This window comes from Pseudarthrobacter sp. S3, from assembly GCF_050156905.1.
Classification (GTDB): Bacteria; Actinomycetota; Actinomycetes; order Actinomycetales; family Micrococcaceae; genus Arthrobacter.
In genome coordinates, this window is sequence record NZ_CP189583.1 from 453657 (window position 1) to 675472 (window position 221816).

A 221816-nucleotide genomic window follows, 5' to 3' on the forward strand; every position below is an offset into this window, starting at 1 on the left:
GCCCCGTTGAGTCCCGCCTGGAGAAGTCTGAGCGCGAAGCCCAGCAGGAAGCCAAGGAAGCCCGCCTCGAGGAACCGCTGGACGCGCTGCCGCCGCACCCGCAGGGTGTCCCGGATGACGCTGCGTTCCAGGGCGGCATCCCCGACTCGGGGCCTGACGCCACGCACGGCTAAGCTTTCTTCTGTGACTCACATCGACGACGACGACGCACCCGCCTCCGCCGGACACCCGGCGGAGGACGGATCCCACCACAATAAGCACGAGAAGGTGGACCGGCCCCGGATCGAGGCGGCCGTCCGTGAAATCCTCCTGGCCATTGGCGAGGACCCGGACCGCGGAGGCCTCGTAGACACCCCCAAGCGGGTGGCCAAGGCCTACGCCGAAGTGTTCGCGGGACTGCACCACGATCCCGCTGACGTCCTCTCCACCACGTTTGACCTGGACCACGAAGAACTGGTCCTGGTCAAGGACATCCCGTTCTACTCAACGTGCGAGCACCACCTGGTGCCGTTCCACGGGGTTGCCCATGTCGGCTACATTCCCTCCCACGACGGCAAAGTGACCGGGCTCAGCAAGCTGGCACGCCTCGTGGATATCTACGCCCGACGCCCCCAGGTGCAGGAGCGGCTCACCACCCAGATCGTCGAAGCAATGGTCAGCCACCTCAAGCCGCGTGGCGCGATCGTCGTTGTCGAATGCGAACACATGTGCATGTCAATGCGCGGTGTCCGCAAGCCCGGAGCAAAGACCGTCACCAGCGCGGTCCGCGGGCAGCTTCATGACCCGGCCACCCGTGCCGAAGCCATGAGCCTCATCCTCGGAAGGTAAGTAACAGACCATGGACTCACTCGCTGCAGCCCCGGGAACCGGGCCCGCAACATCTCCGCTGCCCATCCTGCGCAAACCGCGCCCGGCCGCGACATTCGCGGACCTGCCCACCGGCCGCACCCTGGTGATGGGCATTCTGAACGTTACCCCGGACTCCTTCAGCGACGGCGGAAAGCACCCGACGGCGGACACCGCCATCGCGGCGGGCCTGCGGATGTTCTACGCCGGAGCGGACATCATCGATGTCGGCGGCGAATCGACTCGTCCCGGCGCGGAGGATGTAACCCTGGCGGAAGAACAGCGCCGGGTGATCCCAGTCATCGAAGCCCTGGTCAAGGCGGGCGCCCTGGTCAGCATCGACACCACTCACGCGGCCACGGCCGCTGCCGCCCTGAAGGCCGGCGCCGCCATCATCAACGACGTTTCCGGGCTGACCATCGAGCCGGAGATGGCCGAGCTCGTAGCCGCGTCCCAGGTGCCGTATATCCTCACGCACCGCCGCGGCGACGCCCGCACCATGGACTCCCTGGCCCAGTACCACGACGTTGCCGGCGAAGTGGTGGCTGAACTGGCCGGCGTCCGCGACAAGCTCTACGCAGCCGGGGTGGGCAAAGAGCAGATCATCGTGGACCCGGGCCTGGGCTTCGCCAAGAACGACGCCCAGAACTGGGAGCTCCTGCAACACCTGGACCAGCTGGACAGCCTGGGGCACAAGCTCCTGGTTGCCGCCTCCCGTAAGCGCTTCCTGGGCACACTCCTCACGGTCGCCGGCAAGTCCGCCGTCCCGGAGGAACGCGACGACGCCACGGCCGCGATCACCGCGATCAGCGCGGCCCGAGGGGCCTGGGCCGTCCGTGTGCACGACGTCGGTCCCAGCCTTGACGCCGTCAAGGTGGCCGCGCGGATGGCTCACGCCCCTACCACCACCTAGGCCGGGCACCCATGGACAGGATCACGCTGAGCGGTGTCACCGCCGTCGGCCATCACGGAGTCTTCGATTTCGAGCGCCGTGAGGGCCAGCCGTTTGTGGTAGACGCCGTGCTGCATCTGGACTTCGCCAAAGCGGCAGTATCCGACGACGTCCGGGACACCGCCCACTACGGCGAGGTGGCTGAGCGGATCACGGACTGGATCACGGGGGAGCCGCTGAACCTGATCGAGGCACTGGCCGTACGGATCGCGGATGGCTTGCTCGCCGAATTCACCATCCAGGCCGTGGACATCACCGTCCACAAGCCCAAGGCGCCCATCGAGGTGCCCTTCGGCGATGTGGCCGTCAGCGTGCACCGGGAGCGACCATGAGCGGCGGGTACACCAAAGCCGTCCTGGCCCTCGGGAGCAACCTGGGCGAGCGGAACGACACCCTGTCCGAGGCCGTTGCTGACCTGGTGGACCCGCCGGAGGTTCGCCTGCAGGCCGTTTCCCCGGTGGTGCAGACCAAGGCCGTGGGCGGCCCGGCCGGCCAGCCCGACTTCCTGAACATGATCATCACCGTGGAAACCACGCTGTCCCCGGCGGAGCTGCTGAAGCACTGCCAGGCTGTGGAAAACAAGCACCTCCGGGTTCGTGAAGTGCGCTGGGGACCCCGGACGCTCGACGTCGACATCATCACCTACGGCGACCTCACCAGTGACGACCCGGTCTTGACCCTGCCGCACCCGCGCGCCGCCGAACGCGCCTTTGTGCTGTATCCGTGGTCGCTCATCGAGCCGGCGGCCACCCTCGGCGGGGAACGCATCAGCGAGCTGGCTGCCCGCGCCCCCGACTTTGGCGACCTCACCCCGTTCGACGGTTTCGGCGACTACGACGGCGTCCCCACAGCCGGGACGGTCGAGTAACCCGTGAAGCCCATCAACCCCGTGCGCCTGCTGCTGATCGGCGTGGTCCTGACCGTGGCCGGCTGGTCTGCCACCGTGGTGACCACCCGCTACAGCATGGCCACGCCCGTTCTTCCGGCCACCGCGTTGGCCACCATGGGCGTGATTGTTGCCATCACCCTGGTTCTTGGCATCCGCGTGCTCCGGTGGCGCAACAGCACCAAACGCAAGAAGGCGCTGGACCCGATCCTTGCCGCCAGGACCTTGGTGCTCGCCCAGGCGTGCGCCTACGCCGGCACCGTCCTGCTGGGCTGGCACGCGGGGATCTTCCTGGACCAGCTGCGGATCTGGAACCTGCGCAGCGACCAGGACATCACCTGGGTGGCAATCGCGGTTGCTGCCGGCGGCTTGGTGATGATCGTCGTCGGCCTGCTGGTGGAACGGTTCTGCAAGATCCCGCCCGAAGATACCGATGCAGCGCCCGGTGACGGGAAACCCGGCCGAGGGGTACGTGGCGAAGCCGCAGGGGAAGGCGAATATGCGTACAGAGGCGATTGATCCGCCGGGCATCACCTGGCAGCGGGTATCCCCGAAATACGTCACGGTGCGGCTGGTGGAGTGGGCGATCGGCAACCTGATCACGGTGATTGTCCTGACCCTGCCACTCATCTTTGTCCTGCTCGGCTGGTGGCGGTGGCCGCCGCTGTGGCTGGCCATCACCGTCCCGGCGGTGACCCTGGTGCTGGCCATCTGGCGGCTGCTGCTGATCCCGCGCCAGGTGCGCGCCATCGGTTACGCCGAGCGGGACGATGACCTGCTGATCCGCGGCGGCATTTTCTTCCAACGGACCATGACGGTTCCCTATGGCCGCATGCAGTACGTGGACATCGGCGTGGGCCCGGTGGAACGCGGGCTGGGACTCTGCACGCTCAAACTCCACACCGCCTCACCCGGAACCAACGCCACCATCGCCGGCCTGCCCGCTGCGGAGGGGACACGCCTGCGCGAGCAGCTCGCCGCCCGCGGCGAAGCCAGGCTGGCAGGGCTGTGACGGCAGACGTTCCCGGGACAGGCGCGCGGAGTGCAGTTCCGGTAGCGCCCGACGGCGAGTGGCTGCGTGTGCACCCGGCGTCCCCCTTTGTGCGCGGCTGGGTGGCCCTGGCGGCCATCGGGTTTTTCTTCGGCCGGGACTTTTTCGAGCGGTTGCTGCAGGGCCGTCCGCTCTTCGAGGAGGACTTCGCCGGCCGGGCACCCTGGCTGGTGGCCGGCGGTGGCATCGTCCTGGTGGTGACCGTGCTCGGCTTCATCCTGACCTGGTACTTCACCAAGTACCAGGTCTCCAAAGGGTACGTCCGGGTCAACTCCGGATTCCTCTTCCGCCAGCAGCGGCAGGCCCGGCTGGACCGCGTCCAGGCCATAGACATCGTGCAGCCCCTCCTGGCCAGGATCTTCGGCCTGGCCGAACTCAAGTTCGAGGTGGCCGACGCCGGCGAATCGGCCGTCAAGCTGGCCTACCTGCGGATGGACGACGCCCGCCAGCTCCGGGCCACCATCCTGGCACGGGCCGCCGGCGTGGTCCCGGACCCGGCCCGGCCGCAGGAGGCCGCACCCGAGGCACCCGAATACCCGGTACTGTCCGTGCCGCCGTCGCGCCTTATCGGTTCGCTGTTGCTCAGCGAGCAGAGCTTCTTTGTGGTGGTGGGCGGCATCGCCTCCGGGATCCTGTCCGCGGTGACCGAAAACCGCGGCTTCTTCTTCTACCTGATCCCCGCGGTGCTGGGCCTAGCCGCCAGCTACTGGGGCTCCTTTAACAAGGGCTACAACTTCACCGCGGCCATTTCGCCGGACGGGATCCGGCTCCGCTATGGGCTCTTGGACACGCAGGCGCAGACGCTGCCCCCGGGCAGGGTCCAGGCGCTGAAAGTTGCCCAGTCCCCGCTTTGGCGGATCTTCGGCTGGTACCGGATCCAGGTCAACGTGGCCGCTTACGGGGCGGCCGGAAGCAACGGCGAGACTGCGTCCCGGACCACCCTGCTGCCCGTGGGCAAGCTGCCCGACGTGATGAGCATGCTGGCACTCGTGCTGCCGGATCCCGGAACGCCGAAGCCCGGACGCGTATTCGAGGCCGGGCTTTCAGGCCTGGATTCCGACGGCGGTTTCGTCACCACCCCGCACCGCGGCCGGTTCCTCGCGCCGCTGGCCTGGCGCCGCAACGGCTTCGCCACCACGGACACCGCCCTGCTGCTCCGCTCGGGCCGGTGGTGGCGGGAACTGGTGGTGGTCCCGCACCAGCGCACCCAGTCAATGGCACTGCACCAGGGCCCCCTTGCGCGGCGGTTCCGTGTGGCGGACCTTGTCCTGCACACCACGGCGGGACCGGTCTCGCCGCGGCTCACCCAGGCCGGACTTGACGAGGCCCGGGCCCTTTTTGATGCCCAGTCCGCCCGCGCCCGGCTCGCCCGCAAGCGGCAGACCAGCGAACAATGGCTGGCAACGGTGGTTCCCGCACCGGTGGTCGCGCCCGTCGTAACCCCTGTGGTTGTGCCGACCCAAACCCCCCTGCCGCAACAAAGTCCCCAACAGGAAGGCCCGCAACGTGGCTAAGCCCGGACGCCTTGGCGTCGGAATCATCGGTGCCGGGAAAGTGGGTGCCGTCCTTGGTGCGGCGTTGCGCTCGGCCGAGCACGCCGTCGTCGGGGTTTCCGCGGTGTCTGAAGCCAGCCGTGAGCGTGCGGAGACTCTGCTGCCGGGCGTTCCCATCCTGGAGATCCAGGAGATTGTGGAACGATCCCAACTGGTGCTCCTGGCCGTGCCCGACGACGCCTTGGCCGGGCTGGTGGACGGCCTCGCCAAACTCGGGGCGTGGCAGCCCGGACAGATCGTGGCGCACACCTCAGGCCGGTTCGGCGTGGGGGTGCTCCGCCCGGTGCGCGCCGCCGGAGCCATTCCCCTGGCGCTGCACCCCGCCATGACGTTCACGGGCATGAGCCTGGATTTGACGCGCCTGCTGGACTGCACGTTCGGCGTCACGGCGGACGCCGCGATGCTGCCCATTGCGCAGGCACTGGTCGTTGAGATGGGTGCCGAGCCCGTGGCCATCGCCGAGGGGGACCGGACGCTGTACCATGCGGCGCTGGCCCATGGCTCGAACCATATGGTCACCCTGGTGGCGCAGGCTTCCCAGCTGCTCCGCGACGTTGGCGTGGACGCGCCGGAGCGGATGCTGGGACCCTTGCTGCGGGCCACGCTGGAGAACGCGCTCGCCTCCGGGGAATCGGCGTTGACCGGGCCTGTGGCCCGAGGTGACGTCGGGACAGTGGCGTCCCATGCTGAGGTGCTGCGGGAGTACGACGCCGGCGCGCATGGCGATGTGCTGGAGGCCTACCTCGCCATGGCCCGCGCCACAGCACGGCGGGCAAGCAGCCGGGGGCTGCTCAAAGCGGATCAAGTGGCGGCCATCCGCGCGGCCCTGGAAGAGGAGAACTGACATGGCCACGCAACTGGTGACAACTGCCGCAGAGCTCCGCGAAGCGAGTGCCCGGCTGCTCGCCCAGAAGGCGGGCAGATCCCAGGGCCTCGTGCCCACCATGGGCGCGCTGCACGAAGGGCACGCCCGCCTGGCGCGGACCGCCGTCGAACAGAACGACGTAGTGGTGGCGTCGATTTTTGTGAACCCGCTGCAGTTCGGCGATGCGGTGGATTTGGACCGGTACCCGCGGACCCTTGACGCCGACTGTGCCCTGCTGGAAGAACAGGGCGTGGACCTCGTGTTTGCGCCGCCGGTGGAAGAGGTCTATCCCGGCGGCGAGCCGCTGGTGCGTGTGACCGCCGGCTCCCTGGGGGAAAAATGGGAAGGCGCCTCACGGCCGGGACATTTCGACGGCGCCCTCACAGTGGTTGCCAAACTGCTGCACTACGGCATCCCGGGCTCAGGGCTTCCGCCTGCCGGTGCTTTTGCTTCCGGCGGCGGGGGACTGCCGGCCTACCGGGCTTACTTCGGGCAAAAGGATGCCCAGCAGCTGGCTCTCGTGCGACGGATGGTGGCGGACCTGAACTTCCCGGTCGACATTGTTGCCGTTCCCACGGTCCGGTCCGAGGACGGGCTGGCCCTCTCAAGCCGCAACCGGTTCCTATCAGACGAGGAGCGGGAAGCCGCCCTGGTGTTGTCGCGGGCGCTGCGGCTCCTGGCGGAGCGGGCGGACGCCCACCAGCCGCTTGATCTGGAATCCGCCCAGGCCTTGGTGGAATCCCAGCCGTTGGTCGGACTGGATTATTTCGACGTAGTGCATCCCGGCACCCTTGAGCCTTTGGCCGAAAACTGCCGGAAAGTCCCGTTCCGTGGCGAGGGCCTGGCTATCATCGCGGCCAAGGTGGGGCCGGTCCGGCTGATCGATAACGTGCCGCTCAGCAGCTGATATGTTGCGTCCGGCTCCAGGCGCGTAGGGCCTCGGATCCCTGTCCGACTGTGCGCGTATGGGCTATGCTGAAATTGTTGCCCCAGACCTTGGCATCGCCCTATTCGGCGTACTCTAGGAGGACCAGTTCCACGCAGGGCGCCCCACACTTCCTCCGCAGTTAGCCCGGGCCTTATGTGTTGCCCGGTGCATCTGTCCAGTGCAGCCTTATGCACGGCCAGCGGGACGCCGGCCTGCATTGCCCGTTCCCGTGGCAGACCGGCCACGCTCAAGTCAGGAGCGCATCCAATGATCCGCACAATAGATGACGGACGGTCGTATCTCGTCAAAGTGAATGACGCGGGCGTCCTGGACGAATATTTGAATTCGGCCGTTGACCTGGCCCGCCAGTATGCCTCCAGCACTGCCCTGTGCGGGATTCTGGTAACCCGCCACGCGCTGAATACCCGCGTGCTGATTGAGCAGGCGAAAGGCGTCATTGCCCATACGGCCGGGGTGGACATGGATGCAGCGTTCAACCTGCTGCGGAGCCATGCACGCGCCAACAGCCAGAGCCTGCATACGACCGCCGGACAGATTGTGGACCGCAGCCTCACCTTGCAAAGCCGTCCGCTCTAAGCCTTTCTACGGCGGTTGCCTCATGCTGAATCGCGGGCGGGCGCACATTGCGGCGCAGGAGCGTGTTGCTCTACTGCGTTGATCCACCCTGCGGGTCGCGGTTGATCATCAGCTGCTGCAGAAGTGCGCGCTCGGGTTTCCCAGGATTCCGGGCGACGCAACGGCGTAACCTGGCCCGGGCAAGTTCCTCGCCGGGGGCTGTTCCGCGGAGCACTTCATCGATGATTTCCTGCGCCTGCCACCGCAGGGATTCCCGGGCGAAGTAACGGATCTCGGCGGACGCAGCCGTACTTTCTATCCACGGGTCAGTGTCGTTACACGGGATAAAATCGAACGTTCGCTCTGCTGACATCGGGGCCTCCTTGCACCAAGCCGACGAGGCCTTTTAAGGGTACCGTCGGCGTCATAGCACTGCGTTGGAAAAAACATTACAGCGAGTAAGACCGGTCTGTCTGCACCTGGAGTAAACTATTCCTACGATGATTTTTGATGCAGACCACGCTGCAGAGCCCGCCCTGTCTCCTGCGGATTTACCCGCCGAGGCGGCAGTTGCTCCTGCCGATTCCAGGGGCCGGATCCTGGCTGTGGCGTATGAACTGTTTTCCCGCCGCGGGGTGCGGGACGTAGGTGTTAACGAACTGATCGAACGTTCCGGCGTCGCCAAGGCAACGTTTTACCGGCACTTCCCGTCCAAGGACGCACTCGTCCTGGCGTTCCTGGAGCAGCGGGACCAAATATGGACAGTTGATGCCATCGTCGGCCAGGCCAAACTGCGCGGCACAACCCCCGCCGAACAACTGCTTGCTATCTTCGACGTCTTCGGCGACTGGTTTCTCCGCGAAGACTTCGAAGCCTGCTCCTTCATCAACATCCTGCTGGAAATGGGCCCGGCCCATCCGCTGGGCCAGGCCAGCATCGACTACCTGGCCAGGATCAGGGGCCACGTGCAGGCCCTCGCAGAGCAGGCCGGGTTGGACCACCCGGAGGATTTCGCCCGGTCCTGGCACATCCTCATGAAGGGGTCCATCGTCTCAGCCACCGAAGGTGACACCCAGGCGGCGAAGCGGGCCCAGCAGATGGCCGGCTGGCTGATCGAGCACCACCGCAGCTGACAACTGGCACTCCCGCGCGAATGGCCCCTTAAGCCCCGCCCACGAATGCTGCGTTCCCTCGATGCCGAGCACCGGATTGCAAGGAATCAGGCGAAGCCCGGTTAATCCGGCCGGCTCCGAGGCGGCATACTGGATCAAGGTCCGGGCCGAACTAAAAACCTGTGTCCCCGGAATTAGTCCGGACGGTAGAGTGTTGGAATCTGCAGCGAGGTTGCTCGCGAGCCACTTCATTCTTACTCCCTGAGGGAATACCCGTGTCTACAGAAGTCTCTTCGAACGCCTCCGGGCAGCCCGGGCCGGTAGCGGCGCCGAAGTCCGCCGCGGCGGAGAAGATGTCCCGCGAATCCGTGACCATCATCGCCACCCTGCTCGTGGCGACCTTTGTGGTGATCCTGAACGAGACCATCATGAATGTGGCCCTGCAGCGTCTGATGGTTGACCTGCGTGTGGACGCGCCCACCGTGCAATGGCTCTCCACCGGCTTTATGCTCACCATGGCGGTGGTCATCCCCACCACCGGGTTCATCCTCCAGAGCCTGTCCACGCGGGCCGTCTTTATGCTGGCCATGGGTCTGTTCGCCGGCGGCACCGCACTGGCGGCGGTGGCTCCCGGTTTTGAGATCCTGCTCCTGGCCCGCATCGTCCAGGCCGGCGGCACCGCCATCATGCTTCCGTTGCTGATGACCACCATCCTCACCCTTGTCCCGCTGGCCAAGCGCGGCGCCGTCATGGGTAACGTCAGCATCGCCATCTCCGTGGCACCGGCCATGGGTCCCACAGTCTCCGGGCTGATCCTGGAGCACTTCACCTGGCGCTTTATGTTCGTCTTTGTTTTGCCGGTCGCCCTGGCCGCGCTGGCCATCGGCGCCAAGTACCTGACGAACGTGGGTGAAACCGAGAAGACCAAGCTCGATTTCCCCTCCGTGCTCCTGACGGTTCCTGCCTTCGGTGGCTTGGTGTACGGCCTCAGCCAGATCGGCGGCGGCCATGGCGGCCAAAGCGGTCCGGGCACCATGGCCATCGCCGCGCTGGTCATCGGCGTCGGCAGCCTGACGGTCTTTGTGCTCCGCCAGCTCCGGCTGCAGAAGTCCGAAGCCCCGCTGCTGGATCTCCGCGCCTTCAACTTCAGGATGTTCACGGTCTCCGTGCTGCTGATGGTGGTGGCCATGATGGCGCTCTTCGGCGGCGTGATCCTGCTGCCCCTTTATCTGCAGGAAATCCGCGGCCTGGGCTCGCTGGAGACGGGTCTCGCGCTGCTTCCGGGTGGCCTGGCGATGGGCCTGCTGGGCCCGTTTATCGGCCGACTGTTCGACAAAGTGGGCCCGCTGCCGCTCACCCTTACCGGTTCCGTGCTGATGGTGCTGGCCCTGTGGCAGTTTTCAATGCTCGACGCCGGCACTCCGGTCTGGTGGATCATCACCCTCCATGTGGGGCTCAGTTTCGGACTGGCGCTGCTGTTCACGCCGGCATTTACCACCGGCCTGAACCCGCTGCCGCCGCATCTGTACTCTCACGGCTCGGCGATCATGAGCACCGCCCAGCAGGTAGCCGGTGCCGCCGGAACGGCGCTGCTGGTATCGATTTTTGCCGTGGTCTCGGCCGCGTCGGGGCTCGTTGCCGGCATGAGTGCAGCGTTCCTGACGGCCACCGCGATAGCGCTCGCCGCCGTCGTACTCTCTGCGCTCATGCGCAAAACCGAAGGTGCCGCCCCGGGGCACGGCGCCCACTAGCCCACTTTTAACCCAACGCGGGGTCACTTAGCGCCCATCCGGCCCACGGGAATGGGCGCTAAGTGACCCCGCGTTGCTGTTAGCCGGAGAAGAAGTCGCTCAGCTCGGTGATGAGCTTGTCCGGTGCACGGAGGACGCCGTCGTGGCCGGCTCCCGGCAGGATGGTGTAGCTGGAGCCGGACAGGACATCATGGATCTGGCCGCAGGCAACACCGAAGTACGCAGGGCTCTTCTCGCCCACGATAATCAGCGTTTCCAGGGGCAGCTCCAGGAACGGCTCGGCCGGCATGTCCGCTGCGATGATGGCCTTGATTTCCCGGACGCCGGTGCGCATCAGTTCACGCTGCTGCTTGCCTTCGGAAGTGCCCGCGGTGAGTTTGTTGGCCAAGGTCAGCATGGACAGCGGCATGCGGGATGAAAACGCTCCGCCCGCCTCAAGCCCGCGCTGCAGTACGGCTAAGGCGCGGTCGTCGTCCCCGGCGGCCGTGGCGCGTTCGTATTCGGCAGTCCAGTCGGCCTTCACACTGCGGTTCACGGACACGGCGGGGTCATACACAGCCAGCCGCTCCACCGGAAGGGTCCGGGCCGCGTGCAGGGCCACAGCGCCGCCGAAGCTGTGCCCAAAAACGTCCGTGCTGGAGGTGTGTTTCATTACGGCATCCAGGTCCCGGATGTCCCCGTCCAGCGTGTAATCCTCGGCCTGCGGCGAGGATGATCCGCGGCCGCGGCGGTTGAACGTGTGCACGGGGCGGCCCAACGCGGTGCTGAGTTTCTGGGCGAATTTTGTGTAGTCGGCCGCGGTCACCATGGAGGCCGGGACCACAACCACGCCGGAACCGGCGGAGGCCAGTTCAGCACCGGTGGAAAAGAGCTCCAGCGTGCCGCCGTCGGGGGTCTTGATGTTCTCGCTCGTCATGATCCGAGCCTAGCTGAGCAACCTGCGGAAAGCCTCAGCCCTTGAAGTAATCCGCGATGTCAGCGACAAGTTCCTTAACTGCGGCCGGAATGGAGCCATGGAAGCCGTTAGGTGAGAGCTCGAACGTGCTCCCCGGGACGGCCGCGTGAAGGCGCTGGGCGGTGACCTTGTAGTAGCTCGGGCTCTTGCCGCCCACCATAAAGTGCGTGTTGGCGGGCAGGACGGCGAAGTTCCTTGCATGCTCGGCTTCGCCGTACGCGGCCCGCAGTTCGCCCACGCCGGTTGGCATCAGCCCCCGGAGCATCTTGTTCACTTTGGTGCGCGACACCACAGCCATCAGCCCCGCAAGGACAGGCTCGGGGATCTTCGAGAGCGCGGTGCCAGGCTGCATGCCCTTTTTCATTCGGGCCATGGCATGCCCCACTCGGCCGGCGTTCACCGCGGCCTCGAACTCGTCCAGCCAGGACATGTCGATGCTGCCGTCGATATTGACTGCGGCGTCGTAGACCGCCAGCTTGTCCGGTTCGTATGAGGTGCCTGCGAACTCCTGGACGGCGTTCAGCGCCACCGATCCGCCCAGGCTGTGGCCCAGGACGTTGCGGGCACCCGTCGCATCCATGACCGTGCGGACATCGGCAATTTCCGTGGCCATGGAATAATCCGCCGGCTGCTCGGTGGAGTTGCCCCGCCCACGCCGGTCGTAGACGTCCACTGCCCACCCGTCTCCCAGCCCGTCGGCCAAAGCCATCGAGAACGGCCGGTAGATCAGGGCCGTGAGGAAGGCTCCGCCGATGACCACCACACGGCGTTCTCCCGGCGCATCCTCGGTTCCGTAGCTGTACAAAGCCAGCCTGCCGCCGTCGTGCGTGGGGACTTCCTGTGCTTTCACGCTCCCCATCCTAGGCGCGCGGTAAGGCTCCCCACCGGGCAAGGCGACCTACCGGCGCCTCCCCAGAGTTCGGGCCTGGCCGTCGCTGCCGTTGATGAACCGGGCAATCCGCACGGCCAGGCCCTTGCCGGGCCGGATGGGCCCCTCGTGCAGCTGGCCGGGGACCACCTGGAAGGTGATTGATGGCGCTGCGGCCGCCAGCTGGCGGCCGGTCTCGGCAAAATACGCCGGACTCCAGCCGCCGCTGAGCATCAGGACGGGGGCGGTGAGGGTGGTGAAATTCTCCAGTTCGGCGTCGGCGTCCAGTACCGCCCGCATTTCGTTGACGGCCGTGGGCAGCAGCTGGCGCATTTCCGCGCCTAGGTTGGTTTTGGCGGAGAGAATGCTCAACATCCGCAGCGCGCCGAGCGGCAGGTAGGACAGGGGACCGGCCGTGGCCAGGCCCTGGACCAGGTGCGCCCAGGCATGGTTAAGCTGGCCTGCGGTGACGGCGTCCTCAAGCTCCGGCCGCCAGCGGTGGCTCAGGTTTCCGGACAGCGACACCGCGGCGTCATAGGTCACCAACCGGCCCACGGGCAGGGTCCGGGCCGCCTGCAGCGCCACGAAACCGCCATAGCTATGGGCCACCACGTCCGTGGAACCCGTCTCGCGCATGACCGCCGCAAGGTCGCTGATCTCCGTCTTCACCGAATAGTCCTCCGGCTGCGGGGCGGACCCCGCCCTGCCGCGGCGGTTGTAGCAGTGCACCGGCCGGCACAGCAGGACGCTGAGCTTCCGGGCAAAAGGCCGGTAGAGGGCGTCCGTGACCAAAGTGCCGTGGATGAGTACGACGCCGGGAGGTCCCGCCGTCGTCGGGTCCAATCCTGCGGGGGTACGGAAGGAATGGACGTCGAGGCGCCCGCCGTCCTCCGCTTCAACTTTCCACGTCTCCACAGCCCGAGTCTATGCCCGGGCGGCTGCCGGGAACCGGTGGCGGGAATGCCCGGTAAACTTGGGGATTGTGACTCCCCAAAACACCCCCACCCCAAAAAATGTCCCAGAGCCGCTCGACGCCAGCGAGCAGATGCGCATCCGCATGGACAAGCGCGCGAAGCTGATTGAGCGCGGCACCGAGGCATATCCGGTCGGTGTGGAACGCACGCATTCCCTCACGGAGATCCGCGAAAAGTACTCTCACCTTGAGGCTGACGACACCACCGGCGACGTTGTGGGCATCACCGGCCGCGTGGTTTTTGTGCGCAATACCGGCAAGCTCTGCTTCGCCACACTCCAGGAAGGCGGAGTTGACGGCAAGGGCACCCGGCTCCAGGCGATGCTCAGCCTTGCCAACGTCGGCGAGGAAGCGCTCGCGGACTGGAAGGCGGTGGTGGACCTGGGCGACCACGTGTTCATCAAGGGTGAGGTGATTTCCTCCCGCCGCGGCGAGCTGTCCGTGATGGCCGAGTCCTGGTCCATGGCTTCCAAGGCACTGCGCCCGTTGCCGGTGCTGCACGCGGAACTGAACGAGGAAACCCGCGTCCGTCAGCGGTACGTGGACCTGATGGTGCGCGATGAAGCCCGGGAGATGGTCTATACCCGCGCCGCGATTACCCGTTCCATCCGCGAGAGCCTGCACCGCCACAGCTACGTCGAAGTGGAAACCCCCATCCTGCAGCTGGTCCACGGCGGCGCCCTGGCCCGCCCGTTCGAGACGCACATGAACGCGTTCGACCAGAAGATGACCCTACGCATTGCCACTGAGCTTTACCTCAAGCGCGCCGTGGTGGGCGGGATCGATCGCGTCTACGACATGGGCCGCGTCTTCCGCAACGAGGGCGTGGACTCCACGCACAGCCCCGAATTCACCACCCTTGAGTGCTACGAAGCCTGGGCTGACCAGTTCGTCATGGCCGAGCGCATCAAGGAGATCATCCTGGACGCCGCTGACGCCGTGGGTGTGGGCCGCACCCTCCAGACCGATGCCGGGGAGATCAGCCTCGACGGCGACTGGGCCTGGGTTTCGGTCTACCCGGGACTGTCCGAGGCCGTTGGCCAGGAAGTCTCACCGGACACGTCGCTTGAGGTGCTCCGCGAAATCGCGCAAAAGCATGAGGTCAAGATCGACCCGAAGTGGGACGCCGAGAAACTGGCCGTTGAACTGTTCGGCGAAATTGTGGAACCCACGCTCCTGAACCCCACCTTTGTGTACGACTACCCGCCGTCTGCCCAGCCGCTGGCCCGCCCCCACCGGAATGACGGCCGCCTGATCGAGGCTTGGGACCTTATCATCGGCGGCATGGAGCGCGGCACGGCCTTCTCCGAGCTGATCGACCCCGTCATCCAGCGCGAGCGGCTGACTGAACAGTCGCGGCACGCTGCCGCGGGCGATGACGAGGCAATGCAGCTGGACGAGGACTTCCTGCGGGCCCTCGAATACGGCGCGCCGCCCATGGGTGGCATCGGCCTCGGCATCGACCGGCTGGTGATGTTGTTCACCGGCGCCGGTATCCGCGAAACCATCCTTTTCCCGCTTCTGAAGCCCGAAGGCCACTGACCATGGAATATGTAGCCGTACTCCTGCCCTCGTTGGTGGTTGGCCTGCTTTTTTGGTTTGCCATGAAATCCATCTTCAATGCCGATAAGTCCGAGCGTCAGGCTGAAGCACGGGCCCAAGCCGAGGCGGAATCGCGTTCCGGCGCGCCCGTGAACGAACAGAACCCCGAATAAGACAAATAGCTCGAAAGAGATTTGCGTGGGTTCCTGTGGATATCCACAGGAACGATTGAACGCTTTGACGCGTTGCCATAAAGAGGCCCATACTTTTTACAGGAACATCCTCATTTTCTGACAACCGAACCTTTCCAAGAGGAAGACATATTTAATGGCACAGAAAGTAAACATCATCCTCGTCGATGATCTTGATGGGGGATCCGCGGACGAAAACGTCCGTTTCGGCCTCGATGGGGTCAGCTACGAAATCGATCTGTCCTCGGCCAATGCGGCCGAGCTCCGTTCTGCCTTGGGGCGCTTTGTCGCCGCTGGACGCAAGACCTCGGCCGGCAGGCCTACCCGCACCAAGCCGGTTGCAGGCACCCGCCCCAACGACTCCGCGCAGATCCGCCAGTGGGCGCGGGATAACGGCTACACGGTTAACAGTCGCGGCCGAATTCAGGCTGAAATCCAGGAAGCCTACCAAAAGGCAAATTCCTGACCTGCGCATCTCCATCGGCGTGATAGGCCCTGTCTTCACCTTCGGGGTGGGGGCAGGGTTTTTTGATGCCAATTGTGAATGCGCAAAGACGGACTTTGGCATGCGCGAACCCTTGCTGGCCAAAGATCTTCAGCCGTGCCGTTGGGCAAATCTCCGCGCGATTTCCTTACGGCGAGCCGATGATTCGGTTTGAGCCTCTGGTCTGGGTCGCCGGCGCGAATTCTCCCACTCAAATCTTTGCGTGGCGGGAGACACCCGAAATGTCTCTAATTAGCGGGCCTTAGTGATCCTTGAGCCGTCGTCGTCCCTTACTGCGTTCCGCTCCTGACGCCGCGGTCATGAGCAGGATGACGGGAGGTTGAACACGTCATGTTTCCCCTGTGGCGAACACGCTCCCCAATAGTGGGTCTGCCACGTAGCATCAAAGTACGTCGTAGCTAGGAGTGTGGCGAAAATGTTTGAGCGATTTACGGACCGTGCCCGTCGCGTAGTTGTGCTTGCCCAAGAAGAGGCACGCATGCTGAACCACAATTACATTGGTACCGAACACATCCTCTTGGGTCTGATCCATGAAGGTGAGGGCGTTGCCGCCAAAGCTCTTGAGTCCTTGAGCATTTCGCTCGACGGTGTGCGCGAGCAGGTACAGGAGATCATCGGCCAGGGCCAGCAGGCCCCATCCGGTCACATCCCCTTTACCCCGCGCGCCAAGAAGGTGCTGGAACTTTCCCTGCGGGAAGCCTTGCAGCTGGGCCACAACTACATCGGCACGGAGCACATCCTGCTGGGCCTCATCCGTGAGGGTGAAGGCGTTGCCGCTCAGGTGCTGGTCAAGCTGGGCGCAGACCTCAACCGCGTCCGTCAGCAGGTCATCCAGCTCCTCTCCGGCTACCAGGGCAAGGAGACTACCGGCGCAGGCGTCGGTCCCGGCCAGCCCGAGGGCACTCCAGCCGGCTCCGTGGTTCTGGACCAGTTCGGCCGCAACCTTACCCAGGCTGCGCGCGAGAACAAGCTGGACCCGGTGATCGGACGTGAGTCCGAAATGGAACGCGTTATGCAGGTCCTTTCGCGCCGCACCAAGAACAACCCTGTGCTGATCGGTGAGCCCGGCGTCGGCAAGACCGCCGTCGTCGAAGGCCTCGCCCAGGCAATTGTGCGCGGCGACGTCCCGGAAACCATCAAGGACAAGCAGCTGTACACCCTGGACCTCGGTTCACTGGTGGCCGGCTCCCGGTACCGCGGTGACTTCGAAGAGCGACTGAAGAAGGTCCTCAAGGAAATCCGCACCCGCGGCGACATCATCCTCTTCATCGACGAAATCCACACGCTTGTGGGTGCCGGCGCTGCTGAAGGTGCCATCGATGCTGCGTCCATCCTGAAGCCCATGCTTGCCCGCGGTGAACTGCAGACCATCGGTGCCACCACCCTGGATGAGTACCGCAAGCACATCGAGAAGGATGCCGCGCTCGAGCGTCGTTTCCAGCCGATCCAGGTCAAGGAGCCCTCTGTCGCACACGCGATCGAGATCCTCAAGGGACTGCGTGACCGTTACGAGGCGCACCACCGCGTCACCATCACCGACGGCGCCCTCACCTCGGCCGCGAACCTAGCCGAACGCTACATCTCGGACCGCTTCCTGCCGGACAAGGCCATCGACCTGATCGACGAGGCCGGTGCCCGGTTGCGCATCCGCCGGATGACCGCCCCGCCGGAACTGAAGGCCATGGATGAGCGGATTGCCAAGCTGAAGATGGAGAAGGAATCCGCCATCGACGCGCAGGACTTCGAAGGTGCCGCTTCGCTCCGGGACAAGGAGCAGAAGCTCATCACTGAGCGTGCCGAGAAGGAACGCCACTGGAAGTCCGGCGGCATGGATGACATCTCCGAGGTGGACGAGGATCTCATCGCCGAGGTGTTGGCCAACTCCACCGGCATCCCGGTCTTCAAGCTGACCGAGGAAGAGTCCACGCGCCTGCTGAAGATGGAAGACGAACTGCACAAGCGTGTGGTGGGCCAGAATGAGGCCATCAGGTCCCTGTCCCAGGCGATCCGCCGCACCCGTGCAGGCCTGAAGGACCCCAAGCGTCCGGGCGGCTCGTTCATCTTTGCCGGCCCCACCGGCGTCGGCAAAACCGAGCTGGCCAAGGCCTTGGCGGAATTCCTGTTTGGTGACGAGGACGCCCTCATTACGCTGGACATGTCCGAGTACTCCGAAAAGCACACTGTTTCACGGCTCTTCGGTGCCCCTCCGGGCTACGTCGGCTACGAAGAGGGTGGCCAGCTCACTGAGAAGGTCCGCCGCCGTCCGTTCTCCGTGGTCCTGTTCGACGAAGTGGAGAAGGCGCACGCTGACCTCTTCAACTCACTCCTGCAGATCCTTGAAGACGGCCGCCTGACCGACTCCCAGGGTCGCGTGGTGGACTTCAAGAACACCGTGATCATCATGACCACCAACCTGGGCACCCGGGACATCTCCAAGAGCGTTGCCACCGGCTTCCAGTCCGGCACGGACACCCAGACCGGCTATAACCGGATGCGGGCCCGTGTGACGGAGGAGCTCAAGCAGCACTTCCGTCCGGAGTTCCTGAACCGTGTGGATGACGTTGTGGTGTTCCCGCAGCTCACCCAGGACGAGATCATCGAGATCGTGGACATGTTCGTTGGCCGCCTGGAGAAGCGCCTGGCGGACAAGGACATGGGCATCGAGCTCACCACCGCGGCCAAGGTGCTCCTGGCCACCCGCGGCTACGATCCTGCTATGGGTGCCCGGCCGCTGCGCCGCACCATCCAGCGCGAGATCGAGGACCAGCTCTCCGAGAAGATCCTGTTCGGCGAGCTCCACGCCGGCGACATCGTTGTAGTGGACGTGGATGGCGAAGGCGACGACGCCAAGTTCACGTTCGCTGGCAACGCTAAGCCGCGCATCCCGGAGATCGCTCCCAGCGTCTAACCACCAAAAGCGAAGGCCCCGCCACTCCGAAAGGAGCGGCGGGGCCTTCGTGTTGTCCGGTTTTCCGGTGTTGAGTCCGGGAGCGCTCCAGCCCAGCGGGAGCGGCCGAAGCCGGCCGTGCGCCACCGTAGGATTATGGGGTGACCGACTCTGATTCCTTCCACATCCGTTCCGCACGTACCAGTGACGTGGCCGCCATCAAGGGCCTTGTGGCGCCGTTGGCGGAGCAGCGGATCCTGATGGCAAAAGAGACGGTTGCCTATTACGAGAGCCTCCAGGAATTCCGGATCGCAGAGGCCCATGACGGCGAAGTCATCGGCTGCGGTGCGCTGCACGTTATGTGGGAGGACCTCGCTGAAGTCCGTACGCTGGCCGCGTCGGATGCATGGCGCGGCAAGGGAGTGGGGCATGTGCTCGTGGAAAGCCTGCTGGCCGCAGCCCGTGAACTGGGCGTGGGACGGGTCTTTTGCCTCACCTTCGAGGTGGATTTTTTCAAGCGCCATGGCTTCGAGGTCATGGCCGACCAGACGGCAGTGGACCCGGTGGTCTACTCCGAGCTGCTGCGCTCCCATGACGAAGGCGTTGCAGAGTTCCTGGACCTGGCGCGGGTCAAGCCCAACACCCTGGGCAATACCCGCATGATCAAGACCCTCTAATCACCTCTGGTCACCCTGCCCGCGCAACTGCGGCAAGAAGGCACCCTGTGACATAAATAGCTTTAAATCGAATTGATGGATAAACTGAACGGGGTTGCAGCGTGGGGGCCTGCCGTAAGGGACGGTCATTGGGGGCTGTCCCTTACCGCTTCCGCCGAATCGTCGCAGGCTACCGGACTTTGCGCGGCGGTAGTAGGGTCGAAGTGCATCCTCCAGGAAGCACCCACACCCCAGGAGTTCTGCCATGAAAAAACTCATCAACGATCCCCGCTCCGTGGTTGACGAATCCGTCGAAGGATTCGGTCTAGCCCATGCGGGACTTGTCACCGTCATCGCCGATCCCAAGTACGTCACACGCAAAGACGCGCCTGTGGCCGGAAAAGTCGGACTCGTTTCCGGCGGAGGAAGCGGCCACGAGCCGCTCCACGCCGGTTTTGTCGGGCTGGGAATGCTCGACGCCGCGGTGCCGGGGGCGGTGTTCACTTCACCGACGCCGGACCAGATCCTCCCGGCCACGCTCGCCGTTAACTCCGGCGCCGGCGTCGTCCATATCGTGAAAAACTACACCGGCGACGTCCTGAACTTCGAGACCGCAGCGGAACTGGCGCAGGCCGAAGGGGTGGACATCCGCACGGTCCTGGTGAACGATGACGTTGCGGTGGAGGACTCCCTGTACACCGCGGGCCGCCGTGGCGTGGGTGGCACCGTCCTGGTGGAGAAGATTGCCGGCGCAGCGGCTGAACGGGGCGACAACCTCGATGCCGTGGCCGCGATCGGCGTCCGCGTCAACAGCAATGTCCGCACCATGGGGGTCGCCCTGTCCGCGTGCACCGTACCGCACGCGGGAACGCCCAGTTTCGACCTTGCGGACGATGAAATCGAGATCGGCATCGGCATCCACGGCGAGCCCGGCCGGCACAAAATTCCGATGGAGAATGCCGACGGCATCACCGACCGCCTGCTGGACCCGGTCCTCACCGACCTGGGCATCACGAGCGGCGAGAAAGTGCTGCTGTTCGTCAACGGTATGGGCGGCACGCCCCTGAGTGAGCTTTACATCGTCTACCGCCGCGCTGCCCAGGTTATCGCAGAACGCGGAGCCGTCATCGAACGCTCGCTGGTAGGGAACTACATCACCGCCCTCGAAATGCAGGGCTGCTCCATCTCCGTGCTACGGCTCGACGATGAACTGACGCAGCTGTGGGATGCCCCCGTGCACACTGCAGCCCTGCGCTGGGGCGTGTAACTGTGATCCTGGACGTGAACTGGGCCGTCAGGTGGCTGACGCTGTGCGCCCAGGCCATGGCGGAAAACCGGGTCTGGCTCATCGAACTGGACCGTGCCATCGGGGACTCCGACCACGGCGAGAACATGGACCGCGGCTTCCAGGCCGTGCTCGACAAACTGGCCGAGGCGCGGCCGGAGACTCCCGGCGCGGCGCTGAAGCTGACAGCCATGACACTGATGTCCAAGGTGGGCGGCGCCGCGGGACCCTTGTATGGAACCGCGTTCCTGCGCGCCTCCACCGCGCTGGGAGACGCGGCCGAGATTGATCCGGGGCGCCTTGCCGAAGCGCTCGGGGCTGCCCGCGACGGGATCGTGGCCCGGGGCAAGGCCGAACCCGGCGACAAGACCATGGTGGATGCCTGGACCCCCGCAGTGGAGGCTGCACAGGCCGCCGCCAAGGACGGTGCCGGCACCGTCCTTGGCGTGCTGGTGGCTGCGGCCGAAGCGGCTGAAGCCGGCGCTGTGGCCACCGACCAGTTGGTGGCCCGCAAGGGCCGCGCCAGCTACCTGGGGGAGCGGAGCGCGGGCCACCGCGATCCGGGCGCCGCCTCAAGTGCGCTGATTCTCCGGGCGGCCGTTGGGGCCGCAGCGTGACAGTTCGTCTGGTGGTGGTGTCCCATAGCGAAAAAATAGCCGACGGCGCCGTGGAACTTGCCGCCCAGATGGCGCCCGACGTCGTCATCCTCGCCGCCGGGGGCACAGCAGACGGCAGGATCGGAACGAGCCTGGAAAAAGTCATGTCCGCCCTGGACCAGGCGGCCGGCGGCGATGGCGTGGTGGTCCTGACAGACCTGGGATCTGCCGTGATGACGGCGGAATCGGCCTTGGAGCTCGTGGAGGAGCCGGCCGGTGTGCTTCTGGCGGACGCGCCCTTGGTGGAGGGCTTGGTTGCTGCCGCGGTGGCCGCGCAGGGCGGTGCTGATGCGAAGGCAGTTAAACGTGCCGCCGAAGCGGTCTACGGACTGGGACCGGACGTGACGGCTGCTTCGCTGGCCCTGGCTGCGAGTACAGTGGCTGAAGGGTCCGTCACCGGTCCGGGGCCGGACTTCACCGGCGACTTCGAACTGGTGAACGAGGCCGGAATGCACGCCCGTCCGGCCGCCAAGATCGCGGGCGGCCTGGCGTCCCTCAACGCCGAAGTCACGGTCAACGGCGTGGATGGCGCGTCAATGACATCTTTGATGATCTTGGCGGCAGGCAAGGGATCCATGCTCCATATCGAGGCTTGGGGGCCCGACGCAGAGCGTGCCCTGAACTACGTTGGCGGCCTGGTGCAGGCCGGCTTCGGCGAGCCGTAGGCCGTGGACTGATATGGGCGTTGCTGGCGTGGATCCCGGCCAGGCGGGAATGCCGTCCGGTCAGCCGCCTATTTGACCTGGTTGCGGCCGAGATTGAAGGAGCGCTTGTCCACGAGCAGGTACGTGCCGGCTCCCATCAGGAGGAAGCCGCCAACGCCGATCACGATGATCTGAGTGCTGACACCGACAATAAGCAGCACCAGTCCGGACAGGCAAGCGATGGCACCGAAGTACGTGCGGCGCCCAAACCTCGTGCCCACGGAGCCGGACGAGAGTTCCTCGGCGAGCCGCGGATCGTCTGCAGACAGGCCCAACTCCAGCTCCTCAAGCTGTTTCCGCTCTCTATCTGAAAGTGGCATCATAACCCCTTCCCGGCGGCGAACCTGTTGTAATCCATCTTTGCCGATGCTAGTAATACAGACCGTAGAAGCGTCCTGGGTGGAAGTCAAGGGAGGGGCTGGAGGGCCCTTGGCCGCCAAGAGTCACGCAGCCTGTCGCAGGCCCTGGGAGTCGAGAATAACCGAAGCGGTGACGAACTTCCCGCACTGCTCGCCGTAGGGATAGGCGCCGCGGGGCCGGAAATTCAGGGTGCGCACCGGCAGCGCCGATCCGTCCGGAGCAGCCGCGGTGGCGGTCAGCGCCATCGGGGCCTCCGTGAGGAACTCCAGCATCAGCATCCCGATCATGGTCCCGTCCGGGGAAGCCGTGGCGGAGCAGACCCCTTCCGGTGTGCAGCCCTGGTCAATCGAGGCAGTGCCGGGAAAAAGCTCGACGCCGGCTTCTTTACAGACGCCGTCCTGGCAGGCCTTGAGACGCAGTGAGCCCACCTGCGGTGCGTACTCCCGGGCCACGGTCACAGAGACCGCTGACGCCTGGGCAATCATCGGGCACGGCGTCGGGGCGGGGTAGTAGTAGCAACCAGAGGTGAGAACCGCCGTCGTCATCAGTGCCAGAAGTACCCCGGGCTTGCCCATACTCCAGCGTAAATCCGGAGATGGAAGCCGGCATTGCTACCAGGAAAGTGATGCAAACATTGTTATGGCCGTTGCTCCGAAGATCACCATAATGAGACCCGTCGCCATCCGGACCTTGGCAACAAAGGCCGGCAGCGTGGATTCGGCGGGGTTGTTTTCCTGCCGCTTGGCTTTCCGCAGTGAGCGGACCAGCGCAAAAATGACACCCGCAACAAACAGTGCCCAGATGACATACAACACGATTCTCATGAACTTCCCCCGGTTCGAGTCACCAGAAAGTATGCCATCCAGGGGCGGGCCACCCTAAAAGACGCTCAGGCCGGCAGCCGGTAACCGCCCTGGTGCAGCTCGGCCAGGCCGTCGCCGAGGAGGCCGGCAATGGCACGTTCGAGTTGTTCCGGCGCGGAGTTCAGGCGGTGCAATGCGGACAAGGGCACGCCGATTCCTGTCGCCGCGAAGCCCAGGTCAGCAGGCTCCCGCTGGAACATTTCCGTCGGCACCGGGGCTTCCGCAAGCCGAAGCACGGCTATCACGGCTCCCCGGACCTGCCGGTCAGTGCCATGCCACGCCTGTCCTTTGGGAACGTACGACGGCGGCGGCTCACCGGCCGCCAGCCACGCACAGGAGTCCCGCACCGGGCATTCCGCGCACTTGGGCGCACGCGCCGTGCAGACCAGCGCCCCCAGTTCCATCACCGCGGCGTTCCAGCGCACGGAGGTCCCGACGTCGTCCGGCAGCAGTTCCGCTGCGAGCCGCATCTCCGCGGCGTTCAGCGACGGTGAGGGGAGTGCGACGCCGGAAACCAGCCGCGCGTGCACCCGCCGGATGTTGGTGTCCACCACAGTCTCCCGGCGTCCGAAGGCAAAGGCGGCAACGGCCGCGGCCGTGTAGCTGCCCACGCCGGGCAGGGCCAGCAGCTCCGTGTAGTCGCCGGGGACCTCGCCGGCGTGGTCGCGGACGATGGCGGCGGCGGCCGCGTGCAGGCGGAGTGCCCTGCGGGGATAGCCGAGCCTTCCCCAGGAGCGGACGGCTTCCCCTGCAGGCTCACCGGCGAGCCCGGCGGGGGTGGGCCAGCGCTCAAGCCATTCCCGCCAGACCGGCAAAACCCGCACCACAGGGGTCTGCTGGAGCATGATCTCGCTGACCAGGACTCCCCACGGTGAGCAACGGGTTTCGCGCCACGGCAGGTCCCTCGCCGTCTCCGCGAACCAGCCGGTGATCCTGCGGTGCAGCGCGGCGAGCTGGTCGGGGCGGAGTCCACCCGGGCCGGACGGGTCGTCCACGGGCATGGCTGGGGAAAGGGTCATGGCGTCGATTCCAACACTGTAGTGGATTCCCGGGAGCCGCGCGAAGATTCCCGCGGACAAACTGTGACCTTAGCGTTGACTGGGGGACCGGCGTGGTGGGACGGCAGATTCCGGCGGGTTCTCTAGCCTAGAAGGATGGGCAGGCAAGGCAATTCATCACCGCGCAAGACGGCATCCGCATCCGGTTCCCGGGGCGGTTCCGGCGCTACCCGGCAGCCGAGCGCAGCCGTCTACCGCCGCCGTCGGCTTTTTATGGGAACAGCCCTGCTCATGGCGGTGGCGCTCACCTTCGGTGGCTTTGCGGTGGCCGGTGCGCTCAGCGGCACCGAGCAGGCAGCTTCCACGGGCGGCGCCACCGAATCTGCCCCCGCCCCCGGCCCATCGCCGTCGCAAACTGCGGGCACGGAACCCACTGCCACGCCCACGCCGTCCTGCAGTCAAAACCTGGTGACGGTGTCCGCTTCGACGGACAAAGCCGCCTACGGCCCCGATGAGAACCCGCTGCTCACCCTGAAGGTGACCAACGGCGGAACCATGCCGTGCGAGGTGAACATCGGAACGTCCCAGATGGAGTTCCTGGTGACCAGCGGTGCGGACAGGATCTTCTCGTCCAAGGACTGCCAGGCCAAAAGCGAAGACCTGATGAAGACGATTGCCCCGGGAGCCAGCGAAACGGCGAACTTTCCGTGGGCCCGTAACCGCACGCTGGAGGGCTGCAGCCCCATCGAAGCCAAGCCAGGAGCGGGCGGGTCGTACTACATTTTCACGGCCAAGCTTGGCTCGAGGGCCAGCCCCAAGGCCGTGTTCCAGCTCAGCTGATCCGCCCCTTCGGTGGGTGGGGATTAGAGGAAGCGGTCCAGCAGGCTGGCTTCGGCCATCCGGCTCAGGCCTTCGCGGACGGTGCGGGCGCGTTGGTCGCCGATGCCGTCAACGGTCATGAGGTCGTCAATGGTGGCCGCCATCAGGAACTGCAGGCCGCCGAAGTGGTCCACCAAGCGGTCGGCAACAGCCTTGGGGACTGCCTTGAGCCCGGACAGCAACCTGTAACCGCGCGGCTGCACCACGGCGTCGAGATTGGCCTCGCCGCCGGCGAAACCGACGATCCCGGAGATCTTGCCCAGGTCGATCAGCTCTGTAGGGCCGAGGTTCACCAACGCAGTGACGGCCCGTTCGATGTCCTCGGCGGACGCGTCCGGCCGGGCGTAGTCGCGGATGATGACATCGCTGCCCGGGCCGCGGCCAACCGTGAGTTCATCGAGCTGGAGGGACAGAAGCCGGCCGTCCTCGCCGAGTTCCAGGACATACTGCGATATTTCCTCGGAGATCCGGCGGACCATTTCCTGGCGCTGCAGGGTCACTGCGACGTCGCGGACGGTCACCATGGCCTCGATCTCCAGCGCGGACAGGGAACTGGTCACCTGGTCCAGCCGCGAACGGTACCGTTCCAGCGTGGCGAGGGCCTGGTTGGCGCGGGCCAGGACCTTCTCGGATCCCTCCAGCACGTGCCGGAGCCCGTTCACGTACAGCGCGATGATCTGCATGGACTGGCTGACGGAGATCACGGGAACGCCGGTCTGGATGGCCACGCGCTCCGCCGTGCGGTGGCGGGTGCCGGATTCCTGGGTTTCGATGCTTGAGTCCGGGACCAGCTGGACCGCGGCCCGGAGAATGTTGCCGGCGTCCTTGTCGCAGATGATGGCGCCGTCCATCTTGGCCAGTTCGCGGAGCCTTGTGGGGGAGAAGTCGATGCCAATGTCGAACCCGCCGGAGCAGATGGAATCGATGGTCCGGTCCGAGCCCAGCACGATAAGCGCACCGGTCCGTCCCCGGAGGATGCGCTCCAGGCCATCGCGCAACGGCGTGCCTGGAGCCACTCTGCCCAGAGTCGCCTTGAGCGATTCTTCGGGGCTCCGAGCCATAGGTGTTCCCTTCAAAGGTGCAGACTGCCGCCCGCAGGTACGCCGGTTTCTCACTCCGCCGGCAGGATCAAAAAGTACTCAGTTTCCCGCAAGCTCAATGATAGAGGTAAGAAGCGGCAACAACCGCACGGACAAGCCCCAAAGTGCCCCGTTAGGGGGTGCCCTAAAGTGCCTCGGGGGCGCGTGCGACGGCGGCTGGTCGGGTGGGCACATTTGGCCGGTTTGGGTGCGTGGCGGCCTCTGCGCCCCCACCACATCAGAATGAGGCAACGAGGCTCGCGAGCGGCGGAGGTGCATGCCCGGTTGGCAATGCGTCGACGAGCAGGGGCGCGTACCGGACCTTGTTACCGCTGCGTCCCCCGAAGAACCGGCGCAACTGCGCCGTTTTGGGCCGGTCTCGCTGAGACGGCTGGTGTTGGAGTATCCGGAACGACGCGAGCTCGCCCTGAGCCGCGATGACACCGGGAACGCCGTCAACCCCAAGGCAGCGGATGAGTTCATCCTCCAGGTCGGCGTCACAGACGTGGAAGCCAAGCTCCGCGAGCGGGCCCGACCCGATGCTGGCCCGGCCGAGCGCACGAGCGATGCCACGGGACTCCCGCACATCACACAGACCTAGCAACTGGTGGCCGGCGCCGTCCGGGCCGTAGCGGTCGAGGAAGCGGACGATGCTGCTGGCGCCTCTCATCGGGGCCACCGTCACCCGCTCGGCGGCCAGGTCATGGCCAAGGCTCACGGCCAGCGTCTCCACCGCCATCCGGTCACTCTCGCCCTCAACCAACACCGTCGTCGCCTGCATGGAACCAGTATGCCGAACGCCAGCCTGGGTGGCTCGCGCGCCGTCAGATCTGGCACGGGCTGAGGGTCGTACGCGTTAGTCCGTCGAGCGTCACCGCGATGAGTTCGGCAAGCTCCGCCGGAGTGTGCGTCCCTGCCCGGCAAGGCCCTGGCCGGAGAAGGTCTTGTCCGGGCGTCATCCCAAGGCGACCCGGGCGTTTTTTCTCGGCGCTGAGGTCCAGGGCTCCTGACATGGTGAGCTATTGCGTGTGGGGTCAGGCGTGGTTTTTGATTTCGTAGCGCAGAATTAGCCCGGTGCCGGTGCCGGTGCCGGTGCCGGTGCCGGGGTAGCGGGTTTCGGTGGTGGTGAGGTGCTGGCAGAGCTCGCTGATTGCTGCCGTGGCGCGCGCCGTGGGGAGTGGGTCCAGGCGGATCGTGAGGTAGCCGGGGGTTGTGGTGTCGATATCGCCGCTGCCGGTGAGCGCCTGCCGTGCCAGTGCGTGGGCTTCTTCGGTGGCGCGGGCGTAGCCGGTGTTGGTCCGGATTTCCCTGGCGAGGGTCGTGGCGGTGTTGAACGCGGCCATCCTGATCGCGTGGGTGATCAGTTTCGTCTCGGTGTCGAGGACTTGTTGGCCGGGTGAGAGTTCTCCCAACGTGACCCGGACGGGGATCTTCTGGTGGGCAGCTTCTGCCTGGTCCAATGCGGCTTCCGCGTCCCAGAGGGGTGCGGTGACCTGGTTGTGCATGGCGTTGGTGATGGTGACTTCGTTGGTGCCTGGGGCTGGTGTCCGCAGCGCGAGCATCGCGGCGTCTGTTCGAGCCAGGACCTGGTCGTAGTGGGCGCGGGCGGCGACGACTTTTTGGTAGGCCTTTTTCTTGTCCGGGTTCGGTACTGACCTTTCGGGGTCATCATCGGTGGAGGGGTAGGCGTCGTGGGAGTCCAGGTCGAAATGGATGCGGGCGTAGCGGAAGTAGTCTTCCTGCCGCCAGCGGGAGCCCATCCGGTAGATCACTTCACCGGCGGGCATCCCCTGATCGGTGGTGAGGATGTGGATCTGCCGGGTTGTCCCGCCCCGGGCCGGGACGATGCGGCTGATCTGTCGCATCCGGAACGCTTCCCCGGTGGCGGCCATGGCCAGGTCAACGGCCGTGTCCGCCGCGTTCCAGGTCCTGGGTTCCCCGTGGGCGTCAACATGGGCGACCTCGGTGAAGCTGTTCTCGGGGATGTCCGTTGTGGTGCCTTTGCGCCAGGTCAGGACGTCGAAGCCGGCCTCGTCCATGTGCTTGAAGAGCGACGGTGACCAGCCTCCCCGGTCAAAACCGACCAGCACCCGCCGGGAGTCTCCGATGATGGTGCGCAGTTGGGGCAGCAGGGCCCGCAGTTGACCGGTCAGGGCGGTGCCGGGTTTGGCCATGACGACCAGCACCGGGGACCCGTGCGCGTCGGAGACCCAGGTTTCCTCGGTCGCCGGGACCGGGAACTTCAGCCTCGTGGAGTGGACTTTCCCGATCTTCTTCCCGCCTTGGTAGGCGCGGACGTGCCCGTCAACATAGAGCACAGCAGCCAAATCCCCACCCTCACCATCGCCGCTACCGGCACTATCGCCGCCGGCTGGGTTCAGGTGGTGGATGGCGAGGGCGGTGAGCAGGTCCCCGGCCTTACCGGTCTGGGCCAGGTGACTGATTTTGCGGCGGATGGTTTTTACTTCCGGGGCCCGGTCCAGGCCCAACACCCGGCCCAGGGCCACGGGATCGATCCGGGTGGCGCCTTCGGCACGGGGTTCCCCGGCCAGGGCCCGCAGCACGGCGTCAAGGAGCATTGTTTCCAGCCCGTAAAACCCGTCAGGCAACGCCCCGAACGTTGCCTTCGCGCAGGCCAACAGCCCGGTGGCCTCCAGCGCCGGCAAGGCCAGAAACAGCCCGGCCAACGGCACCCGGGCCGCCGGGGCAAACACCGGAACCGCGCATTCGAGGAGCCCGGAACGGGCTGCTGCCCGCTCCCCGGAACGATCCGTCGGCTCCGGCAGCACGGGCAACACCAGCTGGGTCGGCGACGTTGATGCGCCGGGCGCTGATCCGCCTTTGTCAGCGCTGATTTGGCCGGTTTCCGGGGTGTTTGACTCATTGCCGGCGAGGGCGCGCCGGACAGTGTCGGTGGAGACCCCGGCCGCTGCAGCCGTTGCCCGAAGGCTCGCACCACCGGCACGCAGGCGGCGGATCGCGGCCGCTTTCTCCCCGGTCAGCACCGTCGGGCCCTTGGGGCCTTTCTTCACCGGCGCCAACGCGGACACGCCCTCACCGGTGAGACTGACCCGCCAGCGCCGCAAGGATTCCGGGGTGACGCCAAAGCCTGCCGCAACCTCATGGACCCGGGCCGCACCGGCCCGCACCAGCTGCACCGCGGCCAGGCGACGCAGGTCATCCTGGCCGGCATCCCACACCCAGCACAACTGTCCGTTAAGGAAAACCTTGCCGCCGTGCGTCTCATTTTCCAGCAACGCCGCCGATTCGCCGATCAACACGGCACCAAGGTCTTCGATCAACGGCAGGGGCATCTGGGTTGGCATCAGACCCATCCTCCCACCCCCATCACCAGCAAAATAGTCACACTCTTATTATCTCACATTTGAGAGCATGATTAAAAGACTTTGGCCAGTAAGAATCCCCGGAAACTCAACTAACTACCCGCACGGCCTCCCGGCCATGTCAGGAGCCCTGAGGTCGTGGTCGTTGTGGATACACGGGCGTACCGATAAGGATTCCCGTCGTGCTTCAGCAGGTACCGTTTATCCCCCCGTCACCGGGCATTTTCTCGGGCGGGTCTTACGGGAATCGGGCGGCCGCGGAAACCCGGCGAAGCGTGATCCGCAAAGTTTGGGTATCCCTTGCGCCGATAGGGGACCGGCTAACGGGACGATTTGAGAGAGAAGGAACATTGTGAGGCGGTAGGCTCGGCAAGTTGAGCGCCACAAGACATAGAGGGGGAGCTAATGGACGGTCATGCCAAGTGGGAATGCGGAACTTGTGGGCAGCAACATGAGGGGGTCGCCATGGTGTTCGGGCCGCAGGCGCCAGATCCTTGGTTGCAGGCAACCCAGGCGGAACGCGACGCAGGCGAACTGAACTCTGACATGTGCGTCCTCGAAATCAAAGGCGAGTGGCATTACTTTCTCAGGGGACATATCGAAATCCCTATCCTCGATGCACCTGGTGAAGTTTTCAGCTGGTCCGTGTGGGTCTCAGTCAGTGAGGAAAGCATCCAACAGGTGGCAGACCACTGGGAAGACCCGGCACGTGCGTCCCTGCCCCCAGTGTTCGGGTGGTTATGCAACGAATTGCCCTACGAGCACTCAACCATCTCCACTCCAACCCTTGTGCATAGTAGGGACCCAGGAGTTGTTCCCTTCATTCAGCTCGACCCGTCGGTGGACCACCCCTTGGTCGGAGAGCAGGGTATGGGCATAACGCTGCATCGGCTAGCGGAGATCAATCGCCTGGTCGAAGTGGAGGCCCCGTGAGACATTTAGAGGATCTGGAAGCGCACTATACGTCCGCTGTCGGCGCCGAACCTGAGTTCGGCACGATGACCTCGTTGGAGGGCAACACTGTTGGCATCTTCTACTGGCCCAAGGCATCATCACGGATGGGGGTCCACTTCTACGCTTCCGCCGGCATCAGCGTCCCCGGTCCCGGCGGCCGCGGCCATTCACACACAGTGGAAGTCTTCACCGGCATCAAGCAGGACTCTCCTCAAGTTCGAGAGGCGTTCGCCAACCTCATCACGAGCATGGTCTGCAGCACCACGCCGCACCCGGCCTGTCACGGCGTCTTTGTCGCGGGGGACTGGAAAGTTATCGAAGGCCGAAAGTTCACCGGCTGGGTCCTGACCGAACGGCCGGATGAACTCATTTCAGACCTGCAGCTGAAGGACGGGCGCCACATCACTTTCCTTGACGCGCTGCCGGTTTTCCCTGAAGAGGCAGAGTTCCGGCACGGCAACCGAGCGGACGATCTGCTCGGGATGTGGGAAGAATGGGAAGTGAAGTCCGCGGATCTTGACCGGGAGTTGCACCCAAGCCTAAAGAGGCCGAAAAAGACCTCGTGGCTGCGGTCCGCCCTGGATATGGGACGGCGATGACACGGACCAGGGAGCCGGAGCACCCTACGGGTTTCCTGACGCAGCCAAGGACGTTTCGGAAGTAGTCGGGCACCGACACGGTTCTATAAATCGGAGCGTCGCGGAATGACTGCGGCCAATTTTTTTTGGGCGGCGTCGATGATCTCGGCCAGCTGCGGCTCGTAGCCTGAGTAGTCAGCAAATCGTAGGACGCCGTAGGTAACCACAGAATTCGCAAGGTTGAGGATTTTGGTGATTGCCACGGGGTCGGGAGCCCTGTCGGTTTCGAATAACCCAGGCGCAATCTCCTTCCCGGGGTTAACGATTTGCAGCTCCAACGATGGCCATCTCTTGCCATGTGCCGATCCCGCTGAGGCGCGCCATAGGCGCTCAACCACTTCTGCATCGACCAGATCAGCATCTCCCGACCCCTTGGCCGCTACTGTGGCAGCTGCTTCTTTGACAATGTTCATATATCCCGGAAATCGGCCGATGTCCTTTTCACCGATGAATGGCTCCAGCCTGTCCAGAACAATCTGGCGGGCCAGTTTAAGACGCTTCTTGCGTTCATCGCCCAGGGCTTTGCGTTGCTCCTCAAGGTCATCAAGGAGTAGGCAAACGTGGCGTCGGGCGCACTCTCGCGCCGATTCGCCGTTCATCATCCATACTGCCTGCGAGGACGATTCGATCGCGGCACGTGACAAGGTTTGAACGGGCCGGAAAGTATGAGTTACATGAGCTTCCTCGTGAAAGCGGAGCGGAGCTACGTGATCCGCCCATAGCGTCATATGTTCGATTCCCGCGGTTAGAAATTCTCGACACCAGTCAGAAGAGCGCTCGGGAGGATAGTGGGCATTCATCTCCTCAAAGTTGGACCCGCTAAGCGGCTCTCCAATCTGCGAGAGGATGTCGGCCAACAACCGCGAGGATTGAGCCACTGCTATCCAAGGTTCAATCGTCGCTCTATCGATCGCAATTTTTGTCATAGCCATGGCCTCACCCTAAGTCCTCGATTCCGCGTGCTGCCGATACTGAGCGTCGCATGGCATTCAGACCATGGCCCTGGGCCTATAACCAGCAGTCTTCTCGCGGAGTCCGCTGAAGGTTCCCTGAGCGGGCACCCGGCCACTTTCGGCTGACAGAACGAAGCCAAAATACCCGCCGCGATTCACAGCGTATGGCGGCCGGCGGAGCTTTTCGTATAGATAGCGCCGGTATCAATTCGGTCGCAGTCGCGTTGAGTAGGGGTCACATTCCTTTGGGCGGCTTTAGGCTGGGGCAACGGACCAGCTATCTGATTGGGGACAGATATGGAGCACCGCCTAGCCTTGGGCGCTGTAGCGGCCATCGCTCTTTCTTTGGCGTCATGTGCGGCAACGCCAGGGGACTCACCGACCATTGGATCTCCCTCACAGACCCCTTCAATGCAGCAGGAGTTGCCAACCGATTTGCTTCTCAGTGATGGGGGCAAGAAGGCCGTAGTTCAATCCGGCCCGTCTTCGGCTCCGAGAGTGGGAGCGCAGCTCACGGGAAGCTTGGAAAAGGACGAGGCCGGATGCGTCATCGTGCGAGCGGCAGACGGTGATGATTACACGTTGGTTTTCCCCAGAGGAACGCACTTCGATGGCGAGTCATTGGTTCTGCCCGATAGCTCATCTCTATCTGAGGGAAATTCCGTAATCCTGGATGGTGCCCGCGTTCCCGCAAACGAAAGCCTGAGCATGTGTATGAACTACGCCAGGCTCTTGTCCGTGGAAAAAGGCACCGTCATCCCGAAGTAGTCGCGTCGCTGCGCTTTTGACGACACGACTTTCAGCGTTCTGCACCTACTCGCCGGGACTTTGTTGCTGACGTTGAATAGTCTGCCCGGTCAGGGTTGCCTCATAGGCATAGACATGGTTTCGCCATTCTTCGTTAGGGTGAGGGTTATGTGGGCGGCAGGGGCCGGTGAATCACCCAGTCCTACCGTTACATCGTGCTGGGGGCGCGCCGCCTTCGCGCGCCTTTGGACATTGGACAACCCTTGAAAAAGACTATTCCCGCCCTCGCTACGGCTATTGCTGCCCTGCTGCTCACTGGATGCTCATCGTCCGTTCCCCAGACAGCACCCACCACCGCTATGCCGGCCCAGACGGCAGCCAGCCAGACGGCTGCCGCTCCTGAGTCCATTCCCAGCGCCACCAATGAGCCGGACAAGACCGCAGACTTCAGGACAGCCAACGCGAACGCGCCCTGGGTGGGCCAGGTCAAGTCTGTGACTGAAACCGAGTCAGGCAGGATTCGCATCGAGACCAGTGTCGTGGACCCGCGCGGCGCCAACGGCAGCGACGCGGCCAAGACCGCGATCGCCATCTGCGAGTCCGCCGTTGCTCTTCTAGAACCGAGCTACGTCTCGGTTCTAGAAGATGATGGCACCAACTTCGTCCTGTTCGAACACCCATCAGTACCCAAGGGTGCCTGCACCGAGGTCTGACCGTTGCGTTGCCACAACCCGCTGCAACTGCCCCCTCCACCAAGGAACTCCGAACCATCTGACGATCATCAGTGACTCATGCCCCGTTGAAGGTTCCTCAAACGGACGGGCTTGTGGCTCTCTTCTTCCTTATTGAGAAGAGAGCTAGGGCAATTCCTGCCACTGCGATCGGCAGGGCCGTTATGTACGCTCCGCTGCCCAGATATGTCAGGGCCCCGCTTAGAGGGTAGGTCCCACCAATCCACCCGACAGCCACCAACGTAGCCCTTCCGACGGTTGAACGGGGGTGACCCAGCAACGCAATAAGGCTCACCGAGAGGCACCAGGCCCCGGCTAGAAGGAATATGAACGCACCGACGAACGCAAGACGGTCGGCGGTAAAAGCGCCAACAAAATTAACGAAGCCAATTAGCGCCAGGACGAGTCCAAGAAGCAGCAGCCCCAGTTCCGACACTAAGAGGGCCGGGCGTTCGATAAGCGATTTGAGCATGGAACGACCCTAATTGGAGCGGCTACGACTGGCCATACCAACTCCGATTCGGTGAAAACGCTGAAGCTGTCCCGTTTAGGGACCGGCTAACGGGCGCACTCCGATGCCGCGTCAGCCTCGTCATCGCAGTCGCCCGCCATGGAGGCTCACCTTTTAGCTGCTCCTCCGTAGGCCACCCCCGTCGGTAAGCTCGTCCCATGGGGGAATCAAAAGAGCTGCCGGTACTGCCTGAAGGATGGCGCTGGGAAGGTTTGGCCGGGCCGGAGCTGGCATGGCTGGGTGAAGGTTTCCTAGAGGATCCTGTCGACGGTCCGGTCCCCAATGGCTTCACGCACAGCACTTGGATTCTCCACGCCCAGTTCCATCGCCCGTCTGACGTGCCGCCGGAACCTGAACCCGATGACGTCGACGAAGTTCCAGGCTTCGGGTTCGGAGCGCATGCCCCTGAGGGGTGGCAGAGGATCACCTGGGCTGAGGTAGCCTCGCGGAAGGGCGTTTCCCTGCAGGGCCCCGCCGGGGATAGCGGCCTTGAGATTCCGCCGGCTTACTGCTGGTCGGCCCTTCTAAACGACAGCGATGCAGACTACGTGGTGATGCATCCCGGCATTCACCCTGACGATTCGCTCTGGCCAACGGAAGGTTCTCTCGGGAAGGCTGACTTGGAGACGCTCATTCCGATCCTCGCCGCGCACACAGGCGCGACCCGCATGCGCGGCAGGTTCTCGCCCATCACCAGCCCCTTCGATGTCGAGGCCATGCGAGTTTTCAGCTTCGATCTCACCACCATGCTGTCCTCAATGCTTGCCACCGGACAGCAGGAGTTCACTCCGGAGCTGTGGTGGGCTGAAGACAAGGCCTGGGTGCTGTGGACTGACTATGACCTGATGGGCACGAGGGTGTTCGGCAGCGATGACCTGATCGACGCCCTGGGGGGTTCCCCCGACATCGAAACGCTGGACTGGCGCCGCGTCCGGCTCCGCCCGCCTTCACCGCCGCGGCCCCCAAGCCGCATGGAAATGCGCTTCCAAGAGCTCCTGGCAGAGCAGGAAGCAGCAAAAGCTCAGAAGCAGGAAGCAGGAGGGCAAGACTCAACCGAGGGCTGAGCGTTCACGCGCAGCCCTCGCATAGCCTAGGACCAACGACTAGTGGGGGTAGCAATGAATCTGAGTCCGGCCATCGGCATCATCGGCGTCCTTTACGCCGCCTTCACGATCCTCCTGGCGGGCTTGGCGGTATACGCCCTGGTGCTGACCATCGTGTTCCTGCGGCTGCGGATCGCGGAACTGAAGAGATCCGCGCCGTCAAAGAACAGCCCCTGAACTGATGGAGACGGTGAGAGTCGAGGTAGGACGGCCGGAGCGGCTCACCTTCGGCGACGTGCAACGCGGGTCGGACGGGGTGGTGCTCAGCATGGTTGTGGCCGCGGAACTAAATGGCCTCACGGCCCGGCGTGATGTGGTCTCCCACTACAAGAATGGGTTCGATGACCTAGCGCTGCTTTTCACCGATCTTGCTGAGCACTGGCGAGGCTGGAGCGGGACCAAGGATTACAGGTCGATTGAAGGCGACCTCCTGCTGCAGGCGGACCATACGGGGAGTCACGTCGAACTGCACTTCACCCTTCAAGATTCCGAGTTCCACAACTCGTGGTCTGCGCGGGGCAAGCTGACGCTCGATGCAGGAGAAGAACTCGCACGCGTCAGCGAGGACCTCAAGAAACTGTTCAGCCCTCCGCAGGAGCCGATTCGGTGATTTAGGTAAAGCACGGCGAAGGGTTTCGTTCCGTTGCCCGTTTGCGGCATCGTTTCAAAGGCGCCCGGTGAAGGATCGCCAAACGGGACACGAGGTGAGGCCGTTCGCGGCCGGTAGGCGGTTTTCGCGCACCTGCGCTTCCGAGAAAAGTAACTACGCCTCGACGAGAATCACCAAGGTCTCGGGCAGCACGCCGTCATACGCCATCGCCTCGGCCCCGGCCTCGGATTGCATCAGGGCCATGACGGCATCCATGTCGGGAACGTCCATCAGCACCGCGACTTGCGTCGGGTTCTGTGGGTTGACGAACGTCCGGATGTTAGTGACGCCGAGGGGTCCGAAGATCTCTTCGCGTTTCGGTGAGGCAAGCCAATGGTCCTTGTCCTTTACATCGTGGTGGCCGATCACGGTTGGCATAGCGCGTCCTCTCGAAGGGGGCCAGCGGTCCACAGGCCCACTGCGCAGAACGCTACTGGTCGTTCCGCACCCAGACAAGGCTTTTCGTGGCCGCATCTCCCTCGGTCTGCGGGCTGCCCGCAAAGGGTTCCGCAAGCGGGGCGGCAAAACCGCCATTTCAAGCTGCGATTTAACCGCCAAACGAACTCAATAATCACAGTCCGCGGCAGGACGCCGCGCTGCTGTAACGACAGCGGAGCGGCCGATTCTCGAGTCGTAGCATTCTCGGAATCCTTCGTTTTCAACGACGGGCCGACGATGGAGAAGGCCGTGGATCATCCGATGGTTCGGAGCCAGCTGATGGCCTCGTCTTTGTCCGTGAAGTATTTCGTGGGGCACCTGGGCGGGGCCGGTCGAAGAAGTCTGTGGGCGATGACGCGGTCAACCTGTGTTTTGCCCAGGACACCAAACGCTGTGACGGTGGCTGCCTCACCGAAAGCGCTGATCGCCTCCGGGCTGAAAGAGCCGATGCCGGTGATCTGCAGAAGCACTCCGCCGGGTTTTCCGCCGGTGAGCGCCAGCAGTTCTGCACAGGTGCGGACGCAGTCGTCCTTTGTGATCAGGGTGTTGGGCGGCAGGATGATCCGGCTTATTCCCACACTCACGCGGTCGACGGAAAAGCCTGGGTGACTCTCGGTAAATATGTGATCCGGCGCGATCTGGATCCGGGGTACCCCGGTTCTCTGGAGCAGGATCGTGCGGTCCGGAAGCGGCCCGCCAGTCTCGGTGAGATGTTGAATTGTCATTGAGCCCCCAATGTTGTGGCAACAACCGCCGCTCCGGAGCCGACTGGCCATTGCCCGTCCCGGGCCACGCTGCTCCGGGGTTGCTGACAGGCTATATCGAATACGGGGACGCGTCGATCAAACACGAAAGCATTGTCCGCTGAGCGTTCCTCTAACGGATCCCCGAACGGGATGGAGTTGTTTCACAGACTGCCGGTCGTGCAAGAATCGCCGTATGGATCAGGATGAGCGGCACAGGGACGAATTGATGATCCTCGAGGCTCTGGTGCAGGCGATGGATCGGCGCGGCCTCCGGGACGCCGGTCTGCACTAGTCGGGGCCTCCGGCGCTTTTGAGGATCGCCGCAACCACGTCCGCTTTGTGTGTTGTGTACGCGCCCCAGTCTTTGGTACTGGCGGCTGCTTCGCGCTTGACGCTCAGATAGCGTTCCCTTGCTTGGATGTCCTTCCGCAAGATGTCGCGGAACAGTATGCGTCGGTGCCATTGGCGTCCCTGGATCTGGACAAGGTGGACGACGATCTCTCTGTTACTCCTGTCGGGCAGGCTGAACCACGCGTGTCCTTCTCTGTGGCCCTCGCAGTCGAATCCATCCGAGCTGAGCAGGTCCATGGCGGTCGACCATTGGTGTAGGTTCACGCCGACCAATACGTCGACAACGTCCTTGGCAGGAAGATCCGGAATGGAGGTTGAACCTATGTGCTCGACCTCCGCGTCCGGTAACAGGGAAGCCAGCCTTCCGCGCACCACGTCAAATCTTGCTGCCCATCCCTGTGGGTCAGCAGGGATAAGTTCGATGCTGTCGGATTCCATAATCCCTACCGTGGGTGCTTGGAAAGAGGCCCCGAGGCTCGGCTGCTCTGACGAAGACAAATGCGACATTTACCCTGATGCTAATACATGCGGCTGCCTGGCTATGCAGATGGATCGGGTGTGCATTGGTGGTGGTCACACGCCCGAAAGGTCCCGCCCAAATTTTCGGAGACCGCGGGGTCGTGCATGCTCAGTTGTGCCCTTTCGACGCATCGCCTAAAGCCCGGTCAAGGTTCCCCAAAGGGACGCCCGAACCCTAACTCGAGCGGCTGTCCACGAGGCACTCCGAATGCAAAAGAAGGGAGGCGTCGAAACGGTCGCTATTGCCTCGTTCATTTCCTGACCAAGTCGGGATCTGGCTGCCCGGTCGCGGGGCAGGCGTTCAAGGGCTCCCCGTTCGCTGGCTTATCGTTCCCGAACGAATTTCCAATTCAGACTGCCGTCTATAACCGAGGGCCTGACGGAGAGGGATGGTCGTCCTGTTCGCAGGCTGGTCAGCGTTTCGTCCAGGAGTTCTTCGACGGATGGCCAGATGGCGGGACGCCAATCGGCCTCTCCCTTGAAATACTCGCTGACGCAGCCGTGCTGCCGCCCGGCCCTGAGATCGACGAACAGGAAGTCGCCGGCGTTATCGTCTGCGATCGGCAGGAATGAGGAGATGAACATCCAAGCGCGGGTACCGGCCTCATCAGCTTCAGCACCTGCTGGATCATAGGGTTTATGGGGTTCGGGCACAGGAACGCTGCTGTGGGCTTCACCGACTGCCCGCAGGTTTCGGTAAATTGGGGAACTTTTTCTCCGCTCGAATTCTGCATTGGAATCCGCCCCGAGCTCCGCCTCGATGCTCAGCATCATTTGCCGCACTTTCTCAGCTTCTTCCAGAGGAAGTGGCCGATAGCCCGGGAGAATATACCCCGCCGTTGACGGTTCTGCACCGTCGAAGAGGCGATACATGGTCGACAGATCGCCGGGCCAACCGATCGGCGCGGCCTGTTCAAATGAGCGGACAAGGGGATCCGGTGCGGGTGCTCGGATGGTTTTGGCTGTTACGGGGGCGTTGATGTTCAGCCAGTTAACAATGCCGGTCCAGAGTTCCTGTGTCCCCATGGGGTGAATCTACGTGCCTTTGCCCTCAATGGACACGTACGAGGCCAAGCATCAATACCTTTGAGGTGTGTCAAGGATGTGAGACAGTCGCGTAGTTTCTTTTTGGTCAGGCAGCCGCTGGAAGCGGTTGCGCGGTGGGTGTGAAAGCCGCCATTGCTGTGGCCGGCGGGAGGCCGTCATTGTTGCTGTGGGGCCGCCAGCGGTTGTAGAACACTTCGATGTACTTCATCACTCCGCGCCGGGCTTCCTGGCGGGTTGTGAAGCTGTGGTGGTGGTAGAACTCGTTTTTCAGGGATGAGAACGCCGACTCGGCCACTGCATTATCCCAGCACACCCCGGTGGCTCCCATGGACTGTCGGATGCCGTTACCGGTGCACCAGACACTCATTTCCCGGGATGTGTACTGCGTTCCGCGGTCGCTGTGAAAAATGGCACCAGGCTGCAGATGACCGCGGTCCCTGGCCATCTTCAGCGCCCCGGTAGTCAGAGAGGCACGCATGTGGTCAGCCATCGCCCAGCCGACGACCATGCGCGTGCACAGATCGATGACAGTAGCCAGATACAGCCAGCCCTCGCCGGTGCGCAAGTATGTGATGTCCCCGACCAGACGGGTTCCCGGGGCGGCGGAGGTGAAATCCCGCCCGATGAGGTCCGCGAAGACCTTGTCCGGATCCGAGGGAATCGTCGTGCGCTTGAACGCCCGCATCCGCTTCGCGGCCCAGCCGTTCTCCGCCATGATGACCGCCACCGTTCCCACCGACACCTCGATGCCAGCGGCGGCAAGTTTCGTATGGACCATGCGGTGCCCGAATATCCCGTCGGAAGAATCGAACATGACCTTTACGTGTTCTGTCAGCTCCCGGTGCCGGGCCGCCGTCGGGGACTCTTCCGCGGCCAGCCACCGGTAATACGAGGCCCTGGAAATGCCCAGCCGCCCGCACATCCATTGGATGGGGAACTGCGCGTTCTTCGCCTGAACAAGGCGGTAGAGATCCTCTACCGTTGTTCTCTGGCGAAGAACGCTGAAACTTTTTTTAGGAAGTCATTTTCCCTCTCGACTTCACGCAGCCGGGCTTCCAATGCCCTGTATTTCGCCGGATCCACCGGATCATCGGGTTTGCCCCCGCCCTCCGATTGGCCCTCATGATGCAGCCGCACCCAACGCTTCAGAGCGGTTACGGAAATCCCCAGCTCCGGCGCAACCGAAGCCGGCGAACGTCCCGAGGAAATCACCAGCGCAACGGCATCAGCTTTGAACTCATCGGAATAGGTTGGTCGAGCAGACATGGGCACAATCCTTTCAAACTGTGTCTCACATCAGTAGTACACCTCACTTCCTCGAGTCGGGCGCGGAGAGAAGTCGGGCTTGAGCAAGGGTTCTTGCGGATTCGGGTCTTACGCGTCTGACGCCAATTGGTCGTCCGGTAAAGGTTCCTCTAACGGATCCCTGACCGGACACGAACGAAACCTATGATCGAATCCATGCAATTGATCAGAAATATTGCCGTCGGACTGCCTGTCCGCGATGGATATGTCCTTGTGTCGGGTGCAACAGATTCCGTAAAAGGCGAAGCGTTCTATAGGGCAATTGGAGGTGGCATCGAGTTCGGAGAGACTGCCGACGTCGCCCTGCGCCGGGAGTTTGAAGAGGAGCTCGGAGTGGCTTTGGAAACGGTGGAGCTACTCGGTGTTCTGGAAAACATCTTCGAATACGAAGGGCTCGCCGGCCACGAAATTGTGCATGTCTTCGCCGTGACAGCCAACGAACTAGACATCATCCCGATCGATGCCGACCTACACGTTCTCGATGAGGGCAGCCCCGTTGGCTGGAAGAGTATCAGCGATATCGACCGCCCGCTCTACCCCACCGGGGCGCTGCAGATGGTTCTGAACCAGGCTCCGGCTCACCCCTGGCGGCGGCTGTGATGTTCGCCCATGAGAAGCAAGGGAAGACCCCTTGAAGCTGCCTTGGGCACCATCAACTCTGCAGTTGACGAGCCACGCAGGAAGTGCCCGGTGAGGGATCCCCTCCCGGGCGCCAGGGCGTCAGCAGAACCACCGGCCTAAGGACGAGGTTCCGAGAGCTTCTGACAAACTGGCCGCATGACCACGATCTTCACGCATAAGCCGACAACCGAGGGCCCACGCGTCAAACTGCGACCGATTCAGGCTCAGGACGCACCTATAGTGCATCGGATGCTCCAGGACGCTGAAGCTGCAATTCTGACCGGAACAGTGCACTCCAGCAGCCAGACAACGCTGCCATGGACTCTTGATGACCTCCGCGTGACGTACGAACGCTGGAGCTCCGCTGATGACCGTCTCGTCCTCGCCGTGATCGATCAGGCGACGAACGCGATGGTTGGAGAAGTCGTGCTCAACGACTTGAACGAGTTGAATCGCTCCTGCGGCTTCCGCACTTTCCTTGGCGCCGAAGGCCGCGGCCGGGGACTTGGCAGTGAGGCGACCGAGATGATTGTCCGGTACGGCTTCCAGGAGCTTGGTCTTCATCGGATAGCTCTTGAGGTTTACGCCTTCAACCCGCGGGCCCGGCAAGTCTATGAGAAAGTAGGATTTCGCTACGAAGGCACGGGCCGGGACGCGCTGTGGTCCGACGAGCAATGGATTGACGTCCACTACATGTCGATCCTCGAAACTGACGTACCACTGAGTAGAGGATCGGCAACCGGGCACCTGTCCGTAGCCTGCCTAGACTCGAACGCATGATCAGCGCTGTCAGCGATGCGTATTCGCGTCGGGCGGTGGAATACGTCGAACGCTTTGCTTCACTCGGTGCTGTGCACCCTTCAGATCGTCAACTGGTGGCGACGTGGGCGGATGGCATCGAGGGTGCGGTCATCGACGCCGGCTGCGGTCCGGGTCATGGGACGAACTTCCTCAGTGAAGCCGGGGTCCCTGCAGTCGGAGTGGATCTGGTTCCGGAGTTCATTGCGCACGCCCTCGGTACTTATCCCGGCATTCCGTTCCGGACAGGCAGCCTCGACGCCCTCGACGTCGGCGCCGGGACAATTGGCGGAGTGCTCGCCTGGTACTCACTAATCCACTATGAGCCAGACACGATCCGCACTCCTCTCCTGGAGTTCAGTCGGGTCCTTAGCCCTGGCGGCGCCTTGCTGATCGGCTTCTTCCACGGCCACGTCGTCGAGAAGTTCGATCATGCGGTCGTCCCGGCATACCAGTGGCCGGTAAGTGACCTCTGCGACGAGCTGGTAGCTGCGGGCTTCAATGTGGTCGAGACGCACGCCCGGACAACCACCGGGCAGCGATCCCACGGAGCAATTCACGCCATCCGCTGAGGTGTTCGGTGGGGGATCCCTTACCGGACGGGCCGCTCCGGCGCAGTAATTGAAATTGGGAGCATCGTCTCAAGTGCAGCCCGCAAGGGGATGGTAGCGCGGCTCGTTTCCCACACCGGGACCGGCCCCGCATCAACCTCTGCTGACGCTTCCGTAGCTCAGGCCCGCCGCGGTGGCCTGGTGAGGAGGAGCAGGACCGCCGAAGTCACGACAACGGCCGCAAAGACGGCGGCCAAGTGAATCCAGAGTGCCGCGCCGTTGTACATGGTAATACCGACTGTCAGCAGCGCGGCCGCCAGGAGCGCGGTGACCGCCTTGTTTTCTCGCCGAAGGCCGGCAAGAAGCATCAGTGACGGAGCGGCGTACCAGGCCACGCTTGCCGGGCCCATCGCATTGATCTGGGTGATCACGGCCCCGCTTCCCGGAATCACGCTAACCAGCGGCTCGAAGAACATCGAAGCGCAATGGAGAATCAGACCCGCCAGACCTGCCGCTGTCAGGCCCAGGTCCAGGGTGGTGAGCTGGGTTGCCAGCCTTTTCGGGGGCAGTCCCGGTACCAGAAGCCGCGAGAGTAATAACGACAGGACAACGACGGCGAGCCCCACCACATACACAGTCGACATGTGCACAGACTACAGAGTCCGGCGTGAGGGAATGCGGTCTGCCCTCCATGATCCAACAGCGGCCAGGCCCGATGCGATGAACACTCCTCCACCTCGCATCCACGAACACGCGGCGCCCAAGCCAAATATGTGGATATGATCGCTATGTGGCGGCGTTCTGTGATCGCTATATGGCGAATAAGTGTCCGTAAGCCGATCCCTCTGCGGGACACGCCTGGGGGTTGTGCTCTTTAGCCGGTGTCTTTGCCGGAGCCCCTCGCACGGCGGACTGTGTACACACGACTTCCGGGGTGCAACACTGCGTTGATGAACATCTTTGAGTGGTGGCTTCTGGTCGATATGGAAACACGCGGCTGGCTTATTGAGCACAATGGCGAGCCGCTGCCGCAGCATGTCATCGCCGATATCTTGGCGGTTACGGGCGGCGAGACCGATTCTGAGTGGTGGGCTGGCGAATCAGAAGACGGACCCCAGCTTTCCGACGAGGCCGTAGATTGGATCGAGGCTGTCGCCAACGATGAGGAGCCGACTATCGGCTGATAATTTTCTGCCGCGTCCCGCTTGCGGCGTACGTCAGACCGCCATGTTGCCTTCGGCAAATATGGCGGTCGTGGGGTCTACGGGGCAGGGCTGCGGCTAGACATCGGAGCCGATGGCATTGCCGAGCTTGGCCATGGTCTGCTCGTTACGTCGGTAGTGCGAAAACTGGCCGATGCGATGGTGATTGCGGTATACGCCTCCATCAGCAAAGAGCTCGGCATCCCTTTCCGGTTCCCGGGCAAAGCTGGGGCGTACACAAGCCTGATCGAGATGACCGACTTAGGGCTGCTGGCGGAAGCGACCGTCTGGGCGGCAACGAACCCCGAAGGTCAGAATCAAGCCTTCAACATCACGAACGGTGATATGTTCCGCTGGTCCTCGATGTGGCCGAAAATTGCAGAGTTCTTCGACCTCGACGTAGCGCCACCTTTACCGATGAGCCTGAGCGATGTGATGGCAGACAAATCTGATCTGTGGGATGCAATGGTTGCGAAGCACGCTCTGGCGAAGACCCCCTACTCTAAGGTGTCTTCCTGGCAGTTTGGCGATTTCGTCTTCGCGTGGGATTACGACGTTATCGCCGACTTCAAAATCGAGACGAGCCAGCTTCAACGCATATGTTGAAAGCGAAGAGATGTTTCTGAGAATCTTCCAGAATCTCTGAGATCAGCGGCTGATTCCCTAAGCCGGTCCGCCCTACGTACTATGCCCTTGAAGGAGCGTTGATCCTCGTCAGTTGATGATTTGGCCTCGCTCGTCCGCCCTTAGTGCTGCGAGTCGCTCCTTCCAGGCCTGTAGCGCCTCGGGCGCCTGTCGTGTCCAATCGGTGACTTCGCCGACGACCCTGAGCGGGGCACTCCTGCGACATGACCGGGTGGGGTTGCCGGGGAATTTCTTGTCGGTCACGTTGGGGTTCGTTCTCGAATGCCCCGGTCGGCTCGACCTCGTAGACGCGCGGGGCGCCGTCACCCGCCGCGAGTTCCGCGGCGAGTCCCGCGCCGTTCGGAAGAGCGGTGAATAGATGTGATTCATCACGACTTCGGGACGGTAGTTCGACCTGAAGCCCGCCCTGAGGAGATCACCGTCCCGGAGGTTGGCTTTCGTGCCGTGAAAGAACGGACCCTCGTCCAGGGGTTTGCTCACACCTACAGCCTAAGCGTCTGAACCGCTGGCTGCCCGGAGGGAGAGAATCGCCCTGGCGGCGAAAGCGATGCCGGCTAGAAGAAGTACCACGGCCGAAATGATGAGGTACCAGACTCCGTTGGAGCCCAGTGCGGTGGATACGCCGATGAGGGAGAAAATAACTGCCCCCAGCGACCAAATGAGCGTTGCTCTCTTGGTGTTATTCATGGCCCCAGCCTAAAGACCGCCGCTGCGATAAACTTGGAACTTGGCTCTCACAGAGCCATGCTTCCCTCCTTGAGGCCTGCCGAGCGCCTTGGGGTAACCCCACCGCAGCGAAAGTAGCACCGTGTCCCAAGATGTCCTTAGCCCCGCCCGGGTCAACCAGATTCACAAACAGGCGGCCCGGCGTCGGACCTTTGCTGTCATTTCGCACCCTGACGCCGGCAAGTCCACCCTCACCGAGGCTCTGGCACTGCACGCGAAGGTGATCGGCACGGCCGGCGCCTCCAGCGGTAAGGCCAACCGCAAGGAAACGGTTTCGGACTGGATGCAGATGGAGAAGGACCGCGGCATCTCCATCAGCTCCGCCGCCCTCCAGTTCTCCTACCGGGACACCGTCATCAACCTGCTTGACACCCCCGGCCACGCGGACTTCTCCGAGGATACCTACCGCGTCCTGGCCGCCGTCGACTGCGCGGTGATGCTCGTGGACGCCGCCAAGGGCCTTGAAACGCAGACCATGAAGCTGTTTGAAGTCTGCAAGGCGCGGAACCTGCCCATCATCACCGTGATCAACAAGTGGGACCGGCCGGGCCTGGACGCACTGGCGCTGATGGACGAGCTCACCGAGCGCACCGGCCTCCAGCCCATGCCGCTGACCTGGGCCGTGGGAATATCCGGTGACTTCCGCGGCGTCTGGGACCTCCGCCAGGACCGCTTCGCCCGCTTCCAGCGTAACAATTCCGGCGCCAACATCGCCCTGACCGAGTACTTCACGCCCGAAGAGGCCGCGGAGACGCAGGGCAGCAACTGGACCGATGCCGTGGACGAGGCCGGCCTGGTCATCGAGTCCAACCTCGAATTCGACGTCGAAGCCTTCCACGCGGGCACCGCCACCCCCATCCTTTTCAGCTCCGCCGCCCTGAACTTCGGTGTGAAGGAACTGCTGGACGCCCTGGTGGACTTCGCGCCGCACGCCGCCCCCCGGCCCGACGTCGAGGGCAGCCCGCGCCCGGTCGAATCGTCCTTCTCCGGCTTTGTCTTCAAGGTCCAGGCCGGCATGAACAGGGCCCACCGCGACCACGTCGCCTTCATTCGCGTCTGTTCCGGCGTTTTTGAACGCGGCATGGTGGTCACCCAGACCCGCACCGGAAAGTCATTCGCCACCAAGTACGCCCAGCAGGTCTTCGGCCGCGAACGCGAGGTCATCGACGAGGCCTACCCCGGCGACGTTGTGGGACTGGTCAACGCCTCCACCTTGCGCGTGGGCGACAGCCTGTTCCTCGAAGACGCGGTGGAGTACCCGGCCATCCCGTTGTTCGCCCCGGAACACTTCCAGGTGGCCCGGTCCAAGGACCCCAGCAAGTTCAAGCAGTTCCGCCGCGGCATCGAGCAGCTCGAGCATGAGGGCGTCATCCAGGTGCTTCGCTCCGACGTCCGCGGCGACCAGGCGCCGGTGCTTGCCGCCGTCGGCCCCATGCAGTTCGAAGTGGTGGAGGACCGCATGGCGCATGACTTCAGCGCGCCCATGCGGCTGGAACGCCTGCCGTACTCCATCGCCAGGATTTCGACGGCGGAGGCCATGCCCACGCTGGCCAACGTGCCCGGTGCCGAGGTGCTGTTGCGGTCCGACGGCGAATACCTTGCCCTGTTCAACGACGTCTGGGCCCTGCGCCGGATCGAGAAGAACCACCCCGATCTGACCCTCGTGCCCATCGGCACCCACAACCCCGCAAAGTAGCGTCCAATGTCTGCAGACCACCCCCGCGCGCTGATCACCGGCGTCGGCACCATCAACCCGCTCGGATCCACGATGGCAGAAACCTGGACCGGCCTGCTGGCGGGGCAGTCCGGCATCGCCGCGCTGGATCAGGAGTGGGCGGAGCAGCTGCCCGTGCGCATGGCCGGACAGGTCACCGCGGACCTTTCGGAGCACCTCACCACGCGCGAGCTGAAGAGGATGGACCGGTGCGGGCAACTGGCGCTGGTGGCTGCCCGGGAAGCCTGGCAGCAGGCAGGGGCGCCCGACGTCGACCCCGAACGGTTCGCCGTGGTGATCGGCTCCGCCTATGGCGGCCTCGGCTCCACCCTCGAACAGGACCGTGCGCTCGCCAGCGGCGGCCCGCGCCGGGTCTCTCCGCACACCCTCACCCGGCTGATGGTCAACGGCCCCGCGGCCTGGGTCTCCATTGACCTCGGCGCCCGCGGCGGAGCCCGGACCCCGGTCAGCGCGTGCGCGTCCGGCGCGGAAGCAATTGTCCAGGGCGCCGAAATGATCCGCTCCGGAGCGGCCGACGTCGTGATTGCCGGCGGCGTGGACGCATCCGTCAACGACCTGGTGATCACCGGGTTCTCCCAGATCCGGGCACTGTCCACGCGCAACAGCGAACCCAAGCTCGCTTCGCGCCCGTTCGACGGCGGCCGCGACGGCTTTGTCCTCGCAGAAGGCGCCGGCATTGTGGTGCTTGAGAGTGAGGCCCACGCCCGGGCGCGCGGCGCCGCCATCCTTGGCGCAGTGGCCGGCGGGGCGGTAACCTCCGACGCCAACGACATCGTGGCCGCGGACCCCGCCATGCAGCGGAGGGTCATGCAGAAGGCCCTGGAGTCGGCCGGAATGCAGGCTTCGGAGATCGGCTTCGTCCATGCGCATGCCACCTCCACCCCGGTAGGGGACCGGCTGGAAGCCCAAGCCATCAACGCTGTTTTCGGTGCCGAGGTGCCCGTGACCTCCACCAAAGGCCACACCGGCCACCTGCTGGGCGGTGCCGGTGCGCTCGCGGCGGTTGTGGTGGTCCAGGCCCTGCAGACCGGGCAGCTCCCCGGAACCGCGAACGTCGGGGCGCTGGACCCCGAAGTGAACCTGAACGTCATCACGGAAAACGCGCACACGCTGGCGCCGGGCTCCGCCCCCGCCGGCCTGGTGAACGCTTTTGGCTTCGGCGGACACAGCGTTGCCCTGGTGATCACGGCCAGCTAGCCCGTTAGCCGGTGGCGCGGTGGTCCACGGAGGTCCTCAGATGCGGCGATAAGTGACTCGTGTGGTCTCGCCTTCGTCCGATACCGCACCGGCCGGCGTCAGTGCCAGAACTCCGAGAGATGCTCGGCGAGAGCTCTGCCTTGGTGGTGTCCGGCCCGGGCAGCGGGCGGACGCAGCGACAGGTCCATCGCATTGGCGCCGAACATGTGCTCGGAGTTGCTCTCCGGGAAGATCGTCTCGACTCTGCTGCCGCGAGCGCGTAATTCATCTACCTGTGTTGTGAGATGCGTGCCCCACTCCTTCGGCACTAGTGATCTGCCGCCGAAGGGTGACAGCACGAGCACCCGCCCGTATGCGGCTGCCAGATCGGCATTTTCAGCGTTGGATCGGTAGCCGCCGTCTATGTAACGGCTGTCCCCGATCTTATAGGGGCGGCCACTGGCACAGCTGGCGGCTACGGCGTCTGCCAGCTCGATTCCGCTGTTCCGGTCGAACACGACCGGTTCACCGGTCTGGGCATCTACGGCTGTGATGAGCACAGTCCGCTGCGGCCAGTGCTGACTGGGCAGCCGGGAGGCGACAATGGCTCGCCACTGTGTTTGCCAGGCGCCGTCCGACGCCGGATCCATGTCGAGTGCCGCCGTGCCCATTCTGCGGCGCATGTCAGCCGCATCCTCAGAGGCGGCGATGATCTTGCCGATCCTCTCCAAGTGATCCATCGCCGGGCTGATCGGAACGCGTCCTGGGCCGGATCCGACCGGAACCGTCCGTTGGTTTGGGGCAGCGGCAAGGATGGCGGCAAACAGGTCGGCGGGGCTGGCGCCAGCCAGCTGGGCCGCGGCCGTCGAGCCTGCTGACGTCCCAATGGTGAGGTCGGCTGTGGTAATGTCCAGCCCGGCATCAAACAGGCCGGCGATGACGCCGATCAGCCAGGCGTTGCCTGTCGATCCGCCGCCACCGAGGACCAACGCTCGCTCGCGCGGCGCGCCCACCATCGTTGAGGCGTCGACCTGAGGCTGTTCCTGGCCGGGCTTCGGCCGTTCGGAGTGTGTGGTCGAGGTGAACTGCAAAGTTGAAGAAGGTTTTGTATTCATGGGAGTCGCCTTTCGCGAATTGCCTGTTAGGGCGCTCCCAGTTGCGACTACTTCAGTCGAGCGATCGCGGACTGGAGGGAAGCGCCCATTGCGGTACTGCGTACATGGGTCTCACCTCCTGCCGACGGATCACAATACGATTACCGGAATGATCCCACGTCAGCGACGCCGCGCGCAATCAACATCAAGCCGGTTTCAGCCATCCAGGGCGCGGGGCGCGGCGGGACCGTGGTTATGGTCGGGCTGCGGCCCACCGGGCCCCAGCCGGTCCTGATTTCCCTGGCCATCACCCGGGAACTGGACCTGCGCGGGTCCTTCCGCTTCAACAACGAGATCGACGATGTCATCACCGCCCTCGCCGACGGCACCCTCCACATCAACCCCGTCATCACCCACGAATACCCCCTCAGCCAAGGACTCGAAGCTTTCGAAACCGCCAGGAACTCCGCCGAATCAGGAAAAGTACTCCTCAACTCCAACCCGAATAACGCGGTCCGGGCCTACCCGATCAGCAGGCTCAACGCCTCCGTCAGATGTTCCACCTCGCGCACGGAGAAGCCCGCCGGGACAGGGCCAGGCCCGTTGTGGCTGGCCGGGACCACGGCGTGGGTGAAGCCCAGGCGGTGTGCTTCCTGGATGCGCTGGTTGATGCCGGGTACCGGCCGGACTTCGCCGGCCAGGCCCACCTCGCCGAACGCGATCAGCCGGATGGGCAGGGGTTTGCGGGCCTTCGCGGACGCGACGGCCAGGGCGACGGCGAGGTCCGTGGCCGGTTCGCTGAGCTTCACGCCGCCCACCGTGGCCACGTAGGAATCGTCCTTGTGCAGCAGGCAGCCGGCGCGCTGCTGCAGCACCGCCAGGAGCATGGACACCCGTGAACTGTCCAGGCCGCTGGTGGCCCGGCGGGGCTGCGAGTTGGCGCTCTCGGCAAGCAGCGACTGCACCTCGGCAAGCAAAGGCCGCCGCCCTTCCATGGTCACGGTGATGCAGGTGCCGGAGACAGGTTCCTTGGTGCGGCTCACGAACAGCCCGCTGGGGTCCGTGAGCCCTTCGATGCCGTTCTCATTCAGGTCAAAACAGCCCACATCGTCCGTGGGTCCGTATCGATTCTTCACCGCGCGCAGCATCCGGAGCCGGGAATGCCGCTCGCCTTCGAACTGGCACACCACGTCCACCAGGTGTTCGAGCAGCCGCGGCCCCGCGATGGACCCGTCCTTCGTCACGTGCCCCACCAGCAACGTAGTCATGTTCCGCCGCTTCGCAGCTGCGATGATGGACGCCGCCACCTCACGCACCTGCGAGACACCGCCGGCGCTGCCGTCTACGTCAGCGCTGCTGAGTGTCTGGACCGAGTCCACGATCAGCAGCCGCGGCTCGATTTTCTCCACCTGCCCCAAGGCCTGCCCCAGGTCAGTTTCGGCGGACAGGTACAGGGAGTCCGCGACGGCGTCGATCCGTTCGGCGCGCAGCTTCACCTGCGCGGCGGATTCCTCGCCCGTGACGTACAGGACATCCTGGGCGGTGCGGGCGAACTTGGCCGCTACGTCCAGCAGGAGGGTGGACTTGCCCACGCCGGGTTCCCCGGCAAGCAGGATGACCGCACCCGGGACGAGGCCACCGCCCAGTACGCGGTCCAGTTCGTCCACGCCGGTAGGCAGGAAAGCCGCCGTGGTGGCATCCACCTCGGCGATCCGGCGGGCCGGCTCCAGAACTGTTGTTGCCGCCGTCGTACGTGCTACAGCGGCACCGGTCTCCTCAACCGTCCCCCACGCCTGGCACTCGCCGCAGCGTCCCACCCACTTGACCGTGGTCCAGCCGCATTCGGCGCACTTGTAAGCCGGCGCTTTGGACGCCCGGGAAGTCTTTGTTGCCATGGGTTCCACCCTACTGGCGGGCACCGACAATCCTCCCCACCTGCCCCCTAACCTCGCAAGCTCGGCCAGCGAACCCTGCAGGCGTGGGCCCAGCCCGTCGGCCGGCTACAAGCCCGGCAGCACGTCCCTAGCCTCGATCGGATCCATGCCCGTGGCCTCCAGGAGGTCCACCATCAGCGGCCGGAACAGCATCACCACAGTCTCTCCCTCAAGGCGCTGGACTTCCAGCAGCCTGGGGTGCAACCGCAGCGCAACCTCGCTGAAGTCCTGCCGGGCCGTCCTCAGATGGGCGCGCCGCGCGCCGTCGTGCGTCTCGGCAAGGCCCAGCGAGAGTTCATCAATCGCAGCCGCCGTATCCTCCAGCACCTCTACAATGTTCTCGATTGCCTCATCGGACAGTGCGGCATGGTTGATGGCGCTGGTCAGCCGCCGTGCGAACACGCGGCTGTTCCTGAGCGCAAGGTCGATGGAGTCCAGTGACTGCTTGAGCCGGTCCAACTCGTCGCGGTGCCGGCGGTGGGCCGGCGCGAGCGTGGCCACCTCGCCGGAAGCACGGAGGGAGTGGCGCATAGCGTCCACCAGCGTCTGGCAGTTCCGCCCGCGGATCAGCGCGTGCCAAGCCTGGGTGGAGTCGCTGTTGCTCAGTGCAGTGGCGCATTCCCGCAGTACTTCGGCCAGTTCGTGGAGCAGCTTCCGTACATCCTTGCGGGGCTCCCGGCGCGGATCCTTCGGAATCAGGATGGTCACCAGAAGTGCGAACACCCCGCCAACAATGGCGTCAATGCTGCGGGTGAACGGCCCGCCGTCCGGCGCCGGGAGCAGTACCACCAGCAAGGATTGCAGCCCCAGCTGGGTGGTGAAGATGTTGCCGCTGTCCAGGAAGCGGGCAAGCAGGATGGAGAACAGAAGGACGGCGGCGGCCTGCCAGATGCCGCTGCCCAGCCAGTGCAGCAGCAGATCACCCACCGCGATCCCGATGGTGCAACCGAGGCCCACCTCCATCACCCGGCGCAGCCGCGGGTCACGCGAGAAGCCCAGTGCGATCAGTGACGATGTAGCCGCGAAGAGAGGGCCGGAGTGCCCCAGGACGTATTCGGCGAAGGCGTACGCCCCCACCGCGCAGGCGGTCATCTGGACGGCGGGGACCAGCGAGTTCCGGCTCCGGACCAGGCCGGTGCGGATGCGTCCGCGCAGGAATCGCCTGCTTGCTGAGAGTCCTGCTGCTGCGGCCATGCCCACCAGTCTATTTGCCGCCCGGACACCTAAGCCCGAAAGTGTGACACGCGCAATGGTGGCACCGCGGGTGTAAGCCAAAATGCCGCCGTCGTTAATCTTCTGTTCACCTATGGCAGCCCATCGCTTAACCTGCGGCCCATAACTTCATTGAAGGTACACATCGTACGCATCGCGCTGCAGGGCGTCTCCGGCCCTGCCCGCTGCTGAATAACCCTGGAAGGGGTACATCTAGTGAAGGCACTCCGTTTCGGCCGCCACGCGGCTATCGCTGTAATCGCGGCCGGCGCACTCGCGCTCACCGCCTGCGGTTCAGACAACGCTACGGGCAACACGCCTGCAGGCAACCAGACTTCTGCCGGCCCCAAGGTCACCGGCACACTGACCGGCATCGGCTCGTCTGCGCAGGGCGCAGCCATGGACGCTTGGAAGACCGCTTTTGCTGCAGCCAACCAGGGTGCCACCGTGCAGTACTCCCCGGACGGCTCCGGCGCAGGCCGCAAGGCCATCATCGACGGTTCGGCCCAGTTCGCCGGCTCCGACGCTTACCTCAAGGATGACGAGCTGGCCAGCTCCAAGGCCAAGTGCGGCACTGAGGGCGCCATTAACATCCCGGTCTACATCTCCCCGATCGCCGTGGCCTTCAATGTCCCCGGCGTCACCGACCTGAAGCTGGATGCCGCCACCGTGGCCAAGATCTTCCGCGGCCAGATCACTAAGTGGAATGATCCCGCCATTGCCACCCTGAACGCCGGCGCCTCCCTTCCCGACCTGAAGGTCACCCCGGTGAACCGCTCCGACGACTCGGGCACCACGCAGAACTTCACTGACTACCTGGCCGCCGCTGCCCCCGAAGTCTGGACTGACCAGTCCGCCGGCATCTGGCCCGCCAGCCTCCAGGGTGAAAACGCCAAGGGAACCTCCGGCGTGGTCAAGACCGTTACCGACACCCCCGGCGCCGTGACCTATGCCGATGACTCCGCCGTGAGCGGCAAGCTGGGCGTGGCGCAGATCAAGGTAGGCGATTCCTTCACCAAGATCTCCGCCGACGCCGCTGCCAAGGCAGTTGACGCAGGCAAGCCGGTCGAAGGCCGCGGCGCCAACGACCTCTCCATCAAGCTGGACCGCAAGACCACCATCGCAGGCGCCTACCCGATCGTCCTGGTGTCCTTCCACGTCCTGTGCACCACTTACGACAAGCAGGAGACCGTCGACCTAGTCAAGGCCTTCGAGCACTACGTAGTTTCCGCTGAGGGCCAGAAGGCGGCTGCGGACTCGGCCAAGTCCGCGCCGCTGTCTTCCGGCCTCGCAGCCAAGGCCGCCAAGGCCATCGACTCGATCAAGGTCAAGTCCTAGTACCTGTCCCTGAACCACGTTCCCCGCCACGCCGAAAGGCGGGGCGGGGAACTTGGCTTTGTACGCTCGATTTAGGCACCACCCACAACCGAAGGGTCTGGAATGACCGCCACCCCCCTGAGCAGTTCCCAGGGCGCAGGCCGCGCCGGGGATAAGATCTTTTCCGGCGCCGCCCTTGCCGCCGGGTGCCTCATCCTCGCCGTCCTGTTCGGCGTGGCATTGTTCCTTGTTGTCCAGGCCATTCCGGCACTCACTGCCCCGGCTGCCGATATCCAGGGCGGCAAAGGCTTCTTCGCCTACATCTGGCCGATCGTTATTGGCACCCTCATTGCCGCCGTCATCGCCCTGGTGATCGCAACCCCCGTCGCCATTGGCGTGGCCCTGTTTATCTCGCACTTCGCCCCACGCGGACTCGCCGCCGGTCTTGGCTACGTCGTGGACCTCCTGGCCGCCATCCCGTCAGTGGTTTACGGCGCCTGGGGCGCGGCATTCCTCGCCAAGGAAATATCCCCGGCCTACAACTGGCTGGCCGGGAACATGGGCTGGCTGCCCATCTTCCAGGGCCCCGCCTCTGCCACTGGCAAAACCATCCTGACCGCAGGCATTGTGCTCTCGGTGATGGTCCTGCCGATCATCACTTCCCTGAGCCGTGAAATCTTCCTGCAGACCCCCAAGCTCCATGAGGAAGCCGCCCTGGCCCTCGGCGCCACGCGCTGGGAAATGATCAAAATGTCGGTCCTGCCGTTCGCCCGTCCGGGCATCATCAGCGCAGTCATGCTGGGCCTGGGCCGGGCACTGGGCGAGACCATGGCGGTTGCCCTGGTCCTCTCCTCCGGTGCCCTGACCGCCAGCCTGATCACGTCCGGCAACCAGACCATCGCCGCGGAGATCGCCCTGAACTTCCCGGAAGCCAGCGGCCTCAAGGTCAGCACGCTGATCGCCGCCGGCCTGGTCCTGTTTGTGATCACCCTGGGAGTCAACATGATCGCCCGTTGGATCATCACCCGGCACAAAGAATTCTCGGGAGCAAACTAAATGTCCTCCACTCTCACTCCCGTGCGCAACAAGCGTTCAGCCCTTACCAAGGGCCAGTTGCCCCCTTTTGCGCCGTATGTTGTCCTGGCACTCGCGCTCATCGTGGGCGCCGCGATCCTGGCCCTGATCGGTTTTAACGCTTTCGGCTGGGGCATTGTCTCGGCCATCCTCTTCACCGCCGGCCTGGTGGGCTGGAGCGTTGTTGTGGAGGGCTCCCGCAAAGCCAAGGACAAGCTGGCCACATGCCTGGTGGTGGGCTCATTCCTGGTCGCGCTTCTCCCGCTGATCTCCGTAATCTGGACGGTTCTGGTCAACGGCGTTCCCGGCCTGATCGCCCCGGGTTTCCTCACCAGCTCCATGAACGGCGTCACCGGCGCCTACGACAATAAAGCTGTCGAAGAGGGCGCCCCCGTGATCGGCGGCATCTACCACGCCCTGGTGGGTACGGTGCAGATGACGCTGGTCGCCACTGTCATCTCTGTACCCGTCGGCCTGCTGACCGCCATCTACCTGGTGGAGTACGGCAACGACGGCCGGCTGGCCCGCGCCATCACGTTCTTTGTGGACGTTATGACCGGCATCCCGTCCATCGTGGCCGGCCTGTTTGCCGCAGCGTTCTTCTTCGCCGTGGTTGGGCCCGGCACCAAAACCGGTGCCGTCGCCGCCGTCGCGCTTTCTGTCCTGATGATCCCCGTGGTGGTGCGATCCAGCGAGGAAATGCTGAAGATCGTCCCCAACGAACTGCGCGAAGCAGCCTACGCGCTGGGCGTGCGCAAGTGGCGCACCATCATTATGGTGGTTATTCCGACGGCGATCTCCGGCATCGCGTCCGGCGTCACCTTGGCGATCGCCCGCGTGATCGGCGAGACCGCGCCCATCCTGGTCACCGCCGGGTTTGCCACCAGCATCAACAACAACGTGTTCGGCGGCTGGATGGCCTCCCTGCCGACGTTCATTTACACCCAGATCCTGAACCCCACGTCGCCGGCAAACCCGGACCCGTCTTCGCAGCGGGCCTGGGGGGCCGCCCTGGTGCTGATCATCCTGGTGATGGTCCTGAACCTGGGCGCCCGGCTGATCGCCAGGATCTTCGCCCCCAAGACCGGCCGCTGAAAATTGTTCAGCTTGTGATTCCGGTCCTCCCGGCCAAACCATAGACTTCAATCCGTACCCCAGCAAGTGAAGGAACATCATGTCTAAGCGCATCGACGTCAAAGACCTGAACGTGTACTACGGCGATTTCCTGGCCGTGGAGGACGTCAGCATCAACATCGAAGCCAAGTCCGTGACGGCTTTCATTGGCCCCTCAGGCTGTGGCAAGTCCACGTTCCTGCGCACCCTGAACCGAATGCACGAAGTGCTGCCGGGCGCCCGCGTCGAAGGCGAAGTCCTTATGGACGGGGACAACCTCTACGGACCCGGGGTGGACCCGGTGACGGTGCGTTCGCAGATCGGCATGGTTTTCCAGCGGCCCAACCCGTTCCCCACCATGTCCATCCGGGACAACGTGCTGGCCGGCGTGAAACTGAACAACAAGAAGATCTCCAAGGGCGAGGCTGACGTCCTGGTGGAGAGGTCCCTTAAGAGCGCCAACCTCTGGAACGAGGTTAAGGACCGCCTGGAAAAGCCCGGATCCGGCCTGTCAGGCGGCCAGCAGCAGCGTCTCTGCATCGCCCGTGCCATTGCCGTGGAACCGCAGGTAATCCTCATGGACGAGCCGTGCTCGGCCCTGGACCCGATCTCCACGCTGGCCATCGAGGACCTCATCAACGATCTCAAGGATCAGTACACCGTGGTGATCGTGACCCACAACATGCAGCAGGCCGCGCGCGTTTCGGAAAAGACGGCGTTCTTCAACATCGCCGGCACCGGCAAGCCGGGCAAGCTGATCGAATACGGGAACACCCAGAACATTTTCAGCAACCCCACTATGAAGGCCACCGAGGACTACGTCTCCGGCCGCTTCGGCTGAGCTCCACCGCCGCCAAATGCGGCGTTGAAGGCTTGCCCTTAGGCAACCAATGGTGACAACGCCAGGGCCAGCACGAACGCCCCGGCCGCGGTTGCCGCGGGGGTAAGTACCCACAGCGCCAGGATCTGCATGACCAGCTTCCGGTTAGTGACTGAGAAGTGCTGGTTTTCGCCGGCCCCCAACACGGAAGCCGTCACGGTGTGGGTGGTTGAGAGGGGCCATTGAAGCGCGATCGCGCCGACAAACAGCATGGCGGCGCTGAGCGTCTGGGCCACGGAGCCCCGTAGCGGGTCCACCCTGGTGATCTTGTAGCCGATGGTGTGGGAGATCCGCCAGCCGCCAAAAAGTGTTCCGGCAGTGATCATCACGGCGGAAACCAGCACGGCCCACGGGGGGATAGTCTCGCCGTCGGAATAGCCCCCCGCGAGCAGGGCAAGCAGCAGTACGGCACCCACCCGCTGGCCGTCCTGCAGGCCGTGGCCGAATGCCACGGCACCGGCCGCGATGGCCTGGTTGCGGCGGAAGCGCTGGTTAATGACGTTCGGCTGGGCATACCGCGCGGCCCAGGTGACGGGGAAAACCAGCAGATATGCGCCAACGTAAGCGACAGCGGGCGAGAGCATCAGGGGCAGGAGTACCTGGAACAGCAGGGACTGGTCAACGCCGCCTACTCCCACCCCGCCCACGGCCAGGCTGGCGAGTCCGGCCCCGGCCAGGCCGCCCACCAGGGCGTGCGTAGAGGACGCGGGGATGCCGCGCCACCACATGATCAGTCCCCAGGCGCAGGCGCTGGCCAAGGCTGCCACCAGGATGCTGAGGCCGCTTGGGCCAGCCGGCAGGTGAATCCAGGTGTGGCTTATGACAACCACTGCGGTGGCGCTGATCAGGGCGCCCACGAAGTTGAAAAAGGCGGCCAGCAGCACTGCCACGCTGGGTGTGAGCGCCCGGGTGCGGACAGCCAACGCCACGGACGTTGAGACGTCCCTGAAGCCGTTGAGGAAGGCAAACGTTGCGGTCAACATCACCACAACGCCGAAAATCACTGCTGTCACGTCAGGATTCCTTGACGATGATGCTGCCTACCTGGGTAGCGATGCGGCGCATGTCCTTGGTGACTTCGACCAGCTGGTTGGCGACGTCGCGGTTACGGGAATACTGCGCCCACTTCATGTCCCGGATCATGTCCGCTACCCAGATCCGGTGGGTCCGTTCGGCGCGTTTAGCCAGCCTGAGAATCTCAATCCAGTAATCCTCGAGGTCGTCGAGGTTGTTGAGCTGGCGCATGGCGTCCACGGTGAGCTCGGCTTGCCGGCTGATGATCTCGAGCTGGTCTGCGGCGCGCCGGGGCAGGCGGTCAAGCTGATACAGGGACACAAGCTCCGCAGCGCCGTCCAGTTTCTCGAGGGCCTCGTTCAGGTATCGGGATAGAGCGTACATGTCTTCGCGGGGGAGCGGGTTCACAAAGCTCGTGCGCATGTGGGTGAGCAAGGCGAAATGCAGTTCGGCGGACTTGGCTTCGTGGTTGTGCATGTCGTCCACGAGTTTGGCGTGCTCAGTGGCGGGTACGCCCAGGATCTCTGCCATGGTGGCGCTGGCATGCACGATTTGCTGGGCCATCTGGGACAGCAAGGTCAGCCCTGCGGGCTCCTGGGGAAAAAGGCGCAGCTTCACGTTGGGATACCGGTCTCCGGGGATGTGCAGGGGTGGTGGGCCGCCCGCTTGTGACTTGACGCAGGCCAGCAACTGTGTTGATTCTAGCGGCCGTGGCCTGAAAACAGGCATAAAAATGGTGCCGAACCGGATACGCCTCTCGGCGGTAGGCCGCTCTAGGCGGCTAATTGTTGAAGCCCGGGGGTTTCGCGGCTCGACACCAGTTTCAGTGTTCTACGTTGCCTGGCCCAAGTCAACATTGACAGATCGGCGCCGGTGGTTCAGTCGAGCTCGCCCAGTCGCCAGGCATTCGCCGCGTGCTCAAGGTCCTCGGCGGTCTTCACGAGCTGGTGCGAGTTGCGCGTGAGCTTGCTCGCGTGGGCCTCGTTGCCGAGCTCGGCACCGTCGGCAATCGTCGCCTGGCCGAGCGCCACCACGCGGCAGAATGCGGCGGAACGCTCCAACGCGACGTCGAAATCGCCGTCGAACGCTCCGGAAAGAATGGCATCCGCCATGGCCCGCATTTCTTCGGCTCCAGGCGGTTCGGCGGCGCCGGCCACTACATGGGAGACCTGAGCGGTGTCCTTGCCCGCGCGGAAGTACACGGAGATCCGTTCCGGGTCCTGGACAGTGGCGGCGCGCAGGGCGTACAGCCGCCAGAGGGCGCCGGGCAGCGAACGTGCCGGGCTTTCGGCCCACATCTCCGCGATGGCCTCCAGGCCCTGCTCGTCCGTCAGCTTGACCAGGCGTTCGGTGATGACGGGATCGTCGCTGTCGCGTCCGTGGCGCACCAGAGCCTGGGCAGCGAGGTGGGCGGCCTCGGACACGCGCGCAGGATCCGGACCGCCTGCGAACGGCTCAAAGTCGATGGGGGCGAACGGCTTGGGCTTGTGATGCCGGTTGGCTCCGCCGTAGTGACTGGGTCCTGCTTGTTCGCTCATGCCCCCACGCTACTCCTGTGCCGCGCGGGAAATCGAGTGCTGTTCGCAGTCAGGATGCACCTTGCCAGCGCCGGTGACGCTGTGCGGAATACGGAACGTACGACGGCGGCGCACGCCTGCGTGCCAAACCCGCCCCGTGTGTGGGGTAAAGTGTTCTACGTCCAGAAATGGACTGGGCTGATCGGTCGGTTGACGGTCAGCTGGGGCCTTTAGCTCAGTTGGTAGAGCATCGGACTTTTAATCCGTGGGTCGTGGGTTCGATCCCCACAGGGCCCACCCACACAGAAGACCAGAGACACTCCGTCTCTGGTCTTCTGTCGTAAAGCGAGAGCCTAATGTTCGAAATGAGTGACCGGCGCACCGCCCGGCAGGCTGGCCAGGATGCCCTCGGCCACCTTGCGGAGCTTGATGTTCCGGTGGCTGGATGCCTTGGAGATGATGGCAATCGCGTCGTTGTAGGAGCACCTGTTCTGCGCCATGATGACGCCGCAGGCAATATCGATGGACGTCCGGCTTTCCAGGGCTGACTGCAGATCCGACGCCCTGGTGCTGGCCGACTGCAGCTCAAGGGCCAACCTGAGGCCGCGGGATGCCAGGTCAGTGAAGCTGCGGGCCTCGGCGATCACGGGCAGCGGGTACGCCTGGGAGCTGGCCGCGAAGAAGGCGATGGCAGCTTCGGTGCCCTCATCCAGGGAAAGCCGAAGTCCCAGGACGCTGGCGAAGCCGGCGTCCTGGAGGTACGGCCTGTAGCGTGCCCAGCGGAAGTCGGAGTCCACGTGGTTCATGGCCGCGGTACCCGTCCCGGTGAGGGCCTCGGTCAGGGGGCCTTCGCCGACCTCCGCTTCCAGCCGGGCCAAGGCTACAGGCCTTGTGCCGGTTCCCGCGGTGGCTCTGGCGCGTTTAACCCGGTTCAGGACCAGGGCACATTCGATGGGGGCCCCGGCGAGCTGGCTCAGCGCGGCCGCCGCGAGGTGGACTAGGGTCTCCAAGGAGTCGGGAAGGTCCGTCGAGCCGGTGACCAGATCGGGGATAAGCCCATCGGCCCCGAGCAGCCCGGAGGTGATCGCTTTCACGGCCGAGTCCGCGTCCGGATGACCGCCCGGTGCCGGGCTGGGTCTGCGGTCCGTGGTAGCTGCCGGCCCCGCAGGGGGGACTCCATGCTGGATGGCGGGCTGTGTCGGATGAGCAAGCGCCGGACGCCTGCCTGCCGACGAGTGCGCCGGGGACGCTTCGGAACGGGACTTCATGTCCGCCTCGCCATGGGTCACCGGGATCCGGCTGGCGGCGTGCGGTAGCTGTGATCAGTGGAGAATGGAGGGCCGGCGACGGCTGGGGGAGAGGCCTTGGTCTCGAAGACCTCCTCGTCGCCGGCCCCGCTTACTTCCCGTCCCCCTTGGGACGGGAAAGCGCGGTTGCCAGATCGTGTATTCATCCTTCTCACAACCCCCTGGTGAGACATCCAATCGAATGCGATGTGCGAGTCTGTGCTCCTAGTCGACGGTAGTTCGGACGCGTCCCCGGCGACCGCGTAATCGGTACTTGTTTTTCAAGTTAGGTATTACTTGTTTTTTCCGTCTACGCCAATCCGCGGATTGAAATTCTCTCCTCCGCCGAACTCGTGGACTCTGACGCAGACAGCGCCAAGAATTTGCATTCTATAACGTTGTAAATTCCTCAACAAAGGACTGACCGTGAGCACAGCAAGGCCGCCGGCAAAGTCACCATCGATCCGGCGTTCACTGTGGAACATTTGGGACGCTGCGTCTACACCGGCATCCTCGAGCCGGAGCACCCCACGGCGGACACGGACGGGTTCCGCACGGACGTCCTGGAACTGACCCGCGAACTCGGCGTTTCCACAGTCCGATACCCGGGCGGAACTTCGCTCGCCGCAGACACCGCCCGCGGCATGCGCATGGTCGATCCCGACTTGGGGCTGGTAGTCTGCGGCAGTTCGGCGCCCACCATGCCCACCTTCGGCGAGTGGGAGCGCGTGGTGCTGACTGAGACCTACGACCTGGTGGACTTGATCTCCGCCCACCAGTACTTGGAGGACGTCGGTGACCTGCAGGAATACCTGGCTGCCGGGCACAAAATGGAGTCCTTCATCCGGGACATCGTGGCCCATGCCGACCACGTGAAGTCGGGGAAGAAGTCCGCCAAGCAGGTCAACATTTCCTTTGACGAGTGGAACGCCTGGCACATGAGCCGCGCAGAATCAAAGTCGCCAACCGGCACGGACTGGCCGGTGGCCCCGGCGTTGCTGGAGGACAAATACACCGTGGCGGACGCCGTCGCGGTAGGCGATCTTCTGATCACGCTGCTGCGCAACACGGACCGCGTGCACGCAGCGAGCCTGGCCCAGCTGGTTAACGTCATAGCCCCCATCATGACCGAACCGGGAGGACGGGGGTGGAAGCAGACCATCTTCCACCCCTTTGCCCTCACCAGCCGCCACGCCGCCGGTACGGTGCTGCAGCTCGCCGTCAGCGGCGACACAACGGCGGACTTCGCTGCCCTGTCCGCGGCGGCAACGCTCGACGCCGACAAAGGCGAGGCAGTCATCCTCGCCGTGAACCGCTCGGTGACGGACGCCCTGACACTGGACGCCGCCGTCGCCGGCCTCGGCAGTGTCCGGGTGGTGGAAGCGCTCACCTACGCGAACGAGGACCCGCACTGGCAGGCGACGGTGGAAGACTCGACGTCGGTCCTGCCCGCGCAGAACGTGAGCGTCAACGCCAAGGGCGGCTGGCTGACCGCGGTACTCCCGGCGATGTCCTGGTCCATGATCCGGCTGGCCCTCGATTCCTAGCCGCGGGAGGTGGAAAGATGAGGGCCATGGAACTGCATATCACCGGTGACCCGGCCGCCGACCAACTGCTGACCGATGACGCGTTCGCGCTGCTGACAGGCATGCTGCTGGACCAGCAGGTCACCATGGAATCCGCCTTTGCCGGGCCGGAGAAGATCCGGGCCCGGATCGGGTCCATTGCCCCGGCCGCCGTTGCCGCATATGAACCCCAGGCGTTCGTTGAGGTGTTCAAGGAACGGCCCGCGGTGCACCGGTTCCCTGGTTCGATGGCGGGTCGCGTCCAGGCGCTCGCCGAAACAGTGCAGCAGGACTGGGACGGCGACGCGACGCTGATCTGGACCAAGGACGATCCAGACGGCGCGGAGGTGCTGCGCCGTCTGCAGGCACTGCCAGGATTCGGGGAGCAGAAGGCAAAAATCTTCCTTGCACTCCTCGGGAAGCAGCGCGGGCTGAGCGCCCCGGGCTGGCGCGAGGCCGCCGGCCATTACGGCCAGGAGGACGCCTTCCTGTCGGTTGCGGACATCGTGAGTCCTGAATCGCTCGTTAGGGTGCGGGCCAGCAAGCAGGCAGCAAAGGCGGCGGCCAAGGCTGCCAAGGGCTGACCAACCGTGGCAGTGACCATGAACGATGTGGCGCGCGCGGCCGGGGTGTCGTTGAAGACCGTGTCGAACGTGCTCAACGACTACGAGTTTATCCGGCCGGCCACCAGGCGGCGGGTCCAGGACGCCATTGCCGAACTGGGCTACGAGGCGAACCTGACGGCCCGCAGCTTGCGCTCGGGGAAGACCCGCATGCTGGGCCTGATGCTGTCCGACCTCGCGGCACCGTGCTACGCGGAACTGGCCTCGCGGGTGATGACGGCGGCGGAGCGGCGCGGCTACCGGGTGCTCGTGGAACAATCCGGCGCCCTGGAAGCCAACGAACTCGGTGCCCTGCAAGGTCCCCTGCGGCAGTTGACCGATGGCCTGCTGTTCACGCCCCTGGTCGTGGGAGCCGACGCCGTCGCCTCCCACCGCGGCACAAAGCCGGTGGTGCTGCTCGGGGAGCACATTCTGGATCCTCGGCTGGATCTGGTCACCATGAGAAACCGGGACGCCGCCCACGCCCTCACCGCCCACCTGCTGGCGGGAGGCCGCCGTCGTATCGCCGTGCTCGGCGCCCGGCCCGGCGAGTCCGCGGGCTCTGCCGGTCTGCGGCTAAACGGTTACCGGAGCGCACTGGAGGACGCTGGCGTCCCGTTTGACCCCGCATTGGTGGCACCCGTTGAATGGCGCCGCGACGGGGGAGCATCCGCCGTCGCCAGCCTCCTGGAGCGCGGAATTCCGTTCGACGCCGTCTTCGGCCTGAACGACGCCCTCGCCTTGGGCGCCATGCATGAACTGCTCGTCCGTGGCGTGAAGGTGCCAAACGAGGTTGCGGTGGTGGGCTTTGACGATATTGAGGAGGCACGGTTCGCCTCGCCGTCGCTTACCACCGTGTCGCCCGGCGTGGACGAGATTGCAGAACGGTCCATCGGACTGCTGATCGACCGGATTGACGGGCTGGAAGCGGGGGCGGGCGGGGTCCACGCGGAGGCGGGCTTCGTCCTGAAAATCCGGGATTCGGCGCCCTGAGGGCTGCCGCCCGACTATCGTTGGCTGCAACAGTCGTGCGCGGGGGCGTGTTGCTCCCGCGCGTCAACAAGCAATGTAGGTTCGGGCCCAACACACCAGGCGAGGCGGACATTCCATGAAGACTCCAGACCAGCAGCACGCTCAAATTTTCGGCACACCGGCACCGTCGGGCGGCGGCGATGCCGCCGGTCATGAGCCCGTGGACCATCAACTCCTCCAGAGTTTGGCGGACGCGCACGGCGTGGGCACCTCGTTCCACGGCTGGGACGGGCTGCCGCACAGCGTCGCCGCGGAGACGCTGATCAAGGTCCTGGCAGCGCTGGGCGTCCCCGCTCACACGAACCAGCTGATCGAAAGTGCCTTGGTCGAGGCGGAAGTGGCGCCGTGGCGGCGGATGCTGCCCCCCGCCGTCGTGGTTCCGCAGGGCGAATCCGCGCTGGTTCCCGTCCACGTCCGGGACGGGGCCACGGCCCGCCTGCACGTGGAGCTTGAAACGGGCACGGGCGAGCCGGTGGACGCCGTCCAGCAGGATCTCTGGGCGACGCCCCAGGACGTGGATGGCGTGGCCACCAGCCGGGCCACCTTCGCGTTACCGGAGGGGTTGCCGCTGGGCTGGCACACGCTGCGGGCAGAGTCCGACGGCGTCATAGCCGAGGGTGCGCTGGTGGTGGTTCCGGCGCGGCTCACCACCGCCGATTCCTTGGTGCAGCGTCGGGGATGGGGCCTGGCCACGCAGCTCTACTCCGTGCGGTCCAAGCGGTCCTGGGGGATCGGCGACTTCGCCGACCTCGCGGATCTGGCCACGCTCAGCGGGGCCCGTGGTGCGGACTATGTCCTGGTCAACCCGCTGCACGCCGCGGAACCCGTGCCGCCGGTCCAGCCCTCGCCCTACTCGCCGTCCACACGGCGCTTCTTCAACCCGCTGTACATCCGGGTGGAGGCCATCCCGGAAATCGCCTACCTGAAGCCGCGTAAGCGCGCGGCAGTGGACAGCCTGCAAGAGCAGGTCCAGGCCCTGAACAAGGACGGCGAACGGCTGGACCGCAACGCCGTGTATGCCGCCAAGCTCCAGGCCCTCGAACTGCTGTATCACGCCCGGCGCTCGCCCGCACGGCAGGCAGCGTTCGACGAATTCTGCCGGATCTCCGGCTCAGGCCTGGATGACTTCGCCCTGTGGTCCGCTATCCGGGAAGACCTGGCACCGGACCATCCGCTGTGGACCGATCCGGACTGCGCGTTGGGCTCGCCCGACGCGGAGTCGCTGCGCGGAAAGCTGGCGGACAGAATCGGGTTCCACCGCTGGCTGCAGTGGATCTGCGACGAGCAGCTTGAGAACGCGCAGCAGGCGGCGCGCCGGGCCGGGATGCGGCTGGGTGTGGTGCACGATCTCGCCGTGGGCGTTGACCTCAGCAGCGCCGACGCCTGGACCCTGCGTGACGTCCTGGCTCCCGGGATGAGCGTGGGGGCGCCGCCGGACATGTACAACCAGCTGGGCCAGGACTGGAACCAGCCGCCGTGGCATCCCTCCCGTCTGGCGGAGGCCGGCTATGCACCGTTCCGCAACATGCTCTCCACCGTGCTTCGGCACGCCGGCGGCATCCGGGTGGACCACGTGCTGGGCCTGTTCCGCCTCTGGTGGGTGCCGGCTGGCAACTCCCCGAGTGACGGCGCCTATGTTACGTACGACCACGAAGCACTGATCGGCATCCTGGCGCTGGAGGCCCAGCGTGCCGGCGCCGTGGTGATCGGCGAGGACTTAGGAACCTTCGAACCGTGGGTGCGCGACTATCTGGCTGCCCGCGGCATCCTGGGCACGTCCATCCTCTGGTTCGAGAACGACGGCGATTCGCCCCTGCCACCGGAACGGTACCGGACGCAGGCCCTCGCCAGCGTCAACACCCACGACCTGCCGCCCACCGCGGGCTACCTGGCGGGCGACCATGTGGCGCTCCGCAGCAGGCTGGGCCTGCTGGAACGCTCTGAGGCGGAGGAACGGGCGGACCACACGGCTACGCTGGAAAAGATGATGGGGCTGCTGCGGGAACGCGGCCTCCTGCCCGAGGATGGGGGCACGTCCGGCGCCTCCGCCGAGGGGAACCACGGCAGCACCGGCAGCACCGGCAGCGAGGAACGCACCATAGAGGCGCTGCACCGCCTGCTGGCCCAGACGCCGTCGGTGCTTCTTGGCGTGGCGCTGGTGGATGCCGTGGGGGAGCGGCGGGTGCAGAACCAGCCCGGCACCACCGAAGCGCTGTACCCGAACTGGCAGGTCCCGCTCGGTGATCCGGACGGGAAGCCGGTGTTCATCGATGACCTCCCTGCCAACCCACGGTTCAACGCCTTGCTGGGTGCCGTCTCTGAAGCGCTGGGGGATCCTCAATGACCGACCGGGCCAGTACTCGTCGTGGGAGGCAGATGGATCGTTGGTCGTTGCTGCGGGCAATGGAGGCGTCGACGCCGTGATCACCTCGGCAGCGGGCTATCCGAGGCACCGCAAGGCGGACACCCCCGAGACCGATGCGGTGGGCAACATCAACCTCGTGGGGGCGGCGACCCGTTCAGGAAAGGGCGGCTCAGCTGGATCGGATCGCCGCGGATCCCATTGACCTTTGTGCTTACCGCCGACTCGTAGCCTGCAGTGACCGCCCTGGCCCGTCGTGAGCAGCTGGATGACGTGGTCGTAGCGGGTGCGTGTTCACGTCAGGAGACCTTCCTGTTAGTGGCGTTGCTGTCCAGGCTGCTGTTGGAGTTGCGATTGGGTGGCGTCAGTTGTGGACATGCCGCCGGAGCCAAGCTTGGCGTACATTCAGAGGCGGGCGATGGTGCCCGGAGCCCGTCAGCTCGCGGAAGGTGTAGCCATGTCAGCCACTGAACTTCACGTAGAGTCCCTTTTGGGGATCGCTGAGCAGCTTCGCTCGGCGGGGTGCGTCTTTGCGGAGGAGGAAGCCCAGCTTCTCCTGGCCGCAATGTTCGATCCGGCCCAGATCGCTTCGGCGGTCCGAAAGCGCATTGCCGGGTATCCACTGGAGCACATCCTCGGCTGGGCAGAGTTCTGCGGTCTCCAGGTTGAGCTCGATGCCGGGGTTTTTGTACCGCGCCGCCGGACCGGGCTCTTGGTGAACGAGGCCGCATCCCTGCTCTCTGCGGACCGGATGCGGGAGTGCCTGGATGGTTCGGAGCCCGCCGTAGTTGTGGACCTCTGTTGCGGGTCGGGTGCCGTGGGTGCTGCCATCGCCTCCCGGATTGCTGGCCTGGAACTTCATGCCGCGGATATTGACCCGGCGGCGGTGGCCTGCGCCCGCCGGAATATCGGCCGTGCCGAGGGTGACGTCCACCAGGGCGATCTGTTCGAGGCACTGCCGCCCACCATTAAGGGCCGGATCAGTGTGCTGGCTGTCAACGCCCCTTACGTCCCCACCAGTTCTATCGATTCCATGCCCCATGAGGCGCGCGAGCACGAACCCTTATGGTCGCTGGACGGCGGCGCTGACGGACTCGACTTCCACCGCCGCGTCGCTGCGGAGGCCAACGAATGGCTGCGGCCGGGCGGGAATCTCCTCATCGAAACCAGCGAACGGCAGGCCGCCCGGACGTCGTCGATCCTGGCGCATGCAGGATTCGCGGTGAGGACTGTTCGTTCGGAAGAACTGGACGGCACCGTCGTCGTCGGACGGGCCCGGTCTTAGTAACGGTGCGCCGGCAGGTACCAGTGCCTGCGGTGGCGGCTGCCCTTTGGCGCTGCGCTCAAGGCATTCCGTGTTGTGGCCGCCTTTTCGCGTTATGGCAGCGTCTATTCGCGCTGGGGTGGTGGGGGTGGTGGTTTGAAGTAGTGGTTTTGTTGGGGTTTTGGGTGGGGTCGATGTGTGGTGGGGATGTGAACCAGGGGATGCCGTTGAACCGCGCTGGGTTTGATGGAGACTTCGTTTATGCAGTCTGCGTTGACAGAATACACGTTTGTTGATGGGTGGTTTCAAATTCCGTTGGCGGAATGTCCCCGATGCTTGTGTGCAGCCGTTCGGTGTTGTACCAATGGACCCAGCGGGCCGTTTCGGACTCGACGTGCTGGCGTGATTTCCAGGTGGTGAAGCGGTCGAAATCGATCAGTTCGGTCTTGTACAGTCCGATGGTCGATTCCATCAGGGCATTGTCGTACGCGTCCCCCACGGTACCGATTGAGCCCTCCATGCCCGCAGCGACCAGATGCTCGGTGAGCATGACGGAGGTGTACTGTGACCCGGCGTCGCTGTGGTGTATCAGCCCGGTCGCGGTGAACTCGCTGTCGGTACGCCGGCGCACCGACAGGGCCTGTTGGAGGGCATCAGTGACGAGGGGCGTCTCTTTGCTCATCGAGGCCTTCCAGCCCAGGATCCGCCGTGACGCCGCGTCCGTGACGAAAGACACATAGCAGAACCCCGCGTACGTCCAGACATACGTAAAATCTGCGACCCAGATCCTGTCCTGGACGCCGGTATTCCACTGGCGTTTCACCCGGTCCGGGAACCTTGCCGCCAGGTCATCACGGCGGGTGGTGAAGGTCTTGTGTCCGCCGCGCAGCACACCCCGCAGCCCTGCGGCACGCATCAGCCGTCCGACCCGGTCCCGGCCGATCTCGTGGCCTTCACGCAGGAGCTTCTTCCACATTTTACGGACACCGTAGACGCTGAAATTGGCTTTATGGATGGTCTTGATGATGTCGATCATTTTCCTGTCTGAGAGTTCGCGTTTGGACACGCCGCGCTTGATGGCGGCGTAGTAAGTCGACGGGGCAATCCTGGTCCCGTGCTCGGTGAGCACGGCGCAGATCGGTTCGACGCCCCATCGCAGGCCTTTGGCGTCTTTACGGTCCTTGTGGGCCGTAATGAAGGCAACTATCTGGTGTGTGGCCGGTCGATCTCGGCCGCGAAGAAAGCCGAGGCCGCCTTCAGGATCGCGTTGGCCCGGCGCAGCTCGGCGTTCTCGCGCCGCAGCTTCTTCACTTCGTCGTTCTCCGCCACCGTCGCCCCGGGCCTGGAACCGGTCTCGATCTCGTGCTGGACGATCCAGGGCCGCATCGTGTCCGCGCTGACGCCCAACAGGGCACCTACGTGCTTCCGGGCGGCCGTTTCCGACTCGCCGGCAACTTCACCCCGGCGCTCGAGATACATCCGCACCACGCGGGCCTTGGTTTCCTCATCAAATTTTCTACCACTTGCCATGACTCTATTCTCCGTGTGAGGTTAGAGTCTCCATCAAACCCAGGGTGGTTCACGTTGCGGGTGTGGATGGTCCATTGTTCTTTGTGGATGAGGTGGTGGTGGTGGGAGCAGAGGAGGGCTCCGTTGCTGACGTTGGTGGGGCCTTGTTGGGACCAGTAGGTGATGTGGTGGGCTTCGCACCAGGGGGCTGGGATGGTGCAGTTGGGGAAGGTGCAGCCTTGGTCGCGGGCGCTCAGGGCCAGGCGTTGGGCGGGGGTGAAGAGCCGGGTTTTGCGGCCGAGTTTCAGGATTTCGCCGCTGGTGTCGAGGAGGACGGGGATGATCTCGGCGTCGCAGGCGAGTTTGCGGAGGGTGGTTGCCGCGACGGGCCCGGTGAAGGTGAAGCTGCCGGCGCCCGTGGCTGTGCCCGCTCCCGTGCCAGTGGCAGTGCCGTTGCCGGTGTTGTTGGCGTCCGTTCCTCGGCGTTGGGCTGTGGCTGGGTGGGGGTGGAGGTCTTGGTAGTTAATGGTGGCGAGGATTTGGGGGCGGTTCCCGCCGGTGGTGGGGAGTTCGTTGGTGCTGGGGGCGGCTTTGAGGGCGCCGATGATGCCGTCGAGTCGTTTCTGGGAGCGGGTGCGCCGGTCCAGGCCGGGGTCTGCGTTCTGCCAGATGTCATTGGCTTGCCCGGTGGTGCGGGGGTTGGTGGCGGTGTTCATGACGGTGGCGAGGTGTTCGTATTGGTCGGTGGTGGCGAAGATTTCGAGGTGGTGGAGGCCATGGCGGGGTTTGCGGATGAACGCGCCCTGGGTGTGGCGGAGTGCTTCTTCGGTGGGTTCGGTGCCGTCGTCGTCGAGGGTGTTGGCCCAGCGGCGGGCGACGCGGGCGAGGAAGTCGGGGTCCGTGGTGGCGGCGGTGCGGGTGAGGTCGTGTTCGATCCGGTCCAGGGTCTCGGGGGTGGTGTGGTGCTTGAGGCGGTCCAGGGTGGCGCTGATGATGGTCCCGGCGCGGGAGGAGACCACGGGCCCGGACCCTGGAATGGCTTGCGGGTTTAGGGCGGCGTCTGCGGTGGTGGTCTCTGCCGGGCTGGTGTGCGGGCTGTTCGTGGCGTTTGGGGGTGAGGGCTGCGGCGAGGTGGATGCGGCGGGTGGCTTCGCTGCGTCCGATCCGGATCCGGAGGCGTAGGAATTCGGCGGTGTTTTTGCAGCCGTCATCGGCCGGGGACCGCGGTATAGGCCAGCTGGTGGTTCCGGCGGTGGTCCCGGCTGGCCAGCCGGTGTCGGTTTCGTTCAGGGTTTCGGCGCCGTTGTCCCAGCCGGTGGTCCGTGACCGGGTGGTGCGGGTGGTTGCGGCGGCCGTGATGGCGTGGGTGCGGTCCGGGAGAGGTCCTCAACCAGTCCGGCGAAATCGGCGGCGTCGACGTAGCTGGCCATCGCCAGCGTCCCGGGCGCAGAAGCGACGGCAGCGTTCACCGCAGCCAGGCCGGCGTCGGCCGTTAGAACAGCGACGGTCGTGCCGGCGTCGTCACTGTTCTCCGCAAGCTGATCCCTCGAAGCTTCCATGGGAATACTGTGCCGTAGGGGTACGACATTGTTGCGCGTGCTGGGGCCGACGCCCAAAACGCCGCACGCCCGGTTATGGCTGGTGCGTTGCGCCGGTCAGCCGATACACGGACGATGAGTCCATGAGGGAAAAGCCCATGAGCGGAACGCGAACTCCAAACCGGCGCCGGATCTGGATCGTCGCTGTGGTGGGGGTCGCGGCGGTAGGACTGGTGCTTGGGCTTGTGCTGTTCAAGCCCTGGCTCCTCTTTGTGGACGTGAAGGTCGATGGACAGCTTCCCATCGTGGCCAGCGGTCCCGCGCAAGCACAACCTGCTACGCCTGCACCCTTTGCGCCGACGCTGACGCCGATACCCGTGCCTGCAGGTCCGGTGCAGCTTGCTGTCGGTACGCTGATCAGCCATGAACACGCCACCACGGGAACTGTCCGGATCGTCCGGCAGCCTGACGGTGCCAGGCTACTCTCGCTCGAAAACCTGGCTACGTCCAACGGTCCGGACGTGCACGTCTGGTTAAGTGCCGCGCACGTGGTGGAAGGGACGGCCGGGTGGTTCACCGCCGGCTCCGCTGATTACAACGACCTCGGCCTGATCAAGGGAAATCTGGGCAATCAGATTTATCAGATCCCCGCCGACGTGGATCTGTCGAAGTACCGCTCGGTTGACCTGTGGTGCGCTCAGTTCAGCGTGTCGTTCGGTGCTGCCGAGCTGGCTCCCTGAGTCAGGGCATGTGGCCATGACCTGAGACGCTTCTGGCCGCCGCGTCCCCCAAGGAGCGCGGCGGCCAGCAACGACTATTTTTAGCACAATTTCAACGTTGCTTCCGTGTCACACGGCGAATCCCGCGTAATGTCCCCGCAACGATCCCGGATCATTCCCGCCGAGGGTCAACATTCATTGCTGCGCCGGCAGTAGTGGCGCCGCCTTCACCGGACCAGTCCTGGCCCTCGTTGTCAGTGAACGCGGGGTCGGACTCGACGTCCGATGCTCCCAGGTTCATCGATTCACCCACCGAAGTGCCGGCGTCGGACGTTTTGGACTTGGTGTTACCCGACGCGGCGTCGTGGTGGACGGCGGAGCTGATGACTGTGCCCGCCCGGCGCGCCGCCTCACCCAGCTGGTCCGCCACGTCGGGAGCCTTCTCCTTGATGGCCTCCGTGGCGGCACTGACTTTGTCCTGGACCGGCTTGCTGTCCCAGATGCTCGTAGCCCTGGCCTTGAGCTTGTCGTACGCTGCCCGGCCGGACCGTGATCCCAGGACGTAACCCGCCGCGATTCCAATACCTAATAGAAGCTTTGATTTCATTGTGAACTCCTGCTCGTTGAGAAGGTGTCATTCCCCGGTCCGAGTGGCCGGGGAAAGAAAACCGGCCCCGGGAGGTCCCGGGGCCGGTGTTCATGCCGGTAACGAAGTTAGCTGCGAACGCTGCGCTTCGTGATCATGCCGTAGACAAGCAGCACGATGATCGAGCCGGCGATCGCGAGCAACCAGGTCTGCAGCGAGAAGAACTCCTGCAGGCCGGTACCGAAAATCATTCCGCCAAGCCAGCCACCCAGGAATGCGCCGACGACGCCCAGGATGAGGGTGATAATCCAGCCGCCACCCTGCTTGCCTGGAAGGATTGCCTTAGCGATAGCGCCGGCAATAAGGCCAAGAATCAAAAATGCAAAGAAACCCATTTTGTCGTTCCTTCTTCCTACATCAAGGAGGTACCCGTATCCCGGGCACGCTTCATCCTTCTGCCTCAATACTAATCATGCTTAGTATCTTTTCGCCACTCTGCGCGTTGACTCATAGAAAACCTCCGCGTAGCCGGATACGTTGCCTCATTTGAAAACCTCCGCGTAGCGGCGTGGTTTCCGGCAGTTGCAGCGGATGCGGGTTATGCCCGTTTTCATGGAGCTCACGATGGTCCAGCGGCAAGCTGTGACAAAGAAGAAAGCCCTCGCCTACAAGAGCGCGGATCGTGCAGGGAAGTCCCGGATCCTGAACGAGCTGGTCGAACTGACCGGTTGGCACCGCGATTACGCCCGGACCGCCCTGCGGGAGGCCCTGGTCCTGAAGATCGTCAAGCCCAGACCGGGCCGGACGCCGGTCTACGGCCCTGATCTGCTGCCACCCCTGGTCATGTGCTGGGCGGTGCTGCGCGCTCCTGCCGGCCGGCTTCTGGCCCCGATGCTGCCGGTCCTGGTGCCGCTGCTGCGCCGGGACAAGGAGCTGGTAGTCACCGACGCGCAGGCGGATCTGCTGATGCGCATGAGCGCGGCGACCATCGACCGCAAACTCGTCGGTGAACGGGCGAAACTCTTCCCGCGGGGCCGCTCGCACACCAAGCCCGGCACCCTGCTGAAATCCCAGATCCCGGTCCGGACCTGGGCCGAATGGGACGATGCCGTCCCGGGATTCGTGGAGATCGATCTGGTCGGCCACGAAGGCGGCAACAGCTTCGGGGAATTCTGCTTCACCCTGACAGTGACGGACATTTCCACTGGATGGACCGTGAACCGTTCCGTGAAGAACAAGGCCGCCAAATGGGTCTTCGAGGCCCTCGAACACGTCACCGCGGTGTTCCCCTTCCCGATCATCGGCATCGATTCGGATTAAGCCGAGGAAAACGCTAAGCCGAATGGAGTCGCTGTGGTCCCGGGTTTCGGGGGATTTAGGAACTTTTCCTCGGCTTAGCGCTTTGACTAGATTTTGGCGTTACCTTCGTCGTATCCGTAGGCCCAGCGAAGGGAACGCGTCATGGAATCGACAGTTAGTGGGATTGGTGAGCTGGTGGTGGCCTGTCTGGAAGCGGTGGGCTACAAGCAGTCGACGATACTTGAATACAGGAAATGGCTTCGCCGCTTGGAGCTGCTCGCTCAGAAACAGGACGGCCTTTACACCATGGAGCTCGGTGCGGAATTCGCGTCGATGACCACGAGCCCACGGACCGGCAGATTCAGTAGCCAGCGCCGAAAATCGTACGGCCGGTTGGTGAGGTTGCTGGATTCCTATGTCCTCACCGGTTCGGTGGATCTTTCCACCATGCGGCGTGACGGCGGCGAACCCGCTCCGCAGTCCGAGGAGTTCATCCGGTCGTTGGCCGCCTGGTCAGTTGAGATGGGGCAACGCAATCTGGCGGTAGAGACTCGAAACTCGTACATGCGTGAGGTTCGCGGCTACCTCCTCTACCTGGAAGCGCAAGGAGTAACCTCGCTGCAGGAGGCCAAGGGTGCCAGCGTGCTGGGATTCCTTGAATCGTTGCGGGGACGCTGGGCCGAGTCCTCGATGTGGGTGGCGGTCATCAATCTGCGGGCCTTCCTGAAATTCTTGGGACGGCGCGACTTGCAGGACGCCCTGGGCCTGGCCAACGCCAAGCGCCATCACGGGATCGTTCCAACCCTGGGCGATGAAGATCAAAGCGCTGTTCTCCAGGCCTGCACCCATGGCTTGGTTCCGGCCCGTGATGCGGCGATCACTCTGCTGGCGTTGGTGACGGGGCTGCGTGCCTGCGACCTGATCGCCCTGCGGTTGAGTGACATCAACTGGAGGGAATCAACGATCGGGATCGTGCAGCAAAAGACCGGCAATCCGCTCACGCTTCCCTTGCTTCCGATGATCGCCGAAGCGCTGGCGGCGTATGTCCTCACGGAACGTCCTGAGGTCCGGAACGACCACGTATTCTTGCGCTCCTTGGCACCCCACACCGAGTTCTCGGACCACGCGTCCATCTATGAAGTGACCCGACGAACCTTTAGCGCGGCCGGATTGGACCGCATCGATGCCGGGACGAGGCTGCTGCGCCACAACGCCGCCACCAGGCTCCTGCGTGCAGGAACCCCGCTGCCAACGATCTCGGCCGTTCTTGGGCACTCTGCCCCGGATTCCACCAACAGATACCTCGGCACGGATACCGAGCATCTGCGCGCATGCGTTCTCACTCTCCCGATGCCGCAGGGAGCATGAAAATGAACAAGCCACAATTCACCAGCGCGCTCGGCCCCGACCTGGAGCGTTACCTTGCCTTCAAGAAAAGCATGGGAATCTCCTGCGACGGCCGGTTCTGGTACTTGAGGAGTTTTGACCGATACTGCACGCAACGTTCGCTAAAGGACCTTGACCGGCCCACCGTTGAAGGATGGGTTTCTTCCCGGACCACCAGTCTCCCGAACGGCCGCCGGTCGTGGCTGTCATACATCAGGGACTTTGGCCGTTGGGAACGACTCAATGGCGATGAGGAAGCCTACGTTCTGTCTGACGAGTGGAGATCCGACCTTGTCCGCCCGCAGCCATACCTGCTGACGAACGAGGAGATCACCAGGTTCTTCGATGCCGCGACACGGTTGGACACCAGATCCCCGTGGAGATGGCAGGGACTCGCGTTTTTCGCCCTCATGCATTCGTGCGGGTTGCGCACCTGCGAGGCGCGAGGGTTGATGCCCGGGGACGTGAACCTGGCCGCAGGCGTCATCGACGTGCTCTGGTCCAAGGGCAACCGCAGCCGACAACTTCCCCTCACCGGCCAAGTCGGTGAGATCCTGGCCGAATGCGACCGGACCTCCCGGAAAATCTTCGGCGCGGACCGGGCGGCTTTCTTCGTCTCCACGGTTGGCGCCCAGGTGTGCCCCAATGCTATTGGGAACGCGTTCCACAGGATCTGGGACCAAGCCGGGCTGCCGCGCCCCAGCGGAGGGAAACAGCCGAGGCCCTACGACTTCCGGCACCACTTTGCCTACGCCAACATCGAACGCTGGATGGCCGAAGGCACCGATGTCAACGCCATGCTGCCCTACCTGTCCAGGTATATGGGCCACGCCTCGCTTCAGAGCACGTACTACTACATCCATACATCCCCGGATTTCATGAACGGCTACGCCGATATCGTCCGTGAAGGCCAGGGAATTCTTCCCGAGGTGGGATTCGAATGAAGCGCGACACCAAGCACGACACCCCCAACTTTTGGGGCTACGCACGGAACTACCTGCACGAATACATGCCCCAGGTCAGGAACCTTTCCCAGAAAACCGTCGAGGCCTACCGGATCTCCCTGGAATGCTTCGTGGACTACCTCGTGGACGAGCAATCCGTCCAGCGCAAGGACATCGGTTTCGACCACTTCGATCGGACATTCCTCAAGGCATGGCTGATCTGGATGCGGGAAACCAAGAACTACCAACCAAAGACGGTGGGCCTGCGCCTGACCGCCATCAAGGCGTTCCTGCGCTACGCCTCCCAGGAGGACCTCCGGCTGGTGGCCCTGCATGAAGCAGCCACGGCGCTCAAGGCCCCAGCGGTGCCCAAGAAGCCGATCGACCACCTGCAGAAGCACGAAACCGCCGCGATCCTGGCGGCCTTCACCGGCTCCACCCCGAAGTCGCGGCGCAACCGCATGCTCCTGATCCTCCTCTACGAGTCCGCGGCACGCATCAGCGAAATCACCGCCCTGACCCTGAATGGCCTGAGTCTGGCGAAACCGGCCCACCTGACGCTCACCGGGAAAGGAAACAAGAGCCGCGTCGTGCCCCTTGGCGACAAAACCGTCGGGCACCTGCAGGTATATCTCCAGGAGTTCCATTCCCGGCCAGCAACCCTGCCGGCCACGCGTCCGCTGTTCAACAGCCTCCACCAGGGTGAACCGACCCGGCTTTCGGAAGACAGCGTCGCAGCGATCCTCAAGAAGGCCGGCGACATCGCCCGAGGCTACTGCCCCACGATCCCGGTCAAGCTGCACTGCCACATGCTGCGCAAGACCAAGGCCATGGATCTTTACAAGCAAGGGATCCCGCTGCCGATCATCATGCAACTGCTCGGACACGAAAGCGTGAGCACCACCTCGGCGTTCTATGCCTTCGCCACCTTGGACATGATGAAAGCAGCCATGAACATGGCAACACCCGGCATCAGCCAGAGCACCGTGGAATGGCTCAGCGAGGAAAACCTGCAGAAGCTCTACACCCTCCGGTAGCCCCAGAAATGCTAAGCCGAGGAAAAGTTCCTAAATCCCCCGAAACCCGGGACAAAACCGGCATCGCTCGGCGTAGCGTTTTCCTCGGCTTAATCCGAACTAAGCCGATATCGGCTTAGTTCGGACAACGGCTCGGAGTTCATCAACGAGCACCTGCTGGCCTACTGCCATGCGCAGCAGATCACCTTCACCCGGTCCCGGCCGGGAAACAAGAACGACGGCGCCCACGTGGAGCAAAAGAACTGGGCCAGGGTCCGGGAACTCGTCGGTTACCTCCGCTACGACACCGCCGCGGAACTGGCGAAACTCAACGAGATCTGGGAGCTGGACCGGATCTTCACGAACTATCTGCTGCCCCAGCAGAAACTCATCGAGAAGCAGCGGCACGGCGCGAAAGTGACCAAGAAGCACGACGCACCTGCCACACCCCACCACAGGGCGCTCCGGCACGAGAGGATGCGCAAACGCCCGATCATCCGGATGAACGCAGCCTTCAAACAGATCAAACCAGGCGCCCTCTCACGCCAGATCCTGGCACTCACCGGCCAGCTGGAAATACTCTCCCGGGCAAAACAACCCGCCGCCGCCAAACCCATCAACAGGGCCTGGAACAACTGAAGAACCGGAGGTTCTTCAATGAGGCAACGAAGCCATCAACCGGAGGTTTCCAGACGAGGCAACGAATCAGTCTTCCCGGAGGTATTGCAATGAGGCAACAGGCTCTGCATCAGGGCAGGAAGCATTGTCGCGGCCCTGTCAGTGCCCTGTCGTGTCCGAATCGTTGCCGGCGCCTGGCCCCTCGTCCAGGATGGCAAGTTCCGCGAGATCCTGCCGGTCCAGGGCGAAGTCGAAGATGTCCAGGTTTTCCTGCATCCGCTCGGGATTTCCCGATTTGGGAATGACTACAAGTCCCTGCTCAATATGCCAGCGCAGCACCATTTGAGCAGGCGTCTTGTCGTATTTTTCGCCCAGCTGCGCAAGCAGGGGAGCGCCCAGCAGGCTGGCCCCTGAACCGCCCAGCGGGCTGTAGGATTCGGTGAGAATTCCGTGCCCGGCATTGAACTCCCGTTCCGTCTGGCGGGTAATCGCCGGGCTCAGCTGGATCTGGTTCACGGCAGGCACAACGTCGCTTCCGGCCAGCAGCCGTTCCAGGTGTGCAGGCTTGAAGTTGGAGACGCCGATGGACCGGACTTTGCCCTCCGCCTGCAGCCGCTCGAACGTTTTCCACGTCGACACGAAATCATCACGCGCAGGGAGCGGCCAGTGGATCAGCAGCAGGTCCACGTAATCCAGTCCCAGGCGGGTCAGCGACCCGTCCAGTCCCAGGCGGGTCAGCGACCCGTCCAGCCCCGCCGCGGCGCGGTCCTCGCCTTGGAACTGGCCATCCAGCTTGGTGGTGACGAAGATTTCGCTTCGGTCCAGCCCTGCTGCGCGGATACCGTTCCCAACGCCTTCTTCATTGCCGTATTTCACTGCCGTATCGACGTGCCGGTACCCGGCTTCCAGGGCATGTACGACGGCGGCGGCCACCTGTTCGTCGTCCAGCGGCCAGGTGCCGAGTCCCAGCTGCGGGATGCTGTAGCCGTCATTGAGCATGATGAGCGGTGAGAGAGTCATTTCAACAGTCTGCCGTGCTTTCGCCTTCCTAGCCTTCGAATGCCCGGAGAATGTTTCCGGCATGGTGGTCGAGCGCTGTTCGTGCGACGACGGATGCCTGAACGGGCTTCTTTTGCTGGTCCAGGAACTTCGCGATGCGCTGGATGCCCTGCGCCGCCTGGGAGGCGCCAGGTAGAAGTCCGTGTAGGACGGCTGGTTGTAGCTGGTGTTCCGGCGAGCAACTTCCGCCCGGTACTGCGGGTCGTGCATGAGTGTGTAGAGCTTGTGGTTGGTCACTTCTGTACTCATGTACATCCGGAGCGCTGAGCTGTCGGCCGTCCGGACCAGCATTTCCTCGCGCCAGTCACCCACTACGTCAGCAACGAGGCTCGGCGTGCCTTTGGTGCCGTTGTTGGTCCGGGTGTCCGCGGCGGTGAGCAGCCTGCCGCGCTTCCAGTCGTCAATGGTGGGGGTCTGGTCCCCGGAGCCACTGATGATCTGCGTCGTCATGTCGGCAGCCCATTTGATGCTCATGTTGGTGCCCGGGGTGGTGGCGGAGAGCTTGTCGCCGTCGGCCGACTGCATGCCAATGGCCCAGTTTTCCATGCCGGGCACGGCGGGATCCACGTCGCCGATCATGCCGCGGCCGGTGTCCTTCCCGGAGTAGGCGCCAAACAGCACCTCGCCGGTGGCGGCGTCGCGCATGGCGTAACCGTAGGGGGCGTAGGTTCCGCCCTCATGCACAGTGAAGATTTCCTTGCCGGGGCGGGCGGGATCGATGTCCGTGTCATGCATGGCGTCGCCGTGACCCAGCCGGGCCTCCTCTCCTGGGGTGGCGCTGCCGCCGGGCATGGTGTCGGACGAGCTGTACAGCAGCGAGCCGTCGTCGTCGATCGTTGCCGAGCCGTACACTATTTCCTGCTTGCCAATCACCGTCCACGTCGGAGGCGCTGAGGGAGTGGAAGTCCTGCGTGGTGAGCGTGCCGAACTCGGGGTCTGTGCCGTCCCGGCCGTGCGGGCATTCGTTGAAGGGGTTGGTCATGGGCGTCCAGCCGGAGTCGACATTTCCACACCGGGGAGAGGTTGGCGCCGTCCCAGGTGTAGGCCGCCAACGTGCTGCGGGTGTAGTAGCCCCGCGCGAAAACAGCGGCGGGTCTCTTGCCGTCCAAATACGCGACGCCGGCCAGGAACCTGTCCACGCGGTTGCTGGGCTCGATCCGTGCCATGGCCTAGTCGCCCCACATCAGGCGGTCGTCGTGCCTGCCGGGCTCATACGCTACGGTCTTCAGTTCCTTGCCCGTGGCGTCCTCAAAGACGGTGAGGTATTCCGGGCCGGAAACGATGAAGCCCTCAAGGGCCCGTAAAGCGTTCTGGACACTTCGGGCCGGGGCGTAGACATCCATGAAGTAGTCCGTCACCGCTTCGGCATCTGACCGGGACAGCGCGTACTGGTAGTGCGGGGCGATGCCGAACGCTTCCTCCAGGGTGGCGGGCCAGTTGCCGGCCTTGACCTCAGGGTGGTCGCTCCAGCCCATGAACGTGCCCACCATGTGCTGGTAGTAGTCGGCGGCCACCGAGCCGTCCGCATAGTAGGAGGTGGTCTTGGTTCCCGTGGCTGTCTTGAATATCATCTCCGAGCGTCCGTCGCCGTCGAAGTCGTTCACCAGCATCTGGGTGTAGTGGGCGCCGGACCGGATGTCGACGCCGAGGTCGATCCGGTGAAGCAGTGTGCCGTCAGCCTTGTAGGTGTCCACGTAGGTGTTGCCCGTGTAGCCCACCTGGGAGGGAGTTGTTCGGATCCCACTTGACCACGAACTCGTACTGGCCATCCCCGTTGACATCTCCGACCGAAGCATCGTTGGCCGGGTAGGTGTACGCCTGGCCGACGGGTGTCACGCCGTCGGCCGGCTTCTTCAGCGGGATGTCCTTGAAGTTGCCACCCCACGAGGTGGCGGTGGCGCTCCCGTCCAGTTCAACGCCGCCGACGACGGCACGCACGTCATATGCCGACTGCGCGGTTCCGCCGGCGTCAACGTAGGGGCGGCTTGTGAAAAAGTAAAATATCCGACGCTAGCGCGATTTTCCGCAAGAAATGGGCGTCCACCGACCTGGAACGTCCGGTTCGCAGCCAAGGGCCGACGTTCGCAGTGAGATGTGTCAAGGAAGTGAGACAGTCGGTGGGTTTTTCAGGGTTAGGCAGCGCCCGGAAGTCGGCTGCTGCCGGTCTTGAAGCCGGCTATCGCGGTGGCCGGCGGCAGCCCGTCGTTGTTCGTGTGCGGGCGCCAGCGGTCGTAGAGCACCTCGATGTAGCGCATGAGGCCACGCCGGGCTGACTGCCTCGTGGCCCGCGCCTGGACCACCCGGCGGTGTTGGATCTGCTGCGGGCTTGGCCGACGCCAGAAGCCTTGCGCGATGCGGGTCGGCGCCGGATCGGGAACCCGGCTCAAGAAGCTTTCGCCCCGGATGGGTGAACGCCTCGCCGGCGAGATCATCGACGCCTGGATCAGCAAACGGTCACCGTGATCGACCCGAACGCGGCCACGATCGTCCTGCCCAGCTCGCCCGGATGCTTGCCGCGAATCGCGGGACGCCGTCTTCGCCGGGTCGAGGCCCTTGTGAAGGGCCCCCCGCTTCACCCGGTCCTGACGTCACTCCCGGCGGTGGGCGTCAGGACCGCAGCACGGATCCTGGCCCGGCCGAACAAGACCTAGTCACCCCTCGGATTAAGCGTCCACCTCTTGCATGTCGGTTGCCGGGCACTTATTGTTGTTAATCGATTAACTATGATGTTCAGGTCACATGTTGGAAGGATGGAGAAAGTCGTGGAGAAGCCATCTTTCCCAAGCGGCGGGCTGGGGAATCATTTGCAGATTGACAGGGACCTGCTGCAACAGTGGACCCTCCCGGCCGATGTTTTGTAGCGACGATAATCCCGCCTTCCAAAGGAATGAGGAGAATTCAAATGACCAAATCTGAGGTGTCCGCCGACCGGCGGTGCATTCATGGACGTCGAACTGACCCTCCAGCCTTTGGGGTCTGGGCGTTCTCTCGTCTGAACCGGATGTGTCGCGTAACCTGTCGCGTAACCTGTCGCGTTCGGTCACTCTTGATGCCGATGCGTAACGGCCAGTCGGATCGGCCCCCTGGGGCACGGGTCTGCCGGAGCAGACCCAGCTGGTTCCCGGCCCCACAGACAGCTGATCGCTGCAAACGCCCGTCAGGATCGATTTCGAGGAGCACTGTACATCGTGAATCGCTATAACGTTTCTCCCATGCCTAAAGCGATTCTGAATTATAGGGACTCGGTGCTTTTTCGCGCGGGGGAACGTCACCAAATTCTGGCTGGAGCGATTCATTATTTCCGGGTTCATCCGGATCAGTGGCAGGACAGGCTCCGGAAGCTCAGGGCCATGGGAGCGAACGCCGTGGACACGTATGTGGCGTGGAATTTCCACCAGCCCCGGCGTGACCAGGCACCGGATTTCACAGGGTGGCGGGATCTTGGCCGCTTCATCGACCTCGCCGCAGACGAAGGGCTGGACGTGATCGTCCGGCCCGGACCCTATATATGTGCCGAATGGGACAACGGCGGCTTCCCGTCCTGGCTGACCGGAATCCCCGGAATCGGCCTGCGCTGCCTGGACCCAGACTTCACGGGGGCCATCGAGGAATGGTTTGACCTTCTTCTGCCCATCGTGGCCAGCCGCCAGACCTCAGCGGGCGGTCCGGTCGTGGCGGTGCAGATAGAAAACGAGTACGGCAGCTACGGCGATGACCACGACTACATCCGGTGGAACCGCCGCGCACTGGAGGAACGGGGAATCACGGAGCTGCTGTTCACCGCCGACGGCGGCAACGACTACTTCCTGGACGGCGGCGCCATCGAGGGAACCTGGGCGACGGCAACCCTTGGCAGCCGCGGCGATGAAGCCGTGGCCACATGGCAGCGGCGCCGGCCGGGTGAGCCGTTCTTCAACGTGGAATTCTGGAGCGGCTGGTTCGATCACTGGGGCGAACGCCACCACGTCCGCGATGCCGCCGACGCAGCCGCGGAGATCCGAAAGATCCTGGACCTTGACGGCTCAGTTTGTATTTACATGGCACACGGCGGCACCAACTTCGGCCTTGGATCCGGCAGCAACCACGACGGCAAAAAACTCCAGCCGACCGTCAGCAGCTACGACTCCGACGCTCCCATCGCGGAGAACGGTGCGCTGACGCCGAAGTTCCACGCCCTGCGGACGGAGTTCTTCCGCGCCCGGGGCCTGGAGGGCAACAACGTCCCGGAACTGCAGACTGAACTCCTGGCAGCGGCACCTGTGCTGCCCGCACAGACCCTCCCCGTGGCACCGGGCGTGGAACTGTTGGACCTGGTCCGTGCGGCAGGGGAACCTGTTCAGAGCGTCAGGCCGCTGTCCTTCGAACAGCTAGGGCTGGACGCCGGCATGGTGCTCTATTCCGCCGACGCCGTGCTGCCGGGGCAACCGGGAAAACCTGCGGAAACACCGTTGAAGATCATGGGGCTGAACGACCGCGCCTACATCTGGGTGGACGGGGTTTTTGCCGGCATCCTCGATGACACCAACGCCGCCGAAGGCCTGAAGGTCACCGGCACCGGCACCCCCGCCAGGCTGGAAATCCTGGTGGAAAACCTCGGCCGGATCAATTACGGGCCATTAACGGGCCACGGCAAGGGCATCCTCGACGGAGTCCTGGTGAACCAGCGTTTCACCTTCCACTGGACCCAGACACCGGTGCCTTTGACCGAATGGGGTCCGGACGAGCTCGGGAGGCTTGCTTCGGCCGAGTTCGCGGTAGAGGCGCCCGCCGACACCTACCTCGCGTTGCCCGGCTTCGGGAAGGGCTTCGTTTGGATCAACGGCTTCCTGCTCGGCCGTTACTGGGACGTGGGGCCGCAGGCTACCCTTTACATTCCTTCACCGATGATCCGGCGCGGCGTCAACACCGTCAAGGTACTGGAGCTCGAAAAGTCCGGCATTACCGTCGAGCTCCGAACAGAGCCTGACCTGGGACCAGGCGGTCAGGGTCTGGTGCTGGCGGAAGAACTGGCGGACTGAGCTCGCCGTCTTTCGACTTGGCCGGCCCGCAAATGTACGCCACATTGGGGGAAGCCGTCCCAGAGGCAGACTCCGGGAGCGTCCAAACGACCTGCGGACGCCCCGGGCCGCCCCTGGCCCAGGCCTGCAAGCGGCGGCACAAAGACACCACTGTACGTCAGGGCAGCGGCCGGCACGACAAGGAGCGTGAGATGGCAGTGGGGCGCGCTGCCCTGGCGAACAGGCGCACTGTCAGCTCTCTGCCGATAAGGAAATCTTCCGTGAAGCGTCCCTGGTGGTGGCAATGCCGAGGAAAATCCAAATAATCGGGAGTAGGCTGCGATTTACTTCATGAGATGTGACGCCAAGCTCCGACTGGTCACACGCCAACCCCATGTTCAAGGGTGGATCGGATGAAGAAGCGACCAATCGGGAACTAATGACAAACCCCCAATTGGTAAGAGCACTCGTGAAAGGCCCCTAGTGTGCCATGAAACCGCTTCTGATTGCACCGTCTCGTCCGGCGCCATGGACGAGACCCAAGAAGTATGTATTCGGGTCCTGCCGATAGTGGACACGGTTTGCGGCCTCGTCGAATTCAAGGTCGGCGAAACATGGGAAAGATGCTGGACTACGGCTTCGCGGGAACTGATTCACAGGCTCTCCCATTCAATTCATCCTGCCCAATGGTGCGCCGAAAATATGCAGCTCATAGTTACGATTGCTTTGAGGGGGCAGCCTGCGGGGCAGCCGATTAGATTTCTCCTGCTCCGCGGGCACTACGCGGTTTGTGCGGATAGTGGTGGCGTACACGCGCGGACTCTGGGGACATCCTTGCCCGCTGTTTCGACCACGGCCGGTGCCATTGAGTCACTCGCCGGGGAAATGTGACGGAGAATCGATTCATGAGTTCTCCGGAAACACATTCGGCCACGCAACGCCGCCAGTTCATCGCGGGAACAGTCGTAAGCGACAGGCGTGTCACTGAAAAGGGTGTTCTCGTCGTCGAAGGTGACCGAATCGTCTACGCTGGGCCCACCGCCGCGTTCCATGAGACGCTATTCAACTACCCGGCGTCCGCGGAAACGGTCTGTCACGAAGTTCCGGCCGGCGGATTGATCCTGCCCGGGTTTATTGACCTGCATTGCCACGGCGGAAACGGCGGTGACTTCCCTAGCGGCGACGAGGTTTCAGCGCGGAAGGCCATCGACTTCCTGCATCGCTCGGGCACGACAACGCTCCTTGCCAGCATGGTGACAGCCTCCCGGGAGGACCTTTTGCGGGGGATCGAGCTCTTTGCCGGGCTCACGGACGAAGGACTCATCGAGGGCATCCACCTCGAAGGCCCTTTTTTATCGCGCGCCCGATGCGGCGCACAGAACCCGGAATTCCTCCTGTGGCCGAACTCTGAGCTCATGGAGGAGCTGCTCCAGGCAGCTGACGGCAAACTGGTCACCATGACGTACGCCCCGGAACTGCCCGGGGCGGCTAACCTGGTGGGCCTCATGACCAGGCACGGCGTGACCCCTTCTCTGGGACATACGGACTGCGATGACGCCACGGCAGCGGCCTCCCTTGTCGCGGCACGCGAAGGCCTTCTGTCGGCCGGTTTCGAAGGCATCCGCTCGCTTCCCACGGTAACCCACCTCTTCAATGGAATGCCTCCCATGCATCACCGCTCCCCGGGTCCGGTCGCCGCCTGCCTACGCGCCGCGCAGGAGGACAAGGCGATCGTCGAGCTCATAGCGGACGGCGCGCACCTTGATCCGGCCATCGTGACCACTGTGTTCCAGCTGGTGGGTGCCACCAACATCGTTCTGGTCTCAGACTCCATGGCAGCCGCCGGGCTTACCGACGGTAACTACATGCTCGGGCCTTCCCCCGTCACCGTGACAGGCGGTGTCGCCACGTTGGACGCCACTGGCTCCCTCGCGGGCGGTACAGCGACGATGCTCGATGTCCTCCGGCGAACCGTCGCGGCCGGCGTCCGGCTCGAAGACGCAGTACTCTCCGCTACGGCCGTTCCGGCCGCTGTCCTCGGCTTATCCAATGAACTAGGGGGACTCCGCCGTGGGCTCCGCGCCGATGCAGTTGTGGTGGACAGGGACCTCACACTGGCCGGCGTTCTCCGCGGCGGGAACTGGCTCAAGTGACCCCATGGCGGATATCAGCCGTCGCTGCAACGCTTCACGCACGGACGGTGGTGCTGCCGGTCCAGCCCCGGTATGGCCACATTTGAATTGAGAGGTTTCTGCTATGTTCGAGCGTGCAAGCGTCGGTTTGGATGTCCATGCCCGCGCCGTGGACGTGAGCGCCTTGGACCCGCAGAGCGGCGAAAATCGTTCACCACCGGATTAACCCGGACCATACCGAGAGTCATGCCTGGATCATCTCTCTGCGGCGGACCAGGAAGCGGCACGGGACCTGGGCCGTGCCCGGGAAGATGCCCACGGGGATCTCATGCGCTCCCGGCACCGGATCTCCAAGCTGCTGTTACGGCAGGGAATGGTGTATTCCGGCGGGAGGGCCTGGACTGGCAGCCGTGAATGCGTGAACGCCGCTACCCAGTGTTCCGCCTTTGGCGTCCGGGGCGTGAACCCTCGTTTCGATCAATGCCACTTGGTTGCTAACCCGACGGCCGCAGGGGCAGGCCGCTGTTCGGGCACGACCAAGGTCTGGCACTTGCGGTCCGGATCGCGTTGTTAATTCGGAAAGGCTGCCCGGCGGATAGCCGACGTGCCCTGATTGCTTTGCGTAGCCCGCGGACGCGGGATCTCACTGGCACACCCGGACCATAGCGGTCCGGGCAGCACCGAAAGCGTCGATCCGGCTGTTCCTTGACCACAGGCGCACAGAGGGCACCGACTTCGACTTCGTCCTCACCGGCCAAGGCCAATTCCTTCGTGGTCACTTGGCAAGTTCCTGCGGGAGCCAAGCTCCAAGTAGGCAGATCGTATCCGCATTGTCGGCGGCACAACCGGATTCGAGGTGATCGGTCAGCGCGTCGTGGTGCGCGTGGCTTCAAACAGGCGGCTGCCCCTCGCCACCGGAAAAACATGGCACGCACATCAATTTCAACCGGTTTCTTGCTAATGAGACGCCGATCACTTATTATTTTGTTAAACGATTAACAAGCATGGGGTGAGTCACATCAGCAAAAGTTGCTGCCTTGGACTGTGACTCCATTGAACGAGGAGAGAGTATGAATTCGACGACGGGGGTGCCTGCTTCGCCGGCACCGGACCGCGTCCGGACTTTAGACGGAACAGGCAGCGCGCCGTCGCCAAAGTCAGGTCAGCCTCGCAGGTCCAAAAAGCAGGCCAAGTTCCAGGGCGGTCCTGTTCTGCGCAAGAGCTTCAGGAGCCGCCTCCGGCACGACAAGCAGATGCTGCTGATGATGGTGCCGGGAGTTCTTTTTCTGCTGCTGTTCTTCTACATCCCGATTCTGGGCAACGTCATCGCGTTTCAGGACTATCAGCCCTATCTGGGCATCGGGGACAGCCTTTGGGTGGGCTGGCAGAACTTCGCGGATTTGTTTGTCAATCCGGACTTCGTGCATGCCTTCTGGAACACGCTCTATCTGGCGGCCTGGCAGCTCGTGTTCCTCTTCCCGGTGCCGCTGATCCTGGCGCTCATTGTGGATTCGCTGATGAGCCCGCGCATCCGCAAGGTCTTCCAGAGCATTGCATACCTGCCGCACTTCCTGTCCTGGGTCCTGGTCATCGCGTTCTTCCAGCAGATGCTCGGCGGGGCCGGATTCATCAACAACTCACTGCGGCACCTGGGCATGGACGCCATCCCCTTCATGACCAATCCGGACACCTTCCCGGTGCTGGTGGTCGTCCAGATGATCTGGAAGGACGCGGGCTGGGCCATGATCATCTTCCTGGCGGCCCTGGCCACTATTGACGTCTCCCTCTACGAGGCTGCCGCAGCCGACGGCGCCGGCCGCTGGCGCAGGGTTTGGCACGTCACTCTGCCTGGCCTGCGCCCTGTGATCATCCTGCTGCTGATCCTGAGGATCGGCGACATCCTGTCAGTTGGCTTTGAACAGTTCATCCTCCAGCGCGATGCCGTCGGGGCGGGTGCGGCCGAAGTTCTGGACACGTTCACGTACTACACGGGCATTGTTGGAGGCGGCTGGAGTTCCGGCGCTGCGGCCGGCCTGGCAAAGGGCGTGGTCAGCCTGTTGCTGATCTGGGGAGCCAACAAGCTGGCCCACAAGTTCGGGGAAGACGGAATTTTTGCGAAGAAGGTCGGCTAGCCGGGGACCGGCCGCCGTACAAGGAGACTCACATGACCACTAAAGTACTGACCAAGAAAGCTTCCGGGCTGAGCTACGATTCCAAACGACCCGTCTGGAAAGAAAAGCCCTCGCTGCTGTACCAGAGCATCAAGGCCGTTGTGCTGGTGCTGTTCAGCGTTTCGATCCTGGCCCCCATGCTCCTGGTGGTGTCCACCTCGCTGGCTGATAACGAACAGCTCGTGGCCGCAGGGGGCTTCGTGATGTGGCCGGAACGGCCCACCCTTGAGGCCTATGAGATTATCTTCCGCGGCCCCCTGGTCCTGCAGTCGCTCGGAGTCAGCCTCTTCATCACCGTCGTGGGCACCTTGCTTGCATTGTTCGTGACGATCACCATGGCCTACGCCACCAGCCGCTCGGTCCTTTTTGGGCGGCCGGTCATCCTGGCCACCCTCTTCACCCTGCTGTTCGCACCCGGGCTGATCCCCTCCTTTTTGATGATCCGGGAGCTCGGCCTGCTGGACTCGCTCTGGTCACTGATCCTGCCTGGCGCCTTCGGGGCCTTCAACTTCGTGGTGATGCGCTCCTTCTTTATGAACATTCCCGGCGAACTGATCGAAAGCGCCAGGATTGACGGGGCCAGCGACTGGCAGATCCTGTGGAAGATCGTCCTTCCGCTCTCCAAAGCCGTGGTCGCCGTGGTGGGCCTGTTCTATGCGGTTGGCTTCTGGAACTCATTCTTCAACGCCTTGCTCTACATCAACGACCACAGCAAATGGCCCATCCAGCTTCTCCTGCGCAACTTCGTTGTCCAGGGCAGCGGTGCGGCCGACCAACTGGGAATCACCACTACCCCGCCCCCGCAGTCCATCCAGATGGCGGTGGTCGTTGTGGCCCTGGTCCCCATCCTCATGGTGTACCCGTTCCTGCAGAAGCACTTTGCCAAGGGTGTTATCACCGGCGCAGTCAAGGGCTGACCGCTGGTTTCTGTTCCCTTTAGTTGTTCACCACCACGGTCACATCAGCAGTACTTTCCCATTGAAAAACTAGAAAGGTTTCGCGATGACGAGCACTACTTCCGGACAGGCAGGATTCAGCCGACGCGGTTTCCTTGGCCTCACAGGCCTGGCCGTCGCCACGGCTGGTCTTGCTGCCTGCAACCCCGGCGGCGGCTCCGGCGGCGGGGGCGCCTCTGCCTCCTCTGCCGTGAAGCTCCCCACCTACAGGGAATTTACCGGTATCACCGCTGACATTCCCGGCAACGAAAAGGGCCTGCAGGCCGCTTTCTTCAAACTGCCCGAAGCCGTGCAGTCTGTCAAAACCCCGCCGCTCACGGGCAAGGTCACCGGCCTGACGGAAACCTTTGAAACTATGAGCCCGGGCATGAAGGACAACCCCTTCTGGCAGCGACTAAACGCCAAGCTCGGCGGCGAGCTGGAACTGCAGATCGCCGAGGACATCGGCGACGGCTACCCGGCGAAGTTCGCCACCGTCCTTGCCAGCAACAATCTTCCCGACATGATGTGGGTTCCGCCCAACCAGGGTATCCCCAATATCGGCCCCATGCTGGAAGCCAAATTCCAGGACCTCACCCCCTACCTCTCCGGCGACGCGGTGCTTGAGTACCCCAACCTGGCGGCGCTGAAGCCGGATTCATGGAAGACCGCCGTCATCAACGGCAAGATCTGGGGTGCTCCCATCCCCAGCACCCCGTTCGGTCAGGTCATGGCGGGCCGCAGGGATGTCTGGGACGCCGTAGGCGGCCTCAACGCGGACAGCGCCGATGAATTCCTGGAAAAAGCCAAGGAGCTGACGCGCCCCGGCGAGCAAAAGTATGCTCTGGAAGCCAACTACACCAACATCCTCCACATGGTCACCGAGTGGTTCGGCGCCCCCAACGGCTGGGCCGTCAACAAGGACCGTACACTGACCCACCTCTTCGAAACGGATCAGTACGCGGCTGGAATCGAGTTCACGGCAAAGATGTTCGCGGCCGGCGTCTTCTACCCGGACAGCAAAGCATCAGATATCCGCACCCGTGTTGCCAACGGCTCGATTGCCGCGCAGGTCCTGGTTGGCCCGCACGACATCCGCAGCTACCGTGTCCTGAACCAGAGCGCCAAATTCGACATCCTGTTGCCCTTCAGCGCCGATGGCAAGATCAAGCCCGTGTACGACATGGGTTATGGGACCGTCGGTTTCACCCCCTTCAAGAAGGCCGAGGAGGGAAAGATCCGCGAGCTCCTGGCACTGATCAATTACCTTTCGGCGCCGTTCGGCACCGCCGAGTACCTGCAAAAGAATTACGGCGAAGCCGGCCAGGACTACACCCTGACAAGTGATGGCAATCCGGTACTGACCGAGTCCGGTACCTCCAACGTTCCAGGCCTCGCGTCGGCGCTAAACATCATGGCCAGCCCAGAGAACGTCATCTTCAACCCGGGCTACGACGACGACACGAGGTATGTCCACGGCCAGGAGCAGAAGCTGCTCGAGAATGCGTGGCGCAACCCGACCAACGGAAGCTATTCGGACACCAGCGCGAAGGTGGGAGCAAAAATCAGCAAGCAGCTCCGCGACAAGGTCATCGACATCATTACCGGGCGCGAGCAGGTTGGCGCACTCAAAGACGCCGTCAAGCGCTGGCAGTCCGAGGGCGGCAATAAAATGCGAGAAGAGTACCAGGCTGCCTTGCCCGCGGGTGTGCCGGTCTTCAACTCATAGAACTTCGGTTGCGGCGGCGGGGATATTGGCGCCACCGCCGCAACCGGACATCCAACAGACAGCGGACTTCAGTCCAAGGACCGCTGCCGGGTCCACAAAGGGGAAACATGTCGGTGACAAATCGAGGCGCTTCGCGTCCGACCATCAGGATGGTCGCGGCGGAGGCGGGGGTGTCCACAGCCACGGTTTCCTATGTGCTGTCGGGACGGCGCGGCGAAGGCGGGCCGGGGGTCTCGGAAGCAACGGTCAGCCGCGTGAGAACAGCAGCGAACCGGCTGGGCTACCAGCCCAACCAGGCCGCACGGGCCATACGGACCGGGCGCACCAACACCGTGATCCTGTCCCTGACCATGCTGTCGGACCCGTGGGCGCTGGCTGTCATTGAGGCCGTCCAGCGTAGGGCGGCCCCTTTGGGGATCACACCCATGATCCTTGGCGACGCAGATTGGGCCAAGGTGCTCCAGACCCACAGCGCCGATGCCGTCTTTGTGGATTCTGTCCAGGGGGAGGGTGAACAGGCGCTGCGTCAGCTCGCTGGCCGCGGCACCAGGCTTGTGGTGTTCGACGAATCGATGGAGCCGGAGGGCTTCGATGTCATCAGGTCCGTGGCCGGACCGGGCTGTGAGCTGGCCATGGGTCATCTGCTCACAGGCCACAGCAGGATCGCGTGCCTCACTACGGCCAGAAGTCTCGCGGGGCCGCGCTTTATGGCATATAGGGACGCGCTGGAAGCTGCGGGGCTGCCGCACCGTGAAGGATATGTGGGCAGCTTCGACGGGACCTCTGCCGGAGCGTACGCCACCACCATCCGCTTGTTGTCGCTTGACGAACCGCCCACTGCTATCTATGCCACGACTGACTATGCGGCTGTAAGCGCCATTAATGCGGCACAGCGGCTGGGGCTGACCGTGGGCACCGACATCGACATCATCGGGGTAGGCAACACCGTGGAAGGCGAACGGATGACGCCGTCGCTGAGCACTGTGGGTCCGGTGGACTTCTTCGACCGGCTGGCACGGCTGCTGCTGGACCGCGCGCTGGGCTCTGATGCGGCCCCCGGCGTACTGGACTTCCCCTGGCAGCTGTTCGCCCGCGAATCAGCTCCGTTCAAGAGCACCACACCATAGTTTTGAGAAAGTTTCAGGCCACGCTCCACCGGGAACGCCCGGGCGGAGTCGGGGCTGCATGTTGGCCCGAGGGCTGCAACCAAGCAGGAGGAATCGTTTAGTAATGGGAACTGTTGACATGAAGGTGGGCCTGGTCGGATTCGGCCTGCGGGCCAGTCTGTGGAAGCACGTCCACAAGCCGGGCCAGGGTTCCGTGGTGACTATTGTCTGCGATACCAGCGAGCGGGGCCGGGCAGATGCCGCGGCGAAAATTCCGACAGCCACCGTGACGGCCGATTTGAACGAGCTGCTGGCCAGCGGGATTGACGCGGTCCTGGTGCTGACACCGGACAACAAGCACGCCCTGGTGGCGGTGGAAACGCTCAAGGCAGGCATCCCCACCTTCTGCGAGAAGCCCCTCGATGTGACGCTGGAAGCAGCGGACCTGATCCTGCAGACGGCCTATGAGACCGGAACCCGGCTGTATGTGGGACACAACATGCGACATATGCCGGTGGTGGTGCAGATGCGCCAGCTGATTGAAGACGGCGTGATCGGCGAGGTCAAGGCCATCTGGTGCCGGCACTTTGTAGGTAACGGCGGCGACTACTACTTCAAAGACTGGCACTCGGAGCGTAAAAACGTTACGTCGCTGCTGCTCCAGAAGGGCGCCCACGACATCGACGTCATCCATTGGCTGGCGAACGGCTACACCAAGCGGGTATCCGCCGTCGGTGAACTTGCCGTCTACGGCGACGTGAAGGACCGGCGCGACAACACCGGCAGAAGGATGGTGGACTGGTTCTCGCTGGATAATTGGCCGCCCACCGAACAGACCGAGCTCAGCCCGGTGATCGATGTGGAGGACATTTCCATGATGCAGATGGTGCTGGACAACGGTGTGCTGGCTTCGTATCAACAGTGCCACTTCACTCCTGATTACTGGCGGAACTACACGGTAATCGGCACCAAGGGCAGGATCGAGAATTTCGGCGACGGACCTGGCGAGAAGATCAACGTCTGGACCTCCAGGACGGCCACCGGTTTTGCGGAGCCGGACCAGGTAGTGGAGATCCTCGACGGCGACGGAGGCCACGGCGGGGCCGATCCCCGCTTGGTCGCGGAGTTCCTTGACTTCGCAGCACATGGCGGGCCGACACAGACCAGCCCGATCGCTGCGCGCCAGTCCGTAGCCGCAGGTGTGCTCGCCACCGAATCTCTGCGCGGTGACGGTTCCGCCCGCGAGGTTCCGGCCTTGCCGGTGGAACTTATCGAGTACTTCAACGCGGGGCAACCCGCACGGAGTGCACAGGCGGTCTGAAGGCCTGAAGGTTGATTGGCTGAGGCAGCCCGGTTCATCCTGCTCTGGTTGGCGTAGCGCTTCCGCCACGGCAACCAGCGCAGACCTGGACGCGCAGCTGCTTGAGCCACCGAAAATCATCGTCACGCATGTAGCCCGTTTCCCATGCAATTACCAACGACGATTCCACCTGCTGTCCTGGGCATACCGGTGACATTGAATTTTTTCTTCGAACCATCTCCGGGGTGCAGGGTGATTTTCGGAAGCCGTAGAGATTCCTCGATGATCAATCTGGCTCATTGAGTGTTTGTAGTGAAGAAAGTCACCGGCGCGTCGGGAGAGCCCGATGCAGCCTGAAGAGCAACGATGTACCGATTAAGGAGCACAAAGAACGATGACTGACGAAACTCTTGGAGCATTCATGGACGAGGAACTGACTTCCCAGCCGGAGGTGTGGGAGCGTGCCATCGCCCAGGCCCACGCCGAGAAACTTCTCCCGGCAGATGGCCAGCGCGTGGCCGTCATCGGCTGCGGAACGTCCTGGTTCATGGCCCAGAGCTATGCCGCGGCCCGCGAAGCGGCCGGCAAAGGCCTGACCGATTCCTATGCGGCTTCCGAGGCGTTCGTGAACACCAACAGCGAGGCCCGCAACTACGACGTCGTGATCGCCATTACGCGTTCCGGCACCACCACCGAGGTACTGGAACTGCTGACCGGGCTCCAGGGCAAGGTCCGCACGGTGGCCCTGATCGGCGATGTCGAGTCCCCGATAGTCGGCCTTGCCGATGCCGTCATCGGGCTCCCGTACGCGGACGAACAGTCCGTGGTGCAGACCCGCTTCGCCACGTCCGCGCTGGTCTACCTCCTGAGCAGTCTTGGTGTCGACCTCAGCCAGGCAGTCGAAGACGCACGGATCGCTGTAACGGCAGATGTTCCGCAGGAACTGCTCGACGCCGAGCAATTCACCTTCCTGGGGCGAGGCTGGACCGTCGGTCTGGCGCACGAGGCAGGGCTCAAGATGCGCGAAGCGGTGCAGGGCTGGACCGAGTCCTACCCCGCCATGGAATACCGCCACGGACCCATCTCCATCGCCGCCCGCGGCCGTGTCACCTGGCTCTTCGGCGAAGAGCCCGAGGGACTCCGCGACGACGTCGCCCGGACCGGGGCCCTGTACATCAATACGGGAAAGCACCCGTTGGCCGAACTGGCCCGGGTCCACAAGGTCACGCTGGAACGAGCCCGTGTCCGCGGCCTGAACCCGGACCTTCCGCGCAACCTCACCCGCTCGGTCATTCTCGACGCAACTGTCTAGGTGCCGCTCTATGTCAGATGGAATGACCCCCCTCGGCCAGGCATCAGCCGCCGTATTGGCCTTCGACGTGGGCGGTACGGACATGAAAGCCGGAATCGTTGACGCCTCGGGCGCTATCCGCGGCCTCCGGCGCGTCGCTACGCCGGTGGGCGGCAGCCGCACAGCGGTAGCCGTGCTGGACACTCTGGGCGGGATTGCCGCGGAATTGTCGCAGGAATTTCCGGACGTTCCGCTACAAGCCGCGGGTCTGACGGTGCCTGGACTGGTGGATTCCGCTGCCGGAATCGGCATCTACTCCGCGAACCTCCCCTGGCGGGATTTTCCCTTTACCGCGGAGGCCGAGCGGCGCCTTGGCCTGCCGGTGGCCTTCGGGCACGACGTCGCCTCGGCCGGAAGTGCCGAACTCCTATTCGGTGCCGCCCGCGGATTCAGCGATGTGGTGGTGATGATCCTCGGAACCGGGATCGCCGGGGCAGTGTTCTCCGGAGGGCAGCCGGTGGCGGCCGGCGGCTACGCCGGTGAACTGGGGCATGCCCTGGTGCCGGACCCGTCCGGAAAAGGCACCGCAATTCTGGAGTCCGTGGGTTCTGCCGGCGCCATCGCCCAACGCTATGCGGGCATGACCGGCGCCGCGGTGGACGGCGCCAAGGGCGTCCTGGAGCTCACCCGGTCCGGCGACGTCACCGCACAACAGGTCTGGGCCGACGCCATCGACGCTTTGGCCTTCAGCATTGCCCAGTGCGTCAACATCATCGGCACCGAGGCCGTAGTGCTCGGTGGCGGGCTCTCGGAAGCCGGAGACGAACTGTTGGCACCCTTGCGCCGGCGCGTGGATGAACTCCTGACGTTCCACCGACGGCCCAGGATCATGCCCGCACAGCTGGGGCAGAACGCCGGCCTGATCGGTGCTGCACTGAACGCCCGCACCCTGCTGGGCCGGCCACTGCGGCCAAATGCGGACGTTCCCGCGTGAGCACCCCAGCCGGAGAATCGGCCGGGAACGGCAGGCGCATCATCACCGTGACGCCGAACCCGGCCGTGGATCTCACCTACCACGTCGACGGCATCATCCCCGGAGGCAGCCACCGGGTGAACACTCCATTGAGCCGGGCCGGCGGCAAAGGGTTGAACGTCGCCAGGGTGGCCCACCAGCTGGGCAGTACAGTCCTCGCCATCGCCCCCGCGGGCGGCTCATCCGGTGCCGCCTTCGCCGCCGAGCTTGCAGCCAGCGGAATACCCCACCGTCTCATCCCCGTTCGGTCGGAGACGCGCCGCAGCATCGCGCTCGTGGATGACGTCAGCGGCCATACGTCCATCTTCAATGAGTCCGGACTTCCTCTGGAACCCGCAGAGTGGCAGGCGCTGGCTGCCGCCGTCGTCGAAAGCCTCAGCGGCGACGACGGGCACCTGGCCGGGGTTCTGGTGGGTTCCGGTAGCCTGCCGGCGGGCGCGCCACAAGACTTCTATTCGGCCCTTGTCAAGCTGGCCCATGACGCCGGCGTCCCGGCAATCATTGACACGTCCGGTCCCGGAATCATCGCTGCGGCGAGAGCCGGCGCGGACCTGCTGAAGCCCAACAACCACGAACTCACTGAGGCCATGGGGCAGCAGGACCTGGCCGGCGCGGCCCTCCAGCTCATAGGACTCGGCGCGCGGAGGGTGCTGGTCAGTACCGGTGCCGACGGCATGATGGCATTCGATGCTGCTGAACCGGACCGCTACTGGCACGCCCGACTGCCGGAACCCCTCAACGGCAACCCAACCGGCGCCGGCGACGCCGCAGTCTCAGCTGCCGCCGTCGAGCTTGCCAATGGCGTCATAGACACCGAACAGATCCTGCGGGCCGCCACGGCCTGGTCTGCCGCCGCCGTGCTGATGCCTGGCGCCGGAGAAATATCACCCCGGTATTCGGAACTCGCAGATCAGCTGATCGTCTCTTACAAGGAGCTGCCATGACCCTGGTCAATACCCGCGAACTGATGGAAAGCGCCGCAGAACGCGGTGTGGGGCAAGGTGCCTTCAACATCGTCCACTTGGAAACCGCGGAGGGACTGGTGGCCGGAGCCGAGGCGGCCGGACTCCCGGTGATCCTGCAGATCTCCGAGAACTGCGCCAAATTCCACGGCGGGCTGGAGCCCCTAGCGCTTGCTTCGCTGGAAATTGCGAGGCAGGCCTCTGTCCCGGTTTCCCTGCATCTGGACCACGCAGAATCTGAAGAGCTGGCTCGTGAGGCGGTTGACCTGGGGTTCGGTTCGGTGATGTACGACGGTGCCCATCTGGATTATGAGCTGAATGTAGCGGCCACGAGGCGGGTGGCGGAATACGCCCACAGCAGGGGCGTCTACATCGAGGCTGAGCTTGGCAAAGTAGGCGGAAAAAACGGCGCCCATGCCCCGGGGGTCAGGACAGATCCCGCTGAGGCGGCTGCCTTTGTGTTGGCCACGGGGGTGGACGCGCTGGCTGTCGCCGTGGGTTCGTCCCATGCCATGACGGAGCGGAGCGCTGCCCTGGACTTCGGACTTATTTCCCGGTTGAGGTCCGGGCTGGACGTGCCACTCGTGTTGCATGGTTCATCAGGGGTCTCTGATGAGACGATTGTGGCTGCCATTGGCGCCGGTATGACAAAGATTAATGTATCCACCCACCTGAACGGGTTCTTCACCCGCGCAATCCGGGAATATCTGGATGCGGACCCGTCCGTGGTGGATTCGCGGAAATACCTTGAGGCGGGCCGGGTTGCCCTGGTGCCTGAGGTATCACGGTTGCTGACGCTGTTCGCGAAGGCCATTTAGCGTGGGGCGAGAGGCACCCCAGTGAACGGTTCGAAATGGCCCAACCGGCAGGACCACGGCGGGAAACCCAGAAGGCGGCAAGGCACGACGCGATATCAGCCTGCACGAGTTGAAATTTCGACCCGGGTCCATCCCGGCGCGACGGAGGAATGTCTCTTGGGGCTCGTGGCTTCATCCCGTGGAGAGCTGTTGCGAATGGGGGCAGCGGCTGCCGAGATTGAAGTCGTGACGGATCGTGATGAAGACGGTGCTGTCAGTGTGATGGTGACCTGGATCAACGCAACCGTAGCCGACCAACCGGCGCCCGTGGAAGACGGCCGTTGAGGGCTTCCCGACACGGCGTCGAACCGAGCCGAAGATTTCGCTTTCTTGAAGCGCAGGCCAACGCCAGCGCGGATCTGATCCAGTATCGGCCTCAATCACTCCTGGGCCGCGTGCTGATCTCGGGGACTGCGGACGGGAAAATGCCGGATACCGGGCTTCACCGGGCCAATTCCTGAGACGCTTGCCGAACTGATCCCCGCCGTTCCCCGCCTGCTCTAACCGTCTAGCGTCACGATGCAATCGGGAGCGGGCTGCTCGCTCAGACTCAGCGGCGCTGACGACGGTCCTCCATGGGTGGCAACTTGGGCCGTCCAACGTTCTCGAGCTGTGCCCGAAAACCCGGTCAGGGTTGTCGCACCGGACAAGATTCCAGGGCAAGTCAGATTCACCGTCCCACATCCAAACGAGACTCCCAGCCCGGCACGGCTCCCTCGCCCGGCGTTGTGACTGTTCGCCAGGATTGGCGACTAATCCGCCGTATCGGTTGGCAGTTTTGAAGCGTGAGCCCATCGGCGGCGCCGCCCTGCTGTCATCAGGGGATGAGGGTCTGCAGGACCGCTCCGGCGGCCACGAAACCGGCCGCGAAGGCAAGGTTCCATGCGGTCCGGCGGCGCCGGGCCACGGCCACGCGCCTCCACAGGGCGTCGAACCGGTTCTGCAGGCCGGCAGGGTCACCAGGTAACAGCGGGTTCCGGTGCCAGGTTCCCGGCAAAACGGCCGACGTGGCAATCCGGGAAACCTGCTCCGGGGTGAGCACTGGCCTGCGCCGGTTAAGCCAACGCAGTAGCTGCCGGTCCGTCACCACCGCAACGTCGACGGGCGGCTTGCCTGATTGGCCGCGGTTGAGGATAGTCAGCCGGTGCCCCAGCGCGACGGCGCGTTCTGCCGCCGCCGCGCTGATCACCCCGGTGCCGCCCAGGAAGAGGAGGCTCCGCGGCGCCACAGTGTCTGCCGTGGAATCCAATGGATTCACCATGCGTAGTCCTCCGGTGCCGGGCGGTGGCCCGGGAAGATGTCGTCGAGCCGCTTGAGCGCGTCGGCGTCAAGCGTGACGTCCAATGCCCGGATGCCGGCGTCGAGCTGTGCCTGCGTGCGCGGCCCCACGATCGGTGCAGTGACAGCAGGCTGGTGAAGGAGCCAGGCGAGCGCGATGTCACCGGGTTCATGTCCGAGTCCGTCCGCAAGATCCTCGAACTGCTGGATCTGGTCCCGGTGCTTCTCGAGCGTTTCTGCAGCGCGTCCTTCGATGCGCCGGACGCCTCCGCGTTCCTTCTTCAGGATGCCGCCCAGCAGCCCGCCCTGCAGAGGGGACCAGGGGATCAGGCCCAGGCCGTACTGCTGGGCGGCAGGGATGACCTCCAGCTCCACCTCGCGGCGGAACAGGTTATAGATCGACTGCTCGCTGACCAGCCCAGTGTAGTTCCGGCGACGGGCAGCTTCCTGTGCCTGGGCGATGTGCCACCCGGCGAAGTTGCTGCTGCCTGAGTAGAGGATCTTGCCCTGCTGGACGGCCACTTCGATGGCCTGCCAGATCTCATCCCAGGGTGTGTCCCGGTCAATGTGATGGAACTGGTACACATCGATGTAGTCCGTCTGGAGGCGCTTCAGGCTGGCGTCCAAGGCGCGGCGGATGTTCAGCGCGGACAGCTTGGACTCGTTGGGGCGGTCGGTCATGGTGCCGTACAGCTTGGTGGCCAGGACGGTCCGTTCGCGCCGCTCGCCGCCCTTGGCGAACCAGCGGCCAATGATGTCCTCGGTCCAGCCCCGATGCCCGCTGCCGCCATAGACATTGGCCGTGTCGAAGAAGTTGATGCCGGCGTCCAGTGCGGAATCCATGATGTTGTGTGCGTCCGCTTCGTCGGTATGCGGGCCGAAGTTCATGGTGCCCAGGCACAGGCGGGAAACTTTGAGGCCGGAGCGGCCCAGGTGCGTGTACTGCATGGGAAATCCTTCGTTGGTGGATGGACCTATCGGAATGCGGTGACCGAGCCTGCCGGAACCGGTGCCGGCAGGCTCGGTCACCGGTTGCTACAGCTGCGTGAAAGCGGCGACGGCGGGATCGGCACCGATGCGCGCGCCCCGCTCCAGGGTGGTGATGGAGGCGAGTTCGTCGTCGGACAGTGTCAGGGACGCGGCGGCGAGGTTTTCGCGGATGCGGGACGGGTTAACAGACTTGGGGATGACGATGGTGCCGGCGGCCAGGTGCCAGGCCAGGACCACCTGCGCCGTGGTGGCGTCGTGAGCCTGCGCGACAGCGGTGACGGCGTTCCCGTTGAGGTCGCCGCCCTGGCCCAGCGGACTGTAGGCCTCCACCGCAATCCCGAGGGCGCGGCTCTTGGCGGCAAGTTCGGCCTGCTGGAAGCTGGGGTGCACCTCGATCTGGTTCACTGCCGGTACCACGTCCGAAGATTCGAGCAGGGTGTCCAGGTGGTCCGAGAGGAAGTTCGAGACGCCGATGGCGCGGATCTCCTTGGCGTTATGCAGGGCCTCCAGCTCCTTCCATGCCTGGACATAGAGGCCCTGCGACGGAACCGGCCAGTGGATGAGGTAGAGGTCCACGAAGTCGAGACCCAGTGCATCGCGGGTGTCCTGGAATGCGTCCCGGGCCCGGCCCTGGTCGCCGTTGCGGAGCTTGGTGGTCACAAAGATTTCCTCGCGCGGAATGCCTGAGGCTGCGATGGCAGCTCCCACACCTGCTTCGTTGCGGTAGCCGGCGGCGGTGTCGATGTGGCGGTAGCCGGCGGCGAGAGCATCTTCGACGATCCGCTGGGTGTCTTCCGGCGGGACCTGGAATACGCCGAAGCCGAGCTGGGGAATGGTGATGCCGTTGTTCAGCGTGATTTCTGACATGGGGGACTCCTCATAATGCGGAAGGGTGGTTCCTGGCACGGGACGTCCGGCCGGAAACCGCTTTCGGGAATTGCTCCGGTACGAGCCTATGTACTTTCTCGCCGATAGCCAGGCCCTGACCGTATCCCTGTTTTTCCTAGGACTGGCAGTCCTACCTTCGCCGTAGGAAGTGCCTGCCGGGACGATGCAGAATGGGGGCATGGGTCAGAGCGCCGAGCTCGGAAAATTCCTGAAGGCCATGCGGTCCCGGCTGAGTCCGGAAGACGCGGGGGCGGAAGCCACCTCCGGCGTGCGCCGGGTTCCTGGCCTTCGGCGTGAGGAAGTGGCCAGGCTTGCAGGGGTCAGCACGGACTACTACATCCGCCTGTAGCAGGGCAGGAACATCCATCCGTCGCGCTCTGTGCTCGACTCCGTGTCCCGAGCCCTCCGGCTGGATGCGGGCCAACACGCGCACATGGCCTACATGTTGTTCACGGATTTTCGGGACCTGCCGGCGCACGAGCGCAACCTGACCCGGTGGCTGGTTCTCGATCCCGGTGCCCGGGAACTCTTCCGCGACTGGAAAACAGTGGCGGCGGACGAGGCCGGAGCCCTCCGCGTGGATGTCGGCCGGCACCCCAACGACCCGGAGGCCAACCAGCTGGTCGGCGAACTCGCCGTCCATAGCGAGCAATTCCGGCAATGGTGGGCAGGGCACCGCGTGGCCACGCGGTCCGCCGGCAGCATACGGCTCCATCATCCCGCCGTCGGCGACCTGGAACTGAACTTTGAAAACCTGGTCCTTCCGGACGATCCGGACCAGACTCTGAGGGTGTATTCCGCAAAACCGGGCTCGCCGTCGTCGGACGCCTTGGCGTTACTGAGTCTTGGCCTCAATGCCGGGACCGGCTCCGCAGTCGCCCCTCCGGGCACGGCGCTGGACTTGGAAGTACTCCCTCCGGCCTCCGCCGAAAGCTGATCGGTCTGTACGGCTGCTGGCAACGCTGATTCTAGCCAGGCGCACCGCAGGCGTTGCCTCGTCCAACAGAAGCCAAAGAGTGATGGCCGCGCCCAAAGGACGCGGCCATCACTCCGAAAACCCAGGCAGGTCAGCCTTCGTGGCGGAAACCGAGCTTGACCCGCACCTGCCAGTCGGCAACCTGGCCATCTTTGAGATGGCCGCGGATTTCCTTCACTTCGAACCAGTCAAGGTTGCGCAAGGTCTTGGAGGCCTCGGCGATCCCGTTGCGGACTGCCGCGTCCACGCCTTCTTCGGAGGTACCGACAATTTCAGTAATGCTGTACGTGTGGTTGGACAACTTCGCTCCTCGTGATCGCCTTCGATTCCCGGTTGCGGGCCGTTCTTGAACACTAGTGGCACTTCTCAGGTGTGGCCAGACCCAATACTTCGGAGCGGATGCTGGTCAGGGCGCCTCGAGGACCAGGTTCTTGAGGTCATCCAGGGTCTGTTGCATGTGCTGGTCCATGGCTTCCCGCGACCGGCTCGGATCGCGCGACTCCAGTGCCTCGGCGATGTTCTGGTGGTGCCCGATTGCATGCTCCTGGATGGCGGGCACGGCCGATGTCTCGGCCCGGCGCTTTTCGAGCACCCGGTGCAGCGGCGCGAAAAGGACCGCCACAAAAACGTTCTCCGAGGCGCGCAGGATCAGGTCATGGAATGCCAGGTCAGCCTCCACGAAGGCGGCCACGTCATTGACCTCATGGGCGGCCCGCATCGCCGCTACATGGACGAACAGCGCCTGGATGTCGGTGTCGCTGATCCGGGCGGCCGCGAGCTCACACGCCCCGGTTTCCAGCATCCGGCGCAGTTCAATCAGCTGCACGGACGCGGCGGCTTCGTTCTGGCCCTCTGACGCGGCGCGCAGCACAGCTTCCAGCGAAGCCCAGCGGTTCAGCGGGTTTACGAACGTGCCGCGGCCGCGTTCCACGCTGAGGATCCGCTGCGCCTCGAGGGTTTTCATGGCCTCGCGCACGGTCATCCGGCTTACCTCGTGTTTGGCGCTGAGCTCAAGCTCTCCGGGCACGCTGGATCCGGCTGGAAATTCCCCGGCAATGATCCGGTCCAGGAGCTCGTCTGCAACAACGCCCACCAATGATTTCCGTGCCATATGTCCCCCTTGTGGCGTCGCCAGATATGTCTGACAAGTCTACTTGCGCGTTCCTATGTCCTGTGCCACACTATTTGAAATGTTAGATGTCAGACATCTTACAGTTACCTCAATTTTTTGATTTCCCACACAACGGAGTGCACTGTGACGCTTGAAGCAGACATCCTGGCCGCCTTCCCGGCCGAAGTCCGGATTCCCGCCCGCCTTGTTGCCGACGCCGTCGCCGCGTCCAGCGCGACGACCCCCCGGATGCTCATAGTGCTCGACGACGACCCCACCGGAACGCAGTCCGTTGCGGATCTTCCCGTGCTCACCCGCTGGGAGGTGGAGGACTTCACCTGGGCCTTCGGGCAGGCGACGCCTGCCGTGTACGTGCTGACCAACACCCGCAGCCTGGACCCCGCAGAAGCTGCAGCCCGCAACGAGGAAGTGGTCCGCAACGCGCTGGCCGCCGCGGGGCCCGCAGATGCCAGCACCGGTTCGGGCCTCCGGCTCGGGTTCGTGAGCCGCAGCGACTCCACTCTCCGCGGACACTACCCGCTGGAGCCAGACGTCATCGCCGCCACCGTTGCTGACGTCAGCGGAGAAGCCACCGACGGCGTGGTGCTGGTGCCGGCGTTCCCCGACGCCGGCCGCGTGACCATCGGCGGCGTGCACTACATGCGCGGCACCGGGGACGACGCCGGCACGCTCACCCCCGTGGCTGAGACCGAGTTCGCCAAGGATGCAAGCTTCGGCTTCACCAGCTCGGACATGACCCAGTACGTGGAAGAGAAGTCGCAGGGCCGTATCGCCGCGGAATCCGTGATCGTCCTTGACCTGAACATCATCCGCGCCTCGGCCGATCCGCAGATCACCGCCAAGGCCATCGCCGACGCAATCCATCCCGCCGCCGACTCCACGCCGATCATCGCGGACATCGTCACGGAGAACGACCTCCGCGCCCTGTCACTGGGCCTGCAAGAAGCCGAACGGCGAGGCAAGAAGCTCCTCTACCGCGTGGGACCGCCGTTTGTCCGGGCCCGGATCGGCCAGGAAATCCGCGCCGAGCTCACCGGCGCTGAAGCCTTTGCCGGCAACACCCCGTCCGAGGCAGGCGGCCTGATCGTCGTCGGATCCCACGTGGGCGTGACCACCCGTCAACTCAAGGCCCTCACAGAACAGCACAGCGCCGCCCGGATTGTGGAGATCGACGTCGAGAAGCTGCTCAGCGACGCCGGGGACGCCCATCTGGACCAGACCGTCGGCACCGTCGTGGAGGCTCTCCACGGGGGAGACGTGATCGTCCACACGAGCCGGCTGCTGATCAAGACCGACAACCCCGCCGAAAGCCTTCGGATCGCGCGCACGGTGTCCGCCGCCGTCGTTGCCGTGGTGAACCGGACGCTCAAGACGTTCCCGCCGCGATTCGTCATCGCCAAGGGCGGGATCACGTCCTCCGACGTCGCCGCCCACGGCCTGGAAATCCGCCACGCCATAGTCCGCGGGCCCATGCTGCCGGGCATCGTCTCGCTCTGGGAGCCGGTGGACGGACCCGCCACGGGCATCCCGTACATCGTGTTCGCCGGCAACGTGGGCGATGACCAGTCCCTCGCCGACGTCACCCGCAAGCTCAGCAACACCATCTGACCGGTGGTTGAGCTTGTCGAAACCCGCAAGAATTCAAAGGAGAACACCATGACCAGCAACTACACCATCACCGTCCTGGGCCTCGGCGCCATGGGCCTGCCCATGGCTACCCGCCTGGCCAGCGAACTCACCGTCCACGGCTTCGACATCGCCGAGCCGCGCCTGAAGCTCGCCGAAGAAGCCGGCATCCGCACCTTCGCCTCCGCCCGGGAAGCCTCCAAGGGCGCCGACGCCCTGCTCCTGGCGGTCCGCAACGGCGAGCAGCTCAACGAGGTCCTCTTCGGGGAGAACGGCGTGGCCTCCGTGCTGGAGCCGGGCGCCGTCGTTATCCTCGGCAGCACCGTGGGCACCGAAGCGATCCCCGCCACCGTGGCGCGCCTGGCCGAATACGGTGTTGAGCTCGTGGACGCGCCGCTGTCCGGCGGCCCCAAGCGCGCCGGCGAAGGCGACCTGCTGATCGTTGTCGGCGCCTCCCCGGAAGCCCAGGAAAAGGCCCGCCCGGCCCTCGAGCTGCTGGCCTCCACGCTCACCGTGGTGGGCGACAAGCCCGGCGACGGCCAGGCGCTCAAGACCGTTAACCAGCTCCTCTGCGGCGTCCACATCGCGGCCGCCGCCGAAGCCCTGGCCCTCGCCGACGCGCTCGGCCTGGACCAGGCCAAGACCCTCGCCGCGCTCGAAGCCGGCGCGGCAGGTTCGTTTATGCTCTCCAACCGAGGCCCGCGCATTCTCGAGGCCTACACGGAAAACGGCGCCGAGGTCCTGTCCCGCCTGGACATCTTCGTCAAGGACATGGGCATCGTGGGCAAGGCCACCCGCGCCGCCGGCCTGGCAGCCCCCGTCGCCGCCGCGGCGGAGCAGCTGTACCTCCTGGGCCAGACCCAGGGCCTGGCCGCCGCCGATGACTCCGCCGTCATAAAGGTCGTCGCCCCGGCCAAACGCACCTCCTAAGCGCCACCCCAATAACCCGACGACGGCGGATCCCCCCTTTCCGCCGTCGTCGATCCACCCAGCCCGCTAGGCCGAACTAGCACCGTCGAAGGAGACACACCATGAGCGCTCTCGCTCTCCTGGCCATTGCAGCAGCAGGCGTCGCCCTGCTGCTCGTGGCAGTCATCAAGTTCAAGATCCCCGCCTTCCTGGCCCTGCTGGTGGTCAGCGTGGGAGTGGCACTCACCGCCGGAATCCCGCTGGCCGACGTCGTCAAGACCGTCACAGAAGGCATGGGCGGCACACTCGGCAACGTGGCCATCCTCGTCGGCCTCGGCGCCATGCTCGGCAAGATGATCGAAATCTCGGGCGGGGCCCAGGCCCTGGCCGGTAAGTTCACCCAACTGCTGGGGCCGCGCCGTGTCATCGCCGCGCTCACCTCGGCCGCCTTCCTACTGGCCATCCCCGTGTTCTTCGATGTCGGATTCATCATTCTGATCCCGATCATCTACGGCTTCGCCAAGGCTGCCGGCGTTAACCCGGTCAAGATCGGCCTGCCGGTCGGCGCGATCATGCTCGCCATCCACGTTGTGGTCCCGCCGCACCCGGGCGTGGTGGGCGGCGCCGGAATCCTCGGCGCGGACATCGGATGGACCACCATCATCGGTCTGTCCCTCTGCATCCCCGTCGGCGTCGTCGGTTACTTCGTTGCCCGCCGGCTGAACCGCCGCGACTTCACCATGCTTCCCTCCACCGCGGCGCAGTTCCGGCTCTTTGGTACGGGGAAATCCGAGGTCGAACAGGACGCAAACGAAGGCGGGTCCGACGTCGCCGTCAAGACCCGCGTCGCGCCGGTCAAGACCGCTCCGAGCCCGGCCATGATCATCTCCCTCATCGTCCTGCCGATCCTGATGATCATGGTGGGAACCCTCGGCGCCGTTATCCTGCCCAAGGGCACCCCTGCTGCAGACGTTGCCGGCTTCGTCGGTGCGCCACTCATCGCCCTGCTGACCACCTTGGGACTCGCCTACTACTTCCTGGGCATCCGCCGCGGCTGGAGTTCACAGCAGACCGGTGAAGTCATGGACTCCGCCCTGGCCCCCACGGCCATCGTGATCCTCGTAACCGGCGCCGGCGGTGTCTTCGGCAAGGTCCTGACCGTCTCCGGAATCGGCAAGGCGCTGGCCGAGGGCCTGCACACAGTCGGCCTCCCGGTCATCCTGATGGCCTTCGTCCTGGCGGCAATCCTTCGGGCGTCGCAGGGCTCGGCCACGGTTGCCATCATCACCACCGCCGGCCTGCTGAGCGCTTCAGTTGCCGACGGCGGCTACTCGCCGGTGCAGACCGCGCTCATCCTGGTAGCGATCGGCTTCGGCGCCTTCGGCCTCAGCCACGTCAACGATTCAGGCTTCTGGATCGTCACGCGTTTCCTGGGCCTGTCCGTCGCAGACGGACTGCGGACCTGGACGGTGCTCACCACCATCCTTGGCCTGGCAGGCTTCGCCCTGACGTTCCTGGTATGGATCCTGGCCGGCGGCCTGAGCGTCTGATGCGCACCCGACTCGACCAGCTGGTCACGCAAGCCCTCCAGCAGGGCTCGGCCGTTCCCGCCTTCACCTGCTACGACTTCACCACGGCGCTTGCCGTTGTGGGCGCGGCCGAGGACGCTGGCCGCGGGATCATCCTGCTGGTGGCCCCCAAGACGGCTGCCACGGCGAACGGACTGCGGCTGATCGCCGCGCTCCGTGGCCTGGCAGACGCCGCGTTCGTTCCGGTGGCGGTCCAGCTTGATCACGCGACGGACCTCAAGGTGATGGCCGACGCCGTCGCCGCGGGGGCGGATTCTGTCCTCGCGGACGGTTCCTCCTTGCCGTATGAGGAGAACATTGCGCTGGTCCGTCAGGCACGCGCTGTGCTGGGTGCCGACGTCGTGCTTGAAGCCGAACTCGGCGGCCTGGCCGGCGACGAGGACCGGGCCTTCGGCGCGGATGAAGCCGGTGTGGCAGTGGCCGGCCTGACGGATTCCGCGCAGGTGGAGGATTTTGTGGCCCGGACCGGCGCGGAACTGCTGGCTGTTGCGGTGGGGAACGTCCACGGCAAGTACGAGGGCGAGCCGCAGCTGCGCTGGGATGTCCTTCAGGACATTGCCGTGCGGACGCACCTTCCCCTGGTGCTCCACGGCGCGTCCGGCATTCCGGCGGGGGAGCTGGTCAAGGCCGCCGCGATGAACGTGGGCAAGGTGAACTTCAATACCGAGCTCCGTACGGGAGTGCTGTCCTCACTCCAGGAACAGCTGCCCGCGCACCGTGCCGACGGCGAGAATCTCCAGGGCCTGCTGGGCCACTGGAACACCACGGCCAGGGAGTTCGCCACGTCCGCACTGGGCATGCTCACCCGGTGACGCCCTTTTGAGTTTTTGGGGAGGCTAGGATCAGCACATGATCCTGGCCTCCCTTCTTTTTGCGTTCATCGCCGCCGCGCTGCACGTGTACATCTTCACCATGGAGTCCCTCACGTGGACCACCCCGGCCACCTGGAAACGTTTCGGCCTCGCCTCCCAGGCCGACGCCGAGACCACCAAGGCACTCGCCTACAACCAGGGCTTCTATAACCTGTTCCTGGCCATCGGCGCGTTCATCGGAGTGGGCTGCGTGGCGTTTGGCCCGGACGCCTCGGCGCAGCACGTGGTCGGCTGGACGCTGATCTTCAGCTGCTGCGGCTCGATGCTGCTGGCCGCCGCAGTGCTGGCACTCAGCGGGAAAAAGTACCTCCGCGCCGCGGTGCTGCAAGGCACGACGCCGTTGCTCGCCGTCGTGCTTGGGTTGCTGGCCGTTGCGGGCTGACTGGCGTTGCTGGCCGGAAGCGCATCGCGGGCGGACAATTTAGTCAACAGCAGCATCGGCGCATGTAGGGACTGCACGTGAGTGGTCTGAAGGAGCCGGGGCCGGCCCCGCAGGGTGAACAGGCGGCCCAGCGCGACCTGGTGATCGACCTTGTCCGGTTCTTCTGCCTGGCCCTGGTGGTGGTGGGCCACTGCATGATGGTCAGCCCCGTCCTGCGAAGGGACGGCACCGTGACCTCCGAAAACACCCTCGGCGATCAGCCGTGGTTCGTGCCCGTCATCTGGATCTCTATGGTCATGCCGCTGTTCTTCCTGACCGGCGGCACCACCGGGCTGCAGTCCTGGCAGCGGCTGCAGGCCCTTGGCGGCACCGGCTTCGAATTTGCCCAGGCACGGCTCCTGCGGCTGGTCCGTCCGGCGGCGGCCCTCCTGGCGGTGATGTTCCTGGGCCTTTCGGCGGCGCTTCTGTTCGGTGTGGACGCCCAGGTGGTCCAGCTGATGGCCACCGGGGCCGGTATGCCCCTGTGGTTCCTTGCCGCCTACCTGGCAGCCCAGCTGAACATTCCGCTCCTGGCGCGGTTCCACAGCCGCGCGCCCTGGCTGACTGTTGCCGTCCTGGCTGCCCTGGTAGTAGCCGTCGACTGCTTACGCGGGGCCCTCCCCATGCTCGCCTACGCGAATCTTGTCTTCCTGTGGTGCGCGGTGCAGCAGCTCGGCTTCCTGATGGCTGACGGACATCTCGCCAGGCTCACCCGCTCCGGCCTGGTGGGGCTCATCCTGGCAGCCAACCTGCTGCTCGGGCTGGTCACCGGCCTGGGCCTCTACTCCGGAAACATGCTGGTCAACCTCAACCCGCCCAACCTTTGCCTGCTGCTATTGGGCGTGTCCCAGGCCGCCGCTCTCCAGCTTTTCCGCCCGGGGCTCAGCTGGGTTTCCGGCTTGGGCTGGGTCCGCGCGGTGGTCATGGTCGCCGGCCGCCGCTCCATGACTGTCTACCTCTGGCACCTGCCGCTGCTCGTGGCCATGTCCGGGCTACTGCTCCTTACCGACTTCCCCAAGCCCGTGGCAGGCACAGCTGAATGGTGGTGGGCCAGACCCCTCGTCCTTCTTGGCGTTGTGGCCCTCCTGCTCCCGGTGCTGGGCGCGTTCGGTCGCCTTGAGGAACGTCCGACGGCGTCTGTCCACACCCGCGGCAGGCCCGCCGCCGCGGTGCTGGCTGCCGCCGTCGTCGTCTTCATACCGGTGGGGCACGCTGCCCTCAACGGCCTGACGCTCGGCCTGCTCGGAGGTGGCGCAGCGTGCTTTGTGTTGGCCGTGCTGCTGCTGGGCAGGATGCCGGAACGCGTCCCCGGCGATGTCCGTGCCGAACTGGCCGCCCACAACGGACGGCAGCCTGATGGGCCATTGCCAGCCGGGCCAAGTAGTGCCAATGTCGAACCATGACTGAGAACATGATTTCCACAGAGGACAAGTTCAGCCCGGACGTCTCGTTGTCCAGGGATGACGAGCATCACCGCTACGAGCTGCGGGTGGGCGGGAAGGTCGCCGTCCAGTCCTTCTTCCGGGACCTGCCCGGACACGTGGATTTCCTCCACACCGACACAGCCGAGGACTTCAAGGGGCAGGGGCTGGGCAAGGTGCTGGCGCACTTCGCGCTCGACGACGTTGTGGCTTCGGGTAAGCGGATCATTCCGCATTGCCCGTTCATTGCCAGTTACCTCCGTGCCCATGAGGGGGGCTACGAACAGCACATCGACTGGCCGGACAACTAGCGCGAGCGGTCACTTAAGCCCCCTCCCGCTGGCGCGAACGGTCACTTAAGCCCCCTCGAACTAGCGCGAACGGTCATTTAAGCCCCTGAAAGCTCCCGCAGGAGGGCCTCAAGTGTCCGTTCGCGCGGAGTATCTTGCCCCCGATTTGCGACCGGGGCCAGTCAATGACGCGCCCCCGCCCGTAGAACACCCGTATTCCCGCAACTAGAGATAATAAGTCACTAAAGTTTGACGAAAAGGGTTACCTAAGTAAGGCTTACCTTGCTAAACCCTCAACGTCGAACTAAGGATGACCATTGTGCCGCTGCTGCCCCGTGTTGATGAGATGTACATGGATGAAAATCGGGTGAGCGAAACCTTGCCCGGACAGGATTTCGGTTCCCGGGTGGAGCTGGCCCTCGCTGCCACCAACCATCTGTTCAACACCAGGAACTCCACCCGGTACGTGGCGCAGGTGCTGCAGGGCGTCAACGCCGTGGCCACCAAACTGGACCGGACCACCCGGCCGTTCACCGGCGTCGGGCCTGCCGAAATGAAGGCGCGCATCGGCGCCGTGGACCTGGACCAGCCGCTCCCGGACACAGCCGCGGCCCTGGAAGAGCTGGAGACCGTATACCTCCGGGACGCCATCTACTTCCACGACGCGAAGTACGCAGCCCACCTGAACTGCCCGGTGGTGATCCCGGCACTGGTGGGGGAGGCCATCCTGTCCGCGGTGAACTCCTCGATGGACACCTGGGACCAGAGCGCCGGGGCCACCATGATCGAGCGCCGGCTCATCGACTGGACCGCCGAACGCCTGCAGCTGGGGGCTGCAGCTGATGGCGTATTCACCTCCGGCGGCAGCCAGTCCAACCTGCAGGCACTTCTGATTGCGCGCAACCACGCCGTTGCCGGGCTGCGGCAGGAGCCGGCCAACGCCGGACTCCGGCTGCCCGCCATGCTGGAAAAGCTGCGCATTTTCACGTCCGCGGACAGCCATTTCAGCATCCAGAAGTCCGCGTCCATGCTGGGCATGGGCTTCGACGCCGTGATCTCCGTCCCGTGCGCCGATGACCATAGGATGGACCCTGCCGCGCTCGCCGAGGCCATTGCGGAAACGCACGACGCCGGGCTGGTGCCGATGGCGGTTGTGGCCACCGCCGGGACAACCGACTTCGGTGCAGTGGACCCGCTCGCGGACCTCGCCGCCCTGGCCCGCGCCTACGGTGCCTGGTTCCACGTTGATGCGGCTTACGGCGGCGGGCTGATGGTTTCCGGCCGCTACCGCCACCTGCTGGAGGGGGCCCGCCTGGCAGACTCCGTCACCGTGGACTTCCACAAAACGTTCTTCCAGCCCGTCAGCTCCAGCGCCTTGCTGGTCCGTGACCGCGCCATGCTCCAGCACGTCACGTACTATGCGGACTACCTGAACCCGGAAAGCGCTGCCCTGGCCGAGGTCCCCAACCAGGTGGACAAGAGCATCCAGACCACCCGGCGCTTTGACGCGCTCAAACTGTGGCTGACCCTGCGCATCATGGGAGCGGATGCCATCGGCGCCCTGTTTGATGAGGCGATCGATCTCGCAGCCCGCGTGGGATCAGTGCTGGCTGCCGACGACGACTTTGAGCTCGCCGCCGCTCCGCAGCTCAGCACGCTGGTGTTCCGGTACCGGCCCGGGGTCTCCGGTTCTGAACTCACGGGCGCCGTGTCCGACGCTCACGGACGGCTTTCCGAGGATGCGGCCGATACCCTCAACCCGGCCATCCGCGCGGCGGTCTTCGCGTCCGGGCAGGCGGTGGTGGCCGGCACCAAGGTGGCCGGCAGGCACTACCTGAAGTTCACCCTCCTCAACGCCGAAGCAACCCTGGGGGACATCGGCTCGATCATCGAGCTGCTGCGCCGCACCGGCGCGCAGCTGCTGGCCAGCGACAGTGCCAGCCCCAGCACCAGCGAGGTGTCCGCATGAGCATCCCGGACTGTGGCAGTTCTGCAGACACGCGCATTTTCGACCTCGCCGGGATCGGCGTCGGGCCCTTCAACCTGGGCCTCGCCGCCCTCAGCGAGCCGGTGGACGGGCTGGATGGCGTCTTCCTGGAGCAACGGGAATCCTTCGACTGGCACCCCGGCATGATGCTGGAGCCTGCCCACCTCCAGGTGCCGTTCATGGCGGACCTGGTGACACTGGCAGACCCCACCTCGCCGTATTCGTTCCTGAATTTCCTCAAGCAGACCGGCAGGCTCTACCGCTTTTACATCCGCGAAAACTTCTATCCGCTGCGCGCCGAATACAACCAGTACTGCCACTGGGTGGCCGGCCAGCTGCGCTCGGTCCGTTTTAGCACAGCTGTGCTGGATATAACGTACGACGCCGGCGTGTACCGCCTTTCGGTGGAAGGCCCGGAAGGGCCCGAGGTGCTGCTGGCCCGGCGGCTGGTGCTGGGCACCGGCACGTCGCCCTACGTGCCGGCATCCTGTGACGGAATAGTCGACGCGGCCGCTGATGGGGGCGGGGGACTTGTCCTCCACAACGCGGACTACCTGTTGAGGAAGAGTGAGCTGCAGGCCAAACGGAGCATCACCCTCGTGGGCAGCGGCCAGAGCGCCGCGGAGATCTACTACGACCTCCTGCAGGACATCGACACCTACGGCTACCAGCTGAACTGGGTCACCCGGTCGGGGCGATTCTTCCCGCTGGAGTACACCAAGCTCACCCTGGAGATGACCTCGCCGGAGTACGTGGACTACTTCCATGGGCTGCCCCAGGACCAGCGCGACGGACTGATCAAGAGCCAGAAGAACCTTTACAAAGGCATTAACTCCGAGCTGATCGATGCCATCTACGACCTCCTGTACACCAAGAGCCTCTCCGGCATGGTGGACACCCAGCTCCTCACCCAGTCGTCGCTCACCGGCGCCGCCTGGGATCCCGCTGCCTGCGTCCACACGCTGCAGCTCCGGCACGAGGAACAGGGCGCTGATTACGTACTGGACAGCGAAGCAGTGGTCCTCGCCACCGGCTACACGTATCGGGAGCCGGACTTCCTGGCCGGCATCCAGGACCGGATTGCCAGGGACACTGCCGGCCGGTTCGCCGTGGCACGCAACTACAGCACCGGCGTCGAACCCGGCGAAATTTTCGTCCAGAACGCCGAGCTGCACACGCACGGCTTTGTCACCCCGGACCTCGGCATGGCCGCCTACCGCAACTCGTGCATCCTGCGCGAGATCACCGGCCGCGAGGTCTATCCAGTGGAGCGGAGCATCGCTTTCCAGCAGTTCGGGCCGCCGCAGCCAGGCCCGATCGCCGCGCCGGCTCCGATCCAGGCTGCGGAGGTGTCCGCATGAGCTTCACGTTCCGCTGTGTTGACGCCGTTGCCGACGCACCCCTCCTCCACAGCTGGGTGACCCAGCCGTACGCGTCGTTCTGGGGGATGCTGTCCTCCACAGTTGAAGGCGTGGTGGAGGAATACTCGAAGATCCAGGCAACGGGGCATCACCATGCCGTGCTGGGGATCAACGACGACGGCCTCCCCGCCTTCCTGATGGAGGAATACCTTCCGGCCGCCTCGCCGCTGGCCGCGGTCTATGCCGTGCAGGAGGGCGACATCGGCATGCACCTGCTGGTGGCGCCGCCGTCGGGAGATCCCCAACCGGGGTACACGGCCGCGGTGATGGACGCCGTGCTGAAGCGACTGTTCGAAAACGCAAGGGTGGAACGCGTGGTGGTGGAACCGGACGCCAGGAACTCTAAGATCCAGGTGCTCAACGAGCGGCTCGGCTTCCATCCGTCGGGGGTAGTCAACCTGCCGGACAAGGAAGCGCTGCTCAGCTTCTGCACACGCCAGGACTACCTCGCCGCCCACGCAGCCCTGCGCCACCCCCAAGACCCTTCCCATGACCTTTCCGCCCCGATCCACCAGGGAGCATCACTGTGACTACTATCGAACTGAACCCCGCCATCGCCGCAACGGCGGGAACCACCGCCAACACCGTTCCCCACCTCGCGCCCGAGCGCTGGGCTACGGCCAACCGGCATCTGGTCCGCAAGGCGCTCGCCGAATTCCTGCACGAACGCATCCTGGAGCCGCAGCGCCTGGGCTCCGGCGGGGGTGCCACAGGTGCGGAAGAGCCCGCGGTATACGCGGTGCGCAGCGACGACGGCTCAACCGCGTACTCGTTCACCGCACGCGTGCTGGAACTGGAGCATTGGTCGGTGGACGCAGGTTCCATCCGCTGCACGCGCGGCGGCGAGGACGCCGCCCCGGACGCGCTTTGCTTCATCACCGAGTTCAGGGGCACCCTGGGCATCCGCGAGGAGATGCTCCCGGTCTATTTGGAAGAGATCAGCAGCACGCTGGCCGGGCACTCCTACAAGCAGTGGCTGGGACAGCCATCCGCCGAAGAGCTCGTGGCAGGAGTCACCGGCGGCACCGACCCCGCAGCCGACTTCCAGGCCATCGAACGCAGCATGACGGAGGGCCACCCGTGTTTTGTGGCCAATAACGGCCGGCTGGGCTTCGGCGTCAGCGACTACCGGGCGTTCGCGCCGGAGACCGGAGCCTCCGTCAGCCTGGAGTGGATCGGAGTCCACCGCAGCCAGGCCGTCTTCACGTCCAGCGCCGGGCTGGACTACCGCGCCCACCTGGAGGCCGAGCTCGGCGCCGCCGCGCTGGAGTCGTTTGACGCTGAATTCGCAGCCCAGGGTGTGGACCCCGCGCAGTACTTCCTGATGCCGGTGCATCCCTGGCAGTGGGAGAACAAGCTCACCGTCACGTTCGCTGCCGAGATCGCCCAGCAGCACATCATCCACTTGGGGACGGGGGCTGACAGCTACCAGGCCCAGCAGTCCATCCGCACGTTCTTCAATACAGCCGCGCCCGCCAAGAGCTACGTCAAGACGGCGGTGTCCGTCCTGAACATGGGCTTTATGCGCGGACTCTCGCCCCAGTACATGAAGGCCACCCCGGCCATCAATGACTGGCTGCAGGACCTGATCCGGTCAGACGCAGCCCTGCAGAAGCGCGGCCTGGCCATGATCAGCGAGATCGCGGCGATCGGCTACCACAACAGCTACTACGAGGCCGCGTCCGCGAAAGGCTCGCCCTACGGGAAGATGCTGTCTGCGCTGTGGAGGGAAAGTCCGCTCCCTCTGCTGGAGGACGGCCAGCAGCTGGCCACCATGGCGTCGCTGCTGCACGTCGATTCGGCCGGCAATCCGATGGTGTCTGCCCTGATCGAGCGCTCAGGACTGGAGCCGGTCGAATGGCTGCGCCGCTACTTCGAGGCTTACCTCGTCCCGCTGGTCCACTGCCTCTACCGGTACGAACTCGCCTTTATGCCGCACGGCGAGAACGTGATCCTGGTGCTGAAGGACGGCGTCCCAGTGCGCGCGGTTATGAAGGACATCGCCGAGGAAGTTGTGGTGATGGGGCGCCGGCTGGACCTGCCCGCGGAGGTGTCACGGATCCAGGTGGACATTCCCGACACCGAAAAGGTCCTGGCGATCTTCACGGATGTGTTCGACTGCATCTTCCGTTTCCTCGGTGCCCTCCTGGTGGAGGACGGCAAACTCAGTGAAGAGGAGTTTTGGGGCACGGCCGCCCGGGCTATCCAGGACTACCAGGCGGAGAACCCGGAGCTCGCGGACCAGTTCGCCCGCCACGACCTGTTCGCCGCGGACTTCGAACTATCGTGCCTGAACCGGCTGCAGCTGCGGAACAACCAGCAGATGCTTGACCTCACCGACCCGTCCGGCGGGCTGCAGATGGCGGGCCGGCTCGCCAACCCCCTGGCAAGGTTCGCTTAGACCGAGGCTCAGCTTTTCGCCATGGACCGCGGGTAGCAGATGCTAGCCCGCCAGGGCGCCGCGTTGGCCCGGGTTCGCGAACTTGGCGGCTCGGAGGAGGCTATGCAGCCGGGCCAGGAGGAAAACGCGACGGAGTAAGGAATAGCACAGCTAGTCTGGGCATATGGAGACACCAAGAACAGCGCTCGTGACAGGTGCAACGGCAGGGCTGGGTGCGGAGTTCGCCCGCCAACTGGCGCAGGAAGGCCACCACATGGTGCTGGTGGCCCGTGATGCCGCCCGGCTCCAGCAGATCGCTGATGAACTGGAGCGTGATTACAGCGTCTCCGCTGAGGTGCTGCCCGCAGATCTGACGGACGACGCCGGCGTGGCCGCCGTCGTCGGGCGGCTCACGGACGCTGCGCGGCCAGTTGAAGTCCTGGTGAACAACGCGGGGATCGGGCTGTTGCATTCCTTCGAAAACAATTCCTTGGAAGACGAGAAAGGGCACCTGCGCCTGCACGTTGAGACGCCCATGGTGCTTTGCCATGCCGCCCTGCAGGGGATGTTGGAGCGGCATTCCGGCCGAATCATCAACGTGGCCAGCGTGGCGGCTTTTGCCAACCGCGGCAGCTACTCGGCTGCGAAAGCCTGGCAGGTCAGCTTCAGCCGCTGGGCCAACATTGCGTATGGACCGAGAGGCGTGCATGTCACGGCACTGTGCCCCGGATTTACGCACACCGAATTCCATGACCGCATGGGCATGGACAAATCGGTCGCGCCGCACTGGATGTGGCTGCGGGCGGATTGGGTGGTCCGGGACGGGTTGGCGGACAACGCCAGCGGGAAGGGCGTTTCGATTCCCAGCAAACGCTACAAACTGGTGGCGGCCATCTCGCGATTGCTGCCGGCGCGGCTTACGTCCGGGCCGCCGCGACGCCCGAAACAGTAGTCTTCCGCGGTGCGCGGACCGCAACCACCACCGCGATACCGATCACCGCGCCCACAAGGGTTTCCACCGCGCGTTCGGTGACCAGCAGGCCCGGGTCCGCGGGCGCAGCAAGCTGCGTCATGAGCAGGATCACCGGCGTGAAGAAGGCCATGGCCCAGCCGTAGTGCCGCGCCATGAACAGCTCGGTGGGGAACTGGAATGCGATCACCAGCAGCGCCAGCACGGCCGCGGTGTGGCCGGGGAAATATTGCAGCGGCGACAGCGGACCAGGGAAAAGGACGACGGCGACCAGCGCCAAACCGACGAACGTCCCCACGATGCGGTGGATCCCGCGGTGGACGCGGCTGGGCAGGTCGGCTCCGGCAAGCGGGACGGCGGCCGCGGCCATGGCCCAGTGCGGGTGGCCGCTGCCGCTCATCACTCCGCAGGCGCCGGCGGCGCCGACGGCCAGGACATAGCGGGCTGCGTGCACCAGCGCGGCCTGACGGATTTCGCCGCTGAGACGCGGAACGTCCCGCATGGCGCCCGCTTGCCACGTCCGAACCCGCAGCCAGCCGGCGAAGCCCACAAGGATTGAGAATGCAGCCGAGGCTGCACCGATCAGCACGGCCGTCAGGAACGGCACGTTGGTCGGAATTGAGGCGCAGGCGCCTAGTGCCAGGATGCCGAAGAACGGTCCGTTCGGCTTGAGCTGCACCTTGTCGGAGAACAGGGACCCGACGCCGGCCAGCACAGCCTCCACCAGCACCAGCCACCAGGAGTGGATGTAGTTGAGGGACAGGAATACGCCCACTGTGATGCCGCTGACCAGAACCACCGCCGCCTGGGCCTGGTGCTTGAGGCGAAGCTGATGAGATTCCGAACGCCCGTACATGCCGGTCAGGGCGCCGAATACCGCGTACATGGTGAGCTCGGGGCGGCCGATTGCCAGCAGGACCAGGGAGGGCACTGCCACGCTGAGGGCAACCCTTACGGCCGAGAGTCGGTCGTTGTTCGCCGGGCCCAGCGCGTGCAGGGTGCGGGCATGGGCCATGACTCTGCGCACAGCCAACACCACCTTTTCTTCAAGCCCTTGTTCGAAAATTAGCAGAAGCCCGGAATGGCCACCATTAGCTGGGTCACAGGGCGTCGCTTGGGCCGGGCGGGCGGGCCGGGCCGGGCCGGGCCGCCCGAGAGAGCAGTGCCAGGCACGGCTAAGGCCCGCCCTGCGTGCTTCCCCCAAGGAAGACGCGCGGGACGGGCCTTTGAGCGCGGGCTACAAGACGGCCCAGTCAGGCCGGTGTTGTGTGGTGCTTAGACCGTGTTGCTTAGACTCCGGCCGGGACCTTAGCGGCCGCGGCATCGGTGGCGTCCTGGGATTCGAACGGCATGTCATCCAGGTCGATCAGCGGGTTCTCGTCCTGGGTTGCTACCAGTTCCTTGGCTTCCGCCTGGGTGTCCACGCTGGGCATGGAGCCTGGCAGCGGACGCTGGGCCGATTCCTTCAGGAAGTAGATGGCCACAGCTCCGATGGCTGAGGTCGCCATCAGGTAGTACGCCGGCATCATGTCATCGCCGGTGGCCTTGATCAGGGCAGCGACGATAAACGGGGTGGTTCCACCGAAGATGGCAACGGCGAAGTTGTAGGCGATACCCATGGCGCTGTACCTGTTGGCTGTCGGGAACTGTGCGGGCAATGCCGAGGCGAGGTTCGCAACATAGAACGTGACCGGGAAGGCGATCAGCGAGAGGCCCGCAAGCGTGGACCACACCTCACCGACACCGATGAGGAGGAACGCCGGCGTGGCCAATACCACGGTGCTGATGGCGCCGATCCACAGCACGGGACGGCGGCCGATCCGGTCGGACAGCTTTCCGGTCAGGGGGATGCAGAGGCTCATGATGACCAGCACGGGGATGGTCAGCAGCGTTCCGTGGACGGGATCGTAGCCTTTGGACTCAGTGAGGTACGTCGGCATATAGGACGTCAAGGCGTAGCCGGCGGTGTTGGCAGCGGCGACAAGGACCATCGCGACGATGAGCGAGCGCCAATAGGCCTTGACGATGCCGACCGGTGACTTGGCGGCGTCCACGTCAGCGGCTGCTGCGGCCTGCCCTATGGATTCCTGGGCATCCAGGGTGGCCTGGAACTGAGGGGATTCCTCGATCTTGTTCCGGAAGTAGATGGCGATGAGGCCCAACGGCCCTGCAATCAGGAAGGGTATGCGCCAGCCCCATTCCTCCATGGCTGTCTGGCCAAGGGTCAGTTGCAGGACAGAAACAAGTGCCGCACCCAGGGCAAAGCCAAGGTAGCTGCCCATGTCCAGGAAGCTTGCAAAGAATCCACGGCGCTTATCCGGTGCGTATTCGCTGACGAACGTGGTGGCGCCTGCGTATTCACCGCCGGTGGAGAAGCCCTGTATGAGCTTCAGGACTACCAGCAGTACAGCGGCCCAGATGCCGATCTGCGCGTATCCGGGCAGGAGTCCGACGGCGAACGTGCTCGCAGCCATAATCATGAGTGTTGCGGCGAGTACCTTTTGGCGCCCGATCTTGTCGCCGAGCCAGCCGAACACGATGCCGCCGAGTGGACGGGCAATAAACGTGGCCGCGAACGTTCCAAGCAGGAACAGCGTCTGGACGGACTTGTCGGCCTCGGGAAGGAAGACGGGTCCCATGGTGGTGATCAGGTAGCCGAATACGCCGACGTCGAACCATTCCATGGTGTTACCCACGATGGTTCCGCCGAGCGCTTTCTTAAGCATGGGCTGGTTGACCACGTTCACGTCGGACTCTTTGAGTCGGCGACGCGTAAGGATCTTAGGTTTCCGCCCACTTGTTGGCGCGGTGGGTCGTGCGTTGTTGGGTCCTGCGCTGTCAGATGTTGCGTTGTTGGGTCGGCGGGCGTTGTTAACGCCTGCTGAAGAGTCGGTCGTGCTTCGGTCTGTGGGCATTTGGGCGACTCCTATGGAGGTCATTTGCTTGCGACTTGTAGCTGCCCCGCTCTGGGCAGGCTTTCAATTTTACGCGGATTCCATGGCAAATGAGAGTTTTGTACCGTAAAGTGCCCTCCTTAAAGAGGGTTTCCATCGGCATTCAGGGACTTCTTTTGGCTGGTCTCGCCCCGTCATTACTGGGATTTGGGCGGTTCAGGCCCATCGTTACAGAATCTTTTTGTTCACGACGCACTTTTTAGGCCATTTTTCCCCTGATTTGCGTGGGAAAGTGACGGCCGCCACGGCGATCCGGGCACCAGCCCAGACCGCAAGACGGCCCTACATACGGGCCGGAAACCGGGGGTTCACAACCCAGGCTGAAACTGCCTATTGTTGAGCCATGGGAACACTGATTTTTGAGTAGTCGGACGCCTGCGGCCTGGTACCACAGGCCCCGTCCAGCTGATCTCGTCAGACACACTGATTCTCCTCAGAAAGGTTCCACCACATGACTGAAAACAACACTCCCAGCCAGCCCGACCCCGCGCAGGACGACGCCGACACCAAGGGCATCCGGGCCGGGCTCACCGAAGCGCAGCGGGCCATGCTCGCCAGCAAATCCCGGGGCGCCGACGCCGGACTGCAGAGCGTCGGCAAGAGCCACAAGCCCACCCACGCCAGCGGCAAGCAGGGCCCGGCGGAGAAGAAGGTCCGCTGGTAATTCCAGCGCCCGGACAGCACGCCAGACCTACTATTGGTAACCACTTCATTTCATTGCGGAAGGAAGAAAAAATGGCTGAAAAACATGCTGGAGCAAAGATTGAGCCGGAGGTCGCGGGCCATCTCGCGGCAGCCATGGACACCCCGTCCATGCCTGACCCGGCCGCCATTGCGGTGACCGCGGCGATGGCTGGCGAACAGCAATGGCCGGACGGCAACGGAAAGCACCGGCACCCCAAAGAGCGGGATGCAGGCCACGGCCGCATGGGCCAGGAAGCTGCAGTCACGGCCGTGCACCGCACCGGCCGCCCGCAGATGCCGCACTCGTCCTAGGAACACCTGCGCAGCCGACGCGCATCTGACCTGACGACACAGAAAAGGCCTGGCGAGACCCAAATTCGGGCGTCGCCAGGCCTTTTCTGTGTCCCAGGAGATTTTGCGAGTCCTGGACGAATTTGCGCGTCGGCTGCTCAGCAGCACGAGGCCGCGCCGCTAGGCTTCCGGCAGCACTTCGTCGGCGGTTTTGTCCAGCCGCCAGCCCCGCCACACCGGATGCCTGAGCTTCCCGCTGCCTGTCCATTCCCCGAAAGTCACCTCGCCGACCAGCCGGGGCGTCACCCAATGGGCGTCCGAGGCATCCTCAATGGGAACGTCCTCGAACGGTGACGTCTTGCGGGCCAGATGGTCCACCTTCTGCCGCAGTCCCTCCAGTTCCCGGGTGCTGAACCCGCTGCCCACCCGGCCAACATAGCGCAACTTGTTGCCGTCGGGGATCCCCACGAGCAGCGACCCTACTGAGCTCTGCCGCCCGCCCTTGCCGGCCCGCCAGCCACCCACCACAACTTCCTGGGTCTGGTGCAGCTTGATCTTAATCCATGTCCGGGTCCGCCGCCCGCTGACGTAGCGGCTGTCGGTCCGCTTCGCCATGACACCCTCAAGCCCCAGCTCCTGCGCACTTTCCAGAATGTGCTCGATCCTTTCGTCCAGGATCGGAGACAGCTCCACCGGGCAGTCCGACGGCCGATAAAACTGCTCAAGGCGTTGCCGCCGCTTCACGAGCGGCAGCCGGCGAAGGTCCTCGCCACCGTCGGACAGCAGGTCAAAGAGCACCAGCCGGACCGGGATGTCTGCGCGGGCCTTGGTGACGTCGCCGGGCCGGGTCAGCTTCATGCGCCCCTGAAGCCGCCCGAAGTCGGGCTTCCCGGAAGGCCCGACGGCGATGATCTCACCGTCGGCAACAAACGGCCCCGCCGGCCAGCAGGACCGGTCCGTCAGCTCCGGGTAGGTTGCGGTGACGTCGATGCCGTTGCGGCTGAAGATCCGGACCTTCTTTTCGTCCGCGACCAGCAGGGCCCGCACGCCGTCCCACTTCAGTTCAAACTGCCAATCGCTGCCGTGAAGGTCGGCGGCGGTCCCGGACGTTGCCATCATGGGACTGAAATCCTCCGCCGGTTCATCCTCCACGTGGGCTCGCCGCGGATGGAATGTGTGGTGGTCCTTGTCCATCAGGTGGATGAGCCATTGCCCGTCAGTGTCCCTGCCCTGCCCGCGGCCGGTGTGGATGAGGGCGAACTTCCGGGTGCCGCCCAGGCCCCCGCCCTCGGCGCCGGTCAGGGTGGCGATGACCTCGCGGCCGTTGATCCATTTCTCCAGTTCATACGTGCCGTGGTCCCAGATGGTGACCTCGCCGGCGCCGTACTGGCCCTTGGGAATGGTGCCCTCAAAAGTGGCGTAGTCCAAGGGGTGGTCTTCGGTCTGGACGGCAAGGTGGTTCTTTTCGCCGGATGCCGGGACGCCCTTCGGCAGGGCCCACGACACCAGCACACCCTCGTGCTCCAGCCGGAAATCGAAGTGCAGCCTGCTCGCGTGGTGCTCCTGGATCACGAAGGTGTCCCCGTTTCCGGAGGTGCCGGAGAACGGCTCAGGCGTCCCATCCGGGTCCCGCATCGACCGGTACCGTTCCAGCCGGGCGTGCGCGCCGCCGTCGTCCGTCCCTTCGCCCGAAGGACCCAGGGAACGTGCGTCCCCCGTGTGCCCGGCACCGCTGGCGACGGCGGCGAACGGGTCCTTGCCCGCCTTGACCCGGCGCAGCACGGCTTTGTAGTCGAGGTGCTCGAGCTTGGGGGAGCCGATCTCCTGCCAGGTCCGCGGGGTAGCCACGGTGGGGGTGAGGCGGCCGCGCAGGGAGTACGGCACGATGGTGGTTTTGGCGGCGCTGTTCTGGCTCCAGTCCACCAGTACTTTGCCTTTGCGCAGCGTCTTTTTCATGTCGCTGACGGCGAGATTCGGGTGGTCCGCTTCCAGAGCGCGGGCCAGTTCGTGGGCAAAGTCCGAGATCTGATCGGAGGTCTGCGTGCCGTCAAGGCCGGCGTAGAGGTGGATGCCCTTGCTGCCGCTGGTCACCGGCACGGGTTCCAGGCCCACGTCCTGCAGGATGGCGCGGGCCAGCTTGGCAACCTCGGCGCATTCCTCAAGCCCTGCGCCGTCGCCGGGATCGAGGTCAAGGACCAGGCGGTCCGGGTGGAGCTGCTTGCCGTGCGAGTCCACCTGCCACTGGGGGACGTGGATTTCCAGCGAATTGATTTGGCCGAACCAGGTGAGCGTGGCGGGATCGTTCACCATCGGGTAGTAGATGGTCCGGTCCTTGTGTGTGATGGCGGCGCGGGGGAGCCAGCCGGGCGCTGAATCCTCCAGGTTCTTTTGGAAGAACACCTCGCCGGGCTGTCCGGGGGAGCCCACGCCGTTGACCCACCGCTTGCGGGTGGCGGGCCTGTTGGCCGCTGCGGGGATCAGGACATGGGCCACGGCGGCGTAGTAGGCCAGGACGTCGGCCTTGGTGGTGCCGGTCTCCGGGTAGATGATTTTGTCCAGGTTGGTGAGGGTCAGTTCCCGGCCTGCCACCCTGACACGCTCTTTAGGGCCGGCCATGGGTCTTCACCTCCGGCCCCACGTGATGTTCACTTGAGGGATGAGAGCCATCTGGAAGGGTGCCATCGCGTTTGGCCTGGTGAACGTGCCCGTGAAGGTCTACAGCGCCACCGAGGACCACGACATCAGCCTCCACCAGGTCCACAATGCCGACGGCGGCCGGATCCGGTACCAGCGCCGCTGCGAGTTGTGCAGCAAGATCATCGACTATTCGGACATTGACAAGGCCTTTGAGGACGACGGCCGCACGGTGGTCCTGTCCAAGGATGAACTCAAATCCATCCCGGCGGAGAACAGCCACGAGATCGAGGTGGTCCAGTTTGTTCCGTCCGAGCAGCTCGAACCCATGATGTTCGAGAAGAGCTATTACCTGGAGCCGGATTCCAAGTCTCCCAAGGCCTATGTGCTGCTGCGACGGGCGCTTGAGGATACGGACCGCGTGGCCATCGTCCAGTTCGCCCTGCGCGAGAAGACCAGACTGGGGGCGCTGCGCATCAAGGGCGACGTGCTGGTCCTGCAGTCCCTGCTGTGGCCCGACGAGGTCCGGGAGGCCAGCTTCCCGGCCCTGGACACGTCCATCCGGATTTCGGCACAGGAACGCGAAATGTCCGCTGCCCTCGTGGAGTCCATGGCCGCCGATTTCGAACCCGGGCACTTCACCGATGACTACCAGGTGCAGCTCCGGAAGCTCATCGAGGCCAAGCTGGAGAAGGGTGATTCGCTCGATACTGACGAAACATTCGGCGCAGAAGCGGGTGAGGGCGGCAACGGCGAGGTCATCGACCTGATGGAGGCGCTGAAGCGCAGCCTGGAGCGGAAACGCGGCGGCGGGAAGGCTGCCGCGTCTGCGGATGCGGGCTCCGGGGGTACGGCCTCCGGAGACGGGGACGACGACGACACGGAAGCGAGTGCCAACAGTTCCGGCGCGAAGGCTCCCGCCAAGGCCGGTGCCAAGACTGCAAGTACGAGGACTGCTCCCGCGAAGTCCTCCGGAACTAAGTCCTCCGGAACTAAGTCCTCCGGAACCAAAGCCACCGCCGCGAAGCCTGCCGCGAAGCTTGCGGCGAAGCCTGCCACAGCGCGGGCGCGAAAGGGTGCTTAGAGCAGTCCGCGAACAGTCTGTGGTGGTGGGGATGGCCGCCGCCTAAGAGTTCCGCAGGGCGGAGATAAGCTCGCTCTTCTTTTTGGCTGAGTAACCAGCGAGGCCTATCTCCTTGGCTTTGGCCTTTAGCTGCGGGACGGTCCAGTCGTCGTAATCGCCGGCTTTCCCACCCTTGCGTCCTACCGCTGAGCGGCCTTTGTTGGCGGCCGCGTTCGAGATGCGGGCGGCCTTCTGCTTGGACGCGCCGTCGTCCCGCAGTTCCTCATAGAGTTCAGGATCTTTCAGGCTCGGGTTCTTCTTGCCGGGCATGTGGTCCTCCTTCGCCGGGTCCGGGATGAGCACCGTATTGGCTGGTCAGGCTTCCACGCTAATTCCGGGACTCTGGAAACACAAGGAAGCAGTAAGGTTGCTTGCTTCCGTGTTGGTCCTTTAGCTCCAGGCGCTTTACAGCCCGCCCTGCTGCGGCCACAATGGGTCGCATTACAGCCCTGTGGAACAGCCTGCTATCACTTGAAGCCTGTCAAGGGAAAGCCTGTCAAAGGAGAGGGGCGCCACCATGAATGACAATGCGGACGTAGACGAGGCAGACCGGGCATTGAAGCAAAAGCACCGGACCATGTGGGCCTCAGGGGATTACCCGGCACTGGCCAGTGAGCTGGTGCAGGACCTCGGGGCCATTCTGGTTGATGCCTGCGGAATCAAGCCGAAGCAGCACGTTTTGGACGTGGCCGCCGGCGCCGGCAACGCGGCCATCCCTGCAGCCATGATGGGCGCGCATGTGGTGGCCAGCGACCTCACCCCGGAACTGTTCTCCGCCGGGCGTCGGCAGGCTGCCGATCGCGGCGTCGGGCTTGAATGGGTGGAAGCGGACGCCGAGGCGCTGCCGTTCGAGGACAATTCGTTTGACGTGGTCACGTCCTGCCTGGGCGTGATGTTCGCTCCGCACCATCAGGCCGGAGCGGACGAAATTCTCAGGGTGTGCAAACCCGGCGGCACCATCGGCCTGCTCAACTGGACACCCGAAGGCTTCATCGGAAGGATGTTTACCACCATGAAGCCGTTCGCGCCGCCGCCTTCGCCCGGCGCCCAGCCGCCGCCGCTGTGGGGGAGCGAGGATCACGTGCGGGAACTCTTCGGGAGCAGGATCACCGATATCCAGGCGAAGAAGCGTTCGCTGGCCATCCGCAGTTTCCACCAGCCGGAGGACTTCCTGCGGTACTTCAAGTCCCACTACGGCCCCACCATCTCGGTCTATAAGTTCATTGGCGATGACAAGGACAAGGCGCAGGCCCTGGACAAAGCGCTCACCGAACTGGCCGATTCCTTTGGCGAGGCCCACGGCGATGCCGTATGGCAAATGGAATGGGAATATCTACTTGTGACCGCCAAGGAGGCCCGATAGTGCCCGGGAACCATGTGGCCACATCCACCGTCACCATCGAGGCTCCGGCGGACCGCGTCTGGAAAGTTATCACCGATCCCGCCGCCGTGAAGGAGTTCATGTTCGGCGCGGACCTGGAAACCGACTGGACGGAAGGAAGCCCCATGGCCTGGCGCGGGGAGTGGGAAGGCAAACCCTACGAAGATAAGGGCGAGATCCTCGAGGTAGACCCCGGACGCAGATTGGTCCACACGCACTTCAGCCCGCTGGGCGGTCAGGAAGACAAGCCGGAAAATTACCACACGCTCACCTGGACCCTCGAGGGCCAGGGCAGTGCAACAACACTCACGCTCTCGCAGGACAACAACGCCAGCGAAGACGCGGCCGAACACTCCAAGGGCATGTGGGACATGCTCGTGGCGGACGTCAAGAAGATCGCAGAACGCGGCTAAGAAACCAGCGGCCGCCGTCGTACCTTCCCAGGAGAGGGGACAGGCGCGACGGCGGCCGCTGGCGTCAGGCTGTTTACTCGGCGTCGTGATCCGTTTCCAGGATCTGGACCAGACGCTCCAGGGCGTCATCCGCGCCGGTACCTTCTGCGCGGAGCACCACAACATCGCCGTGGGCGGCACCCAGGCTCATGAGGGACAGGATGCTGGCGGCGTCCATTGCCTCATCGACCGGCTCGCCCTGGCGGGCGATGGTGATGTCCAGGTCGAACTCGCCGGCGGCCTCGGCAAAGATGGCGGCGGGGCGGGCGTGCAGGCCTACTCGGCTGGCGACGGTTGCGGTGCGTTCTGACATTTGTGCTCCTTTGTCTTTCGGCGCGTCCGTTGGTTCAGCGCCGTGGGTGGTGGTGCGGTGCGGCCGGTCAGACCGTTACTGGAACCGACTCAACGGTAACAGCGGGCTGGCGGACGGCCCAGCGCTTAAGGGCGATCACTGACAGGGCGGTGACGACTGTTCCGACAATGATAGAGACAACGAACATCAGGAAGTTGTCGATGGCGAAGAAGACAAAGAGACCGCCGTGCGGGGCTTTTGACCCTACACCGGCCGCCATGGAGATGGCGCCGGTGACGGCTCCGCCTAGCATGCTGGCCGGGATGACGCGGAGCGGGTCCGCAGCGGCGAAGGGAATGGCGCCTTCGGAGATGAAGGATGCCCCCAGCAGCCAGGCGGCTTTGCCGTTCTCGCGCTCAGCCAAGCTAAAGCGCTTCTTGTCCAGGACCGTGGACGCGAGTGCCATGGCCAGCGGCGGAACCATGCCGGAGGCCATGACGGCCGCCATAATCTGCCACGGTGCCTGATTGTCCAGCGTTGCGGCACCCAGGCCAGCGACGGCGAAGGCGTAGGCGACCTTGTTGACCGGACCGCCGAGGTCGAAGCACATCATCAGGCCAAGGATGATGCCGAGGGCTATGGCGCTGGCACCAGTCAGGCCGGACAGGAAGGAGTTCAGCCCAACAGTGATGGCGACGATCGGAGCGCCCAGGATCAGGAACATGAGGCCCGAGGCCACGATGGAAGCCGCCAGGGGGATGATCACCACGGGCATCAGGCCGCGCAGCCAGCGGGCAACCTGAAGTTGGCCGATAACGTGCGCGATGTAACCGGCCAGGAGACCACCGACGATACCGCCTAGGAAGCCTGCGCCCATAAAGCCGGCAACGGCGCCGGCAACGAAACCCGGTGCGATGCCTGGCCGGTCGGCAATCGCATACGCGATATATCCGGCCAGTGCGGGAACCAGGAATCCGAGCGACAAGGCGCCGATCTTGAACAAGACCGCACCGAGGTACGCACCGAGCGGGCCCCACGCGTTCTCAGGGAATTCTGTGGGCAGGTTGAAAATGCTGTTGTCCACCACGATGGTGTCCGCGTACTTGGTGATGAGGTAGCCACCCATCAGGAAGCCCAACGCGATCAGGAGGCCGCCACCGGCGACGAACGGGATCATGTAGCTGACTCCGGTGAGGAGTGCCTTCTTCAGCTTTTGGCCGATGTGTTCGCCCTTTTCGGTGGCTTCGTTCTCAGCCTGTTCCTCGGCCCCGAAGTGGGGGACTCGGCGCGCATTCGGGTTGTCGGCGGCAGCGAGCGCCTCCTGGACCATCTTGGCCGGCTCGTCGATGCCGCGCTTGACGGGGGCGTTGATGACGGGCTTGCCAGCGAAGCGCTCCTTGCCGCGGACATCCACGTCCACGGCGAAGATCACGGCTTCGGCGGCGGCAATGACGGCAGGGTCAAGCGGCTTGGCCCCGGAGGAACCCTGGGTCTCCACCTGCAGGTCCACGCCCATTTCCTGGGCTGCGGCAACCAGTGAATCGGCGGCCATGTAGGTGTGGGCGATGCCGGTGGGGCACGCGGTCACAGCCACCAGACGCCTGCGGCCAGCGGTGGTTGAGCCAGTAGCAACAGCACCGGCAACAGCAGCAGCGGGCGCAGCTTCGGCAACCGCAGCGGCTGCGTGGGCCGCCGGCTTGTCCGCCAAAGCGCCGTCCACCAGTGCCACGACCTCTTCCCGCGAAGATGCATTGCGGAGTGCCGCAGTGAAATCCTTTTTGATCAGGGACCGGGCCAGCTTGGACAGCAACTGCAGGTGCTCCTGGTCCGCGCCGTCCGGCGCGGCGATAAAGAAGACCAGGTCCGCGGGCCCGTCCTTGGCGCCGAAGTCCACCTTGGGGTTGAGCCGGGCCATGGCCAGAGTGGGTTCGATGACCGCAGCAGAGCGGCAGTGCGGGATGGCGATGCCGCCGGGGATGCCGGTGGCGGTCTTCTGTTCGCGGGCGAAGGCATCGGCGAAGAGGCCTTCGACTTCTGACGCGCGGCCGGTGGCAGCTACTGTGCTGGACAGGTGCCGGATCACGTCCTCGGGCGAGGTGCCCAGGTTCTGGTCGAGCACGACCAGGTCGGTGGTGATGAGCTGAGTCACTGTCAATCCTTTCGAAGAGCCGTGATGGTTACGGCATCCGGGGTGGTTTGGTGGACTGCCGGGACAGTGGAACCCGGCAGGGAGGCGGCGGCGGCACCATGTGCCACTGCCTGACGGAGGCAATCGGCCGGGGCGGCGCCCTGGCCATGGGCGAGCAGATAGCCAGCCAGCGACGAATCGCCCGCGCCGACCGTACTGACCGCGGCGACCGGCGGATGCGTGGCCAGCCACGCGCCGTCGGCCGTTACCAAGACAGCTCCCTTGGATCCGAGAGTTGCCAGCACAGCACCCACACCGGAACGCACGACGGCGGCGGCGGCTGCCGCGGCAGCCTGTGGATCCGCTTCCAGTTCGTCTGCGGTGGACGCCGTGGCGAAGCCGGCTGCAGCAGCCAGTTCCGCCAGTTCCTCGGCGTTGGGTTTGAGGAGGTCCGGTTTCCCGGACACCCCGTCCTGTGAAGTCCCATGCTGTGCCGTGCCGTCCGGCGAGATTCCGGAGACGGCGGCGACGAGCGGGCCGCCGGAGGAGTCGACGGCGATCAGCGGGGCGCCGCCGTCGGCCGCAGTCCGCAGCCGCCGGGTGACGGTCGCGTAGAAGTCGGCGGGGAAGCCGGGAGGCAGGGAACCTGCCAGGACTACCCAGCTGGCGCCGCGGGCGCGTTCCAGCAGCAGGCCGATCAGGGCTTCCTGCTGATATGCGTCCATGATGGGTCCGGGCTCGTTGATCTTGGTGGTCACGCCACCCGGCTCGGTGAGTGCCACGTTGGTGCGCAGCGGCTCGTCGATGGGAAGGGCCGCGAACGGCACGCCGTCGTGGAGCAGCCCGGCGAGGACGGGATCATTCTCAGCGCCCGGAAGCACCGCGATAGTCTCCAGGCCGGAGGCGACCAGGGCGCGGGAAACGTTGACGCCCTTGCCGCCGGATTCCTGGCTGACCGAAACCGCGCGTTGGACTTCGCCGCGTGCCAGGGGGCCGGGCAGGGCCACCGTGCGGTCCAGGCTGGGGTTGGCCGTGAAGGTGACAATCATGCGATCACCACGTCAACGCCGGCCTCGGTCAGGGCTGCCGCGAGTTCGGGGCTGGGCTCGCTGTCTGTAATCAAGGTGTCCAGATCTTTCAGGGAGGCGAACTGGACCAGGGTTTCCACGTCCAGCTTGGAGGAATCGGCCAGCACCACGATGCGGTGCGCCGAATGGACGAAGGCCGCCTTGACGGCGGCTTCTTCAGGATCGGGAGTGCTAAGGCCAAAGCTGGCGTGGATGCCATTGGTGCCGATGAAAGCGACGTCGGGGCGCAACCGCTGCGCCGCTTCCACAGTTACCTGCCCCACCGCGGCCTGGGTGAGCCCGCGCACCCTGCCGCCGAGGACTTGGAGGGCGATGCCGGGCGCACTGGACAGCTTCGCCGCGATGGGGACGGCGTGGGTGATGACTACCAGTTCGGCGCCGGGTCCGGTAGCCGAAGGCTCGACGGCGGTGCGCCGGGCGAGAAGGTCGGCCAACGCTTCAGTGGTGGAACCGGCGTCGAGCAGGATGCTGCCGAACGTGGCCTGGGGGATCAGGGCCAGGGCCGCCTGGGCGATTCGCACCTTCTGGTCCGGGCGCTGGATGGTCCGTTCGTTGATGCTTTCCTCGGTGGTGCTGAAGCGGTCGGCGGAAACCGCTCCGCCGTGGACACGGCGCACAGTGCCGGTGCTTTCGAGGGCGGCCAGGTCGCGGCGGACAGTTTCGGTGGTGATGCGGAAACGCTCAGCCAGCAGGGTCACGCTCACCCGGCCGGTGCCGGCAACAAGCTCGGCTATCTTCTGCTGGCGCTCCTCGGCAAACACATACCCTCCATTGCGTAAAGTGCTGAATCCCAGCCCTGAAATCCAGTGACTGGCATCACATGATGTTGAATTACTTGACTTTATCTTTGTCTATGTTGGTTTGTCAATGAAAACCATAAAAACACAGAACCCCCGGGAGTTTTTGTCCACGTATTGCGAGCCGAACGGCCCGAAAGTCCGGATAAGTGGACGAAAACTCGCGGGGCGGGGCGGGGCGCGCCGGGTTAGGCCTCGGTTAGGCCGGCAACGCAAAAGCCGGGCCCGACCTTTTCGGTCGGGCCCGGCTTCCGGGTGGGTTTGAAGCCTAGATGCCGCCGTCGCGGCTTTCGTTGCGGGTGATGCGCTCGCCGGTGTTGGGATCAACCACCGACCGGGTTTCGCTGACCCGGCGGCTGCGGCCCGGTGAGGCCAGGATGAGGGAGGTGATCAGCCCGATCACACCAACGGCCATCAGGATGTATCCAATCAGGACCTGGTCTATGAAGGGGATCAGCCCCGGGGCTACGGCCCAGGCCAGGATGGCGCCGAGTGCAATAAGGAAAATGGAGGAACCGATTCTCATGACTTGCTCCTTAGTTGTTCGAGTACGTGTGGTGCCAAGCTTGATAAGCATGCTGTCTTACGCTCACGCTACAGTCCGTCGGGGCACGATTCAATGATTGGGCCGCCCGGGGCGCGCCAGCGTCTTGGCTGTTCAGGAGCCTGGCGCTCGTTAGGCTGATCTGATGGAGACAGTTGTTTGGTCCAAGCCGGAGGCTGAGCGGGCCGGCACGCCGTTGCTGGTCATGATGCATGGCTACGGCACGGACGAGTCCCGAATGGTGCGGCTGTTTGAATACCTCCCGGCCGAGTTCACTTGTGCTGCGCTGCGGGCGCCCATGGTGATCGGTGACCACTACGGCTGGTTCCTCCTGGACTACTTCCTGGCCAACGATTTCGCGGATGTCATCACGGCCACCAACGCCGTCCAGGCGTGGATCAGCTCCGTCCGGGGCCAGCACAGCAGCGTCAGCCTGTTGGGCTATTCCCAGGGAATGGCCATGGCCAGCACGCTTCTGCGCCTTCATCCCTCGGAGTACCAGGCAACGGTGGGCCTCTCGGGTTTTGTGCTGGAAAGCGAACTGCTGTCGCTGACCGAATTCTTCACGGCCCCGCCGCCCTTCTTCTGGGGTCGGGACAAGGCGGACCTGGTGATCAATGAGGACGCAACGGCCTACACCGGACAATGGCTGAACGAAAACACCCGGCTGACCGCCAGGACATATCCGGGCATGGGCCACGCCATGAGCAAGACGGAGATGGTGGACGTCAGCGCCTTCCTGCGCCACTACGTGCTCGGCTGACTACCTGCTCCACTCAACGGCATGCCGGGGCCGAAATCCGTACCCCGCAGGGCGTGTGCCCGGTATCGCACCATGAGAAAAAACAGTTGCACGCCAAATCTGTAGGCTCTTACACTCTTTGGTGGCCCACTCTTGCGGGTCACTGAAACCATCGGAGAGGGAAGCCGGACCCATGCCACGTGCCATGCCTCCTGCCTGCCTTGCGCCACCGCCCCGCGTCCGCCAAGTTGTCAGGCCGTGCCAAGGCGCCCATGATGGAAGAAAACGTTCAACAGCAGCCCACCGGCCCGCCGAGGTTTTCACCTTGGCCCTCAGCCGCCCCTGCTGACCCGGCGGCATCGTGGCCGCCCTCCCCGCTCCTGCTCGGCCCCTCCTTGTTGCCCCGCTTTCGGCCCGCTCTGCTTTCTGCCTATTTACCTACCGCCCAGTAACAACCCGCCCGTGACAGCCCGCCTGTTGCCCGCCGTCTGAAAGGACATCGCGCATGACTGACGTTCTGAACACCCGAAGCACCAGCTGGACCACCGCCTCCGCCATCCTGTTCGACCTCGACGGCGTGCTGACCCCCACGGCCACTGTCCACGAACAGGCGTGGAAAGAACTTTTCGAGGGTTTCCTGGCGTCCCGTCCGGATGTCCCCGGCTACCGCGAGGACGACTACTTCGACCACATCGACGGCAAGCCCAGGTTCGATGGCGTCCGTGACTTCCTGGCGTCCCGCGGCATCGTGCTGCCCGAAGGTGCGCCAAGTGACGGCACTGCCGGTCATGCGCCCACCGAGGGCGCCGAGCAAGATGCCACCCGGCAGGACCCCGCCGATGCCACCGTCCAGGGGCTGGGCAACCGCAAGAACAAGGTTTTCAATGACATCGTCAGCGCCGGCGTCGAGCCGTTTGAAGGCTCGGTGCGCTTCCTGGAAGCCGCGGTGGGCCGCGGACTCAAGGTCGCCGTGGTCTCCTCGTCCCGGAATGCTCCGGCTGTCCTGAAGGCCGCAGGCTTGAACAGGCACTTCGAAATAGTGGTTGACGGCGTCGTGGCTGCGGCCGAGGGCCTCCCCGGCAAGCCGAGCCCGGCCACGTACCAGTACGCCGCGGAACTGCTGGGCCTGCCCAGCGACGAATGCGTGGTGGTTGAGGACGCCGTCTCGGGCGTCCAGGCCGGATGCGCGGGGCACTTCCACTCGGTGATCGGCGTGGACCGCGGCGCCGGCCGGCAGACCCTGCTCGACGCCGGGGCCACGCGTGTGGTCAACGACCTCAACGAGCTCCTCTAACGCCATTCGCCGCCTGACGCTCCCCGGCCTCAGGCACGAAGCACTTCCCCGCACCGCACAACGCCAAAGGACCCCAACACCATGGCTCTCATCACCGCGGACCGTGAACGGTTCCCCAACACCCCCTGGCAGCTTGTGGAAACACGCCACCAGCCGGGCAGCGCGGGCACGCTGGAAACGCTCTTTGCCCTTGGCAACGGGCATCTGGGTATCCGTGGCGCCCACTGGGCGGCCGCGGACGCCGATCTTCCGGGGAGCTTCATCAATGGCCTGCACGAGATCTGGGATATCAAGCACGCGGAGAACGCATTCGGCTTTGCCCGGACCGGACAGCGGATCATCTACATCCCGGATGCGAACAACTTCACAGTGGTCATTGACGGTGAGAGCCTCATGCTCGCCGAATCGACAGTCCTGGATTACCGCCGCTCCGTTGACTTCGCCACGGGCATCTACGAATGCCGCATCTCCTGGCTGTGCCGGTCCGGCGCCACGGTGACCACCACCGAACGTCGCGCCGTGGGCTTCGCCTCACGTGGCAGCCTGGGCATCTCGCTCGAAGTGGCGTCGGACCGCGAGGTATCCGCCGACGTGACGTCGTACGTCATCAACCGCCAGGACCAGCCTGTGGAGGACCACTCGGCGCATGACCCGCGCCGGGCGGGCCGGCACGCCGGCCGGGTCCTCCTGCCGGTAAGGACCGACGGCGGCGACGGCTCGCTCCGTCTCTCCTGGGAAGCGGCGGAATCCGGGCAGCGCGTAGGAATCGCCGTGGACCACTGGACCTCGGCCGGGCACCAGCCTTTCGAGACTGTGGCGGGCGAGGATGACAGCAGCGTCCGCTATGTCCTGGCGGTAGGGGCCCAGGAGCCGTTCCGGCTGGAAAAGAGCGTCAGCTACGCAGCGGGCCGCGGCGTCCAGGACTCGGCGCGGGACGCCGCGGAGGCCGCCGAAGCCGGGCTCCGTACTGTGGAGGACATCTTCACCGAGAGCGGCGAGCACTACCGCGCGTACTGGGCCACCTCGGACATCGTGGTGGGCGGCCAGCCCGAACTCCAGCAGGCCATCCGCTGGAACTTGTTCCAGCTTGCCCAGGCCACCGCCCGGGCCGACATCGCCGGCATCCCCGCAAAGGGCGTCACAGGCTCAGGTTATGAAGGGCACTATTTCTGGGACCAGGAGGTCTACCTCCTGCCCTACCTCACGTACACCAACCCCGACGGCGCCCGCCAGGTCCTGGAGTTCCGGCACGACATGCTGCCGGCCGCCAAGATCCGGGCCAAGGAGCTCAGCGTGGACGGGGCGCTGTTCCCGTGGCGCACCATCAACGGCCTTGAAGCCAGCGCCTATTACGCCGCCGGCACGGCGCAGTTCCACATCGCAGCCGCCATTGCCTTCGCCACCAACCGCTACCTGTGGGCCAGCGGCGACGAATCCTTCCGCGAGGGCATGGGTGCCGAGCTGTTGATCGAAACCGCCCGCATGTGGAGCTCCCTGGGATTCTTCGGAAAAGACGGGCTCTTCCACATCCACGGCGTCACCGGACCGGACGAATACACGGCCGTTGTCAACGACAACCTCTACACCAACGTGATGGCAAGGTTTAACCTGCGCACCGCCGCCGCGCTGGACCACGCGGGGATCGACGACGCCGAACGCGAGCTGTGGGAGCAGGCGTCGAACCGCATGCAGCTGCCGTTCGACGATGACCTGCAGGTCTATTCGCAGGACAACGACTTCATGACCCTGGAGCCGTGGGACTGGACCACTCCCCGGTCCAAGTACCCGCTGCTGCTGAACTTCCACCCGCTGGTGATCTACCGGCACCAGGTACTGAAGCAGGCAGACACCGTGCTGGCCATGTTCTTGCAGTGGCAGGATTTCTCCGCTGAGGAGAAGCGCCGGGCGTTCGATTTCTATGATCCCATCACCACCGGCGATTCCACCCTCTCGGCTTGCGTGCAGGGAATCATGGCCGCCGAGGTGGGTCACCCCGAAGCTGCCCTGGAGCACTTTACGAACGCCGTTTTCATCGACCTGGACGACACCCATGGCAACACCATCGACGGCGTGCACATCGCCTCCGCCGGGGGAGTCTGGAGCTCGCTTGTCTCCGGCTTTGCCGGGCTCCGGGACCAGGGCCACCTGCCGTTCTTCGATCCGAGGCTTCCGGCGGAGTGGGAGGCATTGTCCTTCCACCTGAAGATCCAAGGCCGGCTGCTGCTGGTGGAGCTCGACGCCGGTGCACTCACCCTCAGCATCCGCAGCGGCGGACCGCTCGACGTCGATGTCCGCGGCCAGGTGCACACCATTGGTGAAGAAGCAGTCCGGGTTGCCCTGGCTCCCTTTGAGGTTCCGGAACGCACTGTCTTCCCCGGCGGGCCTCCGACGGCGAGCCTCCCCATCGTGGGGTTTCGCGCCTGAAGTGACTACGCGCCTTAGGTGAGGCTGAAGCGTCAGTCTCCTGCCGCCGTCGTGCGTTCCACGTCTGCTGGCTTGCATGGAAACGCAGGCCCACAGCAGGGTCCACAGCATCTAGGCTCGGCCGGTTCTTGGCGTAACTCAGAGGCACGGTTCGGTTGGGACCGGAACCGCATTAGTCTTAAGCACCCTTAGTGTTAAGGCAGGGCCGCAGCCAAAACTGCCGGCGGACACACGCAGTACCGAAGCAGAGGTGACCATGGCCAAGCGCAGAAATCCCGCAGTACGTATCGCACAGGAGACCGCCCACAACGCGGTGTTCGACTCCGACGGCAAACCGAAACCCGGCGTTCACAACGTGCTCCTCCGGGCAGTTGAAATCCAGCGGCCGCTGGTGCTCGCCTACGTCCGGCGGCTGCAACGAAAACACCCGCGCGCCAGTGCCGCCAAGCTCGCGGAGATCCTCGAACGCGACTACCTTCGGGCGGTGGCTGGCGGTGGTGCAATCGTTGGCGCAACTGCCGTTGTGCCGGGCGTCGGAACTGTGGCTTCCCTGGGCCTCTCCGCTGCGGCTACCGTGGGCTTCCTGGAAGCCACAGCCCTATATGCCACGTCGCTGGCGGAACTCCATGGCATCCGGCTGACCAACCCGGAAAAGGCCAGCACCATGGTCATGGCCATCATGCTGGGCGAAGAAGGCACGGCACTGCTGGGAACGTTGAGCGGCCAGGCCATGGGCAAGGGAGCCAGCCCCACGCAGGCGTGGGGCAACGTCCTGACCAAGTCCATGCCATCGGGCTTCGGTGCCATTCGGAACAAGATCCAGAAGGCCTTCCTCAAGAACCTGCTCAAACGCCAAGGCACTGCGCTGCTTGGCCGGGCGCTTCCGTTCGGCATCGGCGCGGTGGTGGGCGGTGCCGGTAACCTCATTATGGGCCGCGCCGTGGTGGCGAACGCCAAGGAAGCCTTTGGCCCCATGCCGGACACCATCCCGGGGGAGCTCAAGGCCGCGGCGGCGGAACCGGAAAAACTTACTCTGGAAGGCAACAACCTTGGATCTTAACGCTGATCTCGGCGAATCGTTCGGCTTGTGGAACATGGGGGACGACGCCGCCATGTTCCGGCTGGTGACCAGCGCGAACGTGGCATGCGGCTTCCACGCCGGGGATCCCATCACCATGCTCGACAGCTGCCGTGCCGCTTTCGAACTTGATGTGACCGTCGGTGCGCACGTGGGGTATCGGGACCTGGCCGGGTTCGGCCGCCGGTCCCTGGACATGTCCTTCGATGAGCTCTTCGGCGACGTGCTCTATCAGCTGGGCGCGCTCGACGGCGTGGCGCACGCCGTCGGTGCCTCCGTTGACTACGTCAAGCCGCATGGTGCCCTGTACAACCGCTTGGTTCACGACGCCGAGCAAGCCTCTGCCGTGGTCGCCGCCATCCAGGCCTACGACCCCGGGCTGCCGATCCTCGGGCTGCCCGGCTCGCAGCTGCTGATCCAGGCCAAGGAAGCCGGCCACCCGGTGTTTGTTGAGGCCTTCGTGGACCGCGCCTACCAGGCGGACGGGACCTTGGTGCCGCGCTCCCAGCCCGGTGCTGTCCTGCACGACGTCGGTTCGATCGTTGAGCGGGCCGTGCGGCTCGCGACGAAGGGCGAAGTTGTGGCCCTGGACGGAACGGCGGTTCAGGTCAGGCCCGACTCCCTGTGCATCCACGGCGACACCCCCGGGGCCGTGGAGATGGCCGCCGGTGTTCGGGCCGGGCTCGAAGCGGCCAGCGTTCAGCTGGAGTCCTTCGCGTAGTCAGCCCACTGCAACGCGGGGTCACTAACGGCCCATGCCGCGCGCCAACATGGGCCGTAAGTGACCCCGCGTTGGTTTGGAAGGGCCTGGTCAGCCGAAGACCAGGTGCGCCGCGCTGAAGATGACCAGCCCGGCCAGTGAGCCCACCACGGTGCCGTTGATCCGGATGAACTGCAGGTCCTTGCCCACCTGGAGTTCGATTTTCTGCGACGTTTCCTCGGCATCCCAGCGGGCCACGGTATCGGTGATCACGCCGGCGATGTCGGAGCGGTAGGTCCGCACCAGGTAGCCGGCGGCGTCGCCGATCCAGGCGTTGACCTTGCCGGCAAGTTCAGCGTCGTTCACCAGGCGTGAGCCGAAATCGCGCACTGCCGCCTTGAACCGCACCGTCAGCTCGCTGTCCGGATCGTCCACCGCGGACAGCAGGGCGCTCTTCACGGTTCCCCAGGTGCGGGAGGCCAGTTCGCGGACCTCGGGGTCTCCCAGTACCTGTGCCTTGATGTCCTCGGCCCGGTCGATCATGACGGGATCGTGCTGAAGATCCTGCGCGAGGTCGTTCAGGTACTTATCGATCTGCTGCCGCACCTGGTGGTTCGGATCGGATTGCACGGCGCGCGCGAACTTGAGGATCTCCACGTAAACCTTGTCGCCCACGAGCCCGTCCACAAACTGCGGGACCCAGGTGGGGGAGCGGTCCGAGACCAGCCGGCTGACGGTTTCGTGGTTGTCATCCACCCAGTCCGCGGCACGGTCCACCAGCAGGTCCACCAGCTTGTGATGGTGCCCGTCGGCAAAAATCCGTTCCGCCATCCTGCCTACGGGCGGTCCCCACGGCGGAGCCAGCAGGTGCTTACGCACCATTCCCTCGATGACCGCCTGGACGTCGTCGTCGTTCAACACCTTGAACGCACCGCGGATTACGGCGGCACCCTCCTTCGCCACCCGCTCGGCGCCACCCGGCCCGGCGAGCCATTGCCCGGCCTTCCGGGCGACGTTTACGCTGGCCAGCTTGTCCTGGACCACCTGTTCCGACAGAAAGTTGGTCTCCACAAATTCGCCGAGCGACGCCCCGATCTGGTCCTTGCGGCGCGGGATAATGGCGGTGTGCGGGATCTTGATGCCCATGGGGTACTTGAAGAGCGCGGTGACGGCGAACCAGTCGGCCAGCGCGCCCACCATGCCGCCCTCAGCCGCGGCGCGGACGTACTGCAGCCACGGATACTCCTTCTGCAGCGCGAACGCGAAGACAAAAATGACCGCCATGGCAATGAGGAGTCCCAGCGCCAGAAGCTTCATTTTCCGCAGCGCTGCCGCCTTTTCGGCGTCCCCGGCGCTGAGCTGATGACCGGCGACGGCGGCACTCGCCTTGGGGGACCGCGACGCGGGATCTGCGGGCCCGGGCGGGGGCTGGCGGGTAGTTGGCTCAGAGTTCACCTGCATGTGCCCAGCCTAGTCCCGCGCCGCCGGGCTTCGTCCGCTAGCGTGTCCTCATGACATTCGAGGAGTCTGTGCCGGAAAGGCCACTGGTTTTCGCTCACCGGGGCGCCAGCGCGGCATTTGCCGAACACACGCGCGCCGCTTACCTGCAGGCGATAGCCGACGGCGCTGACGGGGTTGAGTGCGACGTCCACCTCACCCGGGACCAGCACGCCGTCCTGCTGCATGACGCCAACCTGGACCGGACCTCGGACGGGACCGGGCCCGTCGCGGACCGAACGCTGGCGGAGTTGCGGCTGCTGGACTTTTCGTCCTGGAAGGGCGCCCGGATCCCGGAGGAATACGGTGCCCGGTCTGAGCAGTTCCTTACCCTGCCGGAACTCCTAAACATCCTGCGCGGCGTTGGCCGCCCCATCGGACTGGCCATCGAGTTCAAGCACCCCAGTCCCTACCAGCTGAAACTGGAAGACCGTGTGCTGGGCGTGCTCCGGGGCGAAGGCTGGGACGCTGGAACTTCGATGGTGGACAACGTCCGGGTGACCTTCATGAGCTTCAGCCCCGATTCGGTGAAGCATCTGCTCCGGAGCGTGCCGGCCGCATTCATCTGCCAGTTGGTGGACGACATCGACGTCGACGAACTCCGCGACGACCTGAGCCTTGGCCCCTTGACTGGCGGCGCGATCGCCAATTTGATGAAGGCGGCGCAGTTGGAAGGCGAACGCATCCTGGATGACTGCGAAGTGGGACTCGCGGGGCCAGGCATCATGTACGTCCGCGAGCACGCACGGACGGTGCAGCGCTGGCTGGAATCCGGCCGCCGCTTCCGCGTGTGGACCGTGGATTCCGCGCGGGACGTGGCGCTCTGCCAGGGACTGGGGATCCACGAAATCACCACGAACAAACCTGCCAGTGTGCTGGCGCAGCTCCAACCGAGCGGGCAACAGGTCCAGCTGCCCTCCTGAGCCGGTGCTGTCTGCCGTGTTGTTTAGGTCGCTGCTGTTTAGCCGCCGGCGCGGCGCTGTGATTGAGTGGACCCATGCCTTTTCGCTGGTCCGCCCGGGCCACCCAAACAGTCTCCGCGGCGGCCATGAGCGCGCTGCTGATGGCCAGCGCCATGAAGCACTTCCGCGAGCCACGGTTCTTCGAGCAGGTGGTCCCCGACTATCTTTGCCGCGAGGCGCCAATTGCCGGCGGCCAGTCGCCGGAGGGGCGCGAAATACCAGCGACTGACGGCGTTAGGCGGCCCCTGGCGGTGATGTCACGGAGGGAATGGATTGCGGTGAGCGGACTGCTGGAGGCGGGTGCCGCCGTCGGACTTTTGATACCCGGCATACGCCGCGCAACCGCAACCGCCGTGACTGCAATGTTCACCGTCTTCCTGGCCGGGCACGTGGACGCCCTTCGACGCGCGTATGGCCCTGCCGGTTCGCCAGCGCAGCGCAACGTGCATGCTGTCAGGCTGCCGCTTCAGCTGCCGCTGATCCTGTGGGCCTGGAGCCTGCGGAAACCGGGACGACGGCGATGAAGCTGCTCGCCTCGCCCGCCGTGCGGGTGGGAATCTCGATCAGCATTGCAACGGGGCTTTACGGGATTTCCTTCGGCGCGCTGTCCGTCACCTCCGGACTGGATTTCTGGCAAACCATGGCCCTCAGCCTGCTGCTCTTCAGCGGCGGCTCCCAGTTCGCGTTCATCGGTGTGGTGGCGGGCGGAGGATCCGGTATTGCCGCCATGAGCGCGGCCACGCTGTTGGGCATGCGGAACGGCATCTACGGCATGCAGCTCAACGCGCTCCTGCATCCGACCGGCTGGCGGCGCTATGTCGCGGCGCAGGTCACCATCGACGAGTCGACCGCCACCAGCAGCGGGCAGACTGATCCTGATGAGCAACGCCGGGGTTTCTGGACGGCCGGCATTGGCATCTACATTCTCTGGAACCTGTTCACCGCCGTGGGTGCCCTCGCCGGCAGCGGGTTGGGCGATCCCAGGCAGTGGGGCCTGGACGGTGCCGCGGTGGCCGCATTCCTGGCTCTGCTGTGGCCGCGGCTCAAGGGCCGGGAACCGGCGGCGATTGCCGTGGTGTGCGCCCTGGCCACGGTGGTGGCCGTGCCGTTCGTTCCCGCGGGCGTGCCCATCTTGATCGCCGCCGTGGTGGCCGCGCTGATCGGCTGGTTCAGCCACGGACGCAGTGATGAAGGCCTGGAACCGGACGTGGATCCCTACGATGGGCACCACAGGCGCCGGGACCGGAGCAACGACAGGCACCGGGACAATCAAGTGGACGCGCGTCGGGACAATCAAGTGGACGCGCGTCGGGACAAGCAAGGGGACGGCCACGGGCAGGCAGTGCAGGCGGGCACATGAATCTCTGGATCTGGTTGCTGCTGGCGTGCGTCCTTGCCTATGGGTGGAAGCTGGTGGGCTATTTCGTCCCGGCGAAGCTGCTGAAGGACCCCCGGATGTCGCGTATTGCCGGCACCATGACCATCGGATTGCTGGCATCGCTGACCATCGTCAACACTGTGGCGTCCGGCCAGACGCTGGCCGCCGACGCGCGGCTGGGAGCCCTCGCCGCCGCGGCCGTCGCACTGGCCTTTCGGGCGCCCTTCCTCGTGGTGGTTGTGGTGGGTGCCGGTGCTGCAGCCCTGCTGCGGCTGATCGGTTGGAACTGACTGTCCATCTTGCGAAACCGGCATCAAACTACTGGTGGTGCGGTTCACATGCGTTGTAGCATGGGCCTGGCTATGCAGTTGGCCGTGGACTCTCCTGAGAGCGCTGACCATGGAGATAAGGCTGCACCCAGCCGGTGCAAGACCCGGCAAGACTCACCGTCCAGCACTTGAAGGTTGGCGAGCAGGGCTGCCGGTCAAGCGCTTCTTTACCCGGTTCCTGTCCCTGGCCGACCTTCCGCCCGAGGACCTGGATTTACTTTCCGAGCGCATACGGCGGGCCCTGGACCTCGGCCGGGGAGCGGATATGGCCGCCCTGCACGCGGCGGTTCGGGCCGAACTCCGAATCCGGGAAACGGAACCGGACGGCTGAAGGCCGGAAAATATCGGCGTGAAGCGGTTTGCAATGCCTAAAGGAGCCCCTTAGATGAATGATGAGACCGATCCCAACGCACCCGATCCAGGCAGCAGAACCGATAACCCCAAAGGCTCGGACCCGAGGCCGCGTCCGGTGTACGACACCAGCGTCTCCGAATCGACGCGGGAACTGCGGGATACTTCCCGGCGCCGTCGCGACGCAGAGGAGAAGCTGCAGCAGCACCTGGTGGAGGCCAAGGAGCATGTGCCCCATGACTACGATCATGCGCCGCACAACCATGGCAAGGAACACACCGCGGCGGAGGGGAAAGACAGCGCCGGGCGCCAGGAAACCCCGACTGAAGAACCCCAGCCGTAGGCCGGTCAGGCCGTTTGTTCATCCTCTGGCGACCCGGTCCGGCGGGCGCTTTCTTCAACTCCCAGCTCGTACCAAACCTGCGCACCGAACACTGGGGTGGGAGTGTCGAGGTTTTGGAAGAGGGTGTCCAGCAGATTGGCCAGGTCTTCAGCTGCCAACGAAGGAAGGATCTTCTCCGGGCCTAGGGGGTCGTGGATGAGCCGGGACAGGTCAGCCTGGTTCATCGGCGGACGATGGCGTTGGAATGATTGCGCCGCGATTGTTTCACTATTGCTCCCTCTGAAGATTCAGAGGCTGGCTGCGTAACCCTACCCGAGTCTAATCCAACCTTGGGGCACCAACAATGGGGCCACCGGGGCTCTGTGCAGTCATTGCTTAGCCGGCCCGGCGGTTGGTTAGGCGTGGAGTGTCAGGTGAACTGTGGACCCCGCAGCTGCGGAGCGGGCAGCGGTACGTGCGCGGGCAACGGGCGGTGGGGCCGTTCAGCGCGGATGGCATCCTCGATCAGTGCCAGGGGGCGGCGCCAGGCATCGGAACCCGGTTCCATGGTGTCCACAACGCCGATCAGCATAGCGAGCAGGCGGAACATGTCAGTCATGGAGATATCGGAACGCAGGGTGCCTTGACCTTGGCCGCGGCCCAGCAGAACGCTCATGGAGTCCATCAGTGAGCCGGTGATGCCGGTGAGGAGTTCGCGGCGGCCCGCAACGGCGCCCAGCAGGTTGGCATCAGCGCTGGCCGCGGCCATGAGGGCTTCGAGGACGCGCAGCAGCCCCGCGGTTGCGTCGATGTCAGCCAATGCGCCCGCCATGACGGGGTCCACGGTCTCGCGGAGCTGCCGGTTGAGGGCGGCCAGGACCAGCTCCTCCTTGTCGGCGAAGTTCCGGAACAGGGTGGCCGGGCCAACGCCCGCCGTCAACGCAATGGTCTGGAGTGGAACCTCGGGACCATGCTCCCGGAAGCACTGGCGCGCGGCCAGGATGATCTTGTCCACGTTCCGGGCAGCGTCTGCGCGTAGTGGCTTGCGGACGACAGCAATGCTCATTCGTTCAGGTTAGCAATGCGGCAGGCAGCCATCACGGTTACCGGAGGGTAGCCGGCTATGTGACGCTTTGCCGGCCTCGCTAAACCCGTTCCGGGTTCGGCTGCATGACAGACTTGCCCTATGTTGCTTGCATTTTCAGTCGCCCCGTCCGGTACGCCCGCCGGGGGATCGCGTCCCACCGACGCTTCAGTGCACGACGCCGTTGCGGCCGCCGTGCGGATCGTAAGGGAGTCGGGCCTGCCCAACCAGACGGACTCAATGTTCACCACCATCGAGGGCGAATGGGATGAGGTGTTCGACGTCGTCAAGCGCGCCACCGAAGCCGTGGGAGAGTTTGGCAGCCGTGTCTCATTGGTCATCAAGGCGGACATCCGGCCTGGCTACAAGGGTGAGCTCAGCGCCAAGGTGGATCGCCTCGAAGAGGCACTCTCAGACGGCTCCTAATTCCTGTCACGCAAAGCCTGCTTTTGGCGCCGCCGGGTGGCCGTACCCGCGTCAATTCAAGGATGTGACGCCCGGGGTGAGCCAAAAGCCTGCTCTGCGTGATGCTCCCCCGCAGTCACTGGACGGGTTTCATGCGCCGAGTCCTGGACCGGCGCATGCCCGCGTGCCAGACTGTGGCCATGTTTGAGCACAAGACTCAGCCGGGGTGGGTGGCCGTGGAAGACTTCCTCGCCACCACAGTGGTGCATCCGGACGCTGCGCTCCAGCAGGCGGTTCGCTCCGCCGTCGACGCCGGGATGCCGCCCATTGAAGTCACGCCCAACGCCGGCAAGCTGCTTAAGCTCCTGGTTCAGCTGTCCGGCGCCCGGCGGGTTCTGGAGATCGGCACCCTGGCCGGGTTCAGTAGCATCTGGATGGCGCAGGGACTGCCCGACGGCGGCCGGCTGGTGACGTGCGAATATCTCGCGAAGCATGCGGACATCGCCAAGGCGAATGTGGAGGCGGCCGGGTTGGGGGACAAGGTAGAGGTCCGGGTGGGCGCTGCCCTGGACACTTTGGCCGCGCTGCAGGCGGAGGGTCAGGAGCCGTTCGATTTTGTGTTCATCGATGCGGACAAAGAAAACAACGTCGCGTACCTCGAGTGGTCCGTGCGCCTGGGCCGGCCGGGAACCACGGTTGTCCTGGACAACGCCGTCTGGGAGGGCGCCGTGCTGGATCCTTCCATGGACCAGGTCAACGCCCCCGGGATCATCAGCGCCCTGGAGCTGCTGGGCCGGCACCCGCAGCTCGACGCCACCGTGATCCAGACTGTCGGCTCCAAGGGCTGGGACGGGTTCGCTCTGGCACGCGTCCGCTGAGCGCACAGCGCGGCCGGGTCATTGGTCAATTGCTAAGTATGCTTAGAATGACTGTCCGGCCAATGCTCCGTCCGGAGTCGCCTGCACTGGAGGAACACGATGAAAGCGTCACCCACCCTTGCCAGCAACCTTCAGATGGTCCTCACGGACCTGATTGAGCTCCATCTCCAGGCCAAACAGGCCCACTGGAACATCGTGGGCACCAACTTCAGAGACCTCCACCTGCAACTGGACGAGATCATCGCCAGTGTCCGGCTGTTTGCCGACCAGACGGCAGAGCGGATGCGGGCACTGCACGCCTTGCCCGACGGGCGGAGCCGGACCGTAGCCGCAGACACACGCATTGATGAGCTCACCGGCGGGCTGATTTCTACGAAAGATGCCGTCAAACTGGTCACGGCCAGGCTGGAGCGGACGGTGAAAACCATGCGGGATGTCCACGATGAGGTGGACGAAGAGGATCCCACCAGCGCCGACTTGCTGCATGCCGGCATCGAACGCCTGGAACAGCTGGCATGGATGGTCAACGCTGAAACCATGACGCCGTCCGCCGCCGTCACGGACCCGGCGGCAAAGTAGCTCGGGCCGGAGAAACGCCAGAATGTCCGCATCGCCCCACCTGCCCGTCCGCATGATCTCAACCCAATCCCAGCTGGCTTGGACAGTTCCCCTGCTCGACTCCGTGGCCTCCGTTGCCGGCGACGTTCCCGCGCTGCTGTCGTTGGCCCGGGACGCGGGAGGCAACTGGCCGCAGCCGGGGGGCGGGCATACTGCCCATCTCTGGGAGCTGCTCGCTTCCGTCTCCGCCGTGGACGTTGCCGCCGGCCGTATTTTTGAACCGCATGTGGATGCCCAAGCGATCCTTGCCCAGTCAGAGAACTATCGGGCGGCCCACGATCCTGCCGACCGCGCGGGGGCATGGGGAGTGTTTGCCGCCGAAGGCCCAGGGCTTCGCCTCGAGGCCAAGACCGGTGACGCCGGAATTCTATTAATCGGGTCCAAGCCGTGGTGTTCCGTGGCGGCGCTCCTGGACCGGGCCGTTATCACTGCCCACACAGAAACCGGCGGACGAGCCGCCTTTGCCGTGGACCTCTGGCATCCGGGCGTGACCTGTGACGAGCCGGCATGGGTGGCCCGCGGGCTGCGGGAGATTCCCAGCGGTACGGTCCATTTCAGCCACGTGCCCGCGCAGCAGCTGGGCAGCGACGGCTGGTATTTCAGCCGGCCCGGTTTTGCCTGGGGTGGCATGGGGGTAGCTGCCTGTTGGCTGGGGGGCGCCGTGGGCGTGGCACGGGACTACAAAGATGCGTTGGCTGCCGCAGCCCGGTCCGGCCGCGAACCTGACCAGATTGCCCTGGCTGCACTCGGCGAAACAGACAGGATCCTCACCGCCGCGCTCCAGTACCTGGCGCGAACAGCAACAGCTATTGACGACGGCGGCCTGTCCACCGGGGAAGATGCACCGCAGACTGGAGGCCGCAGCCCTGAAGCCAGGCAAAACACCCGGAAGCCAGGGGCGCACACAGGGACGAACCGGAGCGTATGGAGCGATGCGTTACGCGTACGCGGAACCGTAGCGGCCGCCGTCGAACGCGTCCTCTCCCTGGTAAGCCAGAACCGGGGACCGGCGCCGCTGGCGTTTGACGAACCGTATGCCAAGCGCATGGCTGACCTGGCGCTGTACGTGCGCCAGCACCATGCAATGCGAGACGATGCGCAGCTGGGAAAACTGACGCTGAAGGGGGAACATCTGTGGTGACTTTTTCGCACACGGACCAGGGGACTGCCGAGGCCCGTTGGGCGGCGAGCGGGCTCGCCGCGATAGCGGAGTTGCCGTTGGGGCAAAACGAATTGGCTGCCATGCGGTTCGTGGTGTTGGCTGCACACCCCGACGACGAGACCCTGGGCGCCGGGGGCCTGCTGGAGCTGCTGCACTCGCTGGGCGCCGACGTCGAGGTGCTGCTGTGCACGGCGGGGGAGGGCTCGCACCCGGACTCGGCTACAACCACGCCTGAACAGCTCGCCGCCGTCCGGCTTGAGGAGTTTGCGGCGGCGATGCGAGTCCTGGGGATGGCCGGACGCTGGCGCTTCCTCGGTCTGCCGGACAGGGGCCTGCAAGAACTGGCGCCGGAAATCGCCAGCCGGCTGCGCGAGGCCATTGGCCGATTCACCGGCCCACCGCAGCAGCTGGCGATTGTGGCCCCTTACCGGGATGACGGGCACGCGGACCACAACGCCCTCGGCGCGGTGGCTGCGGACGTCGCCGGCGTCGATGGGCACGGCCTGCTGGAGTATCCCATCTGGTACTGGTTGTGGGCCTCCCCGGAGGACCCTGCCTGGCGGTCCTGGGCGCGCTTTCCGCTAAGTACTGAACAGCAGGCGGCGAAGAGATCCGCCATGGACTCCCACACGAGCCAGATCCGTCCGCTGTCCGGGCTCCCCGGGGACGAAGTGCTCCTCGGCGAGGGGCTGCTGCAACATTTCAGGCGCTCTTTTGAGACATTCGCCTGGACGCCGCCGGGGGCCCAACTGGTCCCATCCCCTCCCCATTCCAGCGCGGACGCGCAACGGATCTTCGACGCCGTACACGCGAAGTCCGATGACCCCTGGGCGTACACCACCAGCTGGTACGAGCGGCGCAAGCGCACCCTCACCCTCGCCGCGCTGCCCCAGGAGACCTACTTTTCTGGCCTGGAAATCGGCTGCTCCATCGGAACATTGACCGCCGAACTGGCCACCAGATGCGCCAGCCTGCTTGCCGTGGATGCCAGCGGTACCGCGCTTGATCTTGCGGCCCGCCGTCTCGCGCCGTTTCCCGGCGTCAGCACGCGGCAGTTGACGCTCCCTGCCGACTGGCCCGGGGGCCGCTTCGACCTCGTGGTGGTCTCCGAGGTGGGCTACTACCTGTCGGCGGCAGAGTTGGAGGTGCTGCTGCAGCGGATCCAGGAATCGATGGCGCCGGGCGGCACGCTGCTGCTGTGCCACTGGCGGCACCCGGTTTCCGGATGGGAGCTCGACGGCGACTCGGTCCACGCGCTGGCCCGGAACCGGCTGCGGTGGCCCACCGCCGGTCTGTACCAGGAACGCGATTTTGTGCTGGAAACGCTCGTGGCTCCCGCCGATGGCAGCGACGCCGGCGATCCCGGACCTCCGGTGTCCTGAGATGGGCAGGATCGAGCAGGTTGCCGCGGTCATTCCGGTCCATAACGAGGAACCGCACCTGGCACGTGCGCTGGCAGCGCTCAGTAGCGCAGCTGATGCGCTGCAGCAAAGCCAACCGGAGATCGACGTCGCCATCGTGGTGGTTTTGGACGCCTGCACGGACGGCTCGGGCACCGTGGCGGCGCGGTTTGCAGCGGCGGATGGCCGCATCACCCTGCTGCCGGTCGTGTTCCGCAGCGTGGGGAGGAGCCGGAGGGCAGGGATTAACCTGCTGCTCGCAGGACGCGGGCCGGACCGTGCGCGGGCGGGCCGCGTGCTGGCCACCGAACGGGTGTGGCTGGCCAATACAGACGCCGATTCCTGCGTTCCGGACAACTGGCTCCTCCGCCAGGTGGAACTGGCTGACCGCGGCGCCGATGCAGTCTTGGGAACGGTGGAACCGGATCCGGCCGGGATGGACGGCGAACTCCTGCGGCGCTGGCACGTTCGGCATCCGCTGGGGGAGGACCATCCCCATGTGTACGGTGCGAATTTCGGGGTACGGGCCTCGGCCTACATTGGGGCTGGCGGCTTTCCCTGCCAGCCCTCGCATGAGGACCGGGTCCTGGCAGCACAGCTGCGCCGCAACGGGTACCGAATAACTTCCACGGACGCGGTCCGGGTTGTGACCTCCGGGCGGACCGAGGCCCGGGCGCCGCAGGGATTCGGCGCCTATCTGCTGGCTCTGGGCATGGAATCCGCTGTGGCGTTCGAACGCTGAAGAAGCATAAACGGTGGAACCACATGGATGCTGCGCAGCGAACACAATGAGGGGGCCGACGACGACTGGGGGGACTGGCCTCGGTCTCAGGAGAGGCCACCTCGCCGCCGACCCCGCCTGACACCCGGGACGCCACGGCCCCGGGAAACCCGAAGGAATCTGCTGGTATTAATTTTCCTCTAAGTTGGGTGCCCTGCCTAGTCCTCGGGGTCCGGCGTGGTGGTGTCCCGTTCCGACTGCTCCGCGCCGTTCCGATGGTGCTCACGCAGCTCGCGGCCGCGCCGGATATCGTCCTCCTCCTGCTCTTGTATCTTCTCGCTCCTCTTGGTGTCCCGGGGCGGCAGTTGGATGGTCTCCTCGGCCTCGATTCCGGCCTGGAGTTGCCGTCCCCGCTCCATCTCGGCGTCGAACTCTGCCCCGAACAGCAGCGACATGTTCAGGATCCACAGCCAGAGCAGCATCACGATCACACCGCCGAGCGCGCCGTACGTTTTGTTGTAATTGCCGAAGTTGGCCACATAGAAGGCGAAACCCAGCGAGGCCAACAGGAACACCACTAAGGCGATAAACGAGCCGATGCTCATCCACCGGAACCTGGGTTGCCTTACGTTGGGCGTGGCGTAGTAGAGCATGGCGATGATAGCCATGACCAGGGCCACGATCACGGGCCATTTGGCGATGTTCCAGACAGTGAGGAACGTGTCGCTGAGCCCGATGGCCCCGCCGACTGCCTCCGAGACCGGTCCACTGAGCACCAGCAAGCCGGCGAGGACGGCCACCGTGACCACTGCCAGCAACGTCACGGCCAGCATGGTTCCGCGCAGCTTCAGGAAGGGGCGGCCCTCATCCACTTCGTAAATTCGGTTCATGGCCCGGCCGAACGCTCCGACATATCCGGAGGCTGACCACAGCGCAGCTGCGAGGCCGACGAACAGGGTAAGTCCGGCGGCAGGCGCGGCGGCGAGCTCCTGCACGGGCCCGCTGACGGTGTTCACAGTGTCTGCGGGCGCAACGCCCCGGACGATTTCGAGCAGGGCCGTGCTGGTCTTTTCCGCATCGCCGAAAAGGCCTACCAGTGAAACCAATGCCAGCAACGCCGGGAACAGTGAAAGCACGGCGTAATAGGTCAGGGCTGCCGCCAGATCGGGGCACTGGTCCTTGCTGAACTCCCTGATCGTTTTTTTGGCGATGAACTGCCAGGACGGTTTGGTGACGTCGGTGGGGCTATCCGGTTTCCGGGAATCGTCGGGCGCCGGAGCGCTGCACGCCTTGGCGGTGCTGGTTTCGGGCGCGTCGTGAGTGGTCATGGGGTGTCCTCCGATGTTGGAAAAAGGAGCGGGCCGGTTCCGCCTGGGGAGGCGGAACCGGCCCGTCTGCGCGCTGTAGTCGTAAGGTTTTGGCGCCCTCAGGGGCCGTCGCCGTTACGTGTTCTGCACATTCTCCCTCGCGTCCGCGGCACGGTCTTTGACGTCCGCTGCCGCAACCTGGCCTTCTGTCTTGACGTGTTCGGCCGCGTCGGCGGCGGTGGCCTTGACGTTCTCCATGGCTTCCCGCGCCGGTTCTTTCAAGCCCTCAGCGATCTCCTTAGCGGCCTCGGTCAGCTCGGTGGTCAACGGTTCGGCGGCGGACTTGAGGGCATCCGCTGCTTCGCGTTCCTTCTCGCTCGCCGGGATCAGCGATGACAACAGCAGGCCGGCGCCGAAAGCGATGAGCCCAGCAGCAAGCGGGTTGCCCTGCGTCTTGGCCTTCACCTGGTGCGGAGCGTCACCGATGGCAGCACCCGCTTCGATGAGGGCGTTGCCTGCACTGTCGGTGCGGGTGCCACCATGCACGCGGCTGGTGGCGTCGGCTGTTCCCATGACTTTCTCCTTCACTCCGAACACGGCGTCCTTGACCTTGTCTGTCTGACGATGGACGATGTTCGACGGCGTCACTTTGTCTGCCACCGCGTCCACGCTCGTGCCCAGGCGGGCGCGGGTTGCCTCAATATCTGAACGGATAACGTCCGGGTTGTCGCTCATGGTTTTACCTCACCGGGTTTTAGGGTTGGGGGAATTTTCTGGAGTGTTTCAGCGGTTTGGGGCATGCCCTTTACAGTTTTGAGCTCCCTGCGGCCCACGGAGGCCAGCACAGCGGCGATGACGCCCCAGATGACAGCGACGACGACGGCGGACCAGCCGAGTCCCATCAGCCCGCCCAACGCGACCCAGAGGGCGATTGACAGGAACAGGAGCACGAAGTGGCCGGCTACGCCGGCGCCGGCCAGCATGCCACCTCCCCTGCCTGCCTTGCTGGCGGATTCCTTGAGTTCGGCCTTGGCAAGCTCCACTTCCTGGCGCATGAGCGTGGAAAGGTCGCGCGTCACCTCGCCGAGCAGGTCACCCAACGACGTGTTGTCCGCCTTAGCATGCGCCGCAGACGGGGGAGGCGCAGGTATCTGGCTGCTCATCAGAGCCTGCCAGCCTGGCCGTCTGCGGAGCGGTCCCGGGTCAGGGGGTCGTTGGCCATAGGATCGTCGGCGAAAGCGCCATCCGGCAAGGGATCGTCGTCGCGGCGCTCATCAGACCACTCCTCCGCGAGCTGCGGGCGGTCCAACGTACTGGCGGGACGCGAGGGGTCACCGTAGCTGCTCCCCGGTGCGCCGCCGTCGAACCCTGCCGTGTTGTAGGCCGGGCCCGGCAACTGCACCGGCGGGGGCGGGACAGTGCCACCAGCCGACGGCGTGTAGCCGCCAGGACCCGCGACATGCTGGCCGCCCGTGCCAGGGTAATTCGACGCGGACTCTGGTGCGCCGGCGCTCAGGCTGCGGCTGAGCCGGCCGGCAAGGACTCCTGCGCCGGCCGCGAGAAGCAGGAAAGTCCCGGGTCGCTGCCGGGCGAAGGTTTTGACCTCGTCCAGGAGCGACCCCGGGTCCCGTCCGTCCAGCCAGGTGGCGACGGACGAGGAACGTTCCGCTGCCTGGCGGACCATGTCGGTGGCCACCCCGGGCTGGTCGGACGCCTGAGCCATGGCGTGCAGTTCGTCCGAGACTGACCGGAGGCCGCTGGCTACCTTCTGCTGCTGCGCGCTGGCCTGTTGGGTGAGGTCATGGCGGGCCTGGTGCAGGAGCTCCTTGGTGTTCGCCTTGGCCTCCGATGCGACGTTGGCCGCTTCCGACTTGGCGGTTTCAGCCACACTCTGTGCGGAATCTGCCGCGGTCCGCGCCACATCTCCGGCTTCTTCTTTGGCTGCATCCGTGCGGGAGGTCCCGTAGGTATCACCCGTCTGCGGCGCTGCAGTGGGTAACGTGCTGGGGAACGTACTTGGCGCACGTTCTCCTGTGGTTCCGTGGGTGGCCGGTGGAGACGGGTAAGCCGAATCCTCGGGCCATTGGTTCTCTGTCATCTTCGCTCTCTCTTTCCAAAGAAGGCCTGTTGTTGATTAAGAACCAGCGATACTGGCCGTAAAATAGTAAGCATGATTAGTAACGGAAGGTAAGTACCCTTCCTACCTGAATTTCAAAAGGGGTTCGTATCGCCTGCCGCCCGGCATCGCAGGGACCCCGTCACAATGAAGTGGAAAGGGTGGGCAGTCGTGGATACAACATCGTGGGTTTGGGTGATTATTGCCATCGTTGTGCTGGTCCTGATTGTGCTGTGGCTGGTGACCGGGCGTCGCCGTCAGGCCATGCAGCAGAAGCGGGACGAATCACACCGCGAAAAGGCCGCCGAAATGCGCAGGAAAGCCGAGAACATCGAGCTCGATGCGCGTGAGAACGAAGCCCGGGCCACCCGCGCCCGTGCCGACGCGGAAAAGGCACAGGTGGACGCTGCGAGGCTGAAGCAGGAGGCTGAGCAGAAGGCCGACGCTGCCAGGTCGCTCCGGGAAGACGTGGCCGAGCGCACCCAGAAGGCTGATGCCCTGGACCCCGACATGGATCAGGACGGGGACGCAGCGCGTACCGATGCCATGCGGGCCGACGCCGACATGCATCCGGATGACGCCATCCGCACCGACGCCACGCGCTCCGATGCCACCCGGGCGGAGGCACTTCGGCGGGATCAGGAAAAGGAAGATCGGGACAGGCCGCTGGCAACCTAGCCAGCTTGCGGCGCCCGGACCGGTCTGGACTGAGGCCGGGCCGGACCGCCGGCGCTGGGTGGTCACTTATGGTTGATCCATGACTGAAGCGGCACACGGGTAATGGCAAAGCGTGCCAAGTCAGGCGGGCGGAACAGCCAGCGTTCGACGGCGGGTGTCATCGAGGTGCCCAAGGGGAGCCGTCCTGAGGGCCCGGTTGAGGGCGTCTACTACGTTGATACCGGCGACTGCGAGCTCATTGCGGACCAGGACAACTCCAACGGGTGGCTCCTGAAGATCAACGGTGTCATGAGCTCCCACATAGACCTCGCCGATCCGTTGTTCCTCGATTTTGAGTACATGCGCTGGATGGCGGCCCTGATTGAGTCCCGTTGGCCGCCGCAGGCCGGCAAGAGCGGAGCCAGGGTGGTCCCGCCCGCCGCGAGCGGGACGCAGAAGCTGCGCGGACTGCATCTGGGTGGCGGGGCCTGTTCGCTGGCCCGCTACTTCCACGCCGCCTATCCTGACGCCCGGCAGGTGGTGGTGGAGCTCGACGGCAAACTGGCAGAGTATGTCCGCGGCTGGTTCGACCTGCCCAAGGCACCGTTCCTTCGGCTCCGTGTGGGAGAGGCCCGCGAGGTCACCGAGACGCTGACACCGGACAGCCGCGACTTCATCATCCGAGACGTGTTTGCCGGTTCACTCACACCGCGGCCGCTCACCACCGCCGAGTTCAATGACCACATCCAGCGGGTCCTGGCGCCGGGCGGCATCTATGTGGTGAATTCCGGCGACGCGCCCGACCTGAAGAATGCGCGTGAAGACGCCGCCACCATCGCGGCCGCATTCAAATACACCGTCATCATCGCCGACCCCGCCATGCTGAAGGGCCGCCGCTACGGCAACATGGTCATGGCCGGCAGCGACAGCCCGCTCGACGGAGACCCGCAGCTGGCCCGCCGGCTGCTGGGCGGCGCCGTCCCGGCCCACATCTGGAACGACGCCCAGGTGCGCGCCTTCGCCGCGAACTCCCCGGTTCGTCACGACCCACCCGCACCAGCGACTGAGGGTTAGCCGATTTCGACGGGCTCAAGCACGGTTTCCCCGGCCCAGCAGGGCATTCCGGTGCGCCGCCGTTTGGTCGCGCAGAGCCTGTACAACGGCGGCCACGGCGGGGCGGCGCATCGAATCGGGCCGAAGCACCATCCAATACGGGAGCAACTCGGCGAAGTCGTCGGGGAGCAGCCGGACCAGGTCAGTGTGCAGATTGCCCATAAAGCACGGCAGGAAGCCGATGCCTGCGCCGGCACGTGTGGCCTCCACGTGGACAAACACGTTGGTGGAGGTGAGCCCTTCGCGCATGGCAGGCACCAGCCGCCGGGGTGCGTCCAGATCGTCCACCTGCAGCATGGAATCTACAAAGTAGACCAGCGGGTGCTCCGTCAGTTCAGCCACGCTCGCCGGCGTCCCGTTCTCGGCGAGGTAGGCATGCGAGGCGTACATCCCCAGCATGTACTCGCCCAATTGCACAGCTTCGGCCCGGTGGACCTGCGGTTCGCCCACCACTACTTCGATGTCCAGGCCCGACCGCTGCTGCAGGGCCCGCCGGGTCATAGTCACCACTTCCACGCTCAGCCCCGGGTGTTTCCGGCGGAGCCGCGCCACCGCGGGTGCGGCAATGTAGGCGCTGAAGCCATCGGTCGCGGTCATGCGTACGACGCCGGTAATCGGGTCAGGTGCCTGGCCTGCCGGTCCCAGCGCACTCACCGCTGCCTCAACCTGTTCGGCAACCCGGACAGCGTCCGTGCCCAGCTCCGTCAGTTCCCAGCCGCCGGCCGCCCGGGCCAGGACGCGGCCGCCGAGCGCCTTCTCGAGGGTGGCTATCCGACGCGAAACGGTGGTGTGGTTCAGCCCCAACACTTGCGCCGCCGTCGTAAATTTTGCGGAGCGGGACACCGCGAGCAGGACCAGGAGATCATCGGGATTAGCCTTCATATCTGCAATTGTGCACACAGCGGGTGCTGGTTTGGCCATTGAAGGCGCATGTTTGTGCAGTAATACTCAGTGGAGCCATTAGTGCTGTGGATTCGAAGTGCAGTGGATCACAGCGCGTGTCAAAGTGGACACTAAGGAGAAACTCATGAGCGTAGAGCAGCGCTCGGCAGACAATGCCGCCGGATCCGCACCCAAGGGATCCGGACTGAAGAAGATTGTGGCCGCCTCGATGGTGGGCACGGTGGTGGAATGGTACGAATTCTTCCTCTACGCAACCGCCGCCACCCTGGTCTTTGGGAAGTACTTCTTCCCTGCCACCGGCAACGAGCTGGACGGCATCATCCAGGCGTTCCTCACCTATGCGGTGGGTTTCGTGGCGCGCCCCCTCGGCGGGATCGTCTTCGGCCAGATCGGCGACAAGCTGGGCCGCAAACCCACGCTGCAGCTGACCATCGTGATCGTTGGCGTGGCCACCTTCCTGATGGGCTGCCTCCCGGGCTTCGCTGACATCGGCTACCTGGCCCCGGCGCTGCTGGTGGCCCTCCGCTTCATCCAAGGCTTCGCGCTCGGCGGTGAATGGGGCGGCGCGGTACTGCTAGTTGCCGAACACAGCCCCAACAAGTCCCGCGGATTCTGGTCCAGCTGGCCGCAGGCCGCCGTGCCGGTGGGCAACCTGCTGGCAACACTGGTTCTGTTCATCATGTCCACCACCCTGAGCCCCGAAGCGTTCCTCGGCTGGGGCTGGCGCGTGGCCTTCTGGCTCTCCGCCGTGATCGTCTTCGTTGGCTACTACATCCGCACCCACGTCACCGAGGCACCCATCTTCCTGGAGGCCAAAGCCCTGCTGGAGAAAGAACAGGCTGTCAGCTACGGGGTCTTCGAAGTAGTCCGCAAATACCCCAAGGGCATCCTGCAGGCCATGGGGCTGCGCTTCGCGGAGAACATCATGTACTACCTGGTGGTCAGTTTCGCGATCGTCTACCTCAAGAGCGTGCACAAGTACGACACGTCCTCGCTCCTGCTGGCACTCCTGATTGCCCACGTCATCCACTTCCTGGTCATCCCGCAGGTTGGCCGTCTCGTGGACAAGGTAGGGCGGAAGCCCGTCTACCTGATCGGGTCCATCTCCGGTGCGGCCTGGCCGTTCTTCGCCTTCCCCATGTTCGATACGCGCAACGCCGTGGTGATTGTCCTGGCCGTGACCATCGGCCTGTGCCTGCACGCGTTTATGTATGCCGGCCAGCCCGCCATCATGGCCGAGCTCTTCCCCACCCGGATGCGGTACTCGGGTGTATCCCTGGGCTCCCAGGTCACCTCGATCTTCGCTGGTTCGCTGGCGCCGCTGCTGGCTACCCAGTGGCTCAAGGACACCGGTTCCTGGCTGCCCACGGCCATCTACCTGGTGGTCGCCTGCGCCATCACTACGGTGGCGGTGCTGAGCCTGAAGGAAACGAAGGGCATTGCTCTGGAAGAAGTGGACAAGGCCGACGCCGCCCGCGAGGGACTGCTCCCGGCCGGCTCACGCTGAGCTGCTTGAGCCTCCGAACTACTAAGGACCGGGTAAAACGATGGGAAGTGCAATGGATAACACCCTGAACGGCCGCAAGGCCGTAGTGACCGGCGGCGCCAGCGGGATCGGGGCTGCCTGCGTCAGGGAACTCGCCGCCCGCGGGGCGAAAGTGGTGGTGGCCGACGTCGACTCCGCCGGCGCTGCCGCCCTCGCTGATGAAGTGGGCGGCACGGCCTGGGCCGTGGACCTGCTGGACGTGGACGGACTCGCCACCCTGAGCCTGGACTGCGACATCCTGGTGAACAACGCCGGGATTCAGAGCATCAGCCCCATCGAAGCGTTCGATCCGGCGGACTTCCGCCGGATCATCGCGCTTATGCTCGAAGCCCCGTTCCTGCTGATCCGGGCCGCACTGCCGCACATGTACGCCAACGGCTTCGGCCGGATCATCAACGTGTCATCCGTGCACGGAATCCGGGCCTCCCCGTTCAAAAGCGCGTATGTTTCCGCCAAGCACGGCCTCGAAGGGCTGAGCAAGGTGACGGCGCTTGAGGGCGGGGAGTACGGAGTCACATCCAACTGCATCAACCCCGGCTACGTCCGGACCCCGCTCGTCGAGAAGCAGATTGTGGACCAGGCCAAGGTGCACGGCATCCCCGAGGCCGAGGTGCTGGCCAAGGTGATGCTCACCGAGTCCGCTGTGAAACGCCTGGTGGAACCGGAGGAAGTTGCTTCGCTGGTGGCCTGGATGGCGTCCGATCATGCCGGCATGGTCACCGGGTCCAGTTACGTGATGGACGGCGGCTGGTCGGCTCGGTAAGCCCCCAACAGTCCTTCCGGGGCTTGGAGTTTTTGTCCAGATAACGCGGGTTCCAGGGTCTGATGGGTGCGTTATCTGGACAAAAACTCAGTCCTGGCGCCTCAGGTGGCGGTGATCGTAGAAGAAGACCCCAGCCGCGGCTCTGAGTTCCACGGACGGACCGCGGTGGGACATGATGATCCCCGCGTGCCGGCCGTTGAACGGATCGTCGCCCACCACTGCTTCGCCCACGCGATAGGGGCACCGCGGGCGGAGCGCCGCGAGGACCCGGCCGCAGGCGCGGCGAACGAGGGAAGAAAGTCTGACAGGCCGCCCCATGCTGGCTCGGTCCTGGACATGTGCTTTTACCATGCGAACCACTCCTTGAAGCGGCGTTGAGCCGCTCAGTTTGGTGCGGTAGCCGGAAAGCTCCCAGCAGAGGATGGTCCTCCTATTCCTGGCTGGCACCTTACAGATACCGTAGGCCCTATTCACACCAGTCACACCAGTAACATGTACCTGTCTTTGCGGACCAGTTCTACCTAGGCGATTTCAGGGTCGGTCCGGGCTGTTGAGGATGTCGTCGGCGTTGTTGTAGGCCCACGTGACCAGTGGAACCAGCAGGCTGGACAGTTCATAGCCGCGCTCGGTCAGGCTGTAGTCCACGCGGGGCGGGATGACCGGCTGGGCCTTTCGCAGCACCAGTCCGTCTCGCTCCAGGGTCTTGAGGGTTTGAGCCAGCATTTTCTCGCTGATTCCCTCCGCGCGGCGCCGGAGTTCGCTCCAGCGCTGCTCACCTTCCGAGAGCGCCAGCAGGATCAGCACTCCCCACTTGCTGGTGATGTGGTCCAGGACGGTGCGGCTGGGGCACCCGGCCGGGAACACGCCGTCGGCCAGTCCTTCGGGCAGATGTGCCCGGAGATCTGCCGGCAGGCTGGCGGGCCATACGGTTGCTTCCATACCCATAACTTACCAAAAGGTAAGTACCTTACCTCAAAGTGCGTACTGTCTTTCAGGAAGTAATGGCAAGGATGGCTGGTTGTGAGGGGTGACCCCCTTAGGAATGGTGAAAGGAACCAACCCATGAGCATCGTTATCACTGGAGCAACCGGACGGCTTGGCCGTCACGTCGTCGAGGCCCTCCTGCAGCGCAATGTTCCGGCAGCAGAGATCGTGGCTGCCGGCCGGTCCATTGAAAAGCTTGCCGACTTCGCAGCCCGCGGCGTCCAGGTCAGGGCGATGGACTACACGGACCCCGCCTCGGTGGCGCTGGCACTGCAGGGCGCCAGCAGAGTCCTCCTGATTTCCGGCAGCGAGGTTGGCCAGCGCGTGGACCAGCACCGCACCGTGATTGAGGCAGCAGCAGCGGCGGGCGTGGAGTTGATCGCCTACACCAGCATCGCCAATGCAGACACCACCGGCATGAAGCTGGCCGCCGAGCACCAGGCAACGGAGGCCATCCTGAAGGAGGCAGGCGTGCCGTTCGCCATCCTCCGCAACAGCTGGTACCTCGAAAACTACACCGAACAGCTCCAGGGCACGCTTGCCCAGGGCACGCTTGCCGGCAGCGCCGGGGAAGGCAGGATCAGTGCCGCGTCCCGGGCGGACTACGCCGAAGCCGCCGCCGCCGTGCTGGCTGCCGAAGACCAGGCCGGCAAGATCTACGAGCTCGGTGGGGACCACGCCTTCACGCTCACCGAACTGGCCCGTGAAATCAGCACCGCGGCCAACAGGCCCGTGGTTTACCAGGACCTTCCTGCCAGCGACTACGCCGGACTTCTCGCCGGGTTCGGCGTGCCGGAGCTCTTCGCGGACATCCTGGCGGACTCGGATCTCGGGATTGCCCGGGGCGACCTCCTGGTCAGCGGCTCGGACCTCCGGACGCTGATCGGCCGGCCGACAACGCCCATGCCGGCTGCCGTCCGTTCCGCGCTCGCTTCGGCCTAAACAGCCCCGCGGCCTGGTTGCCCGGTCGCGTTGCCCGGCACCGTCAGGTGACCACCGGCAGCGGCGAGGTTTCGTCCACGAGTTCGGCCCGGCGTCGTCCGTTCCCCTTGACCCACAGCCGGTAGGCGAGGACCAAAAGCCCCAGCCACACCGCGCCCACGTAGAGAGCCACGCGGGTGTCCTCGAAGGCGCCCAGGACGGCGATGACCAGTGCCATAAACGCGATGGTCAGGATGGAGGCAGCCGGCCACCACGGGGACGGGAATTCCGACGCCGGCAGGCCCTTCCGCGCGATCTCGCCTTTCATTGCGACATGTGAAGCCAGGATCATGACCCACACCCAGACGGTGGCGAACGTGGCAATCGAGGCGATCAGGATAAAGACGTCCTCGGGAATGACAGCGTTCAGAACCACGCCCACCAGGAGGATGCCGGCCATCATCACTACCGTCATCCATGGCACACCATGGCGCGAGACCCTGCCGAAAACTGCCGGTGCATGGCCTTGGCCGGACAGCCCGAACAGGATGCGCCCGGCACCGAAGATGTCGCTGTTGATGGCGGAGAGTGCAGCGGTGATCACCACGGCGTTGAGAATATGCGGTGCGGCCGGGATCCCCAGGCCGCTGAAGATCTGGACGAACGGGCTCCCGTTGGTCCCGATCTCGTTCCACGGGAACAGGCTCATCAGCACGCCGAGAGTCAGGACGTAGAACAGCAGGACGCGGACCGGCACCGTATTCACGGCCTTGGGGATGACCTTCTTGGGGTGTGCGGCCTCCCCGGCGGTGATGCCGAGCGTCTCGATCCCGCCGAATGCGAACATCACGACGGCGAACGATGCCAGCAGTCCCTCGAAGCCGTTGGGGAACAGCCCGCCGGGCTCCACGAGGTTGCCGAGTCCCGGAGTCACTGTGGAACCGCCGGCCTGGAAACCAAAGGCGATGATGGCGGCGCCGCCGACGATCATGGCGATGATGGCCACCACCTTGATCAGCGAGAACCAGAACTCGAGCTCGCCGAAGACCTTCACGCTGAGCAGGTTCATTGCGGCCAGGAAACAAATAATGGCCAGGATCCAGATCCAGCGGTCCACCTGGGGAAACCAGAAGCCCATATAAATGCTGAATGCAGTGACATCGGCGATGGCCACAATCGCCATCTCAAAGACATAGGTCCAGCCGGTCACAAACCCTGCCAGCGGTCCGAGGTAGCGGCTGGCGTACTGGCCGAAAGAGCCCGAGACGGGATGCCGGACGGCCATCTCGCCGAGGGCCCGCATGACCATGAAGACTGCCGCGCCGCCGATAACGTAGGCCAGCAGGACCGCCGGGCCCGCCTTCTGGATGGCCGAGGCTGAGCCGTAGAACAGGCCTGTGCCGATCGCCGAACCCAGGGCCATAAAGCGGATATGGCGGACGTTCAGTCCCCGGTTCAGGACGTGCGCGACGGCGGCTCCCGGCTTGGGCTGTTCAGCCGGGCTTGCGTCTTGGGTGGCGGCGCCTGGTGCTTGCTGCATACGAATACCTTCTCGTCATTGGGAGGGGGATCGCCAACCAGCAGACCACTTTGGCGCCCCTGGCGATGAGACTCACGGGCGGTTGGTGTCTTCCATCTCAGACTGGGGGTTGGGGTGTGGCCTTTCCTTTCCTGCGGAGTCCAAAACTATTGACATCATGTCTGGTTTTCTTTACTTTTAAAATGTCAGCTTTGTTTTACATCTGGTGGGAATGGCAGGAACGGAAATGTCCTTCGAAGAGAAGAGCGCCTGGATCATGGGGGTGGTGGCGGTGGGCTCCTATGGCGTGTACCTGGCCATCGTCCTGGGGCTGGCCGGCACTATGCCAGTTGCCGAGCTTCCGTACGTTGCTCCACTGCTGTGGACCGTCGGGGCATCCATTGCTGCGTCCATCGCCCTGCACATTCTCCTGGGCATCTTTTCGCCCAAGGAGTCCGGGAAGAAGGACCAGCGCGACAGGGAGATCTACCGTTTCGGTGAGTACATCGGACAGTCGTTTGTGGTCATCGGCGGCGTCGCGGCGCTGCTCCTGGCGATGGCTGAGGTGGATCACTTCTGGATCGCGAACGTCATCTACCTGACGTTCGTCCTGTCCGCGATTCTGGGCTCCGTGGCCAAAATCGTGGCCTACCGCCGGGGGTTCCAGCCGTGGTGAAGCCAACGCGGGTAACCAACTCCATCCGGCGCCTGCGGTTCGAACGGGGAGAGATGACGCAGGCCGAACTCGCCGACCGCGTGGGTGTCACCCGCCAGACCGTCATCGCCATCGAGCAGGGCCGGTACTCGCCGTCTTTGGAGATGGCGTTCCAGATCGCCCATGTGCTAGTCGTGCCGTTAGAGGACGTGTTCCAGTACCCGAACAACGAAGGAGAAGCATCATGAAAGCTATCGTGCAGGACATTTACGGGAATTCCGATGTGCTCCAGCTACGGGATATTCCGCAGCCGCTGCCCGGCGTTGGGGAAGTGCTGATCGGGGTTCGTGCCGCCGGTGTCGACCAGGGCGTGTGGCACCTCATGACCGGGCGGCCGTACCTGGTCCGGCTTTTCGGGTTCGGGCTCAAGAAGCCCAAGGTGCCCGTCCGCGGACGCGAGGTGGCCGGGGTTGTGGAGGCCGTGGGGGCCGGCGTGACACGCTTCCAGCCCGGCGATGAAGTGTTCGGCACCTGCGAGGGGTCTTTTGCCGGATTCGTCTGCGCCCAGGAGAAACGTGTGGCCGCGAAGCCCGCAAACCTCACGTTCGAGGAGGCTGCGGTGGCACCAATTTCTGGTGTTACCGCGTTGCAGGCTGTCCGCGATGCCGGGCAGGTCAGTGCCGGCCAGAAGGTGCTGGTCATCGGCGCTGGCGGGGGAGTCGGGTCCTTTGCTGTGCAGGTGGCGAAGGCATTCGGGGCGGAGGTCACGGGAGTCTGCAGCACCGGAAAGGTGGAGTTGGTCCGGTCCCTCGGCGCTGATCACGTCATCGATTACACCCAGGACGACTTTGCGCTTGCCGGGCTGCTGTACGACGTCATTCTGGATACCGCCGGCAACCGGCCGCTCTCAGTCCTGCGGAAGGCGCTAACGCCGCGCGGGATCCTGGTGATTGTCGGCGGTGAGGGCGGAGGAAACCTGACCGGCGGGTTTGAGCGTTCGATGGGTGCGCCGCTGGCGTCGCTGTTTTCCGGGCAGAAATTCAAAGGGCTTGTTTCGACGGAGAACTACCGCGATCTTGAGGCGCTGACCACGCTTATTGAAGCCGGCAGTGTGTGGCCTGCAGTGGACAAGGTGTACGCGCTCGCTGAAGCGCCAGCCGCCGTAGAATACATGCACGAGGGCCGGGCCCGCGGCAAAGTAGTGGTCAGCATCTGAGGCTCTTCTACCTTCCACCCCCGCCCTTCCACCCCCGGCGCGAAGGGACAGTTAGGCGCCGGCCAGCTCCCGCCGGCACCTCAAGAATGATGTCAGCGGAGTTATCCACATAGGCGTTCATCCTTGAGGATATTGTCAGACCCCTGCTGAGATGCTTTAACCATGGATAGCAGAGGAGCTGTGGCGGCGGCGGAGGCCCTTTCGGTGTCTTTCGCTGAGCTAGCAGTGGCGCTCCGCGGCGGGACCGTTTCCTCCGGGTCCTGGGATGCTGATCCGTTGCGCCGGGTAGCGGATGGTTTGCTGGACGGGCTGGCCGAGATCTCACGGTTGGACGCGAAAAGTGCTGCCCTGAAGGTCTGGCTGGCTGCCGGTTACAGCGCCGCCGCCGAGGCCCTGGCGGGCCCTGCTGAGTCGCCGCAGGACCATAGCGGGCAGGAGATGGCTGTCGTCGCTGAGGTCGCATGCGTGCTGGCGGTCAGTGACCGCGCCGCCAGTGCGCTGCTCGCTGAGGCGCGCGCGCTGACCACGGCCCTGCCGCTGACGTTCTCGGCGTTGCAGGCCGGGGTCATTTCGTGGCCGCACGCCCGGATCATGGTCGATGAAACCACTAACCTCGACAGGGCGGCCGCGGCGGCCCTCGAAGCGCATTTCCTGGACCCGGACGTCGCGAATCCGGCACGTGGCCTGGCCGGTGAGCTCATCCCCGGCCGGTTCCGGCACAAGGCCCGCACCTGGCGGGAACGCCATCATCCGGTCAGCATCGAAAAGCGCCACCTACGCGGTATCCAGGACCGGCGGATGGAGCATGCCCCGGACCGTGACGGGATGGCCTGGCTCTCCGCGTACCTGCCCGCCGATCAGGCCGCCGGGATCTGGGACCGCACCACCGCCGCCGCGCGGGCCCTCCAGGGGCCTCATGAGGGCCGGACTCTGAGCCAGCTCCGCGCAGACTCCGTCGCGACCTGGCTCCTGACCGACACCAGCGCCAGCGCCGGGGCCGGAACCGGTGATGAGGGTAGGGAAAACAGGGGCAGCGCGACCGGTGAAACGAGCCACCAAGAGACCGGGGGCATCGCCGTGAGCGGCGGTGTTCCCTCGCCGCGGGCACAGGTGTTGATAACCGTGCCGGTGTTTGCGCTGTTGGGCCTCACGGATGAACCGGCCATGCTCGACGGATACGGCCCGATCCCGCCGCCCATGGCCCGGCAACTCGTGGCGGAAGGTGCGGAGTCCTTTCACCGGGTCCTGATCGATCCGCGGGACGGTGCTCCGCTGGAGATCGGGCGGACCAGCTACCGGCTCACGAAAGCGCAACGCCAATGGCTACGGCTGCGCGACGGCAAATGCCCGTTTCCCGGCTGCAGCAACCACTCCCTCGACAACGAAGCCGACCACATCCTCCCCTGGGCCCACGGCGGCACCACCGGCATCAGCAATCTCGGTCAGCCCTGCCACAAACACCACCGACTCCGCCACACCACAGGTTGGAAACCCACCACCGCTACCAAGAACGAGCCACCCGGCTGGATCTCACCCAACGGCCGGCGATACGCCAGCGAACACCCCGACTGGGAACCACCACACTGGCCATGCCAGATCGAAGAACAGTTTGGGCATCAAGAAATTGGTGAAAGGCTAAGACTTCAAGATTGTGGCCCGGATCCTCAAAACCCGCCCGACGACTCATCCCTGTCCGAGTGCTATCAGCCAGACCAACAGCCAGACCATCCCCAGGCAGGAGACGGGTCTCCGGATAGGCCGCTTTCGCCGACGCCAGTGCACGTCAGCGTCCAGGAACGTCTAGGGCGCTGAGTCGCCTGCCGTTTCAAGGTCTCGGGTGCGTAGCGGGCACTCTACCCAAGTGCTCCCGCGCTCTGGCCCCTGGCAGGAGCTCTGGCCCCTGGCAGGAGGAGTCCACACAAACGGCGTGGTGGTGGTGATTGCCCTGAATCCCAGTCGTCGCAGGATCGGCTCGCTGTCAGCGGAGGCATCCACCTGCAGGTACTTCACTCCACAGGCAGCCGCCACCCTAGCCCGCGCCGACACCAAGGCCTTGCAGATCCCCCGTCGGCGCCATGCAGGCAATGTCGAGCCGCCCCACAAACCCGCGAAGTCCGAGCCCGGATTGACCTCCAACCAGGCTGCCGACACCATTTCCCCCGAGGCCTCGGCCATGAAGACCACCAGGTTTTCCGGGTCCGAGGCCAGCCGGTCATGCAGATCAGCAGCCACCCAGCTGTAGTCGGCGGCCCACACTTCAGACTTCATGGCCGCGATGCGCTCCAGGTCGGGGCGTTCACGGGCCAGTCTCACCCGAATGCCTTCCGCGGTCGCAGTGCCGCCGGCCATCGCAGCCGTCTCACCTACCAGGACGGTCTCGCGGTCTTCCGGCACGAAGCCCGCTGCGCCAAGTCGGGACTCCAGATCATTCGGGAGATCATGTGCCCTGGTCTTCCATTCGACGGCTTCCCCGCGGCCGGCAAAGTAGTCACGCTGCTCGACGATCAGCCTGTCGAGCATCCCGCCCTCCACGCCAAGGTCACGGGCCGACTCGATGAAGCCCGGCCGCTGCCCGGTCACGCGTAGCAGGGGGCCCAGCAGCTTATAGTCGTGGCCTGCCGGAATCGTTGGCGGAACCAGCCGGCGGAGCTGGGAATCGTCCGCGGCAAGGATATCCGTGGTTGAGGCCATACGCTTCAGCCTAGGACCAGCGCCGCCGGACCCGAGCGGACCGGGAGGGCAGCCTGGGGCTAACATCTCGGGACCGCGACCGGGTCCGAACGCCATAGTCTGGTATTCCGGACACAGGCTGTGTTTGGATGGCGATGAACAGGCCTGCCATGGGTGCAAGGTTAAGTACGGGATCCCGGACATGGCCGGAAGCCCCGCGAGAAAATAACGGAGGGCACAGTGGTGTCGAGAACGGAAACCAGGCCTGAGGTGGGCAGCGAACCACGGGCGACGTCCAAAGTCCCCGCTGCCGAGAACACCCTTCGTATCCTCAAACTACTGGCCTCGAAGCGGGGGCCGATGGCGGCGTCGAGCATTGCGACGTCCTTGGGATTGCCGCGCTCAAGCGTTTACCACCTGCTCGGGGTAATGGAGGCGAACGGTTTTGTCCTCCACTTGCACGAGGAGCAGCGCTACGGGCTGGGGATCAGTGCCTTCGAGCTGAGCTCGGCGTATTCGCGGCAGGAACCGCTGTCCCGCCTGGGCCGGCCGCTGCTGGCATCGCTGGTGGATGTGATCGGCGAGAGCGCGCACCTGGCGGTGCTCCATGGGCGCGACGTGCTGTACATCGTGGAAGAGCGGGCCAAGAACCGCCCGTCCCTGGTCACCGACGTCGGCGTCCGGCTCCCGAGCCACCTCACCGCCAGCGGACGCGCCATCCTCGCGGCATTGCCCAAGTCCCAGGTCCGTGCGCTTTACCCGAATGCCGAGGCCTTCACTGCCCGGCATGAGGTGGAGGGCGCCATCATGAAGTACTCCGCGCTGTCCTCGCACCTCGACCGGGTCAGGCAGCGCGGCTACGCTACCGAACACGGCGAGGTGACGCCCGGCTTCGGCTCGATCGCCGCCGCTGTTACGGACCACGTGGGATGGCCGACGGCGGCAGTCGCCGTCACGTTCCTCGAGGACAAATTGCCGGCGGACCAATGGCCGGCGCTCGCCGCGCGGGTCCAGAAAGTAGCGGACGAGCTGTCGGTGCGCATCCACGGCCGCGCGGCCAAGTAGCTCTTCCCCCCGAGCCATGCTCTATCACATTGGGTTCCCGTTCGCCCGGTTTGGCGACCGGATCGGATAGAGCAACAGGGAAACGGCAGCGGTCTGGAATCCCAGACACTACCCCTCCAAAAGCCCTGTTTGCCCCGCCGCGAAGGGGCTTTAGTAGAGACAGAACCTCTTCCCATCACCGCGAACCACTCGCCAGAACACATAGGAGCCCTCATGGCACCCGCCGATTTCACCACCGGTGCCCGCCCGGTCAAAGCAGCCCGCGGCACCGAGCTCACCGCCAAGAGCTGGCAGACCGAAGCCCCGCTGCGGATGCTGATGAACAACCTGGACCCAGAGGTGGCCGAACGCCCCGAAGACCTGGTGGTCTACGGCGGCACCGGCCGCGCCGTACGGTCCTGGGCCGCGTTCGACGCCATTACCCGCACCCTGGAAACCATGGAAAAGGACGAGACGCTCCTGGTCCAGTCCGGCAAACCGGTGGGCGTGTTCCGCACCAACGAATGGGCACCCCGTGTGCTGCTGGCCAACTCCAACCTTGTTGGTGACTGGGCCAACTGGCCCGAATTCCGCCGCCTCGAGGCCGAGGGCCTCATGATGTACGGACAGATGACCGCCGGGTCCTGGATCTACATCGGCACCCAGGGTATCCTGCAGGGCACTTTCGAGACCTTTGCCGCGATCGCCCGCAAGCTCACCGGCGATGAGGACGGCACCCTCGCCGGCACCCTGACCCTCACCGGCGGCTGCGGCGGCATGGGCGGCGCCCAGCCGCTCGCCGTCACCCTGAACGAGGGCGCCTGCCTGATCGTCGACGTCGACGAAAGCCACCTGCGCCGCCGTGCCGGCAAACGCTACCTCGACGAGGTGGAAACGGACCTCGACGCCGCGATCGCGAAGGTGCTGAAGGCCAAAGAAGAGCGCCGCGGCTGGTCCGTGGGCTACGTCGGCAACGCCGCCGAGGTCTTCCCCGAGATCCTGCGCCGCCACAACGCCGGCGAACTCACAGTGGACATCGTCACGGACCAGACCAGTGCCCACGACCCGCTGAGCTACCTCCCTGAAGGCATCGCGGTCGAGGAGTGGCACACTGAGGCCGCCGCCGACCCGGAAGGCTTCACCAAGAAGGCCCAGGCCTCGATGGCCAAGCACGTCCAGGCCATGGTCGAGTTCCAGGACGCCGGCGCCGAGGTCTTTGACTACGGCAACTCCATCCGCGACGAGGCCCGCACCGGCGGCTACAACCGCGCGTTCGAATTCCCCGGCTTCGTCCCGGCCTACATCCGCCCGTTGTTCTGCGAGGGCCTCGGCCCGTTCCGCTGGGTGGCGCTCTCCGGCGATCCCGAAGACATCGCCGTCACGGACAGAGCCATCAAGGAACTCTTCCCGGAGAACAAGCACCTGCACCGCTGGATCGACGCCGCACAGGAACGGGTGGAGTTCGAAGGGCTGCCAGCCAGGATCTGCTGGCTCGGCTACGGGGACCGCGCCAAGGCCGGCCTGCTGTTCAACCAGCTCGTCAAGGACGGCAAGGTCACGGCGCCCATCGTGATCGGCCGCGACCACCTCGACTCCGGCTCCGTCGCCTCCCCATACCGCGAAACCGAGGCCATGGCCGACGGCTCGGACGCCATCGCGGACTGGCCGCTGCTCAATGCCCTGCTCAACACCGCCTCAGGTGCCACCTGGGTCTCGATCCACCACGGCGGTGGCGTCGGCATCGGCCGCTCCATCCACGCTGGCCAGGTCTCCGTCGCCGACGGCACCGACCTCGCCGCACAGAAACTCGAACGCCTCCTCACCAACGACCCCGGCATGGGTGTCATCCGCCACGCCGACGCCGGCTACGACCGCGCCCTCGACGTCGCCAAAGAACGCGGCGTCCGCATCCCGATGAACGAGGCCCGGTGATCGAGCCCGTCGAGATCCAGATTTCGACAGGCTCAACCACCGGCCCAGGCTCAACCACCAAAGTAGGAATCATGACCATCACCACGAACGAAGCGCTCACCGTCACGCTCGGCTCCACCGGAGTCACACCTGAGGACGTTGTCGCCGTCGCGCGCCACAACGCCCGGGTGACCATCGCACACGAAGCGCTGGACACGGTGGCTAAGGTCCGCGCGCACATCGACGAACTGGCGCACAGCGAGACCCCCGCCTACGGTATCTCCACCGGCTTCGGTGCGCTGGCAAACCGGCATATCCCCAGCGAGCTGCGCACCCAGCTGCAGAAATCGCTGATCCGCAGCCACGCCGCGGGCATGGGCCCGGCCGTGGAACGCGAGGTGGTCCGCGGCATCATGTTCCTGCGCGCCAAGACCCTCGCGTCCGGCCGAACCGGCGTCCGTCCGGTCGTCCTGCAGACCATGGTTGACGTGCTCAACGCCGGCATCACGCCGGTGGTCCGCGAGTTCGGCTCGCTCGGCTGCTCCGGCGACCTCGCCCCGCTGTCCCACTGCGCGCTGGTGCTGATGGGCGAGGGGGAAGCGGAAGGGCCCGACGGCGTGACGTACGGGGGGCGGGGTGAGGCGCCTGTCGCCGCGCTGCTCGCCGGTCACGGCATCGAGCCGGTCGTCCTCGCCGAGAAGGAAGGTCTGGCGCTGGTCAACGGCACCGAGGGCATGCTGGGCATGCTCCTGATGGCCATCGCAGACATCCGCCAGTTGCTCACGACGGCGGATATCACCGCCGCGCTCAGCGTGGAGGCGCTGCTCGGTACGGACCAGGTCTTCGTGCCGGAGTTGCATGCAGCGCTGCGTCCGCACCCCGGCCAGGCCGCAAGTGCAGACAACATGCTGCGAGTGCTCTCCAACTCCCCGATCGTGGCCTCGCACCGGGTGGGGGATTCCAAGGTCCAGGACGCCTACTCGCTGCGCTGCGCACCCCAGGTGGCAGGCGCCGCGCGCGATACCGTGGACTACGCCGCCCTTGTGGCTTCCCGTGAGCTTGCTGCGGCCATCGACAACCCGGTGGTCCTGCCCGACGGGCGCGTCAGTTCCAACGGCAACTTCCACGGCGCACCCGTGGCGTACGTACTGGACTTCCTGGCCATCGCCGTGGCGGACCTCAGCTCCATCGCCGAGCGCCGGACGGACCGGATGCTGGACCCGGCGCGTTCGCACGGGCTGCCGGCGTTCCTCGCCGCGGATCCGGGCGTGGATTCGGGACTGATGATCGCCCAGTACACGCAGGCTGGGCTGGTCTCGGACAACAAGCGACTGGCCGTCCCGGCGTCGGTGGATTCCATCCCCAGCTCCGCCATGCAGGAGGACCACGTGTCCATGGGCTGGCACGCGGCCCGGAAGCTGCGCAAGGCCGTGGAGAATCTCCGCCGTGTCCTGGCCATCGAACTGGTGACGAGCGCCCGCGCCATCGACATGCGGACGCAGCTGTCCGACGGCGAGCTCACTCCGGGCCCGGCAGGCACTGCCGTGATCGGGGTGCTGCGGTCCGTCGTCGAAGGCCCCGGAACCGACCGGTTCCTGTCGCCGGAGCTGGAGGCGGCTGACCGTCTGGTTGCCTCCGGAAAGGTCCGGGCAGCCGCAGAATCCGCCGTCGGAATTCTTTCCTGAGCGGGAATATTCTTCGGTCCTGCTACTAAATTCAACCAATGTCGAAATATGGTGCGACACGTACATTTCGGCGCCGGGACTGTAGTAGAAATGAAGGTGTAGTGAAAGTCACATCAAAGAGGCTGTGGCGCAGAACGTATACAAAGGGGTAGTAGTTCAAATGAAAGCACGCGGGGCTGTCCTGTCGAGGCGTAATAACCATTCGGCCACCATCTCGGAGTGGGGAACGCTCAAAGCTGGTGACCGGGTGGAAATCATTAAACACGCGCACGTCATTGCGGCGGGCGAAGTGGAAGAAATATCGCAGAGCGGGAACGTGCTATGGCTCGTGCCGGCCACCGCGTCGGAGAAGGAACTTTTCCTTAAGTCCGACGGTGTAGAGGTCCGCATGAGCTAGGAACGCGACATCAAAACGCACAAGAGTCCCTGCCTTCCGTTGCCGGAGGGCGGGGACTCTTGCGTAGATCGCGTTGGATCGCGGGAGGGACCGTAGCCCGGATTCGGGGCCGAATCAGCTCAGGCCGCAATGCTTTCGTATGTTTCGCCGAAGGGGACTGACTCGTCCAGGGCCACCGTGAATCGTCCCGGGCGCAGCCGCGTCACAAGGATGCCGCAGGCGGCGTCTTTAGCCGGCTCGATCAGCGTGGCGACAGCCTGATCCAGGCCTTCGTGCATCTCCTGCGCTGTGGAAAAATGCAGCTCGATGGACAGCGAAGCCGGGTCTTCGACGGCCGCGGCGGCGGCCAGGGGACGTTCCAAAAATGCTGTAGTCATGTGCCGAACTTTCTGTTTCTCGTGCCAAAGGGCTCCATCTACTGTACCGGACACAGGACCTGGGATGTCAGATGACTGCTGCTTCCTGGGCACAGACGCTAAAATCCGAAGTTTGTTCGCCTGGCCGCACCGTCAGGGCGGTATCCCGCGAACAAACTTCGGATCGAAGGTAACGCTCTGTTCAGCCCGCCGTGCCCGCTTTGACGGCCAGCACGGGACAATCAGCCTCGAGCAGGATCCGCTGCGAGGTGCTGCCCATAATCAGCTTGCCCACCGGGGTACGGCGGCGCAGGCCGATCACGATGAGCGCGGCGTTGTGCTCCTCCGCGGCGTCGAGTACCTCCGCCGCCGCGTCATGCCCACGGACCGGCTGCTTGATCACGTGGTCAATGCCCTGGGTGGCCAGCCGGTCCTCGATGCTCTGGATCTCAGGTTCCTGGGCGTACCTGTTGTCCACCAGGGCATCGCCCTTGGATGAGTTGATGACCAGCAGGGTGGTGTTGCTCTTCCGGGCCTCGGCGACGGCCTGGGTCAGGGCCGCTTCGCCCTCGGGGGTCGGGACGTATCCCACAACGATCGTCATGGCTGTACCTCTTTTTCTGTCAGGTGATCTTCTGCTGCTGGGCGGATGCGGGGCTGATGCGGGGCTGATGCCCAGGACTGGGCAGCCGTCCGGTTAGCCGTCCCCGTCGCCGCCAGTGGTGGCGCGGTGGCTGCCATGGCTGGTGCTGCCGCTGGCATTCGTCGGTTCGGATTCGCCGGAGCGAGTGGCGGGCACTCCTGCCTGCAGTACTGCCGGGCGGTTCCGACGCCACAGCTTGAGCAGCAGCGGAAAGGCGAGAATAATCGCCAGAATGACATAGATGCCGACGGCGATCGGCTCGCTCAAGAGACCGGCGGGGTCACCCGCGCTGAGCTGCAGGCTCTTGCGAAGCTGTCCTTCGATCCTCGGCCCCAGGATGACGCCCAGGATAAGCGGCAGCACGGGGAGTCCGAAACGCCGCATCATGAATCCCAACGCACCGAGCACCAGCAGGAGTATCAGATCGAAAGCCTGCAGGTTGACCGAATAGGCGCCCAGCGTGGCGAAGAACAGGATCCCGGCGTACAGGTACGGCCGCGGGAGCTGCAGGATTTTTGCCCACATCGGTGCCAGGGGCAAGTTGATGAGCAGGAGCAGGAAGTTGCCGATAAAGAGGCTCGCGATCAGCGCCCACACCAGCGGTCCCTCGTTGGCGAACAGGAGGGGTCCCGGCTGAATGCCGAACTGGACAAACGCTGCGAGCATCACGGCGGCAGTGGCATTGGTGGGCAGGCCCAGGGCCAGGAGGGGCGTCATGGTGCCGGCGGCGGCCGCGTTGTTGGCTGCTTCCGGTCCGGCAACTCCTTCGATGGCTCCCTTGCCGAACTCCTCGGGATGCTTACTTAGGCGCTTCTCCGTCACGTATGAGAGGAACGTGGGGATCTCGGCTCCACCGGCCGGAAGTGCGCCGAAAGGGAAACCGAATGCCGTTCCGCGGAGCCAGGGCTTCCATGACCGTTTCCAGTCCTGTTTTCCCATCCAGGGTCGGCCTATCGGGATGACGTGCAAAGGAGTGCGGCGCATATGAGCGGCAACCCACAGTGCTTCGCCCACCGCAAAGATGGCGACTGCCACCACCACGATGTCCAGGCCATCGGCGAGCAGGGGCTGGCCGAAGGTGAGGCGGCGCTGGCCGGTGACGGAATCCATGCCTACCAGGCCTATGGCCAGCCCAAGACCGAGCGAGGCAAAGCCCCGGAGCCGCGAAGATCCAAGGACGGCGGTCACTGCCAGGAGTGCAAGCACCATGATGGCGAAGTAGCTCGGCGAGCCCAGGCTGACTGCGAACTCAACCACGATCGGTGCGAAGACAGCCAGTAGTGCGGTGCCAATGGTGCCTGCCACGAAGGAGCCGATGGCTGCCGTCGCCAGGGCCTGGGCGGCCCTGCCGGCTTTAGCCATCTTGTTGCCTTCAATGGCGGTGACAACAGAAGACGATTCCCCTGGGGTGTTTAGGAGGATGGACGTGGTGGAGCCGCCGTACATTCCGCCGTAGTAGATGCCAGCGAACATAATGAAGGCGCTGGTGGGTTCCAGGACGTAGGTGACCGGGAGCAGCAGGGCAATGGTCATGGCCGGGCCAAGGCCCGGAAGCACGCCGACGGCGGAACCCAGGATCACGCCAATAACGGCGTAGAGGAGATTCATAGGGGTCAGGGCGGTGGCAAAGCCGTCCATGAGCGACGAGAAGACATCCATTAAAGAATTCCTTCCAGGAGACCGGCGGGCAGCGGGATGCCGAGGCCTAGGTAGAAGCCGTAAAAAGTCAGTACGGACACAGCCAGGGCAATGAGGCCATCGCGGACGTAATGCCGGCTCCCCAGGGCCCACGCGCTGCCCCAGAACAGGACGGTTCCCGAGATCACCCATCCCGCCCAGTCGATCAGCAGGATGTTGGCCACGAAGGCTGCCACCAGTGGCAGGACCGTCTTCCAGTCGGCGGGGTGCGAGAGATCCACGTCCTCACCGCCTTCGGCTTCTCCCTGTCCGCCCCGCAGCACGTTGACTGCCAGCAGGACGGCGCAGACCAGGAGCAGACCCGCGATGATGTAGGGCAGGGTCTTCGGTCCCACCGGATCGGACTGGGAATACGGGGTGACCAGTGCGATGGCGTCGACCAGGACGACGACGCCCGCCACTCCGAGCAGGAGGGCAACCCCCAGCTCGGAGCGGCCTTTTAGCCTGGACGCCGAAGTTGGGAAGGAGCTCACGCCAAGCCAAGCTTCGTGAGGACGTCCGCCACCCGCTTGTCCTGCTCGGTCAGGAAGGTTTCGAACTCGTCACCGGTGACGAAGGCATCAGTCCAGCTGTTTTTCTTAAGGGCTTCCTTCCAGGCGTTGGTGCCGTGCATCTTTTCGAGCGCAGCAATCAGCTTGGCTTTGTCGGCTTCGGTGATTCCCGGGGGAGCCACCATGCCGCGCCAGTTGCTGAACACCAGGTCGATGCCGGATTCCTTCAGCGTAGGTGCGTCGACGCCTTCGAGCCGCTCAGTGCCGCTGGTTGCCAGGACTCGGACATCGCCGGATTTGATCTGCTGGAGGTACTCTCCGGCGCCGGAGGCCGCGAAGCCCACCTTATTGCCAAGGATGGCCGGGAGTAGGTCTCCACCGCCGTCGTAGGAAACAAAGTTCACCTTGGTGGCGTCAATGCCGACGGCTCCCGCAAGCTGCATCGGCAGCAAGTGGTCCGGTCCACCGGGGGAGGAGCCGCCGCCGACGCTGATGGAACCGGGGTCAGCCTTCCATGCGCTGACCAGGTCATCGATGGATTTGTAGGGCGAGTTCTTACTGACCATGATCGCGCCGGGCTCTTCGATGAGCCGGGCCAGCGGGGTGGTGTCTGTCAGTTTGGACTCGGACTTGTTGGTGTAGCTCGCGCCCACCACTCCCAGGCCCATGAGCATGGCGAGGTCGCCGTTGCCCTTTTCGTTGACGATGCGGGCCAGGCCGACAGTTCCGCCTGCACCCGCCAGATTGAAGACCTCCGTGTTGGTGGCGACCTTCTCGTCGTCGAGAACCTTCGCTGCGACGCGGGCGGTAGTGTCGTAGCCGCCGCCCGGAGTGTTGGGCACCATGATCTGGAGCCCGGTCACGGGGCCTGCAGCGGCGCCGGAGCCGGAGCTGGCGCCGTCGGTGGAGCTCTTGCCGGTGGCACCGCAGCCGGTGGCCATCAGGGCGATGCCGGCGGCGACGGCGGCAATTCGCAATGCGCGGATCTGGCGCATGGTGTTCCTCTTCTCATCAAGACTGATCAGCTGGGCTGATTTGTAATTCCGATGCTAGGCCCGGCCGTGACCGGCATCACTCTTGTGTACGCAGAGAAAGTTAAGTTCATTGCGTTCACGTTTCCGGTATGCCACCGGGACTCTGCAGTGGGCATCGTTCAGGTAGCCTGACCACCAGAGACCCGCCAACAAGAGGACAGAATTACAGTGACTCGACGAAGAGGAATGTCCCTTGCGGGGCAGTACCTGGTCCTGCAGTTGCTGATAGTCCTCGCCGTCCTGGTTGCCGTAGTAGGCATTTCGCTGGCGCAATCGGCCGCAGCGTTCGAGCGGATCGAGGGCCGCCGGGCGCTGTCCGCAGCCGAAGCTTTGGGCAATAACCCCACGGTCCGCGAACTGCTCCCCGCTGCCGAGCCGCGGGCCGGCGCCGTCCTTCCGGCCGTGGCGGAGTCGGTCCGGACCGTTTCCGGCTCATCCCATGTGACCTTGGCCAAGCTGGACCGGACCATCGTGGCCGCCTCCGATCCCGAACTGCTGGGGACACTCCTGGAGCTTGGCGCCAGCCGAGTGCTGGAAGGCCGTTCGTGGACCGGCGTGGTGGACGGATCCGGCACCGAGGAACTCTCCGCCCATGTTCCGGTCCTGGATGACGCCGGGATCATGATCGGCATTGCATCCATCAGCCGGAACTACCCCTCCACGTTGGAGCGGCTGGGGGATGCCGTACCTAATCTCCTCACCTATCTCGGCGTGGCCAGCGTGCTGGGTGTTGCCGGCTCGCTGCTGCTCTCCCGCCGGGTGAAGCGGCAGACCCTGGGCATGGAACCGAGCGAAATTACGGGCCTGGTCGAAAACCGCGAGGCCATGCTGCATGGCCTGAAGGAAGGCGTGGTGGCGCTGGACCCGCACGAGCGCATCACCGTCGCCAACGACAGCGCCCGCGCGCTGCTCGGCCTTCCCGCTGATTGCTTAGGCCAGAGGCTGGCCAGCCTCGCCGTGGAGCCTGCGCTGAAGGAGGTCCTCACACACGAGCAGCCGGAGCCGGACCGGCTGGTGCTCGTCGGGGACAGGTTGGTGGTGCTGAACCGCGTGCCCATCCAGTCGCGCGGCCGGGACATCGGCTCGGTCACCACGCTGCGCGATCGTACCGAACTGTCCTCGCTCGAGCAGGAACTCGGCGTAACCCAGACGGCCACCGACACACTCCGCGCCCAGGCCCACGAATTTGCCAACCAGCTGCACGTGATCTCCGGCCTGATCCAGATCGGTGAATACGAATCCGTAGTCCAGTTTGTCAACGGTGCCACGCTGGACAGGACCCGGCTCAACGATGAAGTCACCAGCCGCATCCAGGACCCGGCGCTCGCCGCGCTCCTGATCGCCAAGTCGAGCCTCGCCACCGAACGCGGGGTCACCTTGCAGCTGGACCCTGAATCCGGGCTGAAGCGCGTTGATGAGGATCTGTCCCGCGACCTGACTACCGTCGTCGGGAACCTCGTGGACAACGCGTTCGACGCCGTCACCGGGCTTCCGGAGGCAACGGTCAGGGTGCTCGTGGAGGACACAGCCGACGGCGTGACGGTCACCGTCCGCGATTCCGGCCCCGGCGTCACCGGGGATCCGGGGGAGATCTTCCAGCAGGGTTTCACCACCAAGGACCCCGGCCCCGGCGGCAGCAGGGGCTTCGGCCTGGCGCTCTCCCGGGTGGTCTGCCGGCGCAGCAGCGGCGACCTCACGGTAACCAACAACAACGGGGCGGTCTTCACCGCCCGGCTGGAACGAACACGGAGAATGCAGCAATGATCAAAGTCCTGATCGTCGATGACGACTTTATGGTGGACAAGGTCCACGCAGGGTTCATTCAGCGCACTCCCGGGTTCGCCGTCGTCGGGGTGGCCCATACCGGCGCCCAGGCGGTCATCGAAACGGGGCGGCTGCAACCGGACCTGGTGCTGCTCGATATCCACCTACCGGACATCAACGGCCTGGACCTTATGCACAAACTGCGCGAAGTGGCCCCGGAACTGGATGTCCTGGTGATCAGCGCCGCCCGTGAGGTGGACACGGTGCGCAAGGCCCTGCGCGGCGGGATTGTGCACTACCTCATCAAGCCCTTCTCGCAGACTGACCTGCAGGAACGGCTGGAGCACTACCGCAGCGCCTACCAGGGCCTCGACTCGGCCAAGGACGTAGCGGAGCAGTCGGACGTGAACCGGTTGTTCGGGCTGGACCGGACCGATCGGCCACTGCCGAAGGGCTGCAGCATTGAAACGCTGAAGCTGGTGGAAGCTGCCCTTAAGGACGCCGACGGCGATCTTTCCGCCGCCGAAGTGGCCGTCCAGCTGGGCACCTCCCGGGTCAGTGCGCGCCGGTATCTTGAGTACCTCCACGATGAAGGGGTGTTGGAGGTCCGGCTCAAGTACGGCGTGGGCAGGCCCGAACGGCGCTACGTGCTTAAGGCTTAGCTGTACCGGCAGCCAGCATCCCCAGCCGGGGACTTAGCGCAGCAGCGTGTTCACCAGCCGTGCGGCAACCCTGGCGGTGCGGCCGTCCACGTCGAATTCCGGGTTCAGTTCCGCCACGTCCAGGTGCAGGAGCTTGCCGCTTTCCGCCACCTGCCGGCAGACCGCGCTGATGATGGGCAGCGGCACGCCGTAGGCGGCGGGGGCGCTCACGCCGGGAGCCACCGACGCCGGCAGGACATCCAGATCGATGGTCAGGTACAACACGTCCACGCCTGCCAGGAAGTCCGCCACAAACGCCCGCACGCGCTCCGCCGTGCAGTCCTCATCCAGCAGGTACCGCACGCCCAGTCGATCCGCTGTGTTGAAGACTGACCGCGTGTTGTTCGGCTCGGATATCCCGACGACGGCGTAACTGAATTCGCGCCCCGCGGCGGCTTCCGCCCGGGCCATCTGGAGGAACGGCGTCCCGGAACTGGGGAGGGGCTCATCGCGGAGGTCGAAGTGGGCGTCCAGGTTCAGGATGCCCAGCCGCCGGCCGCCGCGCACTGCGTCTGATCCGGCCACGCCCAGGTAGCTGGCGAACGCGGTCTCATGCCCGCCGCCCAACACCACGGTGAGCTTGCCGGCGTCGAGCATGGCCGTGATCGCGTGCCCGGCGCGGGCCTGGCCGGCCTCCAGGTTGCCGTCCGAAACTTCGACGTCCCCGGCGTCGCACACGGTGCGGTCAAGGTGGAACGCGAGCGGGCCGAGCGCCGCCCGGATGGCTGCCGGCGCCAGCGCGGCGCCGGTCCGGCCCTTGTTGCGGCGCACACCCTCGTCGCTGGCAAACCCCAGGATCACGGCGGGGCGTGCAGCAGAATCGTGTCCAGGGCTGTCAGACGATTCAGCGCCGGGTGCGTAGGACGAAACCACCTGCCACCAGCGGCGGTGCTCAGCGCTGGCGCCGTCGAACCGTCCTGACCAGGGCTGCGGGGGCACGTCAATGCAGAGCTCAGGAGAAACCATGCTCCTAGCTCACCGCAGCCCGGGACCAAAAACCAGCAGCGCTGCCGTCGCAGTGTCCGGAATCCCGGACACTGTGGCTAGGGCATGCCCAGTGCGGCCTCGATCGGTCCCACGGCGAAGAAGACCAGGAAGGCGGCAGCCACGGCCCACATCAGCGGGTGGATGTCCTTGACCCGGCCCTGGACGGTACGGATGATGACGAACGCAATGAACCCGGCACCAAGGCCGTTGGCGATCGAGTACGTAAACGGCATCAGCGTGAAGGTCAGGAAAGCAGGGATGGCGATTCCCCAGTCCTGCCAGTCGATCTTGCCCACCTGGGAGACCATCATGAAGCCCACCACCACCAGGGCCGGAGCCACGGCCTCGAACGGGACCAGGTTGATCAGCGGGGTGACGAACATGGCCACCAGCAACAGCAGGCCGGTGACGATGGAAGCAATGCCGGTGCGGGCACCTTCGGCGATTCCGGCGCCGGCCTCAACGTAGATCTGGTTCGAGGAGACGGACGCGCCGCCACCCACGATAGCGCCCAGCGCGTCCACCTGGAGCACACGGTCCACGTCGGGGATGTTGCCGTCCTTGTCCACCGTGCCCGCCTCGTTGGCCAGGCCCACCATGGTGCCCATGGCGTCGAAGAAGATGCTGAGCAGGATCACGAAGGCCAGCAGCGTGGCGGCCACAAAGCCCAGGTGTTCAAAAGCGCCGAACGGGTTGGCCTTGCCGATCAGCGACAGGTCCGGGGCGCTCCACCCCGTAAAGGACGGCGCCACCAGGGACCAGCCCTGCGGGTTGGCGGTGGTGCCGTCAAAGCTGGGACCGATGTGCAGGGTCATTTCCAGGATCACGGAAATGATGGTGGAGGCGATGATGCCGATCAGGATGGCACCCCTGACCTTGCGGACCACGAGGGCGATGGTGAGGATCAGGCCGAAAGTAAAGACGGCCGTGGGCCAGCCCAGCAGCTTGCCGTCGAAGCCCAGGCCCACGGGAACAGTGGTGCCGGCAGCGTCGGGGATCCTGCGGACAAAGCCGGCGTTGACCAGCCCGATCAGGGCGATGAACAGGCCGATGCCCACCACGATGGCGGTCTTGAGCCCGTCCGGGACGGCCTTGAAGACGGCGGTCCGGAAGCCGGTGAGGACCAGGATCAGCATGGTCACGCCGGACAGGACCACCAGGCCCATCATGTCCGGCCAGGTCAGGCCGGGGTTCGTGGCGACCGTGACGGCCACAAACGCGTTGACGCCCAGGCCCGCGGCCAGTGCGAAGGGGTGCCTGCCCCAGGCGCCCATCAGGATGGTGAGGATGCCGGCCACAAAAGCCGTCACAGCAGCCACCGCGGCAAAACCCAGTGTGTTGCCGCTGGAATCCGGGCCGGAGAGGATGAGGGGGTTAAGTACCACGATGTAGCTCATGGCGAAGAACGTGGCAAAGCCGCCGCGGATCTCGCGGGAGAGGTTGGACCCCCGCTCGGAGATCTTGAAGTACCGGTCCAAGGCAGAGCCCTGCTTAAGCATTAGTCCTCCGGATGTGTTGTTGGGGGTTACTCGATCCTAGAGGGCGGGGGCGCACGCCTAGAATGTCTGTCAGGAACCTCACAATGCCGAGCAATGTTGGAGACACCATGACTACTGACACATCGACAGACCAGCAGCTCCCCGCGGCGCATGTCGCCGACAGCCACGATCTGATCAGTGTGCAGGGTGCCCGGGAGAACAACCTCAAAGACATCAGCATCGAGATCCCCAAGCGGCGCCTGACAGTATTCACCGGGGTGTCCGGATCGGGCAAGAGCTCACTGGTGTTCGCGACAATCGCCGCCGAGTCCCAGCGGATGATCAACGAGACCTACAGCGCCTTTGTACAGGGGTTTATGCCCAACCTGGCGCGGCCGGACGTGGACCATCTCGAAGGGCTGACCACGGCGATCATCGTTGACCAGGAGCGGATGGGCGCGAACCCCCGCTCCACGGTGGGAACTGCCACGGACGCCAACGCCATGCTCCGGATCCTCTTCAGCCGGTTGGGCACCCCGTACGTCGGGCCGCCCACGGCGTTTTCCTTCAACGTTCCGACACGGAAGGCCAGCGGTGTGATGAGCACCGAGAAGGCCGGCGGCCGGGTGGAGAAGGCTGTGGTGCAGAATGCCGTCTACCTGGGCGGCATGTGTGCGCGCTGCGAGGGCATGGGCTCGGTCTCCGACTTCGACCTCACGGCTTTGTACGACGACAGCAAGTCGCTCGGTGACGGTGCGCTGACCGTCCCCGGCTACAGCATGGACGGCTGGTACGGCCGGCTGTTCGAGGGCATGGGCCTCCCGATGGACAAGCCGATTGCCGCCTTCACGAAGAAGCAGCTCGAGACGATGCTGTACGCCGAGCCCACCAAGATCAAGGTTGAGGGCGTCAACCTCACGTTCGAGGGCGTCATCCCCAAGATCCAGAAGTCCATGTTGTCCAAGGACGTTGAGGCGATGCAGCCGCACGTGCGGCGCTTCGTGGAGCGCGCCATCACGTTCCAGGCCTGCCCCGAGTGCGAGGGCACGCGGCTCAGCCCCGAAGCCAGGTCGTCGCGGATCAAGGGCAAGAACATCGCCGATCTCTGCGAGATGCAGATCAGCGACCTGGCCGAGTGGGTCCGCGAGTTCGACGAGCCGTCGGTTGCGCCGCTCCTCAAGGGCCTGCGGCACCTGCTGGATTCCTTCACCGAAATCGGGCTGGGCTACCTCTCCTTGGACCGCCCGGCAGGCACCCTGTCCGGTGGCGAGGCGCAGCGGACCAAGATGATCCGCCACCTGGGCTCGTCCCTCACGGACGTCACCTACGTCTTCGATGAACCCACCATCGGCCTGCACCCGCATGACATCGAACGGATGAACCAGCTGCTGCTGCAGCTCCGGGATAAGGGCAACACCGTCCTCGTGGTTGAACATAAGCCCGAGACCATCGCCATCGCCGACCACGTGGTCGATCTCGGCCCCGGCGCCGGGACCGCGGGTGGCAGCGTCTGCTTCGAGGGCAGCGTGGAGGGGCTGCGGCGGAGCGACACCATCACCGGCCGCCACCTCGATGACCGTGCGAGGGTCCGGGGATCAGTGCGTACCTCGACCGGCGTCCTGGAGGTGCGTGGCGCCTCCACCCACAACCTCCAGGACGTGGACGTCGACGTTCCGCTCGGTGTGCTCTGCGTGGTGACCGGTGTGGCCGGTTCGGGCAAGAGCTCGCTGATCCATGGTTCGGTGGCAGGACGCGAAGGCGTGGTGGTGGTCGACCAGGGCGCCATCAAGGGCTCGCGCCGCAGCAACCCCGCCACGTACACCGGCCTGCTCGAGCCGATCCGCAAGGCTTTCGCGAAGGCCAACAACGTGAAGCCGGCCCTGTTCAGCTCCAACTCCGAAGGTGCCTGCCCCAACTGCAACGGCGCAGGCGTTATCTTCACCGAACTGGGCGTGATGGCCACTGTCGAGTCCACGTGCGAGGACTGCGAGGGCCGGCGTTTCCAGGCGTCAGTGCTGGAATACACGCTGGGTGGCCGCAACATCTCTGAGGTGCTGTCCATGTCGGTGACAGAGGCTGAGGTCTTCTTCAGCGAAGGGGAGGCCCGCACGCCCGCGGCCCACAAGATCCTGCACCGGCTCGTCGACGTCGGACTCGGCTACCTGACGCTCGGCCAGCCGCTCACCACGTTGTCCGGGGGCGAGCGGCAGCGCGTCAAGCTGGCCACGCAGATGGCCGAGAAGGGCGACGTCTACGTCCTGGACGAACCGACCACCGGCCTCCACCTCGCCGACGTCGAAAACCTTCTCGGCCTCCTTGACCGCCTCGTCGAGTCCGGCAAATCAGTGATCGTGATCGAGCACCACCAGGCAGTCATGGCGCACGCGGACTGGATCATCGACCTCGGCCCGGGAGCAGGGCACGACGGCGGCAAGGTCGTTTTCGAGGGGACTCCCGCCGATCTTGTGGCCGCCAAGTCCACGCTCACCGGCGAGCACCTCGCGGCGTACGTCGCTGGCTGAACGCCGGTGCCCGGGAAGTTCGCCTAGGCTGGAAGGACGCCAACCCAAGGGAGCAGTACACCCATGCGATCCATACGCCGCCAGTTGCTGAGTGTTGTGCTCGGGACCTTCGTTTTCGTAGCCGCGGTCCTGGGACTCGCAGCTCCGGCCTCGGCACACGATGCCGCCGAGTCCAGCAGTCCAGCGCAGGGCGCCACGGTGGCCACGGTCCCGGAGCAGGTGTCCGTCACCTTCAATAAGAACCCGCTGGGCATCGGCGCACAGTTCTCCGTCAAGGATTCGGCCGGTACCGAGTGGGCGGATGGCGATCTTGAGATCGTGGACAACACGGCCAGCCAAAAGCTCAAGGCCGGCGCTCCGGCGGGGGCATACACGGTGGCCTGGCGCGTCGTCAGCTCGGATTCGCATCCGATCGAGGGGACGTTCGGCTTCACGGCGACCGCCGCTGCGGCGGGTGCCGCGCCTTCGGGAACATCGGCGGGAGCCTCGCCGTCGGCCGCTGTTCCCACGATGGGAAGCGCGCAGCCGGGAACCCTGGCGGCTCCGGCGCCGGCTGAAAACGCGTCCCAGCCGTTCCCCTGGAGCCTGGTGATCTTTGCTGCAGTGGCCGTGGGCCTGCTGGTGGCCATCGGTATCCTAGCGAAGCGCCGCCTCACCACACGAAGCGACGACGACGAATCCGAACAGGCTTAGACGGCGGCGCTTTCCGGGTGGACGGTGGCCGAGATGGCCTGGCCCACGGTCTTGGCCTGACGCAGGACTTCCTTGGGTGAGGGCGTGATGAGTTCGCCCACGCCCACGAGGTAGATGCCGATCTGGCGCATCGCAGCCACCAGGTTGCGGCCAAAAGTGATGCCGAAGTCGCTGAGCATACGCCGCAGCTGACTGTGCGCGCACCGGGTCAGCACAATGTTGTCTGCCAGCAGGATGCCGTTGGGCGTATGGACTTCCCACTGGCCGGACGGGGACCCCGCGGCCGTTCCCGTGCTGGTTCCGCCGGGTTCGCCGCCCACCATGGTCAGCTGAACCGCCCGGGTGGTGGTGCGGACATCCATGTGGTGGCTGGCGGCGTAGTTGCGCAGGTGGCGGAGGATCTCGTTGCGTTCCCGGAGGGATTCGGAGTCTGCTGCGTCGCAGCGCTGCAGTGAAGCAGTGTTGGCCGGTTGTGCAGCGCCGAGGATGTCGAGCCCGTCCACTACGATGGCGTCCACGCCACGGCGGCGCAGTTCCGCGCCAACCGCCAGGCCTGATAGCCCCGTGCCGATGATCACCGTGGTGGTCCGTTCGGTCCCGCCATTCACAGGCATGCTTGACACTACAGGTTTCCTCCTTGAAAGGCTTTCGGATGCAGGCAGCGTCGCCCCGCATGCGTTCCGTTACCCCCAAAGTCCGGCCGCAGCACCGGCCCGGGACGCACCTTGAATTGGGCGTCGGCGGACCGGCAGTGCCTCGAAGACTACAGAACATTCAGGACCGTGGATAGCCCAAATACAAACATTCTTCTCCGCGATGAATACGCTTTCCGCTCCGTTTGCCGTGGGCTGTGGATAACCGGCCAGCCAGCGGCGCTGGGCCGCTTGCTAAGTGTCCGTGGACCGAGAATAGTGAGAAGCGGAAGCAGGGCTCTCCAGCCCGTCGGGGCACACATCGCGGCCGGTGCGGGCGGAGGGCGCCGCGTCTGGCAGAATAGCCGCAACATAAGGCAGTATCGCGAGGAGGCGGCCCCATGGGCGCACATGAGTTGCATCCGGATCCGGAAGAGGACAGGGCCGGAAATTCGGCGGCTCCGGTGGGGATTGTTGTCGGCGTAGACGGGTCCGACCACGGCCAGTGCGCCTTGGTGTGGGCAGCCCGGGAAGCCGAGCGCCGCCGTCGGCCTTTGCATATTGTCACCGCCTATTCAGTGCCGATCTTTGCGGCGTCCGGGCTGGACGGCGGGTACGCCACCGTGGATGATTCCGTGATCCGCGAGGGCGCCGAAGCGATCGTCAAGCAGGCACTGGACAAGGTTTCCGGGTACAACATCGAGGTTGACGGCTCCGTGGAGAACGGGGACGCCTCGGGTGTGCTCCTGGAAATGTCCGAGACGGCTGATCTGCTGGTCTTCGGCACCCGCGGACGTGGCGGATTTGTGGGACGACTGCTGGGCTCGGTGAGCAGCGCCCTGCCTGCACACGCCAAGTGCCCCACCGTTACGGTGCCGCTGGTGTGTTCGGACCGGCTGGGCGAAACCACAGAAGACAAACGCATCAGGGCCGAGCAGGACAAGCCAGGGCACAAGCAGGTCGAGAACGTTGTGGTGGTGGGCGTGGACGGGTCCGAACAGGCACGGGTCGCGGTGCTGGAGGCTGCCGACCAGGCTGAACGGCTCGGGGCGACCCTGCGCGTAATCTGTGCGGTGCCGCAATTCAGTGGATCCTTGGCCTGGGTCCCGGCCCCCATGGACCGCAAAGCACTCTTCGATGACATCCAGATCCAACTTGACGCCGGAATGGCCTGGCTGAAGAGCCACTACTCGAACCTTGCCGTGGAGTCGGAACTGCTGGACGGTTCTGCCGTGGACGTCCTTGTGGAGGCCAGCCGGCATGTAGAACTGGTCGTGGTGGGCACCCGGGGCCACGGCGGGTTCACCGGCATGCTGCTGGGTTCCACCTCCGGCGGCGTGTTGCACCATGCCAAGAGCCCGGTCCTGGTTGTTCCGGACCGCGACGATCCGCGGCTGGCGGACCGCGACAAGTTTGGGCCGCTTCCCGGCGCAGCCTGATCAGTTACCTTCGCAGCAGGAGGCATGAAGATGCCTGACACCAGCAGCCCACCTCCCATCCTGGGATTGGAGGCGGTCACCGCAGCAATGGTTCCCCTGGTGGGTGGCAAAGCGGCCAACCTTGGGGAGTTGCTCGCCGCTGGGCTGCCCGTGCCGGACGGCTTCTGCCTCACCACGGAGGCCTACCGTGAGGCGACTGCGGGCGGTCCGCTCGCCGAGGTCCACCCGGCGCTGAAAGCAACGCCCGACGGCGACCTCCCCGCCTTGGCCGCCCTGGCGTCCCGGGCCCGGAATAGTATCCAAAACGCCCCGGTACCCACCGAAGTGGCCGCCGCCGTCGAGGCGGCCTACGCAGCACTGGGTGACAACGTTCCGGTGGCCGTCAGGTCCTCGGCCACTGCCGAAGACCTTCCGTCGGCGAGCTTCGCCGGCCAGCAGGACACCTACCTCAATGTGGTGGGCGCCGCCGCCGTGGTGGAAGCCGTGCGTGACTGCTGGGCCTCGCTCTGGACGGACCGGGCCGTCAGCTACCGGGCAAGCCGGGGGATCGATCCGGCCGTGGTGTCGCTGGCGGTGGTGGTCCAGCGGATGGTGGATGCCACCGCCGCCGGTGTGCTTTTTACCGCCAACCCGCTGACGGGCCGCCGGAAGCAGGCCGTGATCGATGCCAGTCCGGGGCTGGGGGAGGCTGTGGTGTCAGGGGCCGTGAACCCGGACCATTTCGTTGTTGACCCGCTCACCGGGCGGGTGCTGGAACGCCGGCTTGGGGACAAACGCATCGCGGTCCGGCCGATCCCCGGGGGCGGAACCCGGACGCTGGCCATCAGCAATGGCGGAGCAGCGGCCTGCCTGACGGACAAGCAGGCCGTCGAGCTGGCGGCCATGGGCCACCGGGTGGAGGGCCACTTTGGCTCGCCGCAGGACATTGAATGGGCCATCGCCGGCGACGGCCGCCTCTGGCTGACCCAGTCGCGGCCCATCACCACGCTGTTCCCTGTCCCGCAACGGGCGGCCGGGGTGGGCACTCCCGGCGGGGAGGGCACGCGCGTTTACCTTTGCTTCAGCCTGGCGCAGGGCCTGACCCGCCCCATCACGCCCATGGGCCTGGCAGCCTTCCGGCTCATTGCCTCCTCGTTGGCCCGCGCGGCGCAGTTCGACGTGCCCGAGCCACGCCGGGGTCCGTCCCCTTACGCAGTGGCGGGCCAGCGGATTTACTTCGATCTGACCGCAGTAGCCCGCAGCACCACCGGCCGGCGGATCGTTCCGCGCGTCTTTGACGTGATGGAAGCACGCTCAGCCACGGTGCTGCGCAGGGTTTTCGAGGACCCGCGGTTTTCCGTGACCCGCAGGACGCCGCTGGGCTTGCTGCGGCACGGGGTCCCGGCGGCGGTGCATGCCGGGGTGCCGGAGACGCTGCTTCGGGCCATCTTCCGCCCCGACGCGGCCCTCCGCAGGACCAACCGGCGCGCGCGCGAGTTCGCAAACTCACTAGAACCGCCCGCCGGATTCACCCCGCTGCAGCGCCTGGACTACGCCGAACACGTGTTCGGCACGCGTATCTTCTCGGTGGTGCCGTCCATCCTGCCGCTTCCGGCTCTCGGGTTCGCTGCCCTGGCGCTCGCCGGAAAACTGCTGGGCGGCGGCCGGTGGGAAGATCTGCAGACTGTGCTCCGCGGGCTGCCGAACAACGTCACCACCGAGATGGACCTGGAGTTGTGGCGCCTCGCCCAGGTGATTAAGAACGACGGCGGTTCCCGCGCCGCCGTGACGGACCGGAAACCCGCCGAGCTGGCCGAGGAGTTCCGCGCGGGCCAACTGCCCGCCGTGCTGCAGTCCGGGCTGGCGCGGTTTTTGGGCCAGTACGGGCACCGCGCCGTGGCCGAGATCGACGTCGGTATGCCGCGCTGGTCCGATGACCCCACCCACATCCTGGGTGTCCTGGCCAACTACCTGCGGCTTGAGGACTCGGCGCTGGCCCCGGATGTCCAGTTCAGCAATGCGGCAGAAGAAGCCGAAGCCTGCGTTGAGCGTCTCGTCGCGGAGGCGCGGAGCCGCGGCTGGCTGCGCGGGACTGTGGTCCGGGCGGCGCTGCGGCGGGCGCGGCTTTTCGCCGGATTGCGCGAACTGCCCAAGTACCAGCTGGTGGTGGGCCTCGCGGAAGTGCGGAAGCAACTGGCCCTGGCCGGTGCAGCGCTGGCGGCGGCGGGGGTAGTGGACGAGGCGGATGACGTCTTCTTCCTGGACCTGGACGAAGCCAGGGCCGGCCTTAGCTCCGGAACCGCTGACTTCCGTGGCCTGGTGGCGCAGCGGCGCGCGGACTACGCCCTGGAACTCGAACGGCGTCACGTGCCGCGGGTGCTGCTTTCGGACGGCACCGAGCCGGAAGCCGTTCCATCCGCCGGCGCTGCGGCGGCATCCACGGTGCCGGGGGCACTGACCGGGAGCCCGGCGTCGGCCGGTGTTGTTACGGCGACTGCCCGTGTGATCCTCGACCCGGTGGGCGCGCGCCTGGAACCGGGAGAAATCCTGGTGGCTCCGTCCACGGACCCCGGCTGGACACCGCTGTTCCTTACCGCGGGCGGACTGGTGATGGAGATGGGCGGGCCCAATTCCCACGGTGCCGTGGTGGCCAGGGAGTATGGGATTCCCGCGGTGGTGGGCGTCCCGGACGCCACGCTCCGGCTCTCCACCGGGCAGGAAATAACGGTCGACGGCGGCGCCGGTACCGTGGTGCCTTCGTAGCCGGGCAGCGCCCGGCAAGACTTCCAGAAGAGACGTGTGCGCTGGCGGTCCCGAGGCGTAACCTGAAGTATGGGCTCCAAGGATGAAGCAGGGCTGGCATGATCCGCGCATGGCTGCGCTGGGTGCCTGCCGCAGCTGTACCTGCAGTGATAGCCGCCGGCGTGCTGGTGGGATCCATTCCGGCGCGGGCCGGCGATCCGTTGCCACAAAAGTCTCCGGCTGAGGTCCTGACCCTCCTTGGCCAGCACAACACCAGGTCATTCTCCGGAACGGTCGAGCAATCCGCCGAACTGGGACTGCCAGAACTGCCGGCCGCCGGTCCAACCTCCGGACCGGTGTCGGCCGGCGGGGCCGCGTCCGTCCTGGAGTTCCTGACCGGTGCGCACACTGCCCGGATATTCATGGACGGGCCAACAAAGATGCGGGTCCAGGTGATGGACCGGCTGGCTGAACGTGACGTCATCCGGCGGGACGGCGACGTGTGGTTCTACAACTCCAAGGACAACAGCGCTGCCCACCTGGCCTTGCCGGCGTTCGCCAGCGACCTGCCGTTGCCCGGTCCGTCCATGCCCATCCTGCCCGGCGACCTCCCCGGCCCGCCTGTACTGCCGACGCCCGAGGACCTGGCCCGCGAGTTCCTCGCCGTTGTGGACAGTTCCACCGAGGTGACGGTGGGGCCGGACATCGAAATTGCCGGCCGGACGGCCTACAGCCTGGAACTGGCGCCGCGGACGCAGGGAACGCTGGTTGAGAAAATTGCCATCGCCGTCGACAGCGAGACGGGAATGCCGCTGCGGGTATCCGTGATGGCACGCGGCCAGGCAAAACCGGCTTTACAGGCTGGCTTCACCAGCCTGTCCCTGGCGGCCCCGGAGGACTCGGTATTTTCGTTCGTTACCCCACCGGGCGCCACGATCAAGGAGCTGCAGGTACCACCGATCCCGCTCCGGCCCGGCCTGCCACCCCTTCCGGCCGTGCCCGGTGGGATTACGCCCGGAGTGGTTCCGGACAGTGCCCCGGATAAGATTCCCGGCAGCGACGCCAGCCTGCATCACCGTCATGCACTTCGGCCCACGGTAACTGGCAAGGGCTGGGAGACCGTCATCGGGTTCCCCGCGGCACCCGACGGCCAAGGGGCTGCCATGACTGAATCCTTGCTGAAGGATCCGCTCCTGTCCCAGGCCGCCGTCGTCGTGCCCGGCGGAAGGCTCCTGTCCACGGCGCTGGTCAACGTCCTGCTGACCGACGACGGCAGGATCTTTGTGGGGATGGTCCCGGCGGAGCGGCTCCAGGCCGCAGCCGGCGCAGTGTGACCGCGGCCGGTGTGACCGCGGCCGGGGTGGCTTCCTCCCGGACCAGCCCTCAAAGGAACGGCACAACCGGGCTGACCATCGAGACCCAGGGCCTGACCAAGCGTTTCGGCCACCAGTTGGCGGTGGACAACGTGGACCTCGCTGTTCCCCACGGTGCCGTCTTCGGGTTCCTGGGCCCCAACGGTTCCGGCAAGACCACCACCATCCGGATGCTCTTGGGCCTTGCTGCCGCGTCGGCCGGCACCGTCAGCGTCCTGGGCCTGCCGATGCCGCAGCGCCTACACGAGGTTCTGCCGCGCGTCGGTGCCCTGGTGGAGGGACCGGCGTTCTATCCGTTCCTTTCCGGCACCGCCAACCTGCACCGCCTGGACGCCGCCAGCCGGCATGCGGCCCCTGCTACCCGGACCGCCCGCGTGGCTGCCGCGCTTGAGCGCGTAGGTCTCTCACACGCCGCCGGCAAGCGGGTCCACGCGTACTCCCTGGGCATGAAGCAGCGGCTGGGGATCGCCAACGCGCTGCTGTCGCCGCGGGAGTTGCTGGTGCTTGATGAGCCCACCAACGGGCTGGACCCGCAGGGAACGCGGGAAGTGAGGAGCCTGGTGCGGTCGCTGGCCGCCGACGGCGCCACCGTCTTTGTCTCCAGTCACCTCCTCGCAGAGGTGGAGCAGATCTGCACGCACGCGGCCATCATGAGTGCCGGGCGGCTGGTGGCCCAGGGGCCGCTGGCGGAGCTCCGCCAGGCGGGCGAGACCCGGATCCGCCTGTTAACGCCCGACGCCGGGGCGGCCAGCGAGGTCCTGCTGCGGTTGGGCATGTCCCCGGGAAGGGGAACGCCTGAACCGGACGGCGACGTGCTGACCGCGGTCGCGGCCGCGTCCCGGCTTGAGGCCCCGGAGGACATTGTGGCGGAGCTCGTGGCAGCCGGCGTGCGTGTCCGGGGTTTTGCGGTGGAGCGGGAGAGCCTGGAGGAGCGCTTTGTGGCGCTGACGGGGGAGGGGTTCGACATTGCCCAATAGTGCTTCTGCGGCCGGCAGTGTTCCGGCAGCCCGTGGCGTTCCCGATGCCGGCAGCGGTGCTGAGGCCAGCAGCGGTTCCGGGCTCAGTAGGGCTTCGGGCGCGCCGTCGAGCCTGCCCCTGCTGGGGTCCGAGCTGAAGACGCTTTTCCGGCGCCGCCGGACCGCGGCCATGCTGGTGGCCCTTGCCGCTATACCGGTGCTGATCGCCGCCGCTGTCCGGCTCTCGTCATCCGTTCCTGCCGGGCGGGGACCGGCGTTCCTGGACCGGATCAGCCAGAACGGGCTGTTTGTGGCGGTCACGGCGATGCTGGTTTCCGTGCCACTGTTCCTCCCCCTGACCATTGGGGTGGTGGCGGGCGATACCATTGCCGGCGAGGCCAGCCTGGGCACGCTTCGTTACCTGCTGGTGGCGCCGGCCGGGCGGGTCCGCCTGCTGCTGGTGAAGTACGCCGGAGCGCTGGCGTTCTGTATCGCCGCGCCCGTCACGGTGGCCCTTGCCGGGGCCGCGATCGGGGCTTCGCTGTTCCCTGTCGGGCCGGTAACGCTCCTGTCCGGGGATGTAGTCCAGCCGCCTGAGGCCGCGCTGCGGCTGGTTCTGATCGCCGCCTATCTTGCGGTGTCCCTGGCCGGACTTTCGGCGATTGGCCTGTTCCTGTCCACCTTGACGGTGGTCCCGGTGGGCGCGATGGCCGCCACGGTGGTGCTGTCAGTGGTCTCGCAGGTGCTGGACCAGCTGCCACAGTTGGAATGGCTGCACCCATGGCTGTTTACACACTACTGGTTCGGATTCGCGGACATCTTGCGCCAGCCGGTGCTGTGGGACTCTTTTGCCAGCAACGCGCTGCTGCAGGCGGGTTACGTGGCCGTGTTCGGGGCGCTCGCCTATGGCCGGTTTGTCACCAAGGACGTGCTGTCCTGAGCCTCGGGCCCGAGCCCTGTCCGCATCAGTAGCGGGCTGCGTAAGGGTGGAGCTGCATCCCGGCCATCCAGCTCAACTGGGTCACGCTGATGCCCTCGTCCGGATTCAGCGCCTGAACCACCTGGCCGTTGCCCAGGTAGATGGCCACGTGATAGAAGCCCGGGGCTGAGCCCCAGACCAGCAGATCGCCGCGCCGGGCCTGGGAGATCGGCACGTGAACGGGGGCTGCCGCGTACTGCTGGGCAGCGGTGCGCGGCAGGTACTTGCCCGCGGCGGCGAAGGCTGTTTGCACAAGGCCGGAGCAGTCAAAACCGTTGGGGCCGGTGCTGCCGTACTGGTAGAAATAGGGCGACCCCACCTTGGACATCGCCACTGAGATGGCCGTCTCGTTGGAGCCCCCCTGCGATGGGGCCGGTGTTGGCGCCGGCGCCGGCGCGGGAGCGGGAGCGGGCGCAGGAGCCGGGGCGGGCGCGGGAGCGGGCGCAGGAGCCGGGGCGGGCGCGGGAGCTGGAGCTGGAGCTGGCGCGGGTGCTGGGGCAGGCGCTGGAGCTGGAGCTGGCGCGGGTGCTGGAGCGGCCGGCAGGTTCCCGCCGGCGGCCGGTCCGGCGGCAGGCCGGTCTGGTGCCTGCGCCGCCGCAGCCCGATCAGCGGCGGCAGTCAGCTCGGCGAGTCTGGCCTCCTCGCGCCGCCGGTCCAAAGCGTCAATGCGCGCTGATTCGAGGGCCACTGTGGTGTTCCGCAGTTGGGCGAGCTGATCCACGAGGATTGTTCGCTGCGCTGCGGCTTCGGCGACCGCCTTGGCCTGGGTAGCGTTGGCTTGTTCGGCCTCTTCCTTGCGGGCCTCGGCCTTTTGGGCGGCGTCGTCAGCGGCCCGGTTGGCGTCGTCGGCGGCGGCCGTCAGGGACTGCGCTGCGGTCGCTGCCGATGCCGCCGATTCGAAGGCACGGCTCCGGCTGGCCGAAATGGCTTCCAGTGTCGCAGCCTGGTGCAAGGTTTCGGGGTTGCCGCTGACGAACGTGCCCAGCGTAGGGTTGAGCCCGCCGTTGCGGTATAGGTCGCCGGCGAGCTGACCCACCTGCTTCCGGGTCCTGTCCTGCTCCTGCGTCGCAGCAGTGGCCTTGGCCGTGGCTATGTCCGCCGACATCTTGCGGTCCTGCAGTTCAACCAAGGCTTCACCGTAGGCGTTATTGGCCTGCAGCGACAAGGCAAACGTGGCTTGCTGGTCGCTCTTGGCGTCCGCGAGGAGGCGTTCGATGCTGGCGACCTTATCCGCGGTTGCGCGTTCACTGGCCTTGGCTGTGGCGATGTCCTCCGGGGTGGGAAGCTCCGGCGACGCCGGGCGCTGGACAGCCGGAGACTGCGGCAGCGGCGCAGCCTGGGCGGGGAGGGCCATGGTGCCGAAAAGTACGACGGCGGTGCACAGCACGGCGGCCTTCAGGCCGGATCCGGTCAAACCCATTCGCAGAACCTCGCACGCAGTAAGGCTGGGGGAGCGAGGTCTGGTGGCGGCGCAAGGAGCCCCTCTGCTGATCTCCCAGCAGTCCGAGGCTACGTGAGCGTGTGTACTTTGGCAACACTGGTCACATCAATAACATAAACAACAAGAGTGTGATTCCGCCGCATCCCGACCGGCGTGTCGTGCCGAGCCTGTGTCGTCCGCCGCAAGGGGTCAGGCGTGCTGGCGCGATTCGTGCTCCGAGTGACTGGCGGGCTCCAGCTGGAAAGTGCAGTGCTCGGTGTCAAAGTGGGAGCCCAGGCACGTGGTCAGCTTGTCCAGGAGCTGGTCGGCGCCGCGGGCATTGAGGACGCCGTCCTCCACCACCACGTGCGCCGAAAAGACCGGCACGCCTGAGGTGATCGTCCAGATGTGGATGTCATGGACGTCCACCACGCCGTCAACGCTGAGGATGTGTTCGCGGATCATCTGCACCTCCACGCCTTTGGGGGTCGCCTCCAGCAGGACGTCCACCACATCGCGCAGCAGGCTCCAGGCCCGCGGCAGGATCATCAGGGCGATGAGCACGGAGGCGATCGTGTCGGCGGCCTGGTAGCCGGTGAACATGATGACCAGGGCAGCAACAATAACTGCGACTGAGCCCAGCAGGTCGCCCAGCACTTCAAGGTAGGCGCCCCGGACGTTCAGGCTGTCCTGGTGTGCGCCGCGCAAAATCAGCAGCGAGACCAGGTTGGCCACCGCGCCCAGGATGGCCGCGAAGAGCATGATGTCGGTGTGGACCTCGGGCGCGGAGCCAATTCGGCGGATGGCCTCGGTGAAGATGACCACCGAGATGACAATCAGGATCAGCGCGTTGGCCAGGGCGGCCAGGACCTCGGCACGCTGGTAGCCGTAGGTCCGCTGCTCGCTTGCGGGGCGTCCGGCGATCCAGGCAGCCAGCAGCGCGATGGTCACGCCGGCCGCATCGGAGAGCATGTGGCCGGCGTCCGCCAGCAGGGCCAAGGATCCGGACAGTGCCGCGCCGATCACCTGGACCACCACCACCGCAAGGGTGATGGCCAGGACGGCAATGAGGCGTTTGCGGTGCCGGCCTGTCGCCGTGATCCCGTGCGTGTGGCTGTGGTCGTGTCCCATGCCTACAAGGCTAGTCCCAGCCGAGCTCGTGCAGCCGCCGGTCATCGATGCCGAAGTGGTGGGCGATCTCGTGGACCACCGTCACAGCCACTTCCTGGATCACCTCGTCGCGGGACCCGCAGATGTCCAGGATGGGCTGGCGGAAAATGGTGATCCGGTCCGGCAGCGAACCGGCATCCCACCATGAATCCCGCTCCGTCAAGGGAACCCCCTCGTAGAGGCCCAGCAGAACGGTGTCCGGATCCTCGCCAGGGCCGGGCACGTAGTCGTCCTCGACAAACACGGCCACGTTGTCCATGGCGGCCGCCAGTTTGGCGGGGATCAGGCCCAGGGCATCCGTGACGGCGGCCTCGAAATCGTCAGCGGACATCTCAAACGGACCGGACTCTTGCGGACCGTCCGGGATGATGGGCAGGCCGGGCGGCAGTTGGGCGGGCATAAGCAGACTCTAGCCCGCAGCCCGGTCGGCGCGCATACTGAACCGTCCTTGACCGCATTGGGAGGAGCTTGATGTCTGTCCGCCATCGCGTTTTTGCCGCCACTTACGACACGTTGTCGGCCTCTGTGGAGCGCCGCGAGCTCGCTCCTCGCCGTGCTCGGCTGCTTTCCGACGCCGATGCGGAGCACCTGCCGCTGCCGGACGGCGCACCGGACGCCGTCGTGTTCACCCTGGTGCTGTGCTCGGTGCCGGATCAGCGGCTTGCCCTGTTGGAGGCGCGAAGGGTGCTCAAACCCGGCGGGACCCTCGCGGTGCTCGAGCATGTCCGCGGACAGGGCCGGGCCGCCCGCTGGCAGGACAGGCTGGACGGCTTGTGGGGCCGTTGCGTGGCGCCCGGGTGCCAACCTCAACCGGAACGCGGTGGCATCCATCGGCGAAGCAGGGTCCGAGTTCACGGAAGTCAGCAGGTTGGAGGACCCGGCGGTTGCCCAGGCCACGCCCCTCATCGCGGGCATGGCAAAGCCGAGCCCGACGTTTCGCTGAACGGAGCCCCTACCGGGACCTGCGGCGAGTCAGGCCCACACCCACAAGGCAGACCAGCCCGCCCACCAAACCCAGCACCGCGGGCACTTCGCTGAGGACCAGCCACGAGATCAGGATGGTGGTGCCCGGCACAAGATAAGTGGTGGCCGCCAGTTTTCCGGCATCAATCAGGGACAGCGCAAAGGCCCAGGTGGTGAAGGCGATGGCGGTGGGGAAGATGCCCAAATAGACCAGGCCCAGTGTCGCCGGCAGCGGTGCCGACTGCAGCTCGGACACCAGCTGGCCACTGAAGGGAAGGCAGCAGACCGCCCCCACCATGATGCCGAACCAGGTGGCCTGGCCCGCCGGGAACTTCCGCAGCACCGGCTTCTGGATGATGACACTGACGGCGGCGAGCACGGCGGCGAGGAGGCAAAGCAGCACGCCCGCCACATCCGCCGTCGAACGTTCCCCGGAACCTGAGCCAAGCGCTATCAGTGCAACCCCGCCGAACGCCACCAGGCTCCCGAAAATCAGCCAGCGCGGGAAGCCCTCCTTCAGGAAGACGCCGGCCATGATCGCAACCAGGATGGGATTGACGTTGATCAGCAAGGCGGCGGTCCCGGCGTCCAGCAGGTGTTCTGCCGCGTTCAGGGCCAGGTTGTAGCCGCCGAACCACATCACCCCGTAGCCCAGGATGGGCCACCATTCGCGGCCCCGCGGCAGCAGCTTGCTTTTGGCCAGCTGCGGCAGCACCAGCGCGCCGAGCACGACGGCGGCAACCGCCAGCCTGCCCAGGGTCAGGGAACCGGGGGAGAAAGTGGGGCCGATGGCCCGGATCCCCACGAAGGCCGAGGCCCAGAGCACCACGGTGACCACCACGGCAGCGACGCCGAGCGCGTTCGGACGGCCAGGTGACGGGCGAAGCGTGGTTGCTACTGCTGCTGCGCTGGGAGGGGTGCTTGAAGCCATGCTGCCAATCTAGCCCTGCCGCGGCGCCGGCAGCTGGCGGGAATCGGACACGTCTAGTCGATCTTCTGCCAATCCCGGGCCGACCACTCCAACAGCCGCTCCAGAGGCCAGGTGGTAACGATGCGGTCCGCGGGCACATTGTTGCGCGCGGCACGGGCCGCCCCGTGCTGGAGGAAGTCGAGCTGGCCCGGAGCGTGGGCGTCGCTGTCGATCGAGAACAGGCAGCCGGCGTCAAGGGCCAGCCGGATCAGGTCATCCGGCGGGTCCTGCCGCTCGGGGCGCGAGTTTATCTCGACCGCCACATTGTTTTCGGCGCACGCCGCAAATACCTTCAGGGCGTCGAAGTCCGATTGCGGGCGCGTGCCACGGGATCCCTCCACCAGGCGTCCGGTGCAGTGGCCCAGCACATTGGTCCGGGGGTTCTGGATTCCGTGGAGCATCCGCCGGGTCATGGTGGCGCCGTCCGCCCGAAGCTTCGAATGGACGCTGGCCACCACAATGTCCAGCCGGTCCAGCATCTCCGGTGACTGGTCCAGTTCGCCGGATTCCAGGATGTCCACCTCGATGCCGGTCAGGAGCCGGAATCCGTCTTTTTCGCCGTCAGCTGCGGAGGCGGCGTTGATCGCGGCCACAACGTCGAGCTGTTCGGTCAGGCGCTCGGCGCTGAGCCCGTTGGCGATGGTCAGGTTGGGGGAGTGGTCTGTCAGCGCCAGGTACTCGCGGCCCAGAAGGCGGGCAGCGTCTGCCATCAGATGGATGGGAGAGCCGCCGTCGGACCAGTCGCTGTGGCTGTGGAGGTCGCCTCGGAGCGCTTCGTGAAGCTCGGCCCCACCGTCCGCCAGAGGCACCAGGCTGCGCTGGCGTAGATCCTCAAGATACTCTGGCACCTCGCCGTCCACGGCCTGCCGGACCACTTGGTAGGTCCTGTCGCCGATGCCCTTCATGCTCTTGAGCCTGCCGTCCCGGGCCCGGGCAGCCACCTCCGAAGGGTCGAGCCCGGCGATGATCCCCGCCGCCTTCCGGAAGGCCTGGACCTTGAACGTGGCAGCGCGTTCCCGTTCCAGCCAGAAAGCAATTTCATTGAGCGCGGCGACGGCATCCATCTGTCCATCTTCGCCTGTTCCGGCCGCTTCGGTCAGGTGTCGCGGGCCGATTTTGAGTTATTCCCGCCGAGGCCCTATAGTTTTAGAGTCCAGTTCGGAGCAACTGCAAACGAGAAGACTGAGAGCCTTGGCTCGAAGCCTTTTATTTTGTGCCGAACGGGTTCTGGCCCCCATCGTCTAGCGGCCTAGGACACCGCCCTTTCACGGCGGCGGCACGGGTTCGAATCCCGTTGGGGGTACGCAAGGAACTGGTCTGGCAGGCTGAAAACGTCTGGTAAGCTGGAAGCCTTGAAAAAAGCGGTAGCGATGCCGCGAAGTAATAAATTCAAGGCCCTGTAGCGCAGTTGGTTAGCGCGCCGCCCTGTCACGGCGGAGGTCGCGGGTTCAAGTCCCGTCAGGGTCGCTCTGATTGCTGGAAGAAATTCCGGCAGTCAAGGTGACATGTCACCTAGGCTCTGTAGCTCAGTTGGTAGAGCGTTCGACTGAAAATCGAAAGGTCACCGGATCGACGCCGGTCGGAGCCACCACTGGGAAGCATCAGTTCTTCGGAACTGGTGCTTTTCTTCTTTAACCGGGCACCCGCCTGCGCAACGCATCCTCCCGCCCCGTCCAGCGCTCTCAGGAGCAATCAGTAGACAGAACTCAGGAGGGGCGGGGCCGGCTCTTGTGCGAGGAGGCTGACTCTCGGCAGCTTCCCACGCCGGAACTCGCGTTAGGGATAGGGTTGGGAGCAATAGAAGGGGAGTGCCTGATGGAATACCAGAACCCACAACCCGATGCGGGTGTCGAGCGCCAGCTGATTACCAGCCACCGCGCCGCCAGCCAGGCGCCCGTACTAGGGCATGGCCGCACCGTGATCGCGGAGACCGCCGTGGCAAAAGTTGCCGGCATCGCTGCCCGCGCCGTGCCGGGAGTCTACTCGCTGGGGTCCGCCCCGTCCCGTGCGCTGGGAGCCATCCGGGATGCCGTCGGGAGTTCGGACCATGCGGCCGGTGTCCGCGCCGAGGTCGGTGAGACGCAGGTGGCGGTAGACATCAGTTTGGTAGCCTCCTACGGTACGCCACTGCATTCCCTGGCCGATCAGGTCAGATCGGCCGTGTACCGCGCGGTCGAGGAACTCGTTGGCTTGCAGGTCATCGAAGTGAATGTCGAAATAACCGATGTCTACGTGGCACCGCCAGTGAAGGCCGGAGCGCCTGCCGGCGCCGAAAGGGAGGCACTGCTGTGAACCTGACAGTTGTGGGCATCGCCATCGGCGCCTTCGTGGCGTTTATGTCCTTCCAGTTCGGGCTGTGGGGCTTCTTGGTCTCCCTCCTCTTTATGGCCATCGGCGCCCTCCTGGGCCGCGCAGCGGAAGGGAAACTGGACCTGCGCGGCGTGCTGGATGCCATCATCGGCCGGCGCTCCTCGTCATGACGTCAGCGTCGCCTTCCTTCCCGGTCCACGTCCTGAACGGACACAACCGCATCAGCACGCAGGCCCTGACCAGCCTTGCCAGGACAGCAGCCGCGGAAGCCCTCGGCGTGGATCCCCACGATGTCCGGGCGGACTGGGCGGACGACGACGGCCTGCTGGCTCTGTCGCTCGTGTCACCTATCAGGATCCCACCGCTGGCCACCGTGCTCAGGGACGCAGGCCGGGTCGCCGCGTTTGGCGGATCAATTTGGGACCGGACGGTCGATGCCAAAGCCAGAATCCTCTCGACGGTCACGGCCCTCAGCGGCGCCCGGCTGAGCAGGGTGGATATCCGAATCAGCGGCGTTAAACCGATCGAGGGAGGCCGGGTCCAATGAGCGGCGGAACAGTGGACGGGGACCTGGCGGATTCGAGGCCAACAAGCGGCGCCCGGGCCCGGCCGCAACCTGACATGCGCCGGGTCGTCTACCGGGAGACGCATTCCTCGCGGGCAGCGGTGTCAACAGTGGCAGCGGTCCTGGTGATGGGGCTTGCCGGCTACGGGCTTCTCGAATCGGCCGTGCACGCCATTGGGCAGCCGGCTTGGCTGATCGAACCACAGCTGGCGGCGGAGCGCATCGTTGCCCTGCCGGCTGGTACCCCGCCGTTGCTGCTCGGTGCCAGCGGCGCCGTGGTAGCGATGGTGGGATTGTTTTTCCTGCTCAACGCCATCCTGCCGGGAAGACGCGCCCGGCACGTGCTGGACGGCACCACGCTGAACGGCACCGGGGGTTCGTCCGCAGTGGTGGTCGATGACGAGGTCATCGCCTCCGCCTTGGCGCGCAGCGCACGGCTCGCCGCCAATGTCACCCCGGAGCAGGTCATGGTGGTGGTGTCCCGGCGGCAGGTCATCGTGAACGTACGCCCCACCTCAGGGGTTCCGGTGGCCGAAGCTGCGGTGCTGTCCGCGGTCCAGGACGAACTCGGCGAGATGTCTCTGGTCCCGTCGCCTGACGTCCGCGTCAACGTTTCCACCGTAGGAGTGATCGGCGCATGACGGCCACACCCTCGCTCCTCAATAGGATCCTGCTGGGCATCCTCGGACTCAAGCTTCTCGCCGTGGGCATCCTGCTCATCCTGCTGGCCACCGTTCCACCAGTGGGCTCCTGGTGGCATGCCTGGTCCGGATCGGCCTGGCGGGGTGTCAACCAGGCCTTCGACAACACCCGATTCCCGGAACGCCCGGAAAGCTGGCTCTGGATTCTTATAGCTCTTGCCCTGGTAGTCCTTATTGGCCTGATGGTGGCCTGGCTCGCGCAGCAGGGCAAGGGCCGCAGCAAACTGCTGGTGGCCGAGTACGACCCCGGGACCGTGGCCGGAGACGTGCGGATCAGCGGGGGAGTAGCTGAACAGGCGTTGAAGCACGCTTTGGCTGAACGGCCCGATCTGGCGGGTGCCACGGTGGCAACCTACGATGTCCAGGGCAGCCCTGCCTTGAAAATCCGGCTCCAGCCGCGCCAGGGCGTGGCGCCGCACCTCCTGGCGGACGAGGTCTATGCCTTGGTAGATGCTTTGGACCAAGTGGTTGGCAAGCGGACGCCGGTCCTGATCCACATCGGCGCCGGGGCCAGGACACGGTTCAGCCGGGCCGAACGCGTCCGTTAGAGTCAGACGGCGGGACACCTGATCGTGCCGATGCCGGCGGATATCGGCTGGCAAATGCCCACCACCACTGTCCGGATGGAATGACCGGGGAATCTAGGAGAACACCATGAGCGAAGAAGTAACTGGCAGCGCAGTGGCAAACGAAGGCGTCGAAGGCGCTGCAGAAAACGTGAAGGAGGTCGCGGGCGATGCCGCAGAAAACGTCAAGGAACTGGCCAGCGATCTGACTGAGAACGTGAAGGGCTTCGGAGCCAAGATCGCCGGGCTGTTCAAGGGCGGCAAGTAAGCCTTCACCTTTTCAGCCTGGCTCCAAGGACGCCGCGCCCCTAGGGGTCGGCGTCCTTGGTTTTTAGGCTGTGCCCCGATCTCGTGGCCCCCGAGCGGCCAAGGAAAATCACTTCTTGGTCAGGTAGACCGTGCAGTTTGGCGGTATTTCAGCCCCGGTGCCACTAGTCACCGGATCACTCGTCAGAGCCACCGCGTACCCGGCAGGGACAGGTATAACGGCTTCCCCCATATTGCTCAGGACCAGGACGTCGCCGTTCTTGAAGGCCAGCACACCCCGGGGCGGGTGATGGATGTCGGCCCACTGGAAGGTCCCGGACCCGAGACTGTGGGTGGAACGGAACGACAACGCCGAGCGGTATAGCTCGAGTGTGGAGCCGGCGATGCCGTCCTGCCGGTCGGCCGCGAGGTCCCTGAAGGACTCGGGCTGAGGCAGCCATGGCGCGGCCGGCCCTCGGACGCTGTCACCAGTAAACGCGTCCGCGAAACCGTAGCCGGGTGCCGCTGCCCGCCAGGGCAGCGGCACCCGGCAGCCGTCGCGGCCGATTTCAGCACCTTTGGTGCGGAAGAACGTAGGATCCTGGCGGGCTTCGTTCGGGAGTGTCGTGTGCTCCGGAAGGCCCAATTCCTCGCCCTGGTAGATGTAGGCAGATCCGGGCAACGCGAACGAGACCAGGGTGGCGGCACGGGCGCGCTCCAGACCCAAGGCAGCGTCTGGCTGCTCATCTTCTGCGGCGATGCCTTTGGGGAAGGTCGTGGGGTCCTTCAGACCGAACCGCGTGCTGTGCCGTACGGTGTCGTGATTGCTCAGCACCCATGTGGACGGCGCTTCCACGGACGCATCCGCTTTGAGGGAATCTGCGATGGCTTCAGCCATTCGCTCGGCGTCCCAGCCCGCCAGGAGAAAGTCGAAGTTAAAGGCCTGCTGCATTTCGTCCTTGCGGACGTACCGGGCCAGGCGTTCAGCAGGTTCAACCCAGGCTTCCGCAACCATCATGCGGTCGCCATGGTACTCAGCCAGCACTTTGTGCCAGTCGCGGTAGATCTCATGCACGCCGTCCTGGTCAAAGAACGGCGACGGCGGGTATTGCGGCGACACGGCACGGTGCGGTTCCTGCGCATCGGTATGTGCGCCTGGTGCGTCGCCCGGCGTCGTACGCAGCGTGTCCCGGGCTTCCGCGGTTCCTTCGACCATGGCCGCCACGCCCTCCCAGTCCGGAAGCCCGGCTTCCTTGACTAGGCCGTGGGCAACGTCCACACGGAAGCCGTCAACTCCCCGGTCGAGCCAGAAGCGCAGGACCGATCGCATTTCTTCCCGCACCTCGGCGTTGTCCCAGTTCAGATCCGGCTGTTTGGTATCGAACAAATGGAGGTACCACTCGCCCGGGGTGCCGTCCTGTTCGGTGACCCTGCTCCAGGCAGGGCCACCGAAGATCGACCTCCAGTTGTTCGGTGCCAGGTTTCCGTCGCCGGAACCGGCGACCGCATCCTTTCCGGGCCTGAACATGTACCTGTCCCGCACCCTGGATCCTGGTGCGCCCGTCAAAGCTTCGCGGAACCAGACGTGCTCATCTGACGTGTGGTTCGGGACGAGGTCAACAATGACCTTCAGCCCCAGGCTGTGAGCATTCTGTAATAATTCGTCGAAGTCCGGCAATGCCCCGAAAAGAGGGTCAACGAAGCGGTAGTCAGCCACGTCGTAGCCCGCGTCCGCCTGCGGGGATTTGTAGAACGGTGAAAGCCACACAGCATCCACTCCCAGGCTCCGCAAATACGGCAGGCGGGCCGTAATTCCGGGGAGGTCACCCATGCCGTCGCCATTGGCGTCAGCGAAGGAACGCGGATAAATCTGATAGACGACGGCGCTGGCCCACCACGAGTTGAGTGCGGAACCGGGGGTGGGAACGAGTGGATGTTGCATTTGGTTCCGCTCCTGTAACTTTTTGATGTAAACGCTTGCATTGCCCACGACAACCTTACTAGTGTGATGGTCACCACATCAACCGCACAGTCGACGTACGTGTCACTCAGCGAGGAGCTTCAAGCTATGAAAACCCGTAAATACCTACTCCCGGCAGCAGCTGCCGGCATCCTGGCCCTGGCGCTCTCCGCCTGTTCCGGCGGCGGCGCAGGCAGCGGCACGGCCTCAAGCGGCGGAGATGCCGCGGCCAATCTCGACGGACGGGGTCCCATTACCTACATCCAGGGCAAAGACAACAGCAACGTCGCCCGCCCGCTCGTGGACAAGTGGAACGCGGCGCACCCGGACCAGATAGTCACCTTCAAGGAGCAGTCGGACCAGGCGGACCAGCAGCACGACGATCTGGTCCAGAACCTCCAGGCAAAAAACGTCAACTACGACGTCTTTGACGTGGACGTTATCTGGACCGCTGAGTTTGCAGCGAAGGGTTGGCTGCAGCCGCTCCAGGACAAGATGAGCATTGATACGTCCAAGATGCTGCCTGCCACGGTCAAGACGGCAACGTACAACGACACCCTCTTCGCGGCACCAAAGACTTCAGACGGCGGAATCCTCTATTACCGCAAGGACCTGGTACCCACCCCGCCTAAGACTTTTGACGAGATGATGAGCATGTGCTCCATCGCGAAGCAGAACAACATCGACTGCTACGCGGGACAGTTCTTCAAGTATGAAGGCCTCACGGTCAACGCGGCTGAGGCAATCAACTCGGCCGGCGGCACGATCGTTGGAGACGATGGCAAATCGACGGTGACCTCTGCGGCGGCCAAGGCCGGCCTCAGCAACCTCGTTAGTGCCTACAAGGATGGAAATATCCCCACGCAGGCCATCACCTACCAGGAAGAACAGAGCCGTCAGTCCTTCGAAGACGGCAAGCTTCTCTTCCTGCGGAACTGGCCTTATGTATACAACCTCGCTAAGACCGATGGCTCCTCCAAGGTGAAGGACACCTTCGGCATGGCACCCCTCCCGGGCAAGAGCGGCCCCGGAGCGTCTTCCCTTGGTGGCCATAACATGGCCGTCAGCGTCTACTCGCAGCACAAGGCCACGGCCAAGGACTTCCTGACCTTCATGACCAGTGAAGAAACTGAAAAGTTCTACGCCACGCAGGGCTCGCTGGCCCCGGTGCTCGGTTCCCTGTACGACGACCCGACACTGGTAGCCAAACTGCCTTATCTGCCGGTGCTGAAGACGTCGATCTCCAACGCAGTTCCGCGTCCGGTCACGCCGTTCTACCCGGCAGTCACCAAGGCCATCCAGGACAACGCCTACGCTGCCATCAAGGGTGAGAAGACCGTCGATCAGGCAATGACGGATATGGACACGGCCATCAACTCGGCCAGCCAGTAGCGAAACCTCCAGTGAATCTCGGGCGGCCGGCGCTTCACGCGAGCGGTCGCCCGAGGGTCACGCTATTAATTCCGGAAGGAGGGGATATGTCCACGCTAGCGCAGCCTAAACCAGCGCCGGAGACACCGAGCCCCAAACCGAGTAAAGATCGAAAAGAAGTAGGACAGGACAGGGCGGTCAAGTCCCAAGGCCGCTGGGCGTTCTGGCTGGTTTCTCCGGCCTTGGTGGTGCTCGCTATTGTTATCGTCTACCCGGTGGTCAACGCCATCATCATGGCCTTCCAGAAGGACCAGGGCCTTGACCCGGTGACCAAGGTCTTTGTCCAAGGCGGTTCCGCCGGCTTTGACAATTTTGTGCACTGGCTGGCCCAGCAATGTGGCTCGGCCGCTTGTGCACCTGGCACCCTCGGAGCCCAATTCTGGAGCGCCACCGGTACCACATTCTTCTTCGCTGCTGTCACCGTGGTGCTGGAGACCATCTTGGGATTCTGGATGGCAGTCATCATGGCACGCAGCTTCCGCGGACGCAGCGCCCTTCGTGCAGCGGTCCTGGTGCCGTGGGCCATTCCCACGGCAGTGACAGCGAAGCTGTGGTTCTTCATTTTCGCTTTCGATGGAATCGCCAACAAGCTGTTTGGTACGGCGATCCTCTGGACAGGCAGCGAGTGGCCGGCCCGGTGGGCGATTATCATCGCAGACGTCTGGAAGACCACGCCGTTTATGGCATTGCTGATTTTGGCGGGCCTGCAGATCATCCCGGCAGAGGTATACGAGGCCGCGAAGGTCGACGGGGCCTCGACATGGCAGCGTTTCACCCAGATCACCTTGCCCCTGGTGAAGCCGGCACTCATGGTTGCTGTCCTGTTCCGTGTCCTTGATGCATTGCGTATGTACGACCTCCCAGCTATCATGACCCAGGGCTCCAACGGCACAACAACGTTGTCCATCCTGGTAGTTGATCAGATCCGTCAGGGGTTCAACTCAGCAGCGGCCTTGTCCACCATCACCTTCTTGATCATCTTCCTTGTTGCGTTCATCTTCGTTCGGTTCCTCGGAGCTAATGCAGTTGCCTCAGCCGCGCCCAAGACCAAGGAGCAAGTGAAATGACCGCCGTGACCTTTGACGCCGCACCCAAGACGGCTGCCCGGCGGCGGGAACGCTGGGCAAACGGACGCACCTATATCAGCGCAGGCCTCATCTTCATCTGGTGCTTGATTCCGTTCTACTGGATGATCGTGACCGCGTTCCGGGACGTCGGCTTTACGTTCGATTCGACGCCTTTCTTCACCCATGTCACCTGGGACAACTTCAACACTGTGTTCTCAGAAAGCCTGGGTAACCACTTTGGCCGGAACCTCCTGAACTCGCTCTTTGTGGCCGGGGTGACCACCGTGGTTGCCCTGCTCTTTGGCGTGTTTGCCGCGTATGCCTTGTCCAGGCTTGAATTCCGCTTCAAGTTCCTGGTGCTGGGCTTTGTCCTCGGGGCTTCGATGTTCCCGGGCGTGGCCTTGGTGACGCCATTGTTCCAGTTGTTCACCAACATCGGCTGGTACGGCACCTACCAGGCACTGATCATTCCGAACATCTCGTTTGTGTTGCCTTTAACGATCTATACCCTCACATCGTTCTTCCGGGAAATGCCGTGGGAACTGGAGGAATCAGCTCGAATTGATGGGTGCACCCAGGGGCAGGCTTTCCGCAAGGTGATCATGCCGCTCGCCGCGCCGGCCGTATTCACCACCGCCATCCTGGCGTTTATCGCTTCCTGGAATGAGTTCCTCATCGCGAGCCAGTTGTCCAATGATTCCACCAAGACCGTCACAGTGGCGATTGCCTATTTCGCCGGCGCCCAGGCCCACCAGGAGCCGTACACCGCCGTCATGGCAGCCGGAACGGTTGTGACCATTCCGCTCGTGATCCTCGTGCTGATCTTCCAGCGGAAGATCGTGGCGGGTCTGACAGCGGGCGCGGTCAAGTGATGCAAACTCCAGATTCGGCCGGACCCCTCACGGGTCCGGCCAAGGAGCATCACACGCGGGTGAAGTCGGCGGAAGATTTCGACCTCGTGATCGGTTTTCTCGGTTTTTGGGCCTTGGTCCTGCTGGCTATCACCGTGGCGGCCGAGCTCTCGGCCCAGCCTGCACTGGGCTGGGCGCTGGGCCTGTTGGCCGTAATTCTGGCTCTGTGGGGGATGCTGAGGCTGCGCCGACGGCTCCCCGCCAGGACATCCAGGCGCATCACCTGAGGGGCCATCCGACATAAATCAGCAGGGAATCGGCTAGAGGCAACCAGGCGGAATATGCTGAGTGCCTCCGTCCCGGAAGGCACCCTCGGCTTCCGCGCGGGATACTGAGGGGGCTTTGAGTGGCAAAAACAAGCGAGAGGTCTCAACGGGGTGGCCACAGCGGCGTCAGCATTGAGGACGTGGCAGCTGCCGCAGGCGTATCCACCGCCACCGTTTCCCGGGCCGTGCGCGGACTGCCCCGGGTTTCGCCCGCCACCCGGGAGAAGATCCTCGAAGTGGCGGGGGCCCTGGGCTATGTCGCTTCGTCGTCCGCGTCAGGGCTGGCCACCGGCCGCACCAAGACCATTGGCGTCTTGGCGCCGTTCGTGAGCCGCTGGTTCTTCTCCAAGGCCATTGAGGGCGCGGACCGCGAACTTCACTCCCGCCACTACAACCTTTCCCTCTTCAACCTGGGCGGCCACGGCAGTAACCGCGAACGCCTGTTCAGTAAAACCATGGTTTACAAGCAGATTGACGCCTTGCTTGTCCTTTGTATGGCGCTCAGCCACGAGGAACTGGACCATCTCCAGAAGATTGACATCCCGCTGATCGTAGTGGGCGGCCACGTGGAAGAGTGCGCGTACATCGGCATCGACGACTACGCCGCCGCTTCCACGGCCGTCAGGCACCTGATCGATCTCGGCCACAGGGACATTGCCCTGCTGCACGGCGACGACGAAACGGATCTGAACTTCGATGTTCCCCGCGTGCGGATCCTGGCCTTCAAGGACGTGATGGCTGCGGCAGGACTACCGGTCCGGCCCGAATGGGATGAGTGGGGAGACTTTACAGTCCGCAGCGGCCAGGAAGCGTTCCGGCGCCTCTGGGCCGGGCCCGGCCCTAAGCCCAGCGCCATCTTCTGCGCCTCCGACGAGATGGCCATGGGGGTCATCTTCGAAGCCGCACGTGCGGGCGTCCGTGTGCCGGAGGACTTGTCGGTGGTGGGGATCGATGACCACGACTTCGCCGACGCGGTGGGTCTGACCACCGTGGGACAGCGGCCGGACGAACAGGCCGAGCTGGCTACCAAGATGCTCCTCGATGAACTGGACGGCAGGGTCGGGGCGGTTCAGTCCGCCGTCGCGCCCCACCAGCTCATCGTCAGGCGTACGACGGCGCCGCCTCCTTCCTGAGGAGGCGCTGCGTCGCAGCTGATCCAGGAAGCCTCGGTCAGGACGCGCGGGCGAGTTGCCGGATGGGAATCCAGCGGGAAGCCAGCCTGCGGTAGGCCGCGGCGGCGCCCGTCATGTCGCCCTCAGCCAGGCATTCGATGCCCAGCCGGATGTCCATGGGCGACTCGTCCGGGTAGACCTTGTCCGCCACAGCACCGTAGTCGAGTTCCACCATGGAATTGACGTGGAACAGCTCCAGCCATTCGGTCAGCTGTGCGAGGTCGTCCAGCATGTCCAGGTCCGGGGCGGCCAGCGCCAGGTGGGCCACGGCGTACCGTGCGCGCTCCATGGCCTCGGTGATGGGAGCCCACACCCTGACGGTGAGGATGCGGCCGCCTGATTCCACTACGTCCTTATGGTCGCCTTCCGAAAACAGCGAGAACCAGCTGAAAGGGATGCCCCAGGTGGAGGCGCGCGTATGCACGCGGATGGCGCCGTCCCGTGCCTTGACGTGGTCAATGCGTTCCTGGTGTTTGTCCCGCTGCTCCTCCGGAATCAGCATTTCGGCCAGCGGGCCGTGGATGCCTTCCATGAGGGCATTGGCGGCGAGGCCTGCCCGCAGGACCAGCTGGCTGGGGCAGTACAGCAGGATGCGTCCGGCGTCCCCAGTGTCAGGCCCGGCGCCAGCGCCTGTCCCGGTCCCCAACCCGGACCCGGCACCCGGGCCGGCGGCAGCACCGGCGTCGGACGTTCCTGACTGCGGGGCCCGCCCCGGGGGGACGCCGGGAACGCTGGTGACTCGGACCAGGTCCGTCCGCCCGGTGGGGAACGGGTCCCCGCCAGAGCGTGTGATCCTGCCCAGCGAGGCCAGCAGTTCGGCGTTTTCGACGGCGGCCCGGGAGGCCGTGCGGGCTCCGGCGGTCCGGATGGCGTCCCGTTGTCCTTCCGGGAAGGCGTCCAGCGGTTCGTAGACGCGCAGGGTGGAGGAGAACGGCAGGCCGGCCTGGCCCCGGTAGAGGTTTCCCGTCATCACAGTCTCCCTTCCGGGGCACCGGCTGCAGCCATTAGTCGGCCAGATCCACCAGGACGGGGGCGTGGTCCGAGGCGCCCTTGCCCTTGCGTTCCTCGCGGTCGATCGAGGCGCCGGTGACGCGGGCCGCCAAGGCGTGCGAGCCAAGGACAAAATCAATGCGCATGCCCTCCTTTTTGGGGAAGCGCAGCTGGGTGTAATCCCAGTAGGTGTACACGCCGGGACCGGGCGTGTACTGGCGGGCCACGTCGGTGAACCCGGCCTCTGCGAAAGCGTGGAAAGCTGCGCGCTCCGGCGGGCTGACGTGGGTATGGCCCTGGGACAGGAACAGGTCGATGTCCCAGACGTCCTCATCCAGGGGCGCGATGTTCCAGTCGCCCATGAGCGCAACCTGGGCGTTGGGATCAGCGGCGACCAGGCCCTGGGCGTGGTCCTTAAGGGATTCGAGCCATTTGAGTTTGTACGGCATGTGTTCGTCGTCCAGGGAGCGGCCGTTGGGCACGTAGAGGCTCCAGATCCTGACGCCGCCGCACGTGGCAGCCATCGCGCGGGCCTCCTGGACGGGGTCCTTGCCTTCCTTCCCGAACGGAGGCTGGTCCAGGAACGTGCGCTCCACGTCTTCCAGGCCAACCCGGGACGCGATGGCAACCCCATTCCACTGGCTAACACCGAAGTGGGCCACCTCGTAGCCCATGCGTTCGAACAGTTCCCACGGGAAGTTTTCGTCCTTGCATTTGGTCTCCTGGATGGCCAGCACGTCGCAGTCGCTGCGCTGCAGCCAGGCCTCCACGCGGTCGGCGCGGGCACGGAGGGAGTTCACATTCCAGGTAGCAATCTTCACAGTCCCTAACTTACCGAACTTGTTGCCCGGAGGCGTTGCCGCGGCGCGGGCGCGATCGGTTCCGGCCGGGCTGGGCGGTCTGGAATTTAGTAGGAAGTCCGAGTATATTCGCTTTCAGAGATGACCTGGATCACATGCGAAGGAGCATTGCATCATGGTGCGCGAACTATCCCATTACGTAGACGGCCAGCGGGTGACTGGGACCTCCGGCCGCTTCAGCGACGTTTTTGACCCCTGCGCGGGCCAAGTCCAAGCGCGCCTGCCCCTTGCCAGCGCGGAGGAAGTCCGGAACGTGGTGGCCGCCGCGGAGAAGGCGCAGGTCCAGTGGGCGGCCATGAACCCGCAGCGCCGTGGCCGGATCCTGCTCAAATTCGTAGACCTCGTCAACGAGAACATGGATGAACTCGCCACGCTGCTGTCCTCCGAACACGGGAAGACCTTCGCGGACTCCAAGGGCGATATTCAGCGCGGAATTGAAGTGGTGGAGTTCGCGGCGGGTGCCCCGCACCTGCTCAAAGGCGAGTTCTCCGACGACGCCGGGGCAGGCATCGACGTCCACTCGCTGCGCCAGCCGCTCGGCGTGGTCGCGGGCATCACCCCGTTCAACTTCCCGGCGATGATCCCGCTGTGGAAGTCCGGCCCGGCCCTCGCCGCTGGCAACGCGTTCATCCTCAAGCCCTCCGAACGGGACCCGTCGGTTCCGCTGCGGCTGGCCGAACTGTTCACCGAGGCCGGGCTGCCGGACGGGGTGTTCAACGTGGTCAACGGGGACAAGGAAGCCGTTGACGCGCTGCTGGAGGACGCCCGGGTGAAGGCCGTCGGCTTTGTGGGTTCAACGCCCATTGCCCAGTACATCTACGCCACCGCTGCCGCCCACGGGAAGCGCGCCCAGTGTTTCGGCGGGGCCAAGAACCACATGGTGATTATGCCGGACGCGGACCTGGACATGGCCGCCGACGCCCTGATCGGCGCAGGCTTCGGCTCCGCCGGCGAGCGCTGCATGGCCATTTCCGTGGCCGTCCCGGTAGGGGAGAAGACCGCGGACGCGCTCGTGGCCAAGCTGACCGAGCGCGTCAAACACCTCAGGGTAGGCCACAGCCTGGACAAGGACTCGGACTTCGGGCCCGTGGTGGCGGCGAGTGCCAAGGAACGGATCGAGGGCTACATCCAGTCCGGCGTGGACCAGGGCGCCACCCTGCTGGCCGACGGGCGTGGCCTCATGGTCGAAGGCTACGACGACGGTTTCTGGGTGGGACCCACGCTCTTTGACCACGTCACGAAGGAGATGAAGATCTACCAGGAGGAAATCTTCGGACCCGTCCTCAGCGTGCTCCGCGCCGCCGATTACGACGAAGCCCTCCGGCTGTGCTCCGAGCACGAATTCGGCAACGGTGTGGCCATCTTCACCCGCGATGGCGACGCCGCCAGGGACTTCGCCAGCCGGGTGGAAGTGGGAATGGTTGGCATCAACGTGCCCATCCCGGTGCCCATCGCCTATTACACGTTTGGCGGCTGGAAAGCGTCCGGCTTCGGCGACCTAAACCAGCACGGCGCCGACGCGTTCCGTTTCTACACCAAGACCAAGACGGTCACCACACGCTGGCCGTCCGGGATCCGCCAGGGCGCCAGCTTCATCATGCCGGCAGGCAGCTGATGGCGGAGGTTCTGTTCGACGAGCGCGGCCACCTGGGCATCATCACACTCAACCGGCCCAAAGCCGTCAACGCCCTGAATGCCGGCATGGTGGACGCCATGCTGGCCCAGCTCACCGCCTGGGCGGACGACGACGGCGTGGCCACCATTCTGGTCCACGGCGCTGGCGAGCGTGGCCTCTGCGCCGGGGGCGACATTGTGGCGATCTACCGGGACATCCTTGGCGGCGGTAGCGAAACGGCTGACTTCTGGCAGGCCGAATACCGGCTGAACTCCCTGATTGCCGCGTACCCGAAGCCTTATGTGGCTTTTATGGACGGCCTGGTGCTGGGTGGCGGTGTGGGAATCTCCGCGCACGGTTCGGTGCGGGTGGTCACCGAACGGACCCGGACCGGGATGCCGGAGACCACCATCGGGTTTGTGCCCGACGTCGGCGGGACCTGGCTGCTGGCGAAATCACCCGGGGAGACGGGCACTCACGCGGCGCTGACCGGGGCCCACCTGACCGGGGCGGATGCGCTGTTCCTGGGCCTTGCGGACCACTTTGTCCCGTCGGGGAGCCTGCCGGAGCTGGCGGCCGCGCTCGAACACGAAACTGCGGAAGCCGCCGTCGTACGCTTTGCGCAGGACCCGCCGCCCTCCGGGTTGGAGGCGCAGCGCGGCTGGATCGATGCCGCCTACGCCAGCGAAGACGTGGAGGACATTGTCCGGCGGCTGCGGACCATGGATGGGTCGCCGGATGGCACGCCGGGCGTTGAGGGGAACGGGGCGACCGAGGCTGCCAGCACCATCGAGGCGAAGTCGCCGACGGCCGTGAAGGTGACCCTGGAGTCACTTCGCCGCGCCAAGGGACTGACGCTGGACGAGGCACTGGCGCAGGAATACCGGGTAGGTCTTCGGTTCCTGGTTGCGCCGGACTTCCGCGAAGGGATCCGCGCTCAGGTGGTGGACAAGGACCGCACGCCGCACTGGAAGCCGGCCGCGCTGCACGAGGTGCACGCGACGGACGTGGAACGGTTCTTCGCGCCGCTGGGGACCGGGAGCTCAACCTGCACACAAAGGAGCCGGACAATGCCTGAACAGACCACCGTCGCTTTCCTGGGCCTGGGCCACATGGGCGGGCCCATGGCAGTGAACCTGGTCCGTGCCGGCTACACCGTGGCCGGCTTCGACGTGGTCCCCGCCGCCCTGTACGCCGCCCAAACCCACGGCGTCCCCACAGCGCCCAGTCCGCTGGACGCCATCGCCGGTGCCGACGTTGTGCTGACCATGTTCCCCAGCGGCCAGCACGTGCTGGACGCCTACCGCGGCGCGGAAGGACAGCCGGGCCTGCTCGCCGAAGCCAAGCCGGGCACTATGTTCCTGGACTGCTCCACCATCAACGTTGACGAGGCGCGGCAAGCCTCCGCGCTCGCCATTGCGGCCGGCCACCGTGCAGTGGACGCGCCGGTCTCCGGCGGTGTGGTGGGTGCCGAAGCCGGCACGCTGACCTTCATGGTGGGCGGCGAGGAGACGGACTTCGAGGCCGTGCGGCCGCTGCTCGAGGTGATGGGTCAACGGGTGGTCCACTGCGGCGGGCACGGCGGCGGCCAGGCTGCCAAGATCTGCAACAACCTCATCCTGGGGGTCTCCATGATCGCGGTCAGCGAGGCCTTTGTGCTGGGTGAAAAGCTGGGCCTAACGCACCAGGCGCTGTTCGACGTCGCCTCCAACGCTTCCGGTCAATGCTGGGCCCTGACCACCAACTGCCCTGTTCCGGGGCCGGTCCCCACCAGCCCCGCCAACCGTGACTACCAGCCCGGCTTCGCAGGGGCACTGATGGCCAAGGACCTGCGACTGGCGCTGAATGCGCTGGAAAGTACGGGGGTGGCCGCCCGGCTCGGACCGCTCGCCTCGGAAATCTACGATACGTTTGCCGCTGAAGGCGGAGCCGGCCGGGACTTCTCCGGAATTATCACGGATATCCGCGACAAATCGCAGCAGTAGCACCATCTGCGGCAGCGGCAACGCTCGCAGCACGCAACATCCACGAACAGCTGAAAGGTCAAGCATGACGGAATACACGAACATCCTGGTGGAACAGCGCGGCCGGGTAGGGCTGGTCACGCTCAACCGGCCGGAGGCGCTCAACGCCCTGGACAAGGCCACCATGAACCAGCTCGTGGCCGCCGTCACCGCCATGGACGCCGACCCCGGCGTGGGCGCGGTGGTGGTCACCGGCTCGGGCAAGGCGTTCGCCGCCGGGGCCGACATCAAGGAAATGGCCTCGCAGGGCTACATGGACATGTACGCCGCCGACTGGTTCCGGGGCTGGGAGGACTTCACACGGCTGCGGATCCCTGTCATCGCGGCGGTGTCCGGCTTCGCGCTGGGCGGCGGCTGCGAGCTGGCCATGATGTGCGATTTCATCATCGCCGGGGACAACGCCAAGTTCGGCCAGCCGGAGATCAACCTCGGCGTGCTGCCGGGCATGGGCGGTTCGCAGCGGCTCACCCGGGCCGTGGGCAAGGCCAAAGCCATGGACATGATCCTCACCGGGCGCTTCATCGGCGCCGAGGAAGCGGAACGCTCGGGCCTTGTCTCGCGCGTGGTACCTGCCTCGGATGTAGTGGAGGAGGCCCTGAAGGCCGCGGAGGTCATCGCGTCCAAATCCAAGCCCGTGGCGATGCTCGCGAAGGAAGCCGTCAACGCCGCCTTTGAAACGGGACTCGCCCAGGGTGTCCTGTTCGAACGCCGGATCTTCCACTCGCTCTTCGCCAGCGAGGACCAGAAAGAAGGCATGGCAGCCTTCACGGAGAAACGCCAGCCCGGGTTCAACCACCGCTGACGGGATTAGCCGTCCGTAAAGTCCCCGGCGTTCCGGCGGAAGGTGCCCAGGATGCCGATCAGCTGGTCCACATCGGCCGCGTCAAACCCTGACTGGCCAAACACCTCGGTGTTGAGCACCGCCGTCGCGCGTTTGGCCACGGTCCGCCCCTCCGTGGTGAGCTCGATCAGCGTGGTACGCCCGTCTGTAGGATGCGGCGAACGGGCCACCAGTCCCGAGCCTTCCAAACGGTCGACGGCGTTGGTCACCGAGGTGGGATGGACCTGGAGCAGGGCGCTCGCCTTGTTCATGGGCAGCGCGCCGCTGCGGGCGAAGCTGAGGAGTGCGAGCAGCTCGTAGCGGGCGAAGGTCAGCCCGAACGGCTTCAGGGCGCCCTCGATCCGGGCCAGCAGGATCTGTTGGGTGCGCATGATGGCGGTGATCGCGGCCATGGGAGCGGCGACGTCGGCCCATCCGTGCTCTTCCCAGTTCCGTTGGGCGTCGGCGATGGGGTCCCGGGGCAGTGGCGCGGCCATCCTCAGCCTTTCAGCCCAGGGAAATCCGCCTCGGAGTACTCCACGCCGAAGCCGTCAGGATGGGTGACCCCGCCGTGCCGGAGTTGCTCATTGTGCCGCAGCTCCACACGGCGGATTTTGCCCGAGATGGTCTTGGGCAACGCCGCGAATTCCAGCCGCCGGATCCGCTTGAACGGCGCCAGGTGTTCGCGGCAGTACCGCAGGATGTCCTCCGCCAGCTCCGGCCCCGGTTCCAGCCCGGACACCAGGACAACGTAGGCCTTCGGGACGGAGAGCTTGAGCGCATCCGGCGACGGAACCACTGCCGCTTCGGCCACGGCCGGGTGCTCCAGCAGCACGCTCTCCAGTTCGAACGGCGAGAGCCGGTAGTCGGAAGATTTGAAGACGTCGTCGTCACGGCCCACGTAGGTGATGACGCCCTGTATATCCCGGCTGGCCATGTCGCCCGTGTGATAGTAACCGCCGCGGAACGCCTCAGCGGTCCGTTCCGCGTCACCGTAGTAGCCCTTCATCAGCCCCACCGGCCGGGGGTCCAGGCGGAGGCACAGCTCGCCGTCGTCGGCTTCTTCCCCGGTGGTCGGGTCCACCAGCACCACGTCGAAGCCGGGAAGCGGCCGCCCCATGGCGCCTACGGTGACCGGCTGGCTCGGCGTGTTTGCCACCTGGACAGTGGTTTCGGTCTGGCCGAAGCCGTCACGGATGGTCTGGCCCCACGCGCGCTGGACCTGTTCGATCACTTCAGCGTTCAGCGGTTCGCCCGCGGAGACCACCTTGGTGGGCGGGGACTTCAGCACTTTCAGGTCCGCTTGGATTAGCATCCGCCAGACCGTGGGCGGGGCACAGAAGCTGGTGACACGCTCGCGGTCCATCTGCTCCATCAGAGCGCGGGCGTCGAACCGTTCGTAGTTGTAGACAAAAACGCACGCCTCCGCGATCCACGGGGCGAAGAAATTGGACCACGCGTGTTTGCCCCAGCCCGGCGACGCCACATTCAGGTGCACGTCACCAGGTTCCAGGCCAATCCAATACATCGTGGAGAGGTGCCCCACCGGGTACGACGTGTGGGTGTGCTCCACCAGCTTGGCCTTCGACGTGGTTCCGGAGGTGAAATACAGCAGCAGCGTCTCGTCAGCCTGGGTGGGGGCATCGGCCGTGAAGGTGACTGCCGTCGTCGTCGAATCCCTGTACTGGAGGGCCCCGGGGGTGCCGGCTGAACCGACACCGGCGCCGATTTCGATCAGGCGGTAATCGCCGGGGACGCCGGCAAACTTACCGATGTTGGAACGCCCGACGGCGGCCCAGCCCGCCTCGCCGCGCTCCACGCGTTCGGCCAGGTCCTCTGGTCCCATCAGGGTGGTGGTGGGAATCAGGACAATGCCCAGCTTGATGCCGGCCAGCATCAGCTCCCAGAGCTCCACCTGGTTGCCCAGCATGATGATCATGCGGTCCCCGCGGCGCATGCCTTGGCTTCGCAGCCAGTTGGCCACCTGGTTCGAACGGGCGGCCAGGTCCGTGAAACTTCTGCGGGTGGCCGAGCCGTCCTGCTCCACGATGACCAGAGCCGGATTATTGGCCTTCTCAGGATCAGCGGCGATCTGATCGAACCAGTCCAGGGCAAAGTTGAATTCCGTGAACTGCGGCCACACGAACTCGCGCCTGGCCTGGTGGTAGTCGGACTGGAGGGCCAGCAGGCGGTCGCGTGCCTCGCGGAAGTCATCGGTGACTGACATGGGGGGACACCTTTCGTCCAGTGATGCGCATCACTAAGAATCCATCCCTGTGCAATATACTAGGACATCCAAGGGTTTGGAAGACCGAAGGGATATGAAGCGTGCAGCCACAAGGACGTGAGCGTGTTGTGATCGAAGCCCTGCCCTTTCCCGAGGCGGACCTGATGCACATCGTGGACCTCCTGCCCGCGGCCGAACGCGTGCGCTACCTGGAGATCCGGGTGTTCCTGCAGTCCACGGTGCGCCAGGCATCCATCGGCTACTGGAACCGCGAGGAATTCCCGTTCGGGTTGCTGGCGGAAATGGGCAAGCACGGGCTGGGCAGGCTGCAGACGGACGGCACATCCAAGCTCTTCAAGGGCCTGATGTACGTCGAAGTCGCCAGGGCGGACGTTTCGCTGTCGGCCCTGGTAGGGATCCACAACGAACTGATTGTGGGGATGATCGACGCCCTCGGCTCTGAGGAACAGAAGCAGCGCTGGCTGCCTGGCCTGGAGAACTTTACCCAACTCGGCGCCTTCGCCCTGACCGAACCCGATCACGGCTCTGATATCGCCGGCGGGCTGGAAACATCCGCGCGGCTCGAGGACGGCGAGTGGGTGATCAATGGCGCCAAACGCTGGATAGGCTCCGGGACCATCGCGGACTTTGCCCTGGTGTGGGCGCGCGACGCTGCGGACGGGCACATCAAGGGCTTCATTGTGGAGACGGACCGCGCTGGCTACCGGGCAACCAAGATTGCCAACAAGATCGGCCTGCGGATCATGCAGAACGCGGACATCGTGCTGGACAACGTCAGGATTCCGGCGTCCAACATGCTGCCGGGCGCCACCGACTTCTCCAAAGCCAACGAGCTCCTGCGGGATTCGCGTGCCTGGGTTGGCTGGCAGGGTGCCGGGATCCAACTGGCCGCGTTCGACGTCGCCCGTTCCTACTCACTGGAACGCAGGCAATTCGGCAAGGAACTGGCATGCTTCCAGCTGGTCCAGCAGCAACTGGCGGAGATCCTGGGCAACGCCTCCGCGTCACTGGCGTTGATGGCCCAGCTCGCCCGGATCCAGACGGATGGCAAGCTGGAAATGGCGCAGGCGGCTATGGCAAAGTCCACGTGCACCCGGCTGGCCCGAGCGTCGGTGGCGATGGGACGGTCGCTGCTGGGCGGCAACGGAATCAGCTCGGACTATGAAATGGGCAAGCTGTTTGGTGATGCCGAAATCCTCTATACCTATGAGGGCAGCTACGAAATCAACTCGCTGATTGTGGGCCGGGCCGTCACCGGAAAATCGGCTTTCGTCTAGAAATTCACGGGTCATGGGGAGCTTAACAAAAAACTGCCCTGGCCATGCTTTGCAGCACGGACAGGGCAGTTGATCAGAACCTTAGAGCGGGCGAATGTTCTCTGCCTGCGGGCCCTTGGGACCTTGGGTCACATCGAATTCGACTTTCTGGTTCTCATCCAGCGAGCGGTAGCCGCTGCTGGCGATTGCCGAGTAGTGCGCGAAAACATCGGCGGATCCGTCGTCCGGAGCGATGAAGCCAAAGCCCTTTTCAGCGTTGAACCATTTAACTGTGCCTGTTGCCATTGCTAACTTCCTTTGTAACCCTTTTCTGGTCCTGCTCGGACGGCAGGCAGACGCGGAGTCTGTAGTCCGCTGTCTCAAACCTAGGGGCTGCGCGGTGGGCGTGCAATAGCTGCAGTCATCAATTGTCACTGCTGTTACTGAAGTGGTACCCGGGAATTACGTGGTCCGGGCTAGCGCATACCCTCCCGGCGGATGGCCGTGGCGATGGCCGCGGCGCGGGTTTCCACCCCGAGCTTGGCGTAGATATGCGCCAGATGGGTCTTGACCGTAGCCTCGGAAATGAAGAGCCGCTGGCCCAGCTCCCGGTTGCTGAGCCCCTCGGTCAGGAGGCTTAGCAGCTCAGCTTCCCGGGGCGTCAGGACCTCGTCGGGATTGCGCAGCTGCTGGAAGAGCCGGGAGGCCACCGGGGCGCTCATCACGCTTTTCCCCTGCATGGCACCGCGGATGGCGGCAAAGATTTCGTCCGGGGCGGCGTCCTTGAGGAGGTAGCCCATGGCGCCTGCGTCCACGGCCCGGACAATGTCCGCGTCCGAATCGTACGTGGTGAACACCAGGATGGCCTGCCGGCTGTTGCGCTGGCGCAGCTGCTTGATGGCCTCGATCCCGTCCATTCCGGCGCCCATGGCCAGATCCATCACCACCACGGCAGGGGAGTGCTGTTCCACCAGCCCCAGGGCATCCTCGCCGGAGGCGGCCTCGGCCACCACGTCAAAGTCAGGCTGCGTGCCCAGTAGCGCCTTGAGCCCGCTCCGGACCACCAAATGGTCGTCCACCAGGAGGACGGTGATGCCGGTCATGCGTCGTCCCGGGTGCTCTGCTGCCCTGGTGGCACTGACTGCACCCGAACCGGTACTTGTGCGGCCACAATGGTCCCATCGCCGAGGGTGCTTTCAACCGAGAATACGCCGCCCAGCTGCTCCACACGCTGGCGCATGGCCCGCAGTCCGTATCCCCCGGCGTCCGACGGCGGTGCTGCCGCCGACGGGTCAAAGCCTGTTCCGTCGTCGTAGATATCAAGGGTGACCGAATCAGGAAGGAACCCCAGCGTCAGGGTTGTGGTGGTCGCGTGCGCGTGCTGCTGGATGTTCGCGGCCGCGCTTTGGACCACCCGCAACAAGGCGTGCCGGACTTCCGGAGGAACGTCCCCCGGCTCGCCGGTGACCAGGAGCCGGGCGTGCGGGACGTACTGGGCGGCCGCTTGGTGCAGGGCCTCGGGAAGCGGCGACGCGTCAAGGCCCGGGGCGGCGAGCTCGTGGACCAGGCTGCGGGTCTCGGAAAGGTTCCGGCGCAGCAGCTCCGTAGCCTGGCTGAGCTCCTGGCGCGATGCCTGGCCCGGCCACGAACGGCCAGCGGCCTCCAGGAGCAGCAGGCTGCTGGCCAGGCCCTGCGTCACGGTGTCGTGGATCTCCTGCGATATCCGTTCGCGTTCGGCGATGGTGCCGGCCCGGCGCTCGCTGGCCGCCAGCTGCCCCTGTGCCAGCGAAACCTCGGCATGGAGGCGCCGCTGTTCCGCGGCATCGTGCTCGATCCGGTCATGGATCAGCGTCAGCATCACGCCGACGGCGAGCGGTCCCAGCAGCATCGCGAGGTCCGTCCCGTCGCTGAGCCGGAACAGCCCGACGGCGGTGGCGGCCGCCGTTGCGCCCGCCGCCACGTAGCCTACAGCGCCCGTAAAGGCGGTGCGGCACAGGAAGAAAATCGCAAAGGAACACCAGCCAAAGCTGGGTGCGGCAATGACCAGCGCAGCCCAGACGGCCACAAACGCGAGCATCCAGAGCGCCCACGGGCGTCTCTGCCGGGCAAGTGCAGCGATCACGGCGTACAGGGCGCACACCGCTCCTGCCAGGCCGAGGACCAGGAGGTTGTCCGGCAGGCTGTGCCGCATGACATAGCGGACGGCCGACGCGACGAGCAGGACCGCGAAGCCCAAGTGGACGGCGGCGTCGATCCGGCCGAACCGGCCGAACCGGCCGGCTGCCGAGGCAGGCTCGGCAGGGAGGGAGGATCCGGTGGTCGGTGGGGATCCGGCTGTCAGGGTTTTGCGGGGAGTGGCTGGGGAGGGCATGGGGTCCGGTTCAGGTCAGGAGTGTTCCTATCCCATGCTATTGCCCGTGCCGCTACTGGTCTCTCAGTCTTTTGGCTGATGCCGCTGGCCTTTCGGGGGAGCCCGGCACAGCCGAAGGCCCGATGTTTGTTCCGGCTGGCCTGGACAGGATGGATGGAGCCGATGCCCATGAGGGCATTTCCGCCAACGTGGGCCCCATTCCGCCAACGTGGGTCCATCAACACGCGTCCATCAACCCAAGGAGATCACCGTGAAGAAGTCCAACAAGATTGCCGCCGCTGCCGCCGCCGGAGCTTTGCTGCTCACCGGAGGGCTGACCGTTGCAGCCAATGCCGGGACCAGCCAAGTGGCCGCCCCTGCCGCCGTACCCGCCGTCGACATCCCGCAGGCGCCGGAAACTGTCGTGGCGCAGAACCGCATCGCTGTGGGCGCCTCTTCCGACGCAGTCCGGGCAGCCCTCGCCAAATGCCAGGCGGACAAGCTGCCGTTCGTCACGGTGGCACTGGTGGACAGGTTCGGCACCGTCCAGGCGCTCCTGCGCGGCGACAACGCCGCCGAGCACACGATCGAAGCAGCCAAGCAGAAGGCCTACACCGCCGCCGCGTTCGGTGCGCCGACCAGTGAGCTGGCCAAGCGCGTCAACGGCAACGGGCCCAGCATTGCGGACCTCCCCGGCACCCTGTTCCTCGCCGGTGGCGTCCCGCTTAAGGTGAACGGTGTGTCCGTGGCAGGCATCGGAGTGGGCGGCGCCCCCGACGGGAATCTGGACGAGGCCTGCGCCACAGCCGGCGCCGAGGCTATCGCCGCGCTGGCAGCCAGCCCGGCCAAGTAGGCTCGGCTCCATGAGGCGGTTCAGGACTTGGCGCCGGGCACGCAGGGCCGCGGCGGTACTCACGCTCGCGGCTGGGGTTGCATTGTGCCTGGCCGCCTGCCAGGCGGGTCCCGGTGAGCCGCAGCGGCTGGAGGCGCCGCCGTCGTACGTCCTGGTCAACCCGGGCAGCCAGCAACCATCCGGACCGTCCACACCGGCAGCCACCACGGCGCCAGTGCTGTCCGGCGAGGCACAGGCACAGCTTGACCAGGAACTGGTCGCCGCGGCGAAGGCGAACAACGTGGCGCTGGTCGGCGAGCTCATTGGCCGCGGCGGCAATGTGAACGCCAAGGACGCAATCCAGGATTCCGCGTTCCTCTATGCCGGAGCCGAGGGATTCAACGACGTTCTCCGGCTGACGCTGGGGGCCGGAGCGGACGTTGCCAGCACCAACCGGTATGGCGGGACTGCGCTGATTCCCGCGAGCGAGCACGGCCACGTGGAGACGGTCCGCATCCTCCTGGCCGCCAGGGTGCCCGTGAACCATGTGAACAGCCTCGGCTGGACCGCCATGCAGGAGGCCATCCTGCTCAACAACGGCGGGCCCCGGCAGCAGGACGTGGTCCGGCTGCTCTTGGAGGCCGGCGGGGACCCGAACATCCGGGATCCCCAAGGCCGGACCGCCCGGGAGAACGCCGAACGCCTGGGCTTTGTGGAGATCGCCAACCTGATTCGGACAGGCTAGCCCCCTGTAAATCCAACGCGGGGTCACATTTGGCCCGATAATCTGGTCTGCAAGGGCGTAATGTGACCCCGCGTTGCTTCTTAGACGGCCTCGAGGATGCTGACGTAGTTGGCGATGCCTACGCCGCCCATGTTCTGGACTGCGGCACGGCGCGGGTTGGCCAGCTGCATCGCTCCTGCCGTGCCGGTGAGCTGCATGGCGGCGATGACGTGCTGGGAGACGCCGGTGGCGCCGACGGGGTGGCCTTTGGCCTTGAGCCCGCCCGAGACGTTGACCGGCAGCTTGCCGTCCTTGAAGACCCAGCCTTCCCCGATGGCGCGGGCGCCCTGGCCCGGCTCGGTCAGTCCCATGGCCTCGTACATCAGCAGCTCGGCAATGGTGAAGCAGTCGTGAACCTCGGCGAAGTCCAGGTCTTCAAGCCCGACGCCGGCCATCCCCAGCGCGCGCTGCCAGGACACCCGGGTGGCAGCGAAGGCGGTGGGGTCCCGCCGTTCGGCCGGAAAGAAGTCGTTCGCGTGGCCAAAACCGGCGAGCCTTACCGGCTGAGCCACTCCGCCGGTTGGTGAGACGGAGAGTACAACGGCGGCGGCGCCGTCGGATACGGGGGAGCAGTCGGTGCGGCGCAGGGGATCGGCCACCATGGGGTTCTTGTCCGAAATGGTGCGGCAGAACTCCTCACCGAGGTCCTTGCGGAGCTGGGCGTAGGGGTTGTCCACGCCGTTGCGGTGGTTCTTGGCCGCGATGGAGCCAAGCACGTCACCCAGCTTTCCGTCGCCGCGGCCATAGCGCTTGTCGTAGTGCTTGGCGACGTCCGCGAACAGGCCTGTAAAGCCGGTGGTAGACGTCTGGCCGGCCATGTCGTAGTCAGCGCCCAGCAGGGCGGCCCCCACAACGTCGGCACCGGCGTGGGTCATTTTCTCGGCGCCGATCACCAGGACGGTTTTGGCAGTACCGGCCAACAGGGCTTTAGTACCCTGCTGGAACGCCGCGGAGCCGGAGGCGCAGGCGTTCTCCACTCGGGTGGCCGCGACGTTGGCCAGGTCCGGCGAGACCTGCAGCGCCAGGGACGACGGGAAGGCCAGCGGCATCATGCCGGAGTTGAACTGGCCCAGGTAGATCTCGTCGATCAGGCCAGCCTCGATCCCGGCGTTGCTGATGGCCGCGGTGGCCACCTGGACGATCAGGGATTCGAGGGTCTCGTCGGTGAGCTTGCCGAACCGGCTGTGACCCCAGCCGGTAAGCAGGACATCCTTGCCAAACTGTTCCTTCAGGCTCATGCCGTGGCTCCTTCCAGTGATGTTTCGTTCAATGTTGCTTCGTGCAGTGCCGCGTCCAGGGCGACGGTGAACGCGGCGTCGGTCTTTTCACGGATTTTCTCCACGGTGACCCCCGGCGCAAGGCGGGTCAGCGTGAGCTGCAGCCCGCCGTCGTCGTCTGCTTCTTGTTCGATTTTCACGATGTCAAAAACCGCGAGGTCGCTAATGATCCGGTCCACGCACCGCAGGCCCGTGAGTGGCAGGGTGCATTCGGTGACGATCTTCGCCGTGCCGTCCTTGGCGTTGTGCTCGGTCAGGACCACCACGCGCGGCGTTCCGGCAACGAGGTCCATGGCGCCGCCCATGCCCTTGACCATTTTTCCGGGGATGGTCCAGTTGGCGAGGTCGCCGTTGCCGGAGACCTGCATGGCGCCCAGGATGGCCACCTTGACGTGGCCGCCGCGGATCATGCCGAACGATGTGGGGGAGTCGAAGATGCTGCCGCCGGGCAGGACCGTGACGGTCTGCTTGCCGGCGTTGATGAGGTCGGCATCTTCCTCACCCTCATAGGGAAACGGACCCATGCCGAGCAGTCCGTTTTCGCTCTGCAGGATCACGCGGACTCCGTCGGGCAGGTTGTTGGCCACCAGCGTTGGGATGCCGATGCCCAGGTTCACGTAGTCGCCGTCGTTCAGTTCCTCGGCTGCGATGGCAGCCATTTCATCCCTGGTCCAGGCCATGGGTTCTCCTTGGGGCTCAAAGTTTTGTGGGGCTTATGTGTTCGTTCGCGCTGCGGGTTGGTTCAGGCTGTAGCCGTTCAGGCGGGGACTGGTGCCGCTTCCCGGGTGCGGACGGTGCGCTGTTCGATGTCCTTCACCCGGCCGCTCGCCTGGACCAGGTGCTGGACGTACACGCCCGGGGTGACAATATGGTTCGGATCCAGTGCGCCTGCCTCCACGATGACTTCCGCCTCGGCGATGGTTACCAGGCCTGCGGTGGCCACCACGGGGTTGAAGTTCCGGGCCGTGAAGCGGTAGATCAGGTTCCCCTCCGTGTCCGCGGTGTGGGCGTGGACCAAGGCGACGTCGGCGCGGATGGCGCGCTCCTGGACGTACGTTTCGCCGTCGAACTCTGCCAGCGGTTTTCCTTCCGCGACCAGCGTGCCCACGCCGGTTTTGGTGTAAAAGGCGGGGATCCCGGCGCCGCCGGCGCGAAGGCGCTCGGCCAGCGTGCCCTGCGGCGTGAACTCCACCTCAAGCAGGCCCGCGAGGTACTGCTCGGCGAAGAGTCTGTTCTCGCCGACATACGATGCGATCACTTTGCGGACCTGGCCGGCTTCGATCAGCACACCCAAGCCCTTGCCGTCAACGCCCATGTTGTTGGACACCACGGTCAGATCACGCACGCCGGAATCGCGCACGGCCTCGATGAGGTCGGCCGGGATGCCGCTCAGGCCAAAGCCGCCGACGGCGAGCGTCATGCCGTCCCGGATCACTTCGGCCAGGGCAGCGGCGGCGTTGGATTTCAGTTTGGACATTCCGTCTCCTCGTCATCGAGCGTGCAGAGCCGTTCGGGGTATCCACCTTGTGGACATAGGGCCTGAAGAAGGAGCCTAGGGCGCTCGCGAAAGTTGGTCAACGGTGTGGTTCGCCCAGCAGGGAAGATATTTCATAGCGTGGACGCTAAGCTTAGAGGTGTCCACATTGTGGAGGATTTCTTGAAATGTGGTGAGTGGAATGACAAATCCAGTCCAAGGGGCTCAAGTGGTGGGCCGCGTCGCCTCACTGCTCCGGCTTGTGGGCCGGAAGCCCGAGGGCAGCTCGATTTCCGGGCTGGTCCGGGAGTCGGGGCTGACCCGTCCCACCGTCCACCGGCTGCTGGCCTCCCTTGCCGCGGAGGGCCTACTGGACCACGATACCCACAGCGGAAACTGGATCCTGGGCCCGGAGATTTTCCTGCTGGGATCAGTGGCGGCGGCCCGCTTCCCGTTTGAAGACCTGGCCCGGCCAAGCCTTCGCCGGCTGGCGGAGGAGACCGGCGAGAGCGCCTTCTATTCCATCCGCAGGGGCCAGGAGACGGTCTGCGTGCTGCGGGAAGAGGGAAGCTTTCCGGTACGCTCCTTTGTGCTGCATGAGGGAGTCCGTTTTCCGCTGGGCGTGGCCTCGGCTGGGACGGCGATCATGGCGTTCCTCCCGGACGAGGAACAGGACGCCATCCTGTCCGGCTGGGACGGGCACGCCGGCGGTTTCGCAGCAGGCCACAGCCTGGACGTGCTCCGCCGGAATCTGGAACTGACCCGGCTGCATGGCTTTGCCGTGAATCCCGGCCTGGTGCTTGAAGGCAGCTGGGGCATGGGGGCTGCCGTGTTCGACCAGCTGGGCAGGCCGGTCGGTGCCCTTTCACTCACCGGGATCGAACCCCGGTTCCGGCCGGAACGGCAGGATCTCCTGGGCAAGTTGCTGATGGAGGAAGCCCACCGGATGACCAACAAACTGGGCGGC

Annotated in this window: 221 protein-coding genes, 4 tRNA genes, 8 pseudogenes and 1 riboswitch (2 of these 234 cut by a window edge); of the genes and pseudogenes, 145 read left to right on the forward strand and 88 right to left on the reverse strand. The window is 65.0% G+C overall.

Going from position 1 to position 221816, the window contains the following annotated elements:
- From ftsH to ACQCSV_RS02250, 11 genes are all read left to right on the forward strand, one after another.
- Positions 1–173, forward strand: partial view of an ATP-dependent zinc metalloprotease FtsH gene (gene ftsH / locus ACQCSV_RS02200; RefSeq protein WP_282329811.1) — the 3' end only. Its footprint begins 1894 nt before the window's first position; the window shows 173 of its 2067 coding nt (coding positions 1895–2067); the start codon falls outside the window, past its left edge; its stop codon occupies positions 171–173.
- Positions 174–183: 10 nt separating this feature from the next.
- On the forward strand, positions 184–828 hold the full coding sequence (folE, locus tag ACQCSV_RS02205; protein WP_354155469.1) for a GTP cyclohydrolase I FolE: 645 nt from the start codon (positions 184–186) through the stop codon (positions 826–828).
- Between the two features lie 10 nt (positions 829–838).
- Positions 839–1759, forward strand: a complete 921-nt coding sequence (gene folP, locus ACQCSV_RS02210) for a dihydropteroate synthase (protein ID WP_354155468.1) — start codon at positions 839–841, stop codon at positions 1757–1759.
- An 11-nt stretch (positions 1760–1770) separates the two neighbouring features.
- A complete protein-coding gene (gene folB / locus ACQCSV_RS02215) occupies positions 1771–2130 on the forward strand; it encodes a dihydroneopterin aldolase (protein ID WP_185262250.1) in 360 nt (119 codons plus the stop codon).
- A complete protein-coding gene (folK, locus tag ACQCSV_RS02220; protein WP_354155467.1) occupies positions 2127–2666 on the forward strand; it encodes a 2-amino-4-hydroxy-6-hydroxymethyldihydropteridine diphosphokinase in 540 nt (179 codons plus the stop codon). The genes folB and folK overlap by 4 nt, the downstream gene beginning before the upstream one ends.
- Before the next feature lie 3 nt (positions 2667–2669).
- Positions 2670–3203 carry a DUF3180 domain-containing protein gene (locus ACQCSV_RS02225; protein WP_160676747.1) on the forward strand — a complete coding sequence of 178 codons (534 nt, stop codon included), beginning with the start codon at positions 2670–2672 and terminating at the stop codon, positions 3201–3203.
- Complete coding sequence (locus ACQCSV_RS02230) at positions 3184–3696, forward strand: PH domain-containing protein (RefSeq protein WP_354155466.1); 513 nt, start codon at positions 3184–3186, stop codon at positions 3694–3696. The genes ACQCSV_RS02225 and ACQCSV_RS02230 overlap by 20 nt, the downstream gene beginning before the upstream one ends.
- Positions 3693–5249, forward strand: a complete 1557-nt coding sequence (locus tag ACQCSV_RS02235; protein ID WP_426939084.1) for a PH domain-containing protein — start codon at positions 3693–3695, stop codon at positions 5247–5249. Before ACQCSV_RS02230 ends, ACQCSV_RS02235 begins: the two co-directional genes overlap by 4 nt.
- Positions 5242–6132, forward strand: coding sequence for a Rossmann-like and DUF2520 domain-containing protein (locus tag ACQCSV_RS02240; protein ID WP_426939085.1), 891 nt, complete (start codon positions 5242–5244; stop codon positions 6130–6132). Before ACQCSV_RS02235 ends, ACQCSV_RS02240 begins: the two co-directional genes overlap by 8 nt.
- 1 nt (position 6133) lies before the next feature.
- The gene (locus tag ACQCSV_RS02245) at positions 6134–7060 is read left to right on the forward strand and encodes a pantoate--beta-alanine ligase (RefSeq protein WP_354155463.1); all 927 of its coding nucleotides are present in this window, start codon (positions 6134–6136) and stop codon (positions 7058–7060) included.
- A 288-nt stretch (positions 7061–7348) separates the two neighbouring features.
- A complete protein-coding gene (locus tag ACQCSV_RS02250) occupies positions 7349–7678 on the forward strand; it encodes an ANTAR domain-containing protein (RefSeq protein ID WP_354155462.1) in 330 nt (109 codons plus the stop codon).
- A gap of 70 nt (positions 7679–7748) precedes the next feature.
- Here ACQCSV_RS02250 and ACQCSV_RS02255 read toward each other — a convergent pair whose 3' ends face one another.
- Positions 7749–8030: a hypothetical protein gene (locus ACQCSV_RS02255; RefSeq protein WP_426939086.1), complete on the reverse strand. Its 282-nt coding sequence runs from the start codon at positions 8028–8030 to the stop codon at positions 7749–7751.
- Between the two features lie 127 nt (positions 8031–8157).
- Here ACQCSV_RS02255 and ACQCSV_RS02260 point away from each other — a divergent pair, with 127 nt between their 5' ends.
- Positions 8158–8790: a TetR/AcrR family transcriptional regulator gene (locus tag ACQCSV_RS02260; RefSeq protein ID WP_426939087.1), complete on the forward strand. Its 633-nt coding sequence runs from the start codon at positions 8158–8160 to the stop codon at positions 8788–8790.
- 254 nt (positions 8791–9044) lie between these two features.
- Complete coding sequence (locus ACQCSV_RS02265; RefSeq protein WP_426939088.1) at positions 9045–10520, forward strand: DHA2 family efflux MFS transporter permease subunit; 1476 nt, start codon at positions 9045–9047, stop codon at positions 10518–10520.
- 79 nt (positions 10521–10599) lie between these two features.
- Here the strand turns inward: ACQCSV_RS02265 and ACQCSV_RS02270 are convergent, their stop codons facing one another.
- Genes ACQCSV_RS02270 through ACQCSV_RS02280 form a run of 3 tightly spaced genes read right to left on the reverse strand, consistent with a single transcriptional unit; the run spans position 10600 to position 13258 of the window.
- Entirely contained in the window at positions 10600–11436 is an 837-nt protein-coding gene (locus ACQCSV_RS02270; RefSeq protein WP_354155458.1) for an alpha/beta hydrolase, read from the reverse strand.
- Positions 11437–11470: 34 nt separating this feature from the next.
- Positions 11471–12325, reverse strand: coding sequence for an alpha/beta hydrolase (locus ACQCSV_RS02275; RefSeq protein ID WP_354155457.1), 855 nt, complete (start codon positions 12323–12325; stop codon positions 11471–11473).
- 48 nt (positions 12326–12373) lie between these two features.
- Positions 12374–13258: an alpha/beta hydrolase gene (locus tag ACQCSV_RS02280; RefSeq protein WP_354155456.1), complete on the reverse strand. Its 885-nt coding sequence runs from the start codon at positions 13256–13258 to the stop codon at positions 12374–12376.
- 67 nt (positions 13259–13325) lie between these two features.
- On the opposite strand from ACQCSV_RS02280, the gene lysS reads away from it, so the two are divergent.
- From lysS to dhaM, 8 genes are all read left to right on the forward strand, one after another.
- On the forward strand, positions 13326–14858 hold the full coding sequence (gene lysS / locus ACQCSV_RS02285; RefSeq protein ID WP_426939089.1) for a lysine--tRNA ligase: 1533 nt from the start codon (positions 13326–13328) through the stop codon (positions 14856–14858).
- 2 nt (positions 14859–14860) lie between these two features.
- The gene (locus ACQCSV_RS02290; RefSeq protein ID WP_354155455.1) at positions 14861–15031 is read left to right on the forward strand and encodes a hypothetical protein; all 171 of its coding nucleotides are present in this window, start codon (positions 14861–14863) and stop codon (positions 15029–15031) included.
- Between the two features lie 154 nt (positions 15032–15185).
- Positions 15186–15515, forward strand: coding sequence for a histone-like nucleoid-structuring protein Lsr2 (locus ACQCSV_RS02295; RefSeq protein ID WP_282329791.1), 330 nt, complete (start codon positions 15186–15188; stop codon positions 15513–15515).
- 454 nt (positions 15516–15969) lie between these two features.
- On the forward strand, positions 15970–18462 hold the full coding sequence (locus tag ACQCSV_RS02300) for an ATP-dependent Clp protease ATP-binding subunit (RefSeq protein WP_354155454.1): 2493 nt from the start codon (positions 15970–15972) through the stop codon (positions 18460–18462).
- Positions 18463–18602: 140 nt separating this feature from the next.
- Entirely contained in the window at positions 18603–19118 is a 516-nt protein-coding gene (locus tag ACQCSV_RS02305; RefSeq protein WP_354161885.1) for an amino-acid N-acetyltransferase, read from the forward strand.
- A gap of 244 nt (positions 19119–19362) precedes the next feature.
- Positions 19363–20364: a dihydroxyacetone kinase subunit DhaK gene (gene dhaK, locus ACQCSV_RS02310; RefSeq protein WP_354155452.1), complete on the forward strand. Its 1002-nt coding sequence runs from the start codon at positions 19363–19365 to the stop codon at positions 20362–20364.
- 2 nt (positions 20365–20366) lie between these two features.
- Positions 20367–20999, forward strand: coding sequence for a dihydroxyacetone kinase subunit DhaL (gene dhaL / locus ACQCSV_RS02315; protein ID WP_354155451.1), 633 nt, complete (start codon positions 20367–20369; stop codon positions 20997–20999).
- Positions 20996–21703: a dihydroxyacetone kinase phosphoryl donor subunit DhaM gene (dhaM, locus tag ACQCSV_RS02320; protein WP_426939090.1), complete on the forward strand. Its 708-nt coding sequence runs from the start codon at positions 20996–20998 to the stop codon at positions 21701–21703. Before dhaL ends, dhaM begins: the two co-directional genes overlap by 4 nt.
- Before the next feature lie 68 nt (positions 21704–21771).
- Here dhaM and ACQCSV_RS02325 read toward each other — a convergent pair whose 3' ends face one another.
- The 4 genes from ACQCSV_RS02325 to ACQCSV_RS02340 all read right to left on the reverse strand — a co-directional run bounded on the left by ACQCSV_RS02325 (position 21772) and on the right by ACQCSV_RS02340 (position 23966).
- Entirely contained in the window at positions 21772–22065 is a 294-nt protein-coding gene (locus ACQCSV_RS02325; protein WP_426939091.1) for a DUF3040 domain-containing protein, read from the reverse strand.
- Positions 22066–22185: 120 nt separating this feature from the next.
- Positions 22186–22677 (reverse strand): hypothetical protein, encoded by a 492-nt coding sequence (locus tag ACQCSV_RS02330; protein ID WP_426939092.1) that lies wholly within the window; start codon positions 22675–22677, stop codon positions 22186–22188.
- 36 nt (positions 22678–22713) lie between these two features.
- Positions 22714–22926, reverse strand: a complete 213-nt coding sequence (locus tag ACQCSV_RS02335; protein ID WP_426939093.1) for a hypothetical protein — start codon at positions 22924–22926, stop codon at positions 22714–22716.
- 65 nt (positions 22927–22991) lie between these two features.
- The gene (locus tag ACQCSV_RS02340; protein ID WP_426939510.1) at positions 22992–23966 is read right to left on the reverse strand and encodes an A/G-specific adenine glycosylase; all 975 of its coding nucleotides are present in this window, start codon (positions 23964–23966) and stop codon (positions 22992–22994) included.
- Positions 23967–24119: 153 nt separating this feature from the next.
- On the opposite strand from ACQCSV_RS02340, the gene ACQCSV_RS02345 reads away from it, so the two are divergent.
- A complete protein-coding gene (locus tag ACQCSV_RS02345) occupies positions 24120–24803 on the forward strand; it encodes a hypothetical protein (RefSeq protein WP_426939094.1) in 684 nt (227 codons plus the stop codon).
- Positions 24804–24826: 23 nt separating this feature from the next.
- Here the strand turns inward: ACQCSV_RS02345 and disA are convergent, their stop codons facing one another.
- The 3 genes from disA to ACQCSV_RS02360 all read right to left on the reverse strand — a co-directional run bounded on the left by disA (position 24827) and on the right by ACQCSV_RS02360 (position 29247).
- The gene (gene disA, locus ACQCSV_RS02350) at positions 24827–25903 is read right to left on the reverse strand and encodes a DNA integrity scanning diadenylate cyclase DisA (RefSeq protein WP_282329780.1); all 1077 of its coding nucleotides are present in this window, start codon (positions 25901–25903) and stop codon (positions 24827–24829) included.
- 256 nt (positions 25904–26159) lie between these two features.
- Positions 26160–26687: a TOPRIM nucleotidyl transferase/hydrolase domain-containing protein gene (locus ACQCSV_RS02355; protein ID WP_354155445.1), complete on the reverse strand. Its 528-nt coding sequence runs from the start codon at positions 26685–26687 to the stop codon at positions 26160–26162.
- 268 nt (positions 26688–26955) lie between these two features.
- Positions 26956–29247, reverse strand: a complete 2292-nt coding sequence (locus ACQCSV_RS02360) for a putative transposase (protein ID WP_426939095.1) — start codon at positions 29245–29247, stop codon at positions 26956–26958.
- Between the two features lie 423 nt (positions 29248–29670).
- Here ACQCSV_RS02360 and ACQCSV_RS02365 point away from each other — a divergent pair, with 423 nt between their 5' ends.
- Positions 29671–30198: a DUF2199 domain-containing protein gene (locus tag ACQCSV_RS02365; protein WP_193341723.1), complete on the forward strand. Its 528-nt coding sequence runs from the start codon at positions 29671–29673 to the stop codon at positions 30196–30198.
- Positions 30195–30818 carry a suppressor of fused domain protein gene (locus tag ACQCSV_RS02370; protein ID WP_193341724.1) on the forward strand — a complete coding sequence of 208 codons (624 nt, stop codon included), beginning with the start codon at positions 30195–30197 and terminating at the stop codon, positions 30816–30818. The genes ACQCSV_RS02365 and ACQCSV_RS02370 overlap by 4 nt, the downstream gene beginning before the upstream one ends.
- An 83-nt stretch (positions 30819–30901) precedes the next feature.
- Here ACQCSV_RS02370 and ACQCSV_RS02375 read toward each other — a convergent pair whose 3' ends face one another.
- Positions 30902–31789, reverse strand: coding sequence for a hypothetical protein (locus ACQCSV_RS02375; protein WP_426939096.1), 888 nt, complete (start codon positions 31787–31789; stop codon positions 30902–30904).
- 432 nt (positions 31790–32221) lie between these two features.
- Between ACQCSV_RS02375 and ACQCSV_RS02380 the strand changes: the two genes are divergently transcribed.
- Together ACQCSV_RS02380 and ACQCSV_RS02385 are read left to right on the forward strand one after the other, a co-directional pair.
- Positions 32222–32578 carry a hypothetical protein gene (locus ACQCSV_RS02380; RefSeq protein ID WP_227007953.1) on the forward strand — a complete coding sequence of 119 codons (357 nt, stop codon included), beginning with the start codon at positions 32222–32224 and terminating at the stop codon, positions 32576–32578.
- Positions 32579–32820: 242 nt separating this feature from the next.
- Positions 32821–33270 (forward strand): hypothetical protein, encoded by a 450-nt coding sequence (locus ACQCSV_RS02385; RefSeq protein ID WP_426939097.1) that lies wholly within the window; start codon positions 32821–32823, stop codon positions 33268–33270.
- A gap of 97 nt (positions 33271–33367) precedes the next feature.
- On the opposite strand, the gene ACQCSV_RS02390 is transcribed toward ACQCSV_RS02385, so the two are convergent.
- Both ACQCSV_RS02390 and ACQCSV_RS02395 read right to left on the reverse strand, forming a co-directional pair.
- Entirely contained in the window at positions 33368–33760 is a 393-nt protein-coding gene (locus ACQCSV_RS02390) for a hypothetical protein (RefSeq protein ID WP_426939098.1), read from the reverse strand.
- A gap of 290 nt (positions 33761–34050) precedes the next feature.
- A complete protein-coding gene (locus tag ACQCSV_RS02395) occupies positions 34051–34200 on the reverse strand; it encodes a hypothetical protein (RefSeq protein ID WP_426939099.1) in 150 nt (49 codons plus the stop codon).
- Between the two features lie 219 nt (positions 34201–34419).
- Between ACQCSV_RS02395 and ACQCSV_RS02400 the strand changes: the two genes are divergently transcribed.
- Genes ACQCSV_RS02400 through ACQCSV_RS02410 form a run of 3 tightly spaced genes read left to right on the forward strand, consistent with a single transcriptional unit; the run spans position 34420 to position 35512 of the window.
- Positions 34420–34863 (forward strand): hypothetical protein, encoded by a 444-nt coding sequence (locus ACQCSV_RS02400; RefSeq protein ID WP_426939100.1) that lies wholly within the window; start codon positions 34420–34422, stop codon positions 34861–34863.
- 54 nt (positions 34864–34917) lie between these two features.
- Positions 34918–35079 (forward strand): hypothetical protein, encoded by a 162-nt coding sequence (locus tag ACQCSV_RS02405; protein ID WP_426939101.1) that lies wholly within the window; start codon positions 34918–34920, stop codon positions 35077–35079.
- A 4-nt stretch (positions 35080–35083) separates the two neighbouring features.
- On the forward strand, positions 35084–35512 hold the full coding sequence (locus ACQCSV_RS02410) for a DUF6228 family protein (protein WP_426939102.1): 429 nt from the start codon (positions 35084–35086) through the stop codon (positions 35510–35512).
- Positions 35513–35665: 153 nt separating this feature from the next.
- On the opposite strand, the gene ACQCSV_RS02415 is transcribed toward ACQCSV_RS02410, so the two are convergent.
- From ACQCSV_RS02415 to ACQCSV_RS02440, 6 genes and pseudogenes are all read right to left on the reverse strand, one after another.
- Positions 35666–35929, reverse strand: coding sequence for a hypothetical protein (locus ACQCSV_RS02415; RefSeq protein ID WP_056634869.1), 264 nt, complete (start codon positions 35927–35929; stop codon positions 35666–35668).
- Between the two features lie 314 nt (positions 35930–36243).
- A complete protein-coding gene (locus ACQCSV_RS02420; RefSeq protein ID WP_426939103.1) occupies positions 36244–36573 on the reverse strand; it encodes an STAS/SEC14 domain-containing protein in 330 nt (109 codons plus the stop codon).
- 450 nt (positions 36574–37023) lie between these two features.
- A complete protein-coding gene (locus ACQCSV_RS02425) occupies positions 37024–37524 on the reverse strand; it encodes a GrpB family protein (protein WP_426939104.1) in 501 nt (166 codons plus the stop codon).
- Positions 37525–37929: 405 nt separating this feature from the next.
- The gene (locus ACQCSV_RS02430; RefSeq protein WP_426939105.1) at positions 37930–38631 is read right to left on the reverse strand and encodes an SMI1/KNR4 family protein; all 702 of its coding nucleotides are present in this window, start codon (positions 38629–38631) and stop codon (positions 37930–37932) included.
- 106 nt (positions 38632–38737) lie between these two features.
- Positions 38738–39607 (reverse strand): annotated as a pseudogene (locus tag ACQCSV_RS02435) (IS3 family transposase); the annotation flags it as partial.
- 20 nt (positions 39608–39627) lie between these two features.
- Positions 39628–39918, reverse strand: coding sequence for a transposase (locus ACQCSV_RS02440; RefSeq protein WP_426939106.1), 291 nt, complete (start codon positions 39916–39918; stop codon positions 39628–39630).
- A gap of 195 nt (positions 39919–40113) precedes the next feature.
- Here ACQCSV_RS02440 and ACQCSV_RS02445 point away from each other — a divergent pair, with 195 nt between their 5' ends.
- The 3 genes from ACQCSV_RS02445 to ACQCSV_RS02455 all read left to right on the forward strand — a co-directional run bounded on the left by ACQCSV_RS02445 (position 40114) and on the right by ACQCSV_RS02455 (position 41948).
- Positions 40114–40557: an NUDIX hydrolase gene (locus tag ACQCSV_RS02445; protein WP_426939107.1), complete on the forward strand. Its 444-nt coding sequence runs from the start codon at positions 40114–40116 to the stop codon at positions 40555–40557.
- A 177-nt stretch (positions 40558–40734) separates the two neighbouring features.
- Complete coding sequence (locus ACQCSV_RS02450; protein WP_426939108.1) at positions 40735–41358, forward strand: GNAT family N-acetyltransferase; 624 nt, start codon at positions 40735–40737, stop codon at positions 41356–41358.
- Positions 41355–41948 carry a class I SAM-dependent methyltransferase gene (locus ACQCSV_RS02455; protein ID WP_426939109.1) on the forward strand — a complete coding sequence of 198 codons (594 nt, stop codon included), beginning with the start codon at positions 41355–41357 and terminating at the stop codon, positions 41946–41948. Before ACQCSV_RS02450 ends, ACQCSV_RS02455 begins: the two co-directional genes overlap by 4 nt.
- A gap of 158 nt (positions 41949–42106) precedes the next feature.
- On the opposite strand, the gene ACQCSV_RS02460 is transcribed toward ACQCSV_RS02455, so the two are convergent.
- Positions 42107–42571, reverse strand: coding sequence for a hypothetical protein (locus ACQCSV_RS02460; RefSeq protein WP_426939110.1), 465 nt, complete (start codon positions 42569–42571; stop codon positions 42107–42109).
- 306 nt (positions 42572–42877) lie between these two features.
- Between ACQCSV_RS02460 and ACQCSV_RS02465 the strand changes: the two genes are divergently transcribed.
- Both ACQCSV_RS02465 and ACQCSV_RS02470 read left to right on the forward strand, forming a co-directional pair.
- Positions 42878–43111 carry a hypothetical protein gene (locus ACQCSV_RS02465; protein ID WP_426939111.1) on the forward strand — a complete coding sequence of 78 codons (234 nt, stop codon included), beginning with the start codon at positions 42878–42880 and terminating at the stop codon, positions 43109–43111.
- A 21-nt stretch (positions 43112–43132) separates the two neighbouring features.
- On the forward strand, positions 43133–43735 hold the full coding sequence (locus ACQCSV_RS02470; RefSeq protein WP_426939112.1) for a hypothetical protein: 603 nt from the start codon (positions 43133–43135) through the stop codon (positions 43733–43735).
- Between the two features lie 108 nt (positions 43736–43843).
- On the opposite strand, the pseudogene arr reads toward ACQCSV_RS02470, so the two are convergent.
- Both arr and ACQCSV_RS02480 read right to left on the reverse strand, forming a co-directional pair.
- Positions 43844–44254: pseudogene (gene arr, locus ACQCSV_RS02475) on the reverse strand (NAD(+)--rifampin ADP-ribosyltransferase).
- A gap of 9 nt (positions 44255–44263) precedes the next feature.
- On the reverse strand, positions 44264–44461 hold the full coding sequence (locus ACQCSV_RS02480) for a hypothetical protein (RefSeq protein ID WP_282329775.1): 198 nt from the start codon (positions 44459–44461) through the stop codon (positions 44264–44266).
- A gap of 121 nt (positions 44462–44582) precedes the next feature.
- On the opposite strand from ACQCSV_RS02480, the gene ACQCSV_RS02485 reads away from it, so the two are divergent.
- Positions 44583–46196, forward strand: coding sequence for a peptide chain release factor 3 (locus ACQCSV_RS02485; protein WP_426939113.1), 1614 nt, complete (start codon positions 44583–44585; stop codon positions 46194–46196).
- A 6-nt stretch (positions 46197–46202) separates the two neighbouring features.
- Positions 46203–47432, forward strand: a complete 1230-nt coding sequence (locus ACQCSV_RS02490) for a beta-ketoacyl-[acyl-carrier-protein] synthase family protein (protein ID WP_354224789.1) — start codon at positions 46203–46205, stop codon at positions 47430–47432.
- 98 nt (positions 47433–47530) lie between these two features.
- Here the strand turns inward: ACQCSV_RS02490 and ACQCSV_RS02495 are convergent, their stop codons facing one another.
- A complete protein-coding gene (locus ACQCSV_RS02495; RefSeq protein ID WP_354224791.1) occupies positions 47531–48526 on the reverse strand; it encodes a patatin-like phospholipase family protein in 996 nt (331 codons plus the stop codon).
- 195 nt (positions 48527–48721) lie between these two features.
- Between ACQCSV_RS02495 and ACQCSV_RS02500 the strand changes: the two are divergent.
- A pseudogene (locus ACQCSV_RS02500) lies at positions 48722–49000 on the forward strand (L-idonate 5-dehydrogenase); the annotation flags it as partial.
- Between the two features lie 26 nt (positions 49001–49026).
- Here the strand turns inward: ACQCSV_RS02500 and radA are convergent.
- Positions 49027–50400, reverse strand: a complete 1374-nt coding sequence (gene radA / locus ACQCSV_RS02505) for a DNA repair protein RadA (RefSeq protein WP_058930359.1) — start codon at positions 50398–50400, stop codon at positions 49027–49029.
- Positions 50401–50505: 105 nt separating this feature from the next.
- A complete protein-coding gene (locus ACQCSV_RS02510) occupies positions 50506–51633 on the reverse strand; it encodes an FUSC family protein (protein WP_354156221.1) in 1128 nt (375 codons plus the stop codon).
- Between the two features lie 234 nt (positions 51634–51867).
- Between ACQCSV_RS02510 and pstS the strand changes: the two genes are divergently transcribed.
- The 4 genes from pstS to pstB all read left to right on the forward strand — a co-directional run bounded on the left by pstS (position 51868) and on the right by pstB (position 55996).
- Positions 51868–52989 (forward strand): phosphate ABC transporter substrate-binding protein PstS, encoded by a 1122-nt coding sequence (gene pstS, locus ACQCSV_RS02515; protein ID WP_354156220.1) that lies wholly within the window; start codon positions 51868–51870, stop codon positions 52987–52989.
- 102 nt (positions 52990–53091) lie between these two features.
- Positions 53092–54024, forward strand: a complete 933-nt coding sequence (gene pstC, locus ACQCSV_RS02520; protein ID WP_354156219.1) for a phosphate ABC transporter permease subunit PstC — start codon at positions 53092–53094, stop codon at positions 54022–54024.
- Positions 54025–55137 (forward strand): phosphate ABC transporter permease PstA, encoded by a 1113-nt coding sequence (gene pstA, locus ACQCSV_RS02525; RefSeq protein ID WP_354156218.1) that lies wholly within the window; start codon positions 54025–54027, stop codon positions 55135–55137.
- A gap of 79 nt (positions 55138–55216) precedes the next feature.
- Positions 55217–55996, forward strand: coding sequence for a phosphate ABC transporter ATP-binding protein PstB (pstB, locus tag ACQCSV_RS02530; RefSeq protein WP_354156217.1), 780 nt, complete (start codon positions 55217–55219; stop codon positions 55994–55996).
- A 38-nt stretch (positions 55997–56034) separates the two neighbouring features.
- Here pstB and ACQCSV_RS02535 read toward each other — a convergent pair whose 3' ends face one another.
- From ACQCSV_RS02535 to ACQCSV_RS02545, 3 genes are all read right to left on the reverse strand, one after another.
- A complete protein-coding gene (locus ACQCSV_RS02535; RefSeq protein ID WP_354223938.1) occupies positions 56035–57048 on the reverse strand; it encodes an inorganic phosphate transporter in 1014 nt (337 codons plus the stop codon).
- A 1-nt stretch (position 57049) separates the two neighbouring features.
- On the reverse strand, positions 57050–57667 hold the full coding sequence (locus ACQCSV_RS02540) for a DUF47 domain-containing protein (protein ID WP_282329765.1): 618 nt from the start codon (positions 57665–57667) through the stop codon (positions 57050–57052).
- A gap of 260 nt (positions 57668–57927) precedes the next feature.
- A complete protein-coding gene (locus ACQCSV_RS02545; protein WP_354156215.1) occupies positions 57928–58587 on the reverse strand; it encodes a hypothetical protein in 660 nt (219 codons plus the stop codon).
- 203 nt (positions 58588–58790) lie between these two features.
- On the opposite strand from ACQCSV_RS02545, the gene ACQCSV_RS02550 reads away from it, so the two are divergent.
- Positions 58791–58863: transfer RNA gene (locus ACQCSV_RS02550), tRNA-Lys, on the forward strand.
- Between the two features lie 56 nt (positions 58864–58919).
- On the opposite strand, the gene ACQCSV_RS02555 is transcribed toward ACQCSV_RS02550, so the two are convergent.
- Positions 58920–59660 (reverse strand): ANTAR domain-containing protein, encoded by a 741-nt coding sequence (locus ACQCSV_RS02555; protein ID WP_354156214.1) that lies wholly within the window; start codon positions 59658–59660, stop codon positions 58920–58922.
- 668 nt (positions 59661–60328) lie between these two features.
- Here ACQCSV_RS02555 and ACQCSV_RS02560 point away from each other — a divergent pair.
- The 6 genes from ACQCSV_RS02560 (at position 60329) to ACQCSV_RS02585 (ending at position 66698) form a co-directional block, all read left to right on the forward strand.
- Entirely contained in the window at positions 60329–61399 is a 1071-nt protein-coding gene (locus ACQCSV_RS02560) for an alpha-L-arabinofuranosidase C-terminal domain-containing protein (RefSeq protein WP_426939114.1), read from the forward strand.
- 26 nt (positions 61400–61425) lie between these two features.
- Complete coding sequence (locus tag ACQCSV_RS02565) at positions 61426–62001, forward strand: HhH-GPD-type base excision DNA repair protein (protein WP_426939115.1); 576 nt, start codon at positions 61426–61428, stop codon at positions 61999–62001.
- A gap of 6 nt (positions 62002–62007) precedes the next feature.
- A complete protein-coding gene (locus ACQCSV_RS02570) occupies positions 62008–63012 on the forward strand; it encodes a LacI family DNA-binding transcriptional regulator (RefSeq protein ID WP_354156211.1) in 1005 nt (334 codons plus the stop codon).
- A 115-nt stretch (positions 63013–63127) separates the two neighbouring features.
- A complete protein-coding gene (gene malQ / locus ACQCSV_RS02575) occupies positions 63128–65395 on the forward strand; it encodes a 4-alpha-glucanotransferase (protein WP_354156210.1) in 2268 nt (755 codons plus the stop codon).
- Entirely contained in the window at positions 65361–65618 is a 258-nt protein-coding gene (locus ACQCSV_RS02580) for a hypothetical protein (protein WP_426939116.1), read from the forward strand. Before malQ ends, ACQCSV_RS02580 begins: the two co-directional genes overlap by 35 nt.
- A 252-nt stretch (positions 65619–65870) precedes the next feature.
- Complete coding sequence (locus ACQCSV_RS02585) at positions 65871–66698, forward strand: putative protein N(5)-glutamine methyltransferase (RefSeq protein ID WP_354156209.1); 828 nt, start codon at positions 65871–65873, stop codon at positions 66696–66698.
- 238 nt (positions 66699–66936) lie between these two features.
- On the opposite strand, the gene ACQCSV_RS02590 is transcribed toward ACQCSV_RS02585, so the two are convergent.
- From ACQCSV_RS02590 to ACQCSV_RS02600, 3 genes are all read right to left on the reverse strand, one after another.
- A protein-coding gene (locus ACQCSV_RS02590) for an IS3 family transposase (RefSeq protein WP_354163281.1) occupies positions 66937–68207 on the reverse strand; the annotation gives its coding sequence in 2 pieces (ribosomal slippage) (positions 66937–67922 and positions 67922–68207; 1272 coding nt in all).
- Entirely contained in the window at positions 68093–69397 is a 1305-nt protein-coding gene (locus ACQCSV_RS02595; protein WP_426939117.1) for a DUF222 domain-containing protein, read from the reverse strand. The genes ACQCSV_RS02590 and ACQCSV_RS02595 overlap by 115 nt, the downstream gene beginning before the upstream one ends.
- A 75-nt stretch (positions 69398–69472) precedes the next feature.
- Complete coding sequence (locus tag ACQCSV_RS02600; RefSeq protein WP_426939118.1) at positions 69473–69745, reverse strand: hypothetical protein; 273 nt, start codon at positions 69743–69745, stop codon at positions 69473–69475.
- A 137-nt stretch (positions 69746–69882) separates the two neighbouring features.
- Between ACQCSV_RS02600 and ACQCSV_RS02605 the strand changes: the two genes are divergently transcribed.
- The gene (locus ACQCSV_RS02605) at positions 69883–70464 is read left to right on the forward strand and encodes a DM13 domain-containing protein (RefSeq protein ID WP_426939119.1); all 582 of its coding nucleotides are present in this window, start codon (positions 69883–69885) and stop codon (positions 70462–70464) included.
- A 151-nt stretch (positions 70465–70615) separates the two neighbouring features.
- On the opposite strand, the gene ACQCSV_RS02610 is transcribed toward ACQCSV_RS02605, so the two are convergent.
- Together ACQCSV_RS02610 and ACQCSV_RS02615 are read right to left on the reverse strand one after the other, a co-directional pair.
- Positions 70616–71050: a hypothetical protein gene (locus ACQCSV_RS02610; RefSeq protein WP_426939120.1), complete on the reverse strand. Its 435-nt coding sequence runs from the start codon at positions 71048–71050 to the stop codon at positions 70616–70618.
- Positions 71051–71157: 107 nt separating this feature from the next.
- The gene (locus tag ACQCSV_RS02615) at positions 71158–71424 is read right to left on the reverse strand and encodes a GlsB/YeaQ/YmgE family stress response membrane protein (protein ID WP_248763117.1); all 267 of its coding nucleotides are present in this window, start codon (positions 71422–71424) and stop codon (positions 71158–71160) included.
- Positions 71425–71629: 205 nt separating this feature from the next.
- On the opposite strand from ACQCSV_RS02615, the gene ACQCSV_RS02620 reads away from it, so the two are divergent.
- The 5 genes from ACQCSV_RS02620 to ACQCSV_RS02640 all read left to right on the forward strand — a co-directional run bounded on the left by ACQCSV_RS02620 (position 71630) and on the right by ACQCSV_RS02640 (position 76313).
- Complete coding sequence (locus ACQCSV_RS02620) at positions 71630–72349, forward strand: hypothetical protein (protein ID WP_426939121.1); 720 nt, start codon at positions 71630–71632, stop codon at positions 72347–72349.
- Positions 72350–72490: 141 nt separating this feature from the next.
- Positions 72491–73696 (forward strand): site-specific integrase, encoded by a 1206-nt coding sequence (locus ACQCSV_RS02625; protein ID WP_354253268.1) that lies wholly within the window; start codon positions 72491–72493, stop codon positions 73694–73696.
- A 2-nt stretch (positions 73697–73698) separates the two neighbouring features.
- Entirely contained in the window at positions 73699–74658 is a 960-nt protein-coding gene (locus ACQCSV_RS02630) for a tyrosine-type recombinase/integrase (RefSeq protein ID WP_426939122.1), read from the forward strand.
- Positions 74655–75695: a tyrosine-type recombinase/integrase gene (locus ACQCSV_RS02635; RefSeq protein ID WP_354249669.1), complete on the forward strand. Its 1041-nt coding sequence runs from the start codon at positions 74655–74657 to the stop codon at positions 75693–75695. The genes ACQCSV_RS02630 and ACQCSV_RS02635 overlap by 4 nt, the downstream gene beginning before the upstream one ends.
- A 228-nt stretch (positions 75696–75923) precedes the next feature.
- Positions 75924–76313 (forward strand): hypothetical protein, encoded by a 390-nt coding sequence (locus ACQCSV_RS02640; protein ID WP_426939123.1) that lies wholly within the window; start codon positions 75924–75926, stop codon positions 76311–76313.
- A gap of 138 nt (positions 76314–76451) precedes the next feature.
- On the opposite strand, the gene ACQCSV_RS02645 is transcribed toward ACQCSV_RS02640, so the two are convergent.
- From ACQCSV_RS02645 to ACQCSV_RS02655, 3 genes and pseudogenes are all read right to left on the reverse strand, one after another.
- Positions 76452–77312: an aldo/keto reductase gene (locus ACQCSV_RS02645; RefSeq protein ID WP_426939511.1), complete on the reverse strand. Its 861-nt coding sequence runs from the start codon at positions 77310–77312 to the stop codon at positions 76452–76454.
- Between the two features lie 165 nt (positions 77313–77477).
- A pseudogene (locus ACQCSV_RS02650) lies at positions 77478–79337 on the reverse strand (rhamnogalacturonan lyase); the annotation flags it as partial.
- Between the two features lie 146 nt (positions 79338–79483).
- Positions 79484–79606, reverse strand: a complete 123-nt coding sequence (locus tag ACQCSV_RS02655) for a hypothetical protein (protein WP_354223918.1) — start codon at positions 79604–79606, stop codon at positions 79484–79486.
- A 27-nt stretch (positions 79607–79633) separates the two neighbouring features.
- Here ACQCSV_RS02655 and ACQCSV_RS02660 point away from each other — a divergent pair.
- The 12 genes and pseudogenes from ACQCSV_RS02660 to ACQCSV_RS02715 all read left to right on the forward strand — a co-directional run.
- Positions 79634–79981 (forward strand): annotated as a pseudogene (locus ACQCSV_RS02660) (IS110 family transposase); the annotation flags it as partial.
- Positions 79982–80563: 582 nt separating this feature from the next.
- Positions 80564–82369, forward strand: a complete 1806-nt coding sequence (locus ACQCSV_RS02665; RefSeq protein WP_354223916.1) for a beta-galactosidase family protein — start codon at positions 80564–80566, stop codon at positions 82367–82369.
- 326 nt (positions 82370–82695) lie between these two features.
- Positions 82696–82818, forward strand: a riboswitch (SAM riboswitch).
- A 435-nt stretch (positions 82819–83253) separates the two neighbouring features.
- Positions 83254–84501 (forward strand): amidohydrolase family protein, encoded by a 1248-nt coding sequence (locus ACQCSV_RS02670; protein WP_354223914.1) that lies wholly within the window; start codon positions 83254–83256, stop codon positions 84499–84501.
- Between the two features lie 1049 nt (positions 84502–85550).
- Positions 85551–86612: an ABC transporter permease subunit gene (locus tag ACQCSV_RS02675; RefSeq protein ID WP_354223912.1), complete on the forward strand. Its 1062-nt coding sequence runs from the start codon at positions 85551–85553 to the stop codon at positions 86610–86612.
- Between the two features lie 32 nt (positions 86613–86644).
- Positions 86645–87568 (forward strand): carbohydrate ABC transporter permease, encoded by a 924-nt coding sequence (locus tag ACQCSV_RS02680; protein ID WP_354223910.1) that lies wholly within the window; start codon positions 86645–86647, stop codon positions 87566–87568.
- Between the two features lie 85 nt (positions 87569–87653).
- Positions 87654–89315 carry a sugar ABC transporter substrate-binding protein gene (locus tag ACQCSV_RS02685; protein ID WP_354223908.1) on the forward strand — a complete coding sequence of 554 codons (1662 nt, stop codon included), beginning with the start codon at positions 87654–87656 and terminating at the stop codon, positions 89313–89315.
- Positions 89316–89464: 149 nt separating this feature from the next.
- Entirely contained in the window at positions 89465–90442 is a 978-nt protein-coding gene (locus ACQCSV_RS02690; protein WP_426939512.1) for a LacI family DNA-binding transcriptional regulator, read from the forward strand.
- Positions 90443–90545: 103 nt separating this feature from the next.
- The gene (locus ACQCSV_RS02695) at positions 90546–91742 is read left to right on the forward strand and encodes a Gfo/Idh/MocA family oxidoreductase (RefSeq protein ID WP_354223904.1); all 1197 of its coding nucleotides are present in this window, start codon (positions 90546–90548) and stop codon (positions 91740–91742) included.
- A gap of 373 nt (positions 91743–92115) precedes the next feature.
- Positions 92116–93033 carry an SIS domain-containing protein gene (locus ACQCSV_RS02700; RefSeq protein WP_354223902.1) on the forward strand — a complete coding sequence of 306 codons (918 nt, stop codon included), beginning with the start codon at positions 92116–92118 and terminating at the stop codon, positions 93031–93033.
- 10 nt (positions 93034–93043) lie between these two features.
- Positions 93044–94006, forward strand: a complete 963-nt coding sequence (locus tag ACQCSV_RS02705; RefSeq protein WP_354223900.1) for an ROK family protein — start codon at positions 93044–93046, stop codon at positions 94004–94006.
- Positions 94003–94989: a hexose kinase gene (locus ACQCSV_RS02710; RefSeq protein WP_354223898.1), complete on the forward strand. Its 987-nt coding sequence runs from the start codon at positions 94003–94005 to the stop codon at positions 94987–94989. The genes ACQCSV_RS02705 and ACQCSV_RS02710 overlap by 4 nt, the downstream gene beginning before the upstream one ends.
- Positions 94986–95825, forward strand: coding sequence for a class II fructose-bisphosphate aldolase (locus ACQCSV_RS02715; RefSeq protein ID WP_354223896.1), 840 nt, complete (start codon positions 94986–94988; stop codon positions 95823–95825). The genes ACQCSV_RS02710 and ACQCSV_RS02715 overlap by 4 nt, the downstream gene beginning before the upstream one ends.
- Before the next feature lie 1135 nt (positions 95826–96960).
- Here the strand turns inward: ACQCSV_RS02715 and ACQCSV_RS02720 are convergent.
- The 3 genes and pseudogenes from ACQCSV_RS02720 to ACQCSV_RS02730 all read right to left on the reverse strand — a co-directional run.
- Positions 96961–97125: pseudogene (locus ACQCSV_RS02720) on the reverse strand (NAD-dependent dehydratase); the annotation flags it as partial.
- Positions 97119–98090, reverse strand: a complete 972-nt coding sequence (locus ACQCSV_RS02725) for an aldo/keto reductase (protein ID WP_354223894.1) — start codon at positions 98088–98090, stop codon at positions 97119–97121. The gene ACQCSV_RS02725 and the pseudogene ACQCSV_RS02720, both read right to left, overlap by 7 nt.
- An 87-nt stretch (positions 98091–98177) precedes the next feature.
- Complete coding sequence (locus ACQCSV_RS02730) at positions 98178–98999, reverse strand: aldo/keto reductase (protein ID WP_354223892.1); 822 nt, start codon at positions 98997–98999, stop codon at positions 98178–98180.
- A 199-nt stretch (positions 99000–99198) separates the two neighbouring features.
- On the opposite strand from ACQCSV_RS02730, the pseudogene ACQCSV_RS02735 reads away from it, so the two are divergent.
- Positions 99199–99957, forward strand: a pseudogene (locus ACQCSV_RS02735) (helix-turn-helix transcriptional regulator).
- 130 nt (positions 99958–100087) lie between these two features.
- Here ACQCSV_RS02735 and ACQCSV_RS02740 read toward each other — a convergent pair.
- Positions 100088–100297, reverse strand: coding sequence for a dodecin (locus ACQCSV_RS02740; RefSeq protein WP_160676972.1), 210 nt, complete (start codon positions 100295–100297; stop codon positions 100088–100090).
- Positions 100298–100402: 105 nt separating this feature from the next.
- Positions 100403–101107 carry a FadR/GntR family transcriptional regulator gene (locus tag ACQCSV_RS02745; protein ID WP_354223890.1) on the reverse strand — a complete coding sequence of 235 codons (705 nt, stop codon included), beginning with the start codon at positions 101105–101107 and terminating at the stop codon, positions 100403–100405.
- A gap of 144 nt (positions 101108–101251) precedes the next feature.
- On the opposite strand from ACQCSV_RS02745, the gene ACQCSV_RS02750 reads away from it, so the two are divergent.
- From ACQCSV_RS02750 to ACQCSV_RS02805, 12 genes are all read left to right on the forward strand, one after another.
- Complete coding sequence (locus tag ACQCSV_RS02750) at positions 101252–102736, forward strand: four-carbon acid sugar kinase family protein (RefSeq protein ID WP_426939124.1); 1485 nt, start codon at positions 101252–101254, stop codon at positions 102734–102736.
- Positions 102737–102784: 48 nt separating this feature from the next.
- Entirely contained in the window at positions 102785–103684 is a 900-nt protein-coding gene (locus ACQCSV_RS02755) for an NAD(P)-dependent oxidoreductase (RefSeq protein ID WP_354156198.1), read from the forward strand.
- A 101-nt stretch (positions 103685–103785) separates the two neighbouring features.
- The gene (locus tag ACQCSV_RS02760) at positions 103786–105213 is read left to right on the forward strand and encodes a GntP family transporter (RefSeq protein WP_354156197.1); all 1428 of its coding nucleotides are present in this window, start codon (positions 103786–103788) and stop codon (positions 105211–105213) included.
- Positions 105213–106064 carry a class II fructose-bisphosphate aldolase gene (locus tag ACQCSV_RS02765; RefSeq protein WP_354156196.1) on the forward strand — a complete coding sequence of 284 codons (852 nt, stop codon included), beginning with the start codon at positions 105213–105215 and terminating at the stop codon, positions 106062–106064. The genes ACQCSV_RS02760 and ACQCSV_RS02765 overlap by 1 nt, the downstream gene beginning before the upstream one ends.
- Before the next feature lie 37 nt (positions 106065–106101).
- A complete protein-coding gene (locus ACQCSV_RS02770) occupies positions 106102–106506 on the forward strand; it encodes a DUF1304 domain-containing protein (RefSeq protein WP_354156195.1) in 405 nt (134 codons plus the stop codon).
- Positions 106507–106583: 77 nt separating this feature from the next.
- Complete coding sequence (locus ACQCSV_RS02775) at positions 106584–107948, forward strand: acyltransferase family protein (protein ID WP_426939125.1); 1365 nt, start codon at positions 106584–106586, stop codon at positions 107946–107948.
- A complete protein-coding gene (locus ACQCSV_RS02780) occupies positions 107945–108277 on the forward strand; it encodes a GNAT family N-acetyltransferase (RefSeq protein ID WP_354156194.1) in 333 nt (110 codons plus the stop codon). Before ACQCSV_RS02775 ends, ACQCSV_RS02780 begins: the two co-directional genes overlap by 4 nt.
- Before the next feature lie 331 nt (positions 108278–108608).
- Positions 108609–110225 (forward strand): aspartate aminotransferase family protein, encoded by a 1617-nt coding sequence (locus ACQCSV_RS02785; RefSeq protein ID WP_354156193.1) that lies wholly within the window; start codon positions 108609–108611, stop codon positions 110223–110225.
- Positions 110222–111604: a lysine N(6)-hydroxylase/L-ornithine N(5)-oxygenase family protein gene (locus tag ACQCSV_RS02790; RefSeq protein ID WP_354156192.1), complete on the forward strand. Its 1383-nt coding sequence runs from the start codon at positions 110222–110224 to the stop codon at positions 111602–111604. Before ACQCSV_RS02785 ends, ACQCSV_RS02790 begins: the two co-directional genes overlap by 4 nt.
- Positions 111601–112194: a GNAT family N-acetyltransferase gene (locus ACQCSV_RS02795; RefSeq protein WP_426939126.1), complete on the forward strand. Its 594-nt coding sequence runs from the start codon at positions 111601–111603 to the stop codon at positions 112192–112194. The genes ACQCSV_RS02790 and ACQCSV_RS02795 overlap by 4 nt, the downstream gene beginning before the upstream one ends.
- The gene (locus tag ACQCSV_RS02800; RefSeq protein ID WP_426939127.1) at positions 112191–114065 is read left to right on the forward strand and encodes an IucA/IucC family protein; all 1875 of its coding nucleotides are present in this window, start codon (positions 112191–112193) and stop codon (positions 114063–114065) included. The genes ACQCSV_RS02795 and ACQCSV_RS02800 overlap by 4 nt, the downstream gene beginning before the upstream one ends.
- 163 nt (positions 114066–114228) lie before the next feature.
- Entirely contained in the window at positions 114229–114996 is a 768-nt protein-coding gene (locus tag ACQCSV_RS02805; protein ID WP_426939128.1) for an SDR family NAD(P)-dependent oxidoreductase, read from the forward strand.
- On the opposite strand, the gene ACQCSV_RS02810 is transcribed toward ACQCSV_RS02805, so the two are convergent.
- Together ACQCSV_RS02810 and ACQCSV_RS02815 are read right to left on the reverse strand one after the other, a co-directional pair.
- Positions 114962–116029: an FUSC family protein gene (locus tag ACQCSV_RS02810; protein WP_426939513.1), complete on the reverse strand. Its 1068-nt coding sequence runs from the start codon at positions 116027–116029 to the stop codon at positions 114962–114964. The two genes, ACQCSV_RS02805 and ACQCSV_RS02810, sit on opposite strands and share 35 nt — an antisense overlap.
- 274 nt (positions 116030–116303) lie before the next feature.
- Positions 116304–117929, reverse strand: coding sequence for an MFS transporter (locus tag ACQCSV_RS02815; RefSeq protein ID WP_354156189.1), 1626 nt, complete (start codon positions 117927–117929; stop codon positions 116304–116306).
- Between the two features lie 490 nt (positions 117930–118419).
- On the opposite strand from ACQCSV_RS02815, the gene ACQCSV_RS02820 reads away from it, so the two are divergent.
- Together ACQCSV_RS02820 and ACQCSV_RS02825 are read left to right on the forward strand one after the other, a co-directional pair.
- Positions 118420–118632, forward strand: a complete 213-nt coding sequence (locus tag ACQCSV_RS02820; protein ID WP_354156188.1) for a hypothetical protein — start codon at positions 118420–118422, stop codon at positions 118630–118632.
- 71 nt (positions 118633–118703) lie between these two features.
- Complete coding sequence (locus tag ACQCSV_RS02825; protein WP_354155428.1) at positions 118704–118964, forward strand: hypothetical protein; 261 nt, start codon at positions 118704–118706, stop codon at positions 118962–118964.
- Positions 118965–119123: 159 nt separating this feature from the next.
- Here ACQCSV_RS02825 and ACQCSV_RS02830 read toward each other — a convergent pair whose 3' ends face one another.
- Positions 119124–121559 (reverse strand): ATP-dependent DNA ligase, encoded by a 2436-nt coding sequence (locus tag ACQCSV_RS02830; protein WP_354155427.1) that lies wholly within the window; start codon positions 121557–121559, stop codon positions 119124–119126.
- 40 nt (positions 121560–121599) lie between these two features.
- Here ACQCSV_RS02830 and ACQCSV_RS02835 point away from each other — a divergent pair, with 40 nt between their 5' ends.
- Positions 121600–122661, forward strand: a complete 1062-nt coding sequence (locus ACQCSV_RS02835) for a Ku protein (protein WP_426939129.1) — start codon at positions 121600–121602, stop codon at positions 122659–122661.
- Positions 122662–122703: 42 nt separating this feature from the next.
- On the opposite strand, the gene ACQCSV_RS02840 is transcribed toward ACQCSV_RS02835, so the two are convergent.
- A complete protein-coding gene (locus ACQCSV_RS02840) occupies positions 122704–122970 on the reverse strand; it encodes a DUF7218 family protein (protein ID WP_354155425.1) in 267 nt (88 codons plus the stop codon).
- A 247-nt stretch (positions 122971–123217) separates the two neighbouring features.
- Here ACQCSV_RS02840 and ACQCSV_RS02845 point away from each other — a divergent pair, with 247 nt between their 5' ends.
- Positions 123218–124063 carry a class I SAM-dependent methyltransferase gene (locus tag ACQCSV_RS02845; protein ID WP_426939130.1) on the forward strand — a complete coding sequence of 282 codons (846 nt, stop codon included), beginning with the start codon at positions 123218–123220 and terminating at the stop codon, positions 124061–124063.
- Positions 124063–124494: an SRPBCC domain-containing protein gene (locus ACQCSV_RS02850; RefSeq protein ID WP_354155423.1), complete on the forward strand. Its 432-nt coding sequence runs from the start codon at positions 124063–124065 to the stop codon at positions 124492–124494. The genes ACQCSV_RS02845 and ACQCSV_RS02850 overlap by 1 nt, the downstream gene beginning before the upstream one ends.
- A gap of 73 nt (positions 124495–124567) precedes the next feature.
- On the opposite strand, the gene ACQCSV_RS02855 is transcribed toward ACQCSV_RS02850, so the two are convergent.
- The 5 genes from ACQCSV_RS02855 to ACQCSV_RS02875 form a co-directional block, all read right to left on the reverse strand.
- Entirely contained in the window at positions 124568–124846 is a 279-nt protein-coding gene (locus ACQCSV_RS02855) for an HPr family phosphocarrier protein (RefSeq protein ID WP_193340868.1), read from the reverse strand.
- A gap of 67 nt (positions 124847–124913) precedes the next feature.
- Positions 124914–126974 carry a PTS fructose transporter subunit IIABC gene (locus ACQCSV_RS02860; protein ID WP_426939131.1) on the reverse strand — a complete coding sequence of 687 codons (2061 nt, stop codon included), beginning with the start codon at positions 126972–126974 and terminating at the stop codon, positions 124914–124916.
- Between the two features lie 2 nt (positions 126975–126976).
- Positions 126977–128002 (reverse strand): hexose kinase, encoded by a 1026-nt coding sequence (locus ACQCSV_RS02865; protein WP_354155421.1) that lies wholly within the window; start codon positions 128000–128002, stop codon positions 126977–126979.
- Positions 127999–128802: a DeoR/GlpR family DNA-binding transcription regulator gene (locus tag ACQCSV_RS02870; protein WP_354155420.1), complete on the reverse strand. Its 804-nt coding sequence runs from the start codon at positions 128800–128802 to the stop codon at positions 127999–128001. Before ACQCSV_RS02870 ends, ACQCSV_RS02865 begins: the two co-directional genes overlap by 4 nt.
- Positions 128803–129106: 304 nt before the next feature.
- The gene (locus ACQCSV_RS02875) at positions 129107–129364 is read right to left on the reverse strand and encodes a DUF6458 family protein (protein ID WP_282329715.1); all 258 of its coding nucleotides are present in this window, start codon (positions 129362–129364) and stop codon (positions 129107–129109) included.
- Between the two features lie 163 nt (positions 129365–129527).
- Here ACQCSV_RS02875 and ACQCSV_RS02880 point away from each other — a divergent pair, with 163 nt between their 5' ends.
- The 5 genes from ACQCSV_RS02880 (at position 129528) to ACQCSV_RS02900 (ending at position 135641) form a co-directional block, all read left to right on the forward strand.
- The gene (locus tag ACQCSV_RS02880) at positions 129528–130145 is read left to right on the forward strand and encodes an alpha/beta hydrolase (RefSeq protein ID WP_426939132.1); all 618 of its coding nucleotides are present in this window, start codon (positions 129528–129530) and stop codon (positions 130143–130145) included.
- Between the two features lie 484 nt (positions 130146–130629).
- On the forward strand, positions 130630–131418 hold the full coding sequence (locus ACQCSV_RS02885) for an HAD family hydrolase (RefSeq protein ID WP_426939133.1): 789 nt from the start codon (positions 130630–130632) through the stop codon (positions 131416–131418).
- An 81-nt stretch (positions 131419–131499) separates the two neighbouring features.
- The gene (locus ACQCSV_RS02890; protein ID WP_426939134.1) at positions 131500–133842 is read left to right on the forward strand and encodes a glycoside hydrolase family 65 protein; all 2343 of its coding nucleotides are present in this window, start codon (positions 131500–131502) and stop codon (positions 133840–133842) included.
- A gap of 256 nt (positions 133843–134098) precedes the next feature.
- Entirely contained in the window at positions 134099–134902 is an 804-nt protein-coding gene (locus ACQCSV_RS02895) for a hypothetical protein (RefSeq protein ID WP_426939135.1), read from the forward strand.
- On the forward strand, positions 134892–135641 hold the full coding sequence (locus ACQCSV_RS02900) for a LamB/YcsF family protein (protein ID WP_426939136.1): 750 nt from the start codon (positions 134892–134894) through the stop codon (positions 135639–135641). Before ACQCSV_RS02895 ends, ACQCSV_RS02900 begins: the two co-directional genes overlap by 11 nt.
- 90 nt (positions 135642–135731) lie before the next feature.
- On the opposite strand, the gene ACQCSV_RS02905 is transcribed toward ACQCSV_RS02900, so the two are convergent.
- The gene (locus ACQCSV_RS02905) at positions 135732–137081 is read right to left on the reverse strand and encodes a DUF445 domain-containing protein (RefSeq protein WP_426939137.1); all 1350 of its coding nucleotides are present in this window, start codon (positions 137079–137081) and stop codon (positions 135732–135734) included.
- A 50-nt stretch (positions 137082–137131) separates the two neighbouring features.
- On the opposite strand from ACQCSV_RS02905, the gene ACQCSV_RS02910 reads away from it, so the two are divergent.
- From ACQCSV_RS02910 to ACQCSV_RS02930, 5 genes are all read left to right on the forward strand, one after another.
- Positions 137132–138040 carry a glycerophosphodiester phosphodiesterase gene (locus tag ACQCSV_RS02910; protein ID WP_426939138.1) on the forward strand — a complete coding sequence of 303 codons (909 nt, stop codon included), beginning with the start codon at positions 137132–137134 and terminating at the stop codon, positions 138038–138040.
- Positions 138041–138114: 74 nt separating this feature from the next.
- Entirely contained in the window at positions 138115–138603 is a 489-nt protein-coding gene (locus ACQCSV_RS02915; protein ID WP_426939139.1) for a DoxX family protein, read from the forward strand.
- The gene (locus ACQCSV_RS02920; RefSeq protein ID WP_426939514.1) at positions 138600–139439 is read left to right on the forward strand and encodes an AzlC family ABC transporter permease; all 840 of its coding nucleotides are present in this window, start codon (positions 138600–138602) and stop codon (positions 139437–139439) included. Before ACQCSV_RS02915 ends, ACQCSV_RS02920 begins: the two co-directional genes overlap by 4 nt.
- Positions 139436–139747 carry an AzlD domain-containing protein gene (locus tag ACQCSV_RS02925; protein WP_354155410.1) on the forward strand — a complete coding sequence of 104 codons (312 nt, stop codon included), beginning with the start codon at positions 139436–139438 and terminating at the stop codon, positions 139745–139747. The genes ACQCSV_RS02920 and ACQCSV_RS02925 overlap by 4 nt, the downstream gene beginning before the upstream one ends.
- A gap of 424 nt (positions 139748–140171) precedes the next feature.
- Positions 140172–140480 (forward strand): hypothetical protein, encoded by a 309-nt coding sequence (locus ACQCSV_RS02930; RefSeq protein WP_354155409.1) that lies wholly within the window; start codon positions 140172–140174, stop codon positions 140478–140480.
- Between the two features lie 5 nt (positions 140481–140485).
- On the opposite strand, the gene ACQCSV_RS02935 is transcribed toward ACQCSV_RS02930, so the two are convergent.
- Together ACQCSV_RS02935 and ACQCSV_RS02940 are read right to left on the reverse strand one after the other, a co-directional pair.
- Entirely contained in the window at positions 140486–140704 is a 219-nt protein-coding gene (locus ACQCSV_RS02935; RefSeq protein WP_282329703.1) for a hypothetical protein, read from the reverse strand.
- Positions 140705–140889: 185 nt separating this feature from the next.
- On the reverse strand, positions 140890–141525 hold the full coding sequence (locus ACQCSV_RS02940; protein WP_354155408.1) for a helix-turn-helix domain-containing protein: 636 nt from the start codon (positions 141523–141525) through the stop codon (positions 140890–140892).
- A gap of 120 nt (positions 141526–141645) precedes the next feature.
- Between ACQCSV_RS02940 and ACQCSV_RS02945 the strand changes: the two genes are divergently transcribed.
- From ACQCSV_RS02945 to ACQCSV_RS02970, 6 genes are all read left to right on the forward strand, one after another.
- Complete coding sequence (locus ACQCSV_RS02945) at positions 141646–141969, forward strand: thiamine-binding protein (protein WP_141139239.1); 324 nt, start codon at positions 141646–141648, stop codon at positions 141967–141969.
- A 179-nt stretch (positions 141970–142148) separates the two neighbouring features.
- A complete protein-coding gene (locus tag ACQCSV_RS02950) occupies positions 142149–142826 on the forward strand; it encodes an O-methyltransferase (protein WP_354155407.1) in 678 nt (225 codons plus the stop codon).
- Positions 142827–142925: 99 nt separating this feature from the next.
- The gene (locus ACQCSV_RS02955; RefSeq protein ID WP_354155406.1) at positions 142926–143405 is read left to right on the forward strand and encodes a DNA starvation/stationary phase protection protein; all 480 of its coding nucleotides are present in this window, start codon (positions 142926–142928) and stop codon (positions 143403–143405) included.
- Between the two features lie 22 nt (positions 143406–143427).
- Positions 143428–144585: a hypothetical protein gene (locus ACQCSV_RS02960; RefSeq protein ID WP_354155405.1), complete on the forward strand. Its 1158-nt coding sequence runs from the start codon at positions 143428–143430 to the stop codon at positions 144583–144585.
- The gene (locus ACQCSV_RS02965) at positions 144579–145988 is read left to right on the forward strand and encodes a PIG-L family deacetylase (protein WP_354155404.1); all 1410 of its coding nucleotides are present in this window, start codon (positions 144579–144581) and stop codon (positions 145986–145988) included. Before ACQCSV_RS02960 ends, ACQCSV_RS02965 begins: the two co-directional genes overlap by 7 nt.
- A gap of 1 nt (position 145989) precedes the next feature.
- The gene (locus ACQCSV_RS02970; protein ID WP_354183334.1) at positions 145990–146748 is read left to right on the forward strand and encodes a glycosyltransferase; all 759 of its coding nucleotides are present in this window, start codon (positions 145990–145992) and stop codon (positions 146746–146748) included.
- A gap of 197 nt (positions 146749–146945) precedes the next feature.
- Here ACQCSV_RS02970 and ACQCSV_RS02975 read toward each other — a convergent pair whose 3' ends face one another.
- The 4 genes from ACQCSV_RS02975 to ACQCSV_RS02990 all read right to left on the reverse strand — a co-directional run bounded on the left by ACQCSV_RS02975 (position 146946) and on the right by ACQCSV_RS02990 (position 150132).
- Positions 146946–148055: a YihY/virulence factor BrkB family protein gene (locus tag ACQCSV_RS02975; protein ID WP_354155402.1), complete on the reverse strand. Its 1110-nt coding sequence runs from the start codon at positions 148053–148055 to the stop codon at positions 146946–146948.
- Between the two features lie 114 nt (positions 148056–148169).
- The gene (locus ACQCSV_RS02980) at positions 148170–148769 is read right to left on the reverse strand and encodes a DUF3618 domain-containing protein (RefSeq protein WP_354155401.1); all 600 of its coding nucleotides are present in this window, start codon (positions 148767–148769) and stop codon (positions 148170–148172) included.
- Positions 148766–149197, reverse strand: coding sequence for a phage holin family protein (locus tag ACQCSV_RS02985; RefSeq protein ID WP_354155400.1), 432 nt, complete (start codon positions 149195–149197; stop codon positions 148766–148768). The genes ACQCSV_RS02980 and ACQCSV_RS02985 overlap by 4 nt, the downstream gene beginning before the upstream one ends.
- Complete coding sequence (locus tag ACQCSV_RS02990; RefSeq protein WP_354155399.1) at positions 149197–150132, reverse strand: hypothetical protein; 936 nt, start codon at positions 150130–150132, stop codon at positions 149197–149199. The genes ACQCSV_RS02985 and ACQCSV_RS02990 overlap by 1 nt, the downstream gene beginning before the upstream one ends.
- A 189-nt stretch (positions 150133–150321) precedes the next feature.
- On the opposite strand from ACQCSV_RS02990, the gene ACQCSV_RS02995 reads away from it, so the two are divergent.
- Entirely contained in the window at positions 150322–150828 is a 507-nt protein-coding gene (locus tag ACQCSV_RS02995; RefSeq protein WP_354155398.1) for a hypothetical protein, read from the forward strand.
- A gap of 102 nt (positions 150829–150930) precedes the next feature.
- Positions 150931–151881, forward strand: coding sequence for a fused MFS/spermidine synthase (locus ACQCSV_RS03000; protein ID WP_354155397.1), 951 nt, complete (start codon positions 150931–150933; stop codon positions 151879–151881).
- 15 nt (positions 151882–151896) lie between these two features.
- Here ACQCSV_RS03000 and ACQCSV_RS03005 read toward each other — a convergent pair whose 3' ends face one another.
- Positions 151897–152802: a LysR family transcriptional regulator gene (locus ACQCSV_RS03005; protein ID WP_354155396.1), complete on the reverse strand. Its 906-nt coding sequence runs from the start codon at positions 152800–152802 to the stop codon at positions 151897–151899.
- 145 nt (positions 152803–152947) lie between these two features.
- Here ACQCSV_RS03005 and ACQCSV_RS03010 point away from each other — a divergent pair, with 145 nt between their 5' ends.
- Both ACQCSV_RS03010 and ACQCSV_RS03015 read left to right on the forward strand, forming a co-directional pair.
- On the forward strand, positions 152948–154330 hold the full coding sequence (locus ACQCSV_RS03010) for an MFS transporter (RefSeq protein WP_354155395.1): 1383 nt from the start codon (positions 152948–152950) through the stop codon (positions 154328–154330).
- Positions 154331–154382: 52 nt separating this feature from the next.
- Positions 154383–155132, forward strand: coding sequence for a 3-hydroxybutyrate dehydrogenase (locus tag ACQCSV_RS03015; protein ID WP_354155394.1), 750 nt, complete (start codon positions 154383–154385; stop codon positions 155130–155132).
- An 87-nt stretch (positions 155133–155219) separates the two neighbouring features.
- Here the strand turns inward: ACQCSV_RS03015 and ACQCSV_RS03020 are convergent, their stop codons facing one another.
- On the reverse strand, positions 155220–155483 hold the full coding sequence (locus tag ACQCSV_RS03020) for a hypothetical protein (RefSeq protein ID WP_354155393.1): 264 nt from the start codon (positions 155481–155483) through the stop codon (positions 155220–155222).
- A gap of 180 nt (positions 155484–155663) precedes the next feature.
- A complete protein-coding gene (locus ACQCSV_RS03025; RefSeq protein WP_354155392.1) occupies positions 155664–156071 on the reverse strand; it encodes a helix-turn-helix domain-containing protein in 408 nt (135 codons plus the stop codon).
- Between the two features lie 123 nt (positions 156072–156194).
- Between ACQCSV_RS03025 and ACQCSV_RS03030 the strand changes: the two genes are divergently transcribed.
- Entirely contained in the window at positions 156195–157058 is an 864-nt protein-coding gene (locus ACQCSV_RS03030) for an SDR family oxidoreductase (RefSeq protein WP_354155391.1), read from the forward strand.
- A gap of 43 nt (positions 157059–157101) precedes the next feature.
- Here the strand turns inward: ACQCSV_RS03030 and ACQCSV_RS03035 are convergent, their stop codons facing one another.
- Positions 157102–158577: an amino acid permease gene (locus ACQCSV_RS03035; protein ID WP_426939140.1), complete on the reverse strand. Its 1476-nt coding sequence runs from the start codon at positions 158575–158577 to the stop codon at positions 157102–157104.
- A 226-nt stretch (positions 158578–158803) separates the two neighbouring features.
- Here ACQCSV_RS03035 and ACQCSV_RS03040 point away from each other — a divergent pair, with 226 nt between their 5' ends.
- The 4 genes from ACQCSV_RS03040 (at position 158804) to ACQCSV_RS03055 (ending at position 162239) form a co-directional block, all read left to right on the forward strand.
- Positions 158804–159232 carry a hypothetical protein gene (locus ACQCSV_RS03040; RefSeq protein ID WP_354155389.1) on the forward strand — a complete coding sequence of 143 codons (429 nt, stop codon included), beginning with the start codon at positions 158804–158806 and terminating at the stop codon, positions 159230–159232.
- Entirely contained in the window at positions 159226–159459 is a 234-nt protein-coding gene (locus ACQCSV_RS03045) for a helix-turn-helix transcriptional regulator (protein WP_354155388.1), read from the forward strand. The genes ACQCSV_RS03040 and ACQCSV_RS03045 overlap by 7 nt, the downstream gene beginning before the upstream one ends.
- Positions 159456–160427, forward strand: coding sequence for an NAD(P)-dependent alcohol dehydrogenase (locus ACQCSV_RS03050; RefSeq protein ID WP_354155387.1), 972 nt, complete (start codon positions 159456–159458; stop codon positions 160425–160427). Before ACQCSV_RS03045 ends, ACQCSV_RS03050 begins: the two co-directional genes overlap by 4 nt.
- 162 nt (positions 160428–160589) lie before the next feature.
- A complete protein-coding gene (locus tag ACQCSV_RS03055; protein WP_354155386.1) occupies positions 160590–162239 on the forward strand; it encodes a DUF222 domain-containing protein in 1650 nt (549 codons plus the stop codon).
- On the opposite strand, the gene ACQCSV_RS03060 is transcribed toward ACQCSV_RS03055, so the two are convergent.
- On the reverse strand, positions 162228–163118 hold the full coding sequence (locus ACQCSV_RS03060; protein ID WP_354155385.1) for a GNAT family N-acetyltransferase: 891 nt from the start codon (positions 163116–163118) through the stop codon (positions 162228–162230). The genes ACQCSV_RS03055 and ACQCSV_RS03060 overlap by 12 nt on opposite strands.
- 222 nt (positions 163119–163340) lie before the next feature.
- Here ACQCSV_RS03060 and ACQCSV_RS03065 point away from each other — a divergent pair, with 222 nt between their 5' ends.
- The 4 genes from ACQCSV_RS03065 to ACQCSV_RS03080 all read left to right on the forward strand — a co-directional run bounded on the left by ACQCSV_RS03065 (position 163341) and on the right by ACQCSV_RS03080 (position 168134).
- A complete protein-coding gene (locus ACQCSV_RS03065) occupies positions 163341–164162 on the forward strand; it encodes an IclR family transcriptional regulator (protein WP_354160005.1) in 822 nt (273 codons plus the stop codon).
- A gap of 213 nt (positions 164163–164375) precedes the next feature.
- Positions 164376–166073, forward strand: a complete 1698-nt coding sequence (gene hutU / locus ACQCSV_RS03070) for a urocanate hydratase (RefSeq protein WP_354155383.1) — start codon at positions 164376–164378, stop codon at positions 166071–166073.
- A 71-nt stretch (positions 166074–166144) separates the two neighbouring features.
- A complete protein-coding gene (gene hutH, locus ACQCSV_RS03075) occupies positions 166145–167737 on the forward strand; it encodes a histidine ammonia-lyase (RefSeq protein WP_426939141.1) in 1593 nt (530 codons plus the stop codon).
- 160 nt (positions 167738–167897) lie between these two features.
- Positions 167898–168134, forward strand: coding sequence for a hypothetical protein (locus ACQCSV_RS03080; protein ID WP_354155381.1), 237 nt, complete (start codon positions 167898–167900; stop codon positions 168132–168134).
- 119 nt (positions 168135–168253) lie between these two features.
- Here the strand turns inward: ACQCSV_RS03080 and ACQCSV_RS03085 are convergent, their stop codons facing one another.
- The 5 genes from ACQCSV_RS03085 to ACQCSV_RS03105 all read right to left on the reverse strand — a co-directional run bounded on the left by ACQCSV_RS03085 (position 168254) and on the right by ACQCSV_RS03105 (position 172317).
- Entirely contained in the window at positions 168254–168511 is a 258-nt protein-coding gene (locus ACQCSV_RS03085) for a hypothetical protein (protein WP_354155380.1), read from the reverse strand.
- Positions 168512–168692: 181 nt separating this feature from the next.
- Positions 168693–169094, reverse strand: a complete 402-nt coding sequence (locus ACQCSV_RS03090) for a universal stress protein (protein ID WP_354155379.1) — start codon at positions 169092–169094, stop codon at positions 168693–168695.
- 93 nt (positions 169095–169187) lie between these two features.
- Positions 169188–170792 (reverse strand): tripartite tricarboxylate transporter permease, encoded by a 1605-nt coding sequence (locus ACQCSV_RS03095; protein WP_426939142.1) that lies wholly within the window; start codon positions 170790–170792, stop codon positions 169188–169190.
- Positions 170792–171304, reverse strand: a complete 513-nt coding sequence (locus tag ACQCSV_RS03100) for a tripartite tricarboxylate transporter TctB family protein (RefSeq protein ID WP_282329679.1) — start codon at positions 171302–171304, stop codon at positions 170792–170794. Before ACQCSV_RS03100 ends, ACQCSV_RS03095 begins: the two co-directional genes overlap by 1 nt.
- Positions 171301–172317 (reverse strand): Bug family tripartite tricarboxylate transporter substrate binding protein, encoded by a 1017-nt coding sequence (locus ACQCSV_RS03105; protein WP_426939143.1) that lies wholly within the window; start codon positions 172315–172317, stop codon positions 171301–171303. Before ACQCSV_RS03105 ends, ACQCSV_RS03100 begins: the two co-directional genes overlap by 4 nt.
- Positions 172318–172542: 225 nt before the next feature.
- Here ACQCSV_RS03105 and ACQCSV_RS03110 point away from each other — a divergent pair, with 225 nt between their 5' ends.
- Together ACQCSV_RS03110 and ACQCSV_RS03115 are read left to right on the forward strand one after the other, a co-directional pair.
- Positions 172543–174120 carry a sensor histidine kinase gene (locus tag ACQCSV_RS03110; protein ID WP_354155376.1) on the forward strand — a complete coding sequence of 526 codons (1578 nt, stop codon included), beginning with the start codon at positions 172543–172545 and terminating at the stop codon, positions 174118–174120.
- Positions 174117–174782 (forward strand): response regulator, encoded by a 666-nt coding sequence (locus ACQCSV_RS03115; protein WP_426939144.1) that lies wholly within the window; start codon positions 174117–174119, stop codon positions 174780–174782. Before ACQCSV_RS03110 ends, ACQCSV_RS03115 begins: the two co-directional genes overlap by 4 nt.
- Positions 174783–174815: 33 nt before the next feature.
- On the opposite strand, the gene hutG is transcribed toward ACQCSV_RS03115, so the two are convergent.
- Positions 174816–175787: a formimidoylglutamase gene (hutG, locus tag ACQCSV_RS03120; protein WP_426939145.1), complete on the reverse strand. Its 972-nt coding sequence runs from the start codon at positions 175785–175787 to the stop codon at positions 174816–174818.
- Positions 175788–175864: 77 nt separating this feature from the next.
- The gene (locus ACQCSV_RS03125; protein ID WP_426939146.1) at positions 175865–177307 is read right to left on the reverse strand and encodes an NCS2 family permease; all 1443 of its coding nucleotides are present in this window, start codon (positions 177305–177307) and stop codon (positions 175865–175867) included.
- A 107-nt stretch (positions 177308–177414) separates the two neighbouring features.
- Between ACQCSV_RS03125 and ACQCSV_RS03130 the strand changes: the two genes are divergently transcribed.
- Positions 177415–179808, forward strand: a complete 2394-nt coding sequence (locus ACQCSV_RS03130) for an ATP-binding cassette domain-containing protein (protein ID WP_426939147.1) — start codon at positions 177415–177417, stop codon at positions 179806–179808.
- 63 nt (positions 179809–179871) lie between these two features.
- Entirely contained in the window at positions 179872–180501 is a 630-nt protein-coding gene (locus tag ACQCSV_RS03135; protein WP_354155371.1) for a copper resistance CopC family protein, read from the forward strand.
- On the opposite strand, the gene ACQCSV_RS03140 is transcribed toward ACQCSV_RS03135, so the two are convergent.
- Positions 180498–181115 carry an FAD-binding protein gene (locus tag ACQCSV_RS03140; protein WP_354155438.1) on the reverse strand — a complete coding sequence of 206 codons (618 nt, stop codon included), beginning with the start codon at positions 181113–181115 and terminating at the stop codon, positions 180498–180500. The genes ACQCSV_RS03135 and ACQCSV_RS03140 overlap by 4 nt on opposite strands.
- 419 nt (positions 181116–181534) lie before the next feature.
- Between ACQCSV_RS03140 and ACQCSV_RS03145 the strand changes: the two genes are divergently transcribed.
- The 5 genes from ACQCSV_RS03145 (at position 181535) to ACQCSV_RS03165 (ending at position 188562) form a co-directional block, all read left to right on the forward strand.
- Positions 181535–182572, forward strand: a complete 1038-nt coding sequence (locus ACQCSV_RS03145) for a universal stress protein (RefSeq protein ID WP_354155370.1) — start codon at positions 181535–181537, stop codon at positions 182570–182572.
- A gap of 24 nt (positions 182573–182596) precedes the next feature.
- Positions 182597–185314 (forward strand): PEP/pyruvate-binding domain-containing protein, encoded by a 2718-nt coding sequence (locus ACQCSV_RS03150; RefSeq protein ID WP_426939148.1) that lies wholly within the window; start codon positions 182597–182599, stop codon positions 185312–185314.
- 98 nt (positions 185315–185412) lie between these two features.
- The gene (locus ACQCSV_RS03155) at positions 185413–186627 is read left to right on the forward strand and encodes a hypothetical protein (RefSeq protein WP_354155368.1); all 1215 of its coding nucleotides are present in this window, start codon (positions 185413–185415) and stop codon (positions 186625–186627) included.
- 71 nt (positions 186628–186698) lie between these two features.
- Positions 186699–187643 carry an ATP-binding cassette domain-containing protein gene (locus tag ACQCSV_RS03160; RefSeq protein ID WP_354155437.1) on the forward strand — a complete coding sequence of 315 codons (945 nt, stop codon included), beginning with the start codon at positions 186699–186701 and terminating at the stop codon, positions 187641–187643.
- Positions 187644–187812: 169 nt separating this feature from the next.
- Positions 187813–188562 (forward strand): ABC transporter permease, encoded by a 750-nt coding sequence (locus tag ACQCSV_RS03165; RefSeq protein WP_426939515.1) that lies wholly within the window; start codon positions 187813–187815, stop codon positions 188560–188562.
- Between the two features lie 25 nt (positions 188563–188587).
- On the opposite strand, the gene ACQCSV_RS03170 is transcribed toward ACQCSV_RS03165, so the two are convergent.
- The 3 genes from ACQCSV_RS03170 to ACQCSV_RS03180 form a co-directional block, all read right to left on the reverse strand.
- The gene (locus tag ACQCSV_RS03170; protein ID WP_354155367.1) at positions 188588–190021 is read right to left on the reverse strand and encodes a C40 family peptidase; all 1434 of its coding nucleotides are present in this window, start codon (positions 190019–190021) and stop codon (positions 188588–188590) included.
- 210 nt (positions 190022–190231) lie between these two features.
- Positions 190232–191152: a cation diffusion facilitator family transporter gene (locus tag ACQCSV_RS03175; protein WP_354155366.1), complete on the reverse strand. Its 921-nt coding sequence runs from the start codon at positions 191150–191152 to the stop codon at positions 190232–190234.
- A gap of 10 nt (positions 191153–191162) precedes the next feature.
- Entirely contained in the window at positions 191163–191591 is a 429-nt protein-coding gene (locus ACQCSV_RS03180; protein ID WP_354155365.1) for a metallopeptidase family protein, read from the reverse strand.
- A 71-nt stretch (positions 191592–191662) separates the two neighbouring features.
- Between ACQCSV_RS03180 and ACQCSV_RS03185 the strand changes: the two genes are divergently transcribed.
- On the forward strand, positions 191663–192229 hold the full coding sequence (locus tag ACQCSV_RS03185) for a class I SAM-dependent methyltransferase (protein ID WP_354155364.1): 567 nt from the start codon (positions 191663–191665) through the stop codon (positions 192227–192229).
- Here the strand turns inward: ACQCSV_RS03185 and ACQCSV_RS03190 are convergent.
- Together ACQCSV_RS03190 and ACQCSV_RS03195 are read right to left on the reverse strand one after the other, a co-directional pair.
- Entirely contained in the window at positions 192144–193085 is a 942-nt protein-coding gene (locus ACQCSV_RS03190; protein ID WP_354155363.1) for a DMT family transporter, read from the reverse strand. The genes ACQCSV_RS03185 and ACQCSV_RS03190 overlap by 86 nt on opposite strands.
- A 53-nt stretch (positions 193086–193138) precedes the next feature.
- Positions 193139–194188 (reverse strand): PHP domain-containing protein, encoded by a 1050-nt coding sequence (locus tag ACQCSV_RS03195; protein ID WP_354155362.1) that lies wholly within the window; start codon positions 194186–194188, stop codon positions 193139–193141.
- Between the two features lie 166 nt (positions 194189–194354).
- Between ACQCSV_RS03195 and ACQCSV_RS03200 the strand changes: the two genes are divergently transcribed.
- The 9 genes from ACQCSV_RS03200 to ACQCSV_RS03240 all read left to right on the forward strand — a co-directional run bounded on the left by ACQCSV_RS03200 (position 194355) and on the right by ACQCSV_RS03240 (position 197534).
- A tRNA-Glu gene (locus tag ACQCSV_RS03200) sits at positions 194355–194427 on the forward strand.
- A 90-nt stretch (positions 194428–194517) separates the two neighbouring features.
- Positions 194518–194591 (forward strand) — tRNA-Asp (locus ACQCSV_RS03205).
- Positions 194592–194639: 48 nt separating this feature from the next.
- Positions 194640–194715: transfer RNA gene (locus ACQCSV_RS03210), tRNA-Phe, on the forward strand.
- Positions 194716–194939: 224 nt separating this feature from the next.
- Positions 194940–195416: an Asp23/Gls24 family envelope stress response protein gene (locus ACQCSV_RS03215; RefSeq protein WP_354224272.1), complete on the forward strand. Its 477-nt coding sequence runs from the start codon at positions 194940–194942 to the stop codon at positions 195414–195416.
- Complete coding sequence (locus tag ACQCSV_RS03220; protein ID WP_193340810.1) at positions 195413–195604, forward strand: hypothetical protein; 192 nt, start codon at positions 195413–195415, stop codon at positions 195602–195604. Before ACQCSV_RS03215 ends, ACQCSV_RS03220 begins: the two co-directional genes overlap by 4 nt.
- Positions 195601–195981, forward strand: a complete 381-nt coding sequence (locus tag ACQCSV_RS03225; RefSeq protein ID WP_193340809.1) for a hypothetical protein — start codon at positions 195601–195603, stop codon at positions 195979–195981. Before ACQCSV_RS03220 ends, ACQCSV_RS03225 begins: the two co-directional genes overlap by 4 nt.
- A complete protein-coding gene (locus tag ACQCSV_RS03230; protein WP_426939149.1) occupies positions 195978–196640 on the forward strand; it encodes a DUF6286 domain-containing protein in 663 nt (220 codons plus the stop codon). Before ACQCSV_RS03225 ends, ACQCSV_RS03230 begins: the two co-directional genes overlap by 4 nt.
- Positions 196637–197248, forward strand: coding sequence for a hypothetical protein (locus tag ACQCSV_RS03235; protein ID WP_354224274.1), 612 nt, complete (start codon positions 196637–196639; stop codon positions 197246–197248). The genes ACQCSV_RS03230 and ACQCSV_RS03235 overlap by 4 nt, the downstream gene beginning before the upstream one ends.
- A gap of 106 nt (positions 197249–197354) precedes the next feature.
- Positions 197355–197534: a hypothetical protein gene (locus ACQCSV_RS03240; RefSeq protein ID WP_354224276.1), complete on the forward strand. Its 180-nt coding sequence runs from the start codon at positions 197355–197357 to the stop codon at positions 197532–197534.
- Between the two features lie 108 nt (positions 197535–197642).
- Here ACQCSV_RS03240 and ACQCSV_RS03245 read toward each other — a convergent pair whose 3' ends face one another.
- Positions 197643–199454, reverse strand: coding sequence for a glycoside hydrolase family 13 protein (locus ACQCSV_RS03245; protein WP_426939150.1), 1812 nt, complete (start codon positions 199452–199454; stop codon positions 197643–197645).
- A 126-nt stretch (positions 199455–199580) separates the two neighbouring features.
- Between ACQCSV_RS03245 and ACQCSV_RS03250 the strand changes: the two genes are divergently transcribed.
- The 5 genes from ACQCSV_RS03250 (at position 199581) to ACQCSV_RS03270 (ending at position 204280) form a co-directional block, all read left to right on the forward strand.
- Positions 199581–200864 (forward strand): ABC transporter substrate-binding protein, encoded by a 1284-nt coding sequence (locus ACQCSV_RS03250; RefSeq protein WP_354155357.1) that lies wholly within the window; start codon positions 199581–199583, stop codon positions 200862–200864.
- An 86-nt stretch (positions 200865–200950) separates the two neighbouring features.
- Positions 200951–201970, forward strand: a complete 1020-nt coding sequence (locus ACQCSV_RS03255; RefSeq protein ID WP_354155356.1) for a sugar ABC transporter permease — start codon at positions 200951–200953, stop codon at positions 201968–201970.
- Positions 201967–202842: a carbohydrate ABC transporter permease gene (locus tag ACQCSV_RS03260; RefSeq protein ID WP_354155355.1), complete on the forward strand. Its 876-nt coding sequence runs from the start codon at positions 201967–201969 to the stop codon at positions 202840–202842. The genes ACQCSV_RS03255 and ACQCSV_RS03260 overlap by 4 nt, the downstream gene beginning before the upstream one ends.
- The gene (locus tag ACQCSV_RS03265; protein WP_354155434.1) at positions 202842–203108 is read left to right on the forward strand and encodes a hypothetical protein; all 267 of its coding nucleotides are present in this window, start codon (positions 202842–202844) and stop codon (positions 203106–203108) included. The genes ACQCSV_RS03260 and ACQCSV_RS03265 overlap by 1 nt, the downstream gene beginning before the upstream one ends.
- A 119-nt stretch (positions 203109–203227) precedes the next feature.
- Complete coding sequence (locus tag ACQCSV_RS03270) at positions 203228–204280, forward strand: LacI family DNA-binding transcriptional regulator (RefSeq protein ID WP_354155354.1); 1053 nt, start codon at positions 203228–203230, stop codon at positions 204278–204280.
- A 37-nt stretch (positions 204281–204317) separates the two neighbouring features.
- On the opposite strand, the gene ACQCSV_RS03275 is transcribed toward ACQCSV_RS03270, so the two are convergent.
- Both ACQCSV_RS03275 and ACQCSV_RS03280 read right to left on the reverse strand, forming a co-directional pair.
- Complete coding sequence (locus ACQCSV_RS03275; protein WP_354155353.1) at positions 204318–205289, reverse strand: hypothetical protein; 972 nt, start codon at positions 205287–205289, stop codon at positions 204318–204320.
- A gap of 34 nt (positions 205290–205323) precedes the next feature.
- Entirely contained in the window at positions 205324–206130 is an 807-nt protein-coding gene (locus tag ACQCSV_RS03280) for an exodeoxyribonuclease III (RefSeq protein ID WP_354155352.1), read from the reverse strand.
- Between the two features lie 154 nt (positions 206131–206284).
- On the opposite strand from ACQCSV_RS03280, the gene ACQCSV_RS03285 reads away from it, so the two are divergent.
- The 4 genes and pseudogenes from ACQCSV_RS03285 to ACQCSV_RS03300 all read left to right on the forward strand — a co-directional run bounded on the left by ACQCSV_RS03285 (position 206285) and on the right by ACQCSV_RS03300 (position 210610).
- Positions 206285–207784 carry a CoA-acylating methylmalonate-semialdehyde dehydrogenase gene (locus tag ACQCSV_RS03285; RefSeq protein WP_354155351.1) on the forward strand — a complete coding sequence of 500 codons (1500 nt, stop codon included), beginning with the start codon at positions 206285–206287 and terminating at the stop codon, positions 207782–207784.
- Positions 207784–208755: pseudogene (locus ACQCSV_RS03290) on the forward strand (enoyl-CoA hydratase/isomerase family protein); the annotation flags it as partial. The gene ACQCSV_RS03285 and the pseudogene ACQCSV_RS03290, both read left to right, overlap by 1 nt.
- A 99-nt stretch (positions 208756–208854) precedes the next feature.
- The gene (mmsB, locus tag ACQCSV_RS03295) at positions 208855–209769 is read left to right on the forward strand and encodes a 3-hydroxyisobutyrate dehydrogenase (RefSeq protein WP_354155350.1); all 915 of its coding nucleotides are present in this window, start codon (positions 208855–208857) and stop codon (positions 209767–209769) included.
- Between the two features lie 64 nt (positions 209770–209833).
- On the forward strand, positions 209834–210610 hold the full coding sequence (locus tag ACQCSV_RS03300) for an enoyl-CoA hydratase (protein WP_354155349.1): 777 nt from the start codon (positions 209834–209836) through the stop codon (positions 210608–210610).
- 5 nt (positions 210611–210615) lie between these two features.
- On the opposite strand, the gene ACQCSV_RS03305 is transcribed toward ACQCSV_RS03300, so the two are convergent.
- The gene (locus tag ACQCSV_RS03305; protein ID WP_354155348.1) at positions 210616–211125 is read right to left on the reverse strand and encodes a MarR family transcriptional regulator; all 510 of its coding nucleotides are present in this window, start codon (positions 211123–211125) and stop codon (positions 210616–210618) included.
- A 2-nt stretch (positions 211126–211127) separates the two neighbouring features.
- Positions 211128–212855 (reverse strand): AMP-binding protein, encoded by a 1728-nt coding sequence (locus ACQCSV_RS03310; protein ID WP_354155347.1) that lies wholly within the window; start codon positions 212853–212855, stop codon positions 211128–211130.
- Between the two features lie 164 nt (positions 212856–213019).
- Between ACQCSV_RS03310 and ACQCSV_RS03315 the strand changes: the two genes are divergently transcribed.
- Positions 213020–214153, forward strand: coding sequence for an acyl-CoA dehydrogenase family protein (locus tag ACQCSV_RS03315; RefSeq protein ID WP_354155433.1), 1134 nt, complete (start codon positions 213020–213022; stop codon positions 214151–214153).
- A gap of 81 nt (positions 214154–214234) precedes the next feature.
- Here ACQCSV_RS03315 and ACQCSV_RS03320 read toward each other — a convergent pair whose 3' ends face one another.
- The 3 genes from ACQCSV_RS03320 to ACQCSV_RS03330 form a co-directional block, all read right to left on the reverse strand.
- Positions 214235–214438: a cold-shock protein gene (locus ACQCSV_RS03320; protein ID WP_013599688.1), complete on the reverse strand. Its 204-nt coding sequence runs from the start codon at positions 214436–214438 to the stop codon at positions 214235–214237.
- A 170-nt stretch (positions 214439–214608) separates the two neighbouring features.
- Positions 214609–215235 (reverse strand): response regulator transcription factor, encoded by a 627-nt coding sequence (locus ACQCSV_RS03325; protein WP_354155346.1) that lies wholly within the window; start codon positions 215233–215235, stop codon positions 214609–214611.
- Positions 215232–216503 carry a sensor histidine kinase gene (locus ACQCSV_RS03330; RefSeq protein ID WP_426939151.1) on the reverse strand — a complete coding sequence of 424 codons (1272 nt, stop codon included), beginning with the start codon at positions 216501–216503 and terminating at the stop codon, positions 215232–215234. The genes ACQCSV_RS03325 and ACQCSV_RS03330 overlap by 4 nt, the downstream gene beginning before the upstream one ends.
- Before the next feature lie 250 nt (positions 216504–216753).
- Here ACQCSV_RS03330 and ACQCSV_RS03335 point away from each other — a divergent pair, with 250 nt between their 5' ends.
- Together ACQCSV_RS03335 and ACQCSV_RS03340 are read left to right on the forward strand one after the other, a co-directional pair.
- On the forward strand, positions 216754–217335 hold the full coding sequence (locus tag ACQCSV_RS03335) for a heme-binding protein (RefSeq protein WP_354155344.1): 582 nt from the start codon (positions 216754–216756) through the stop codon (positions 217333–217335).
- A gap of 10 nt (positions 217336–217345) precedes the next feature.
- Complete coding sequence (locus tag ACQCSV_RS03340; protein WP_426939152.1) at positions 217346–218059, forward strand: ankyrin repeat domain-containing protein; 714 nt, start codon at positions 217346–217348, stop codon at positions 218057–218059.
- An 80-nt stretch (positions 218060–218139) separates the two neighbouring features.
- On the opposite strand, the gene ACQCSV_RS03345 is transcribed toward ACQCSV_RS03340, so the two are convergent.
- From ACQCSV_RS03345 to ACQCSV_RS03355, 3 genes are all read right to left on the reverse strand, one after another.
- Positions 218140–219336: an acetyl-CoA acetyltransferase gene (locus ACQCSV_RS03345; RefSeq protein ID WP_426939153.1), complete on the reverse strand. Its 1197-nt coding sequence runs from the start codon at positions 219334–219336 to the stop codon at positions 218140–218142.
- Entirely contained in the window at positions 219333–220055 is a 723-nt protein-coding gene (locus ACQCSV_RS03350) for a CoA transferase subunit B (RefSeq protein ID WP_426939154.1), read from the reverse strand. Before ACQCSV_RS03350 ends, ACQCSV_RS03345 begins: the two co-directional genes overlap by 4 nt.
- 77 nt (positions 220056–220132) lie before the next feature.
- A complete protein-coding gene (locus ACQCSV_RS03355) occupies positions 220133–220852 on the reverse strand; it encodes a CoA transferase subunit A (protein ID WP_354155340.1) in 720 nt (239 codons plus the stop codon).
- Positions 220853–221051: 199 nt separating this feature from the next.
- Here ACQCSV_RS03355 and ACQCSV_RS03360 point away from each other — a divergent pair, with 199 nt between their 5' ends.
- Positions 221052–221816, forward strand: the 5' portion of a protein-coding gene (locus tag ACQCSV_RS03360; RefSeq protein WP_354155339.1) for an IclR family transcriptional regulator. Its footprint extends 6 nt past the window's final position; the window shows 765 of its 771 coding nt (coding positions 1–765); its start codon is at positions 221052–221054; its stop codon lies off the right edge, out of view.

Bases quoted from the DNA above. Each gene is read 5' to 3' on its own strand.
- ACQCSV_RS03355 (WP_354155340.1), bottom strand. From the start codon at position 220,852: ATGTCCAAACTGAAATCCAACGCCGCCGCTGCCCTGGCCGAAGTGATC.
- ACQCSV_RS03190 (WP_354155363.1), bottom strand. From the start codon at position 193,085: ATGGCTTCAAGCACCCCTCCCAGCGCAGCAGCAGTAGCAACCACGCTT.
- ACQCSV_RS03025 (WP_354155392.1), bottom strand. From the start codon at position 156,071: ATGGAAGCAACCGTATGGCCCGCCAGCCTGCCGGCAGATCTCCGGGCA.
- ACQCSV_RS02690 (WP_426939512.1), top strand. From the start codon at position 89,465: ATGGTCGCGGCGGAGGCGGGGGTGTCCACAGCCACGGTTTCCTATGTG.
- ACQCSV_RS03315 (WP_354155433.1), top strand. From the start codon at position 213,020: ATGCACATCGTGGACCTCCTGCCCGCGGCCGAACGCGTGCGCTACCTG.
- ACQCSV_RS03030 (WP_354155391.1), top strand. From the start codon at position 156,195: ATGAGCATCGTTATCACTGGAGCAACCGGACGGCTTGGCCGTCACGTC.
- ACQCSV_RS02510 (WP_354156221.1), bottom strand. From the start codon at position 51,633: ATGGCCGCAGCAGCAGGACTCTCAGCAAGCAGGCGATTCCTGCGCGGA.
- ACQCSV_RS03240 (WP_354224276.1), top strand. From the start codon at position 197,355: ATGAGCGAAGAAGTAACTGGCAGCGCAGTGGCAAACGAAGGCGTCGAA.
- hutH (WP_426939141.1), top strand. From the start codon at position 166,145: ATGACCATCACCACGAACGAAGCGCTCACCGTCACGCTCGGCTCCACC.
- ACQCSV_RS03340 (WP_426939152.1), top strand. From the start codon at position 217,346: ATGAGGCGGTTCAGGACTTGGCGCCGGGCACGCAGGGCCGCGGCGGTA.
- ACQCSV_RS03225 (WP_193340809.1), top strand. From the start codon at position 195,601: ATGACGTCAGCGTCGCCTTCCTTCCCGGTCCACGTCCTGAACGGACAC.
- ACQCSV_RS02680 (WP_354223910.1), top strand. From the start codon at position 86,645: ATGACCACTAAAGTACTGACCAAGAAAGCTTCCGGGCTGAGCTACGAT.
- pstB (WP_354156217.1), top strand. From the start codon at position 55,217: ATGTCTAAGCGCATCGACGTCAAAGACCTGAACGTGTACTACGGCGAT.
- dhaK (WP_354155452.1), top strand. From the start codon at position 19,363: ATGAAAAAACTCATCAACGATCCCCGCTCCGTGGTTGACGAATCCGTC.
- ACQCSV_RS03125 (WP_426939146.1), bottom strand. From the start codon at position 177,307: ATGCTTAAGCAGGGCTCTGCCTTGGACCGGTACTTCAAGATCTCCGAG.
- ACQCSV_RS02935 (WP_282329703.1), bottom strand. From the start codon at position 140,704: ATGAACCAGGCTGACCTGTCCCGGCTCATCCACGACCCCCTAGGCCCG.
- pstA (WP_354156218.1), top strand. From the start codon at position 54,025: ATGTCCTCCACTCTCACTCCCGTGCGCAACAAGCGTTCAGCCCTTACC.
- ACQCSV_RS03140 (WP_354155438.1), bottom strand. From the start codon at position 181,115: ATGCCTGTGAATGGCGGGACCGAACGGACCACCACGGTGATCATCGGC.
- ACQCSV_RS02925 (WP_354155410.1), top strand. From the start codon at position 139,436: ATGAATCTCTGGATCTGGTTGCTGCTGGCGTGCGTCCTTGCCTATGGG.
- ACQCSV_RS02395 (WP_426939099.1), bottom strand. From the start codon at position 34,200: ATGCGCTCCGAACCCGAAGCCTGGAACTTCGTCGACGTCATCGGGTTC.
- ACQCSV_RS02250 (WP_354155462.1), top strand. From the start codon at position 7,349: ATGATCCGCACAATAGATGACGGACGGTCGTATCTCGTCAAAGTGAAT.
- ACQCSV_RS02545 (WP_354156215.1), bottom strand. From the start codon at position 58,587: ATGAGCGAACAAGCAGGACCCAGTCACTACGGCGGAGCCAACCGGCAT.
- ACQCSV_RS02970 (WP_354183334.1), top strand. From the start codon at position 145,990: ATGGGCAGGATCGAGCAGGTTGCCGCGGTCATTCCGGTCCATAACGAG.
- ACQCSV_RS02330 (WP_426939092.1), bottom strand. From the start codon at position 22,677: ATGGGCAAGCCCGGGGTACTTCTGGCACTGATGACGACGGCGGTTCTC.
- ACQCSV_RS02415 (WP_056634869.1), bottom strand. From the start codon at position 35,929: ATGCCAACCGTGATCGGCCACCACGATGTAAAGGACAAGGACCATTGG.
- ACQCSV_RS02300 (WP_354155454.1), top strand. From the start codon at position 15,970: ATGTTTGAGCGATTTACGGACCGTGCCCGTCGCGTAGTTGTGCTTGCC.
- ACQCSV_RS03250 (WP_354155357.1), top strand. From the start codon at position 199,581: ATGAAAACCCGTAAATACCTACTCCCGGCAGCAGCTGCCGGCATCCTG.
- ACQCSV_RS03080 (WP_354155381.1), top strand. From the start codon at position 167,898: ATGAAAGCACGCGGGGCTGTCCTGTCGAGGCGTAATAACCATTCGGCC.
- ACQCSV_RS03265 (WP_354155434.1), top strand. From the start codon at position 202,842: ATGCAAACTCCAGATTCGGCCGGACCCCTCACGGGTCCGGCCAAGGAG.
- ACQCSV_RS02565 (WP_426939115.1), top strand. From the start codon at position 61,426: ATGGAACTGCATATCACCGGTGACCCGGCCGCCGACCAACTGCTGACC.
- ACQCSV_RS02950 (WP_354155407.1), top strand. From the start codon at position 142,149: ATGTTTGAGCACAAGACTCAGCCGGGGTGGGTGGCCGTGGAAGACTTC.
- ACQCSV_RS02865 (WP_354155421.1), bottom strand. From the start codon at position 128,002: ATGATTGTCACCTTCACGGCCAACCCCAGCCTGGACCGCACGGTGGCC.
- ACQCSV_RS02695 (WP_354223904.1), top strand. From the start codon at position 90,546: ATGGGAACTGTTGACATGAAGGTGGGCCTGGTCGGATTCGGCCTGCGG.
- ACQCSV_RS03350 (WP_426939154.1), bottom strand. From the start codon at position 220,055: ATGGCCTGGACCAGGGATGAAATGGCTGCCATCGCAGCCGAGGAACTG.
- ACQCSV_RS02980 (WP_354155401.1), bottom strand. From the start codon at position 148,769: ATGAGCGACAACCCGGACGTTATCCGTTCAGATATTGAGGCAACCCGC.
- ACQCSV_RS03305 (WP_354155348.1), bottom strand. From the start codon at position 211,125: ATGGCCGCGCCACTGCCCCGGGACCCCATCGCCGACGCCCAACGGAAC.
- ACQCSV_RS02805 (WP_426939128.1), top strand. From the start codon at position 114,229: ATGGAGACACCAAGAACAGCGCTCGTGACAGGTGCAACGGCAGGGCTG.
- ACQCSV_RS03090 (WP_354155379.1), bottom strand. From the start codon at position 169,094: ATGACGATCGTTGTGGGATACGTCCCGACCCCCGAGGGCGAAGCGGCC.
- ACQCSV_RS02795 (WP_426939126.1), top strand. From the start codon at position 111,601: ATGAGCTTCACGTTCCGCTGTGTTGACGCCGTTGCCGACGCACCCCTC.
- ACQCSV_RS02755 (WP_354156198.1), top strand. From the start codon at position 102,785: ATGACCAGCAACTACACCATCACCGTCCTGGGCCTCGGCGCCATGGGC.
- hutG (WP_426939145.1), bottom strand. From the start codon at position 175,787: ATGGTTTCTCCTGAGCTCTGCATTGACGTGCCCCCGCAGCCCTGGTCA.
- ACQCSV_RS02875 (WP_282329715.1), bottom strand. From the start codon at position 129,364: ATGAGAATCGGTTCCTCCATTTTCCTTATTGCACTCGGCGCCATCCTG.
- ACQCSV_RS02625 (WP_354253268.1), top strand. From the start codon at position 72,491: ATGGAATCGACAGTTAGTGGGATTGGTGAGCTGGTGGTGGCCTGTCTG.
- ACQCSV_RS02430 (WP_426939105.1), bottom strand. From the start codon at position 38,631: ATGGGGACACAGGAACTCTGGACCGGCATTGTTAACTGGCTGAACATC.
- ACQCSV_RS03095 (WP_426939142.1), bottom strand. From the start codon at position 170,792: ATGGATGTCTTCTCGTCGCTCATGGACGGCTTTGCCACCGCCCTGACC.
- ACQCSV_RS03055 (WP_354155386.1), top strand. From the start codon at position 160,590: ATGGATAGCAGAGGAGCTGTGGCGGCGGCGGAGGCCCTTTCGGTGTCT.
- ACQCSV_RS03330 (WP_426939151.1), bottom strand. From the start codon at position 216,503: ATGCCCTCCCCAGCCACTCCCCGCAAAACCCTGACAGCCGGATCCCCA.
- ACQCSV_RS03040 (WP_354155389.1), top strand. From the start codon at position 158,804: ATGTCCTTCGAAGAGAAGAGCGCCTGGATCATGGGGGTGGTGGCGGTG.
- ACQCSV_RS02700 (WP_354223902.1), top strand. From the start codon at position 92,116: ATGACTGACGAAACTCTTGGAGCATTCATGGACGAGGAACTGACTTCC.
- ACQCSV_RS03115 (WP_426939144.1), top strand. From the start codon at position 174,117: ATGATCAAAGTCCTGATCGTCGATGACGACTTTATGGTGGACAAGGTC.
- ACQCSV_RS02785 (WP_354156193.1), top strand. From the start codon at position 108,609: ATGGATGAAAATCGGGTGAGCGAAACCTTGCCCGGACAGGATTTCGGT.
- ACQCSV_RS02760 (WP_354156197.1), top strand. From the start codon at position 103,786: ATGAGCGCTCTCGCTCTCCTGGCCATTGCAGCAGCAGGCGTCGCCCTG.
- ACQCSV_RS02905 (WP_426939137.1), bottom strand. From the start codon at position 137,081: ATGCAGGTGAACTCTGAGCCAACTACCCGCCAGCCCCCGCCCGGGCCC.
- ACQCSV_RS02605 (WP_426939119.1), top strand. From the start codon at position 69,883: ATGAGCGGAACGCGAACTCCAAACCGGCGCCGGATCTGGATCGTCGCT.
- ACQCSV_RS02325 (WP_426939091.1), bottom strand. From the start codon at position 22,065: ATGATGCCACTTTCAGATAGAGAGCGGAAACAGCTTGAGGAGCTGGAG.
- ACQCSV_RS02230 (WP_354155466.1), top strand. From the start codon at position 3,184: ATGCGTACAGAGGCGATTGATCCGCCGGGCATCACCTGGCAGCGGGTA.
- ACQCSV_RS03175 (WP_354155366.1), bottom strand. From the start codon at position 191,152: ATGGGACACGACCACAGCCACACGCACGGGATCACGGCGACAGGCCGG.
- ACQCSV_RS02345 (WP_426939094.1), top strand. From the start codon at position 24,120: ATGGGCAGGCAAGGCAATTCATCACCGCGCAAGACGGCATCCGCATCC.
- ACQCSV_RS02770 (WP_354156195.1), top strand. From the start codon at position 106,102: ATGATCCTGGCCTCCCTTCTTTTTGCGTTCATCGCCGCCGCGCTGCAC.
- ACQCSV_RS02845 (WP_426939130.1), top strand. From the start codon at position 123,218: ATGAATGACAATGCGGACGTAGACGAGGCAGACCGGGCATTGAAGCAA.
- ACQCSV_RS02945 (WP_141139239.1), top strand. From the start codon at position 141,646: ATGTTGCTTGCATTTTCAGTCGCCCCGTCCGGTACGCCCGCCGGGGGA.
- ACQCSV_RS02885 (WP_426939133.1), top strand. From the start codon at position 130,630: ATGACTGACGTTCTGAACACCCGAAGCACCAGCTGGACCACCGCCTCC.
- ACQCSV_RS03050 (WP_354155387.1), top strand. From the start codon at position 159,456: ATGAAAGCTATCGTGCAGGACATTTACGGGAATTCCGATGTGCTCCAG.
- ACQCSV_RS02610 (WP_426939120.1), bottom strand. From the start codon at position 71,050: ATGAAATCAAAGCTTCTATTAGGTATTGGAATCGCGGCGGGTTACGTC.
- folP (WP_354155468.1), top strand. From the start codon at position 839: ATGGACTCACTCGCTGCAGCCCCGGGAACCGGGCCCGCAACATCTCCG.
- ACQCSV_RS03000 (WP_354155397.1), top strand. From the start codon at position 150,931: ATGGCAAAGCGTGCCAAGTCAGGCGGGCGGAACAGCCAGCGTTCGACG.
- folK (WP_354155467.1), top strand. From the start codon at position 2,127: ATGAGCGGCGGGTACACCAAAGCCGTCCTGGCCCTCGGGAGCAACCTG.
- ACQCSV_RS02675 (WP_354223912.1), top strand. From the start codon at position 85,551: ATGAATTCGACGACGGGGGTGCCTGCTTCGCCGGCACCGGACCGCGTC.
- ACQCSV_RS02295 (WP_282329791.1), top strand. From the start codon at position 15,186: ATGGCACAGAAAGTAAACATCATCCTCGTCGATGATCTTGATGGGGGA.
- ACQCSV_RS02910 (WP_426939138.1), top strand. From the start codon at position 137,132: ATGACATTCGAGGAGTCTGTGCCGGAAAGGCCACTGGTTTTCGCTCAC.
- ACQCSV_RS03150 (WP_426939148.1), top strand. From the start codon at position 182,597: ATGAAGATGCCTGACACCAGCAGCCCACCTCCCATCCTGGGATTGGAG.
- ACQCSV_RS03145 (WP_354155370.1), top strand. From the start codon at position 181,535: ATGGGCGCACATGAGTTGCATCCGGATCCGGAAGAGGACAGGGCCGGA.
- ACQCSV_RS02825 (WP_354155428.1), top strand. From the start codon at position 118,704: ATGGCTGAAAAACATGCTGGAGCAAAGATTGAGCCGGAGGTCGCGGGC.
- radA (WP_058930359.1), bottom strand. From the start codon at position 50,400: ATGGCAACAAAGACTTCCCGGGCGTCCAAAGCGCCGGCTTACAAGTGC.
- ACQCSV_RS02390 (WP_426939098.1), bottom strand. From the start codon at position 33,760: ATGCTCAAATCGCTTATCGAACGCCCGGCCCTCTTAGTGTCGGAACTG.
- hutU (WP_354155383.1), top strand. From the start codon at position 164,376: ATGGCACCCGCCGATTTCACCACCGGTGCCCGCCCGGTCAAAGCAGCC.
- ACQCSV_RS02255 (WP_426939086.1), bottom strand. From the start codon at position 8,030: ATGTCAGCAGAGCGAACGTTCGATTTTATCCCGTGTAACGACACTGAC.
- ACQCSV_RS02630 (WP_426939122.1), top strand. From the start codon at position 73,699: ATGAACAAGCCACAATTCACCAGCGCGCTCGGCCCCGACCTGGAGCGT.
- mmsB (WP_354155350.1), top strand. From the start codon at position 208,855: ATGCCTGAACAGACCACCGTCGCTTTCCTGGGCCTGGGCCACATGGGC.
- ACQCSV_RS03235 (WP_354224274.1), top strand. From the start codon at position 196,637: ATGACGGCCACACCCTCGCTCCTCAATAGGATCCTGCTGGGCATCCTC.
- ACQCSV_RS03275 (WP_354155353.1), bottom strand. From the start codon at position 205,289: ATGACGGGAAACCTCTACCGGGGCCAGGCCGGCCTGCCGTTCTCCTCC.
- ACQCSV_RS03165 (WP_426939515.1), top strand. From the start codon at position 187,813: ATGCTGGTGGCCCTTGCCGCTATACCGGTGCTGATCGCCGCCGCTGTC.
- ACQCSV_RS02335 (WP_426939093.1), bottom strand. From the start codon at position 22,926: ATGAGAATCGTGTTGTATGTCATCTGGGCACTGTTTGTTGCGGGTGTC.
- ACQCSV_RS02990 (WP_354155399.1), bottom strand. From the start codon at position 150,132: ATGACAGAGAACCAATGGCCCGAGGATTCGGCTTACCCGTCTCCACCG.
- ACQCSV_RS03015 (WP_354155394.1), top strand. From the start codon at position 154,383: ATGGATAACACCCTGAACGGCCGCAAGGCCGTAGTGACCGGCGGCGCC.
- ACQCSV_RS02890 (WP_426939134.1), top strand. From the start codon at position 131,500: ATGGCTCTCATCACCGCGGACCGTGAACGGTTCCCCAACACCCCCTGG.
- ACQCSV_RS02495 (WP_354224791.1), bottom strand. From the start codon at position 48,526: ATGAATACAAAACCTTCTTCAACTTTGCAGTTCACCTCGACCACACAC.
- ACQCSV_RS03310 (WP_354155347.1), bottom strand. From the start codon at position 212,855: ATGTCAGTCACCGATGACTTCCGCGAGGCACGCGACCGCCTGCTGGCC.
- ACQCSV_RS02840 (WP_354155425.1), bottom strand. From the start codon at position 122,970: ATGCCCGGCAAGAAGAACCCGAGCCTGAAAGATCCTGAACTCTATGAG.
- ACQCSV_RS02940 (WP_354155408.1), bottom strand. From the start codon at position 141,525: ATGAGCATTGCTGTCGTCCGCAAGCCACTACGCGCAGACGCTGCCCGG.
- ACQCSV_RS03215 (WP_354224272.1), top strand. From the start codon at position 194,940: ATGGAATACCAGAACCCACAACCCGATGCGGGTGTCGAGCGCCAGCTG.
- ACQCSV_RS02445 (WP_426939107.1), top strand. From the start codon at position 40,114: ATGCAATTGATCAGAAATATTGCCGTCGGACTGCCTGTCCGCGATGGA.
- ACQCSV_RS02290 (WP_354155455.1), top strand. From the start codon at position 14,861: ATGGAATATGTAGCCGTACTCCTGCCCTCGTTGGTGGTTGGCCTGCTT.
- ACQCSV_RS02715 (WP_354223896.1), top strand. From the start codon at position 94,986: ATGACCCTGGTCAATACCCGCGAACTGATGGAAAGCGCCGCAGAACGC.
- ACQCSV_RS02705 (WP_354223900.1), top strand. From the start codon at position 93,044: ATGTCAGATGGAATGACCCCCCTCGGCCAGGCATCAGCCGCCGTATTG.
- ACQCSV_RS03255 (WP_354155356.1), top strand. From the start codon at position 200,951: ATGTCCACGCTAGCGCAGCCTAAACCAGCGCCGGAGACACCGAGCCCC.
- ACQCSV_RS02440 (WP_426939106.1), bottom strand. From the start codon at position 39,918: ATGTCTGCTCGACCAACCTATTCCGATGAGTTCAAAGCTGATGCCGTT.
- ACQCSV_RS03345 (WP_426939153.1), bottom strand. From the start codon at position 219,336: ATGAGCCTGAAGGAACAGTTTGGCAAGGATGTCCTGCTTACCGGCTGG.
- ACQCSV_RS02685 (WP_354223908.1), top strand. From the start codon at position 87,654: ATGACGAGCACTACTTCCGGACAGGCAGGATTCAGCCGACGCGGTTTC.
- folB (WP_185262250.1), top strand. From the start codon at position 1,771: ATGGACAGGATCACGCTGAGCGGTGTCACCGCCGTCGGCCATCACGGA.
- ACQCSV_RS02595 (WP_426939117.1), bottom strand. From the start codon at position 69,397: ATGACGGCTGCAAAAACACCGCCGAATTCCTACGCCTCCGGATCCGGA.
- ACQCSV_RS02410 (WP_426939102.1), top strand. From the start codon at position 35,084: ATGGAGACGGTGAGAGTCGAGGTAGGACGGCCGGAGCGGCTCACCTTC.
- ACQCSV_RS02790 (WP_354156192.1), top strand. From the start codon at position 110,222: ATGAGCATCCCGGACTGTGGCAGTTCTGCAGACACGCGCATTTTCGAC.
- ACQCSV_RS02880 (WP_426939132.1), top strand. From the start codon at position 129,528: ATGGAGACAGTTGTTTGGTCCAAGCCGGAGGCTGAGCGGGCCGGCACG.
- ACQCSV_RS02455 (WP_426939109.1), top strand. From the start codon at position 41,355: ATGATCAGCGCTGTCAGCGATGCGTATTCGCGTCGGGCGGTGGAATAC.
- ACQCSV_RS02600 (WP_426939118.1), bottom strand. From the start codon at position 69,745: ATGGAAGCTTCGAGGGATCAGCTTGCGGAGAACAGTGACGACGCCGGC.
- ACQCSV_RS02985 (WP_354155400.1), bottom strand. From the start codon at position 149,197: ATGAGCAGCCAGATACCTGCGCCTCCCCCGTCTGCGGCGCATGCTAAG.
- ACQCSV_RS02810 (WP_426939513.1), bottom strand. From the start codon at position 116,029: ATGGCCCATGCCCGCACCCTGCACGCGCTGGGCCCGGCGAACAACGAC.
- ACQCSV_RS02585 (WP_354156209.1), top strand. From the start codon at position 65,871: ATGTCAGCCACTGAACTTCACGTAGAGTCCCTTTTGGGGATCGCTGAG.
- ACQCSV_RS03035 (WP_426939140.1), bottom strand. From the start codon at position 158,577: ATGCAGCAAGCACCAGGCGCCGCCACCCAAGACGCAAGCCCGGCTGAA.
- ACQCSV_RS03155 (WP_354155368.1), top strand. From the start codon at position 185,413: ATGATCCGCGCATGGCTGCGCTGGGTGCCTGCCGCAGCTGTACCTGCA.
- ACQCSV_RS02830 (WP_354155427.1), bottom strand. From the start codon at position 121,559: ATGGCCGGCCCTAAAGAGCGTGTCAGGGTGGCAGGCCGGGAACTGACC.
- ACQCSV_RS02745 (WP_354223890.1), bottom strand. From the start codon at position 101,107: ATGGCACGGAAATCATTGGTGGGCGTTGTTGCAGACGAGCTCCTGGAC.
- ACQCSV_RS02270 (WP_354155458.1), bottom strand. From the start codon at position 11,436: ATGACGAGCGAGAACATCAAGACCCCCGACGGCGGCACGCTGGAGCTC.
- ACQCSV_RS03010 (WP_354155395.1), top strand. From the start codon at position 152,948: ATGAGCGTAGAGCAGCGCTCGGCAGACAATGCCGCCGGATCCGCACCC.
- ACQCSV_RS02380 (WP_227007953.1), top strand. From the start codon at position 32,222: ATGCAGCAGGAGTTGCCAACCGATTTGCTTCTCAGTGATGGGGGCAAG.
- ACQCSV_RS02480 (WP_282329775.1), bottom strand. From the start codon at position 44,461: ATGAATAACACCAAGAGAGCAACGCTCATTTGGTCGCTGGGGGCAGTT.
- ACQCSV_RS02920 (WP_426939514.1), top strand. From the start codon at position 138,600: ATGAAGCTGCTCGCCTCGCCCGCCGTGCGGGTGGGAATCTCGATCAGC.
- ACQCSV_RS03060 (WP_354155385.1), bottom strand. From the start codon at position 163,118: ATGGCCTCAACCACGGATATCCTTGCCGCGGACGATTCCCAGCTCCGC.
- ACQCSV_RS02635 (WP_354249669.1), top strand. From the start codon at position 74,655: ATGAAGCGCGACACCAAGCACGACACCCCCAACTTTTGGGGCTACGCA.
- ACQCSV_RS02655 (WP_354223918.1), bottom strand. From the start codon at position 79,606: ATGCGCTACATCGAGGTGCTCTACGACCGCTGGCGCCCGCACACGAAC.
- ACQCSV_RS03185 (WP_354155364.1), top strand. From the start codon at position 191,663: ATGTCTGTCCGCCATCGCGTTTTTGCCGCCACTTACGACACGTTGTCG.
- ACQCSV_RS03005 (WP_354155396.1), bottom strand. From the start codon at position 152,802: ATGAAGGCTAATCCCGATGATCTCCTGGTCCTGCTCGCGGTGTCCCGC.
- ACQCSV_RS02815 (WP_354156189.1), bottom strand. From the start codon at position 117,929: ATGCCCACAGACCGAAGCACGACCGACTCTTCAGCAGGCGTTAACAAC.
- ACQCSV_RS02425 (WP_426939104.1), bottom strand. From the start codon at position 37,524: ATGGAATCCGACAGCATCGAACTTATCCCTGCTGACCCACAGGGATGG.
- ACQCSV_RS02765 (WP_354156196.1), top strand. From the start codon at position 105,213: ATGCGCACCCGACTCGACCAGCTGGTCACGCAAGCCCTCCAGCAGGGC.
- ACQCSV_RS03260 (WP_354155355.1), top strand. From the start codon at position 201,967: ATGACCGCCGTGACCTTTGACGCCGCACCCAAGACGGCTGCCCGGCGG.
- ACQCSV_RS02730 (WP_354223892.1), bottom strand. From the start codon at position 98,999: ATGTCAGAAATCACGCTGAACAACGGCATCACCATTCCCCAGCTCGGC.
- ACQCSV_RS03230 (WP_426939149.1), top strand. From the start codon at position 195,978: ATGAGCGGCGGAACAGTGGACGGGGACCTGGCGGATTCGAGGCCAACA.
- ACQCSV_RS02465 (WP_426939111.1), top strand. From the start codon at position 42,878: ATGAACATCTTTGAGTGGTGGCTTCTGGTCGATATGGAAACACGCGGC.
- ACQCSV_RS02855 (WP_193340868.1), bottom strand. From the start codon at position 124,846: ATGTCAGAACGCACCGCAACCGTCGCCAGCCGAGTAGGCCTGCACGCC.
- ACQCSV_RS02645 (WP_426939511.1), bottom strand. From the start codon at position 77,312: ATGACTCTCTCACCGCTCATCATGCTCAATGACGGCTACAGCATCCCG.
- ACQCSV_RS03320 (WP_013599688.1), bottom strand. From the start codon at position 214,438: ATGGCAACAGGCACAGTTAAATGGTTCAACGCTGAAAAGGGCTTTGGC.
- ACQCSV_RS03105 (WP_426939143.1), bottom strand. From the start codon at position 172,317: ATGCGCCAGATCCGCGCATTGCGAATTGCCGCCGTCGCCGCCGGCATC.
- ACQCSV_RS02975 (WP_354155402.1), bottom strand. From the start codon at position 148,055: ATGACCACTCACGACGCGCCCGAAACCAGCACCGCCAAGGCGTGCAGC.
- ACQCSV_RS03110 (WP_354155376.1), top strand. From the start codon at position 172,543: ATGTCCCTTGCGGGGCAGTACCTGGTCCTGCAGTTGCTGATAGTCCTC.
- ACQCSV_RS02835 (WP_426939129.1), top strand. From the start codon at position 121,600: ATGAGAGCCATCTGGAAGGGTGCCATCGCGTTTGGCCTGGTGAACGTG.
- ACQCSV_RS02620 (WP_426939121.1), top strand. From the start codon at position 71,630: ATGCCCGTTTTCATGGAGCTCACGATGGTCCAGCGGCAAGCTGTGACA.
- ACQCSV_RS02725 (WP_354223894.1), bottom strand. From the start codon at position 98,090: ATGCAGTACACGCACCTGGGCCGCTCCGGCCTCAAAGTTTCCCGCCTG.
- ACQCSV_RS02260 (WP_426939087.1), top strand. From the start codon at position 8,158: ATGATTTTTGATGCAGACCACGCTGCAGAGCCCGCCCTGTCTCCTGCG.
- ACQCSV_RS02895 (WP_426939135.1), top strand. From the start codon at position 134,099: ATGGCCAAGCGCAGAAATCCCGCAGTACGTATCGCACAGGAGACCGCC.
- ACQCSV_RS03245 (WP_426939150.1), bottom strand. From the start codon at position 199,454: ATGCAACATCCACTCGTTCCCACCCCCGGTTCCGCACTCAACTCGTGG.
- disA (WP_282329780.1), bottom strand. From the start codon at position 25,903: ATGGCTCGGAGCCCCGAAGAATCGCTCAAGGCGACTCTGGGCAGAGTG.
- pstC (WP_354156219.1), top strand. From the start codon at position 53,092: ATGACCGCCACCCCCCTGAGCAGTTCCCAGGGCGCAGGCCGCGCCGGG.
- ACQCSV_RS02665 (WP_354223916.1), top strand. From the start codon at position 80,564: ATGCCTAAAGCGATTCTGAATTATAGGGACTCGGTGCTTTTTCGCGCG.
- ACQCSV_RS02375 (WP_426939096.1), bottom strand. From the start codon at position 31,789: ATGGCTATGACAAAAATTGCGATCGATAGAGCGACGATTGAACCTTGG.
- ACQCSV_RS02960 (WP_354155405.1), top strand. From the start codon at position 143,428: ATGTCCGCATCGCCCCACCTGCCCGTCCGCATGATCTCAACCCAATCC.
- ACQCSV_RS02365 (WP_193341723.1), top strand. From the start codon at position 29,671: ATGGACGGTCATGCCAAGTGGGAATGCGGAACTTGTGGGCAGCAACAT.
- ACQCSV_RS02670 (WP_354223914.1), top strand. From the start codon at position 83,254: ATGAGTTCTCCGGAAACACATTCGGCCACGCAACGCCGCCAGTTCATC.
- ACQCSV_RS02955 (WP_354155406.1), top strand. From the start codon at position 142,926: ATGAAAGCGTCACCCACCCTTGCCAGCAACCTTCAGATGGTCCTCACG.
- ACQCSV_RS02490 (WP_354224789.1), top strand. From the start codon at position 46,203: ATGTCTGCAGACCACCCCCGCGCGCTGATCACCGGCGTCGGCACCATC.
- ACQCSV_RS02930 (WP_354155409.1), top strand. From the start codon at position 140,172: ATGAATGATGAGACCGATCCCAACGCACCCGATCCAGGCAGCAGAACC.
- ACQCSV_RS02360 (WP_426939095.1), bottom strand. From the start codon at position 29,247: ATGCCAACCCAGATGCCCCTGCCGTTGATCGAAGACCTTGGTGCCGTG.
- ACQCSV_RS03325 (WP_354155346.1), bottom strand. From the start codon at position 215,235: ATGACCGGCATCACCGTCCTCCTGGTGGACGACCATTTGGTGGTCCGG.
- ACQCSV_RS03300 (WP_354155349.1), top strand. From the start codon at position 209,834: ATGACGGAATACACGAACATCCTGGTGGAACAGCGCGGCCGGGTAGGG.
- ACQCSV_RS03180 (WP_354155365.1), bottom strand. From the start codon at position 191,591: ATGCCCGCCCAACTGCCGCCCGGCCTGCCCATCATCCCGGACGGTCCG.
- ACQCSV_RS03135 (WP_354155371.1), top strand. From the start codon at position 179,872: ATGCGATCCATACGCCGCCAGTTGCTGAGTGTTGTGCTCGGGACCTTC.
- ACQCSV_RS02460 (WP_426939110.1), bottom strand. From the start codon at position 42,571: ATGTCGACTGTGTATGTGGTGGGGCTCGCCGTCGTTGTCCTGTCGTTA.
- ACQCSV_RS03085 (WP_354155380.1), bottom strand. From the start codon at position 168,511: ATGACTACAGCATTTTTGGAACGTCCCCTGGCCGCCGCCGCGGCCGTC.
- ACQCSV_RS02615 (WP_248763117.1), bottom strand. From the start codon at position 71,424: ATGGGTTTCTTTGCATTTTTGATTCTTGGCCTTATTGCCGGCGCTATC.
- ACQCSV_RS02245 (WP_354155463.1), top strand. From the start codon at position 6,134: ATGGCCACGCAACTGGTGACAACTGCCGCAGAGCTCCGCGAAGCGAGT.
- ACQCSV_RS02450 (WP_426939108.1), top strand. From the start codon at position 40,735: ATGACCACGATCTTCACGCATAAGCCGACAACCGAGGGCCCACGCGTC.
- ACQCSV_RS02915 (WP_426939139.1), top strand. From the start codon at position 138,115: ATGCCTTTTCGCTGGTCCGCCCGGGCCACCCAAACAGTCTCCGCGGCG.
- ACQCSV_RS02405 (WP_426939101.1), top strand. From the start codon at position 34,918: ATGAATCTGAGTCCGGCCATCGGCATCATCGGCGTCCTTTACGCCGCC.
- ACQCSV_RS02820 (WP_354156188.1), top strand. From the start codon at position 118,420: ATGACTGAAAACAACACTCCCAGCCAGCCCGACCCCGCGCAGGACGAC.
- ACQCSV_RS03195 (WP_354155362.1), bottom strand. From the start codon at position 194,188: ATGGATGCCGTCGCCGCGCTCAATGAAATTGCTTTCTGGCTGGAACGG.
- ACQCSV_RS03020 (WP_354155393.1), bottom strand. From the start codon at position 155,483: ATGGTAAAAGCACATGTCCAGGACCGAGCCAGCATGGGGCGGCCTGTC.
- ACQCSV_RS03285 (WP_354155351.1), top strand. From the start codon at position 206,285: ATGGTGCGCGAACTATCCCATTACGTAGACGGCCAGCGGGTGACTGGG.
- ACQCSV_RS03130 (WP_426939147.1), top strand. From the start codon at position 177,415: ATGACTACTGACACATCGACAGACCAGCAGCTCCCCGCGGCGCATGTC.
- ACQCSV_RS02780 (WP_354156194.1), top strand. From the start codon at position 107,945: ATGACTGAGAACATGATTTCCACAGAGGACAAGTTCAGCCCGGACGTC.
- ACQCSV_RS02340 (WP_426939510.1), bottom strand. From the start codon at position 23,966: ATGCCCGTGGACGACCCGTCCGGCCCGGGTGGACTCCGCCCCGACCAG.
- ACQCSV_RS03170 (WP_354155367.1), bottom strand. From the start codon at position 190,021: ATGGGTTTGACCGGATCCGGCCTGAAGGCCGCCGTGCTGTGCACCGCC.
- malQ (WP_354156210.1), top strand. From the start codon at position 63,128: ATGAAGACTCCAGACCAGCAGCACGCTCAAATTTTCGGCACACCGGCA.